The sequence below is a fragment of the Cryobacterium sp. SO1 genome (assembly GCF_004210215.2).
Lineage (GTDB): Bacteria > Actinomycetota > Actinomycetes > Actinomycetales > Microbacteriaceae > Cryobacterium.
The window spans coordinates 115,344-339,342 of record NZ_CP067394.1 but is presented as its reverse complement, the minus strand read 5'-3'; the positions used below and the strand labels follow the sequence as shown (position 1 = coordinate 339,342).

The window sequence follows — 223,999 nt, the reverse complement described above, 5'->3', positions numbered from 1 at the left end:
CGTACACGTCGCTGGCCGGCCCCACCGGCTCCCCCGACGCCTGCTCGGGACTCATGTAGTGGGCGCTGCCGGTGGCGGCGCCATCCGCGGTGAACCGCTCGGACTCGGCCAGCAGGGCGATGCCGAAGTCGGTGAGCTTGGCGCGGGTGCGGGAGTCGTCGCCGTTGTAGTCGACGAGCAGCACGTTGGCGGGTTTGACGTCGCGGTGCACCACGCCGCGCGAGTGGATGTATTCCAGGCCCTCCGCGAGGTCGTAGGCCAGCTGGGCGATCTGCCGCACGGGCAGCGGACCGCGAACGAGCTTGCGTTGCAGGTCCGCGCCTTCGACGAGTTCCATCACCAGGTAGATCCGTGGCATCGCGGGGATGCTGCGGTCGACGGCGGCGTCGAGCAGAGTGACCAGGCTGTGGTGGCTGAGGGAGGCGAGGATGTTGACCTCGTCCTCCTGCCGGCGCACGTCGGCTGCCTCCGTGGCGTTGGCGAGGAAGATCTTGATGGCCACGTTGCGGCCGAGGAACTCGTCGGTGGCCTTGTAGACGGCCCCCATGCCGCCCTGGCCGATCAGTTCCAGCAGCCGGTACCGCCCGCGCAGGAGACCTGTCGATGCACCGTTCGGCACGTTTCCCGCCTTTCCTGACCTATAATCCTATCTGCCCGGATGCCTCTGGCCGCGAGCAGAAATCCCCGGGGCAGGCATCGTTAGAAGCCCGTAATACACCGGCCAGCGGTCGCCAACCGCCGCCTCGCAGCCCCTTCTCACCCGACGTCGGCACGGCTTCGATAGTCTGGCCGAATGAGCTTCTTCGAGCGCCACCGACTGTCCGCGCTCGCGACTGCCGCGGTTCTTGTCGTCGTGCTGGGTGGAGCCGCCCTCGTCGGCGCCGCGGTCCGTGCCGAACCGGCCATCGCGGCTCCCACCGCGCCGATCGCCACGAACGATATCGACCTGGCCGACTTCGAGGCGGGCCGGATCGTCAGCGACTACACCTTCTTCAACGCCGGCGCCATGACCGAGCAGCAGATCCAGTCCTTCCTGCTGTCGCGCAGCTGCATCCGCACCGACAGTTCGCCCTGCCTCTGGGAGTACCGGGAGAGCACCGTCGACCAGCCCGCCGCGGGACCCGGCCACTGCGCCGCATATAGGGGCGCCGACAACGAGCACGCGAGCACCATCCTCAGCAAGGTCGCCGAGGCCTGCGGCATCAGCCCACGCGTGCTGTTGGTGCTTCTGCAGAAGGAGCAGTCCCTGCTCAGCCGGCCCACCGAGTCCGGCTACCTGCGCGCCACCGGCTACGGCTGCCCAGACACCGCCGACTGCGAGACCGAGTACTTCGGTTTCTTCAACCAGGTCTACAACGCCGCTTGGCAGTTCCGGCAGTACAGCCAGGAGCCCGAACGCACCTACAAGATCGGCGCCGTCGACGTGGGCTACAACCCCGACGCCGAGTGCGGCGCCAGCACCGTCGACATCCAGAACCAGGCCACGGCCAACCTCTACAACTACACGCCGTACCAGCCCAACGAGGCAGCCCTGGCCGACCCCGACAGTGACGGCGACGGATGCTCCACACACGGCAACCTCAACTTCTGGCTGTTCTACACGGCCTGGTTCGGCACCGGCGGAACCGACCCGTACCCCGACATCTTCGACGCCTGCCTGAACCTTGCCTACGGCCAGCCCTGCCGGGTGCCCGAACTCATCCCGTCGCTCTAGACATCTGACCTGGGCATTTGACCCGCACTGGAGGAACCATCGTGGACGCAACCGCCGGCCGCCATCTCGTCTACCAGACCAGTCTGATGAGCGCGCTGCTCGACGGCATCTACGACGGTGACACCACCGTGGCCACCCTGCTCGAGCACGGCGACTTCGGCCTGGGCACCTTCAACGCGCTGGACGGCGAGATGCTGATCCTCGACGGCGTCTGTTACCGGATGCGCGCCGACGGCACGGTCACGCCGGCCGCTGCCGACGACCTCACCCCGTTCGCGGTCGTGACCGAGTTCGTGCCCAGCGTGAGCATTCGTGTTGACGAGCCTGTCACCCGCGACGAGGCTGTGCGCCTGATCACCGAGACCCTGCAGAGCTCCAACTACCTCTACGCCGTGCGGCTGACCGGCGAGTTCGAGTGGGTTCGGGTACGGGCCGTCGAACGGCAGGAGAAGCCGTACCAGCCCATGTCGGAGGCCATCCGCGGCGAGAAGACCCTCGAATTCGGCCGCTCGACCGGTGTCGTCGCGGGCTTCCGCACCCCGCTCTACGGGCAGGGCATCGGGGTGCCGGGCGGACACGTGCACTACATCGACGCCGAGCGTCGGCAGGGTGGCCACGTGCTCGACTTCAGGCTGCTCGCGGGCACCATCGAGATCTGCATCGGCACCGACCTGCACCTCGAGCTGCCGCTCACGCCGGAGTTCAAGAACGCCGACCTCAGCCCAGACGATCTGGCTGACCAGATCGAGCAGACCGAGAACCACCGCTGACCCTCGACGGATCTCATTCAGGACAGGGTGCCGTGGCCCGGCCAGAGCGCCGCATCCAGCCCGCGTTCGAGCTTGGCGATCGTCTCCATGTCCGGCCAGGCCCGCCCCTCCAGGATGCCGATCAGAGTCGCGTGGTTCATCCCGCAGGCCTCCGCAGCACTCCGAATGCTCCGCGACCCGATGGCCTGCCGCAGATTGCCCGCGAACACCCGGGCGACCTCCCCGATCGCGTCGCTGGCGCGCCCGTCCGGCCACGCCGCGACCAACTCATTGGGCTTCAGGCGCATGGTGCGGGACATCCCCCCAGCGTAAGCCGCCGCCCGCCCGGGCGACAACGACATGCTGCACCAACGGTCCCGTCGGCTAGGGAGTCCACCACGGTCGCAACGGCAACTCACCGGCACCGCCGTGCGTGCCGGGCCTGGTCATCAGTATCTGGTGCAGTTGGATGCCGTTGTTCTCGAACCCGAGCCGCGATCCGGCCATGTACAGACCCCACACTTTCGCGGTGGGCAGCCCGACCTCGGCGACGGCCTCGTCCCAGTGCTCGACGAGGTTGGCACACCAGTCGCGCAGCGTCATCGCGTAGTGCTGCCGCAAGTTCTCGTCGTGCACCACCTCCAGACCCACGTCCTGAGCGTCACTGATGATCCGGCCCGATCCGGTGAGCTCCCCGTCGGGGAAGACGTAACGATCGATGAATCCGCGCACAACCGGCAGTTTCTGGTTGTCGGGCCGGGTGATGCAGTGGTTGAGCAGCAGCCCGCCGGGGCGCATCCTGGACTGCAGAAAGTCGAAGTACGACGGATAGTTGCGCACGCCGATGTGCTCGAGCAGCCCGATCGACGACACCGCGTCGTAGCCGGTGTGCGTGATATCGCGATAGTCGCCGTACCGGACCTGGGCCAGATCGCCCAGGCCCTCCGCTGCGATGGCCCGCTGCGCCCACCGGGCCTGCTGGGTCGACAGTGTCACCCCGGTGGCTCGCACACCGCGGCGTGCGGCGTATCGCACCATGCCGCCCCAGCCGCAGCCCACGTCGAGCAACCGGTCGCCCGGCGTCAGCCGCAGCTTTTCGAAGACCAGCCGGTACTTGTTCTCCTGCGCCTGCTCGAGGGATGCGCCAGCGCTCGGGTAACACGCGCAGGTGTAGGTCAACGACGGCCCGAGCACCCACTCATAGAAGGTGTTCGAGACGTCATAGTGGTGGTGGACCGCGTCGGCGTCCCTGGGCTTGCTGTGCCGGAGCCCCCCGGCGATCCTGCGCCACCGGGGCTGGGCTTCCTGGGGCGGCGGCGCTGTCGGGAGCAGGTGCTCGGCGCCGATGGAACGGATGATGTCCACCAGCATCCGTGCCGGTGGGCGGGTGAAGATGAGGCTGTCGGCGAGCGCCTTGAGCAGGTCGTAGGGATCGCCAGGGTGCACGCCGCGGATATCGAGGTCGCCGGCGATGTAGGCACGGGCAAAACCGAGGTCGCCGCGGCCGGTGGCGAGGTAGCGTGTGCCGCGCGGGGTGCGCAGATCCAGGCCGAACGGGGCGTCCGGCGGTCCGGTGGAACTCCCGTCGTAGGCGGTGAACCGCAGCGGAAGCCGGCCGCCGGCCAGGATCTCCAGCACCTCGGCAAGGGTGTACTTCCCCGCGGTTGCAGTCTTGCCGGTCGCCTCCGTCAGCGACGTCGGCTGGGTCGGGCGTTCCTTGAATGTGGTCATCGTCGTTGCACCGCCTTGGCGTAGAGGTCGAGGAGACGTGAATCAGGGTCGTATTTTGTCTTCACCGCCCGGTAGTCGTCCCCACCGTAGAGTTCGTCGAACTCCTGGCGGGGGTAATAGGAGTCGGAGTACAGCGACTTGTGCCCGTCAAGCTCACGCACCGTGTCTTCGATGAGCCGGTTCGTCGCCCCCTCGGTGGCGCCCACCGGCACCGTCGACCAGAAGCCCACGTTCACGTAGTTCTGCTGGGGCCGGATCGGGTAGAGCGGCCAGCCGGTCTCGCCCCGCAACCGCAGCGGGCACAGCCAGATCGGCGTGATCGGCACGGTGTCCAGGAACCAGTCCAGAAACTCCGCACAGCGCCCCAGCGGCACCTCGATGTCCTGCACGACGCGTTCACGTGATGGGCGGCCGCGGAGTCTCTCGATGCGATCGCCGATGTGGAATCGTTGTTCGTATTTCATCAGCGTCCCGTAAACGCTGCTGCGTCGGTAGCGTCGCGGCCAGACCCTGCGGATCAGCGGATTCTGCGCACCGAACGCCTCCGAACACCAGAACCAGTCGGTGTCCCACCGCCAGAGGTAGTCGTGGATGGTGAGACGGTCATCCGTCGCCCCGTGCTCGTGCCGGATGGAGCGGTAGTAGATCTGCTGACCGGTGTAGTCGCTGACGGGGCCCGGTGCACCGGCCTTCCTGCCGAGGCAGAGATAGCCCTCCGCCTTGCTGAACAGCACACCGTCGAGATAGTCGACCCGGTCCCCGTCGAAGCTCCCGGTGTTGATGATGTCGTGCATCGCCCGGACCAGGTCGACGAGCGAGTGGAACCGCAGATGCCTGAGCGCGACGAACGGCTGCACGGGTTCGAGGTCGATGCGCAGGCGCACCGCATAGCCCAGGGTCCCATACGAGTTGGGGAAGGCTCGGTACAGATCCGCGTGCTCGGTGGGCGACACGGTGAGCACCTCTCCTGTGCCGGTGAGGATGTCCATCTCGAGCACCGACTCGTGCGGCAGCCCGTTGCGGAACGACGTCGACTCGATGCCGAGACCGGTGACCGCGCCGCCGAGCGTGATGGTCTTCAACTGCGGCACCACCAGCGGTGCCAACCCCTGGGGCAGCGCCTGGGCGACGAGGTCTTGGTAGGTGCACATGCCGGCCACGTCAGCCGTCCGCGCCTGGGTGTCTATCCCGATGACCCCGGTCAGACCGGAGGTGTCCAGGCCCTTCACGTGGGTAGCGGCGCGTGCCCGGAACAGATTCGACGTGGGCTTGGCCAGCCGGATCGGGGCTTCGGCGGGGACGGCCCGATAGCTCTCGAGTAGGCGCTGCACGCCGGCGGCGTGAGCGCGCTTCGCATCGACAAGAGCGGGCACGCCCACACGATAGCCCGCGGTCGCCCCGACCGCGACGGGGATCCAGCCGATCACACAGACCAGGCGGATGCCGAAGCACCCGCCCATTCAGTTGTGGTCCACGATGACTAGAAGTCCCAGTCGTCGTCTTCGGTGTTGACGGCCTTGCCGATGACGTACGAGGAGCCCGACCCGGAGAAGAAGTCGTGGTTCTCGTCGGCGTTCGGTGACAGGGCCGAGAGGATCGCCGGGTTGACGTCGGTGACGGTCTTGGGGAACATCGGCTCGTAGCCGAGGTTCATCAGGGCCTTGTTGGCGTTGTAGTGCAGGAACTTCTTGACGTCTTCGGTCAGGCCGACGGCGTCGTAAAGATCCTGGGTGTACTGGATCTCGTTCTCGTAGAGCTCGAACATGAGATTGAAGGTGTAGTCCTTGATCTCGTCGCGACGCTCCTGGGTCTCCTTCTCGAGGCCCTTCTGGAACTTGTAGCCGATATAGTAGCCGTGCACGGCTTCATCCCGGATGATCAGGCGGATGAGGTCGGCCGTGTTCGTGAGCTTGGCGCGGCTGGACCAGTACATCGGCAGGTAGAAGCCGGAGTAGAACAGAAACGACTCGAGCAGGGTCGAGGCGACCTTGCGCTTGAGCGGGTCGTCGCCCTGGTAGTAGTCCATCACGATGGACGCCTTCTTCTGCAGGTTGACGTTCTCGGTCGACCAGCGGAACGCCTCGTCGATCTCCTTCGTCGAGCACAGGGTCGAGAAGATCGACGAGTAGCTCTTGGCGTGCACGGACTCCATGAACGCGATGTTCGTGTAGACGGCTTCTTCGTGCGGCGTGATCGCATCCGGGATCAGCGACACGGCGCCGACGGTGCCCTGGATGGTGTCCAGCAGGGTCAAGCCGGTGAACACGCGCATGGTGAGCTGCTGCTCGACCGGCGTGAGGGTGTTCCAGGACTGCACGTCGTTGGAGAGCGGGATCTTCTCGGGCAGCCAGAAGTTGTTGACGAGGCGGTTCCAGACCTCGACGTCTTTCTCGTCTTCGATCTTGTTCCAGTTGATCGCGTCGACGTGGGAGACGAGCTTGAGCTTGTCAATCATTTCTATTCCTTTTTAGGCCAGTCACAGAAGGGAGGGTACTTGTGGCGCTTGCAGCAAACTCACTCATAACGCACAGGAAACACAGCCCTCAACCTCGGTCCCCTCGAGGGCCATCTGGCGCAGACGGATGTAGTAAATCGTCTTGATGCCCTTCTTCCACGCGTAGATCTGCGCGCGGTTGATGTCGCGGGTCGTGGCGGTGTCCTTGAAGAACAGGGTCAGCGAGAGGCCCTGGTCCACGTGCTGCGTCGCCGCGGCGTAGGTGTCGATGACCTTCTCGTAGCCGATTTCGTAGGCATCCTGGTAGAACTCGGTGTTGTCGTTCGTCATGAACGGCGCCGGGTAGTAGACGCGGCCGAGCTTGCCTTCCTTGCGGATCTCGATCTTCGAGGCGATCGGGTGGATCGACGCGGTCGAGTTGTTGATGTACGAGATCGACCCTGTCGGCGGAACGGCCTGCAGGTTCTGGTTGTAGATACCGTGTTCCATGACGGATGCCTTGAGCTCGGCCCAGTCGGCCTGCGTGGGGATCTCGACGGTGGAGTTGGCGAACAGCTCGGCGCCGCGGGCGGTGGCCGGCTCCCAGATCTGGTCGGTGTACTTGTCGAAGAAGGCGCCGGAGGCGTAGGTGGAGTCGGCGAAGCCCTCGAAGCTGGTGCCACGCTCGATGGCGATCTTGTTCGAGGCACGCAGGGCGTGGAACAGCACCGTGTAGAAGTAGATGTTGGTGAAGTCGATGCCTTCTTCGCTGCCGTAGTACACCCGCTCACGGGCGAGGTAGCCGTGCAGGTTCATCTGGCCCAGACCGATGGCGTGCGACTTGTCGTTGCCGCTCTCGATCGAACGCACCGACGCGATGTGGCTCTGGTCGGAGACGGCGCTCAGGCCGCGGATGGCGGTGTCGACGACCCGGCCGAAGTCGGGCGCATCCATGGCCAGTGCGATGTTCATCGAGCCCAGGTTGCAGGAGATGTCCTTGCCGATGGTGTCGTAGGAGAGGTCCTCGTTGTACGTGGTCGGGGTGTTGACCTGGAGGATCTCCGAGCACAGGTTCGACATGTTGACGCGGCCCTTGATCGGGTTCGCCTCGTTCACGGTGTCTTCGAACATGATGTACGGGTAGCCGGACTCGAACTGGATCTCGGCGAGCGTCTGGAAGAAGTCGCGGGCCTTCATCTTGGACTTCTTGATGCGCGGGTCGTCGACCATCTCGTGGTACTTCTCGGTCACCGAGATGTCGGCGAACGGCACACCGTAGACGCGCTCCACGTCGTACGGCGAGAACAGGTACATGTCCTCGTTGTTCTTGGCCAGCTCGAAGGTGATGTCGGGGATGACCACGCCGAGGGAGAGGGTCTTGATGCGGATCTTCTCGTCGGCGTTCTCCCGCTTGGTGTCGAGGAAGCGCATGATGTCGGGGTGGTGCGCCTGCAGGTACACCGCGCCGGCACCCTGACGTGCACCGAGCTGGTTGGCGTAGCTGAAGGAGTCTTCCAGAAGCTTCATCACGGGGATGATGCCGCTGGACTGGTTCTCGATCTGCTTGATCGGCGCGCCGGACTCACGGATGTTGGTCAGCAGCAGGGCCACGCCACCGCCGCGCTTGGACAGCTGCAGCGACGAGTTGATGCCGCGGGAGATGGACTCCATGTTGTCTTCGATGCGGAGCAGGAAGCAGGAGACGAGCTCGCCGCGCTGGGCCTTGCCGGAGTTCAGGAACGTGGGGGTCGCGGGCTGGAAACGGCCGGCGATGATCTCCTCGACGAGGGCCACGGCAAGGTTCTCGTCACCCTGGGCCAGGCCGAGGGCGCTCATCACGACGCGGTCCTCGAAGCGTTCGAGGTAACGCTTGCCGTCGAAGGTCTTCAGCGTGTACGAGGTGTAGTACTTGAACGCGCCGAGGAAGGTCTGGAAGCGGAACTTCTTCGAGTAGGCGAGGTCGTTGAGCTTGGTGATGAACTCGAAGCTGTACATGTCGAGCACGGCCTGCTCGTAGTACTCCTTCTCCACCAGGTAGTCGAGGCGTTCACGCAGCGAGTGGAAGAACACCGTGTTCTGGTTCACGTGCTGCAGGAAGAACTCCCGGGCAGCCTCGCGGTCCTTGTCGAACTGGATCTCCCCGCTCGGACCATACAGGTTGAGCATGGCGTTGAGGGAGTGATAGTCCATGTCCAGGCCCGACGGCGGGCTGATCGGGGTGACCTTCACGGCTGTTGCTTCCAAAATTCTTCCAATCCTTCGTGAACGGTGGCGACGTCGTCCGGGGTGCCGAATACTTCAAAGCGATACAGGTGGGGCACACCGCACTTCTGGGCGATGATGTCCCCGGCGAGGCAGAAGGCCTCACCGAAATTCGTGTTGCCGGCGCCGATGACGCCGCGGATGAGTGAACGGTTGCGCTCGTCATTCAGAAAGCGGATGACCTGCTTGGGTACCGCAGACCCCTCGATGCCGCCGCCGTAGGTGGGCACGACGAGCACATAGGGCCACTCGGCGACAAGCGGGGCATCCTTGGGGTAGAGCGGGATGCGGGCGGCGGGACGGCCGAGCTTCTCGACGAAACGCTTGGTGTTGCCGGAGAGGCTCGAGAAATAGATGATGTCGACCGCGGCGGAGCCGGAGCTCCCCGTGGCGGACTCGCGAGTGGAATCAGCCTGAAGCAGCATGGGTCCCCTTTTCGTGCGAGTTGTGCGAACGCCCCCATCGGGCGCTCGGCGGGCGGCGCCCCCCAGGCGCGATGATCGCTACGCCAGGCGGGCGGCGAGCTCGTTGATCTTGTCGGGACGGAAGCCCGACCAGTGGTCCTCGTCGGTGATGACGACGGGCGCCTGCAGGTAACCGAGCGCCTTGACGGCTTCGAGCGCGTTCTCGTCGGCCGACAGGTCGAGGATGTTGTACTCGATGCCCTTGTTGTCCAGGGCGCGGTAGGTGGCGGTGCACTGCACGCAGGACGGCTTGGTGTAAACGGTGATTGCCATCGATAGGCCTCTCGTGTCGTTCTCGTCGTTCAGGACCGTGGGCATTGCTGTGCGAAAACCGTGGTGAAGACGTGATGGAAATGTGGTGGAAATGCACCTTTGAGGTGCGAAGTTCAGATTCAGGCGTTGTGCGATTGCTTGGACTTCAATACTACATCTAGTGATCCCCAATGGGAACGGCCACTACATGCGGGAATTACAATTATGTACTTATCCACCGACATTCCACCGGTTGTCAACAGGGCGGCTCGCGCAAAAGCCGCAGAATCCTGCGGGTCGAGCAGAAGTTATCCACAGGTAGATGGATCCGGCTTTTCCGGCCTGTGGAATTCGCGCCGGGCGCGTCGGGCGGAGCGGGTCAGGCTCGCGGCACGGATACGTCCCCGCGGCACGCGTTGCAACACGGGCCGCCGCGCAGAACACGTGCCGTGAGTGGCTGCATCGCCCCGTCAGGCGCACGGCACGCCCCGCTCAGTGAGGAACGTGCGAAACCGGCTGGGCGAGAGCGCCAGGTCCCAACCCCACCGGTCGAAGCTGGAGACCCGGGCCCGCAACGCATCCTCCCGCTGCTTCTCGTGCCACACCACCGAACCCGGATCGCGGCCACCTCGGACCGGTCCGGCTCCATACTTGAGGAAGCCGTCGAATTCACCGATCTTGCGTACCCGACGCCACCAGAAATCCGCGTACGCGTTGCCACCGAGGATGTTCGGAAACCACACCTGCAACTCCGGCACCTCGAAACCGAGTTGGAAGATCCGAACCCGGCTGAGCGTCTCCCCCGGGTTCGCCGACAAGGGGTTCGCAAAGGCGATCGCCTTCTCTGCCTGCCGCCGTCCCGTGCGTGGGTTCACCGTGGCGAGTTCTTGGTAGAGGTCGTTCTTCGTCAGTGCCGGGGCGCCTGTCCTGAGAGCCCCTCCCCAGTGCCGGCCTTGCCCTTGTTCACGCTCGCTTTCACGCTCGGCTCGCTCCTGCTCCACTCGCAGAGCATGGTCCAGCATCGTCACGCCCACCAGCAGCGAGGATGACGCCGCCACGTCCACCAGCGTGCGCGCCAGCGAGGTGACCTGGCACCCGTCGATGGTCTCCACAGCGTCGGGCCGCGAGCCCCGGTGCCCGGTGGTCGCCCGGGTGGAGCTGCCTCCGCCGGCGTCGGGGGTGCTGGTGTGCACGGTGGCGGGCCAGGACCCGATGATCGGCAGGCCGTGCAGCACCGCAGCGGACTGGTGCGACAGCACGGGCGAGCGTTCGGCCGCCAGCACTGTCGCTCGCACCAGCAAGCGGTATCGCTCGCTCGCATTTGCGCTCCGCCAGCGCTCAGCCGCGACGTACACGCCGCGTCGGATGTTGGTCAGCGCGCCTTCCCTACACAGCTGCTGAATACCCCGCCGCGAGATACCGGCCTCCAGCAGCGCGCCGGCCGGAAGCAGTCCGCTATACCGAGCACTCACGATCTCAGCCAGGGCCACACGGGCGGGTCTGTTGTTTGCTCTCCCCCCGCCGTCGAAGGGCGGCTGGGCGTGTGACGACTGCTGAAGGTTGGCCATACGCCAGCGTCCCTCGCTGCCGCCGCAATGGGACGGCACAGCCGCAGCCCGGTGCCGCACTCGCCCACGCCCTGCCCTGTGGAGGACCCGCTACCTCCCGCCTCCCCCTTTCCCGGGCGACACACCCCCGCCCCGCCGAGTCGAGCTCTCCCCCCGCGGCGCTCAGCCGCACGGTGGCACTCGTTCGTCCCGGCGGCACCAGTTCGTCCGCCCGCGGCACTAGTTCGTGCCCGCGGCACGCGTACGTACCCCTGCCCCCGGGCCTAACTAGTGCCGCGACGGCGGGAGCGGGAGCGGGCGGGGTGGGAGCGGGCGGGAGCGGGGGGGGAGCGGGGGCAGACAGGCCGCCGGCCCCGCATCCGTAGAGAGGATGCGGGGCCGGCGGCCAGCGGCCGCACCGGGTTAGCGGCCGCCGGCGCGGCGCTTGTTGTAGACGTCGAAGGCCACGGCGAGGAGCAGCACGAGGCCCTTCACGGCCTGCTGCCACTCGATGCCGATGCCCATGATCGACATGCCGTTGTTCAGCACACCGATGATCAGACCACCGATGATGGCGCCACCGATGGTGCCGACACCACCCTGCACGGCCGCGCCACCGATGAAGGCGGCGGAGATGGCCTCGAGCTCGAAGCCGTCACCGGCCTTCGGGCCAGCCAGGTTGAGCCGGGCGGTGAAGATCAGGCCGGCGAGGGCAGCGAGCACGCCCATGTTCACGAACAGCCAGAACGTCACGTTTCGGGTCTTCACGCCGGAGAGCTCAGCGGCGTGCAGGTTGCCGCCGATGGCGTAGATGTGGCGGCCGAAGACGCTGCGGTTCATGATGACGCCGTACACCAGCACCAGCACGGCCAGCACGATCAGGGTGACCGGGATGCCCTTGTAGGAGGCGAGGGCGTAGGCGAACAGGCCGATACCGACCGTGATCAGCACCAGCTTGCCGATGAACCACACCAGCGGCTCCACCTCCTGGCCGTACGAGGCACGGCCGCGACGGGTGCGCACCTGCTGCACGATCAGGGCGATGATGGCCAGCGCGGCAACACCCAGGGTCAGCGGGTCCAGCTCGAACTCGCCGAAGACATCCGTGAGGAAGCCGTTGCCCAGGGCGCGGTACTCGCCCGGGAAGGAGCCGATGTTGGCGTTGCCGAGCACCGCGAGCGCAAGCCCACGGAAGATCAGCATCCCGGCCAGCGTCACGATGAACGCCGGGATGCCCACATAGGCGATCCAGAAGCCCTGCCAGACACCCACGAGGGCGCCGACCAGGAGCGACAGGATGATCGACAGCCACCAGGGCAGGCCCCAGGTCACCGCGAAGACACCGGACATGGCTCCGACGAAGGCGGCGACCGAGCCGACCGACAGGTCGATGTGGCCGGCGATGATGACCATCACCATGCCGACCGCGAGCACGAGGATGTACCCGTTCTGCACGATCAGGTTCGAGATGTTCTGCGGCCGCAGCAGGATGCCGTCGGTCAGGATGCTGAACAGCACGACCACCACGATCAGAGCGACGAAGATGCCGTTCTTGCCGAGGTCGGCGATGACGTGGCTGACCCACTGGCCCGCCTTAGAGTTGCTGGGGTTGACTTGCGCACCTGCGGCCGTGTTGCTCGCCGGCTTGGTTTCGAGATCACTCATTTTGACGTTTCTCCTATTCCGATAGCGCCGACGCTAACGGGCCTTTTCCATGGTCATGTGCTTGATAAGGGTCTCCGGGGTGGCGTCAGCGATCGGGAACTCTCCCGTGATGCGCCCCTCGGAGAGGGTGTAGATGCGGTCGCAGATGCCGATCAGTTCCGGCAGCTCCGACGAGATCACGATGATGCCCTTGCCCTGTGCGGCGAGGGCGTTGATGATCGCGTAGATCTCGTACTTGGCGCCGACGTCGATGCCGCGGGTGGGCTCATCCAGGATCAGCACATCGGGGTTCGAGTAGATCCACTTCGACAGCACGACCTTCTGCTGGTTGCCGCCGGAGAGCTTCCCGGTTTTGGCCAGCACGGTCGGCGCCTTGATGTTCATGCTCGTGCGGTACTCGTTGGCGACCTTGAACTCTTCGTTGTCGTCGACGAGGCCGCCCTTGACGAGCTTGCCGAGGGACGCCATCGAGATGTTGCGCTTGATGTCCTCGATGAGGTTGAGCCCGTAGGTCTTGCGGTCCTCGGTGGCATACGCGATGCCGTTGTCGATCGCCTCGGTCACCGTGCGGGTCTTGATCTCCTTGCCGGCCTTGAACACCTTGCCGCTGATACGGCTACCGTAGGTGCGCCCGAACAGGCTCATCGCGAACTCGGTGCGCCCGGCGCCCATGAGCCCGGCGATGCCGACGATCTCACCGCGGCGCACGTTCAGGTTCACGTTGTCGACCATGACCCGGGTGGCATCCTGAGGATGGTGAGCGGTCCAGTCCTCGACCCGCAGGATCTCCTCGCCGATGTTGGGCGTGTGATCCGGGTAGCGGTGTTCGAGGTCGCGGCCGACCATGTCCTTGATGATGCGGTCTTCGGTGACCTCCTGCTTGGCGATGGTCTCGATGGCCTTTCCATCGCGGATGACCGTGACGGCGTCGGAGACCTTTTTGATCTCGTTCAGCTTGTGGCTGATGATGATCGAGGTGATGCCCTGGCCCTTGAGGTGCAGCATCAGGTTGAGCAGGTGGTCGGAGTCCTCGTCGTTGAGGGCGGCCGTCGGCTCGTCCAGAATAAGAAGCTTCACGCGCTTGGAGAGGGCCTTGGCGATCTCCACGAGCTGCTGCTTGCCGACGCCGATGTCCATGATCTTCGTGGTCGGGTTCTCACGCAGGCCAACGCGGGCGAGCAGCTTGACGGCCTCGCTGTTGGTCTTGTTCCAGTCGATCAGACCGAGAGCGCCGCGCTGTTCGTTGTTGAGGAAGATGTTCTCCGCGATGGAGAGGTAGGGACTCAGGGCGAGTTCCTGGTGGATGATGACGATGCCCTTGGCTTCGCTGTCCCGGATGTCCTTGAATTCAACGACCTCGTCTTCGAAGACGATGTCGCCCGTGTAGGTGCCGTGGGGATAGACCCCGCTGAGCACCTTCATGAGCGTGGATTTGCCCGCGCCGTTCTCACCACAGATGGCGTGAACTTCGCCGCGAGCGACATTGAGCGTCACGTCCTGCAGCGCCTTGACGCCGGGGAAGGTCTTGGTAATACCGCGCATCTCGAGGATGTTGGTGGTCACGTGCGTTCCTTTCTGAGGTCTATTCCGTTGTGGTGACCGGCCGGCGGGGCGTGGTGCCCCGCCGGCCGGTCAGAACACGTGACTCTTAGCCGTCGATCTCGGCCTGGGTCCAGTAGCCGCTGTCAACCAGCTGCTCCGTGATGTTGTCGTTGACCACGATCGCGGAGTCGAGGAGGTAGGACTCCACGACCTTCACACCGTTGTCGTAGTCGGTGGTGTTGTTGATCTCCGGGGTGTCACCGTTCAGCAGCGCGAGGGTCATCGACACGGCGACCTCGGCGAGCTTACGGGTGTCCTTGAAGATCGTGGCGAACTGCTCGCCTGCAACGATGGCCTTGACCGAGTCGAGCTCGGCGTCCTGGCCGGAGATCGCGGGCCAAGTGTCGCCCAGCGAGTAGCCGGAACCCTCGAGGGCAGAAATGATGCCTCGGGAGATGCCGTCGTACGGGGAGAGAACGCCGTTGACAACGCTGCCGTCAGAGTACGTCGACGTCAGGATGTTCTCCATGCGGCTCTGTGCCTCTTCGCCATCCCAACGCAGGGTTGCAACCTGCTCGATGTCGGTCTGGCCGCTCTTGACCACAATGGTCTTCGCGTCGATCAGCGGCTGGAGGACATCCATCGCGCCGTCGTAGAAGAAGAACGCGTTGTTGTCGTCCAGCGAACCGGCGAACAGCTCAACGTTGAACGGGCCGGCCGGGGCACCCTCGGTGGGCGTTCCGTCCAGCTCGACCAGGCCGAGGCCGTTCAGGAGCGACCAAGCCTGCTGCTGGCCGACCTTGAAGTTGTCGAACGAGGCGTAGTAGCTCACGTTCTCGGTGTCGCGGATCAGGCGGTCGTAGGCGATGACGGGGATGTCGGCGTCTGCGGCGTCCTGGAGCACGCTGGTGAGGGTGGTGCCGTCGATCGAGGCGACGATCAGGGCCTTGGCGCCCTTGGTGATCATGTTCTCGATCTGCGAAACCTGCATGGGGATGTCGTCTTCTGCGTACTGCAGGTCGACGGTGAAGCCCTCGGCTTCGAGCTGCTCCTTGACGGCGTTACCGTCGTTGATCCAGCGCTCGGAGGACTTCGTGGGCATTGCAACGCCAACGAGTCCGCCGTCGCCGGCACCCTCGCCGCCGCCGTCGCCGCCACTCGAGCAGGCTGCCAGGGAAATAACCATGGCTCCGGCAGCCAGGGTCGCGAGGAAAGCTTTCTTCTTCACTGTGGTTCCTTTCATATTTTCAATCGACTTTGATGTCAAATGGGTTGAGTAGGTGGTGCGCGTGTGATTTACAGGCCTTGCGCCAGGCGATAGTACGCCTGGTTCCAACGCACCTCGCGGGTGAAGTCCCGCAGGGTGGTGGTCTTATCGATCACGAGAAGCTCGGTGCGAGCGATCTCGGCGAAATCGTGGAACACCTCGATGCCGACTGCTGTCGACATGACGGTGTGGTGGGCGGCGCCGGCGGTGAGCCAGGCGGCGGCGGAGGTGGCGAAGTCCGGTGCGGGCTTCCAGACGGCCCGGCCGACCGGCAGCTTGGGCAGCGCCTCGGTGGGTTCGACGACCTCGACGACGTTGGCGACCAGGCGGAACCTGTCGCGCATGTCACTCAGGGCGACGACCACGGCGGGGCCGGGGGCGGCGTTGAAGACCAGGCGCACCGGGTCCTCCTTGCCGCCGATGCCCAGCGGGTGGATCTCCAGGGTGGGCTTCTGGGTGGACAGTGACGGGCTGACCTCGAGCATGTGGGCGCCGAGGATGAGTTCGGAGCCGGGGGTGAGGTCGTAGGTGTAGTCCTCCATCAGGCTCGCCCCGCCGGGCAGGCCCGATCCCATCACGTTCGCGACGCGCACCAGGATCGAGGTCTTCCAGTCGCCCTCGGCGCCGAAGCCGTAGCCCTGGGCCATCAGGCGTTGTACCGCCAGGCCTGGCAGCTGCTTGAGCGCGCCGAGGTCTTCGAAGTTGGTGGTGAAGGCGGAAAAACCGCCGGCTTCGAGGAACGACTTCAACCCGAGTTCGATCGCGGCGCCGTAGCGCAGCGACTCGTGCCGGTCGCCGCCGACCTTGAGTTCGGGGACCACGTCGTACAGGTCGTCGTACTCGGCGACAAGCGCGTCGATGTCGGCATCCGCCTGGGCGTGTACGGCGTCGGCGAGTTCGTTGACCGACCAGGTGTTCACCTGCACGCCGAAACGCAGTTCGGCTTCGGTCTTGTCGCCCTCGGTCACGGCGACGTAGCGCATGTTGTCGCCGAACCGGGCCAGTTTCATGCTGTTGGATGCGGCCCAGCCGGCCGCGGCGCGGGTCCAGGTGCCGATCGAGGCGGACACGACCGGGTTGGACACGTGGCCCACGACGGTCTTCCGGGACACACCGAGGCGGGTCTGGATGTAGCCGAACTCCCGGTCGCCGTGGGCGGCCTGGTTCAGGTTCATGAAGTCGAAGTCGATCTCGGCCCAGGGCAGCTCGACGTTGGCCTGGGTGTGCAGGTGCAGCAACGGCTTAGTCAGCGCGTTCAGGCCACCGATCCACATCTTCGCCGGCGAGAACGTGTGCATCCACGCGATCAGACCGATCACGGAGTCGTCACTGTTCGCATCCAGCGCGGCCCGGCGGATGGACTCGGCATCCTTGAGCACCGGCTTCCAGACCACCCGCACCGGCATGTCACTGGACGCGTTCAAGGCCTCGGCAATCGTCTGGGACTGCTCGGCGACCTGACGGAGGGTCTCCTCGCCGTAGAGGTTCTGGCTGCCGGTGAGGAACCAGACCTCGTAGCTGTCGAGGCTCGTGTTCAGTGCGGTGGGTGGCATTACTTCAGTGCTCCTTGCGGTGCTTGTCCGTAGACGTTCTGGTACCGGGTGAAAAGGGAATCGATCGCGTCCTGCGGAATCGGAATGAGCGGACCACCCTGACGGGCCAGGTGCACCGTGCGGGCGACGTCTTCGACCATCACGGCGGCCTTGACCGCGTCGCGGGCATCCTTACCGATGGTGAACGGGCCATGATTCTGCATCAACACGGCGCGGGAGCGGTGCCCGGTCAACGCCTCCACGATGCCCTGGCCGATGGTGTCATCGCCGATGATCGCGAAGCGGCCCACCGGGATGGGACCGCCGAACTCATCCGCCATCGCCGTGATCACACACGGGATCTCCTCACCACGAGCCGCCCACGCCGTGGCGTAGGTGGAATGCGTGTGCACCACGCCACCGACCTCGCTCATGTGCCGATACACGTACGCGTGAGCGGCCGTATCGCTGGACGGCGACCGGTCCGAACCCGGCGTCTCCGGAACGACGTTGCCGTCCAGGTCGCACAGGATCATGTTCTCCGGCGCCAGATCGGCGTAATCCACCCCGGACGGCTTGATCACGAACAGGTCAGCACCCGGCACCCGACCTGAGACATTCCCGCCGGTCCACACCACCAGGCCGTTCGCGGTCAGTTCACCGTGTAACCGGGCGATGTCCGCGCGCACTCGCGCGATCGCCACCTCGATCTGCGGGCCGAAGGTGCTCACGCGAACACCGACTCGCTGATGGTGGCGAAGTCGGCGAGGGTTCCGTGGTCGGTTCCGGTGACGTGTGCCTCGTCTGCAGCTGCTGCCGGAGCAGCGGACTGAGCGGTGGACGTGCTCACAGAATCGACTCCCTTGTCTGAAATGGTGCAAGTGGTGCAGGTGGTGCAGATGCGCTGAATGCCCTGAATGTGAACGGTCACATTGCTGACCTCATGTTAGCCGCATCTGGGAAACATCTGTCAAGTCCGGTTTGTCACTTTTGGGTAACGCCCGGACCGGCTGCCCGAGGGGCTCTGTACAGACGTCGGTCAGAACGCCGGGGGGCCCGTGGACCCGCGCACGATGAGCTCGGGGATGATGGCGCTGCGCTGTTGGTCGGGGCCGGCGGTGATGTCATCCAGCAGCAGGGCCATGCAGCGCCGACCGAGTTCGGGGAAATCTTGCCGCACAGTGGTCAGCGGCGGCCAGAAGTGTGCCGCTTCGGGAATATCATCAAATCCGACCACGCTGACGTCGCCGGGGATGTCGAGTCCAGCGTCGCGGATGGCGTGCATGAGACCCAGGGCCATCTGGTCGTTCGAGGAGAAGACCGCGGTGAAATCCCGCACTCGCAGCAGCTCGCGACCGGCGTAATAGCCGAAGTCGGCCGTCCAGTCCCCGAGGATCGGGGCAGTCGTCGGCACGTCCATCGCACCCATCTCGTCCAGGAACCCGCGCATGCGCGCCTCGGCCTCGATCCAGTCCTGCGGGCCGGCGAGGTGATAGATGTTGCGGTGCCCGAGATCGATGAGGTGCCGGGTCGCGGCGCGGGCGCCGGCGATCTGGTCGAAGGAGAGGCCGTGTTCGTTCAGGTGCCCGGTGGACTGCAGGGTCACATAGGGCACAGCGATCGAGAACTGCTCGAGCACGTCGAAGACCCGCATCTGCGGGGCGATCACGACGATGCCCTCCACCGATTGCAGCATGAGGTGGTCCAGCGCGGCCTCGATGGTCGCGGGGTCCGCCGAGGTCAGGTTGGCCGTGTTGACGTAGTAACCGGCCTCGCGGGCCGCGTCCTGGATGGCCGCGATACTGCTGGCCGGCCCGTACTGCGAGCTCGACGCGGAGAGCACGCCGATCGTACGGGAGGTCCCGCGGGACAACGCACGGGCCGCACGGTTGGGCCGATACTGCAGATCGTCCATCACCTGCTGCACGCGCGCCTTGGTGGAATCGCGGATGCTCGGATGGTTGTTGAGCACGCGGGAGACCGTCTGATGTGAAACACCGGCAAGGCGCGCGACATCCCGGATGCTGGGTGCGCGACTCTTGGGCAGATCAGCTGGCACGGGAGGAGGCCTCGTTCGAATGTGCACGGTCACAATTGTGGACGCCTCCAATTATGCACGGGACTGACCGGGTGGGATTGCAGAATGTGACGGTCACATGCCCCGGTCGGGGATTATGTGACGGTCACATGGGCGGATCGCGGCGGACAGTGCCGGGTTCAGGCGCTGGCGCGCACCACGGGTCGGTGGGCCGCACGATGGCGGCGGGTCGTTCGCCGTTGATGCCTGGCCATATAGCTCGGATCGAATGCCGCACCGAGTTCGTGAGCATAGGCCTCGAACCGACGCATGCCTCCCGAGGTATCTTCGGGGCCGGCGATCGTCGCGACACGGTCACGGCCGGGTTCCCGCAGGTACCGCACCATTTCCCTGGCACCGAGTTGCGGAACTCGCCGCGCCCGACTGGTCCCCGTCTGGACAAATGGTCCCGGCACACTGGGCGCACTTGTCCGCACGGGGACCAGTCAGCTGCGGGTCGGTCGGGTGCTCGACGAGACGTCGATCACCACCAGCGGAGTGCGGTCGGGCACCTACCCGGTGGGCGGCATCGCGGCCGTGCTCAACGCGGACACCCAGGGCACCCAGGGCACCCAGGGCACAGAGGGCACCCAGGACGTACCGCGCGGCTACTACCTGCTTTACCAGACCTGCATCAACGGTTCGAATTCCACCCTGTCGGTCACCGTGCTGACCTGGCTGGGCTAGTCCCTAGCTGGCGGGCAACGCCTGGGTGAGGTCGGCGAGCAGGTCGTCGATGTCCTCGATGCCCACCGAGAGGCGCACGATGTTGGTGGCAACCTCCAGCTCCGTGCCGCGCACGGAGGCGTGGGTCATTTCGGACGGGTAGTTCACCAACGACTCGACGCCGCCGAGTGATTCGGCCAGCTGGAACAACTCCGTCGATTCGGCGAAGAGCCGGGCCGCGCTTTCGCCGCCCGTGAACGCCAGGGATAGCATGCCGCCGAAGGCGCTCATCTGCGCCTTGGCGAGTTCGTGGCCGGGGTGGCTTTCCAGTCCCGGGTAGTAGACCTTCTCGATGGCCGGGTGCGTTTCGAGGTACCGGGCGATGGTGAGGGCGTTGCTGCTGTGCCGCTCCATCCGCACCGCGAGGGTCTTGATGCCGCGCACGGTCAGCCAGGCGTCCAGCGGGGCCGAGACGGGGCCGGCCGCGAACTGGATGAAGGCGGTCTTCTCGGCGAGTTCGTCGTCGTTGATGACGAGGCCGCCGCCGAGCACATCGGAGTGACCGCCCAGGTACTTGGTGGTGGAGTGCACAACCACGTCGGCGCCGAACGCGAGGGGCTGCTGCAGGGCGGGTGAGGCGAAGGTGTTGTCCACGACCACGAGAACGCCGTGTCGGTGGCCGACCTCGACGAGGCCGGCGATGTCGCTGATCTTCATCAGCGGGTTGCTCGGCGTCTCCACCCAGAGAATCTTGGTCTCGCCGGGGATGATGGCGGCTTCGACGGCGGCCAGGTCGCTCATCTCCACGGTGGTGTTACGCACGCCCCAGGCGCCGTGCACCCGGTTGATCAGGCGGTGCGTTCCGCCGTAGACGTCGTTGCCGAGCACGACGTGGTCACCCGGCACGAGCACGGCGCGCAGCAGGCTGTCTTCGGCGGCGAGGCCGCTGGCGAAGGAGAGTCCGTGCTTGCCGCCCTCGAGCGCGGCGAGCATGGTCTCCAACGACGTGCGGGTGGGGTTGCCGCCGCGGCTGTACTCGTAGCCGCCACGGAGAACACCGATGCTCTCCTGCACGTAGGTGGAGGTCTGGTAGATCGGCGGGATGACCGCGCCCGTGCTGGGGTCGAATTCCTGCCCGGCGTGGATGGCGATGGTGCTGAACTTCTGCGTGTCTGACTGGCTCATGGTGGGGTCTCTTTCACAAAATTCGAGATGTGGCGGGCCGGGCGCAGCGGCGCGGGCGGGAATCAGACGCTCAGGTAGGTGAGCAGGTCGTGCCGGGTGATCACGCCGAGAGGTTTGCCGCCGTCGGTGACCAGCAGGGCGTCGTGCTCGGTGAACGCGGCGCGCGCTGCGCCGACGGGTTCGTTCACGCCGATCAGCGGCAGGGCGTCGCCCACGATCGAGCCGACCTTGTCGGTGAGCTTGGTCTCGCCGGAGAACACCCGGCCCATCAGGCTGCGTTCGTCGAGGGCGCCGACGACCTCGCCCATCACCACCGGCGGTTTGGCCGCGAGCACGAGCAGCTGCGACACGTTCGCCGAGGTCATCGTCTGGATGGCGTCATGCACGGTGTCGTTCGGGTGCACGTAGACGAACGCCGGCAGCGTGCCGGTCTTCGACTGCAGCAGGTCGGCGACCGTGTGGCCGGCGGGGGCGTTGGAGAAGCCATAGCTGCGCATCCAGCCGTCGTTGAAGATCTTGCCCAGGTAGCCGCGGCCGCCGTCGGGCAGCAGCACGACCACGACGGCGTCGGCGGGCAGGTCCGTCGCCGCGCGGAGCGCCGCGACGACCGCCATGCCGCTGGAGCCACCGACCAGGATGCCCTCTTCGAGGGCGAGACGGCGGGTCATGGCGAAGGAGTCGGCGTCGGAGACCGCGATGATCTCGTGCGGCACCGCCGGGTCGTAGGCGGCCGGCCAGAAGTCCTCGCCGACTCCCTCGACCAGGTACGGCCTACCGGTGCCGCCGGAGTAGACCGAGCCCTCCGGGTCGGCGCCGATGATGCGCACGGCGTCGTTCGAGACCTCGCGCAGGTAGCGGCCGGTCCCGGTGATGGTGCCGCCGGTGCCGACGCCGGCCACGAAGTGGGTGATCGTTCCGTCGGTGTCCCGCCAGATCTCCGGTCCGGTGGACTCGTAGTGGCTGAGCGGCCCGTTCGGGTTGGCGTACTGGTTGGGCTTGAAGGCACCGGGGATCTCCCGGGCCAGCCGGTCGGACACGCTGTAGTACGACTCGGGGTCGTCGGGGGCCACGGCTGTCGGCGTCACGACGATTTCGGCGCCGTACGCGGTGAGCACATTGCGTTTGTCCTCGCCGACCTTGTCCGGCAGTACGAACACGCACTTGTAGCCGCGCTGCTGCGCCACCAGGGCCAGGCCCACCCCGGTGTTGCCGGAGGTGGGCTCCACGATGGTGCCGCCAGGCCCCAGGAGTCCGTCGCGTTCGGCGGCGTCGATGATGCGGGTGGCGATGCGGTCCTTCGCTGACCCGCCGGGGTTCAGGTACTCGAGTTTGACGAGCACGGTGGCGGAGATGCCCGTCGTGACCTTGTGCAGCTTGACCAGGGGCGTGTTGCCGATGAGGTCGAGGATGGTGTCAGCGATTTTCATGAATGATCCTTCGTCTGGGAGACGTGGTGCAGCGCGTGCGTGCGTGGCCGCTGCCGCGGGTGGGCGGTCCTGGACACCGAAAGTGAGGTGTGTGGGTCGGCTAGAGACAGCAGCGACAGGGACACGACGTCAGGATGATCACTCCCTCACTCTAGTCCGCGCACGAAGGCCGCGACGAGCCTGTGAAGCAACTGTGAGATCGGCAACCGAGGAAGCCCGGGCACCGCTCCCTGCGTTCGAATAAGTGCACAGCAAACGAAAGAGGCCCCTCGTGACCCCTGCCCCGCCCACCGGCTCATCCGGATCGTCGTCGCCCAAGCCCGGCGTCAAGCAGCAACGGACAGCGCAACGCGCCCAGAAGCTCGAGCAGTACCGCCGGGAGCAGAAACGGAGCACGCGCAATCGGCGCATTGCCCTGATCAGCGGAATCACCGTGGCCGTCGCGGTCATCGGCCTGCTGATCACCTCGATCGTGCTCACCCCGCAGAGCCCCAGCTACACCGCCGGAGGCGGCAGCGGCGCCGAGATCGAGGGCGTTCAGACCTTCGAGAACGCTGCAGCGCACGTGCAGACGCCGGTCAGTTACCCGCAGACCCCGCCTGCCGGCGGCGAGCACAACCCCACCTGGCTGAACTGCGGCGTCTACACCGAGCCCGTCCTCAACGAGTACGCGGTGCACGCCCAGGAACACGGCGCGCTGTGGATCACCTACGACCCGGCCATCAGCGATGAGGACCTCACCGCGCTGCGCGGGTTGCTGCCGTCGACCTACGTCATCCTGTCGCCGTTCGACGACCTGCCCACTCCGGTTGTGCTGAGCGGCTGGAACACCCAGCTGGCGGTCGACTCCGTCGACGATGAGCGTATCCCCGAGTTCATCCAGGAGTACTGGCAGAGCAACTCGGTGCCGGAGCCCGGTGCCCCGTGCACCGGCGGTATCGATGCCCCCGGAAAAGCGTAGTCCGGGCGCCCGCCGGGCCATTGTGATCGTGGCGGCCGGCGTCGCCGCTGTCGCCGTCGGCCTGGTGGGCTTCTCGGTGGGGAGACTGAGCACCATCGACAATCCCCCTCCGCTGTCCACCAGCGCGGAGGCCGGTTTCGCCAGGGACATGCAGGTGCATCACCTGCAGGGTGCCGAGCTGGCCATGATCATCCGCGACCGCACCGGCGCCGAGGATGTGCGCCGGCTCGGCTACGACATCGCCCTCACCCAACAGCAGCAGGCGGGTCAGCTCTATGGCTGGCTCACCGAGTGGAACCTCACCCAGGCCGGCCCGGAGCCGTCGATGACCTGGATGACCCGGCCCGGCCGCTCTGATGCGGGGCACACCCACTCCGACGGCGCCGCCACCGGCAGCGGTGCCACCGGCAGCGGTGCGGCCGGCGCCCACACCCCGGGCGACCCGATGCCCGGACTCGCCACCGCCGAACAGATCGCCGCCCTCACCACGGCGAGCGGTGTCGACGCCGAGCGCCAGTTCCTCACCCTGATGATCAGTCACCACCAGGGCGCCGTCGAGATGGCTGAGGCCGTTCAGGATCGCGCCAACAACAGCGCGGTCCTGGGGTTCGCGAACTCGGTGATCGTCTCCCAGGAGGCCGAGATCACCCTGATGGAGTCGATGCTGGCCGACCGCGAACCGTGAGAGAAGCAACGAAAACCCGTGGTTTTTGGGGCTTAGCTCACAGTTCGCGAGCCTGCTCGGGGGCTTGCTCGGCGTAGAGGGAGGCGTAGGTGCCGCCGGCGGCGAGCAACTCCTGGTGGGTGCCGGCCTCGACCACCCGGCCCGCGTCGACGACGAAGATCACGTCGGCGGTCACGATCGTTGACAAGCGGTGCGCGATGGCGATGGTGGTGCGGCCGCGGGACGCGGTGTCCAGGGCGGACTGCACCACCCGCTCGGAGATCGCGTCGAGCGCGCTGGTGGCCTCGTCGAGGATGAGCACCTCCGGGTCTTTCAGCAGCACCCGGGCGATCGCCACCCGTTGTTTCTCACCACCGGAGAGCCGGTAACCCCGCTCGCCGACCACGGTGTTGTAACCGTCCGGGAACGACGCGATGGTGGTGTGGATGTTCGCGGCCCGCGCCGCGCTCTCGAGCTCGGCATCCGTGGCGTCGGGCTTGGCGTACCGGAGGTTCTCGGCGATGGTCGCGTGGAAGAGGTAGGTCTCCTGGCTGACGATGCCGATGTGGGAGACCAACGACTCCTGCTCGAGGTCGCGCACGTCGACCCCGGAGAACAGCACCCGACCCCCGGTCGCCTCGTAGAAGCGCGGAATGAGATACGACACCGTGGTCTTGCCCGCTCCGCTGGGCCCGACGAAGGCGGCGAACGCGCCCGGCTCGATCGTGAACGAGACCGCGTCGAGGGTGGGCCGGGCGTCGGCCGGGGCATCCGGATAGGCGAACGTGACGGCGTCGAACTGCACCCGGCCGCTCACGTGGGGCACCGGGCGGGCATCGGGAGCGTCGCTGATCGCCGGGGTCAGGTCGAGATACTGGAAGATCCGGGCGAACAGGGCGCTGGAGGTCTGCAGATCCAGAGCCACCCGCATCAGGCCGAGCAGCGGGAAGAGCAGCCGGGCCTGCACGGTGGTGAAGGCCACCACGGTGCCCGCGGTGATGTCGGTGGCGCCGTTGGTGAGCAGCAGCCCGGCCACCAGGTAGACGATGGCCGGGATGCTGGAAAGGAAAATGCTGACCATGGCGAAGAACCACTGTCCGCTCATCTGCTGGCTGACCTGCAGGCGCACCTGGTTGTCGTTCTCGAGTGAGTACCGGGCGATCTCGGCCTTCTGCCGGGTGAAGCTCTTGGAGAGCAGGATGCCCGACACGCTCAGGGTCTCCTGCGTGATCGCGGTCATGTCGGAGAGGGATTCCTGGGTCTTGCCCGCGATCCGGGCCCGCACCTGGCCTACTCGGCGTTGGGCGAAGACCAGGATCGGCATCAGGATCACGGCGACGATGGCCAGCTGCCAGTTGAGCAGGAGCATCGCCACGAATGCCGCGATCACGGTGACGGCGTTGCCGAGCACGCTGGAGACCGTGTTGGTGAGCACACCGGCGACACCGCCCACGTCGTTCTGCAGCCGGGACTGGATCACCCCGGTCTTGGTGCGGGTGAAGAAGCTCAGCTCCATGGCCTGCAGGTGGCTGAACAGGCGCACCCGCAGGTCGCCCATCACCGAGTTGCCCACCGTGGCGGTGAGCCAGGTCTGCCAGACGCCCAGCAGCGCGGTGGTGAGGTAGGCGGCGATCATCAGCGCCACGAGTACGGTCAGCAATTGCAGGTTGGGCCCGCCGGACGGAGGGAACAACCCGTCGTCGAACGCCCGCTGGATCAGCAACGGCGGCAGCACCGACAGGCCGGCGGAGATCAGCACCAGGATGACCGTGACGACGAGCTTGCGTGTGTGCGGGGCGAACAGGGCCCGGATGCGGCCGAGCAGGTTGGGGATCTCGGGCGCCTCGGCGTTTTCGGCCTTCTGGGCGGCCGGATCGTCACCGCTGACCCGGTTGCGGCGGCCGCGGAACCCCTCTGGAGGACGTCCTCCCGCGCCGTGCGTTCCGCTCATCCCTTCACTCTAAGTCAGTGACTGAAGACAGCGGACCGACCCCGGAGATCCCGGGGCCGGTCCGTCGCAGCCGGTGCCAGTGCCGGCCCGGCCACGCTGGAGGACTATCCCTTGGTGGAACCGGCCAGCAGACCGCGCACGAAGTAGCGCTGCAGGCTGAAGAACACGATCAACGGAACGATCAGCGACACGAACGCGGCAGCCGTCAGACGTTGCCAATCCTGCCCTCTGGTACCGGTGAGCTCCGCCAACCGCTGGGTGAGCGGCGCCACATCCTGGGTGCCGCCCGAGAAGATCAACGCCACCAGCAGGTCGTTCCAGACCCAGAGGAACTGGAAGATCGCGAACGACGCTAGGGCGGGAACCGCCAGCGGCAGCACGATCCGGAAGAAGACCTGCCCGTGGCTGGCGCCATCCACCCGGGCTGCCTCGATGACCTCACCCGGGATCTCCGAGATGAAGTTGTGCAACAGGAAGATCGCCAGCGGCAGCGCGAAGATCGTGTGTGCGATCCAGACCGGCAGGTAACCCTGCTCGGGGATCATCGGGATCAGGTCATGGATCCAAGCCTGGCCGGGGCGCAGGAACTGGGTGAACATCTGCAGCAGCGGGATCAAGGCCAGCTGCAACGGAACGATCTGCAGCGCGAAGATCAACACGAACAGGGCGCCGCTCCACTTGAACTTGATCCAGGCGAAGGCGTACGCGGCCATCGCGGCGATCACCAGCGGGAACAGCGTGGCCGGGATGGCGATGGCCAACGAGTTCACGAAGTAGGCGCCAAGTTGCGGCGACGACTGCGAGGTGCTGAACAGCACTTCCTGGTAGTTGGCCAGGGTGAAGCCCGGGTTCTGGAAGATCGTCCACCAACCGGTGGTGCTGATCAGGCCGGCGGGCCGGAACGAGGAGATGAACAGCCCGAAGGTCGGCAGGGTCCACAGCACCGCGATGACGAGTGCCACAACCGTGGCCGTGCGCGACGTGAGGCGCCGCTTCACCCGGGTGGATTTGCCGACCACCTCTGCTCGGGTGTCGGCCGTGGCCTTGGTCGCGCCCGGGATGGGCAGGTCGACAACATTGTCGCTCATCGGATCTCCCTCTGCTGACGCAGGACTCGTACGTTGTAAATGACGATCGGCAGCACCAGCAGGAACAGCACGATCGCGAGCGCGGCACCTCGGCCCTGCTCGCCGGCCCGGAAGGCCTGGGTGTACATCTCGTTGGCGATGACGCTGGTGTTGAAGTTACCGGCGGTCATGGTGCGCACGATGTCGAACACCTTGAGGGTGGCGATCGAGATGGTGGTGATGACCACGACCAGCGAACCGCGGATGCCCGGCAGGGTCACATTGGTGAACCGCTGCCACGGGTTGGTGCCATCGAGCTGCGCGGCCTCGATCTGCTCGGTCGGGACGCCCTTGATGGCGGCGGAGCAGATGACCATGGCGAATCCGGTCTGGATCCAGATCATCACGACGATCAGTAGGAAGGTGTTGATCGGCGAGGTCTGCAGCCACTGCACGGGTTCCGCGCCGAACCAGACCAGGATCTGGTTGAGCAGACCGATCTGCGCGTTGTCGCCGGACTTGTAGTCGTAGACGAAGCGCCAGATGATGCCGGCGCCCACGAAGGAGATCGCCATGGGCATGAACACCAGCGCCTTGAAGTACTTCTCCCCACGAGATTTGTCGATGAACATCGCGTAGGCCAGGCCGATGGTGGTGGAGAGGATCGGCACCACCACGACCCAGATCACGGTGTTGCCCAGGGTGATCAGCGCGGCCGGCTGGGTGAACATCCAGATGAAGTTCTCGGCACCCACCCATTCGCCGGAGCTGTTGCTGAAGGCCAGCAGGGAGGTGCGGAAGGCCGGATAGATGAGCCCGACGGCGAGCAGGATCAGGGCGGGAAGCAGGAAGAAGGCGAGTTGCCAGTAGTCGCGCCCGCGTTTAGGCGCTTTGTCGATAAGGAATAGCACGAGCCCGATAACGAGCGAGAAGGCGGCGAGGGCCGCTACCACCTGAATTATCTTGCCGAGCAGATCTGCGGTCGTCATTGGCCGGACCCTTCTATGGTGTCGAGAGGGGGTGGTTCGAAAGCTTGGGGGGGTACATACGGGGGTGGGCCCGCCGTCCGGCGGGCCCACCCCGTGGAGCGAAAGCTAGCTCGTCGGCCAGCTCGACTCGATGGTGTCGACGACCTTCTGGGTGTCATCGCCACTGAGCCAGTTCACGATGCCCTTCCAGAAGGAGTCGGTGCCCACGGCGCCCGGCATCAGGTCAGAACCGTCGAAACGGAAGACGGTGTTCTCGTCCTGCAGGATCTCGACGCTCTGCTTCAGGATGTCACTGGATGCGAGCGAGGCATCCAGACCGGTGTTGGCGCTGATGACGCCGCCCAGCTCAACGCGGTTGTTCGCCCAGGTGTCGCTGGAGAGGTAGCTGAGCACGGCGGTGATCTCGTCGCCCTCGTTGAACGCGCTGACCAGCTCGCCACCACCGGTGACGGCCTGCTCTCCGCCGGCCTCAGCCGGCGGCAGGAGGAACGCGTAGACGTCGCCGTCGGGGGCGACGGTGACCTCAGAGCCATCGGCGTTCTTCCAGAAGCCCTCGTAGAACGAGGCCTGGTGGTGCATCGCGCAGGTGTCATCGAGGACCGGGAGGCCGGCGTCGCCGAACTCCGTTGAGATGATCGACGAGACGTCGCCGAGTCCTGCGTTGACGTACTCCGGGTTCTTCAGGATGTCGCCGACCGAGTTGAACGCGGTGACGATGGCGGGGTCGTTGAACGGGATCTCGTGCTTGACCCACTTGTCGTAGGTCTCGGCGCCGGCCTGGCGGAGGACGTAGTCCTCGACCCAGTCGGTTCCCGGCCAACCGGTGGCGTCACCGGATCCGACGCCCGCGCACCACGGCACGGTGCCGTCGGCGGCGATCTGGGCGGTGAGGTCCATCATCTCGTCGAGCGAGGCGGGGATCTCGTAGCCCTTGTCCTCGAACATCGACGGCGAGTACCAGACGTAACCCTTGACGCTGGCCATCAGCGGTGCGGCGTAGAAGGTACCGTCGGTCGCGGTGCCGTAGCCCTTCCAGTCCGCGGACCACCACTTGTCCACGTTGGCCTCAACGGCTTCGGGGGCGGGCTTGAGGAACCCGGCGTCGGCAAGCTTGTTGAACAGACCCGGCTGCGGGATGATGCCGATGTCCGGGGCGGAGCCGCCCTCGGCGAGAACGGCGATCTGAGCCTCGAACTCCTTGGTGCCCGTATAGTTCACCGTGATGCCGGTGCAGGCCTGGAAGTCGGCCCAGGACTCCACGAGCCGGTCGGCTTCGACGTCCTGGATGGTTCCGCCGATGCTCACTTCGGGGTTGCCCTCGAAGGTGCCGTAGTCGGCGTAGGCGGCGCAGTCGGTGTCTTCTGCGGTCTGGGCGGCGATGTCGCCGGTACAGCCGGTCAGGGCGAGTCCCATCACTGCGGCTGCAGCGACCGGGACAATGAGCCGGCGATGCTGTTTCACGCTCATGCAAATCCTCCTCGTTGAGTGATGCTTGTGGCCGTTCCACCGTGCGGTCGGGCCGAAAATGTGGTGCGGGTGCTCTGGGTACAGACGGATCTGGAAACGATTGCATAAGGAACCGGTTCCACACCTCAAAGTACGGCACGGAACGGTTCGCCACAAGCCCGCGTAGGTCACAGATTGACAAATATCGGGCTCTCACTGCGGCGAGGGTGTCGAACCGGTCACACTTCGGCGTCGAATTTCTGGAACCGATTCCAGCCCGGTGGCCGAAGGGCTAGGGTGTGCACAGCGGATCCAACGACGGGAGGCTGGTATGAGCGCGATCGCGGATGTCGCACGCCTCGCCGGTGTCGCTAAAGCGACGGCCTCGCGTGCCCTCAGTGGCCGCGGCTACGTGTCGGACGAAACGCGCAGCAAGGTGGTCGCTGCGGCGGCCCTGATCGGCTACGTCGCCTCCCCCAACGCGGCGAGCCTGGTGACCGGGCGAACCCAGAGCGTCGGGGTGATCATTCCGTTCATCAGCCGGTGGTTCTTCTCCGAGGTCCTCGAGAGCCTCGAGCGGTCCCTGCTCGCCAAGGGCTATGACATGACGCTGTACAACCTCCCCGCGCATTCGGTCGAGCGGGAGCGGGTCTTCGACTTCTTCCTCGCCCGCAAACGGTTCGACGGCGTCATCTCGGTCGGCGTCGAGCTCAGCGACATCGAGGTCCAACTGCTGCACCGGCTGGGCCGCCCGCTGGTGGGCATCGGCGGAGAGATCCCCGGCGTGCACACCATCGCCATCGACGACACCGCCGCCGCGCGGCTGGCCACCGAACACCTGATCAGTCTCGGCCACACCGACATCCGTCACATCGGCGGCGACCAGGTGGACCAGATGGATTTCGCGGTGCACACCAAGCGGCTCACCGGCTTCAACACGGCCATGCGGGCCGCCGGCCTGGCCACGGATGGCTGCTTCGCCCCCTGCGCCTTCACGGTGCCCGGCGGCTACGAAGCCGGTCTCGCCCTGTTCGGCGATCCGCACCGGCGGCCGACAGCGGTGTTCGCGGCAAGCGACGAGATCGCGATCGGCCTCATCGTCGCGGCGAGGGAACTCGGCATACTGGTCCCCTCCGAGCTCTCGGTGATCGGGATCGACGGGCATCCCTACGCCGAGATGTTCCGGCTCACCACCATCGAACAGCACCCGCGCAACCAGGCCCGGATGGCTGTGGAGGCGCTGCTGGGCGCGCTCGAGCAGCAGTCGACCACGGTGAGCCCGGGGCTGACCAGGGCGCCGACCAACCTGGTGATGCGCTCCAGCACCAGCGCACCGCGGTGACGGGCGTGGGCCGACTGTTGCCCGTTCGGACAACAGCGCCCGGCGCACCGGGTGCACTTGTCCGCAGCGGTAACAGTTGGGGTCAGGTCGCCCGAGACCGTAGGCGGCCCGGGTTAGCCTCGAAGGGATGAACTCCGATCCAGCCGCCGCGACTCCGGCGGTCGCCACGCTGTATGCGCCCCGGCGCCCGGTCGATCTGGCGGCCACCATGGCCCCGCACCGTCGCGGCACGGGCGACCCCACCGCGCGCGCCGACGCCGACGGCCTCTGGCGCACCCAGCGCACCCCGCTCGGTCCGGCGACCCTGCGGCTGCGGCAGGGATCGGACGGCGTGATCGACGCCCGCGCCTGGGGGCACGGCGCCGAGTGGTGCATCGCCCAGGTGCCCGCTTTGCTGGGCGCCGGCGACGATTGGTCCGGCCTCGACCTGGGCGCTCACGCCGCCCTCGCCGAGGTGCGCCGGCGCAATCCCGGTGTCTGGCTGGGCAGCTCCGGGCTGGTCTTCGAGTCGCTGATCCCGGCGATCATCGAACAGAAGGTCACCACCTTCGAGGCGCACCGGGCCTGGTACCGGCTCATCCGCCAGCACGGTGAGGCGGCACCCGGCCCTGCTCCGGCGGGCATGATGGTTTCGCCGGGTCCCGACCGCTGGCGCTTGGTGCCGTCCTGGGATTGGCACCGGGCGGGTGTGGATCCGCGGCGTTCGCGCACCGCGGTGACGGTCGCGGCCGTGGCGGCCTCGCTGGACCGGCCCGTCGACGCCGTGACCGCTGCGCGCCGGCTGCAGTCGCTGCCTGGCGTCGGCCGCTGGACCGCCGCCGAGGTGACCCAGCGCTCGCACGGTGACCCCGACTCGGTGAGCGTGGGCGACTACCACCTCGCCGCCCAGGTGGGCTGGGCGCTGACCGGCGCCCCGGTCGACGACGACGGCATGCTCGAACTGCTCGATCCCTTCGCGGGGCACCGCCAACGCGTGGTGCGGCTCATCCTGGGCAGCGGTTACCGGGCGCCTCGGCGCGGCCCGCGGATGACCATCCAGGATCACCGCGCACACTAGCTTTACTCAGACGGCGGGACGGACCGCGACAGGCGGCTCAGCTGTCGCCGGCCCCGATCGCCTGGGCCTCGTCGATCGCGTCTTCGATGGCACCGTCGGCGCGGCCGAGGTGCCGATGGCCGACCACGATCACCAGCAAAGCCACCAAAACGGATGCGCCGGCGGCGTAGAACGGTGTCGCCGAACTGAACTGGGCGGCGAGCAGGGTCGCCGCCGGCGGAGCGACGGCCCCACCGAGGAACCGCACCCCGGAATAGGCCGACGAGGCGACGCTACGGGGCAGGTCGGTGGCCTCCATCACGCTCTCGGTGAGCACGGTGTTCAGCACGCCGAGCAGCAGCCCGCCCACGATGACGCAGCCGACCAGCCCGGCCGCCGAACCGATCAGCAGGCCGGCCGCGGCCAGGTCCAGGGCGAGCAGGGGCAGCACAAGCCAGAGCACCCGGCTGCGGCGCATCCGCCGGGTGAGCACGGGGGCGACCCAGACCGAGGTGATCGCGAGCGAGAGCCCCCACCCGAAGAAGACCAGACCGAGGCTGACGGCGCTGCCCAGGCCCAGCGGCACCAGCGCGAACGGCGTGTAGGCCAGCAGCACGAAGAAACCGATGTTGTAGAACAGGGCGGCGCCGGCGAGGATGCCCAGGCCCGGCCGGGCGAGCGCCCGGAACGGGGCGGACAGGCGGGTGGGCACGGGGCGCGGGCCCTCGGTCTTGAGGAGCACGACGATGGCGATGAAGCCCACGGCCATGAGGGTGGCGCTGCCGAAGAACGGTCCGCGCCAGCTGATGCTGCCCAGAAGCCCGCCCAGCAGCGGTCCGATCGCGATGCCGAGGCCCAGTGCGGCCTCGTAGAGGATGATCGCCGAGGAGGTCCCACCGGCCGCGGCGCCCACGATAGTGGCCAGCGCGGTGGAGATGAACAGGGCATTACCCAGGCCCCAGCCCGCGCGGAAACCGATGATCGACTCGACGTCCTGCGACAGCCCGGCCGCGAGGGCGAACAGCACGATCAGGGCCAGCCCGATCAGCAGGGTGCGTTTCGCGCCGATGCGGCTGGACAGCCAGCTGGTGAAGAACATGGCGATGCCGGTGATGAGCAGATAGCTCGTGAAGAGCATCTCGGTCTCGGTGGGCGTCGCGGCGAGGTCGGCCGCGATGGCCGGCAGGATCGGGTCGACGAGCCCGATGCCCATGAACGCGATGACACAGGCGAAGGCCACCGCCCAGACGGCCTTGGGCTGGTGCAGGATGCTGGCCGCCGCCGCGGTGGTGGCGGGGGGCCCAGCGGGCGCGGAGGACGAGGCGGAGGAAGACAAGGCCGACCAGGAGCGGCCGCTCATCGGGCGGTCTCCGTGGTCGTCGCGGTCGGACGGTGCGGCGCAGCCATCCGTTCGGTGGCCTCGACTCGCTCGCGCAGGATGGCGACCGCGCGTTCGAGGGTCTCGACGTCGGCGGCAGGCAGGTCGGTGAAGTAGGGCAGCAGCGCGGCGGCCAGCTCGGTGCGCCAGGCCACGAGGGCGGCCTCCCCCGCCGGGGTGCTGGCGATGAGGCTGACGCGGGCGTCGGCGGCGTCGCTGGTGCGCTCGATCCAGCCGCGGGCGACGAGGCTGCCGACGAGCTTGGTGGCGGTGGGCTGCGAGACGCGGCTGAGGTCGGCCAGTTCGCCCAGGCGGATCGGCCCGGCGGAGAGCAGCACGCTGAGGGTGCGCCACAGGGCGGGCGACTCGGTGCCGCGCGCGGCGCGGGCGGCCACGCGGGTCAGCCGGTGGTTGACGGAGACCAAGTCCCCGAGGATGTTGTGCAAATCAGAAGCCATCCCCTGATCATATACATAGCCAAGCTATATACATATATGACTCGCCCAAATACGCGAGTCGCGGCGCTGCTCTACTAGCGAAAATGGGCGACCTCGCAGCGATCGCCGAGGCCCACCCCGAGGGTCGCCCGATTCCGCCAGTGGGCACCCGGGTCGCACTAGCAAGAGTGGGCGAGCCTGGGAAGGTGAGCGGAGGGCTGTGCACAACTTCGGCGGCGCGAGCGCGAATGATGCACAGTCACTTCATGAACGCTCGAGCGCCTCTCCCGCCCGACCTGCCGACTCCGGCCTTCAGCGTGCGGCAGGCCGAGCGCGCGGGAGTGCCGGCCCACCGACTGCGGGCGGCCGATCTCAATACGGAGGTGGCCGGGGTGCGGTCCCTGCAGCACGACCTCTCGCTTGCACAGCGGTGCGCCCTCTTCCAGTTACGCCTGACAACATCGAGCTTCTTCAGCCACAGCACGGCCGCCCTGCTGCACGCGATCCCGGTGCCGTACCGGGTGGCGCACAGCCCCCTCGTGCACATCTCGGTCCCGGCTCCGCACCGCGCTCCGCACGCCGCCGGCCTTGCCGGTCACGCCCTGCAGGTACAACCCCACGAGCTGATGACGCTGCCCGACGGGTTGCGCGTGACCACGCCATTGCGCACCTGGTTCGACCTGGCCCACTCCCTAGGACTGCTCGATCTCGTGGCCGCAGGCGATGCGTTGATCCACTGGCGGCAGCCGATGGTTTCGGCCCTCGATCTCGCGGAGGCCCTGGGCCAACCGTTCAACCGGCGCATCCGTCGCAGACTGCGCCATGCCGGCGAACTCCTGAACGACAGGTCAGAGTCCCCGCCGGAGTCCATACTCCGAGCCCTGCTGATCCTCGCCGGCATCCCGGTGTCGGCGGCGAACCACGTGGTGACCGATCAATTCGGAGAATTCGTGGCCAGGACCGACCTCATTATCGACCGCTACCGGATCATCCTGGAGTACCAGGGCGACTATCACCGCACGACGCCGGGCCAGTGGCGCGCGGACATGTCGCGGCGGAGCAAACTTGAAGCGCAGGGGTGGCGGGTGATGGAATTGAATGCCGATGACCTCAAGGATCCGGCAGAGCTCGTCAGCCGCATCCATAGGCTCGCTCAGCTGCCGAGCCTCGAGCGCCCACTCCCGGGCCTGGGCCTCGGCGCAGAATCCTGACTCGCCGCAATCTGCTGGTGCGCCGTCTCCGCGACTAGCAAGAACGGGCGACCCCGGGGAAGCGCGTCGTTGAGTCGCCCGGTTCTGCCAGTGCGGAAGTGTCGCGACTAGCAAAAATGGGCGAGCCGGGAGGGGAAGCGAGGGGAGGGAGGGGTACGGAAACGGGCGCCGCATCCGTGTGGATGCGACGCCCGTTTCGCGAGTGTGCGGCTAAGCCGTTACACCTCAAGCAACAACCCCTTGCGGGGCGAGATTACTTGAGGGTGACGGTGGCGCCAGCGGCCTCGAGGGAAGCCTTTGCCTTCTCGGCAGCTTCCTTCGCAACGCCCTCGAGGACGGCCTTCGGCGCGCCATCGACAACGGCCTTGGCCTCGCCGAGGCCCAGGCTGGTGAGCTCGCGCACAACCTTGATGACCTGGATCTTCTTGTCGCCAACGGCGTCGAGGATGACGTCGAACGCGCTCTGCTCTTCGACCTCTTCGGCAGCGGCGGCGGGGCCAGCGGCTCCGGCGACGGCGACGGGGGCAGCGGCGGTGACCTCGAAGGTCTCCTCGAATGCCTTGACGAACTCGGAGAGCTCGATGAGGGTGAGGCCCTTGAACTGCTCGAGCAGCTCTTCAGTGGAAAGCTTTGCCATGATTTTTCTCCTATTAGTTTCTAAAGTTACTCACCGCGGTACAGGCAGATGCCTAGTTCGCGGACTCCTGCTTTTCACGCAGCGCGTCGATGGTGCGAACAGCCTTCGACAGCGGTGCGTTGAACAGATATGCGGCTCCGAACAGCGAGGCCTTGAAGGCGCCGGCAAGCTTGCCGAGCAGAACTTCACGGGACTCGAGGTCGGCGAGCTTGCCTACCTCTGCGGCGGTCAGGGGGTTACCGTCGAAGTAACCACCCTTGACAACCAGGAGAGGGTTTGCCTTGGTAAAGGCACGCAGGGTCTTCGCGACGGCGACAGGGTCACCGTGTACGAAAGCGATAGCGGACGGACCAACGAGCTCCTCGTCGAAAGACGTGATGCCGGCGTTGTTGGCCGCGATCTTGGTGAGCGTGTTCTTTACCACGGCGTACGTGGCGTCCTCACTGATGGACGTGCGCAGCTCCTTGAGCTTCGCAACAGTGAGTCCGCGGTACTCGGTGAGCAGAACGGCGGTCGAGCTCTGGAATTTCTCCTGCAGCTCGGCGACCGTTGCTTCCTTGTTCGCCATGGCGCTCCTCTAAATATTCATGTGCCGGTAGCCCGGGGCGCAGACATGAAAAAAGCCCCAGCGCAAGCGCCGGAGCTGAGGCCAGTTGGACTGGCTAACTTCGAACACCTGCGCGGGCCGTTCACGTGAATGAACCTTCGATCGCTTTTCCATTTCTGGGCAGCGACAACCGGCGGTCTTTGGCTGTTGCCCACACTACGGGACTCCCCCGGCTGAGCGCAAATCGAGCATCCGCCAGACGGATCCGTGAAAGTAGTTGACAGAAGTCCACTATCTATTTATAGTTGACATCTGTCAATTATTCAGCTGGAGATTCATGTCACGCCGTTCCCGCACCACCACATCCCCGAACCGGACCATATCGGCCGACGGTTCCATGTCCAAGCGCCAGGTGCTCGAAGCCCTGTCCGGTCTGCTGCTGGGCATGTTCGTCTCGATCCTGGCCGGCACCGTGGTGAGCACCTCGCTGCCGATCATCATCTCCGACCTCAAGGGTGATCAGTCCGCCTACACCTGGGTGATCACCGCGACCCTGCTGGCGACCACGGTGTCCACGCCCATCTGGGGCAAGTTCGCGGACCTGTTCAACCGCAAGCTGCTCATCCAGCTGGCCCTGGCCACCTTCGTGATCGGCTCGGCCCTGGCCGGCTTCTCTCAGGACACCGGCACCCTCATCGGCTTCCGCGTACTGCAGGGCCTCGGCGCCGGCGGCCTCGCCGCGCTCAGCCAGATCATCATGGCCGACATCATCAGCCCCCGCGACCGGGGCCGCTACGCCGGCCTGTTCGGCGGCGTCATGGCCCTCGGCACGGTCGGCGGCCCACTCCTCGGCGGCGTCGTGACGGATGCGTTCGGCTGGCGCTGGAACTTCTTCATCGCCCTGCCCATCGCCATCGTCGCCATCGTGCTTTTGCAGCGCACCCTGCACCTGCCGCCGCGGGTGAAGCGTGCTGTGAAGATCGACTACCTCGGCGCCGCACTCATCGCCGGCGGCGTCTCGCTGCTGATGATCTGGGTCACCCTGGCCGGCAACGACTTCGAGTGGGCATCCGTCACCTCGTTCATCATGGTCGCCGCCGCAGCGCTGCTGCTCATCGCCGCCGTGATCGTCGAGTTCAAGGTCGCCGAGCCGATCATCCCGCTCACCCTGTTCAAGAACCGCACCTTCACCCTCGCCACCGTCGCCAGCATCTCGGTCGGCGTGTCCATGTTCGGCACCTCGGTCTTCCTCAGCCAGTACATGCAGCTGGCCCGCGGCGCCACACCCACCCAGTCCGGGCTGCTGACCATCCCGATGATGGGCGGCCTGCTCATCTCGTCCACCCTGTTCGGCACCCTGATCAGCCGCACAGGCAAGTGGAAGTCGATCATGGTCTCCGGCTCGGTCCTCGTGGTCGCCGGCCTGCTGCTGCTTGGCACCCTGCAGTACGACACCAACCTGATCCTGGTGGGCATCTTCATGTTCGTCCTGGGCGCGGGCCTGGGCATGGTCATGCAGAACCTGGTCCTGGTGGTGCAGAACTCCATCGAGGTGAAGAACCTCGGTGTGGCCACCAGCGCCGTCACGTTCTTCCGCAGCCTCGGCGGAACCGTGGGCGTCTCGGTACTCGGCTCCGTGCTCGGCACCGTCGTCGCCCAGCACATCAAGGACGGCATCACCACGCTCGCCCCGGCCGACCAGGCCGTCGCCGCGCAAACCCTCGGTTCCGGTGTCATCCCCCACGTCAGCGACCTGCCGGCCGCCATCCGCGTGGTCGTCGAGTCGGCCTACGGCTCCGGCGTCGGCACGGTGTTCCTGCTCGGTGTGCCCCTGGCCGTGATCACCCTGGTGATGGTGGCGCTGATGCCCAACGCGTCGCTGGGCACCCAGACCGCGATCGCCCTGACCAAGGCCGAGGCGGCGACGAACACGAAGAACTCCCCCGAGAACCTCGAGGATGAGGACCTGCGCGAACTCGAGGGCGCCGAAGACATCCTGATCGAAGTCGGTGCGGCCACCGCCGGCCTCGCCCCGGTGGGCCTGGCCCACCCGACCGGCTCGATCCGCGTGCAGCCGGATGCCGACGGCCGGTCGGGAAACCCGGGAACGGGTCGCTAGGGTGATGCTCATGACCGAGAACGGTGAGCTCCCCCCGGCCGCCGAGCCCGGCGAGCCGGCCCTTCCCCACGGCAGCGAGCCCGACATCGCCGACGCGCTGGCCCAGGTCGAGGAGCAGATGATGCAACTCGCGGCCTATGTGCGAGGCGCGATGCGCCATACGGCCCTGCGCGTCGATCCGGCACTCCAGCCGTTCGGCCTCAAGATCCTGTGGATGCTGCGCCGCTGTGGCCCGACCCACGCCAGCGCGGTGGCCGAGGCGCTCGATGTGGACCGCAGCGTGATCAGCCGCCAGGCCCGGTTGCTCGAGGACCTCGGTCTGCTCGAACTCGCCGCGGACCCGGCCGACGGGCGCGCCAAGTACCTCGCGGCGACCCCGCTGGCGGTCGAGAAGATGGCGGCCGTGCCCGGCGGCAACAAAAGTCTCCTGCACGGCCGGCTGGCCGGCTGGCCCGAAGCCGACCTGCACAACTTCGCCCTGATGCTGAAACGGCTGAACTCGCCGGACGGCGCCGCGTAACCCGTTCAGGCGACCAGACGGCCGCGCCTCTCAGGCCAGGGGCAGGACCACCCTGAAGCTGGTGCGACCCGGCCTGCTGTCCACGGTGACCTCGCCGCGGTGCGCCAGCACAACGGCCTGCACGATCGCCAGGCCCAGGCCGGTGCTGCCCCCGGTGCCGCGGAACCTGGAGCTGTCGCCGCGGGCGAACCTCTCGAACAGGGTCGCCCGCAGGTTCTCCGGGATGCCGGGGCCGTTGTCGGTCACCGTCACCACGGCGTGCTCCCCCTCGACGCCCAGCACCACTTCCACCCGGGTGCCGGGGTCGGTGTGCACCCTGGCGTTGGCGAGCAGGTTCGCGAAGACCTGGTGCAGGCGCGGGCCGTCGCCGGCGGCCAGCACGGGTTCTTCGGGCAGGTCGAGGTCCCAGGTGTGGTCACGGCCGGCCGCATGGGCGTCGCTGACCACGTCGACGAGCAGCGTGGTCAGGTCCACAGGCTCCCGCTCGAGTTCGCGGCCCTCGTCCAGTCTGGCGAGCAGCAGCAGGTCCTCGACAAGCCCGGTCATTCGCACAGACTCCGACTCGATGCGGCCGAGGGCGTGGATGGCGTCTGGCGGCAGTTCCTGGCCGCTTCGGCGGGTGAGCTCGGAGTAGCCGCGGATCGACGCGAGCGGGGTGCGTAGCTCGTGGCTGGCATCCGCCACGAACTGGCGCACCTTGTTCTCGCTGGCCTGCCGGGTCTCCAGGGCGACGTCGACGTGGTCGAGCATGCGGTTGAGCGCGGAGCCCACCCGGCCGACCTCGGTGCGGGGGTCGGTGTCCGCCGCCGGCACCCGGTCGACCAGCAACACTTCGCCTCGGTCCAGCGGCAATTCGGAGACCCGGGTGGCGGTGGCGGTGACCCGCTGCAGCGGCCGCAGGGCCAGGCGCACTATGGCGGTGGCGAGGAAGGCCACCAGCACGATGCCGACCAGCGACACGATCGCGATGATGAGAGCGAGCTGGGTGGCCGTTCCGGTCACGCCGGCGACCGGCAGTCCCACCAAATACAGGGCGCCGGAGCGCGCCGTTTCGGCCAGGACCCGGTATTCGCCGACGTCGCCGCCGAGGTTCACGCTGAACGGAACGGCCGTGCCGCCTTCCTGCACGGCGGTGTCGAGTTCGGTGACGAGCTGAGTGACCTGGTCGTTACTCAACGCCACGACCGCACCGGTGTCATCGGTGTAGCCGGCCGTGACCGTGGCGCCGTCGTAGACCAGCGCCAGGGTGCCGGGCGGTTGGGAGGGCCCGTTCAGCACATCGTTGGCCGTTGCCGCGGGGAGGGTGAAATCACCGCTCGGCCGGCGGTCGAAGAACACCCTGGAGCGTTCGGCGGCGCTCGTGACCTGCTGGTCGAGGCCGTCCATCAGGCTGGCGCTGAGGATGGCCACGCTCACCACACCAATGACCAGGCTGACCAGGGCGAGGAGCCCCACCACCGCAACGACCAGCCGGCGGCGAAGCGTCCACGGCGCGCGACCGGTGCGGGTCGCGATGATCGGGACGTTCACCGCGGCTGGCCTTCGGGCCATCAGGCGATCTTCAGCATGTAACCGGCACCGCGCACGGTGTGGATCATCGGCTCGCGCCCGGCATCCACCTTCTTGCGCAGGTAGGAGATGTAGATCTCCACGACCGAGGACTTGCCGCCGAAGTCGTAGCTCCACACCCGGTCCAGGATCTGGGCCTTGCTGAGGACCCGGCGCGGGTTGCGCATCAGGAAGCGCAGCAGTTCGAACTCGGTGGCGGTCAGTTCGATCTGTTCGCCGGCGCGGAACACCTCGTAGCTGTCCTCGTCGAGGGTGAGGTCGCCCACGGTGATGCGGGGGTCGTTGGAGTCCGAGACGGCCATGGTTGAGCGGCGGATGAGTCCACGCAGTCTCGCGACGACCTCCTCCAGGCTGAACGGTTTGGTGACGTAGTCGTCGCCGCCGGCGGTGAGGCCCGCGATGCGGTCGTCGAGGGAGTCCTTGGCGGTGAGGAAGAGCACCGGCGTCTCATAGCCATCCGCCCGCACCCGCTGGAGAACCTGCAGGCCGTCGATGTCGGGCAGCATGATGTCGAGCACGATGGCGTCCGGCCGGAACTCGCGCGCCAGGGTGATGGCCGCCCGGCCTTCGCCGGCGGTGCGCACCTCCCAGCCCTCGTAGCGGAGGGCCATCGAGAGCAGATCGGTGAGGGTGGGCTCGTCGTCGACGACGAGGACCCGGATCGGGGAGCCGTCGGCCTTGCGAAGGCGGGGTCCGTGGGCCGGCTGCTCGGTGGTTCGTGTGCTCATGGATCGAAGTATCCATGCCTTTTCTATGAACGGGCTATGTGTCAGCCAGTGCCGCCCTGAGAAAACCCTCCCCGGTCGCATGCTGGGCAGATTCATAGGCAGGCCATGGTGCGGCCATAACCGGGGTCCTTAGCTTCAGAAACGAAAGGCGGGAACCTCCCTGCCACCGGAGTGGAGAATCGATGTTTGTCACCTATCTGCGACGAGAGCTGGCGGGTCGCCGTAAGCAGACCGCCATCGTCGCCATCGGCATGGCGCTCGCCATCGCCCTGGTCATTATCGTCAACGCCGTCTCGAGCGGGGTGCAGTTGGCCCAGTCCACCGTGCTGGCCTCGGTGTACGTCGTCGGCACCGACATCACCGTCAGCGAGACGCCGACGGCGCCCACCGAGGGCGAAGCGGGTGCCGGCCGCCCGCAGAATTTCGACTTCGGCGCGGATGACGGTGCCACTACCGACGGGACCACCACCGTCAGCCAGTCCAGGCTTTCCGTGGACCGCGGCACCACCGCCTTCGACGCCACGGCGCTGGACACCGTCAGCGGCATCGACACGGTCTCCGTCGCAGCCGCGACCCTGTCGCTGAGCAACACCACCTTCGACGGCGCCCTGCCGCAACGCTCCGACACCGGCACCGCGCCGAGCGGGGACGACGCCGAAGCCGGGGGCACAGCGCCCAGCGGCGGCCCCGACGGCGCCGGCGGCAGCTCGTTCAGCGTCGATTCCTTCACCGTGCTGGGCCTCGACCCGGCCGATGATGCGGTCGGACCGCTCTCGGCCGTGAGCCTGACCGACGGTCGCAGCCTGGAAAGCGCCGACGCCGGCAGCAACGTCGCCGTGCTCGACGCCGGCTACGCCACCACCGCTGAGCTCGTCGTGGGCGACACCGTCGCCATCGCGGGCACCGACTTCACAGTCGTCGGTCTGGTCACCGCCTCGTCGGCGGATGCCGCCACCGCGTCCAACGTCTACATCCCGCTCGACGTGGCCCAGACCCTGTCCGGCCTGACCGACCAGGTCACCGACATCTACGTGCAGGCGGCCTCGTCCACCGACATCGAACAGATCCAGGCCGACATCGAAACCGCCCTGCCGGATGCGACGGTGCAGACCCAGTCCGACCTCGCGTCGAGCGTGTCAGGGTCGCTCTCCAGCGCCTCCGACCTGGTCAAGAACCTCGGTCTCTGGTTGTCGCTCATCGTGCTGGCCGCCGCGTTCCTGATCGCCATCCTGTTCACGATCTCCGGTGTCACCCGGCGCACCCGCGAATTCGGCACCCTCAAGGCGATTGGCTGGTCGAACGGCCGGATCGTGCGCCAGGTGGCGGGCGAATCCCTGGTGCAGGGCCTGATCGGCGGGGTCGTCGGCATCGCGGTCGGCCTGGTCGGCATCCTGGTGATCAACCTCGTCGCCCCCACCCTCACCGCGGGCGCCGCCACCACCGACGCGGCAGCCGCCATGGGCGGTCCCGGCGGCGGCCGCGGATTCGGTCAGGCTGCGGTGGAAGCCACCACCTCCGACATCGTGCTGCAGGTGCCGGTGACCCTGTCGGTCATCCTCATCGCCGTCGGTCTCGCCGTGCTCGGCGGTCTGCTCGCCGGTGCCATCGGCGGCTGGCGTGCCTCGCGCCTGAGCCCCTCAGAAGCGCTGCGCAGCATCGCGTGATCCCCTCCGTCGACGACCTCCCAGAAGTGAGCTCCCATGTATGAACTGACCGATGTCACCAAGAAATACGACCAGGGCAAGCGCTCGGTCACGGCACTGAACAAGGTCACCCTGTCCATTCCGGATGGCCAGATGGTCGCCATCCAGGGTCCGACGGGTGGCGGCAAGTCCACGCTGCTGCAGATGCTCGGCGCCCTCGACCGGCCCACCGACGGCACCGTGGAGCTGGGCACATCCAATCTGTCCCAGCTCGGCCAGGGGCCGTTGGGCGAGATCCGGGCGCGTGAGATCGGCTTCGTGTTCCAGGGCTTCAACCTGATCCCCACCCTCACCGCGCAGGAGAACGTGGAGACCGCGCTCGCTCCGTTGGGGGTGCCCTCGGCCGAACGCACCGCCAGGGCCGCGGCAGCGCTCGAGTCCGTCGGGCTCGGCGAACGCGGCAGCCACCTGCCGGCCGAGCTCTCCGGCGGCCAGCAGCAACGCGTGGCGATCGCCCGTGCCCTGGTCAAGGAGCCGGCCGTGCTCTTGGCCGATGAACCGACCGGCAACCTGGACGAGCAGACCCGCGACGAGATCATGGATCTGCTCGAGGGGCTCTGGCGCGACCGCGGCCTCACCTTGATCGTGGTCACCCACGACAGTGCCGTGGCCAAGCGCGCCCAGCGACGTCTGGTCATCAGGAACGGCGTCCTGCGCGAGGTCGCCTGATCGCCCTGCTTTGTCTGTACGGGCACTGCATTGACGGGCACTGCATGTAGAGGGCACCCCGGACGAGTTCTCGTCCGGGGTGTTCCGTGTGGGGCCGCCGCCCGGTCCCTGGGTCTCCGGCCTGCCCCGACGGCGGCGGCGCCGCGGTGCGGCAGAATAGGCGGGTGCCCCACAACTTGCTCGCCCTGTTCGACATGGGCGAGGAGTCTGCCGAATTACTCGTGCAGCAGCCCCCGCTCCCGGTGCCGTCCGCGCATTCCCACTTGTCGCGCATCGTGGCCGATTCCACCGACCGGGTCGCCTGGCTGCGGGCTCGCAGCCAGGGCATCACCGCCACGGATGTTGCCAAGCTCGCCACCGAGAAATCGGTGCACACCGCGGCCAGGGAGAAGATCAACGGCAGCGGTTTCGGCGGCAACCCGTACACCGATCACGGCCGCGCCAGGGAGCCGGAGATCGCGGCTTGGGTGCTGGCGAACTACGGCATCGAACCGAGCACCAACCTGTTCCACGCGGCCGAGCAGCGTCGCCACCTGGCCACTCCCGACGGCTTGGGCAGTGCGGGCAACGGGGTATTCGAACTCGCCGAGATCAAGACCACCAGCAAGCCCTGGCGCAGCATCCCCCGCTCATACCTGCGTCAGATCTGGTGGCAGCAGTACGTGCTCGGCGCCGACCGCACCCTGCTGGTGTGGGAGGAACACGACAACTTCGTGCCGCGCTCCGCCGTCCCCGAGTGCCGGTGGATCGATCGGGATGATGACCAGATCAGCATCCTGGTGGGGTTCGCCGACCAGCTGATCGACCTGCTCAACCACCAGCGCGAACGTGAGCGCGCCGCCGGGCCGCCATCCTACGACTACGGTCGCTGAACCGCACGACCAGCGCTCTACCTCTTCTACTCGCGGTTCGGTGGCACAGAATAGACACATGCCCACTTCTTCGGATCTGCCCACGTCCATGCGCGCCCTCGTCATCGACCGCACCGGCGGTCCCGACGAATTGCACCTGGCCGAGCTGCCGCTGCCCGTCCCGGTGAGCGACGAACTCCTCGTGCGCGTGGTGGCCGCCGGCATCAACCCCATCGACTCCAAGACCAGGGCCGGCTCCGGCGCCGCCGCCGCGATCGGCGGCTACCCCACCGTGCTCGGCAACGACTTCAGCGGCGTGGTGGTGCGCGCCCCCTACGAGACCTTCCCGTTGCAGCCCGGCGACGCCGTGTACGGCATGGCCCGGCCGCCGCGCATCGCGGGCAGCTACGCCGAGTACCTGGTGGTGTCGAGCCTGTCTGTGGCCCGCAAGCCCGTCGCCGTGAGCCACATCGAGGCCGCCGGCATCCCTCTGGCGGCCATGACCGCCTGGGGCATGGTGACCCTCGCCGGCGCGGCACCCGGCCAGCGGATGCTCATCCACGCCGGCAGCGGCGGCGTCGGTCACTTCGCCGTGCAGTTCGCCCGGCACCTGGGCGCCCACGTCACCGCGACCGGCTCCACCGCCTCGGTGGAGTTTCTGCACCGCCTCGGCGTGCACGAGGTGATCGACTACAGCACCACCCGGTTCGAGGAGACCCTCTCGGATCTCGACAGCGTGATCGACCTGATCGGCAACGTGCACGACGCCACCGGAACCCGGTCGCTCGCGACGCTCCGGCCCGATGGCCTGCTCGTGAACGCCCCCACCGGCAGCTGGCCCACCATGCAGGCCGACGCTGCCGCCGTCGGGGTGCGCGCGACCGGCTACAAGGTCGCCGCTGACGCTCGGGTGCTCGACACCATCACGGCGCTGATCAACAACGGCAGCGTGCGGGTGAACATCGACTCGGTCTTCGACCTCGACGAGGGCGCCGCCGCTCACCGGGCCCTCGAGGGTGGACACACCCGCGGCAAGATCGTGCTGCGGGTCTCCGACGCCGACGAAAGCGCGGCCTGAACATGACCGGCGGTTCCGCTGCCTCCGGCCCGGCCTCTCCCAGCACGGCCTCGACCGGCACTCCCTCGACCGCCCCGGCCCCGGCCCATCCTGACGGGCCCTCGCTGGTCTGGTTGCGTGACGACCTACGACTGGGCGACAACCCCGCCCTCACCGCGGCGCTCGAACGCGGCCGGCCGATCGCCCTGGTCTACCTGCTCGACGAGGTCTCCCCCGGCATCCGCCCGCTCGGTGGTGCCGCCCGCTGGTGGCTTCACCAGAGCCTGGTCTCGCTCGCCGCCGACACCGCGGCGCTAGGCGGCCGTCTGGTGTTGCGCCGGGGCGCGGCCGAGTCCGTGATCGGCGAACTCGTCGAGGAGCTCGGCGCCGGTGCCGCGTTCTGGAACCGCCGGTATGGGGCTGCAGAGCGTGAGGTGGACACCCGCATCAAGACCAGCCTGACCGAGGCCGGCGTCGTGGCGCACAGTTTCGCCGGTTCGCTCTTATTCGAACCGTGGACCATCCGCACCGGAGGCGGCACGCCGTACACGGTGTTCACCCCGTTCTGGCGGGCGTGCACCGCCGGACCGCCGCCGCGGGCACCCTACCCGGCGCCGTCGGAGCTCACCGACGCCGCACCCGCTCTGCCCGGTGACGACCTCGCGTCGTGGGAGCTGCAGCCCAGCCACCCGGACTGGGCCGGCGGCCTGCGCGAGGCGTGGACGCCCGGTGAGGCCGCCGCCCATCAACTGCTGGCGGCCTTCCTCGACGAGTCCCTGCCGAAGTACGGCACCGAGCGCGACCTGCCCGCGCAGCAGGCCACCTCGAGGCTCTCGCCCTACCTCCGCTGGGGCGAGATCAGTCCGCACCAGATCTGGCACGCCACCGATATCGCTCGCCGCGGCCTCAGCGGCGCGGCCGCCACTAGCGCCACCCGGTTCCTCACTGAGGTGGGCTGGCGCGAGTTCGCCTACCACGTGCTCTTCCACGCGCCCGATCTGGCCACCGCCAACCTGCGCCCCGGCTTCGACGCGTTCCCCTGGCCGCCGCTCGATGAGGCCGCGCTCTCGGCCTGGCAGCGGGGACGCACCGGCTTCCGCCTGGTGGACGCGGGCATGCGCGAGTTGTGGCGCACCGGCAGCATGCACAACCGGGTGCGCATGGTCACGGCGTCGTTCCTGATCAAGAACCTGCTCATCGACTGGCGGGAGGGCGAGCAATGGTTCTGGGACACCCTCGTCGACGCCGACCCGGCCAGCAACCCGTTCGGCTGGCAGTGGGTGGCCGGTTCCGGGGCGGATGCGGCACCGTACTTCCGGGTGTTCAACCCCGAGCTGCAGGCGGCCAAGTTCGATCCCACCAACGAGTACGTGCGCCAGAACGTGCCAGAGTGGGGCACCCCGTCGTACCCGCAGCCCCTCGTCGACCTCGGCGAGACCCGCCGGGCCGCCCTCGCCGCCTACGAGCACGTAAAGGCCACCCGCCCGTCCTCCTAGCCCGCCTAGCCCGCGAACTGTGAGTTAAGCACCGTGTTTTCGTGATTTTGGGTGCTTTTCTCACGGTTCGCGGATGGGGTGAGACGGGGGGGTGCGCGGGCAGGGGCGGTGTCGGTGGTAGGTGAGACGATCTCAGGTATGAGCATCACTGTTGAGGCACCAACGCCGGCTCCGGACGATGACGACCACTCTCCGACGCCCAGCCTGGACGAACAGGTCCAGGCCGATCTGATCCGCTACACCGAACTCATCGCGGCCCAGGACCGCCTGATCGCCAGGGCCCAGGCCCGCCGCATCGAACATCTCGTGGACATGCAGGACTGGAGCGAACAGCCCCAGGTCGCGTCCCGGCTGCACGGCAACCCGGAGAACATCCGCCTCGCCGACCACAACGCGGCCACGATGACGGCGGACCAGGCCCGCGCGGCCGCGCACAACCGGTGGGACGACCACGACGTCGCCCGGCGGACCATCGTGAGCGAAACCGCGTGCCTGACCCGGGTGGCCGAACGCACCATCGACCGGCAACTCGACGAGGCCCGGAACCTCTGCGGCTTCGCCCCGGCCACGTTCGAGGCCTTCGCGGCCGGACAGATCAGCTACCGGCACGCCACCACCCTGCTCGACCAACTGCGCTCACTCCCCACGGACCACCAAGCCGGGTTTGAAGAACGGATACTCCCGGAGGCCAAGCGACTCCCGGTGGGCCGGTTCCGCGACAAAGCCCGCCGGCTCCGGGAGCGGCTGCACCCGGAGTCCATCGTGACCCGCACCACCAACGCCCTGGCCGAGAGGCACACCCGGTGGGAGGCAGCCCCGGATGGGATGGGCTGGTTGCACTGGTACGGCACCGCCCACGACACCAAAGCCGCCTACACCCGGATCAACACCATGGCCGTGAAACTGAAAAAACTCGGCGACCCCACCCGGGCCGGCGACGCGGCCGGGGAAGCCGGCGGGCGGGCAGGCGCGGACGCGAGCGCGGGGACAGGCACCGAGGACGACGCGGCAGCCGGTGCGGGCTCCAACTCGCGCCTGGCTGAGGACGAGGAGCAGCACAAGCGCACCCTGGACCAACTCCGCGCCGACATCACCCGGGCCCTCCTGCTGGACGGCATCACCCCCGACGGGATGGGCGCCGGGATCCGCGGCACGGTCATGATCACCGTGCCCGTGCTCACCCTGCTCGGCCTGGACGAGGAACCCGCCACCCTCGAAGGCTACGGCCCGATCTCCCCCGAGATGGCCCGACAGATCGCCGGACACGCCCCCAGCTTCACCCGACTACTCACCCACCCCGAAACCGGAGTCGTACTCTCCCTGGGCAAAACCCAACACAAGAACACCACAGCCATGAAGAAATGGCTGAGGGTGCGCGACGAAACCTGCCGATTCCCCGGCTGCTCCCGGCCCGCGGTCACCAGCGACATCGACCACACCCACGACTGGGCCGACGGCGGCAACACCGACTGCGACAACCTCGCCCATCTCTGCGAACCCCACCACCGACTCAAACACCTCACCCACTGGCGAGTCACTCAACAACCCGGCGGGATCCTGCTCTGGACCTCCCCAGGCAAACGCAGCTACCGCACCGACCCCGCCAACCCCATGGGACCACCCCAGCCACACGCCCCGGTGGTGGGGCCGAAAACCCGGAAACGACCCCCGGAGGATAGCTACCTGATGCCTCCCCGGCACCGGCCAACCCGGACACCCACACCACCGGTCCCCGACAACCCGCCGTTCTAGCCACACGCAGGCAGGTCACGAGATCTACTTCGTACAGGCTCAGCACAAGCACTTCGACAGGCTCAGCACAAGCACTTCGACAAGCTCAGCACAAGCACTTCGACAAGCTCAGCACAAGCACTTCGACAGGCTCAGCACAAGCACGTCGACAGGCTCGACCAACGAGAGGGGCACACAGGTAGACAACTGACGCGGTCCACGTCGACACCCTCAGCACAGTCGAGAGGGTTGAGCGACGAAAAGGTGCGACACGCAGCTTTCGAATCGCTAGAGGGCGCGCTCCAGCACGTAGTCGTCTTCGTAACGCTCGCCCACCAGGAAGCGTTTGATGCCCACCTGTTCGAAGCCGTGCTTGCCATAGAAGCGGAGCGCTCGCACGTTCTCCTGGTTCACCCCAAGCCAGGAGCCCGCCACCCCACGCTCCCGCGCGGCATCGAGCGTGGCCGCCATCAGGGCGGCGGCCGTGCCACTTCCGTGCGACTCGGCGCGTACGTAGCACTTGCTGAGTTCGGCGGTCGGGCGAATACGAATCGTGGCCGCGGCATCCGCGTCGTGGGGTTCGCCGAAGACCAGCATCGTGTAGCCCAGCAGGAGTCCGCGTGGTTCCTCTCCGCCGACGGCCTCGGCAACGAGTAGCAGTCGGTCGGGGTCGGCGAGGAAGGTCTCGAAGTTGGCCGGCGCGAGCACACGGGTAAGGAACGCGGCGATGGCGTCGGCGCTGGTATGCGGAGGGCAGGCGAGCGCGAAGGTGGCGGCCGCAAGCTCGGCGAGCGCCGCGGCCTCATCGGGTCGGGCCAGGCGTATGCGCAGCCCGGCGGCGGGCCGGGTCGGCGCGGAGCCGGTCGGTGCGGAGCCGGTCGGTGCGGAGCCGGTCGGTGCGGGGTCTATCGGCCTAGAGTCTGTCGGCGTCGTCTCGGTCACTATCCCAGCTTCACATTCCCGCGTCGGGCGCGCAAACGGCCCCGTCGGGGTGCCGACGGGGCCGATTGTCTGTGCCGAACGCCTACAGGTAGCGGGCGTATGCGGCGACGGTGAGAAAGGTCGGGAAATCGGCCTCGAGCGCCGAGGACCGGAACACCTCGAGGGCGTCGTCGAACCGGTTTCCGGCTGTGCGCGGCAGTGCCGCCATCTCCTCGGCGACCAACCCGGCCACCCACTCCGCGTCGATCCGGCGGCCATCGTCGAGCGCCGAATTGTCGTGGATCCACTGCCAGATCTGGGAGCGAGAGATCTCCGCCGTCGCGGCGTCCTCCATCAGGTTGTCGATGGCCGCCGCGCCCACGCCACGCAGCCAGGACTCGATGTAGCAAAGCGCGATACGCACGTTGTCGCGCACCCCGGCCTCGGTGATCTGGCCGCCGGCCGACGCCACATCCAGCAGGTCCGCAGCGGTGACGTGCACCTCGTCCCGCGTGCGGTCCAGCTGGTTGGGCCGGTCGCCGAGCACGGCATCGAACTCGGCCCTGGCGGTGGGGATGAGGTCCGGATGCGCCACCCAGGTGCCGTCGAAGCCGTCGCCGGCCTCCCGGCGTTTGTCGGCGGCAACCTGTTCCAGCGCTCGCTCGGTCACGGCGGGGTCGCGCCGGTTGGGGATGAAGGCGCTCATGCCACCGATCGCGTACGCGCCCCGTCGGTGACAGGTGGCCACGAGCAGCTCGGTGTACGACCGCATGAACGGCACCGTCATGGTGATCTCCCGACGGTCGGGCAGCACGAACCGGCGGCCCCTGGCGCGGAAGGTCTTGATGATGCTGAAGATGTAGTCCCAGCGGCCGGCGTTCAGGCCCGCGCAGTGGTCGCGCAGTTCGTAGAGGATCTCGTCCATTTCGAACGCGGCCTGGATGGTCTCGATCAGCACCGTGGCGCGGATGGTGCCGTGCCCGAGGTTCAGGTGGTCTTCGCTGTGGCTGAAGATGTCGTTCCACAGTCGCGCTTCGAGGTGGCTCTCCAGCTTGGGCAGGTAGAAGTACGGGCCGCTGCCGTTCTCAATCAGCTTCTGCGCGTTGTGGAACGCGTAGAGGCCGAAGTCCACCAGGCTGCCGGAGGCCGGCATCCGTCGGTTGGCCCGGTCGACGAAGGTGAGGTTCTTCTCCACCAGGTGCCAACCGCGCGGCCGCATGACAATTGTCGGCGTGGACCCGGGGGTCGCACCATCCTGCCGGTCGGACGGGGCGCCGGTGACCCGGTACGCCTTGCCGTCAGGGCCGTCATACGACAGGGTGCCGCGCACGGCATCGATCAGGGTGAGCTGGCCCTCGATCACGTTGGCCCAGGTGGGGCTGGTGGCGTCCTCCTGGTCGGCCAGCCACACCGCCGCACCGGAGTTCAGGGCGTTGATGGCCATCTTGCGGTCGGTCGGGCCGGTGATCTCCACCCGGCGGTTCTGAAGGCCCGGCCCCGGCCCGGCCACCCGCCAGGAGGGATCGTCCCGGATATGCGCGGTCTCGGGCAGGAACCGGGGGTCCCGGCCGTTGGCGGCATCCACCCGGGTCTGCAGCCGGGCGGCCAGCAGGTCGTGCCGGGTGCCGGCGAACCTGTCGTGCAATTCGGCGAGGAACTCGAGGGCCGCCGGCGTGAGGACCTCGTCGTAACGGTCGCCGAGAGTTCCGGTGACCTCGAGGTGGGGGTGGATGGTGGCGAAGCTGCCGGTGCTGGTCTCGCCGAAGGCTCGGGCCGGGCGTGGAGCGCTGGCGACCCGCGTCCCGGTGGCAGGGGTTGTTCCGGTGGTCGAGCTTGTCCCGGTGGTCGAGCTTGTCCCGGTGGTCGAGCTTGTCCCGGTGGTCGAGCTTGTCGAGACCCGTCGAGCGGCACTCGGCGGAGCTGCGGACAGCGGTGATGTTGTCATGATCGTGTTCTCCTTGGAAGCGATACGAATGTCTGTGCTGGTGACAGGGCGAGGCCGGTTAGAACTGCTCGGCCTCGGTGGATCCGGCCAGCGCGAGGGTGGCGCTGGTGGGGTTGAGCGCGGTGGCGATCCGATCGAAGTAGCCGGTGCCCACCTCCCGCTGGTGGCGGGTGGCGGTGTAGCCGTCGACCTCCGAGGCGAATTCGGCCTCCTGCAGGTCGACGTATGCGCTCATCTGACGCTCGGAGTAGTCCTTGGCCAGGGTGAACATGGAGTGGTTGAGGGCGTGGAAGCCGGCCAGCGTGATGAACTGGAAGGCGTAACCGCAGGCGGCGAGCTCTTTCTGGAACACCGCGATCTGCTCGTCGTTGAGGTGGGATTTCCAGTTGAACGACGGAGAGCAGTTGTAGGCGAGTTTTTTGCCGGGGAACTGGGCATGGATCTCCGTGGCGAAGCGCTGGGCGAGTGCGAGGTCGGGCTCGCTGCTCTCCACCCAGAGCAGGTCGGCGTAGGGCGCGTAGGCCAAGCCGCGGGCGATGACCACATCGGGTCCGTTCGCGGTGTCGTAGAACCCCTCGGCGGTTCGGGAACCGGTGAGGAATTCCTGGTCACGCTCGTCGATGTCGCTCGTGATGAGGGTGGCGGCGAGCGAATCGGTGCGCGCGATGATGATGGTGGGCACACCCGCGACATCCGCCGCCAGCCGGGCCGCGTTGAGGGTGCGGATGTGCTGACCGGTGGGCACGAGCACCTTGCCGCCCATGTGGCCGCACTTCTTCTCGCTGGCCAGCTGGTCCTCCCAGTGCACGCCGGCCGCCCCGGCCTCGATCATCGACGCCATCAGCTCGTAGGCGTTCAGCGGTCCGCCGAAGCCGGCCTCGGCGTCGGCGACGATGGGCGCCATCCAGTCGATGCCGGTGCCGTTGTCAGTGGCGTCGGATGCTGCCGCTTCCGATCCTTCGATCTGGCCGGCCCGCAGCAGCGCGTTGTTGATGCGCCGAACGACGGCGGGCACTGAGTTCGCCGGGTACAGCGACTGGTCGGGGTAGGTCTGGCCGGACAGGTTGGCGTCGGCCGCGACCTGCCAACCCGAAAGGTAAATGGCCTTGAGCCCGGCGCGAACCTGCTGCACGGCCTGGTTGCCGGTGAGGGCGCCGAGCGCGGCGACCCACTCCGGGTTCTCCGGGGTGCCGTTCTGGTGGATGAGCTCCCAGAGCTTCTCGGCGCCGCGTCGAGCCAGGGTGCGCTCTTCCCGAACCGCACCGCGCAGCGCGATGACGTCCTCGGCGGTGTAGTCGCGACGCACGCCCTCCCAGCGCGGGTCGGCGGCCCACTCCAGGGCGAGTTCTGCGGCCGTCTGAGTCTGGTCGCCGGGCCGGGCTCCGGATGCGGGGGTGCCTGATGCGTTGGGGCCGGATGCGGTGGGGTGCGTCATGGTGTTCTCCTCGGTCTGCGTCATTGCGGATCGTGCGGGGCGGATCTGGTGCGTGCACCCACTCTGCGGCGCGCCATCGCCCGCATCCCCGGCTCGTTCCGAAGAAGAATTCCTGTTCTTCCGGTTGTGTGAACAATCGCCGCATGTGACCATGAGCACATGGTCACCGTCGATCCCAGCTTTTCGTCCCCCGCCGCACCCACCCGACCGGCGCCTGCCCCGATCAGGCCCTCCGGCGCCGCCGACCCGGGCGAAACCGGCCTCGACGCCCTCACCCTGGGTCGTCGCATCCGGGACCGGCGGCATCGGCTCGGACTCACCCTCGACACCCTCGCCGCGGCCGTCGACCGGGCACCCTCGCAGATTTCGATGATCGAAAACGGCAAACGCGAACCGCGCCTGTCGATGCTGCGACTGATCGCCGCGGCGCTGGACACCTCAGTCGACGAGCTACTGCGCACCGATGCGCCCAGCCCCCGGGCGGCGCTGGAGATCGCCGTCGAACGGGCTCAACGCGGGCCGGTCTTCACGGCCCTCGGGCTGCCCCGGTTCCGGGTCGGCCCCGGCCAACCCGACGAGACCCTGCAGACCATCCTCACCCTGCACAACGAGATCGAACGGCTGCACCGGGAACGCGCGGCCACCCCGGAGGAGGCCCGGCGCGCCAACGCCCAGCTGCGCGCCGAGATGCGCGAGCGGGACAACTACTTCCCCGACCTCGAGGCGCAGGCGCTTGAGCTGCTCACGGCCGTCGGTCATTCCGGCGGCCCGGTCTCGCACCAGGTGGTCGCCGACATGGCCGCCCACCTCGGCTTCTCCCTGCACTACGTGGGTGACCTGCCGCACTCCACTCGGTCGGTGACCGACAAGCGCAACGGACGAATTTACTTGCCCACCGAGCAGTCAGCGTCCCGCGACAGTCGCTCCCCGATCCTCCAGGCCTTCGCCAGCCACCTCTGCGGGCACTCGGAGCCGGAAAGTTACGCCGACTTTCTGCGACAGCGGGTGGAGACCAACTACCTGACCGCCGCCATCCTGTTGCCCGAAACCGACACCCTGCGCCTCTTGAACGACGCCAAAGCCGCCCGCCGGATCTCGCTCGAAGACCTGAGGGATGCCTTCTCGGTGTCTTACGAGACCGCCGCGCACCGCTTCACCAACCTGGCCACGGCCAGGCTGGGCATCCCGGTGCACTTCATGAAAGTGCACGAGTCCGGCACCATCATCAAGGCCTACGAGAACGACGACGTGCAGTTCCCCAGCGACGCCCTCGGCGCCGTGGAGGGCTCCACGGTCTGTCGCAGCTGGACCGCCCGCACGGTCTTCGATGTGCCCGACCGGTTCAGCCCCTGGTACCAGTACACCGACACGCCGTCCGGCACCTTCTGGTGCACCTCACGCATCGAGAAGGCCAAGGAAGGCGACTACTCGGTGAGCGTCGGCGTGCCGTTCACCCACGTCAACTGGTTCCGCGGCCGGGAGACCACCAACCGTGCGGTGTCCAGCTGCCCGGATGAATCCTGCTGCCGGCGGGCACCCGATACCCTCTCCGGCCGGTGGGAAGGCCAATCCTGGCCGGTTGCCCGCACCCCCACGAGCCTGCTCGCCGCCCTGCCAACGGGCACCTTTCCCGGCGTCGACCCCACCGAGGTCTACGAGTTCCTCGAGGCGCACTCCCCCGCCTGACTGCCACGCCTCCCGCCGTGGCTCGCCCATTTCGGCTAGTCGTTGCCACTGTCGCACTAGCGATTCCGGGCAAGTCGCCCAAGCGTGCCGCGAGACTCGCCCGGTTTTGCTAGTTGGGCGGCGCGCGTATTAGCAGAATCGGGCGAATCAGGACTCGCAGGGCGGGCGGCTCGGGACGGCGGGCGCGCCGCGCGGGCGGGCGGCTCGGGCGGGCGCGCCGCGCGGGCGGGCGGGCGGGCGGCGGAGGCTCGGGCGGGGTCAGACCGAGGCTCAGGCGGGGTCAGGCCGGAGCTCGGGTCAGGCGGAGGCTCGGGCCAGGTCGGGCAGGCGGTGCAGGGCGTCGACGAGCGGGCCGAGCTCCGGCTCCTCCTCGGCGGCGGACAGAGCGCCGGCGAGCGCGTCGTCGTAGACCGGGCGGGCCCGGGCCAGCAGGGCCTTGCCGGTCTCGGTGAGCTCGGTATAGATGCCCCGACGGTCGTCGGCGCAGAGGATGCGGGTGAGCAGCGCCCGGTCCTCCAACCGGTTCACCAGGCGGGTCGTCGCACTGCTCGACAGCGCCGCGGCACGCGCGAGCTGCTGCATCCGCATGTGCCAGCCGTGCTGGCGGCTGAGGGCATCCAGAACAGTGAACTCCACCACCGAGAGGTCGAAGCCGGCCTGCAGGGCGCGCTCCAGCACGGTCTCGATGCGGCCGTGCAGGGCGGCGAGCGTGCGCCAGCCCTGCGCCCGGACCTCGACGGCGTCGTCTTCGATGCTCATCCGTGCTGCTCCCTCGACCTGACTCCAGCTACAAACGCAAGTACAACGCGCTTGCAACTACCAGTCTAGGCAGCCCGGCCGCCGCAGCCCAGCCGACTCTCACGACTCCCGGGTGATCTCCACCTTCACGAACAGCTGTGACCCGCCCGACCCGGCGTAGACACCGCGCAGCGGGGCGATGTCGTTGTAGTCCCGGCCGCGACCCACTCCCACGTGCCGGTCGCCGATGTCGATCAGGTTTGTGGGATCGTAGCCGCGCCAATCTCCGCAGAACCACTCCACCCAGGCATGCGACTCCCCGGTGACGGTCTCCCCGATCGCAGCCTGGGGCTTGGGGTGCAGGTAGCCGGACACGTAGCGGGCCGGGATACCGACCGAGCGAAGCGCCCCGAGGGCCACGTGGGTGATGTCCTGACAGACTCCGCGCTTGTCGGACCAGGCCTCGCGGGCATTGGTCTTCACACCGGTGACCCCCTGCACGTAGGCAATGTTCTCGCCCACGAACCGGCAGATCGCCAGCGCCGCGTCACACGGGTCCAGCCGGCCGGCGATTTCGGCGGCGCTGGCCACCACATCCTCCGGCGGCTCGGTGAGAGGCGTCTGCCAGGACTGTTCGACCGACGAGGTCGACCTGGCCACCAGCGCCGCCAGGTCGCCCCAAGGCATCGGATGCAGCGGGTGCTCCCGTGGCGACACCTCCACCAGGCTGTTGGCGGTGAGGGTGAGCTCGGCATGCGGGGTGAGCACCTCGAACGACGACACCCGGGTGCCCCAGTAGTCCACGTAGTTGTGGTTGCTCGACACCGGGCTGATGTCCAGGTTGGAGTACAACACGAATTGGTCCGGCGACGTGCCAGGCAGCATCCGCGCCTCGTTGTACGACGTCGCGACCTCACCGTTGTACCGGTAACCGGTGGTGTGCCGGATGCGCAGGCGCTTCACGATGCCTCTCCCGTCCAGGTGGGCACAGCGCTGGTCGGGAAGTACCGTTGCCCGATCGACTCCGACGCGGTGCTGGTGGCGTCCTGCACCATGTCCATGTGCCCAGGCAGGTCGTTCAGGATCTCCATGATCGGCCGGTATTCCAACTGGCTGCGGATCTGGCCGAGCACCCGCTGGGACGACTCGGAGACGCCTAACCGGTCGGTGCGCGGTTCCAACTCCTGCAGGCACTGCTCCGCCCGCGAGATCGAGAAGACGATCGACCGCGGGAACAGCCGGTCAAGCAGCAGGAATTCGGCAGCGTTCCGGGCCGAGGGCACCCCACGGTAGGTGCGCAGATACGACTCGTACGCCCCGCAAGAGCGCAGGATGGTCGTCCAGGACGGCCCGCTGTTCTCGGTCAGCGACCGGGTGGCCAGCAGCCGCGCGGTCATGTCGGCCTGTTCGAGGCTGCGGCCCAGAGTGAAGAAGTGCCAGGCGTCGTCCCGGCTGGCGCTGGACTCGACGATGCCCACGGCCAGGGCCGCGCGTTCGCGCACCCAGCCGAAGAAGTCGTGCGTCTTGGCGCTGGCGATGTTCTTAGGCATCTTCGTGTACGTGGTGTTCAGGCACTCCCACAGTTCGGTCGACACGATCTCCCTGGCCCGCCGGGCGTTCTCCCTGGCGGCGCCGAGCGAGTACGCGATCGAGGCCGGATGCGTGCGGTCCGCCGCCAGGGTCGCGAGCACGTCCTTGCGGGTCAGCTCACGGTCGGGCGGTACCGAGCTGCCCATCAGGTGCAGCAGGGACCGGCAGGCCAGGTTTTCTTCGATCCACGGGTCCTCCAACAGCAGCTGCAGGTGCACGTCCAGGATGCGGGCCGTGCCGTCGCTGCGTTCGATGTAACGGCCGATCCAGAACAGGCTCTCGGCGATGCGGCTCAGCATTCGAGGATCCTTCCGGCTGGAGTGATGGCGTGTTGCTGTTGCTGTTGCTGTTGCTGTTCTTGATCCTGGTCGCCTCCCGGCGGGGTGTCCTGCGGGGAATGGTCGACGACCCGGGTCGGGATGACCGAGATGGACTGGGTGTTTGCGGCCTGGTCGTTGACGAGACCTTGGATGTTGCGGGCCGAGCCGCCACCGGTGTTGAAGTCGGGCTCGAGCCCGATCACCCAGGTGTCCTTCGAGCCGCCGCCCTGGCTGGAGTTCACCACGAGCTCACCCTCAGGCAGGGCCACCCGAGTGAGCCCGCCGGGCAGCACCCAGACATCCGACCCGTCGTTCACGGCGAACGGACGGAGGTCCGCGTGCCGGGGACGCATCCCGTCGTCGACGAGGGTGGGGATGGTCGACAGCTGCACCACCGGCTGGGCGATCCAGCCGCGCGGATCCGCGAGCAGCCGTTGCCGCAGGGTCTCCAGCTCCGTCTTGGACGCCGCCGGCCCCACCACGAGGCCCTTGCCGCCGGAGCCGTCGACGGGCTTGACCACGAGTTCGTCGAGCCTGTCGAGCACCTCCTCCAGCGCGAGCGGGTCTTCGAGCCGCCAGGTGTCCACGTTGGGGATGATCGCATCCTCGCCGAGGTAGTACTTGATCAGCTCGGGCAGGTAGGTGTAGACCAACTTGTCGTCGGCGACGCCGTTGCCCACAGCGTTGGCGATGGTCACGTTGCCCAGGCGTGCGGCCATCAGGATGCCCGGCGAGCCCAACTGCGAATCGGCGCGGAACTGCAGGGGGTCCAGGAACTCGTCGTCGACCCTGCGGTAGATCACGTCGACCCTTGTGGGACCGGCGGTGGTGCGCATCCAGACCCGGCCGCCGGAGCAGAACAGGTCGCGGCCCTCGACGAGCTCCACCCCCATCAGCCGGGCCAGCAGGGTGTGCTCGAAGTAGGCGGAGTTGAAGACGCCGGGGGTGAGCACCACGATGTTGGGGTCGTCGACGCCGGCCGGGGCCGAGGCGCGCAGGGCCTGCAACAGCTTGTTGGGGTAGTCGCCCACCGGGCGCACCCGCATCGAGACGAACAGTTCGGGCAGGGTCTGCGCCATCACGCGCCGATTGGAGATGACGTAGCTGACCCCGCTGGGCACGCGCACGTTGTCTTCGAGCACCCGCCAGGCGCCCACCTCGTCTCGGATCAGGTCGATGCCGGACACCTGGATCCGCACGTTGTTCGCCGACGTGATCCCAGCCGCCTGACGGTGGAAGTGCTTGGACGACGTGATCAGGCCGGCCGGAATGACTCCGTCCCGCACCGCTGCCTGCGGGCCATAGATGTCGGCGAGGAAGGCCTCCAGCGCGAGGACCCGCTGCTTGATGCCGGCCTCTACGTTCACCCATTCCGGCTGCTCGATCACCCGGGGCACGGCGTCGAGCGGAAACGGCCGCTCCTCGCCGGCGAAGTCGAACGTCACCCCCTGGGCCAGGTAGGAGCTGGCCAGGGCGTCGGTGCGCCCCCGCAGTTCCTCCTGGGTCATACGGGCGAGCGCGTTGTACACATCCTTGTAGGCCGCCCGGGTTTCCGTGGGCGAGAGCGACGACGGATCCGGGAACATCTCGTCCCAGGCCGACGTTGCGCCTCGCTCGCGGGGCGGTGCGGAGGTAGCGCCATAGCCGCTGAAGAGGTCAACCATGACTGGATGTTAGTCGCCCGGTGTTGCCGGTTTGTTTCCTGCTTGCGGCGCGTCCGGTCGGTCGTCCGGGGTGCCCCACCGAGCACCGGACCGACCGATTTGTCGTCGCCACCATGCAATATGCATGCACGATCAGGTAATTGACTGCGTCGCGCCCGGCAGATCTGCCAAAATCGGTGACACACTGCGGCTTTATTGCATACAGTTAGCACAAGTCCGATTCTGCCGCACACGTCAGTTCACGTTCGGCCGCACCAACAAGATCCGAGCACTCATGCGCGCTGTTGTATGGCCCCGATGGTTGGGGCTGCTGGTCCTGCTGTCCCTGGTGGTCTCCCCAGTGGTTATCACGTGGTCGCTGGCCGGACCTGACACCGCGTTGCTGCGCTCACTTTCGGAGCGGCTGCCGTTTGCCGCCGGCACCGTCGTTGCACCGATCCTGTCCGGTCTCCTGGGCGTCGGTTTAGGCCTCCTGGTCCCGCGGCGCCACGGCTGGGCCGACCAGCGGTTTCGTGCCCTGATTCTTGCCGGGGGCGCCGTGTGCCTGCTCTGGTTGACGCTCGTGAGTGTCTTCTGGTTTGCGGTGCAGGGTGAGATCCTGCCGTTCCTGGCCGATGAGGCGTCTGCCGGCGCCGGCCTGGACACCCTGAACACCCTGCTCATTCCGGCCACCATCGCGATGTTCGGCGGCGCTGTCGCCGTCGCCGTTCACGTCCGGGCGGCGACGCTGATCATGGCCGCCGAGGGACACGTGCAAACCTCCCGCAGCCGGGGGCTGCCCACCACCTGGCCGGTCGTTCGCCGGGTGCTCCACCGCACACTACCCGCAGTCGTGGCCATCCAACTCGTCGAATTCCTTGTGTTCTACGGTGGCTCACTGACTGTTCAGGGCGCATTCGCCGCACCGCTCCCGGCCACCGACCTGCCCCGGCTGCTCCCCACCGAAAGCCTGCCCATAGTACTCGGGAGCATCCTGCTCGGCACCGTCGGCTTCGTGATGGCTGCCCTCGCCCTCGCAACAAGCACCCCTCCGCCCATGGTCGACACGCGGCTGCGGACTTCGGCCCAGGACGGCGGGCTCGCCGCCCTGCTCGCCCCACCTGGACTCTCCTCAGCGCTGCCCAGCGCTCCCCAGCCCAGCGCTCCCCAGCCCAGCCCCACCCAGCCCAGCCCCACCACGCCGGCCCTAGCCTCCATAGGTTTCCGGGCCGCCGATTTCCTCGACATCCGCGATCTGCGCACGCACTCGACCGGGGAAGGGGCGCAGCGGGAGCCGCTGGGCGGCGTCAGCCTCACGCTGCCGCGTGGGCAGACCCTTGCGGTCATCGGCGACGACCCTGACGGCACCTCGTTGCTTTGTCAGTCCATCTCGGGGATGCAGCAGCTGAGGCACGCAGCCATGTCCGGGTCGATCCTGTTCGACGGTATCGAGCTCGTTGGGCTGCCTGAGCGGGACTTCCGGCACCTGCGGGGGCGGCGCATCGGGTTCCTGACCGCGCCGGCCGCCGACCGCCTCGACCCGAACGTTCGCATCGGTCGGCACCTCGTGACGCTGGTCACCCGCCAGACCGAAACGCCCCGTTCCCTAGCAGCCTCGGTTGTTCTGGCGCTGCTCGTCCGGGTCGGCGTTGACGACGCGGAGAGGGTGTTCGCGGCCTACCCCGGTGAGACGCCGGCGGTGACCTGCCAGCGAGTGCTGCTCGCCGGCGCGCTGGTCGGCGGGCCGCAACTGGTCGTCGCTGACGATCCCACCAGGGGCTTCTCTGCCGGTGACGAGGCGGAATTCCTGGACCTGCTGCGCTCGCTGCAACAGGAGCGCGGCTTCACCCTCATCGCTGTGTCTTCGAGGGTGGAGATCGCCGTACGATGCGACCGGGTCGCGATCATGAGCGACGGCGCGATCGTCGAGTATGCCTCGGTTCCGGAGCTGCTGACCGCCCCTCAGCATCCGCACACCCAGCGGCTGGTCGCGCGGGGCGCGCCGGGATCCAACGGCCCCTGACGCTCACTGTCGAACCCCGGTTCGAGCCAGACCGCGCGATTCGCGCGTCGGTCAGGCTTCGCTGACGGCGTTGCGGGCGCCGAGGATGTGCGATCGCATGGCCGCTTCGGCCCAAATGCTGTCGCGCGTGCGCAAGGCCGTGAGGATATCGCGGTGCTGGTGGTTGCTCCGCGAGCGGTACAGCGCACCGTGCGCGCGGAAGGCGGCCTCCATCAACGGCACCCGGGCAACTGAGGTGGTGAGGGCCGTCAGTTGCGGGCTGCGGGAGGCGGTGACCACGATGCGATGGAACTCGGCGTTAAGCCTGCCCAGCTCGGCGACTCCGAGGTCGTCGTCGGCCGTCACCAGGGGTTCCATGGCGTCGATGAGCACGCTGAGCATGGCGATTTCGTCTGGCGTGATCCGGCTGGCGGCCAGGCCTGCGGCCCGGCTCTCGAGCCCGGCCCGAACGAAGTAGGTTTCTCGAACCTGTTCGACGGTCCACGGCACGACCTGGGCGCCGCGATTGGGCACGACTGTCACCAGCCCGGCCTCGTCGAGGCGACGAAGCGCTTCCCGAACCGGGGTGCGACTCACCCCGAGTTCCTCGGCCAGGGCCTGTTCCCTCAGCATCAGGCCAGAGCCCAGCTCGCCGGAGAGGATGCGCGCGCGCAGGGTAAGATAGACCGTTTCCCCGCCTGTTGACGCCACGATTCCCCTCCTTCGCGACGGGCACTACTGCCCGTGCTACCGAGCTTGACACAGTACCGCCGTCAACGGGGGCTACCCTCGCCAAACCTCGCAGACTGCCCAGTACTGGGGTGACGGCGCCACCACCCCGGGCACACAAAAGGGCCCGTCTGGCGACGGGCCCCTGTTGCAATGTGCGTTTCTTGCGAAGCGCTCCAGCGAAATGCTTAGATGCTGTTCACATCAAGCGGGATGCCGGGACCGAAGGTGGTCGAGACAGCGCCCTTGGTGATGTAGCGGCCCTTGGAAGAGCTCGGCTTGAGGCGAACGATCTCCTCGAGCGCTGCGCTGATGTTTTCGCCCAGCTGGTCGGCCGAGAACGAAGCCTTGCCAACGACGAAGTGCACGTTGGAGTGCTTGTCGACGCGGAATTCGATCTTTCCGCCCTTGATGTCGGACACGGCCTTGGCGACGTCAGGCGTCACGGTTCCGGTCTTCGGGTTGGGCATGAGACCGCGCGGGCCGAGGACCTTACCGAGACGACCGACCTTACCCATGAGCTCGGGGGTCGAGACGGCGGAGTCGAACGAGGTATAGCCGGCGGCCACCTTCTCGATGAGCTCGTCGCCACCGACCTCGTCGGCGCCCGCAGCGATGGCTGCCTCAGCCGCGGGGCCCGTTGCGAAGACGATGACGCGGGCGGTCTTGCCGGTGCCGTGCGGAAGAATCACCGTGCCGCGGACCATCTGGTCGGCCTTGCGGGGGTCGACGCCGAGCTTAAGCGCGACCTCGACGGTGGAGTTGAACTTGACGGAGCCGGTCTCGCGAGCGAGGGTGACGGCTTCGGTGGGGGTGTAGAACTTATCGGCTTCGATCTTCTCGACCGCAGCGCGGTAGGCCTTTGACTTGGGTGCCATTTTGAATCTCCTGTAGATGCATGTGCTGAGAGCGTGGTTTTCGTGAGCCTGGCTGGCTCTTCCACTTGGTGCCAGTCGGCAGGTCGCGAAGACCATGCCTGTCGGCGGGTGTTCGACGAGTCGAACGAGAAGGTGTTAGCCCTCGACCGTGATGCCCATCGAACGAGCGGTTCCGGCGATGATCTTCGACGCGGCGTCGAGGTCATTGGCGTTGAGGTCAACCATCTTGGCTTCGGCGATTTCGCGAACCTGCGCCTTGGTGAGCTTGGCAACCTTGACGGTGTGCGGGGTTCCGCTGCCCTTGGCAACTCCTGCGGCCTTCTTGATGAGCTCCGCCGCGGGCGGGGTCTTCAGGATGAAGGTGAAGGAACGGTCGTCGTACACGGTGATCTCAACCGGGATGACGTTGCCGCGCTGCGATTCGGTCTGGGCGTTGTAGGCCTTGCAGAATTCCATGATGTTCACGCCGTGCTGACCCAGCGCCGGCCCGATGGGCGGTGCGGGGTTGGCGGCGCCGGCCTTGATCTGAAGCTTGATCAGACCAGTAACCTTCTTCTTCGGTGCCATGTTCTTTTCCTTTTCGGTGATCGAACCCGGGATCGAGCTAGTCGAGATCCAGGTTCTCCCGCGTCCCCGGCATTTCCGGGGGGCGGTGGTTGGGGGAGGTTAAAGCTTGGTGACCTGGTCGAAGCTGAGCTCGACCGGGGTCTCGCGCTCGAAGAGCGACACAAGCACGATGAGCTTGCCGCTCTCGGGCTTGATCTCGCTGATCGAACCGGGCAGGCCCGCGAACGAGCCTTCCTTGATCGTGATCGTCTCGCCGATTTCGTAGTCGATCTCGGCGGGCAGAACGCGCTGGGCGGCCTTGCCGGGAGCGCCGGACTTGGTGACCGGAACATCCTTGATCTCAACGAGGCCCTTGAGCATGCCGAAGGCTTCTTCGAAACGCAGCGGGGTGGGGTTGTGCGCGTTGCCCACGAAGCCGGTGACCCCGGGGGTGTGGCGCACGACAGACCAGCTGTCTTCGTTGAGGTCCATGCGCACCAGGACGTAGCCGGGGATGCGCACACGGGTGACCATCTTGCGCTGGCCGTTCTTGATCTCGACGACGTCTTCCATCGGAACCTCGACCTGGTAGATGAAATCTTCCATGGCCATCGACTGCTTGCGGTTCTCGATGTTCGACTTCACGCGGCGTTCGAAGCCGGCGTAGGAGTGGATGACGAACCACTTGCCGGGCTGGAAGCGCAGTTCCTTGCGGAAGGCTTCGTACGGGTCTTCCTCTTCGGCTTCAGCGTCAGCGTCAGCGTCAGTCTCGGCGGAAGCGTCGGCGTCGCCGTCGACCTCTTCCTCGTCTTCAACGGCTTCGACGGCGGCCTCGGCCTCGTCGGCGGAGTCGATGTCGAGGGCGTCTTCGACGATGGCATCGGCCTCGGGGTCCGTGGACTCGGCGAGGGCGTCCAGCGCGGCGTCGAGGTCGTCTTCGACGTCGGCGTTTTCGTCTTCAACGTGCAGGGCGACCTGCTCGGCGGCTTCGACCGACGTTTCGTCGGCGGCGAGGGTGTTGCCCTCTTGCGCCTCATCGTCGTTGGAGGACTGCTCGGCGGCGGTGGCCCAGTCGACGTCGTCGCGATTGGTCTCAGTCACTAAATATCAATCCTTCTTCTATTGCGCGGGCGTGAGGCTGCAGCGTTCTGATCACTGCTGTGGTGCTCGCTCACCGATCCACGTTGTTCATGATCAGTCATCGGTGCCGCTAGTGCGGCACGGGTCAACTGGGAGTGCCGAACACGTACGTGACGACGAGCGCGAACACCCAGTCGAGTGCCGATACCAGCGCCATCATGATCACGACGAAAACCAGAACCACACCGGTGTAGCTGAGCAGTTCCTTGCGGGTCGGGGTGACGACCTTGCGGAGTTCGGCCAGGACCTGCTTGATAAACAGGGACACCCGAGCGAACGGACCGCGTTTGGTTTCGCGGGCCACTCTGGCGTTGGCGACGATTTCCTCGCTGGGTTCGTCGATAACTTTTCGGGCCACCTGTTACACCTTTCGTGGGCCGGCGGAAAGACCACCGACTTGCAGGGCGGACAGGACTCGAACCTGCAACCTGCGGTTTTGGAGACCGCTGCTCTACCAATTGAGCCACCACCCTATGGAGCGAAACCTGTCGCCTTCCTCAGCGCCTCTTCCGGTCAAACGACCAAAATAGGCGCAAGAAAGCTTGGCAGATTTCAACTACCGGAACAAGTCTAGGTCACGGCGAAGGCCCTGTAAAGCCAGCGCCCCTGTTCCCCGCACACGACGGCCCCGTATGCTCGTAACGTGGCACACGACATCAAACGGATCTCGACCAGAATCGGCTCCATTGCGGAGTCCGCAACCCTCAAAGTCGACGGCAAGGCCAAGGCGCTGCAGGCCGCCGGCCGGCCGGTGATCAGCTTCGCCGCGGGCGAGCCGGACTTCCCGACCCCGCCGCATATCGTCGAGGCCGCACTGGCCGCCGTGAAGGATCCCCGCAACCACCGGTACACGCCGGCAGCCGGCCTGCCGGAGTTGCGCGAAGCCATCGCCGCGAAGACGCTGCGCGACAGCGGCCTGGCCGTTCCGGCATCCCGGGTGCTCGTCACCAACGGTGGCAAGCAGGCCGTCTACCAGGCCTTCGCCACCCTGCTCGACCCGGGTGACGAGGTGCTGCTGCCCACGCCGTACTGGACCACCTACCCGGAGGCGATCCGCCTCGCCGGCGGCGTGCCGGTCGACGTGTTCGCCGGAAGCGACCAGGGCTACCTGGTCACGGTCGAGCAGCTCGAAGCCGCCCGCACCGACAAGACCAAGGTGCTCCTTTTCGTCTCCCCCTCCAACCCCACTGGCGCCGTCTACTCCGAGGACGAGACCCGGGCCATCGGCGAGTGGGCCGAGGAGCACGGGCTCTGGGTGATCAGCGACGAGATCTACCAGAACCTCACGTATGACGGCGTGCGCGCGGTCTCGATCGTCGAGGCCGTCCCGGCCCTGGCCGACCGCGCCATCCTGGTCAACGGGGTCGCCAAGACCTACGCCATGACCGGCTGGCGCCTGGGCTGGATGGTGGGGCCGCAGGACGCAATCACGGCCGCGGCCAACCTGCAGTCGCACCTCAGCTCCAATGTGTCGAACATCTCCCAGCGCGCGGGCATCGCGGCGTTGAACGGCCCGCAGGACGCCGCAGAGTCCATGCGGGTCGCGTTCGACCGCCGTCGCAAGCTAATTGTCGCCGAGCTCAACAAGATCCCCGGCATCCGCACACCCACCCCGCAGGGCGCGTTCTACGTCTACCCCGACGTGACCGGTTTGCTGGGCCGAACCTGGGGCGGGATCACCCCCACCACGTCGCTCGAGCTGGCCGACCTGATCCTGGATCAGGCCGAGGTCGCCGCGGTTCCTGGGGAGGCCTTCGGCCCGAGCGGGTTCCTCCGCTTGTCCTACGCTTTGGGCGACGATGCGCTCCTGGAGGGCATCCGCCGCCTCCAGAAGCTGTTCTCCTAGCCCATCAGCTCTCCGCGAACTGTGAGCTAAGCACCTAAACGCGCGAGTTTTCGGGGCTTAACTCACGGTTCGCGTGTCCACCGGGCGGTGGATGGGGACATCGACCAGAAAGGTGTTGCCCCGGGGCGGCTCTGGGGCGATTGTGGGTACATGACAACTCCACCTCCGGCCGTGCGTGTGGCGCGGCTGCGCAAGTCGTACGGCCCGTTCGATGCCGTCAACGACATCAGCTTCGACATCCGCCCCGGTGAGACCTTCGCACTGCTCGGCCCGAACGGCGCGGGCAAGAGCAGCACCATCGAGATCCTCGAGGGCTACCGCGACCGTTCGGAGGGTGACGTCACGGTACTGGGCGAAGACCCTCAGCATGCCGGTCTGGACTGGAAGGCCCGCATCGGCATCGTCCTGCAGTCCAGCGGCGAGAGCGGCAACGCCACGGTCATCGAGCAACTGCGGCACTTCGCCGGCCTGTACCCCAACCCGCGATCGGTGGACGAGGTCCTCGCCGCGGTCGGGCTTGAGGAGAAGGCGAAAACCCGCATCCACAAGCTTTCGGGCGGGCAGCAACGGCGGGTGGATGTGGCGCTGGGCATCATCGGCCGGCCGGAACTGCTGTTCCTGGACGAGCCGACCACCGGCTTCGACCCCGAGGCCCGGCACCAGTTCTGGGACCTCATTCGCACCCTCAAGTCCGAGGGCACCACGATTCTGCTGACCACCCACAACCTCGACGAGGCTGCGGAGCTGAGCGACCGTGCGGGCATCATCGTCGGGGGCAAGCTCATCGACATCGGCACCATCGGCGAGCTCGGCGGCCCGGCCGCGCGCATCCCGGTGGTGCGCTGGCAGGACGCCGACGGGGCGGCGCAGGAGTTCCGCACCGAGACGCCGGCCCGGCTGGTCGCCCAACTGGCCAGGGATCTCGGCGGCGAACCCGCCGAGCTGCAAATCATCAGGCCCAGCCTCGAAGACATCTACCTGGGCTTGGTGCGCGGTCACGCGGCCGGCAGCACCAGCGACACCGAAAACACGGAGGTGCTCGCATGAGCGCGACGCTGACCCCGCCACCGACCGCGCCGCAGCCCGCACCGCACCGCACCGCCCGGCACGGTATGTTCGCTCTCGGCCTGGCCCGGGTGGGCTTCGAGATCAAGCTGTACTTCCGCTCCACCGACACGGTCTTCTTCACATTCCTGTTCCCGTTCATCATGCTGGGCATCTTCACGGCCGCATTCAGCGCGCAGGGCAACATCGGCACCAACCCGGACGGCTCCGGCGGCATCAGTGTGGGCGCGTACTACCTGCCCGGCATGTTGGCCGCCGGCATGCTGCTCTCCGGGCTGCAGAACCTCGCCATCGACATCGCCGGCGAGAAGGGTGACGGCACCCTCAAGCGGCTCGGCGGCACACCGTTGTCGCCACTGAGCTACTTCATCGGCAAGATCGGCCAGGTGCTCGTCACGGGTACGGTACAAGCGATCCTGCTCCTCGTCGTGGCCCGGTTCGTCTTCGACATCGCCCTGCCAACCGAGCCGGAGAAGTGGCTCACCTTCGTCTGGGTGTTCCTGCTCGGCGTGATCACCTGTGCGTTCCTGGGCATCGCCCTCTCGGCCCTGCCCCGGTCGGGCCGGAGCGCCTCGGCCGTCGTGATCCCGATCGTGTTGGTGCTGCAGTTCATCTCCGGCGTCTACCTGCAGTTCAACCTGCTCCCCGACTGGATGCAGAACGTCGCCGGCCTGTTCCCGCTCAAGTGGATGGCGCAGGGCATGCGTGCGGTCTTCCTGCCCGACTCCTTCGCGTCGCAGGAGCAGAACGGCGCCTGGGAGCTCGGCCTGGTGGCGCTGGCGCTGCTGATCTGGCTGGTGGTGGGGCTGGTCGGCAGCCGGCTCACCTTCCGCTGGATCCGCAAGGACGCCTGATGCGCGTGTTCGACAAGCTCGGCGTGAGCGACCGCACCCGCGCGGTCACCCTGGCCGTAGAACTGCGCCTGCTCTAGCCCACTCATCCCCACCCGTTGCCCGCCGGGAGCGCCGGACACGGTCTCGCGAGAAGGCACTTCGGGGGCTCTGCAACTGGCCCCAACTGTCCTCTCGCCGGCGGCGTCCCTTGCGAGAAGGCACTTTGGGGTAGTCCGGGGCTCCACAACTGGCCTTAAATGCCCTCTCGGCGGCAGCCTCGTGAGAGGGCAGCAGCGGCAGCCTGGCTGCTAGAGCAGGGAGAAGCCCACGAAGACGGGTTCGGGGTGCAGGATGACGCCGAAGTCGGCCTGCACCCGCTGCTGCACGAAACGGGCCAGCTGGCCGATCTCGTCGGCGGTGGCCCCACCCGTGTTGGTGATGGCCAGGGTGTGCTTGCTCGAGATCGCCGCGGCGGAGCCGGGCAACCTGAAGCCCCGCTGGATGCCGGAGTGCTCGATCAGCCAGGCGGCGCTGAGCTTCACGGTGCGCAGGACCTCCGTGCCCGGCATCGGCCCCACCCCGGCGTACTCGTCGAGCGGGATCACCCGGTCGGGCAGCTCGATCTCGGCCTGCTTCCAGCGCGGCGCCTCGGCGGGCAGGGAGCGGGCGAAGCTCTCGGTCACGATCGGGTTGGTGAAGAACGACCCGGCGCTGAAGGTGTCAGGGTCGGCGTCGTTGAGCACCATGCCCTTGCTCGCCCGCAGCTCGAGCACGCTCCGGCGGAGGTCGGCCAGCGGCACCCGGTCGCCCACCTGCACCCCGAGGGCGTGGGCCAGCTGCGGGTAGGTCACCGGTTGGCTCAGGGCGCTGCCGAGCACGGCGGCCTGCGGCGACATGTCGCGCAGGTCCAGTTCGATGGCGAGCACCACACCCCGGCGGCCCTGCTTGAGCACCGAGGTGCGGTAGCCCAGCCCGAGCTCGGCGGCGCTGAGGTGCTCCACCTCGCCGGATTCGTAATCGAGGAAGTCGATGGCGGCCAGGCTGCTGGCCAGTTCCTGGCCGTAGGCGCCGATGTTCTGTACCGGGGCGGCGCCGCTGGTGCCCGGGATGCCGGAGAGCGCTTCGATGCCGGCCCAGCCGTTGGCCACGGTGAGCGCGACGAGGTCATCCCACGGTTCACCGGCCTGCACACGGATGCGCACGGCTCGCCCGTCGACATCCCCGTCGCTACCCGGCACGGTCACGGGCTCGCTCACGGGCGCGGTCGTCTGCCCTGGAGCCGTATCGAGCACCTGCACCCCGCGGGTGCACACCCGGATGACGGTACCGTCGAAGCCGGCGTCGGCCGCGACAGTGTTCGAGCCGCCGCCCAGCAGCATCCACGGCTCGTCGGAGGCCCAGGCATCGAGGGCGGCCTGGATCAGACCGGCCTCGTTGCCGGGCGCCACGAGGTGCGCCGGGGCGCCGCCCACTCGCAGGGTCGTCAGCTCGGACAGGGGCACGGGCGCCGGAACAGGCACGGGCTCAGTCATGACAGTCCTAGGCCAGGGAGACGCGCGCCTGCGCCTTGCCGAGAACGGTGACCGAGTTGAAGGTCACGGTGAGGTCGATCCGGGCCACCCCGGCATCGGTGTCCAGCGCTCCCACCTTGGCGACCACCGTCACGACGGCGCCGAGGTCGGGGTCGACCGGCACCGGCCGGGTGAACCGCACCTGGTAGTCGAGCACCCGGGCCGGGTCGCCGGCCCAGTCCACGACCGGCTGGATGGCCAGGCCCATGGTGAGCATGCCGTGGGCGAGCACACCGGGCAGTCCCACCGCGTGGGCCACGTCGTCGCGGTAATGGATCGGGTTGAAGTCGCCGGAGGCGCCTGCGTAGCGAACGAGGGAGTCCCGGGTCAGCGGAAAGCTGCTCTCCGCGACGATGTCACCCACCGTGAGGGTGTCAAGGGCGGGCGTGACGGGTGCGCTGACGGTCATTCGTCTCCCCTGACGACGAGGGTGGAGGTGGCAGTGACCACGTGGGCGCCGGTGGCGTCGACGACGGTCGACTCCGCGGTGACCATCGAGTGGCCGCCGAGGCTCTTCACGCTGGCGACGCGAAGCGTTGCGGTGAGTTCGTCACCGGCCACGATCGGGCGGCTGTAGCTGAAGCGCTGGTCGCCGTGCACCACCCGGGTGAAGTCGATGCCCGCGTCTGGTTCGGCGAGGAGCTGGGCGAGCGTCGCCTCCTGCACCACGACGGCGAATGTGGGCGGCGCAACGATGTCGCTGTGCCCGGCGACGCGGGCGGCGTCAGGGTCGAAGTTGATCGGGTTGGTCGCGAAGACTGCACGCGAGAATTCGCGCACCTTCTCCCGGCCGACGAGATACGGCGGCACGGCGGGAAAGACCCGGCCCTGGATTGCTGGATTCACGGACACGTACCGAGTGTACTTGCGCCACGCAAGCGGGCGCTGGGCGGTGCCCGCTCGGGACGCACCGGCCGGCAGAGAATTGTCCAGAAGGTGAGGTTAAGGCAGACTTAGCCCAGTGGATTACGTACAGGTCGCACTGACCGCCCCTGAGGTTGCCCCCTTGCTCACCGGCCTGCGCCAGGAGTACGACGCCCGGTACGGGCCGGGCGCCGGCGAGTCGGTTCTGGATGTCGACGCGGGCGAGTTCGACGGGCCGACCGGCGCTTTTGTGGTGCTGCTCGATGAGGGCACCACGGTCGCCGGTGGCGGCATCCGTCGCATCGACGACACCGTCGTGGAGATCAAGCGGATGTGGACCAACCCCGACTACCGCCGTCAGGGTTACGCCAGCCGGATGCTGCGCGAGCTCGCCGGCTTGGCCCGCCAGCTCGGCTATCAGCGGGTGCGGCTCGAAACCGGCTACGCCCAGCCCGAGGCGTTGGCGTTGTACCGGCGGCTGGGTTTTGTGCAGATCGACAGCTACGGCCCGTACGAGAACGCCACGGCCTTCGAGCTGAGCCTGGACTTCGTCACGACGAAGCCCCGCCACTGACGGCAGCGAGGGCCGGCAGGGATCTCCAGAGCACGACGGCGGCGGTGTCGAGCGGCCTTGGACCGCGGTGCTTCCGAGTGGGTCAATCGCGACACCGTCCGCCAAATCACTGAGACGGAATGCGTCACCTGACCCCCGGAAGCCACACCGATCCGCTACGAGGGATAACGTTGACTCGTTATGCATAACAAATTGACCCCACACCCCGATCTTCCGATCGACCTGCCCACGGCCGAACGTCTTGCCAAGGCCGTCGAGCACTACGGCGAATCGACCGTCGTCGACCACTCCGTTGCCCTGATGCGCGGCAAGAACGCCGGTAAGGACTTCCTCCTCTATGTGGGCGGTCGGCACGCGCTCGGCATCCTCGAGGGTGCGCCCGCGCTGTATTGGCCCGAGCTGTGGGGCGCCCGCGCCCTGCTGCATGTCTGGAACGACTCTGCCGCCCCATACGTGGTCGTCGGCTTGAACAACGAGGCCTGGCGCATCCGCGAGATGTGCGCGAAGGTCGTCATGCTTCGGAAGCTCGATGTTGCGCCCAAGCTCGTGAAGGCCACCACCGACGAGGTGCCCCGCGTGCGGGTCGCCGCCCTCAACGCCCTCGCCCTTCAGGGTCGCGAACAGGACATCCCGACCATCGTGGTTCGCCTGCGCGACCCCGACAAGGATGTGCGCCGCGCCGCCCAGCAGGCCCGCGACGCCATCACGACCCGGCTCAACCTTCCCAAGGAGTAACCCACGAACGCCATCGCCGCTCCGCACCAGGACACACCGCGCCGGAACACTCAGCCGTACCGCCGCTTTGTGGCGATCGGCGACAGCTTCACCGAGGGCGTCGGTGACGACCTGCCGGACGGCCAGGTGCGTGGCTGGGCCGACCTCGTCGCGATCGGGCTCGCCGCGGCGACCCCCGAGCCGGTCTCGTACGCGAACCTCGCCATCCGCGGCAAGCTGCTCGGCCCGATCGTGAACGACCAGCTGGAACCGGCGCTGGCGCTGGGGCCCGACCTGCTCACCGTCTGCGGCGGCGGTAACGACATGATGCGCCCCCGGGTGGAGATCTCCTACGTCGTCGATCTGCTCGACAGGGTCGTCGACAAGGCGGTGGCCGACGGTATCCACGTCGTGGTGCTCAGCGGCGGCAATCCGTCCAGGCACCTGCCGTTGGGTTCGTTGATGCAGAAGCGCGGCGACAGGCTCGCCGAGGCCGCCAGGGACACCTTCGGCAAGCCCGGCGTGACCCTGGTGGACAACTGGATCGACACCGAGCTGATGAACAGCCGGTTCTGGTCGGCGGACAAGCTGCACCTGAACGCCTGCGGGCACACCCGAGTGGCGATCAACGTGCTCAAAGCCCTCGATGTGCCGATTCCGGACGGCTGGGGACAGGGCCAGGCGGGCGAAGCACCGCCGAGGGAACGCATCCAGGACACCGCCGCCTACTACGCCGCCTACGTGTTGCCGTGGATCGGCCGCCGGCTCACCGGCCGGTCGTCCGGCGACGGACGGCCGCCCAAGCGCCCCGAACTCACCGTCGTCGAGACGCCCTAGTCCGCACGTCGGCACGGCGGATCTCTCAGCGTGTTGCCGCGACCTGTCCGGCGAGGTAGCCGCCGAATCCCCCCGGCACCCGGCTGCGCAGCCGACCGGAGGTGAGCACCGGGATGAGCGCGGTACGGCACTCACGAGCGCCGAGGCCGCGAAGCGCCGCCACCAACAGCACGTCCTCGTCTGAGTCCACGTCGCTGAACCCGTTCGCCTGCAGGTAGCGGTCGGCGCGCACGCCCAGGTTGGCGCCGTGCACGTACGGATGCCCGTCGACCAGGGTGTGCGAGTCGTGCCAGCGGGCCCGCTCCGGCACCGCAAGCTCCTCGTCGGGCAGCACGGTGCCGAGCACTAGCTCGGTGCCCGCCTGGGCCAGGGCCAGTTGCACCGCCAGCCATCGCCGGGGAACCGCGGAGTCGGCATCCGTCGTCGCCACCCAGGTGCTGGTGTCGGCTCCGGCGGTCAGCAGGTGGGCCACCCCCTCCCGGCGGGCGGATCCCACCGACCCGGCCTCGCTTTCCAGCGCACGGAACTGCGGCCATCGCGCCACGACATCGGCCGAGCCGTCGGTGCAGCGGTCGAGCACCACGACGACCGAGATGGTCGGGGTGTCGGCGCCGAACTCGTCCCGCACGGCCTGCACGGCATCGGCCAGAGCCGCCAGGCACCGCGGCAGCCGGCTCTCCTCGTTGCGGGCAGGCACCACCACGATGAGCCGGTCGATGCGGTGCGTCACGAGACCAGCCCTTCCCGCTGGGCCACGGAGGGGGCCGGGCTGGGCTCGTAGACCTCCAGCACGAAGTCACGTTCGAGGTGCTGCACGGTGCGGTCCAGTCCGGGCAGGGCGGCGAGCGCCGCGTGCACGTCGTCGCCGCCGAGCGGGTATTCGCCCACCGGATGCCGCCAGTGGCAGGCCACCAGCGTGCCGTTGGGGCCGAGGCTCTGCCGGCAGCGCTGGAGGAGAACGGCCAGGTCTGCCGGCGAGCAGTAGTAGCCGATCTCGGACAGCACCACCAGGTCGAAGGTGCCCGCCGGCCATTCCCCGGGCAAGGCCCACCGCTCCACCCGCACGCCGGGCAAGTCGGTGAGTCGCTCTCGGGCCACGGCGAGCGCCTGCTCATTGATGTCGGTGGCGAGCAGGGTGTCGGAGCGGTCGGCGAGGTCCCGGCTGAGCACACCGATGGAACAGCCCAGCTCGAGGGCGGCGCTGTACCGCGGCAGGGGCAACGCCGCCAGGGTGAGCGCGCGCTTGCGGGCCTCGTACCACCGGGTCTCAAAGCCCCAGGGATCCCTCGAGCCGGCGTAGAAGTCGTCGAAGAACCCGGCGGAGAGGCTCTGCGGCGCCGCGGCATCCGTCGTGCTGCCGGGCCTGCTCGGCCTGCTGCTCGGCGTGGCGCCGGCGTCGTCGTCGTGTGGACCGTGCGCCGGCTCGTCGGCGGCGCCGATGAAGAGCTCCCGGGATCGTTCGAAATGGGCGGCGAAACCCGGTTGCACGATCGCCTCGTCTCCGGGCCGATCGGACAGCGGTTGCACCTGGCTCGTGTGGGCCGCCATCGCGGTGTTCTTGCGTTGCCGCGCCGCCGCATCCAGCTCGAGGCTCCACAGCCCGGTGCCGTGCCCGGTGGCCCACACCGGATCCCCGGGCGACGACCAATGCCACGCCCAGATCGGGTACTCGAGCAGTCTGGCGCCGGTGCGGGCCGCGACGAGCGCCGCCACCTCGCCCGCGGCCGCGTGGTCGGGATGCCCGTCCAGGCGCCAGGGGGCGACAACCCAGGTGGCGTCGGCGGTCCCGGCACCCGGCAGCTCCGCCGCTAGCTCGGCCGCGAGCGCTTCCTCCAGGCTGTTCCGGTGCTGGGTCAGGTCGCCGTCGGGCAGGTCGAGCAGGCGCACCATCGCCGCCGGCGCCAGTGCGCTCACCGCGTTCACCATCTCCACCCGGCGCACGGCGACCAGGTCCGCCGGGGTGAGGGTGGGTGAGCGCGGGTGCGACGCCTCACCGTTCGTGGCCAGGATCACCGTGATGCCCAGCCCGAGCTGCCCGGCGATGGCGATCAGACCGCCGGCGCCGAGCGACTCGTCGTCGGGGTGCGCGGCCACCACGATGAGACGGCCGCAGCTCGCCAGCGCCAACGGCCGGATGCGGGCAGACCAGTCGGCGTCGTTCCACACCCGCTCGCTCGTGCCGCCGCTGCGATGCGTGAAGGTCACCATGACGGCGCCTCCTCCGCAACCAGGCGACTGCCGAGCGCGGCGTCGTCCCGCTCAGCGTGGTGCTGACGGATATACAGGCTGAGGTCGGCCACCCGGCGGGAGTGCCGGGCGTCCAGAGCGAGCGGGGCCGGTCCGAGCGCGTGCCCGACCCTGGAGAGCACCTCGTCCACGGTGCGCGCGACGAGCCCGCGCACCCGGGCAGCCAACAGTGCGCCGGCATCACCGACGGCCTCGCCCCGGTCGATTGCCCCGGCGGCGTCGAACAGGGCGGCGCCAGCGCCCCTGAGCGCCAGGTCCACCGCGCCCAGGTGGGCCAGCAGGATCTGGTCGGGTTCCCGCCCGCCGGTGGCCGACCGCTGTGCGGCGGCGGTGCGCAGGTGCCTCGCCACGCCCACGGCGCCGCCGAACCAGCACGCCGCCACCTGGATACCGCCCCAACTGAACCCGGGCCGGGTGAGGTACCACCCGTCGTCTCCGACGGGCAGCGCGGCAACCCCGGCGAAGTCCACCGGGCCGCTGGTCACCTCGACGAGTCCCGTCGCGAACCAGGCGTCCTGCCGCACCGTGATGCCCGGGTCGACCAGGTCAACGGCGAACAGCCGCCGCCGGGCCGGCTCCGCGCCCGCCGTCGTGGTGTGTGCGGTGACCAGCGCGTGGCTGAGCGACCCGGCCAGCGAGCACCAGGGCTTCCGGCCGCTCAGCCGCCAGCCGGCCGGGGTGCTGATGGCGTCGACCCGTTGGCCGCGACCCTCCGCCGCGAAGACACCCCAGCTGGCCGAGGCTGGGTTTGTCCGGACGGCGCTGGCCGGGACCGTGCTGTCCGGGACGGCGATGGCGGGGACGGCCCTGGCGGGGACAGTGCTGGCGGGGACAGTGCTGGCGGGGACAGTGCGCGTCAGAACCGTGCTGGCTGGCCCCGGGGCCTGCTGCAGAATCGCGAGGGCATCCTTGTGCGCCTCGAGAACCCTGGCGGCAGTGAGGTCGGCCGCGGCCACTGTGGCGAGGGCGTCGAACAGGGCAACGGTGTGGCCGGAGCCGGGCTGCGGCAGTCCGACACCCTTTGCCACGGCGAACCGGATGGCCCGCTCGGCGTTGCCGTCCACGGCCCAGGCCGCCTCGGCGAGGTGCGCCAGCCGCCCGAGGTCCTCCGGCCGCCGGGATCCGCGACTCCCGCTCACTCCCCCGACGATGACCGCCGCGGAGCCTGGCTGCGTCGTCATAGCTCTCCCCAAGTTCCGGCGCGGCGGCTGTCCGGGGTCCCCGATGCCACACCGCGCCTGCGTTTCTGAATATCCTGCCAAATAACGCACCCCGCGGCGCAGATATCCGCACCCGACTCCTTACGAAGCCGGGAAAACCAGGTTACTATCCCCCCATACGGGGGTGCTCCCCGAAGTGTGGCCCTGAGGCACCGTTGATAGGGCCCGACCGAGGTCACACCAGAAGCATCTCCGCATGGGGCGGGCCGTCATCGGGGCGGCCTGCCCCTTCCTCTGCGCACAGGGTCTTCTGCGCGCTGGGTCTTCTGCGCACTGCGCGGCCACCCCCGCGCGGGTGCCGTCCGAGGGCTCCTCGCCGAGCGCGGCATCGTTGAGCGCGGCGGCATCCGTCCGTGAGGCCATTTCGCGCCGGGCGGGCTAGGCGCCGCTAGGCGGGTGGCGCGCCACCCGCCTACCGGCGCTTGCCCCGCCTACCTCGCGCGGCGCACCCAACCACGCGCGGCGCAGCAACCACGCGCGGCGCAGCAGCCACCCGGCCATCGCCACTAGACCGTAACCACGCGGCCGTCGCCGCTAAACCGGCACCGGCTCGGTCCCCCGCGACGGCTCCGCCATCCGCTCGGCCGTGCTCAACACCAGGCGGCCATCCGCCAGGGTCACCCGGTGCACGGCCCCGGTGATGGTGATGCCGGTCTCGGTCTGCTTGTCCGCGCACGAACCACCGACCCACAGGTCCACCCGGCCGGGTTCGACGATGCGCTCGTGCCGCAGGCCGGTGAACGCCAGCCGGGCCGTCGGAACCTCGAAGCGCACCACGGCCTCGTCGCCGGGCTCGAGCGTCAGGCGGTGGTACCCGAGCAACTGAGCGACAGGCCGGGTGACGCTGGCGTGCACATCCCGCGCGTAAAGCTGCACGAGGTCGGTGCCGGCCCGCCCGCCGGTGTTGCGGATGCGCACACTCGCCGAGAACGTGCCGCCGGCCGCGACCTCGGTGTCGGCCGTCAATCCGGTGCGGTCGAAGGTGGTGTAGCTCAGCCCGTGCCCGAACGGAAGCACCGGAGTGCTGTCGACGCTGGTCACCTCCGACGGACCGCCCAGGATCGGGTGCACGAAAGAATAGCCACTGCCCCGGAGCTGCGGGTGGGCGGCGACGAGGAGAACTACCTGGAGTACCTGGTCAGCGTAACGAAAGCGGGCCGTAAGCATCCGGTCACCGCGGGCCTGGCGGACTTCAGCCTCACGACCGAGCCATACTGGGTGCTGCACGATGATCTCTGCGACGTGCTCGCGACCACAACGCATCCGGCGCAGGCATGGCAGCCGTGGCACCGGCCGGTGACGTCGCCGGCCGTCTGGACCCGGCAGTGGGGCCGCGCCCGCATTGTCGTGACGACGCCGGGGCACAGCCTGGATGTGCTCGAGGATCCGTCCGTTCGCACCATCATCGAGAGGGGCATGCTGTGCGCGAATCGCATACCAGCCGAGAAGTGACACCGCATTGACTGGGCATCGTGGGCCTCGGCGTCATCTCCGCCGCCTACCTCGAGACGCTGGCGGCCAGTGACGCCGTGGTCATCACGGCCGTGGCCGATCTGGATCCAGGCCGCGCACGAACGGTGGCGGCCGCACTGCCGGCCGCCCGCGCGATGACGGTGGCCGATCTGCTTGCCAGTGACGACGTCGACACCGTGCTCAACCTCACCACCCCGGCCGCGCACGCCGAGATCGCGGCCGGGGCCATCAACCAGGGCAAGCAGGTCTACGGCGAGAAGCCGCTGGCGGTGACCCTGGCCAAGGGCCGCAGCATCCTCGAGGCCGCAGCGCACGCGGGCGTGCGGGTCGGGTCCGCGCCCGACACCGTGCTCGGCACCGGTATCCAGACCGCCAGGGCCGCGATCGACAACGGCCTGATCGGCCACCCCGTCGCGGCGTCAGCGGTCATGGTCACCGCCGGGCACGAACTCTGGCACCCCAACCCGGACTTCTACTACCGCGAGGGCGGCGACCCGCTCTTCGACATGGGCCCGTACTACATCGCTGCGCTGATCCACCTGCTCGGTCCGATCCGATCGGTGACCGGCGCGTCCAGCAGGCCGCAGGATCACCGGGTCATCCGCGCAGGGCCGCGGGCCGGCGAAAGCATCCCGGTCTTCGTCGACACCCACGTCACCGGGGTGCTCGAACACGTCAGCGGCGCTCTGTCGACGATCACGATGAGCTGTGACTGCACAGCCACCGTGGCATCGCCGATCGAGGTGCACGGCACAGAGGGCACCCTCTGCGTCGGCGACCCGAACACCTTCGACGGCCCCACCAGCCACCGGCGCCTGAACGATGGCGGCTTCCACCTGCTCGACCTGCTGGCCGGCTACGTCGACGGCGCCCGCGGCATCGGCCTCCTCGACCTGATCCGCACACTGCCCCGGCACAACGCCCGCGCCACCGGCGAGCTCGCCTTGCACGTGCTCGATGCCATGGAGTCCCTGCAGCGCGCCGCGACCGAGGGGCACCGGGTCGACCTGACGACGGATGCCGACCGCCCCGATCCCGTGCTGTTGACGCCCCGCGCGGAGTGGCTCGGCGCCGGGCGCCGGTAGCCCCTGGTGGCGGTGCGGTTCGGGACCCGAGCGCCCAATTAGGAAAACGGTCGCATATAAGGACCCTGTGGCCGATTCCGTCCTTTGAATCGCACTATTTCCTTATATCAGGGCCTTCTGCTCCCCACGGGGGAAAGAGTCAGAAACCCTGTGCATATCGCGGTGTGCACCCAATACGATGCGCTGAAACCACCCGCTGACGGGCCAGGACGGGCAAAGAAAAGGCCCGAATCTTCGTGAGAAGTTCGGGCCGTGTGTAGCGGGAGCGGGAATTGAACCCGCGACACCACGATTATGAGCCGTGTGCTCTAACCAACTGAGCTACCCCGCCTTAGACTTTCAGAGCCTAGCTCTCAAGCCTGAGCCCCCTGTGGGAATCGGACCCACTACCTCTTCCTTACCAAGGAAGTGCTCTACCAATGAGCTAAGGGGGCAAAACTTCAAACTTCTGAAGTTGAACCGTGCTTTTGGCAACCGGTAAACATTATCACCTCGCGAGACCCGTCGGCGACACAGGGCGGGCATCCGGGCCGATTGTGACGCCGGGCAGCGCCCAGGCGGTGAAGGATGCGCCGGGGGCGACCAGCCGGACGCCCGCGGCGGACACCGTGCAGGCAGCCGTTCCGGTCTCGGGCCGCAGCTCGCCGGTGAGCCCGCCGACGGGCAGCACCCAGCCCGGCAGGGTCACTTCGGCGGCGGCCCGGGTCGCCAGCAGCAGCACCGACTCCTGCTCGGTCTCGCGCACGTAGACGAGCGCGTCCTCTCCCACGTGCAGCCAGCGCAGCCCGCCCGTGCTGAGGGCCTCATGGCCGCGGCGGAGGCCGATCAGCGTCGAATACAGGTCGATGGTCGCGGCGACGTCCGGCTCGGCCGCGCTCCCCCACGGCATCGGCGTGCGGGAGTGTTCGCCGTCGACGCCGACGAGGCCGAACTCGTCGCCGGCGAAGACCACAGGGATGCCCGGCAGGGTCACCGAGAGGCCCACGGCCACCGGCACAGTCGCGGCGTCGGCGTGCGTGCGGAACCGGGCCGTGTCGTGGGTGTCCAGGGCGTTCATGGTGGCCAGCCGGGTGCGCCAGGGGAAGCCGGCGGCGAACCGGGTGTGCGCCCGGTGGAACTGCTCGCCGGTGTGCGCCGGGATACTGCCGAGCGGCAGCCCGAAGAAGGACGGAACCGGGTCGGGCCGGCAGAGCCAGGCCCAGAGCGGCCGGGTGAAGTTGGCGTAGGTCATCGCGCCGTGCCAAGCGTCGCCCTGGAAGTCGGCCGAGGCGTCGTTGGTGAATTCGCCGAGCAGGATGGTGTCGGGGTTCACCTCGATCATGGTGCGGCGGATGGTCTGACGCACGTCGGCATTGAGATCTTCGTCGCCGAGCCTGCCGGTCATGTTCGCCACGTCGATGCGCCAACCGTCCAGGTTGTACGGCGCCTCGAGCCACCGTGCGACCACCGAGTCGGGTCCGTCGATGAACCGGCGGCGGAGCTCGGCCGAGCTCCAGTTGAACTTGGGCAGCTCGGGCACGCCCAGCCAGGACATGTAGTCGCGCTGCTCGGGGTCGAGCCAGTAGTAGAAGGCGCTCTCCGGAGCCGCCGGGGTGAGGTGAGCGGCCTGGAACCACTCGTGGCCGTCACCGGAGTGGTTGGCGGTCAGGTCGCCGATCACCTTGAGCCCGCGGGCGTGGGCGGCCGTGACGAGCCGGATCAGCGCCGTGTCGCCGCCGAGCAACGGGTCGACCTCGGTGAAGCCGGCCGCGTCGTAGCGGTGGTTGGAGCCGCCGGGGAACACCGGGGTGAGGTAGAGCAGGGTCACGCCAAGACGCTCGAGGTGGTCGAGGTGCTCGGTGATGCCGTCGAGGTCGCCGCCGTAGAACTGGTGCGACCGGCCCGGCTGGAGCTGGTCGACGGCGTCGTCCCACTCGGCGGGCATCGCCCAGTCCGGCGCCTTGCGGTGCTCGGCGGCGGCAGACCGGGCGAACCGGTCGGGGAAGACCTGGTACATCACGCTGGTCGCCGCCCAGTCCGGCGGGGCCGGATGGGCCACGAGCTTGAAGTCCTCCGAGTCGAGGGTTTCGATGTCGTGCAGCCCGCTCGCGTTCAACCACCAGTGCGCGCCGTCGGCCATGCTGAGCAAAAACCTGTAGCCGTGTACCGGGTTCCCCACCACCAGGTCGGCGGCCCACCAGGCGTAGCCGGCCTCGAATTCCCCGGCGCTGCCGAGCGGCCGGGCGTCGCCGAAGCGCGGTTCCTGGTCGGGATTGGAGCGGGTGCGCACCATCGCCACGTCACCGAACGCGAGCGGGATGCGCAACCGCACGGTGACGATGCCGCCGAGCACCGGCGCCTGGGTGGAGACATACAGCGGCGAGCCGTCATGGTGCGGAAGCAGGTGGAACGGGAGCGGGTGGTGCGGGAGCATCGGGTAAGTTACTTGACCGATCCGGCCGTCAGGCCGCCCACGATGTACTTCTGCAGCCAGAGGAACAGCGCCATCACGGGCAGGGCCGCGAGCACGGCACCGGCCGCGAAGACCGAGTAGTTGCTCGAGAACTCCTGCGACACGAACTGGTACAGGCCCACCGCGAGGGTCTGCTTCTCCGGGGTGATCAGCACGATGCTTGCGATCACGAACTCGTTGGTGGTGCCCACGAATGACAGCAGCCCGACCACCGCGAGGATGGGCGCGACCAGCCGAAGGATGATGGTGAAGAAGATCCGGGCGTGGCCGGCGCCGTCGAGCTTGGCGGCCTCGTCGATGGAGGCCGGGATCGTGTTGAAGAAGCCGTACATCAGATAGGTGTTCACGCCGAGCGCGCCGCCGAGGTACACCATGATCAGGCCGATCTGGGTGTCTAGGCCGATCGCCGGGAAGATGTCCGAGATGCCGTTGAGCAGCAGGAAGATCGCCACGACGGCCAGCAGCTGCGGGAACATCTGCACCAGCACGAGCATCAGCAGGCCGGCGCGACGGCCGGTGAAACGCATCCGGGAGAAGGAGTACGCGGCCAGGGCGCCGAGGAACACGGTGCCGGCGGAGGTGATGCCGCCGATCAGCAGGGTGTTGCCGTACCAGGCCGCGTACGGCTGCTGCGGCAGGTTGAACAGGGTGACGTAGCTGCCGATGTCGATCTGGCTGAACAGGCCGTTCGCGGTGATCAGGGTTCCGCCGGGGTGCAGCGACGCCGAGAGCACGTAGAGCAGCGGAAAGGCGGAGAAGATCACCATGACGGCACCGACCAGGTGACGCCAGCCGGTGGCGCGGAACCAGCTGCCGAAGTTGAACGGGTGCCTCACCGGAATGAAGTCCGTGCCGCTCGGGGCTGCGATAGTCGTTGTCGCCATCTCAGTTCAACTCCTCTAGTGCCTTGGTCTGTCTGAAGCTGATGATCGACACGAGCGCGACCAGAACGAAGATCAGGATCGAGAACGCGCTCGCCAGCCCGTAGTCGCGGTTGGCGCCGACGAAGGCCACCTTGTAGACCATCGAGATCAGGATGTCGGTGGCGCCGACGTTCACCCCCGCCGTCACGTCACGCGGCCCGCCGTTGGTGAGCATGTAGATGAGGTTGAAGTTGTTGAAGTTGAACGCGAACGAGGCGATCAGCAGCGGCGAGACCGAGACGAGCAGCAGCGGCAGCTTGATCAGCCTGAACACCTGCCAGGGCCGGGCGCCGTCCACAGTGGCCGCTTCCTGCAGCTCGCCGGGGATGGACTGCAGCGCCCCGGTGCAGACCAGGAACATGTACGGGAAGCCCAACCAGAGGTTGACGAAGATGATGCTGAACTTGGCCAGCCACTCGTTGGTCAGCCAGGGGATCTCTGCCCCACCGAACAGGACCTGGTTGATGAAACCGAACTGCGGGTTGAGCATGCCGGCCCAGACCAGGGCGGAGAGGAAGGCGGGGAAGGCGTAGGGCAGGATCATCACGACCCTGTAGACGTTCCGGCCGCGCATCCGCAGGTCGTTGAAGACGATCGCCAGGAACAGGCCGAGGGCGAACGTCGTGGCCACCGAGAGGAACGCGAAGGCGAAGGTCCACAGGGTCACGCTGATCAGCGGGCCGCGGATGGAGTCGGTGCCGAAGGCCTTGGCGAAGTTGGCCAGGCCCACCTCGACCTTCCAGCCGGGCTGCAGGTCGGCGCCGTCCTCGGCGACGAACGAGCCCTGGGAGGGGTCTTCGGTGTAGACGACACCGGTGCTGGCGTCGCTCATGGTGCCGGCGGCCTCGTCGTAGACCAGGTCGGAGAGATAGAGGTAGGCGGCGGAACCGTCGGGGGTGCGGAGGCTGCCGTCATTGGGGTCGTCGGAGACGGGCACGGCCAGGGCGGCGATGGCCTCCTGGTTGTCCACGATCTCGGCGAAGTTCAGCGCGGTGTAGCCGGGCAGGCCGATGGCCTGGCCGGAGGCAGCCGTTTCGGCGTCGCTGACCTCGGTCAGTGGCGAGTCCGGGTTGCCGACACTGATTTCGCCGTCGGGGTCGGTGACCAGGAAGCTGTAAGCGCCGGCCTGTTCGAGCACGGTGAGGGCGTAGCTGGGCGAATCCGGCACCCGCTCTTGCGAGGAGAGGATCAGCGAGTTGACAGCGTCTTCTTTGTTGCTGTTGTGGCCGGTGCCGTAGTTGGTGAAGGCGATGTAGCCGGAGTATCCGACGACGAAGATCTGGAAGATGAGCAGGAAGATAAGTCCGGGGGCGAGGTACTTGGCCGGCAGCCCCTTGACGCGGAAGTAGACCCAGTTCACGACGATCGTGACCAGCAGCACCAGGCTGAAGACCAGCCAGTCCTGCTTGATGAAGAGCACAAAAAGCGCGTAAACGCTGATCGCGTCGACGATGCCGAGCAGCAACACCTTGACCAGCAGCACCTTGATGCCGGCGGATGCGGCCTCCGCGATGCGGCTCGCCTGCCGCTCTTTCTTGGCGGCGACGATTTGGGCCCGATCGCGCTCGGTTCCGGGGGTAGTCATCATTGTCTGCTCTCTAGCGCGCCTGCCGGCGGAGTTGCGTGCGGTGCTGCGGATGGTGCGCCCGGCCCTGAGGGGCCGGGCGCACCCGGTAGTGCCAGGTGGTGCGTGTTACTGGATGGCGGCCGCGATGTCCGCGGTCATCTTCTGCCACAGCTGCACGGGGTCACCCTGGTTGCTGATGATCGCAGCCTCGGTGACGCCCCAGAACTGCCAGACCTTGCCCATCTGCGGAATGTTGGGCATCGGCACGGCGGAGGCGCCGACGGCACCGAATCCGGCGGTGATCGGGTCGGAGCTGGCGGACTCGAACGCGGCGGTCAGTGCCGGCGGGCGTCCACCGACGTCGTAGAGCGCGGTCTGCACGTCTTCACTGCCGATGTAGTTCACCAGGAACTCGTTGGCGGCGATGGCGTTCTTGGTCTTCGCGCTGACCATGAAGCCCTGCACACCCACGAAGGGCTGGGCGGCCTGGCCGCCGGCCGACGGTACGGCGTCGATGGAGAGGTCGATGCCCGCGGCCTGCGCGTCCGGCACGTTCCACGGCCCGGTGAGCAGGAACGGCGACGCGCCGGCGAAGAACTTCTCCTTGGCGATGTCACCGGTGAGGTTGACGCTCATCCGGCCTGCTGCGCCTTCGGAGGCCAGCCAGGTTGCGAAGGCTTCGCCACCGGCGTTGCCCACGGTGAGGTCGTCGGGGTTGTAGCTGCCGTCCGCGTTGGTGCCGAAGACCGGAGCGCCGAACGAGGTCTGGAACGGGTACAGGTGGTACGGGTCGGCCTCGGGGCCGATCTGCACGAGGTAGGGGAACTCGGTTCCGGCGGCGACGCCGGCGGCGGTCATGTCGTCGAAGGTGGCCGGCGCGGTGGGTGCCAGCGCGGTGTTACGGAGCAGCGCGATGTTCTCGATGGAGTACGGCACGCCGTAGGTCTTGCCCTCGTAGCTCATGGCGGTAACGGCGACCTGCTGGTAGTCGGCCGCGGTGTCGCCGAGCTCGACGGGCTGAACCACGCCGTTGCTCACGAAGTTGCCGAGCCAGTCGTGCGCGGCGATCGTGATGTCCGGGCCCTTGCCGGTGGGCACCTGAGCGATGAACTCTTCCTGGATCTTTGCGAAGTCCTTCTGGACCAGCTTGACCTTGACACCGGACTCCTTGGTGAAGGCCGCGGCAGCGTCCTTCAACACGGCGGCGCGGTCGGCATCCACCCACACGGTCAGTGTGCTGGAGTCGGCATCCGATGTGGTGCCGCTCGAGTTCGAACCAGCCGCGCAGCCGGCCAGGGCCAGGGACGCGGCGACGGCTATTGCGCCGGCGGCGAGCAAGCCATTCTTCTTCACCATCATTGGTGTGCCTTTCATGATCAACATTGACAATTGTGCAAGCGGTTACAGGTATACCTGCCATTTGAACGATTGGCAACCCGGTCTGTGGTTATCAATAGTTAACGAGCGTTCCGCACGGGCTCGGTTTGTGGAAACGCTTGCATGCAATGTGGAATGCCGTAGTCTTTTCGACATGACAGGCACAGAGTGGTGGCGTACCGCCGTTATTTATCAGATCTACCCGCGGTCGTTCGCTGACGCCAACGGCGACGGCATGGGCGACCTCGCCGGCATCCGGTCGCGCCTGCCGCAGCTGGCCCAGTTGGGGGTGGACGCCATCTGGCTGTCGCCCTTCTACACCTCGCCGCAGCGCGACGCCGGCTACGACGTGTCCGACTACTGCGACGTCGACCCGCTGTTCGGCACCCTGTCCGACTACGACGAGATGCAGGCCGTCGCGCACGCCCTGGGCATCCGCGTGATCGTCGACATCGTGCCCAACCACTCCTCCAGCGACCACCCGTGGTTCAAGGCCGCCCTGGCCGCCGGCCCCGGCAGCGACGAACGCGCTCACTACATCTTCCGTGACGGCCTCGGCGAGAACGGCGAGCGTCCCCCGAACAACTGGGAATCCGTGTTCGGCGGCAACGCCTGGACCCGCACGACCGATCCCGACGGTGCGCCCGGCCAGTGGTACCTACACCTCTTCGACACCACCCAGCCCGACTTCGACTGGGACAACGAATGGGTGCGCACCGAGTTCCGTGACGTGCTCCGGTTCTGGCTGGACCGCGGCGTCGACGGCTTCCGGGTGGATGTGGCCCACGGCATGATCAAGGCCAAGGGCCTGCCGGACTACACCCCGCCCGCCGACGGCGGCAGCATGGGCGGCGCGACAACCGCGCTCGAGCCCGGCGTCGTGGCCGAGCCCGTCGCGGGCGCCCCGTACTGGGCCCAGGACGGCGTGCACGACATCTACCGCGACTGGCGTCTCGTGCTGGACGAATACAAGGGTGACCGCATCCTGGCCGCCGAAGCCTGGGTCGACCCGCTCTACCGGGTGGCGCAGTGGGTGCGGCCGGACGAGATGCACCAGGCCTTCAACTTCGCCTACCTGGAAACCTCGTGGCAGGCCGAGGCTCTGCACCGCGTGATCGACGACTCGCTGGCCGCGTTCAGCGCCGTGGGGGCGCCGAGCACCTGGGTGCTCTCCAACCACGACGTCGTGCGGCACGCGTCCAGGCTCGCGCTCACCGCCGACAACCTGCAGGGCCACGGCATCGGACCGAACACCGTCGGCCTGCCGGACACCGTGGTCGGGCTGCGTCGAGCTCGCGCCGCATCCGCCCTGATGCTCTCCCTGCCCGGCTCCAGCTACATCTACCAGGGCGAGGAACTCGGACTGCCTGAGGTCATCCACCTGCCTGACTCGTCGCGGGAGGACCCCACCTGGTTCCGCACCAACGGGGAGCGCTACGGCCGCGACGGCTGCCGCGTGCCGATCCCGTGGGAAGGCGCGTCCCCGTCGTACGGCTTCGGGCCGAGCGCGAAGAGTTGGCTGCCCCAGCCCGCCGAGTGGGCGGAGCTGGCCCGTGACGCGCAGGCCGGTGTTGCGGGATCGACCCTCGAGCTCTACACGGACGCCCTGGCGCTTCGCCGCCAGAACAACCTCGGCCTCGGCTCGGTTCAGTGGCTGTCCTCGCCGAGTGATGACGTTCTCGTCTTCCGCAACCAGGGTGTGATTGTGGTCGCCAACACCGGCGACCAGCCCGTGGAGCTGCCGGCCGGCGATGTGCTGCTGTCCAGCGCTGCCCTGATCGGGCGCACGCTGCCCGGTGACACCACCGCCTGGTTGCGGGGCTGAGCCCGGCAGGCACCCATCCAGTCGCCACCCCCGCTCGCAGCGCGCTCCCAGCGAGTGCCGATGCGGGGGGTGGCAGACTCGAGGTGGCCACGCGCACTCGTGGGGCCATCGTTGACAGGGGAGCGCTCGTGACCGACCAGGATCTCGAATGGCCCAGCGACCTCCAACAGATCCGGACCGAACTCACCCGGTTCATGATGTCGTACAAGTTCGCGACCGACGAGATGATGACCAAGGTCAACATTCTCAAGGAGGAGTTCAGCGCGATCCACGACTACAGCCCGATCGAGCATGTCAGCCACCGGCTCAAGTCGCCGGAGGGGATCCTCCAGAAGGCCAACCGCAAGGGTTACCCGCTTGACCTCGAGGGCATCCGGGACAACATCCAGGACATCGCGGGCATCCGCATCACCTGCAGCTTCATCTCGGACACCTACCGGGTGCTCGAGATGCTCACCGGCCAGCGCGACATCACCGTTCTGCAGGTCAAGGACTACATCACAGAACCCAAGTCGAACGGGTACAGGAGCCTGCACCTGATCGTCGCGATCCCCGTGTTCATGTCCGACCGGGTGCAGCCGGTCACGGTCGAGGTGCAGATCCGCACAGTGGCGATGGACTTCTGGGCCAGCCTCGAGCACAAGATCTTCTACAAGTACGACGGCGCCGTGCCGACCGCACTCGTGGGCGAGCTCAAGCAGGCCGCCGACGTGGCCAACCAGCTCGACGTCGACATGGAGCGCCTGCATGACCAGGTCGTGTCGTTGGGGACGACGCCCGCGGACGCACCGACCCGGTGGGCGCAACCCACCCAGCACGGCTCGGACGGCCTGGCGCCGTTCCCGCTCCCCCGCTCGCTGCTCGAGGCGTTCCTGGACAAGGCCGTCTGACCCAGCCCCGCTGGTCGAGCTCGTCGAGACCCCGCGATCCGACCTGACGCCACCGCTGGTCGAGCTTGTCGAGACCTAGTGAGAGGACCTCACGCCATCGCTGGTCGAGCTTGTCGAGACCTGGTGAGAGGACCTCACGCCAACGCTGGTCGAGCTTGTCGAGACCTGGTGAGAAGACCTGACCGGCGCTAGTTGGTGTTGGCGTACAGCCAGACCAACGGGTCGGTCTTTGTGCCGCTGATGCCGCCGAGGCGGATCTCGAAGTGCAGGTGCGGGCCGGTCGACATACCCGTTGAACCCACCTTGCCGATGACCTGGCCCACCTTGACGACGTCACCGGTCTTCAGCAGCATCGACCCGTGCACCATGTGCGCGTACACGCTGGAGACCTTCTTACCGTCGATCATGTGCTCGATGATCATGTGCACGCCGAGACTGCCTTCGCCGTCTTCGGTGAAGCTGACCACACCGTCGGCGATCGCCTGGATGGGCGCTCCGATCCCGGGGTTGAAGTCCTGGCCGCCGTGATTGACCGAGCAGCCCGCGCAGTTGCGGTAGCCGAACTGGTCGCCAACGTGCACGCCGACCGCGAACGGCCACTGGATGCTTCCGTTCGGATTGTTGCTGAAGGTGTCTTCCATCCGGATGCCGCTCGCGGCGGCGACCTCGGCGATGGACTGCGACTGGTAGCTGTCCTGCTCGACCGTGATGGTGTCGGTGCCGTTGGCCAAGTTAATGACCTGGGTCGGCTCGGCGCCGCTGGTGGGCTTCTTGGCTTCAAGGGCCGCGGCCTGCACATCGCTCGAGGACAGTAGCGCGTCCGCGGGGATCGAGGTGGCTACGGCCATCAAGGCTACGAAGGACATGGCGATGATCGACCCACCCTTGGTGGCCAGCATGCGCATGCGGTGGTGGCCGGAGCGGGTCGAGTCGGCGCGCTTGGGCGCGGACGGCAGCGCCCGGGCGCGCGGCACGAAGTCCGGAAGGGTACGCTCGGGCTCGCTCGGCTCCGTGCGGGCCTCTGACGCCGCGGCGGGCGCTGTCGCTGGCGCGGTGTCGTCGCTCGCCGACGCGGCGCGCAGCTGGGCACGCAGGGCCGCGCGCGACGGCAGCACGATGGTCGTGGTGGTCGTGTTCGGGGAAACGTCGCTCGGGATCTGCTCGTAGGCCGGCTTGGCGGGCAGGGCCAGGTCGCGTTCCTTGAGGACGACTGCCTCGAGGTGAGTTTCGGCCAGCTCGGCGCCGACCAGGCGGTGGACCTCGGGTGACAGTCCGGCGGCGGGCTCGGCGTCCATCACATCGGCGTCCACGTGGGCGACGGCAACAAAGTCGGTGTTTTCCGCGCTTGCGGCGTCGGCGGCCGAGGCCGGTTCGGTCCGGGCCGCGGCGCGGCGCTCGAGTTCGCGCTGTTCGCGACGCGTCAGCGTGCGCTCGGGCGCGGCGGCCGCGCGGTCAGCTCCGGGCGTTCCGTGCCGGCCGGCGTTGCTTTGTGAGGGGTCACTGGGGTCGGCTACAGAGGCATCCGACAACGGCGTGTGACGTGACAAAGGGCGGGTACTTTCGGCGCGATTGAGTGAACGAGAGGCTCGTAATCTGGCCGGGGCCAAAGTAACGAATGAATAAAGGCTAGCTTGCGAGGCGCGAAATCACCATTTGATGTCGCCGAATCACACCCGAAAACGGGGTAGACCCCACCCTGTGGAGGATGCGCGGGAGGGGTCAGGCGTGATAGCAATTCCGGCTTTTTCCCTGCCATCCTGCGGCGAGGGCGGCCGCGTCGGCGCCCAGAGCCTCAAATGTCGTCATCCGCCATAAATTCTTCGAAAAGATTCACCAGCAGCGGCTCGGCCGCGTCGTAGAGATCGGGCGCGGCCGCGATGAGAAGGCTGAGGCCTTCACGGTCGTCACCGAATGCGCCCACCCGGGCGCCGGCCTCGGCGGCGACCAGGGCACCGGCGGCGTGGTCCCACGGGTTCAGCCCGCGTTCGTAATAGAGGTCGAGCCGGCCGGCGGCGACCGAGCACAGGTCGAGCGAGGCCGCGCCCATCCGCCGCACGTCGCGCACGCGGTGGATCAAGCCGTGCAGCACGTTCGCCTGGCGGGTGCGCCGCACCGAGTCGTAGGAGAATCCGGTGCCGAACAGGGCCAGGGACAGCGGCACCCCGCCGGCAACTTGCAGGGCCCGGCCGTTCAGGTGCGCCCCGCCGCCGGCACTGGCCGAGAAGAGCTCGTCGATGGCCGGGTTGCGCACGGCGCCGGCCAGGGCAGTCCAGCTGGCCGGGTCGGGGTCGCCCTCCACCACGGCGATGCTCACGCCGTAGAAGGGGATGCCGTACAGGTAGTTGACGGTGCCGTCGATGGGGTCGACCACCCAGGTGAGGCCCGAGGTGCCGGCGGTGGCGGTGGACTCCTCGCCGTGGAAGCCATCATTCGGTCGCGCATCCGCCAAGAGGCCCCGGATCAGCGCCTCGGTCTCCCGGTCCGCGAGGGTCACCACGTCCTCGGGGGACGACTTCGAGGCCGCGATCTGAACGCCTTCGGCTCGCCGGCGCCGGGCCAGCTCCCCGGCCACCATGGCGGTCTCCTGGGCGAGGGCGAGCAATTCGGTCGTGGTGGTGGGGGTCATCCGCCCACGGTACGCCAGAGCGCGCCCCGACGACAGGAGCGGAGGGTGACCGGCCGGTTAACGCACAAACGCGCCGGATCTCCGACGCGTTGTGGTGGTGGTGGTGGTGCTGTGCTGGTCTTGCCCCATCCTTGCTGTGGCGAGTGCGAGATTCGAACTCACGAAGGCTACGCCGTCTGATTTACAGTCAGATCCCTTTGGCCGCTTGGGTAACTCGCCAGTGCATACCCGGCCATATGTAGCCACGTGACCGGAGACGCTCAGACAGAATACAAGCCGAAGGGCCCAAGTGCGAAATCAGCCGCGGCAGCCGGCCCGCAAACCGGTGGATATGATCACTTCATACCCCTTCTTGCACGCCGGTAAGGAACCCCATGGTCGGCATCGACGAGGTCGCCCGCCGTGCGGGCGTCTCCACCGCGACGGTTTCGCGCGCCCTGAGCGGAAATGGCCATGTGTCACCCACCACCCGGCTCAAGGTCAAGGCCGCCGCGCTCGAGCTGGGCTACGTGGTCTCCTCGAACGCATCCAGCCTGGCGTCGGGCCGGATGAAGAACATCGGTGTCGTGGTGCCGTTCCTCAACCGCTGGTTCTTCTCCAGCGTCGTCGAGGGCGCCCAGAAGGCGCTGTTGCACAACGGGTACGACCTCACGCTCTACAACCTCACCGGCGGCGGCGGCGAGCGTCGCAGCGTCTTCGAGCACTTCCTGCTGCGCCAGCGGGTGGATGCCGTGATCGCGATTTCCCTGGAGCTGACCGAGAGCGAGGTGGCCAGGCTGCACGCGCTGGGCAAACCGCTGGTCGGCGTGGGCGGCCCGATCACGGGCGTGCGCACCCTCACCATCGACGACGGCGCCGTGGCCAGGCTCGCGACCGAGCACCTGCTGGCCCTCGGCCACACCCGGATCGCCCACATCGGCGGCAACAAGGACTTCGACCTCGACTTCCACCTGCCCACCAACCGGCGCTTCGGCTACGAAGCCGCGCTGGAGGCAGCCGGCATCGGCGTGGCCCCTGAACTGTTCCAGCCGGCCGACTTCACCATCCGCGGCGGCTACCAGGCCGCCAAACAACTGCTGGGCAGCCCGCACGACCGGCCAACGGCGATCTTCGCCGCGTCCGACGAGATGGCCATCGGCAGCATCCTGGCGGCGCGCGACCTGGGCCTTGTCGTGCCGCGGGACGTCTCCGTGATCGGCATCGACGACCACGAGCTGGCCGACTTCTTCGGCCTGAGCACCATCGCGCAGTTCCCCCAGGGCCAGGGCGCCAAGGCCGTGGAGATCCTGATGGACCAGCTGCATCCGGGCCAGCACGACCAGGCGACACTGGATACCCCGATGCCGTTTGAGCTCATCGTGCGCTCCAGCACAGCGCGCCCCGGCGACTGATCGAGCGGCCGATGGGCGGCATCCGGCCCTTCTCGGTAACATGGCTCCCATGGCAGATTCTACGTTCGACATCGTCAGCAAGGTCGACCCCATGGAGGTCGACAACGCGCTCAACCAGGCTCATAAAGAGGTGGCGCAGCGCTACGACTTCAAGAACGTCGGCGCATCCATCGAGATGAGCGGCGAGAAGGTGCTCATGAAGGCGAACACCGAGGAACGCGTCAAGGCGATCCTCGAGGTGTTCGAGTCGAAGCTGATCAAGCGCGGCATCTCGCTGCGCAGCCTCGACACCGGTGAGCCGTACGCCTCCGGCAAGGAGTACCGCATCGAAGCCAGCATGAAGGCCGGCATCGACCAGGAGAACGCGAAGAAGATCAACAAGATCATCCGGGACGAGGGCCCCAAGGGCGTCAAGAGCCAGATCCAGGGCGACGAACTCCGGGTCTCCTCCAAGAGCCGCGACGACCTGCAGTCCACCATGGCCCTGCTGAAGGGCAAGGACCTCGACGTAGCCCTCCAGTTCGTAAACTTCCGCTGATCCACCCCGCGAACTGTGAGCTAAGCCCCTAAAACTCGCGTTTTTCGGGGCTTTTCTCACAGTTCGCGGATGGTTCAGGGCGCGTAGGCCCGGAGCCAGCGGGTGAGGGCGGCGTACGCGGCGCGGCGCGGGGCCTCGGCGGAGAGGATGACGTCGTGCAGGGCGCCCTCGATGCGGGCCACCGTGACGGTGGAGCCCAGCCGCACGGAGGCGCGGGCGATGTCGTCCACCACCAGCACGCTGTCGGTGTGCCGCATCTGATCGTTCCACCGAGGCAGGATCGTCGAGCGTGCCGAGAGCATCGTGAGGATCGGCACCTCGATGCCCAGCCCGGCCGCCACGGCGGCGTGGCCCTCGAGCACGGCGTTCAGCCAGGCCCGGTGCGCCGGGAAACCGCGGGTCGGCCGCCAGCGCGACTCGTAGGACCACTCGCCGTCGAGTTCGGCCGAGACCGACCGGGTGTAGAAACCGAGGTCCACCTGGGGCAGGGTGCCCAGCGGCTGCACGCGGGCCCCCAACTGCACCAGCGGCGTGATGAAGGCTCGGCCCACCCCGCCGGTCTGGAACTCCAGCCACGGACTGTTCAGCACCAGGGCGCTGGCCCGGCCGGGGTGCCGGGCCGCCCACAGGCTCAGGGTGAGGCCGCCGGTGGAGTGCCCCATCAGCACCAGGCGGCGTCGGGAGGGCCGTTCGTCGTTCTCGCCGTGGCCCATCGCGGCCAGGGCCGCGTCGATGTCCGCGTCGTAGGTGGCCAGGTCGGCCACGTAGCCCGGGGTTTGGTGGTCGCGCAGGCTGCGCCCGTACTTCCTCAGGTCGAGGGCGTGGAAGCGGGCGCCCACACCGTGCCAGTATTCGGCGAGGGTGGTCTGGAAGAAGTAGTCCGACCATCCGTGCACGTAGAGAACATCAACGCCGTGCGCGGGGGCGAACGGCGACACCAGAGTGCCGAGCGGCGGCCGGTAGCGCACCAGTGTGGCGACGACATCGCCTTCGCCGTCGCTGCCCAGCGGCAGCGTCAGTTGCTGGAACCGGTCCCCGAGGACATCCTCCAGCCACGCCAACTCCCCCATGCCCCCACCCTAGGCCGGGTTTCAGAGTTGAGCGGGAACCTGCGCCCGCGAAACCTCCACCATGTCGTGGCGGGGCACCACCTTGACGCGCACCCGGCCCTGCTCGGCGCCGAGCGCGAGCTCGTGCTGGTCGAGCCGGTGCCAGCCGTCGAGGTTGGTGTAGGCCACGCCGCGGTCGTCGAGCAGCTCGATGACACTCTCTTCCGCGGGCGACTGGGGGCGCCACCAGTTGCCCACGTCGTTGATCAGGTGCCGCACGGTCTCCATGGCGTCGGATTTGGTGTGCCCGATCAGGCCCACCGGTCCGCGCTTGATCCAGCCCGTGGCGTAGACGCCGTACATCTGCTGGCCGGCGGTGCTGGATTCGAAGCCGGGCTCGCCCTTCCAGAGCACCTGGCCCTCACGGTTGGGGATCACACCGCGCTTCTTGTCGAACGGGATGCCCGGCAGCGAGGAACCGTAGTAGCCGACGGCCCGGTAGATGGCCTGGATGGGCAGCTCACGGATCTCGCCGGTGCCGACAACGCCGCCGTGGCCATCCGGTGCGGTGCGTTCGTACTTGAAGCCGCCGACGTGGCCGTTGCCGTCGTCGGTGACCTCCACCGGGCGGGCGAAGAAGTGCAGGTGCAGCCGGCGGGACGCGTTGCCGGTCTCACGCTTTCGCCACTGGTTCAGGACCTTGTCGATCACGAAGACCTGCTTATTGCCGGCCACTGCGGCTCGCGCCGCGTCGTCGTAATCGAAGTCCTCGTCGTAAACGATGATGTCCACGTCGTTCAGCTCGCCGAGTTCGCGCAGCTCCAGCGGGGTGAACTTCACCGAGGTGGGGCCGCGGCGGCCGAACACGTGCACATCCGTCACCGGCGAGGCTTTGAGGCCCTCGTAGACGTTGGCAGGGATCTCGGTGGGCAGCAGGTCGTCGGCGTGCTTGGCGAGCATGCGGGAGACGTCGAGGGCGACGTTGCCGTTGCCGATCACGGCCACGGACTTGGCCTCGAGCGGCCAGGTGCGGGGCACATCAGGGTGGCCGTCGAACCAGCTCACGAAGCGGGCGGCGCCGTAGGAGCCGTCCAGTTCGATGCCGGGGATGGCCAGGTCGGCGTCGCGCACGGCTCCGGTGGCGAAGATGACCGCGTTGTAGTGCTTCTTCAGGTCGTCCAGGGCGATGTCGGTGCCGTAGCGCACGTTGCCGAACAGGCGGATGTCGCCGCGGTCGAGCACGTCGCGGAGCGCGTTGATGATGCCCTTGATGCGCGGGTGGTCCGGGGCCACTCCATACCGCACCAGTCCGTACGGGGCCGGCAGGTGGTCGAACAGGTCGATCGAGACGTCGAAGTTCCGCTCCGCCTTGAGGAGGATGTCTGCGGCGTAGATGCCGGCGGGGCCGGCACCGACGATGGCCAATCGCAACTTGGTCATGAAAGCCTTTCTAGCTGGATCGCTCGACGATGGTCTCGGCGAAACGGGTGAGCGCCTTCTTCACCGAGCCGTTGGGCAACGGGTCGAGGGCGGCAACGGCATCGCGGGCCCATCCGTGGGCCTCCGCGAGAGTCTGGGCGGTGACGTCGTGCTCGCGGAGTGCGGTAATCGCGGCGTCGGCGGCGTCGGTGGCGACGCCTTGACTCTTCATCACATCGGCCTCGAGACGGTCGACCAGCGACGCGGCGCGCGCATCCGTTGCGGCCCGCTCACGCAGGCGCAGCATCGGCAGGGTGGCGACACCGGCGCGGAGGTCGGTGCCGGGCACCTTGCCGGTCTCCTCGGGCTGAGGCGAGAGGTCGAGCACGTCGTCGATGAGCTGGAAGGCGACGCCGATCCGCTCGCCGAAGAGCACAACGGGTTCCTCGAACTCCTCTGGCGCGTTGGAGAAGATGATGCCGGCCTGCGCGGCGGCGGCGATCAGGGAGCCGGTCTTGTCGGCGAGCACCTGGATGTAGTGCTCGACCGGGTCTTCGCCGTCTTTGGGGCCGACGGTCTCGTGCAGCTGCCCGAGCACCAGGCGTTCGAAGGTGTCGCCCTGCAGACGAACGGCGCGTTCGCCGAGCCGACCCATCAGCTGGTTGGCGCGGGAGAAGAGCAGGTCACCGGCGAGGATGGCGATGGAGTTGCCCCAGACCACCTGGGCGCTGGGCACGCCGCGGCGCTTCTCGGCGTCGTCCATGACGTCGTCGTGATACAGCGAGGCGAGGTGGGTGATCTCGATGGCGGCGGCGGCCCGGATGACGTCGGGGACGGTGCCGTCGCCCAGGTGCGAGGTAAGCAGCGCGAGCATCGGACGCACCCGCTTGCCCCCGGCATCGAGCAGGTACCGGCTGGTGACAGCGGCGATCTCGTCGGCGAAGACGAGTTCGCCCAGCAGGGTCGCCTTCACCTCTTCCAGGCCGTTGTCGATGCTGGTGGCCAGGCCCCGGTCGGCGGGGGTGGAGAAGATTCGATCGCTCAGGCCCAGCTGCGACGTTACCGACGGGCTACGGCGGGCCACGGGGGCGGTCAATTTCACTCTGTTAGCCTAACGATCGGATCTGGGAGTTTCAGGAAGTTGGAGCGGGGGCGTCTGCGGTCTTGATTCCGCGGTGCAGAGCCACGATACCGAGACTGAGGTTGCGGTACGCCACGGCATCGTATCCGGCGTCGCGCAGCCAGGCACTGAGCGTGGGCTGATTCGGCCAGGCGGCGATGGACTCGCCGAGGTAGTCGTAGGCCTCGGCGTTGGAGGAGGCCAGCTTCACGATGCGCGGCATCACGTGGTTGAGGTAGGCGAAGTAGCCCACCCGGATGGGCGTGATCGGCGGGGTGGAGAACTCGCAGATGACCAGGCGGCCGCCAGGCTTGGTCACCCGGTAGAACTCGGCGATGGCCTTCTTGGGCTCCACGACGTTGCGCAGCCCGAAGGAGATGGTGACGGCGTCGAACTCGCCGTCCTTGAACGGCAGACTGGTGGCATCCGCCTGCACGAACTCGACGTTCGGGTTACCGGCGTGGCGCTGCCGGCCCACCTTGATCATGCCCTCGGAGAAATCAGCGGCCACAACGTGCGCGCCGGTGTGCGACAGGGCGACGCTGGACGTGCCGGTGCCGGCCGCGATGTCGAGGATCCGCTCGCCGCTCTGCGGGTCGACCGCCCTGGTGGTGGCCACGCGCCACAGCGAGGCGTTGCCCACCGAGAGCAACGCGTTGGTGCGGTCGTAGTGCGTCGAGACCAGATCGAACATGGCTGCGACCTGTGCTGGCTGCTTATTAAGATCTGCTCTACTCACCAGTCCAGTCTAGATTGCGGGGCGCGGCCCGGGTATCCGCGGGCGCGGGCGTAGGGTAGACGAGTGAATGCGCCCGCTCTAACGGTTGAAACCTCCCCGATTGCCGACATTCGCCAGCTGGTCCTGCTGCTCGACGAGCGTGCACCGCTGCTTTGGATGCGCCGCAACCAGGGCCTCGCCGGCATCGGCACGGCGCTCCGGCTGGAGTTCTCCGGGCCCACCCGCATGACGGATGCCGCCGCCGCGTGGCGCGACGTCGTCGCGGCCGCCACGGTGACCGACCCGCTCACCCGCACGGGCACCGGTCTTCTGGCGTTCGGCACCTTCGCCTTCGACGATTCGTCGAGCCAGACCAGCGTGCTGATCGTGCCCGAGGTGATCGTGGGCCGTGAGGACGGCCAATGCTGGGTCACCCGCATCTGGCCCACGGGCCAGGCGGCCCCGGAGATTCCGCTGGCGCTGCATCCGCTCGGCGACGAGTACCGCATCTCGCTGTTGCCCGGCGCCCTGCAGCCGGCCGGCTACCGGGCAGCCGTCGCCGCGGCGGTGGAGCACATCGGCGCCCAGGACCTGAGCAAGGTGGTGCTCGCCCGCGAGCTGGTCGGCCGGCTGCCCACCGAATCCGACCTGCGCCGTCTGCTGACCGAACTGGCGCTGGGCTACCCGGACTGCTGGACCTACGCCGTCGACGGCCTCATCGGCTCCAGCCCGGAGACCCTGATCAGGGCCGACCACAACGAGGTCAACGCGCGGGTGCTCGCCGGAACGATTTCCCGTGGGGCGGATGCCGCGGCCGACCTCGAGGCTGCCCTCGCGCTGGCCACCTCGAGCAAGGACGGCGACGAACACGAATTCGCCGTGCAGAGTGTGCTCGCCGCGCTCCGCCCGCACACCTCGGTGCTCACCACGAGCGAGATCCCGTTCACGGTGAAGCTGCCCAACCTCTGGCACCTGGCCACCGACGTCGAGGGCACCCTGAGCGACGGGTCCACCTCGCTGGACCTGATTGCGGCGATGCACCCGACCGCCGCCGTCGCCGGCACCCCCACGCAGGACGCGCTCGCGCTCATCCGCGAACTGGAGCCCTTCGACCGCGGCCGCTACGCCGGCCCGGTGGGCTGGGTAGGCGCCGACGGCGACGGCGAGTGGGCCATCGCGCTGCGCTGCGCGCAGGTCACCCCGGCCGGGGACGTCACCGCGTACGCTGGCTGCGGCATCGTGCTGGACTCCGACCCCGACCGCGAGCTGGCCGAGACGAAGATGAAGTTCCGCCCCATCGTCGAGGCGTTCGGCTAGGTCGTTCGCGCGGCCCGGCATCCGTGGCGCGTAGCGCGTTGCCCGTGGCCCGTGGCCCGTGGCCCGTGGCGCGTAGCGCGTTGCCCGTGGCCCGTGGCCCGTGGCCCGTGGCCCGTAACTGTGCCCGTTCCGGACAATTGGTCCCGGCACGCCGGGTGAAGTTGTCCGCAGCGGGCCCAGTTAGCGGATGCTCCGCGCGGCCGAGCGACGCGGCGGCTACCCGGGCAGGTTGTTGGCCTGGGTCACGATCGAGATGATCACGATCACGTCGACCACGACGTTGGTCAGCACGGCCATGATCGAGAGAATCAGGGCGGTCAGGCCGAGCTCGGGACGGTTGGAGTTCCGCTTGGCCAGCAGGCCGAGGACAACGCCGACGGTGCCGAGGATCAGGCCGAGCACGGGCAGCCAGCCACCGAGGAAGGCCACGACGCCAACGATCATCGCCGACAGGGCGAGCTTGTCGGCGGGCACGCGCGCCGGGCCGGGTCCGGTCGGGGTGGATCGGGCGGGAGAGGACTTGCCGCTCATGCTGCACTCCTGGGGGCCTGTCCGGCACGTCTTGACGGAACGAAGCAACGGTACCAAACGAGCCGAGGTGCCGCGCCCTGCCCGGGGCCCCCAGGCACCGCGGGCACCGCGGGCACCGGGGAGCATGGATCGCTGGACCACGCTGATATCCGCCATGGCGGGCATGGGCTTGTTCGTGCTCGTGGCGTTCCTGCGCCCGCGCCCCGCGCGTGCAGGACCTCGTGCTGCAGGTGGCCCAGGAGCTCAAGTCCGAGCAGGCCGCCGTCCGGGAGCCCACCCACTCACCCCACCTCCCGCGAACTGTGAGTTAAGCCCCAAAAACCGGCGTTTTCAGGGGCTTTTCTCACGGCTCGCGGAGGGCGCGGAGGGTGCGACGGGTGCGACGGGCGCGGAGCTAGCGCGCGAGCGGCACTTCCACGATCGTCGGCTCGCTCACTGGAGCCGTGAGGGCGCTTTCCAGAGCGCTTCGGGTGGCGGCGCGGGTGTACGACCAGCCGTACGCGGCGGCCAGGGCCTCCAGGTCCACCCGGTGCGGGGTGAAGAGCACCCGGTCCACAGCGCTGGGCGCGGCCGTCGCCGCCACCTCGAGGCCGTCGAAGATGGTTCCGCCGCCGTCGTTGCCGACCACCACCTGTAGCCGGGGCCGGGTTTCGCCGGGTGCGATCAGGAGCGACCCTGAGTCGTGCAGCAGGGTGACGTCACCAACGAGCAGACGGGTGGTGCCGGTCGACCTGGGCTCCGGGCCGGACTGGCTGGCCAGCGCGATGCCCACCGCCGTGGCGATCGTGCCGTCGATGCCGGCCAGGCCGCGGTTGGCGTGCACGGTGATCTTCTTGCCGCTCACCCGGGTGTCCAGCTCACGGATCAGCCTGGACGCGCCGAGCACCAGGCGGTCGTGCGGCCAGGAGGCGCGCCAGAGCGCGTCGGCGAGGATCGCGCGGGTGACCGGGGCCTTCATCGCGGCGAACTCGGCGCGGGTCATGCCGTAGGCGCCGAAGGGCGGGGTGTCGAGCTGGGTGTCCTGGGCCAGGATGTGCCGGCTCGCCATCACCCAGCGGCCAACCCAGGCGCGGGCCTCGCGGGTGCCCGCGACCGCGATGGCCTCGTCGGTGGCGGCGACGGCGCGGGCGAACCTAGCCACCCGGTGGCCGGGGTTGTACCACTCCAGCCCCGCCGGGGCCACGACGATGGTCTCCACATCCGCCCGCTGTACCAGCGCCGGGATCTCCCGGCTGAGGGTGGGGTGGCCGAACACGATCACACGCTGTATCTGGCCGCCGAAATCGGCGTCCCCGAGCAGGTCGCGGTACGCCACGATGAGGTTCGGGCCGAACCTGGCGCCGCTGCACACCTCGGCGATCAGCGGCCATCCGGCGCTGCGGGCCAGTTCTTCCGCGGCCGGGCCGGCTCCGGCGCCGGCCACGACGACGGTGCGGGGACCGGACGACAACAACAGCGGCGGGGCGACGCCTGCGGGCGGCGACGCATCCGGCTGGCCCTGCCCTGCTGTATCGCCCGCGACGGCGAGGCCGGCGACCGAACTGTCAGCGGCGAGGTCGACGGCAGCGGAGAGTGGCTCGCGAAACGCCAGGTTCAGCTGCACCGGGCCGGGGTTGGCGGTGTGCGTGCCCGTCGCCGTCTGGTAGGCCAGTCCGGCCAGGGTCACAGCCGCCTCGGCCTGGCCGGCGGATCCGTCTGGAGCGCTCACGTCCTGGCAGAGACGCACGGCGCCGGCGAAGATGCCCGGCTGCACGGTGGTCTGGTTCGAGCGGATGCCCCGCAGCTCGGCGGGCCGGTCGGCGGTGAGCAGGATCATGGGCACGACCGAGTGGTGGGCCTCGAGCACCGCGGGGTGCAGGTTGGCCACGGCAGTGCCGGAGGTGCAGGCCACGAGCGCGGGGCGGCCGCTCTCGATGGCGAGGCCGAGCGCGAGGAAACCGGCGCCGCGTTCGTCGATGCGCACGTGCAGGCGGAGCAGGCCGAGGCGCTCGAACTCGGCGGCAGCCAGAGCCAGCGCCTGTGACCGCGACCCCGGGCTGAGCACGATGTCCCGCACGCCGAGTCGCACGAACTCGGCCAGTAGCGCCACGCTGAAGTCGGTGGCGGGGCTGCCGCTTTGCGCGACCTGGCGCGGAGGACCCGCGTCAGGGCGCGGGGTCGATCCGGTGTCCTGTGTTCTCTCAGGCATCCCGTCGGCCCGGCTGGTCGCCGTCACCGGGTTCGGTCTTCTTGGGGTCGAGTCCAGTGGTGCCGGGCCGGGAAGGGCCGTCGGTTGGGGGATCCATCTTGTCGAAGTCAGCCAGCTCCTGCTCCAGGTCGCGGATGCGCCGTTCCTGGTCCTTGGCGCGGTCCAGGCCGCGCAGGAAGTCCGGGTCGTCGTCCGGAGCCATCGACCGGGTGATCCTCCCGCCGGTGCTCGCGGCGCTGGTTCGGCGGCCGCGACCGATCAGCAACCAGAGCACGGGACCGATCACGGGGAGAAGAATGATCACCAGGATCCACGCCCACCGGGGAATTCCTCGGATGCGATTGCGGTCGAAAACCGCGCAATCCACCGCCGCATAGACAGTGAGAATGACAACGACGACTCCGAGGCCGAACAACAGGCGGAACATGTTGCTAATTGTAGGCCGGTCAGCCGAGAGATCGGTGAGTACTCTCAGCAGCACGGCTTAAGCTGGAGGTATGAAAGCTGTTCCAGCGTGGTTGGTATTCACCGTGCTCCGGGTCCTGATGTTCGCCGCGCCCTTCGTGCTGCTGCTGGTGCTGGGCATCGAGGGCTGGTTGGCCGCTCTGCTGGCCGCCGTGATCGGCGTGTGCCTGTCCTATATTTTCCTGCGCAGCCCGCGTGACACCGTCGCCCGTGGCCTCTACGAGGTGCGGCACCGCGAGAAGGAACCCGTGCACCCGGACGCCGAGTCAGAGGATGCCGCGGTCGACCGCGCAGAGTCTGGAGCGCCCCGGTCCGGCCAGTCCCCCACAGGACCGTAGCCCTCCGCGCCGCAGCCCAGCGCGCCGTAGCCATCCGCTGAGCCGCCTGAGGCTCCGCCATCTGTGTCCAGAACGGACAAATGCGCCCGGCACACCGGGACCTTTTGTCCGAACGGGCAATAGTTGCCCGGTTACAGCGCGAACGCCAGCCCGAGCAAAATGCCGTAGAGCAGCGCCGCCATGCTGGTGAGCTTGAGCGCCAGGATCAGTTCCTTCGCCGTCTTCGCGGTCGCCACGATCAGGCAGGCCGGCAGCACCAGCAGCAGCACGAAGAACGTGAACCAGGCCAGCGGGTAGAACAGCGCGAAGAAGCCCGCGATGACGAACGGCACCAGCAGGAACACGCAGAACACGACGCGGGAGGCGCGGGCGCCGATCCAGACGGCGAGGGTGCGCTTGCCGGCGACCTTGTCCGGCTTGATGTCGCGCAGGTTGTTCACCATCAGCACGGCGCACGCGATCAGCCCGATGGCCACGGCGCTCAGCCAGCTCTCCAGGTTGACGGTGCCCACCTGCACATAGGTGGTTCCGACGGTGGCCACCAGGCCGAAGAAGACGAACACGAACAGCTCGCCCAGGCCCAGGTAGCCGTACGGCTTCGTGCCGCCCGTGTAGAACCAGGCCGCCGCGATCGCCAGGGCGCCCACCGCGAGCAGCCACCAGAACTGGCTCAGGATCACGAGCACCAGGCCGGCGACGGCGGCGACGGCGAAGAAGGCCAGCGCCACGGTCAGCACGGCGCGGGGCTGAGCCGCTCCGCCGCCGGTGAGCCGGGCCGGGCCGACCCTGTGGTTGTCGGTGCCGCGGATGCCGTCGGAATAGTCGTTGGCGTAGTTCACGCCGATCTGCAGGCTGACCGCCACCACCAGCGCGAGCAGTGCCCGCACCCAGTGGAACTCGCCGGCGCCGCCCGCAACGACCGCCGCTCCGGTTCCCAGCGCCACCGGCGCGATGGCCAGCGGCAGGGTGCGCAGGCGCGCACCGGAGATCCAGTCGCCCAGGCTCGCCGGCTCGCTGCGGGCGGGGCCGGTCACCGCACCGCTCTTACGGGCCGGGTTGCCCGACTTCGCCGGGTTCTTCGGCCCGCCAGAGGCCGGATTCCGGGTACCGGTCGGGCTGGTCTGACGGGATTTCTGTTGTTTCGGCTCGTTCGGCCGCGCTCCATGTGCCACGACCTCATGCTACTGGCCGCATCCGGGCGGCGGCCGAGGAGCCCCGCCGGCCGGCACGGTGGGGCGGTTCAGCGCCCCACGAGCCGCTCCACGGCGTGCCGGTCCGGCTTCCCGGACGCCAGCAGTGGGATGGTCCCGACCGTCACGATCCGGACCGGTCGGGCGGCGCGGCCGAGCTCGGCGGCCACGGCGGAGCGCACGGGCTCCAGTGCCGGCGCCTGGTCCGCGGCCAGCACGACCACCGCGGCCTGTCCCCAGACCGGGTCGTTCGCGCGCACCACGACGGCGTTGCCCAGGCCCGGGAGCGTGCGCACCAGGGCCTCCACGGCGTCGAGGGAGACCTTCTCCCCTCCGGAGATGATCACGTTGTCGGCCCGTCCGGTGACGCTCACGGTGCCGTCCGCGGCAACCACACCCAGGTCGCCCGTGCGGTACCAGCGCACACCCCGGTCGTCCACGAACATCTCGCGGGTGCGCTCCTCATCGTCGAGGTACCCGTCGGCGAGCACCGACCCGCTGATCTCGAGGTGGCCGTCGACGGCGCGCACCACGGTGTTGCCGATCGGCACGCCGTCGTACACGCACCCGCCGGCGGTCTCCGACGAACCGTAGCTGCGAAGCACCCGGATCCGGAGCCGCTCGGCCCGGTCGATCAGGGCGGGGGCGACCGCCTGGCCGCCCACGAGGATACCGGTGAACCGCCTGAGCGCGGCCAGGATCGCCGGGTCGACCTCCGCCGCATCCAGCAGCCGCGCCAGTTGCACGGGAACCAGTGAGGTGAACCTCAGCGGCTCGACGAGCCGGCCGGCGTAGTCGGCGAATTCGGCCGGGTCGAAGTGCCCAGGCGGCAGCAGCACGGGCTCCGTGCCGGCCGCGATCGACCGCACGAGCACCTGCACCCCGGCGATGTAGTGGGCCGGCAGGGCAAGCAGCCATTGGCCGTCGCCGCCGAGGGCGAGGCTGGACGCCGACGCTGAGGCGAGCAGCGCGTCTGTGCTGAGCATCACCCGTTTGGGCGCGGCCGTCGAGCCGGACGTTTCGATCACCACGGCCACGCGGCGCGGAACCGGTCCGAGACTCTCGCGGTCGGTGCCGGTTTCTCCCGCCGGCACCGGCAACAACGCTTCATCGGTGGCGGAGAGCGCCAGGCGCAACTCAGCCAGCACGCGCAGGGGATCGCCGACGGGAACGACGCGAACGGGCCTCACGAATGCGCCTAGAACTGCCAGGGGTAGGGCGACCAGTCCGGTTCGCGCTTCTGAAGGAACGAGTCGCGCCCCTCGACGGCCTCGTCGGTGCCGTAGGCCAGTCGGGTGGCCTCGCCCGCGAAGACCTGCTGGCCGACCATGCCGTCGTCGACGGCGTTGAAGGCGAACTTGAGCATCCGGATGGCGGTGGGCGACTTGGTCAGGATCGTGCGCGCCCAGTCCAGCGCCTCGTTCTCCAGCTGGGCGTGCGGCACGACCGCGTTGATGGCACCCATCTCCAGGGCGCGCTGGGCCGAGTACTCTCTGGCGAGGAAGAAGACCTCCCTGGCTGCCTTCTGACCGACCTGGCGGGCGAAGTATGCGCTGCCGTAACCGCCGTCAAAGGAGCCGACATCGGCATCCGTCTGCTTGAATCTGCCGTGCTCTGCGCTGGCGATGCTGAGATCGCAGACCACGTGCAACGAGTGCCCGCCGCCGGCCGCCCAGCCCGGGATCACGGCGATGACAACCTTGGGCATGAAGCGGATCAGACGCTGCACCTCCAGGATGTGCAAGCGGCCGCCCCTGGCCTTGTCGATGCCGCTGGCTGTCTCGCCCTCGCCGTACTTGTAGCCGTCCCGGCCGCGGATGCGCTGGTCGCCGCCTGAGCAGAATGCCCAACCGCCGTCTCTAGGACTCGGGCCGTTGCCGGTGAGCAGCACCACGCCGATGTGCGGATTGGTGCGGGCGTCCTCGAGGGCGGCGTAAAGCTCGTCAACGGTTTGCGGCCGGAAGGCATTGCGCACCTCTGGACGGTTGAAGGCCACACGGGCGATGCGTCCGGTGAGGTCGTGGTGGTAGGTGATGTCGGCGAGAGAGCCGAAGCCCGCCACCGAACGCCACTGGGTTGGGTCGAAGATCTCTGAAACCAGTTCGGGCATGGGATCAGCCTACGCGTCAGCATGGGAGGCACGCGGGGGGATGAAACCTGGGACCGCTCACACGAGACATGAGGGCTCTTCAGTTGTACCTTCTCGGCGGCGCCCCCGTCAACCCCTTGAACGCGCGTAATGCCGAGCAGTGTACTTATCTCACCCGAAAGACCTGGAGGTGGTCATGTTTCACAACAGCCCCTCGGCACCCGACACCGCGTTACCCGAACACGCACCCGTCATCAGCGCCGAAACCCACACCGCTCTTGCTCAGAACCCGATAGTCAGCCCCAGCAGCACCGCCGGAAACACAGTCGTTGACCTTGCGGACGTTGAAATCACCGAGCTCTCCCCCACTGAATGGCGCGTCGCGGATCATGCCATCGAGCATGACGACCCGACCGCGCTGCTCGGTTTCATCCAGATCGTCGGAAGCGCCTTCGAGGTGACCAATCTCGGTCGCCCGCGCGAACGTGCCTACTTCACTTCCTTTGACCGCGCCACAGCCAGTCTTCTCACCCGGGGGGTCCTCGCATGACAACCATCGTCCAGACGCCAACGACTCGAACCACCCAGAAGACTCGGGCCACCCAGAAGGCCGTGCAGACCCCCCCCGCGCCGCCCACCGAGTCCATTTCATCGTCGTACTCGCCGTCGGCCGCTGCCAGCGCCGCCGCCACCTCCCGGTACAGCCGGGCGTCCACGGATGCCTTCGGCGACTACCTGCGCCGCATCGGCAAGGGTCCGCTGCTCTCGGCAGAGGACGAGGTGAATCTGGCCCGCAAGATTGAGGTGGGCCTGTTCGCCGACGAGAAGGTCAACCGGGCCGACGCCGAGGGAGACCCGGTGAACCCCGAGTTCAGGCGCGAGCTGATGACCCTGGTCTTCGAGGGCCGGCGCGCGAAGAACCACTTCATCGAGGCCAACCTGCGTCTCGTCGTGAGCATCGCCAAGCACTACTCGGGCCGTGGCGTACCGATCATGGATCTGGTGCAGGACGGCAATATCGGTCTGGTGCGGGCAGTGGAGAAATACGACTTCATGACCGGCTTCAAGTTCTCCACCTACGCGACCTGGTGGATCCGCCAGGCGATCCACCGCGGCATGGCCGACAAGTCGCGCATGATCCGCATCCCGGTGCACACCGCCGAGAAGCTCAACAAGATCAAGCGCATCCGCCGTGACCTCACCAGCACCCTCGACCGGGAACCGACGCTCAAGGAGATCGCCGAGCTGTCGCAGATCGCGGTGCGCGATGTGTCCCGCCTGCTGCAGTATGACAACGAGCCCATTTCGCTGCACGCTCCTGTCGGCGACGGCATCGGCGATATCGCCGAGCTGATCATCGATGATGACCTGCCCCAGCCCGATGAGTGCGCCACGATCACGCTGCGGGCGGCCGACATCACGTTCTATCTCGACGCCCTGCCCGACCGGGAACGCTCCATCCTCACGGCCAGGTTCGGCTTGACCGGTGAAGAGCCGCGAACCCTCGACCAGATCGCGGTGATCCAAGGTGTCACCCGGGAGCGGGTGCGGCAGATCGAGAAGCGCGCTCTGGCCCTCCTAAAGGTGCCACGACTCGAACGATATCTCAGGGACTAGAGGCCGAAACCGGCGTAGCGTAACACCAACCCCTATCAACGGAGTGGTGCAATGGGCAAGCTGACGTACGATTCAAGCCTCACGGCGGATTTCGATGATCGGGTGCTCGCGCACATCCAAGTGGTGATCGGTGCCAAGCTACGCCGGGGTGAGTGCTTCTATTTCACCTGGCGTGACGATCCTCAGGGCGGTGACGGCCGGAGCACCATCTGGATGCATCCGAGCATCCCGTTGGCGTACAAGTACTTCGGCGGCCGGTCGCCCAGCCTCAACCGGGACTGGATCGAGGCGCTGATGCTGACCGCGAACTCGTCCGGCGGCCTGCAGATTGTTCCGGAGCCGCACCGCCTCGGCACCACGTCGAACGGGAGGGATGACTCGTGAGCCGCATCGACATCGTCTACGGCAGCAAGCCCTACACCATCGGCGACCGCACCATCGAGTCGTTGCGTGCCGAGATCACCGCTTCGGTGACGTCGGGCGTTCCCGCCTGGCTGCGGGTGAACAGCGGTGCCGGCCGGTACCAGGATGCCTACCTGCTGATCTCCCCCGGTACCGCGATCGCCATCGTGGACGTGCAGCCTGACGGCCCCGAGGTCGTGCTGAGCCACGAGCAGACCTTCATCGCCGACTCGACCGAATGACCCGGTCGGGGCCGGACCCGCGGATGCTGGCACACTAGAGCCATGCTCCCTTCGCTGCACGACGTGCTCGCCACCGCCCGCGTGGTCGACCTACCCCTCGTCACCGGTTTCCGCGGCCTTACCAGCCGCGAGGCCGTGCTGATCGAGGGGCCGGCGGGCTGGACCGAGTTCTCCCCCTTCGCGGAGTACGACGACGAGGAGGCCGCGGCCTGGCTGCGCGCCGCCCTGGAGTTCGGTTGGGAAGAGACCCCGGCGATCAAGCGCGACCGGATCCCGGTGAATGCGACGGTTCCCGCGATCGACGCGGCGGACGTTCCTGGGCTGCTGGCCAGGTTCCCCGGCTGCCGCACCGCCAAGGTCAAGGTGGCCGATCCCGGCCAGACCCTCGCCGAAGACGTGGAGCGGGTGCGCGCGGTGCGCAAGGCCCTCGGCGCCGAGGGGCGAATCCGGGTGGACGCGAACGGGCTCTGGAACCTCGACGAGGCTGAGCACGCGATCCACGCCCTAGCCGAGTTCGACCTCGAGTACGTCGAGCAGCCGTGCGCGTCGATCGACGAACTCGCCGAGATCCGTCGTCGCACCGACTACCTCGACCTGCCGATCGCGGCCGACGAGAGTGTGCGCAAGGAATCCGACCCCCTGCTGGTGTCCCGCGCCGGCGCCGCGGACCTCCTGGTGGTCAAGGTGCAACCGCTCGGCGGCATCCGCGCGGTCCTCGCGATTCAGGCCGAGACCGGCCTGCCGCTCATCGTCTCCAGCGCCCTCGACACCTCGGTCGGCATCTCCATGGGCGCGTTCCTCGCCGCCGCCCTCCCCGAGCTCGACTACGACTGCGGGCTGGCCACGGCGTCGCTGCTGGCCGCGGATGTCACCCGCGAGCCGCTGCTGCCGGTCGATGGCAGCATCCCCGTTCGCCGGGTGGTGCCGGATGCCGACCTGCTCGACACGTACGCCGCCGGCCCCGAGCGCCGCGACTGGTGGCTCGCCCGGATCACCCGCGTGCACGCGCTGCTCGCCGGCTGACCCGCGGCCGGAGCCCCGCGCGCTGCTCTGCGCGTGAGGGATCTGGAGCTGTGCGGGCACGGCGCCGTTATGCGGATGGCGCGCCAGCCGCATAACGGCGCTGCACCCGCGCATCGCCCGAGAGGGTCACCCGACAGCGCCGGGCGAGCGGCTACAGGCCGGAGTAGGCGTGCAGGCCCTTGAAGAAGACGTTCACGATGCCGAAGTTGAACATCACCGCGGCGAAGCCGATGATGGCCAGCCAGGCGGAGCGCGATCCGCGCCAGCCGCGGGTGGCCCGCGCGTGGATGTACCCCGCGTAGATCACCCAGATGATGAAGGTCCAAACCTCTTTGGTGTCCCAGCCCCAGTATCGGCCCCAGGCGCGTTCCGCCCAGATCGACCCGGCCATCAGGGTGAAGGTCCAGAGGATGAAGCCGATGATGTTGACTCTGTAAGCCAGGTTCTCCAGGGTGAACGCCGACGGCAGCGTCTGCAGGAATTTGAGCCGGCCGGGCTTGGCGGTACCGACGCGCTCCTCGCGGCGTGCCTGCAGCAGCTGCACGAACGAGAGCGCGAAGCCCAGCGCGAAGAACCCGGTGCCCAGCGACGCCACGAACACGTGGATGACGAGCCACACCGACTGCAACGCCGGCGGCAGCGGGGCCACCTCCACGTAGTACTGTAGGGCGCCGATGCCGAGCAGGATCAGGATCAGCCCGCTGACGAAGGTGCCGAGGAACCGCAGGTCGGTGCGGGTGAGGACGATGAGGAACACCGTGACGATCAGCAGGGTGCCGGTCATCGCGAACTCGTACATGTTGGCCCACGGCACCCGCTCGGCGGCGATGCCGCGGAGCACCGCGGCCACCAGGTGCAGTGCCCAAGCCAGGACGAGGAGCGAGACGCCGACGCGCAGGCTGGCGGAGCGGCCGTACGGGGTCGCCGCGTCGTTGGCGATCCGGGCACTGATGCGGGTGAGCGTCGTGGTGCTGCCACCCGCGGCAACCGCGCCGGCCACCGAGGCTTTGTCAGCGGCAGCGGCGGGCCGCTCGGCCGAATCCACGGCGGCGCTGCGCTTGGACAGGTCGATCGCGAAGGCGATGAACGCCAGCGCATAGACGGCCATGGCCGAGTACAGGCTGAGGATCGAGAGCTCGTTCACATTCACCTTTACAGCCTAAGCGGGTTCGACGGGTTTAACGACCGAGGCTGAACGTTCCAGCACAGCCGCATGCCGGTCGGCGAGAGCGGTCACCGCTGACTCCAGGCCGGGGTCCTCACCGCGGGCGAGGCCGGCGTATTCGAGGCGCACCGACCCATCCGCCTGCTCGACGGCCTTCACCCAGAGCCGGCGGCGGGGCACGAACAGCGACGTGAGGAGCCCACCGAGCACCAGCACAGCGAACAGGAGCACCCAGCCCTGGGTGGGGTCGTGGTGGATGTCGAAGGAGGCGAACCGGGGCACCGAACCCGAGTAGTCCCCCGCGGCGGCGTCCGGAGAGGCGTTCTCGAAGGTCACCGAGCCCAACCCGTTCGGCAGCTCCTGCGTCTGGCCGGGTTTCAGCTCCAACGGCTTGATGTCGCTGGTGCGGGTGGCCAGCGGCTCCATGGTGTCGGTGTCGAGGGCGTAGACCGAGGTGGGCACACCGTCGTCGAGCCCCAGGTCGCCCGCGTACACGTTGAGGGTGAGCACCGGGTACTCCAGGTCGGGGAAGCTGGAGAAGTAGGAGCCGGTGGTGGTCTCATCCTGGGTCGGATAGAAGAAACCGACCAAGCCCACCTGATCGGCCAGGCCGTCCGGCACCTTCACGATGCCCAGCGACGTGAGGTCGGCGTCCTGCGGCAGGAACGGCACGGAGTCGGTGAACACCACGGTGCCCTCCGGGTCCTTGACGGTGATGGTGGGCGCATAGCCGTTGCCGAGCAGGTAGATGCTGGTGCCGCCAGTGCGCAGCGGGTCGTTGACCCGTACCGCGCCGTCCTTCGCGTCGCCGCCGCGCGGGGTCACCGTGACGCCGGCGGTGAAGTCAACGGGCTGGCCGAACGCCTCGAGGTTCGCGGTCTCGTAGCTCACCTCGAAGTCGTCAAGGGTGAGCGTGTACGGGTCGAGTTCGGTGTCGTTGAAGAACCGTCCGGGGTTGAACGAGTCGTAGGCCAGCAGCGTGTTCACAAAGGTCTGGCCCTCCACGAGCACCCGTTGCCCACTGAAACCGAAGCCGCTGCCGAAGCCGACGACCACGAGCAAGCCCACCAGGGCGGAGTGGAAGACCAGGTTGCCGGTCTCGCGCAGGTAGCCGCGCTCGGCCGAGGCGGAGAACTCCTCCGGGCCGTCGAACAGGGCCACCCGGTAGCGGCCCTGTTTGAGCAGGGTGCGAGCGGACACGACGGCGGCGGCCGCGTCCGTGCCCGCGGGGGCGGTGCGGGTGGTGAAGCCGGCCAGTCGAGCAAGCCGCGCCGGGGTCTTCGGCGGCTGGGCGCGCAGCGCCTGCAGGTGGTGCTTGGTGCGCGGGATCACGCAGCCGATCAGCGAGACGAACAGCAGCAGATAGATAGAGGAAAACCAGGCCGACGCGTATACGTCGAACGCCTGGATGTTGTCGAGGATCGGCGCGAGGTCGGGGTTGTCGGCGAAGTACTGGGTGACGCCGTTCGGGTCGGAGCTGCGCTGGGGCACCAGCGAACCGGGCACCGCCGCGATGGCAAGCAGCAGCAGTAGGAACAGGGCGGTGCGCATGCTGGTGAGCTGGCGCCAGAACCAGCGCAGGGTGCCGGTGAAGCCGAGCTTGGGTTGGCTGATGCCGTCGCCGGAGGGCGCCGGAGCGGAGTCGATGTGGTCAGATGGCCGGGACATAACTGCCAATCACCCCTTGCAGGTTCAGGAGCCAGGCATTCCACACGCCGCTCACCATGAGCACCCCGATAACGATCAGGAGCACGCCGCCGAACAGGTTGATCGCTCGGATATGACGCTTGAGAAAGGCTACGGCCCCGGTGGCCCAGTTCAAGCCCAGGGCGATCAGCAGAAACGGGATGCCAAGGCCGAGCGCGTAGAACAACGCCAACAGGCCGCCCTGCCAGGGCGATCCGGTGCTCAGGCTCAGCGAGTTGATGGCCGTGAGCGTGGGTCCGGTGCACGGGGTCCAGCCGACCGCGAAGACCGCGCCGAGCACCGGGGCCCCGGCCAGGCCCATCCGTGGCCGCCAGGAGGTCTTGATGGTGCGCTGCATGGCACCGAACTGGCCCACGAAGACCAGACCGAGCAGGATTACGATCGCGCCGGCGATGCGGGTGATCAAGTCTCGGTACTGGTTGAGCCAGAACCCAGCGAAGCCGAACACCACGCCGGTGAGCACGAAGACCACGGTGAAGCCAAGGATGAACAGGGCCACGCCGAGCAGCAGACGGTTGCGGCCGCGGCTCGCGGAGAGTTTCGACCCAGCGCTGCCATCGGCGAAACCGCCGATATAGGCGAGGTAGCCGGGCACGAGCGGCAGGATACACGGTGACGCGAACGAGACCAGGCCGGCCAGCACCGCGATCGGGATCGCCAGGAACAGTTGACCGCTGAAGACGATCTCACCGAAGGGATTGCCCACGCCTAGCCGTCCTCGGCAATCGTGTCTTCGATCAGCGTCTTGAGGATGGACGGCGAGTTGACCTGGCCGAGGATGCGCGCGGCGACCCGGCCCGAGGCGTCCAGCACCAGCGTGGTGGGCACAGCGTTGGGCGGGATGCTGCCGCTGAAGGCCAGTTGCAAACCACCGTCGTCGACGTCCATCACCGACGGGTAGCTGATCTCGTAGGCCTCGTTGAAGGCGATGGCACTGGCGGCCTGGTCGCGCACGTTCACGCCGAGGAAGCTGGCGCCCTTGCCCGCGAATTGCTCGCTGATTTCCTTGAGGTCGGGAGCCTCGGCCCGGCAGGGGGCACAGCTGGCGTACCAGAAGTTGACCACGAGCACCTCGCCGGCGTAGTCGGCGGAGCTGACGGTGGAGCCGTCTTCGAGGGTGCCGTCGAATTCCACGGACTCGCCGCGTTCGTCGGCGGGGATCTCTGTGACGCTGCCGTCACCGGCGATGTAGCCCTTGCTGCTGCCTTCCCGGTACTGGTCGGCGAGCGAGTCTCCGCTCGTGCAGCCGCTGAGGGCGAGGGCAACGCTGACCAGGCCGGCCAGCGCCAGAGGCCGAAGACGTGCGCGGCCGCTCACACTGCCCCCACATCGTTCGCCGGCACCAGCAGGGCGGCGGCGGGGCTCGAATAACCGATCTCGGCGGGCACGTTGCCGCCGAGCGACAACGTGGTGATGCTGGACAGGTCGCAGCGGCGTTTGCGCGGGTCGTGCGCCAGGCGTTCGTGGGCCAGGCTGCGGTGCACCATCCAGATCGGCAGCTGGTGGCTGAGCAGAACGACGTCGCCCTCGTCGACGGAGTGGAACGCGTCGTCGATGGCGGCCAGCATCCGGGTGGAGATGGAGCGGAACGGTTCGCCCCAGCTGGGCCGGGCCGGGTTCACCAGGCTGGGCCAGTTGCGTGGGTCGCGCAGGGCGCCGCCGGGTCCGCGCATCCGCGTGCCTTCGAATCGGTTCGTGGGTTCGATGATGCGTTCGTCGAGGTGGACCGGCAGGCCGAAGGCCGCCATGATCGGGGCGGCGGACTCCTGGGCGCGCTGCAACGGCGATGCGATGACCCGCACGATGGGGCGCCCGCGCTCGACGAGCTCCGCGGCAGCCGCCTCAGCCATCCGCTGCCCCAAATCGGACAGTCGAAAGCCGGGAAGTCTGCCGTAAAGCACGCGTTCGGGGTTGTAAACCTCACCGTGCCGCACGAGATGTACCTGGCTAGCTACCACATAGTCCAGTCTACGGAGGGGTCACCCGCGAATTCGCCGAGAGCTGTGCGGCTAAACTTGCGGGGTGAATGCTCGCGTACTGATAAAGAACCTTGCCGCCCTCGACGACGGTCTCGTTTCCGTGTCCGGGTGGGTCGAAACCGTCCGAGACCAGAAGAAGGTGCAATTCGTCGTTCTGCGAGACGAATCCGGCGCGGTGCAGCTGGTCAATCCGCGCACGACGGATGCCGAGGGTGTCGTCGTCGACGACGAGCCGGCCACCACCATCTCCGGCCTGTCCCAGGGCAGCTTCGTCACCGTGACCGGACAGCTCAAGCACGACGAGCGGGTCAAACTCGGCGGCATCGAGATCAAGCTCGCCTCGCTCGAGGTTGTCACGCACGCCATCCCGGAAACCCCCATCGCGGCGGACTCCAGCCTGGACAAGCGCATGGACTGGCGCTTCCTCGACCTGCGCCAGCCCAAGTCGAGCCTGATCTTCCGCATCCAGACCACGTTCGAGCACGCGCTGCGCACGTACTGGATCGAGCACGACTTCATCGAGCTGCACACCCCCAAGCTGATGGCCAGCGCGAGCGAGTCCCGCGCCGAGCTGTTCGAGGTGGAGTACTTCGACACCAAGGCCTACCTGGCGCAGAGCCCGCAGTTCTTCAAGCAGATGGCGCAGTCCTCTGGCTTCGGCAAGATCTTCGAGGTGGGGCCGGCGTTCCGGGCCGACCCGTCCTTCACCAGCCGGCACGCCACCGAGTTCACCAGCGTCGACTCCGAGATCAGCTGGATCGACAGCCACGAAGACGTCATGAAGCTGCACGAGGACCTGCTCGTGGCCGCGTTCACCGCGGTCAAGGCCAAGCACGGCGAGGAGGTGCTCGCGCTGTTCGGCGTGGAGGTCACCGTGCCGAGCACGCCGTTCCCGCGCATCCCGCTGGCCGAGGCCAAGGAGATCGTCAAGAGCCGCGGTTACGAGGTTCCCCGCGACGACGACGACATGGACCCGGAGGGCGAGCGCCAGATCGCGGCGTACGTCGCCGAGACCTACGGGCACGAGTTCGTGTTCCTCACCGACTACGCGTCGAGCATCCGCCCGTTCTATCACATGCGCCACGAGGGCGACGCGAGCCTGACCAACAGCTACGACCTGATCTTCAACGGCACCGAGATCTCCACCGGCGCGCAGCGTGAGCACCGCATCGACGTGCTCACGGAGCAGGCCATCGAGAAGGGCGTGGACCCGGCCGAGATCGCCGGTTACCTCGACTTCTTCCGCTACGGTGTGCCGTCGCACGGCGGTTTCGGCATGGGCCTGGCCCGCGTTCTGATGCTGATGCTGCACCAGGCGTCCATCCGCGAGGTCACCTACCTGTTCCGCGGCCCCACCCGCCTGGAGCCGTAGCCCGCAACTGCCGCACACGAATCGCGCCTGTCCCCCGGACAGGCGCGATTTCGCGTTAATCCGCAAGACGACCTCGCCAACGCACCAGTCTCGCTGGTCAAGCTCGTCGACCCCGCAAGACAACCTCGCCAATCCGCCCTCTACGCTGGTCGAGCTCGTCGAGACCCCCACGCGATGCCCGTCTCTCCCCAACCATCATCCGTTGACGGAGAACACCGACGCCGACGGTGCTGCCTACACCCGCCGCCGTCGCCCGGTGAGACTCGTGTACTTCGAGCAGACCGACAGCATCGCGGCTGCTTAAGCCCGGGAGATGCAAGTCCGGGGTTGGGGCGCGACACACACGCACGTCACCGGGTCTCGACAGGCTCGACCAGCGCTGGGGGCGCGACACGCACGCCCACGCACGTTGCTCCCTTTGTTGTGCGAGGTAAACACCCTGAGCGGGGAGTGGCAGTCGTTCGAAGAAAACATTCTGAATCGACCAAACCATTTTCGGGCTGGGGCCGAACCACATGCATACCAAGCAAGCCCCCACACATTCCACAGCAAAGGATCACATCATGCGCAGCTTCACCAAGACCGCACTCGGACTGACCACCGCCGGCCTGCTCATCACCGGCCTCGCCGCCTGCTCCACGGACGAAAGCACGGCGTCGACGCCGTCCTCCAGCTCCTCCAGCAGCAGCTCCTCTGCCGAAGCCACCCCCACCCCGCTGGCCTCGATCCCCGCCCTCACCGGCGTCGACACCTCCGTCCTCCTCGACGCCGACTTCGCCGCCGCCCTCACCAGCCTGGGCCTGACCCCCGGCACCGTCGGCACCGCCACCCTCGAAGAAGGCAGCCTGCACTTCCCCATCACCGGCGGAAACGTGGACTACTACGACCCGGCCGAGGACTTCCGCCCCTACGTCCAGGGCAACATCGAGCACGAAGGCAGCGGCTTCTCCCTCACCGCCGGCGACACCGTCGTCGAACTGACCAACTTCACCATCGACCCCGGCACCTCGGAGCTCTTCGGCGACGTCACCGCCAACGGCGAGTCCGCCGCCACCCAGGTCAAGCTCTTCGACCTCTACGGCGGAACCCTCGAGCCCCTCCAGATGGACGGCGACAACGCCATCCTCACCGGCACCACCGTGCACATCTCCGCCGACGCCGCCGCCCTGCTGAACACCACCTTCAACACCGACGCCGTCGCCGACCAGCTCCTCGTGGGCATCGCCACCATCACCGTCAACACCAAGTAACCACCCGCACCACACCGCAGCACCCCCGCAGCACACGAACAACGGCCGAGCACCCGCTCGGCCGTTTTTTGTGTGCCCGGGCACCCGGTCTGGCGCTACACGACGAGGTCGACGGCCATCCGCTTTGCGGTGACCGATTTCACGTAAGCGCCAGCCTCGACGTGGGCCGGATGCATCTGGTACCGGGCCAACGCGGCCTCGTCGGCGAATTCGGCGACGAGCGCCACATCCCAGTTGGAGCCGCCGACCACGTCGGGGCCCACGCGCAGGGACTGGATCTCATCGACCACCCCGACGAGCCCACCGAGCCTGGCCGCCATTTGGGCGACGTGTTCGGACTTTTCGGTGGGGTCCGTCGCCGTCAGCTTCCACGAGACGAGATGCAGAATGGTCATCGGACCTCCAGGAGTGCCGTGTGCAGGCGCACCGGATCGATGCGCCAGTAGTTGTGCACCCGGCCGTTGATCAACAGGACCGGGATGTCTTCGACGTAGAGTTCGTGCAGAGCAGGGTCGTCGAGAATCGACTTCTCCTCGAGCGCCACGTCCGGCGAACCGGGCTCTGTCGCGAGCTGCTCCAGCACGGTGTCGACCACCGCCCTGGCGTCGTCGCAGAGGTGGCACCCCGGCTTGCCGATCAGGGTCAGGTGCGCGGTGGACATGCCCCCAGCCTAGGACGCCGCGCCACGGCAAGCGTTAGTAGACTCAGCCCAAATGTCCGAAGAATCCGGCCCCCGCGCAATCGCGTTCTTCGACGTGGACAACACCTTGCTCCGCGGCGCGAGCCTCTACCACGTGGGCCTCGGCGCCTGGCGGATGCGTTTCATCTCCCTTGCCGACATCCTCTCGTTCGGCTGGAATCAGACCCGGTTTCTGGCGTTCGGCGAAGACGGCATCAACATCGCCAGGCTCAGGTTGCGGGCGATGGACATGATCACCGGGCACACCCGCACCGAACTCATCACGCTCAGCCACGACATCTTCGATTCGAGGCTGAGCCACCGGCTGTGGCCGGAGACCGTCGCCGTCGCGCACGCCCACCTCGAGGCCGGCCGCGAGGTCTGGCTGGTGACCGCGACCGCGCAGGAGATCGCCGATGTGATCGCGGAGCGCCTGGAGCTCACGGGTGCGCTCGGCACCAAGCTCGCGACGGTCGACGGCATCTTCACGGGTCAACTGGTCGACGGCATCTGTCACGGCGAGCGCAAGGCCGTCGTCGCTCGCGGCATCGCCGAGGCGCGCGACATCGAACTGGCTCACTGCTGGGCCTATTCGGATTCGCACAACGACATTCCGTTGCTCGAGCTCGTCGGCAATCCCGTTGCCGTGAACCCGGACACCACCCTGCGCCGATACGCCTTGGCGCGTGGCTGGCCGATCATGCACATGAAAGTCGCCCAGCTCAGGGCCGCGCGCGCAAGCAAAAAGCGCTAGGTCACAGACCTAGCGCTCAGCTCATAAAACGGCCGGAACCGTCTATTTCTTATTACGACGCTGGTGGCGAGTCTTACGAAGAAGCTTGCGGTGCTTCTTCTTCGCCATACGCTTGCGTCGCTTCTTGATTACAGAACCCACACGGACCTCACAAAGATTTGGTTTAGTCGCGGGATTCGCGACCGACACGAAAACCCCATTCTAACGGATAAAGAAAGTCCCGTCCGACTCACTTCCTCCGAGAGTGGGTTCGATGGCCCGGCGGACGGCCGATTCGGGCACCCGGAACGAGCGTCCGAAGCGAACGGCAGGCAGCTCGCCGGCGTGCACCAGGCGGTACACGGTCATCCGCGACACCCTCATCACGTCGGCGACTTCGGCGACGGTGAGGAAGTGCAGATCGTCCAGTCTCGGGTCGGGGAGCTCGCGTGACATGGACGGCTCCCTAGCTCGACTGGTGGATGTGCCGTAACTCTAAAGCGATGCCCTGCTGCCCGCTAGTCGTTCTTGCGCCACTTCTTGACGCTCTTCTTCACGCCGGAGTCCTTGACCACGTGCTGCATCTGGAAAGAAGTGTCGGCGAAGGCCTTGCCGATCGCCGCCGCGAAGGCACGCTGCTCGTCCTTGAGCACCTCGGTGTCGTCGACGGCGCCGACCAGAGCGGTACCCACATCGATGCTGAGGAACGGGATCAGCCAGTCCTCGATTTCCTCCAGCGGTGCATAGTCGAGGTGGTAGTAACGGTGCTGACCCTCTTCGCGCACGCCGACCAAGCCGGCCTCGCGCAGCACCTTGAGGTGTTTGGACACTGTGGGCTGACTCAACCCCAGCGAGCTGACGATGTCAGAGACACTCAACTCCCCCTGGGCGACGCTGGACTGGTTGTAGCGCTCGAGGAGAATGCGTAAGATATCGCGTCGGGTCGAGTCCGCCACCACGCCAAAGATGTCTGCCATGCCCCAAGGGTAGTCATTCCCGGTGCCGGTACTATGACAAGTTGTCAGCGACCACCGGCCAGGCGAGGCGATTCACGTGAAAACGCAGTCCCCCACCGCACGGTTCACGAAGAATTCCGGGACTTGGTACGGGCGCATCCGCGACTCTGTCGACGGGATCGTGCGCAAGTCGCCGTCCAGGTTCGCGCTGTTCGTGTTCACCGCCCTGATCCTGCTCTTCACCTTGCTGTTCTCCTTGCCGATCGCCTCCGCCGGCGACACCGCAACCCCGCTGCACGACGCCGTGTTCACTGCGGTGTCGGTGATTTGCGTCACCGGCCTGAGCACGGTGGACATGGCCACGCACTGGTCGGCGTTCGGCAACGTGCTCGTCGTCGTCGGCGTCAACATCGGCGGCATGGGGGTGCTGACACTGGCGTCCCTGATGGGCCTGGTCATCTCCCGCCGCCTGGGCCTGCGCGCCAAGCTCATGGCGGCCAGCGACTCGAACCCGTCGCGCATCCACGTGGGCCCGGTCAACGAGGGTCAGGCCGTGCGGCTCGGCGAGGTCGGCAGCCTGCTGCTCACCGTGGCCATCAGCACCCTGGCCATCGAGGCGGCCGTCGCCCTGCTCTTGTTCCCGCGGATGCTGATCGACGGCGTGCCCCCCGGCGAGGCCCTCTGGCAGAGCATCTATTACGCCGCAATGGCCTTCACCAACACCGGGTTCAGCCCGAATGCGGAGGGCATCGGCCAGTTCGCCAACGACTACTGGTTCCTCGGCGCCCTGATGTCCGGCGTGTTCCTGGGCAGCCTGGGCTTCCCGGTGCTGATGACCTTCGCCCGGCACTGGCGCACCCCCCGCCGCTGGTCGGTGCACGTGAAGCTCACCCTCTGGACCACGGTTCTGCTGCTGGTCATCGGCATGGTCTTCTACATCATTCTGGAGTTCGACAACCCGAGGACCTTCGGGTCGCTGAACGCCGGCGACACCGTCTTCCAGTCCCTGTTCATGTCGGTGATGACCCGGTCCGGCGGTTTCGCCACCATTGACATCAATGATCTGAGCGGCTCGAGCCTGTTGCTCACCGACATGCTGATGTTCATCGGTGGCGGTTCGGCCTCCACCGCCGGCGGCATCAAGGTGACCACCCTCGCCGTGCTGTTCCTGGCCGCCTTCGCCGAGGCTCAGGGCAAGGAGCAGATGGAAGCCTTCGGCCGCCGCATCCCCGGCGACATCCTGCGCCTGGCGGTCAGTGTGGTGCTGTGGGGCGCGACCACGGTCGCCGTGTCGAGCATCCTGATCCTGCACATCTCCAAGCAGGCCCTTGACGTCGTGCTTTTCGATGTGATCTCGGCGTTCGCGACCGTGGGGCTGTCGACGGGGTTGACGGCCGAACTACCACCAGAGGGGGTCTATGTGCTGGCCGCCACGATGTTCATGGGCCGGGTTGGTACAGTGACTCTCGCGGCGGCGCTGGCCGCGAGCCAGAGCAGACAGTTGTTCAAACGCCCCGAGGAAAGGCCCATCGTTGGTTGACCGGATCAAACATGACGCCCCCGTTCTCATCATCGGACTCGGACGTTTCGGCGCCGCAACGGCCGGGAAACTCGACCGGTTGGGCCGCGAGGTCCTCGCCGTGGACAGCAGCGAGGCGCTCGTGCAGAAGTGGTCCGAGCGTGTCACCCACGCCGTGCAGGCCGACGCCAAATCCATCGACGCGCTGCGCCAGATCGGCGCCCAGGATTTCTCCGTGGCGGTGTGCGCCGTCGGGTCCTCGATCGAGGCCAGCGTGCTGATCGTCGCGAATCTGGTCGACCTCAAGATCCCGCAGATCTGGGCCAAAGCCATTTCGCAGTCACATGGCAAGATCCTCGAGCGCATCGGCGCCAACCACGTGATCTACCCCGAGGCCGACTCCGGCGAGCGGGTCGCGCACCTGGTATCGGGGCGGATGCTGGACTTCATCGAGTTCGATGACGACTTCGCGCTCGTGAAGATGTACCCGCCCAAGCCGATCCGAGGCCTGAACCTCACCGAGTCCGGCGTGCGCACCAAGCACAAGGTCACCGTCGTTGGCGTGAAGAGCCCCGGCCGCCCGTTCACGTACGCGACCGCCGAGACCGTCGTGTCCAATCACGACCTCATCATCGTCGCCGGCACCGAGGGCGACATCGAACGCTTCGCGGCCCTCGGCTCCTGATCGGCCGGCAGGCTACGAGGCGGCGAGCTCGCGGGCGCGGGCGAGCGCCGCATCCGTTGCCCGGTCGAACAGGCCCTTGACGTCGCCGGTTTCGAGCTGCTGCACGGCCCGTTCGGTGGTGCCCTTGGGGCTGGTCACCTGGCGGCGCAGTTCGGACGGCGTGAGGTCGGAGACGGCCAGCAGCGCGCTGGCGCCGAGGAAGGTGCCGTTGACCATGGTGGCGGCCTCCGCCGGCGTGAACCCCTTGTCGATGGCCGTGAGGGTGAGCTGTTCAATCAGGTAGAAGACATACGCCGGGCCGGACCCGGAGATGGTGCTCAGGGCGTCGATCTTCTCCTCCGGCACCACCAGCACCTCCCCCACCGTCTCGAACAGGGCGGTCGCCAGGTCCATCTGCGCCGGCGTCGAGCGGGTGCCGGCGCTGAGACCGGTGACGGCCATGCCCACCACGGCCGGCGTGTTCGGCATCGACCGGATGACGGCCACCCCGTCGGGCAGGTGCTTTTCGAAGGTGGCGATGGTCACGCCGGCCGCCACGCTCACGACGAGGGTGCCGGGCTCGAGGCTGTCGGCGATCTCGGCGAGCAGGGCGGGCACCATGGCCGGCTTGACGGCCACGATCACGATGCCGGCGCCGGCAACGGCGAGGCGGTTGGCGTTGGGCTCGGCGTCGGTCGCCCACGCGGTGACGCCTGCGGTGCCGGCCAGTTCAGCCGCCTTCGCCGCCGAGCGGTTGGTGGTGCGGATGCCGCCGGTCACCGTGACGGTGGGCTTGAGCAGTCCGGCCAGGACGGCCCTGGCCATCGAGCCGGCTCCCAGGAAGGCGATGGCGGGCAGGGTGACGGGTGCGGTCGAAGTCATCTCCCCAGTGTAGTTTTCGGCGCGGTTGGACAGTTCTAGGATTGGTCGCATGAGCGCATCAGGCGGCAACAAGGCGATTGTGGCGGCGCTGCTCGCCAATCTCGGCATCGCGATCACCAAGTTCATCGCCTGGTTCGTGTCGGGCTCGTCCTCGATGCTCGCCGAGGGCGTGCACTCCCTGGCCGACTCGGGCAACCAGATCCTGCTGCTGATCGGCGGCCGCAAGTCGAAGAGGGCCGCGGATACCGACCATCCGTTCGGCTACGGACGCGAACGTTACGTCTACGCGTTCGTGGTGTCGATCATTCTGTTCTCTGTGGGTGGTGTGTTCTCGATCTACGAGGGCATCGAGAAGCTGCAGAACCCCCACGAACTCGAAAACGCCTGGCTGCCGATCCTGGTGCTGCTCGTGGCGATCGGCCTGGAGTCCTTCTCACTGCGCACCGCCGTCAAGGAGTCCAACCGCACGCGCAAGGACGAAAGCTGGGTGCAGTTCATCCGTCACGCCAAGGCCCCTGAACTTCCCGTGGTGCTGCTTGAAGATGTCGCGGCTCTGACCGGCCTGATGCTGGCCCTGAGCGGCGTCGGCCTCACCGTGGTCACCGGCGACGCCACCTGGGACGCCATCGGCACCCTCGCGATCGGCGTGCTGCTCGTGCTGGTGGCCATCGTGCTGGGCATCGAGACCAAGAGCCTGCTGGTCGGCGAGGGCGCCAACGCTGCGGATGTCGACGCCATCAAGGCCGCGATCCTGGACGGCCCCGAGACCAAGAACCTCATCCACCTGAAGACTCTCTACCTCGGCCCGGACGAACTGCTCGTGGCCGCCAAGCTCTCCTTCGACTCCGGCCAGAGGTTCTCCGACGTGGCCGCGGGGATCGACACCGTCGAGGCCCGCATCCGGCAGGCTGTGCCCAGCGCCCGGGTGATCTACCTGGAACCCGACCTCTACGTCGACCCGGCCATGGTCAGCCCGCCCACCGACGCGATCGTCATCAAGGGCCTCGAGTGAGCCGCGTCGCGTTGGTCCTCCGGCACGCGGATGAGATCCACCTGGGCAACCTCGAACAGGTTCTCATCGAGCACGGCTACACGGTGCGCTACGTCGACACCCTGAGCGCCGACGGGGTGCGGGGCATCGACCCGGCCGCAGCCGACCTGCTCGTGGTTCTCGGCGGCGAGATGGGGGTCTACCAGGCCGACGAGTTCCCGGTGCTCGCCGAGGAGGTGCAGCTGCTCGCCGACCGGCTGGCGGCCCGGCGCCCGGTCTTCGGGGTCTGCCTGGGCGCCCAGCTTATGGCCAGCGCACTGGGCTCATCGGTGTACCGGGGCCCGAGAAACGAGATCGGCTACCGCCTGGTCGAGACCACCGAGGCCGGCCAGGACTCGCCCCTGCGCCACGTCAACGGGATCCCGATGATGCAGTGGCACAGCGACACCTTCGACCTGCCCGCGGGCACCACCAGGCTGGCCGGTTCCACCGCCTACGGCAACGAGGCGTTCGCCATCGAGGACTGGGCCCTGGCCGTGCAATTCCACCCCGAACTCACCGCCGAGATGCACGAACAATGGCTGGCCTCCTCCGAGGTAGAGGTTCGAGCGGAGGGGCTGAACCCCGACGAGCTGCGGCGGGAACGCACCGAGCATTCCGAGGCCATGCAGCAGGCGTCCCGCGCCCTCTTCAGCGAGTGGCTGTCGGGCCTGCCGGGCGGCGCAGTGGATCCTCGAAGAACTCCCTGAGCAGTCGGCCGCACTCGGCTTCGTCAACACCGGACACGACCTCCACCCGGTGGTTGAGCCTGCGGTCCCGCAGCACGTCGTAGAGCGAACCGGCGGCGCCGGCCTTTTGGTCCCAGGCGCCGAAGACCACTCGGGGGATCCGGGCGGCCACGATCGCGCCGGCGCACATCACGCAGGGCTCCAGCGTCACGACGAGGGTGCAGCCGGTCAGGTGCCAGTCACCGGTGGCGGAGGCGGCCTCGCGGATGGCCACGACCTCGGCGTGCAGGGTCGGATCCTGGTGCAACTCCCGTTCGTTGCGGCCCCGGCCGATCACCCGGCCCGCCGCATCCAGCACGACGGCACCGACCGGAACGTCACCGCTGGCCAGGGCGCCGTGGGCCTCGTGCAGCGCCAGGCGCATCCAGGCCGCGTGTTCGTCGCTGTGCCGCACCACGCCACCTCGTTTCGGCCGCCGCGCGAGAGCCGGATGCCCGCGTGAGCTAGTAGATTGAGCCTATGCGAGTCCACGTAGCCGACCATCCCCTCATCACCCACAAGCTCACCGTGCTGCGTGATCAGAGGACCTCGTCACCGATGTTCCGGGCGCTGGTGGAAGAGTTGATGACCCTGCTGGCCTACGAGGGCACTCGTGGCGTTCGCGTCGAGGAGGTCACCGTCCAGACTCCGGTCGCGCTGGCCACCGGCGTGAAGATCAGCGACCCGAAGCCGCTCGTGGTGCCGATCCTCCGCGCAGGACTGGGCATGCTCGAGGGCATGGTCAAGCTGCTCCCCACGGCCGAGGTCGGCTTCCTGGGCATGGCACGCAACGAAGAGACCCTGCAGCCCACCACGTACGCGGAGCGCCTGCCGGATGACCTGTCCGACCGCCAGTGTTTTGTGCTCGACCCGATGCTGGCCACCGGCGGCTCACTCATCGCGGCCATCGAGTTCCTCTTCGACCGCGGCGCCGTCGACGTCACGGCCATCTGCATCCTGGCCGCCCCAGAGGGCCTCGCCGCCGTGGAGACGGCGCTGGCCGGCCGTGAGGTCACCATCGTTCTGGGCGCGGTCGACGAACGCCTCGACGAGCACGGGTACATCGTTCCCGGTCTCGGCGACGCCGGCGACAGGCTCTACGGCCTGGTCTGATCCAGCTCGGCCCGATCCGCCGTCCGGATCCGGGCTGCGGTGAGTGTCGTCACATTCGGCGCGCCCGCCTCACGCAGATCCTGCGACAGGCGACGCGCCGATGACCGTTCAGTTCACAAAACTTTGAAATATTCCGTTTCGCGGTTGACTTCTTTGATGAAAACCTCTTTTGTGCGAGATCCTCCGATTTCGCACAATCCCCGTGAACGTGGTGCAGCCCCTCCCGCGCCCTGGGTCGTCAGTGAATTGACACACCGCCTCATAGTCGGCTTTACTCACATTCATGACTTCCACCACACGCATCCCGACCTCCATCGAGGCTTTGGGGACTGCCGGCATGATGATGCCCGGCAGCGTGATGGCGTGTTGCCGAATGTGCCGCTAGACCAGACAGGCACCCACGCCGAGTCGATCGCTCCTCACCCGCTCATCCGCAGCCGCTGAGGACGCCGCCACCGCGGCAGACCGACTCCAGGGCCGCCCTCTCCGAGGCAGCCCGCCCCACCGGCCGCTGCGGCCGACCTTTTTCGAACCCATGAGCGCGGATGCGCCGGGTTCTTTGCGCATCATCACCCCCAAGGATTCCCATCATGTCTCTCGCCCACATCGACTCCGCCCGTTCCGTCCAGTCCTACCGCCCCGAGCTCGTCCCGGCGCCGGCGCCGGCTGCCCCGCGCATCCGCGCCGTACCCGACGGCACCCAGGCCCGTGGCTTCGTGCTCTACGTGGGCATCGACGAGGCCAAGGCCGCCGCGGCCGGCACGAGTTTGCACCGCATCGTTGAGGAGCTCAAGAAGCTGACCCAGGCGATCGCCCCCTCGTCGGAGACGCACGCCGCGGTGGCCCTGGCACCGGACGGCGTCGGCGGCCGGGACGTGGACGTCGTGCGCCTGGCCCTGCAGGACCCGGCAGCCCTTGCCAAGCACCGCAACACGCCCGAAGACGCGGACCGGGCACCAGGCGGCGTGGTCGTCGACATCTCCCGCAAGCGCGTGATCCTCGACAACGAGACCGCCGCGCTCACCTACAAGGAGTTCGAGCTGCTGCAGTACCTGGTGCTGCGCGAAGGCCGCACCATCGAGCGCGCCGAGCTGATCTCCAAGCTCTGGGACGCCGACAGCGAAGAGGATGCGCCGAACGAGCGCACCATCGACGTGCACGTACGTCGACTGCGCGCCAAGCTGGGCCGCTACGAAGACATCGTGCGCACAGTCCGAGGCGTGGGCTACCGTTTCGACCGTCACGCCGACGTGTCGATCCGCCAGGCCAGCACCCCGAGCCCCGACCGCTTCTAAGCCGCGCGGTCTCGCCCCATCGCCGGGGACCGGCCGCTCCGCGGTCTCCCGGGGCTGGCTGGTCGAGCTCGTCGAGGCGTCTCGCCTACCGGGCGTTAACGTGATCGAGGGCCGGTCGTAGAGGCAAACGACCGACCCTCTTCCCTTGCACCAAGAGTGTCCTGCAATCACATTCGCGCCTTCCGCCACAGCAAACGGTTGACGCACTACGAATATATAACGAAGAGGTAACGGAGCGCCAGTTATCCAATCGTTATTTTCCTGCGAGTTCACCTAATTTCAGAAGTCAAGGTAGCTGGCCAAGTGCATCGAGGACTCAACGCATCCCGTGCGGGCGTCCCCGTGGAATGGTGATGATGGCTCGCCGACCCTCCCTGGACGTGCTGAGTGGAGCGGCGCCGCCGGGTCGATAGACGGCTGGGATCGCTACTTCGCACCAGCTTCCGCTGTGCGGGCTCGCCGATAAAAGACAACCACCGCGAGGGTTGCACTGACGAATACGATCTGGATCACCGTTCTGGGCACCAGCGCGTCCGCCGCCGAGCCGCCGACCCCTTCCAGCGCCGCGTACACATTCGCCGGGTACATCACAAGAAGCAACACGGTGAGACACGCGGCAGCTAGTGGGGCAGAACGCGTCCACAACAAGCCGGCCGCCCCAGCCAATTCCAGTACGCCTGTCAATGTGACGACCAATTCCGGTTCGGACACAAAAGGCGGGACCATGTCGATCATTTCAGCGCGCATGCCTACGAAATGTGACACTCCGGTCATCAGGAACATCGCCGCGAGGCCACCACGCAGCGGCACCATTTGCGGCCTCAGGCGCCGCACGCCGACCGCGCCTCCGGAGAGTAGCAAGAGTGTCACCACGATCAGTGCAATGAGCGGTTCCATAACTTCCTTCCAGCGAACTTGACACTGACAAGATTAGTAAGTCCACGGCAATCTTGTCAACACAAAGATCGTTGGTACGCTCGGACGATGAACAGCTCCTCCTATCACCATGGTTCACTGCGCAGCGCATTGCTCAATGATGCAGCCGAGGCGATATCCGAGTCTGGAGCTTCAGGTCTGAGCTTGCGTGACCTCGCCCGCCGCGCAGGCGTCTCATATGCGGCACCCACTTATCACTTCGGGGACAAGGCCGGGTTGTTGACCGCACTCGCGACGCAAGGATTCGAATCCTTAGCCGACGAACTCGAGAGCACGGAGAGACGTACCGGCGACTTCATCGAAGTGGGCGTGGCCTACGTGCGGTTCGCCCTCAAACACCCCGCGTATTTCGACGTCATGTATCGCCGTGACCTACTCCACACTGGCGACTCTGCACTGATGACTGCTCAGGCACGCGCCGAACAAGCCCTATACACTGGAACGCGCCAACTTTCGCACCATCAACTCGGCGACGATATTCATCTCGCTTGCGTTGCTGCCTGGTCGATCGTCCATGGCTTTGCGGCTCTACATCTGAACCGTGCGCTGCCAGCCAGATTCAGCAGCGACCCAGAAGCGGCCGCTCGAGCCATCGCCGGCTTGCTCGTCCGCAAGGGATGACAAAGCCAGTCGCGCCAGGTTCGCAGCAATTGAGCGGCTAGCACTTTCCAGGGTTACGGCGATGACCGCTGGAGCGCTCTCTTTGTTGACGGATGGCTGGAATCCCATTTGTCGATCCGACCGGCACCGTCGCGATCCTGACACTCGGTCGCGACCACGAAGACATCGTCGCGCACCATAGCGGCCGCCCCGCCACCCTTGGCGGCGTCGCGTGGCTTGAATGGGACGCGCGCCGATCGCTCAGTGCGGAGCCAAGACGAAGGAGACACCGTGGACATCATCCGCTTGCAACCTGCCGGACTCGTGGCCGCCCGGCGTTCAGTCATGTCGCGGTCGTTCCCTCCGGCGCCACGACCATCTACGTGGGCGGCCAGAACGGCGTGGACGCCTCCGGCGCGGTTGTGTCGATGGACATCGCCGAACAGTCCAGCCGGGCGATCGACAACGTGGCCATCGCGCTCGACGCGGCGGGCGCAGCCCTCACCGACGTTGTGCAGTGGACGGTACTGATCGATGCGGATGCCGACCTCGGTGCCGCCTATGGCGCCATCGCTCCACGGCTCGCGGGGCTCGGAGCCCCGCCGCTGGTCACCGCGGCGCGAGTCGCGGGGCTCGGCGTGCCCGGCGCTCTCATCGAGGTGAGCGCGATAGCCGCGGTGCTCCCGGCGTACGACCGGCTGCAGTGAACCTTCCTGAGAACCCGCCCAGGGCCACCAGCAGCTGAACAACGAGGAGAACCAACGGGGGTGCCGCCCAGGAAACCACGAGCTCGTTGAGCGCCTCCACCGGGATCCGAGCTGTCGGGAAGCCACCCCAGACCGGAACGGTGAGGCGGAACTTCGTTGTCTCCGACGCGACGGACGCGCTCCGACAGGCGCTAGCAAGCTGGCTCCCGTACGGGCTGAACCCCGCATCCGGCACGGCTGCTGCCCGCGATCATCGTGGTCAGCCAGCGAGCCGCCTGACCCGACGGTCCGCGACCCACCGGGCCAGCCGGGGGGCGCCGCGTTGGCCGACGAGCATCCCGGCGACGACCAGCGCCAGCCCGGCGACCTGCCGGCCACCAAGCACCTCGCCGCCGGCGACCACGCCGAGAAGCACCCCTGACACCGGGTTGAGCAGTCCTATCAGGCCCACGCTCGAGGCCCGCAGGTGGCGGAGCCCGGCGAACCACGCCGTGAACGCCACTGCTGTGGCGACGACACTCACGTAGGCGAACCCGGCCAGCTCCGTGCCGGTCAGCAGCGGGGGCGCACCCTCGACCAGAAGAGCGACGGGCAGCACAAAGAGGCCGCCCGCGATCAGCTGCCACGAGGTGAGCGCCACGAGGCCCGTCGTGGGCGCCCATCGCTTGGTGAGCACAAAACCCACCGCCGAGGAGGACATCGCGGCGACCGACGCGAGCACACCCAAAGGATTCACCGCACCGGCCGACGTCAGCAGCATCAAACTCACTCCGGCGATGCCGGCCAGCGCCCCGACGATCGCGCGCATCCGCGGGCGTTCGCCCAGCAGCGGCCAGGCGAGCATCATGAGGGCGACGGGTGAGACCGCCATGACGGTGGAGGCAAGGCTGGATGGGAGCAGTTGTGCCGTCACGTAGAGCAGGACGAAGAACAGCCCGACGTTCAGGGCGCCGAGGACGGCGGCCTTCCACCACCAGGCTCCCCTGGGCCGCGCCCTGGCCACGAGCAGGAGCAGTATCCCGGCCGGCAGCGCGCGGATCACCGCGCCATGGAGCGGGTACTCCGGGGGCAGGAACTCACGGGTGACAAAATACGTGGTGCCCCAGGCGATCGGCGCCACCGCCGTCACGAGCATCCACTTCGATGTAGCTTCCATGGAAGCTACTATAGCTTCCATGGAAGCGATATGCTCGAGACGTGACTGAACCTGCTGACCGTGTCGGCCGCATTCAGGCGGAATGGGCCAGAGAACGCCCCGAGCTCGACGTGGGCCCACAGGGCGTGATCGGCCGCCTCCACCGGGTCGGTGCCGCACTGACCGAGGAACTGACCGTCGTGTACCGCCAGCACGGCCTGAGCGAGGGCGACTTTGATGTGTTGGCCACGCTGCGTCGCGCCGGAGCACCTTTCGAACGCACCCCCACCGAGCTCGCTGAGCACACCATGGTCACTACGGGAGCCATGACAAAACGCATCGACCGATTGGTCGGGCGGGGCCTGGCAACCCGTCGGGCCAGCGACACGGATGGCCGGGGCCGGGTCGTCGCACTCACTCCGGAGGGCAGAGTGCTGATCGACGTGGCGTTCGAGGAACACCTGCGCAACGAGGAGCGCCTGCTGGGCGGCCTGACCATACCGGAGCGCGCGCAACTCGAGTCCCTGCTCACGAAGTGGGCGGCGCAGCTTCCGTCCGGGGACTGAGCGTCAGCCGAGCCGGGCGGGCACCGGCAGGCGCACCAGCAGTCCGCCGGGGTCAACGGCGAACCTGCCGGTGCGGGTCTGGCCCACCGGGTCACCATCGATCTCGGCGAGCACCGGTCGGTCGAGGTCGAACCTGAACTCCCGGCCGGACCACTGGCGCAAGGAAGCCATGCCGTTGCGCATCCGGGTGGCGACGTCGATCGCCACCCCCACCCAGCCGGCCACCGCGTTCGGGCGCAGCATCACCAAATCCAGGTTGCCGTCGTCGACCTTGGCGCCGGTGGCGAGTTCGATGTTGGCCACAACGGAGCTGCAGTTGCAGGCCAGCACCATGAGACATTCATCGCTGGCGTGCTCAACGCCGTCGGCCGACAGCGTCACCCCGAACCCGGCGCGGAACATTGTCGCGCCGCCCGCCACGACGTAGGCACCCCAGCCCACCTTCTTCTTCAAGGTGCCGTCGGTCTGCTCCATGATGTCGGCATCCAAGCCCACCCCGCCCATCACCATGAAGGCGCGTTCTGCACCGTCATCGAAGGTGGCCAGCCCCACATCGATGGCCCGGTTCTGGCCGAGGAACGCGATCTCCAGCGCGTCGGGGAAGGAGTCCACCGGGATGCCCAGGTTACGGGCGAGCAGGTTGCCCGTGCCGCTGGGCAGCAAGCCGCAGGGCACCCTGCTGCCTCGCAACACGCTGGCGACGGCCCGCACCGTGCCGTCCCCACCCATGACACACACCAGATCGGGGGCCTGCGCCAGCGCCGACCGTGCGGCGGCGACGCCCGAATCCGCTTTGTCCGTCTCGAACCAGAGCGGGTCGTGCCAGTTGAACCGGCGAGCCCCGTCGGTGACCTGGTCTTTTGTGGCCGCGAGATCGGGGAACTTGGTCGGGTTGATGATGACGGCGACGGTCGGGGACCGACCCAGCGAAGCATCCATACGCGCACTATAGAACGGTCCGGCCGGGCAGGCGGAAATGCGCCAGCGACCGGGCTATGCTGCCGCGGGATGCCGCGCCCATCCCATATTGTTGAACACAGGATGCCCGGGGGCACGATGAGGAGGCAACATGGTCGATCGCGCGATAGCCGTCGGCGCATGGGAGTCACTGTTTCGCGCTCAGGTGGCCATCATGCGCAGCCTGGCCGAAGACTTCCCGTCCCGCGAGATCTCGTTCAACGAGTACGACGTGATGTTCAACCTGTCCCGCCAGCCCGAACGCAGCATCCGGTTGCGGGAGCTGAACAAGCATGTGCTGCTCACCCAGCCCAGCGTGAGCCGCTTGGTCGACCGCCTGGCGTCACGGGGGTACGTGCTCAAGCACGCCGACCCCGAGGACGGTCGTGGTGCCATCGTCGAACTGACGGATGCCGGCTTCGCGCTGTTCAGGCGGGTGGCGCTGGATCACATGGGCTCGATCACCACCCGGGTGGGCGACAGCCTGACCGACGAGGAACTACTGCGGCTCACCGCCCTGTGCGACCGGCTGCGGCTGGGCCCGGATCAGCCGGCCTGAGCCGTCCCGGGTGGCGGCGAGGTAAGGGCCCTACCCCTCACCCCGCCGTGGCACTCCCTTGCAGGACTGCCTTCTCGGCCAGACGACCCGAACGTTGCCTGGCTGAGAGTCAGGTGTCGTGCGCACGACGAAACTAAGGTTAGCTCAGTTTTGTGCTCACGGCGGCCCGGCGCCCACTGGTCGACCGGCGCTGCCCCTGTGCAGGCGGCGACCGCGGGCGTAGCCTGCCCGACAGGAGGTGAGCGTTATGCGCGCAGCAGAGAACGACCGGATCATCATCCGGGGTAAGACCGATTCGACGCCCGACCGGCACGGCACCATCCGCGAGGTGCGGGGCCCCGAGGGTGAACCGCCCTATCTGGTCTCCTTCGACGACGGTCACGAGACCCTGGTCTTCCCCGGCACCGACTTCGTCGTCGAGCACGCCCGCTGACCGGCACAACTGGTCCCGCTGCGGACATGTGCACCCGGCGCACCGGGTGCACTTGTCCGGACGGATAACAGTAGCCGGCGGCTACCCTCAGGTATGCCCGATCCCGCAATTCGCTCCCCCGCCGCCCGCTCCGCCGACCTGATCGACCGCCTCCGCGCCTGGCTGCCGCTGGACCCGGGGCAGGCCGTGCTGCGGGACGAGTACTTCGAGTTCGTTCTCGCCTCCCCCGCGGCGGCCCTGGAATGCCACGGCGGCCCGGAGCACGTGACCGGAAGTTGCTTCGTCTTCACCCCCGACCTGGCCCAGGTGCTGCTGTGCTTCCACAAGAAGGGCCGGTTCTGGGTGCAGCTGGGCGGGCACGTCGAGCCGGTCGATGCCTCCGTGGCCGACACCGCGCTGAGGGAGGCCCGGGAGGAATGCGGCATCGACGACCTCGTTCCGGTCGGCGGCGGCATCCTGGATCTGGACCGGCACTCCTTGGGCGGCGGGTTCAGCTGCCGCTCCCACTGGGACGTGGGCTTCGCGGCGATCGCCCGACCGGAGGCCGCCGCAGTGGCCAGTGACGAGAGCGACGATGTGGCCTGGTGGCCGGTGGCTGCGCTGCCGGAGAACGTGCCGCCGCAGTTCGCGCGGCGCCTGGCGGGCGTGCTCGGCGAACTCACGCACCGGCGCGGCTAGCCAGCGCGCCGCCGGCCGGCGGTGATCAGTCCGGCGTGGACCCGAAGGCGTGCAGGCCGAGGTCGTCGCTCAATTGGTCGCTCGCCAGGCGTCCGCGCACGCTGGTGCCCTGCGCGTCGAGGGGCGGGCTGACCACGGCGGCGCCGAGCCGGCCGGGTGCGGCCAGCACGATGGCGCCGGAGACGCTCGACTTCGCGGGGATGCCGACGCTCTGCATCCATCGGCCGGATCCGTCGTAGACGCCACAGGTGGCCATCACCGAGACGACGTCGCGGGCGATCCGGGCCGGCACCACCCGTTCCCCGGTCACCGGGTTCACCCCGCTGCAGGCCAGGGTCGCGCCCATCACCGCGAGGGCCTCGGCGTCGACGAGCACGGCGCACGCCCTGGCGTACACCTGAACGGCGTCGTCGGCGCTGACCTGCAGGGTGCCCTCCGAGCGCATGAGGTGGGCGAGAGCGTGGTTGCGGTCACCAAGCAGGTGCTCGGCGCGGGCGATCTCCTCGTCGACCTCGAGCGATCGCCCGGCGAAGGCCGACAGCCCGCGCAGGATGCGTTCGTTCCGGCCGTCGACGTCGCCGCCGTCCACGAGTGCGGCGGTGAGCAGCGCCCCGGCGTTGACCATGGGGTTCGGCGGCCGGCCGGTGCCGCTCTCAAGCTTGATGGCATCGAAAGCCTCACCGGTCGGTTCGATGCCGATTCGATCGAAAGCGGCGCCGGCGGTGTCGAGCAGGGCAAGGGCGAACAGGAACGGTTTGACCGCCGACTGCACGCTGAAGGGCACGTCGGCCTGCGCGCTGCTGTGGACGGTGCCGTCCGGCAGCGCAAGCGCGATGCCGCACAGACCCGGATCGGCGGCGGCCAGCTGGGGGATGCTGTCGTTCACCGTGCCCCCGTCGTGGGGAAGCACCCGGTCGCGCAGCACATCGAGGTTATACGTGCGGGGATCGCAGGAGCGGCTCATCCGCCCATCCTGTCACGGCCGGAATACACGGCCGGAATACACGGCCTGAATACAGAAAAAGAGTGCCGGTTACCCGGCACTCCTTCTCCTGTACTGCTTCAATACGCTGTGCGCCCGAATGGATTCGAACCCCCAACCTTCTGATCCGTAGTCAGATGCGGACGGTCCGCCACAGTCCACCGAGCGCTGATATCAAGGGATGCGGTGTCGGTGGGTGCCGCTCATACTTGAGTGGACGTGAGGGCGTTGCTGTCTCAGTTGCTGTCAATGGAGGTGTCTCATGAGCACGAATCCCCAGGGCGTAACTCCCGCCTATCGACCGTTGTTTGAGCACCTGCTTGCGTGCCCACCTGAATAGGTGGAGCTCCCGCTCGAGGAGATCGAAGAGATCCTTTGCTCGGAGCTCCCGAGAAAAGCCTGGAGCGACGTCACCTGGTGGCGCTCAACTCCTCGAAACTCCTGGGCACATTCCTGGCTGCGCGCCGACCGGAGAGCATCTCTCGACGCGGGCAAGGAGCGAGTCACGTTCACGGCGGAAGTCTATGCACCCGCGTTCGACGAAGAGCGGATGCACGTTATGCATCAGCGAGAGCTCGATTGCGCTCGTTCGGTTCTTGAGACTTCCCCAACGTCCGACCATGTCGACTTGCGGTGGTGGGAGCCCCACGTCGTCTACGTCCTCCACATCGACTCAGAACGCCTGTATAAAGTCGGTCACACGCGTCACGACACCCGGAGGCTCCGCGAACTCACGTCCCGAAACCGTGCCGAGATCGTGCAGACCATCGAGCTTGCCAACGTCTGGGCGGCCAAGGTTGTTGAGGGCACTGTGTTGGGGAGAACGGCGGGGGTGCGCAGGTTCGCTGATCGATTTGATTCGCGGAACGGTCAAACGGAGCATTGGGATGATTCCATGCCTCCGCCGGACCTCGAGGTCGTCGCTGAGGAGTGCGCCGTCGATCCGTTGCTTCGGTTTTGGTCGGTTTCGGAATTCACGACTACGCAGGAGCCCACATGAGTAATGAAGACGCGAGTTCCGGGCTTCAGCGGCAGAGCAAGAAAAGTATCGGATCTGGGCCGAGTTGGAGGAAGGCGCTGACGGCATCTCGAGCGGAGGGACACGCAGCTATCGGGGTACCGAGGCTCGCGCATTCGGCAACCGCCTCGTCAAGGTTGCACTCTGCACCAACGCTTCATCGGGCCCGCAACCTAAAGGTGCTGCGGCGAAGGATGTCGGAGGTGAAGAGCACGATGAGAGTCAAGAACAGGGGAAGCAGGAAGGAGACTCCAATGACCAAGAGAGTGACATTTCTTAGAACCGGAGTGGAGGACGATCCGATCGAGACCATCATCGGCGACATTCTGACGGTGCACTCGATCAACGGCCATATCGCCAGCTTGCAGGAGGTCGAGGAGGAGCTTCGCGCCCATGGGAGGCTCGGGTCGATTGGCTCCGATGTCGAGCAGATCCGATCGAGGGTAGCTGCGCGCATTCATGCATCCCGAAGGGCGTCCGCCCTGCGGCGCCCCTCGGTCGACGATGACCCCGGAAATGTCCATCGCTTCCCTTCTTGTCAGGACCTAGACAAGGCGTCACCCTATGATTTGTGCCTCATGTACTCAACGGGCGACCTGCTGGAGAAGGACATTGTCCGCGTGCTGACCGGATTCGACTACGGCACACCTTTGGCCCCCGAGTTTGGGCGCAGCGAGCCCGCATCACAGAACACATGGCAAGAAGTAGAAGACGCCCTTTCCGACAAGCTCATTGAGCGCAGTGTCTACGCGATTCTTCGCGAAAGCCGCTCCGCCAACCTTGGACCGGATCGGCCAGCACAATGATTGCGCTCGCACGCGGAGATTCCTCAAACCATTACATGTACATTTAGGAAGCATAAATGTACACTTTGAATATGTCCACAATCAGCGTCACCGACGCCCGTAGCCGGCTCCCTGAACTGATCGAACAAGCTCAGGGCGAAGCAGTATTTCTTGAACGAAGAGGCAAGCTTGAAGCCGTCGTTGTCAGTCCCGAGCAATATGCCCGGATGGTGGACGCGCTCGAAGACGCCGCCGACGTAGACGCCTTTGACGCCGCGATGTCCGAAGAGGGCGACAACATTCCATGGGCCCAGGTCAAGATTGATCTCGGCTGGGAGTGAGCAAGTACCGAATCGAGTTCCGACCAGCAGCGGTCAGGGCGCTACGAAAGATCGATGCCCGAGATCGCGGGCGAATTCAAGGGGCCATCGCTCTGCTGGGTGAAGATCCGCGTCCTCCAGGTGCCAAGGCGTTACAGGGCCGAGATGGTCTGCGCGTTCGCGTCGGCAACTACCGCATCATCTACACCGTGCAAGACGAGATCTTGCTGATCCTCGTTTTGACTCTGGGGCATCGAAAAGACGTCTACGACCGGTGATCCGGCGAGGAGCGCCCGGACCGGAGCGGAGCGAGGACCGGACGCACCGCAGCCCGGTCCCGCCGGGCGCAGCCCGGCCTTGAATGAGTAAAGAAAGTTCTCACGACGCACATAGCCCGGCCGTGCCCAGGCAAACAGCACGTTCTTCGGTGCGGCCAAGTGCTGCTCGTCGCCCGGACTGATGCTGTGGATTCCATGCGATTCGAACAGCTTCCGATCAAGCAGTTGTGGCGGCGTTTGGTAACGTCACAATGTGTAACCTCTACTGCTCGGACGATTCTCAAGAAGCGACGCGCTCATCTGTGATGTCGATGGCACGCTGGTCGATGTTAGTGACGTCCGCAGTCATGTCGAGTCACCCTCCAGTGAAGTTGGTTTCAAGCCGAATTTCGAGCGCTTTCACTCCGATTCCATCGACTCTCCGGCGCACGAAGAAGTCATACGGCTCATTAACCACGCACACGCTTGTGGTTGACCATCCTGATCGTCACTGGACGCGAGCAGAAGTGGTCTTTTCTCACCACCACCTGGCTAACCGAGCACGGAGTGCCGTACGACGAACTCATAATGCGCTCCCGGAATGACACCCGTCCGGATGCAACCGTCAAGACCGAGATGGTCCGAGGTATTGCTTTGCAATACAACGTCCGGCTAGCTGTCGATGACAGGCCATCCATTGTTGAGGTGTGGCATGAGGCCGGAATTCCCACAGCCCTGGTGTCGGCATCGGGTTCATTGGGCGCGCTTGAGTGGCCGGCTGGTCACGAACCAGGAGAAGACATTGATGGAAAAGCTCATGCTCACATCCGAAGAGGTCGCGGAGTCTCTCGGCATCGGCCGCTCAACGGTCTACGACCTACTGCGACTCGGCACGATTCCCAGCGTCAAGATCGGCCGGTCCCGCCGAGTGGCGGTGGTGTCTGTACGTGCATATGCGGAGCGGTTGCTCACCGCTACTCGATGAGCAAGCGCGCCAACGGCGAAGGCACCGTCTACCAACGCCGGGATGGTCGCTGGACCGGGGCTACCTACGTTCTGCGCCCCGATGGCAGCCGGATCCGTCGTCAGGTCTATGGAATCTCGCGCAGCGCGGTGAGTTCAAAGCTCCGCGACCTTTGTCACTCAGACCGAGCGAGGCATTCCCATGGCGGGTAGCTCGTGGACAGTCGCAACCTACTCGGCCCACTGGCTCGACACCATCCTGGCCGGGTCGGTGAGATCGTCTACGCACTCGAGCTACTCCTGGGTGATGCGCAAGTACATCGCCCCTGTGCTGGGCACGGTAAAGCTCGAGAGCCTCACTCCCGCGCACATCCGGAAGCTTCATGTCCATGTGGCGGCGGCGGGCGTATCCGCGCGAACTGTGCAATTGGCCCATGCCGTGCTGCGCCCGATGCTCTCGGAGGCGGTTCGTGAAGAACACATCAGTCGGAACGTCGCCAGCCTGGTGCGCCCTCCCCGCCTCGAGAAGAGTGAAAGGAAGCCGTGGAGCGCACAGGAGGTGTCTATTTTCGGCGCAGCCGCCGCAAGCCATCGCCTCCGCACACTCTTTCTCGTGGCATACGCATTTGGCCTTCGTCGTGGAGAGCTTTTCGGGCTGCGTTGGGCCGATCTCGACCTGGATGGCGGATTGCTTCATGTGCGCCAGACTCTGCAACGCCTGGGGTCAGACAAAGGCTTGGTGCTCGGTCCGCGGAAATTCCGCCCGGTCACGTCGCTCGGTTCCGTTGCCAGCCTCAGTTCTTATGGCGCTGCGATCGCATCGCGTTCGCCAAACCGCAGAGCTTGAAGAGGCGCGCTCTCACGGCCACGCACCGCCCGCACAATTCGCCGATTTGGTCTTCACTACGTCCATCGGCACACCTCTCGAGCCGAGCAACTTGCGTCGCGACTTCGACGCGCTTACAGCGACACCCGGCCTCCGTCGCATCCGGTTTCACGATCTGCGGCATGCCTGCGCCTCGCTGCTCTTCGCCCAGAGCGTTCCACCACGGGTGGTCATGGATCTGCTCGGCCACTCGACGCTCAGCATCACGACAGACCTCTACGCCCATGTGATGCCGAGCACACTCACTGATGCAGCCACCGCGATGGACGACATTCTCGGGAGCAATCGGTGAGCGTGTCCGCGGTGGAGATCGCCTGGTCATCTCGACTCGGCGGCGGTTGGGAGACCTGGTGCGACGAATGTGGTTCGGTCTGGGCCGACTGCACTCAGGACGAACTAGAGCTCGACCGCTTGCAGCAATGCGCGGAGGAGGCCGCTCCCCTGCATGAAGACAACGACCACGCTCGGGTCATCCTCGACGAGGGAACACTCACTATTACGACGAAGAAAGGAACATCCAGATGACCTTGAATCACGGCCATTCCATCGCGGTTGCTGTCACGGTTGCTGTCAGCGCTGCACGTTCGGCAGACTCGCGACAGCCCGGAGCGCCCACCGGATTCGGCACCGAGCCCAACGCCGACCGCATAAGCGCTGGTGAGAGGGCAGAAACGACAAAAGCGGCCCACCGAAGTGAACCGCTTTCAATCCGTGCGCCCGAAGGGATTCGAACCCCCAACCTTCTGATCCGTAGTCAGATGCTCTATCCGTTGAGCTACGGGCGCAGTGATGACTTCAGGATCGAAACCCTCGAAGACAACTTAGAAACTATAACAGTTATTTGGAGCCCCCAAGTGCGCCAGGGGCCCTCCAGCGGTTCAATTGCACGAGTTGGCGCTTGAGGGCGACCTGGCGATAGGACGTTTCCACCAGTTCGGCCAGCTCCACCCAGTCGGTGCGGGGCGAGTCGAAGTCGATACCGAGCCAGCCGGCGGGCCCGAAATACGGCGGGATGAAGAATCGCGAATCCTGAACCAGTGCCCGGCGCTCTTCGGGGTCCGGCTTGAAAACCATGCTGTGGGGCCGGTCCATGCTCGCCCCGGCGGTGATGAAGATCTTCTTTCCGGCGCGGAAGGTCGGGCGCCCCCAGGCGAGCACCTCGACCGCCTCGGGGAAAGCCAGGCAGGCGGCGCGCAAGCGGTCCAGCGCCGCATCCGGCTCGTCGAACACTCGGGGATGTTCCATGGCTAGGCGGGTTTCCCGATGGCCGCGGCCGGCGCATCCGCGGTGGGCAGGGCCGTGCGGATGCCCAGCCAGGAGACGATGCCGCCCGCGAACATCAATCCGGCCACCACCACCATCGCGCGTTGGAAGCCGGCGACATCGAGGGTGGATCCGACGATGGTGCCGGTCATCGCGATCGCGACCAAGCCGGCCACGCGGGCCACGGCGTTGTTGATCGCCGAACCGATGCCCGCCTGACCGGGGTGGATCGAGCCGAGCACGGCCGCGGTGAGCGGCGCCACGGTGATCGCCAGACCCAGCCCCACCAGGACGATCCCGGGCAGCACCTGCAGCAGAAAATCAACCGGCGGTACCGCCGTGGTCACCAGCAGGAAGCCGGTGCCGGCCACGAACGGACCGATCGTCATGAACAACCGCGGACCGTACCGGCCGGCCAAGGTGCCGAAGAGGGTGGCGAAGAGCAGCATCATCACGGTAGCCGGGATACCGGCCAGCCCGGCGAGGGTGGCGGAGAAGCCGCCGACCTCCTGCAGGTAGAGCGCGAAGAGGAAGAACCCCAGGTTGAGCGCGGCGTAGATGCCGACGGTGGCGATGTTGCCCACGGCGAAGTTGCGCACTCTGAACAGGCCGAGCGGCATCATCGGCTGCGGCGCCCGCGCCTCCCACCACAGGAACGCGGCGAACGAGGCAAGCCCGACCACCATCGGGAGGTAGACGACCGGGCTGCCCCAGCCGAACCGGCCCTGTTCGATCAGGGCGAAGACCGGGCCGCCCAGCCCCACCGCGGCCAGGCAGGCACCGAGCACGTCCACCCGGGCGCCGGCGGCGGGCCGGGCCGGGTCCTCCACCCGTCGCAGCAGGAACAGGGTCACCGCGATCGGAATGACGTTGATGAAGAAGACCAGCCGCCAACTCACCGCATCCACCAGGATCCCGCCGAGCAGCGGGCCGGCGATCCCCGCCACCCCGGTCCAACCGGTCCAGGCGCCGATGGCCTTGCCCTGCGCGACCCCGCTGAAGGAGGAGGTGATCAGGGCCAACGAACTCGGCACCAGCAGCGCGGCCGCGACTCCCTGGAGCAGCCGGGCGAACACGAGGATCTCACCGGTGGGAGCGAGCCCGCAGGCCAGCGACGTGATGCCGAACCAGACCAGACCGGCGCGCAGCACCCGCACCCTGCCGAAGGTGTCCGACAGTGAGCCGGCCACGAGGATCAGCGCACCCAGGCTGAGCAGGTACCCGTCGACCACCCACTGCTGCAGTGGCAGGCCACCGCCCAATTCTTCGGAGATGGCCGGCAGTGCCACATTGATGATCGAGCCGTCGAGGAACGCCACAAATGACGACAGGATGGCGACGATCAAGATGCGCCGCTGGACGTTTGTCATCTCCATAGTCAACCCCAATCCTGGCCAGATGCGGAAGGTTGTGGGCGACACTGCAGGGGACCAGAAGGCACGGCATCTCCCCCGACCCCCGTCGCCGTAACCGGCAACGCCATCTCCGTCCTCGGTGACCCCACCACCACCGGGACCATTACGAAACCGGCCAACGGAACCACCGGCGGCGCCACCGGCACCGACCCGAGCACCGACGGAAGCGACAGCATCCTCGCCGGCACCCAGTCGATACTCGGGGTGGCGTTCCCAATCACCCTGATGGGCAAAGCGAGCTCCGTCATCGTCGAATCCACCACCACAGGGACCACCACCATTGTTCCGGTGGGTCCGGTGGCGCCGGTAACAGCGGTCAACGCCGGGTCGTCCGTCGGCTCGGCAGCACAGGGCACGTTGAGCAGCACAGCAAGCTCGGCGACCGCCCTGGCCACCACCGGCACCAACTCCGCCTTTCTCCCCCGCCTCGCGGCCCTGCCGTTTACGGCCGGAATGCTGCTGCTCCTGCTGGGCGCCCCTCACCGCCGGCACTCCGGGTCTGCGCTGGAGTCAACTGTGAGCGAGGCCCTGTGAGCTGAACCAACGACCGGCCGACGGGCGGAATCGTCTGCGGCCGGTTGTTGGTGCGCCTTGCAGCCGCTGGATGAGCATGGTGCCGCTCACTGCCGGCATTGTGCTGCCACGGGTCTGCGTATGGCGACAACTGAACACGGGGCACGCTCCTGCCCTCAGGGGCGCCGGCACTGTACTGTCGGCGCAGCGCCAACGACGACTCGCTCGTCTTCACCTCGCGCCACCACCACTTTCTCTACGCTGCACTCCTCTCCGCCGACATCACCCCCATACTGGAGAACGCCCACGAAGCCTTCGGCGTCGTGCGCTCCCACCCCGAACTGGAGCCGACCGCATGAGCTCACCGACGATCATCCGCTCACCGGTCAGCATCCGGCGCTCCCGGGTGGCGGTGAGCGCCAGTTACGTCGCTCAGGGTTTCGGCTATGCGGTGGTGGTCACCTCCCTGCCCAACCTCAAGACCCGGTACGGCATCGACGACACCGTGGTCTCGCTGATTGTGCTATTGGTCTGCCTCTCGGCCGCCGGCGGTTCGATGCTGGCCGACCGGCTGGCCCTGCGCTGGGGTAGCCGAGTGGCCCTGGTGGTGGGTTTGCTACTCGAAGCCGTCGCCCTGCCGCTGATCGCCTCGCCGGTGGGGCTGCCGGCGTTCATCGCCGCGTTCGCGATCTACGGCGCGGGCCTGGGCATCGTCGACGCTGCCGGCGCCATGCAGGGCGTGCTCGTGCAGCAGCGCGTGGGTGTCGCCGTGATGGCCGGGTTCTTCGCCTGGTACACCGGCGCTGCCATCGTCGGTGCCCTGCTGATGTCCGCCGTGGCCGGCACAGCGGCGAACGCGAGTATCGCCCTGGTGGCGGGCGCCGTTGTGGCCCTCGCGATCGCGATCGCGGGGGTGCGCGGCTTCGACCCCCGGCTCACCAAGCTGACCCCGGCCCCGGATGCCGCGCCGCACGGCAAGCTGCCCGGTCGCGGCATCGCCCTGTTCGGCATCGTGGTGTTGGCCGCGTTCGTCGTCGATTCCGCGGTGAGCACCTGGAGCACCGTGTATCTGCACGACGTGCTGCTCACCGGCGCCGCGATCGCGCCGCTGGGGTATGCCGCGTACCAGGCAGCCATCCTGGTCACCCGCATCGGCGCCGACCTGCTGGTACGCCGGTTCGGCCGGGTGGTCCTGGCCGTCTGCACCACGGCACTTGCGATCCTGGGCTGCCTGCTCGTCGCGATGGTTCCCGTCATCTGGGCCGCCGTGGCCGGTTTCGCCCTGGCCGGCTTCGGGGTGGGCGCCCTGGTGCCGCTGGCGTTCAGCGCGGCCGGCGACCTGCACGAGGCCCGCAGCGACGAGGTGATCGCCAGGGTGAATCTGTTCAACTACGCCGGGGCGGTGCTCGGCGCCGTGCTGGTGGGCCTGCTCGCCGATTCCACCGGCCTCGCCCAGGCGTTCCTGCTGCCGATGGCGCTGCTGGTGCCGGTGCTGTTCCTGGCGCGACGCTTCGGGCCGGGCCTGGCCCGCACCGCCTTGCCGACACCCGCGCCCTAGCTGCGAGGCCACTCGCGAGCGCATCCGCGCACCTCGTTCCTGGCGCTGAAACGTTTCGATCGCGGACTTCCCTCCTTCGTTTCAGAGGCCAAGGCCGGAAGTCCGCAATTGAACAAACCGAACGCCCGAGGGGCACCTGCGGCGGGCTAGACGCCGCCGGAGACCGGTGCTTGACTGCCCCCATGGCGCACACGACCACGAACACCCAGGCCTCGTTCGAGTATCAGGGCCTGCGCGCCCTGTTCATCAACTGCACCCTCAAACGCAGCCCGGAAATCAGCAACACGCAAGGCATCATCACCCTCAGCGCGCACGTCATGCGGGAGCAGGGTGTGCACGTCGAGGTCATCCGCGCCATCGACCTCGACATCGCCACCGGCGTCTACCCCGACATGACCGAGCACGGCTGGGCCACGGATGCCTGGCCGGCGCTGTTCGACAAGGTCGCGGCCGCCGACATCCTCGTGATCGGTGGACCGATCTGGCTCGGCGACAACAGCTCGGTCACGAAGCGCATCATCGAGCGGCTCTACGCGATGTCCGGCGAATACAACGACAAGGGCCAATACATCTACTACGGCAAGGTGGGCGGCGCCATCATCACCGGCAACGAAGACGGCGTGAAGCACTGCTCGTCCAACATCCTGTACAGCCTGCAACACATCGGCTACACGATTCCGCCGGCAGCGGATGCCGGCTGGATCGGCGAGATCGGCCCGGGCCCGAGCTATCTGGATGCCGGCTCGGGCGGCACCGACAACGAGTTCACCAACCGCAACACCACCTTCATGACCTGGAACCTGATGCACCTGGCTGCGATCCTCAAGGCCAATCGCGGCATCCCCGCCTACGGCAATCTGCGCCAGGAGTGGGATGCCGGCAAACGCTTCGGGTTCGAACCGAATCCGTAAGCATCGCTAGGAGACGACAGGCCCCGGGCGAGCAACGGGGCAGGAGGGATCCCGATGTTCCGCCCTCTACCGGCAACTGCCCCGGCCCCGCAAACAGCATCCGCACCCGAGCACTGGCCTCTCGAGGTGCGCGTCACCGGTGGCCTCGTGCGCGGCAGCAGACCCGTCGAGGGGGTGCAGACGTGGCGCGGAATCCCCTACGCGGCCCCGCCGGTCGGGCCGCTGCGGTTCCGCGCACCCCAACCGGTGACGCCATGGACGGGCGTCCGCGATGCCACCAGGTTCGGCCCCGTCGCACCGCAGGACCGGGGCAGCCAGTTCAAGGGCGTCAGCCGCAGCACCCGTATGGGCGAGGACTGCCTCAGCCTGAACGTGCAGAGGCCCGCCGACTGGTCCAACGAATTCAACCTCCCGGTGATGGTCTACGTCCACGGCGGCGGCTACACCTCTGGGTCCGGGCGGGACTTCACCGAGCGCAGCGAGACCATCGTGCTAAGCGGCCGTACGGTCTACGTCGCCCTCAACTACCGGCTGGGCGCCCTCGGCTACCTCGACTTCAGCCGATTCAGCACCCGCAGCCGCACCTTCGAGAGCAATCTCGGGTTGCGTGATCAGGTCGCCGCCCTGGAGTGGGTGCGGGACAACATCCGCTCGTTCGGCGGCGACCCGGCCAACGTCACCGTGATCGGCGAGTCCGCCGGCGGTAACGCCGTGGTGACCCTGCTCGCAACGCCCGCCGCCCGCGGCCTGTTCGCCCGGGGAATCGCCCAGAGCCCGCCGTCGAACGCGGCGTATTCCCCCGCCCTGGCCGGCCGCTGGGCGTCGGAGTTCATCGAGGTGCTGCGGCAGGGCCGCGCGCCCGAGTTGGCCGGCGGGCGGCGCCCCGCCGCCGAGCTGCTGGACACGGTCTCGTGGCCCGCCCTGGTGCGGGCCGCCCTGGTGCTGCAGCAGCGCACTCCGGATGTCGACCCCGGCACCTTCTGCATGGCCCCCGTCGTCGACGGCACCTTTCTGCCCGAGCGCCCCCTGGACGCTTTCCGGCGGGGCCACGCTCATCCAGTGCCGCTGATCATCGGAACCAACGACCGGGAGGGCTCGATGTTCCGCGGCCGGATCGACATCCTGCCGCGGTCGATCCCCCGCATTCAGTCGCTCTTCGATGACGCCCCGCCCGGCTCGCACAAGGGCATGCGGGCGGTGTACTCGGCCTTGCCTGCCCTGCGCGCCGAAGTGGACTTCAGCGGTGACTACGCGTTCTGGTTTCCCAGCGTGCAGGTGGCCGAGCTGCATTCCCGGTCGGCCCCGGTGTACCTCTACCGCTTCGACCTGGCTCCCCGACTGCTGCGCCTCCTCGGCTACGACGCCACCCACGGGCTCGAATTGCTGGCCCTCTCCACGTCGGGCGCCGACCGGCAGCTGCGTAGGCTCACGGCCCTGGGCGGTCGGGCGAGTTTTCTGCGTACCGGCGACCGGATGCGCGCGCACTGGCTGCGCTTTGCGGCCACCGGCCTCACCGGGCCGGACTGGCCGGCCTATACCGAGGGTGAACGCCTGACCCTGATCTTCGACGAGGAGGACCGGGTGGAATCCGATCCCCGCGGCGAGCGCCGGGTGGCCTGGCGCCAGTTCCTGCCGGACCTGTAGCCGGCGATCTCCTCCCCGTCAGCGCCCGCCCACGATATCGCCGGCGTTCGCGCCCACCCAGCGCACCAACGGCAAGAGAGGAGCGGCGAGTTCGCGGCCGGTGTGTCCGACCAGGCAGACATCTGGTCGCCGACCAGTCGGAAGGGACGGTTTCGGACGGCGCCGGCCGCTGGGGGCGAAGCCATTGAGCCCGCCGGATGCCTCGACTACGCTGTACGGACCATCGCAAGGGAGACCATGAAACCACTGTCTGCGACCGAGATCCGGGGTTCGATCGTGAACGCAACGACCGACGAGATCGCCCGGATGACGCTGCCCGGGTTGCATGAGGCCATCTGGGCCGAACGCGAATACCTGGGCTGGCGTGACCCGCAGTCCCCGCAGCGTGGCTACATCGTCTTCTGGCGGGGCGATGCTCCCCTTGGCATGGTGCTGCGGGCCGCGACCCGCGGGCCGAACCGTTCGATGTCGGCATTCTGCTCGCTGTGCCGCACCCAGCAGCCCGCTCATCAGGTGACCCTGTTCAGCGTGCCCAAGGCCGGCCAGGCCGGCCGGGACGGCAACACTGTCGGCACCTACATTTGCTCCGACCTGGCCTGCTCCACGCTCATCCGCATCCTGCCGCCGCCGTCGCAGATGCAACCCAACCCCGCCGAAATGGTCGCCACCCGCGGGGCCGGGCTTCTGGCCCGCCTCGAGGGCTTCACCGATGAGGTGCTCAAACCCGCCGAATGAATGATGTCCCGCATTCGGGGGTCTGAACGGTAGATTGGGTCAACCCGGTGAAGACGCCGAACGACTGTGGGACAGGGGGTGGGGGCATGGCACGCTCTGCCCGGCGCCCGGGAGTGGGCTACCGTCCCGGGCTTTTCAATGCCGCGGATTCCGCCGGGATGCTTCTCGGCGCGGCGCAGTTCGGCTTGGGCCTTCCGCTGGTCCTGTACGCCAGCTACGGGGCGTTCCGGAGCGGCGAGCAGCACGTCGTGCTTCTGGCCGTCGGCATCGCCCTCCTCGTCACCGGGGCGCTCACCGCCTACTTCCGCCGCCGGATGCGCGTGCCGCTGCGCCATCTCGCCCTGTGCTGGATGGGGGCAGTGGCCCTGCTCTGCCAGGCGACAACGGGCGACTACCCGATCACGTTCACCTTCGCCTGGACCCCGATCCTGGTGGCATTGGTCGCGTTCGCGGTGATTCCCGCGGCACACTCGCTGATCTACCCGATCCTCTTCATCCCACTGTCGCTCATCACGCTCGCCCTGCACCCCGGAACCCACCCCGCGGATGTCGCCATGTCGTCGCTCCTCATGCTCGCGACGGGCCTTGGCCTGTCCTGGTTCGCCCGTAGCGCCCTCATGGCGGAGACGGACGAGCTCACCGGCATTAACAATTTCGCCGGCTTCGAGCAGGTGCTCAGCGCCGCCATGCGCGACGCCGCGCCGGGCGAGCCGCTTTCCCTGGTGCGGCTGGACATCAACGAGTTCGCCCTGGTCAACCGGCGCGAGGGGCTGGCGGGCGGCGATGCCGCCATGGTGGCCTTCGTCACCGGCGTCACGGCCGCCCTGCCGGCCACGGCAACGATGGCCCGGATGGAGGGCGACGCCTTCGCTATCCTGCTGCCCTCGTTCACCTCGGCGCAGGCCAAAGACCTGCTGCTGCAGGTGCAGGGTCAGGTGGCCGGATTCTCGGCCGGCATCTCGTCGCGGGAGGGCGATGAGTCCCAGAGCGAGTTCTTCGGCCGGGCCGGCAAGGCTCTCTTCGAGGCCCAGCGTGTCGGCCGCGGCAAGATCGTCACCCACGGCGGTTACTACGCCTCTCCGGCGGCCGTGCGGGACGGCCTGCGGAACGGTGAGTTCTTCCTGCACTTCCAGCCCATCGTCAACCTGGCCACCGGCGCCGCGATCGGCGCCGAGGCCCTGGTGCGCTGGCAGCACCCCACCAGGGGGCTGGTGTCGCCCGCCGAGTTCATCCCGCTCTGCGAGGCCAGCGGCTCCATGGAGGTGCTCGGACACTGGGTCATCCGCCAGTCGATCGAGAATGCTGCGGACTGGCGCCGGTTGCGCCGGTGGGACCGCGAGCCGGTGAGCGTGTCGATCAACGCCTCGGCGCGCGAACTGGCCTCGACCGGTTACGGGGCGTACGTCCTCGCCGAATGTGCCGACACGGGTCTGCCGCCGGGTCTGGTGCGCATCGAAGTCACCGAGACCGACTTCGGCACCGATGCCGCGGCCGTGCGTGACAACATCCGGATTCTGCGCGGCGCCGGGGTGCTCATCTCCATGGATGACTTCGGCACCGGCCACTCAAGCCTGTCCCGGCTCACCGAGATCGACCTGGACGTGCTCAAGATCGACCAGTCCTTCGTGGCCGTGATCGAGTCCGGGCGGGACTCGCCGGTCGCCGACCTGACCATCAAGCTTGCCGCTACCCTCGGCCTGCAGGTGATCGCCGAAGGGGTGGAGACCGAAGAACAGGCGGAGTGGCTGCGGCAGCGCGGCTGCCCATTCGCGCAGGGCTACCTGTACTCGCGTCCGGTCGCCTCGGACGAGTTCGTGCAGAGGTTCCTCGCACAGCCCTCCGGCGTCCGGCCCTGACCGGTTCGGGCGGTCGTCAGTCCGGCGAGACCGGAACGAGCGTGACGTCGGTGAGCCGCCCGTTGTCGGCGACTGCGGTGAGGTAGGTGTGCGCCCTCTGGCGCCGCCGGTCGGTCGGTGAGCCAGGGTTGAGCAGCCGCAGGCCGCCAGGCGACACGCTGTCCCAGGGAATGTGGCTGTGCCCGAAGACCAGCACGTCGGTGTGGGGGAAGGCCGCCTCCATGCGCTTCTCCCTGCCGGTGGCGGCGCCGGTCTCGTGGATCACGGCGAATCGGATGCCCTCGATGGTTCGCCGGGCGATCTCCGGCAGCACAGCCCGCAGGTCGGCGCCGTCGTTGTTGCCGTAGACGCCCACGAGCGCCGCCGCGCGGCAGGCCAGCTCGTCATACAGGCTCAGGTCGACCCAGTCTCCGGCGTGCAGCACCAGATCGGCTTCGTCGACGGCCCGCCAGACCTGCTCGGGCAGGCGCCGGGCCCGCTGGGGAACATGCGTGTCGGAGATCAGCAACAGTCTGGTGGCCATGCCCCATTCTGCCCCGCCTACCGATGCCCGCGCCCAAGGGCTAGGTTCACAACGTGGCCGACCGATTCAACACCACCGAGAGCATGAGCGACGCCGTCTTCTTCGACGGGCCGTCCTCCAGCGCGCGATACTCCAGGTTCTGGCTGCTGCTGGTGCTCGCGTCGATCATCGCCTCGGCGGGCATCGTGGGTGACTCCACCGCCACGGTGATCGGCGCCATGATCGTGGCGCCGCTGATGACGCCCATCCTCGGCACGATGCTCGCGACGGTCCTGGGCGACCGGGCCAACCTGATCCGCTCGCTCCTGCTGGTGCTTGGCGGCGCCGCGGCGGCCGTGTTGATCGGCTTCGCGGTCGGGCTTCTGGTGCAGACCGCAGTCCTGTCCGCCACGAACGCCCAGGTCGCCGCCCGGGTGAGCCCCCGCCTGATCGACCTGCTGGCGGCGCTGGGCACCGGCGTTGTCGGCTCGGTGGCGCTGGTCCGGCGGGACATCTCCGACACGTTGCCCGGGGTCGCGATCGCTATCTCCCTGGTGCCGCCGCTGACCGTGGCCGGCCTGGTCCTCGAGTCCGGCTCTGTCGTCCAGTTCCTGGGCGCACTGCTGCTTTTTGTCACCAACGTGGTCGCGATCCTCGGCACCGGCATCGTGGTGATGTCGGTCTACGGGGTGAGCCGGCTCACCCGGCACCGGGCGCCCGGCGACAGCAGCGCGCCGAGCCTGCTGCGCCCGGTGGCGGTGCTGGCCGTGATGCTGCTGCTGATCGGCGTGCCGCTCACCCTCACCAGCGTCGACGTCACCGCGCAGAGCAACCTGGAAGGCACCGTGCAGGCGGTCGGCCAGGACTGGGCCACCAGTGTCGGCTGGACGGTCACCGGCGTCTCGACCAGGGCGTCCGAGGTCACCCTGCACGTGCAGGGCGCCCCGCCGGTGCCCGATACCGCCGGGCTTGAGTCCGCCCTCGCGGCGGCGGGCGTCGACCCGGACCGGGTCACCGTGGACCTATCGCCGGCGACCATCGTGAAACTCAGCAGGGTTCCCTGACCGGGCCGAGCACACTGAAAAGCCCGCCGGATCCTGGCGGATCTGGCGGGCTTTTCGATGAGCGGAGACGGAGGGATTTGAACCCTCGGTGCCCCGTGAAGGGCACTCCACCTTAGCAGGGTGGTGCACTAAGCCGGGCTATGCGACGTCTCCCGGATGTCTGCTTGCGCGAACACACATCCACCATACTAACCGCACCGCGGCAGCGGTTTGAACACCATCCCGATGAGTGCGGGCCGCCGGCGCTACTGATCCTCGACCGGGCGTCCGGCCGAACAGGTGTACTCGGCGGCGTTCTGGCCGTAGACGTTGGATGCCTGGGCGCCGGGGGCTTCCTCAACCGGGACTTCCTCAGCCGGGACTTCCTCGACGGGGGCTTCGGGATCGACGGGCGCCTCGGTGGCGCCGGTGGCCGGGTCCGGCTCCGAGAGGAACGGCGCGTCACCCGAATCCAACACCGGAGGCAGGTCGGCAGCGATTGTGGCCATCAGGTCTTCGGCCGCCACCTCGTCGGGTTCGAGGCCACCGTCTACGTTGTAGACCGGGTACTGCACGAAGACCACATTCTCCAACGGGATGTCCTTGAGCGCCATTGCTATCGACACCATGGTGTCCGGGCTCTGCAACGAGTTCGACAGCTCCATGTTGTTCACGGCAGCCTTGGCGATTGAATACAGCTTGAACGGGTCGCCAAGGGTCTCGGCGCTCTTCAGGGTGCGCACGAGCGAGGACAGGAAGACCTGCTGGTTGCTGATACGGCCGAGGTCGCTGCCATCACCGACGCCATACCGGGTGCGCAGGAACTGCAGTGCTTCGAGGCCCTTGAGCTCGTGCTCGCCCGCGGCGAGGTTCAGGTCGGTTTTTTCATCGACGATGTCTTCGGCGATGCAGACCGGAACACCGCCGACGGCCTCTGACATGGCCGCGACCCCGTTGAACTGGATGAGCGCGGCGTACTGGATGGGCAGGCCGGTGAGCTCTTGCACGGTGGCGGCGGTGCAGGAGAGGCCGCCGTAGTTGAGGGTGGTGTTGATCTTCTGGCCACTCATGGCGGAGTACGTCTCACCGTCGGGGCCGGTGCATTCCGGGATGGGCACGTAGGTGTCCCGGGGGAAGCTGACGACGGTGGCGCTGCTGTGGTCTTCGGCGATGTGCAGCAGCATTGTGACGTCGTTGAGGACCGCGGTCTCTTCCTCGGGATCACCGTAACCGGCGCCCTGACCGACTCGGCTGTCGCTGCCGACGAGCAGCAGGTTGGCGCCGCCGTCTATCGATCCGATCGACGGAACCGCGCCCGCCGTCTCACCGGGAAGCGCGATGCCTGGTTTGACGCTGCTGGCCACGTTGAGAGTGGCCAGGGCTGCGACGGACACGCCGCTGACCATGACCACTGCAAGGGCGGCAGCGAGGACCTTGGCGACGTTGGCGAATGCGTTGGACCGCTTGAGCCTGCCGTGTCGGGCGATCGTGCCGATCTGCTTCGATCGTTTCGAGCGGGGGCGCAATTGGTCGCTCACTTACGATCCTTTCGTCGTCATGCAGGTGCAGCGCCTCACGGCGCGGAGGGCGTGGGATTCGAACCCACGAGACATTTCTGCCCACCAGTTTTCAAGACTGGCTCCATCGGCCGCTCGGACAGCCCTCCCGTGTTCGGTGCAGGACCAACCCGTGACGGGCCGGATCCAATAACGAACTTCGCCCGATCTTAGCCGATCACGGAATATGTAGCTTGACACGCGAATCTGGCAAGCCCCTGCACGGCCGGACTCGGCCCGCCGGCTGGGTGCTACAGGCTGGGTCCTACAGGCTGGGTCCTACAGGCTGCTGAGGACCACGGCCAGGCCGTCGTCCTGCACGCTCACTGTGAGCTCGCTCGCGGCCTCGAGCACCTCGTCCGGCGCCTGTCCCATGGCCACACCCCGGCCCTCGGCCCCGGCCCAGAGCAGCATGTCGATGTCGTTGCGCCCGTCGCCGACCGCCATCACCCGGCTGCGAGGGATGCCGCACTCGGCGCGGACCCTCTCCATTGCGGTGGCTTTGTTCACGCCGTCGGGGGCGATGTCCAGCCATGCGGTCCAACCGATGGCGTAGCTGACCCGGTTCAGGCCCATCTGCTCCACCACGGCGAGGAAGTCCTCCATGTCGTGGTCGGGGGAGACGACGACGACGCGGGTGGCGTCGTGACGGAGCAGCTCGTCAAAGCCGACGTGCTCGCTGTCGATGCCGATGGTGGCGTCGGGGAACGGCTCGGTGTAGCGGTAGAAGCCGTGCTCGTCCTCCACCGCGTACCTGGCGTCCGTGAGGTGCGAACGGATGGAGAGCAGTACGTCGCTGGGGTCGAAGGTCTCGACCCATTCGCGCCGGTACCCGGTCGGGGCATCCGCATCACGGCGCAGCGTGATCGCCCCGTTGGAGCAGACGACAAACCGCGGAGTGATCTCCAAGCGGTCGAGCACCGGCAGGGTGGCTGCGGCGCTTCGTCCGGTCGCGAGCATGATCTCGTGGCCGGCCTCGTGAACCCGGCGCACCTGACGGATCACGGCCTCGCTGATGGTGCCGTCCTCGTGCAGAGTGGTGCCGTCGATGTCGAGGGCGACGAGCCAGGGCGCGTCCGTCTGGCGGATCATCGGATGGGCGTGAGCACGTCGAGCCCGCCAAGGTATGGTCGCAGCGCCTCGGGCACGATGACCGAACCGTCGGCCTGCTGGTGCGTCTCCAGAATGGCGACGATCCAGCGGGTGGTGGCGAGGGTGCCGTTGAGGGTGGCGACCGGAGCGGTCTTGCCGGTCTCGGTGCGGTAGCGGATGTCCAGGCGGCGGGCCTGGTAGGTGGTGCAGTTGCTCGTGCTGGTGAGCTCACGGTAGGCGTCCTGGGTGGGCACCCAGGCTTCGATGTCGTACTTGCGGGCGGCGCTGGAGCCCAGGTCGCCGGCGGCGACGTCGATCACCCGGTAGCTCAGGCCGAGGGCCTGCAGCATGCCCTCCTGCAGGGCCACCAGCCGGGTGTGCTCCGCCTCGGCGTTCTCGGGCAGCACGTAGGTGAACATCTCGAGCTTGTTGAACTGGTGCACCCGGATGATGCCGCGGGTGTCCTTACCGCCCGAACCGGCCTCGCGGCGGTAGCAGGTGGACCAGCCGGCGTAACGGAGCGGTCCGTCGGTCAGGTCGAGGATTTCGTCACTGTGGTAGCCGGCGAGGGCGACCTCGCTGGTGCCGGTGAGGTAGAGGTCATCTGCGGGCAGGTGATAGATCTCGTCGGCGTGCTCGCCGAGGAACCCGGTGCCGTCCATGATCTCCGGCCGCACCAGGGTGGGCGTGATCATCGGGATGAAGTCGGCCGCCAGGGCGTGGTCCAGCGCCATGTTCATCAGGGCGATCTCGAGCCTGGCGCCGATGCCGCGCAGGAAGTAGAACCGGGCGCCCGAAACCTTCGCGCCGCGACCCATGTCGATGGCGCCGAGCATTTCGCCCAGTTCGAGGTGGTCGCGAGCTTCGAAGTCGAAAGTGGGGATCTCGCCGTGGATGCGCAGGGTGGCGAAATTGTCTTCGCCGCCGGCGGGCACGCCGTCGATGATCGGGTTGGCGATGGTGCGCATCACACTGGTGAAGCGGGCCTCGGCCTCGGCGGCGGCGGCGGCGGCGGCCTTGACCTCGGCGGCCAGACTCTGCGCCTGAGTGACCAGTGCCTTCTTCTCGGCCGGCGGCGCCTGCGCCACGGTTTTGCCGAAGGCGTTCTGCGACGCGCGCAGCGCCTCGAACGCGGTGATGGAGGATCGCCGCTCGGTATCCGCGGCGAGCGCAGCGTCGACCGCCTCGACAGAGTCGCCCCGCGCCTCCTGCGATCGCTTGACGAGGTCGGGATTTTCGCGTAGCAGCACCGGATCAATCACTCGGTCAGTCTACAAGCGCCAGCCGTTCCCCCTTGCTGGCCTGTGCTGATGCCAGCCTCGAGTTCCGGACCCAGCGAGATCCTCGCGAGCGCCCGGGGCGCGGCGGTGGTGTACAACCCGGTGAAAACGGATGTCGACAGGTTGCGCCTGGCCGTGAACGCCGCCGCCGCCGCGGCCGGCTGGGACGCTCCGCTCTGGCTCGAGACCAGCGTGGCCGACCCCGACCAGAATGTCACCCGGCTGGCGCTCCGCCAGGGTGTGGCCATGGTGCTCGCCGCGGGCGGCGACGGCACCGTACGAGCTGGACGGCGACGAATTCGGTCCGGTGGCGAGCATGTTCCTCCGGGCGGATGCCGGGGCCCTGCTGGTGCGGGTGCCGGCCGGCCGCGCACAGCGAACGGATGGTTCCTGACCGGTTCGGTGTCAGAGGCCCTCGACAGCACGGCGCCGGCGTGCTCGCCAGGCCGCCGCGTGCCAGAACAGCAGTCCGCCGAGGATCACGACCCCGGCCGAGATCAGGGGCGGCGCGACCAGATAGCTGAACTGCTGGAGCACGAAGGAGACCGGTGGTTCCCCGTTGCCTGAAAAGGAGTTGTTCCGGTACATGCCGCTCACGGCCTGCCACTGCAGTGCCATGCCCCCGGCGGGGAGCACGAGGGCCAGCACCCAGAGCACGGCGATGAACGGGTTCCACCTCGAGCTCTCCAGCTCGTCCTGGAAGACGTCGCCGTCGAAGGCCAGGGTGTCGAAGTCGAGCGAGTCGTCGGTGCCCACGGTCGCGGCGACCGGGGACGTAGGCGGCGGGCTGATCAGTCCGGGCCGCTCGGGCACGTTGGGCGCGTCGCCGGGCCGGTAGCCACGCTGGAACCTGGCGTCGTGCCGCGGGTCGAAGACCGGCCGGTCGCCTCCCCCTGACCCGGTCATTCCGTCGGCTCCCCCGAGATGAGCCCGCGCAGCCAGTCCCTGGCTTCGATGAACACCCCGTCGTCGTACCGGTCGGTGAACACGTTGGCCGCCTTGTCGGCCCGCGGATACGAGCCGAGGAAGATCACCTTGGGGCTGAACCGGCGCAGGCCCAGCAGCGCGTCGGCGACCCGTTCGTCGAGGATGTGGCCGTCGGCGTCGATGACGAACCGGTACCGGCCGAGGGAGTCGCCGATCGGCCGGGACTGGATCAGGCTGAGGTTGACGCCGCGGGTGGCGAACTGCTCGAGCATCTCGAGCAGGGCGCCGGCCCGGTCCTCGGGCAGTTCTACGATGACGCTGGTCTTGTCGGCCCCGGTCGGCGCCGGGATGAGCGTGGTGCGGCCCACAAGCACGAACCGGGTCACGGCGTTGGGGTTGTCGCCGATGTTGCGGGCGAGCACGGTGAGGTCGTGGTGCTTCTCGATGCCGGGCGGGGCCACGGCGGCATCCGCCGGACCCGGTTCGAACAGCGCAGCCGCGGCGGCCACGTTGCTCGACGACGGGATGTGCCCGTGCTTGGGCAGGGTGCGCTCCAGCCAGCTGCGGCACTGGGCGTACGCCACCGGATGCGCGTTGACGATCTTGACGTCGTTAAGGGTGGTGCCGGGCCTGGCGACCAGCACGAAGTTGACCGGTACCAGGTACTCGCCGATGATCCGCAGGTTCGGCACGCTGGCGAGGGCGTCCTGGGTGGCGCTCACCCCGCCGTCGACGGAGTTCTCGATGGCGATCATCGCGGCGACGCTGCGGCCGCTCACCACGTCGGCGAGGGCCTCCCCCACGTTGTTGACCGCCCGCCAGGGCAGGCCCTGGGCTTCGGGCACCTGGGCGAGCGCGGCCTCGGTGAAGGTCCCGGCCGGCCCCAGGAAGCTGTAGTGCACATCGGGAGTCTGTGGCATGGCTCACAGCCTAGTTGGAGTGCAAGACTGGACACTATGACCGAACGCGCAGGCACCCTGGCCCAGAAATCAGATCTGATCGACGTTGAAGCCCTCATCCGGGCCTATTACGACCTCAAGCCGGATGTGTCCGTCACAGCCCAGCGGGTCGTCTTCGGCACCTCTGGCCACCGCGGCAGTTCGCTCAACACGGCTTTCAACGAGAACCACATTCTCGCCACCACCCAGGCCATCGTGGAGTACCGCGCCGGCCAGGGCATCACCGGCCCGCTGTTCATCGGCGCCGACACCCACGCGCTGAGCAAGCCGGCCACCACCACGGCCCTCGAGGTCCTCGTCGGCAACAACGTGCGGGTCCTGGTCGACGAGTTCGACGACTACGTGCCCACCCCGGCGCTCTCCCACGCAATCCTGGCCTACAACCGGGCCGGCCACGACGACCAGGCCGACGGCATCGTCGTCACCCCCAGCCACAACCCGCCCATGGACGGCGGCTTCAAGTACAACCCGCCGCACGGCGGACCGGCCGACAGCGACGCCACCTCCTGGATCGCCAACCGGGCCAACGAGATCATCGCCGACGAGATGCGCGCCGTGCGGATGGCGGAGCCGAGCGCCGTGGAGACCTACGACTTCCGCGGCGCCTACGTCGACGACCTCGAGAACATCATCGACATGAAGGCGATCAAGGCCAGCGGCATCCGCATCGGCGCCGACCCGCTGGGCGGCGCGAGCGTGGGCTACTGGGGCGCGATCCGGGACCGGTACGAGCTCAACCTCACCGTGGTCAACCCGCACGTCGACCCCACCTGGGCGTTCATGACCCTGGACTGGGACGGCAAGATCCGGATGGACCCGTCCAGCCCCTCTGCGATGGCGTCGGTGCTGGCGCACAAGGACGACTTCGACATCCTCACCGGCAACGACGCCGACGCCGACCGGCACGGCATCGTTACCCCGGACGCCGGCCTGATGAACCCGAACCACTTCCTGGCCGTGGCCATCGAGTACCTGTACAGCCACCGCGACGGCTGGCGGACGGACGCCGCGATCGGCAAGACCCTGGTGTCCTCCACCATGATCGACCGCGTCGCCGGGTTCCTCGGCCGCGAACTGTGGGAGGTGCCGGTGGGCTTCAAGTGGTTCGTGCCCGGCCTGATCGACGGGTCGGTCGCCTTCGGCGGCGAAGAGAGCGCCGGCGCCAGCTTCGTGCGCTTTGACGGCACGGTCTGGACCACCGACAAGGACGGCATCCTGCTGGCCCTGCTCGCGTCGGAGATCGTCGCCGTGACCGGCAAGTCGCCCAGCGTGCGCTACGCCGAACTGGCCGAGCACTTCGGCGCCCCGGCCTACGAGCGCATCGACGCCGTGGCCACGCCGGCGCAGAAGAGCGCCCTGGCCAAGCTCGACGGCGCGGCCATCACGGCCACCGAACTCGCCGGGGACAAGATCATCGGCGCGCTCAGCCACGCTCCCGGCAACGGCGCGGCCATCGGCGGCGTCAAGGTCCTCACCGAATACGCCTGGTTCGCCGCCAGGCCCAGCGGCACCGAAGACGTCTACAAGATCTACGCCGAGTCGTTCAAGGGCCCGGAGCACCTGGCGCAAGTGCAGATCGAGGCCAAGGCCATCGTCGACGCCGCGATCAGCTAGCCCCGGCACCAGACTCGCCCACTTCTGCTGGTGCGGAACCCGCCCCACCAGCAGAAGTGGGCGAGTCATTGGCGGTGGGAGGGGGCTAGGGGATGCTCCAGTAGTAGGCGGTCCCACCCGGGTGCTTCTCGGTGATCGCGAAGTCCACCGACAGATAGTCGGTGTCGTCGGTGTGCCCGGCGTAGGAGACGACGATGTTATCGCCGGTCCCCTCGATGCGGGTAACGATGGCGGTGTGGTCGCGGTCGCCGGAGTTGTCCCAGTCGAACTGCACAACGTCGCCGAGCTTCACCTGGTCACGCTGATCGTCGGTCAGTGCGGTCGCCCGGCCGGAGTCGGCCAGGTAGTTCATGAACGCCGTCGAGCTCACCCAGGGCGAGGAGAAGTCGAAGTCGGAGCCGGTTCCGCTGGTCCACCAGTCCTCGTCCATCGCCCAACCCCTGGCCACCAGGGACTGGCTGGTGAAGTTCACGCAGTCGTTGCCGGTGACCACGCCGTACTCGTCGGTGTTGTAGTCGCTCCAGTGCGCCAGCGCGTAGCTCAGCTGCGCCTGCACCGCGGGGTCCAGGTCCACGGGCTCGGCCGTTCTCGCCGGCGTCTCGCGCGGCTCGGCCTCCGAGTCTGTCGAGCTGGCGGCGGAGGCATCGGCCGCGGTGGTGCCGTCCTGGGCCGAGCCTGTTCGATCCGTGCCGGACGTTGCCAAGGCCACGGTTCCGATGACGAGTCCGCCCAGGACCAGGGCGATGACGCCGATCCGTGCTGGTCGAGCTAAAGCCACAACTACCTCTATTCGACGGGAAGGAGGTTTCAAGACAACCATAGGATTTGGTGAAGAGCCTGGGACTGCGCCATGAGCCGCCGATGAATTCGGATGCTGCCCCGGGTCACGATGCCGGTGTGGTCTTTGTCGCCGGAGTCGTCCCAGTCGAACTGCCCGAAACGCCCACCTTGACCTGCGAACGCTGTCGGCCGTGAGCGGTGTCGCCCGCTCGGGGTGGGCTGTGAGATACGCGGCGAAGGCCGTCGAGCTGACCCAGGCGGCGCCGACCTGGCCGGCGCTGAGCTGGCCGGCGCTGAACTGGCCGGCGATGAACTGGCCGGCGATGAGCGATTCGGCCGTCGGCGCATGATTCAGCCGTAGGAGGGGGCTGCCGGAAGGCCGAAGAACTCCTCTAGGGTGGAGAACCCGGTGTTGTGCATTTCGGTGGCCAGGTCGATCCCGATGTACCGGAAGTGCCAGGGCTCGAATTCGTAGCCGGTCACCGGGGTCTTGTCGGCCGGGTAGCGCAGCAGGAACCCGAACCGCCAGGCATTGACAGCCAGCCACTGGCCGTGCCGGGTGTCGGCGAAGCAGGCGCTGAGGGAGCATTCGCCGGGTTGGGCACTGATGTCGATGGTGAGACCGGTCTGATGTTCGCTGGTGCCGGGGCGCGCGGTGCTCAGGTCCGCGCCCACCTGACCGAGGTTGGCGACATCGTTTTTGTAGATCCGGGTCTGGGCGTCGAAGCCGCGGTACGCGCTCTGCGATTGCAAAGCCAGTCCGGTTTCGGCCGTGAACGCGGCGAACAGGGCCACGACGGCGTCCGAGGCTTCCCGCCGCAACTGCGGTGCGTTCGCGAACGGGATCGGCACGTCGACGAGGTCGTCGGGAGTGTAGTCGGTGGGGTTGAGCGGGCGGAGCTTGTCGACGACCACCCAGATGCTGTTCGGGTCGTCGATCGAACGGGCGGCGCGGTCGAACGTGGGCGCCGGCGCCGGATCGGGCGAGACCGAGGGGGACGGGCGCGGAGGTTCGGCCGGCAGGGCGGCCGGTGGCGCGGCCGACGGTGAGGCGGCCGTGGTCGGCGGGGCGTTCCCGGTGGCGGTGAGAGTGCCCAGGATGACCGCTCCCCCGCCGGCGATCACGAGCAGTCCCGCGGCGACCGCGACGAGTCCGCGTCGACGGCGCACGCGCGGCGACGCCCCCCGGCGCGGTTGTTCTAACACGATGCCGAGCATAGCCTGCACCGACGGGCGGCTCGTGCCCGGGGCCGCCGACGGGCGCACCGCGATCCGGGACCGGGGAATTTCGCCGTCCGCTCCACTGTTGTAGTGGCTATGCAAATCGTTATAGCTGGTGCCCATGGAAAAATTGCCCGATCCCTGAGCCGGGAGCTGTCTCGCGACGGACACACCGTGATCGGCCTGATCCGCAATCCGGACCAGAGCGCGGACCTGATCCAGGACGGCGCGCAGCCGGTGGTCCTCGACCTGGAGAACAGCTCGGTCGACGCTGTGAGCGCCGTCCTTGCCGGTGCCGACGTGGCGATCTTCGCCGCCGGTGCCGGGGCCGGCAGCAACGATGCCCGCAAGACCTCCGTCGACCTGGGCGCCTCAGTGTTGCTGGCCGATGCCGCTGAGGCCGCCGGTGTTCGCCGCTTTGTGCAGATCTCCTCCACCGGCGCCGACCTGGTGCGGAACGACGCCACGCCCGCCGGAGTGCCGGCGGACTTCGTGGGCTACCTGCAGGCCAAGCTCGGCGCTGAAGACGACCTCGCGCGCCGCGATCTGTCCTGGACCATCGTGCGACCGGGCACCCTCACCGACGAGCAGCCCACCGGCACGGTGCGCCTGGAGCGCACCGGTCCCGACGCGAACGGAGCCGTGCAGCCGGAGAGCGAGGGCAGCGTCCCCCGCGCCGACGTGGCCGCGGTCCTGGCCGAGCTGGTTCGCACCGGCGCGGGTGACGCTACGATCCTGCACCTCATTTCCGGGCCAGTACCGGTGTCCGAAGCCGTGGCGGTTTTCGCCTAGCGCTCGGTCCCTTCCCCGGCCCCTTCGGCGAATGCCGCGGGGGCCGGCGCTTGAATGAGCGCGCGAAGTCTGACAGGCTGTGAGAGCGCTCTCATTGGTGGGAGCCGTCGCCGGCCGGAACACCCGCCGGGGTGAATCCAATGGAGGATCGCATGCCCCTCGAGACCATCGCCCAGCCCGCCGACCGGGGCGACTCTCCCGTCGTCGTCACAGAGGACACGAATCCCGGGGCGGGTGCCGTCCGGGGCGGACCGGTCGACCTGGACGGGCGCCGGTTCTACCGGATCGAGGCCTACGACCAGATGCCGCCGTTCTTCATGACCCTCGTCGGCGCGAGCGACGTCTGGCTGTTCATCTCGAGCACGGGCGGCCTGACGGCCGGCCGGGTCGACGCCGACCGTGCCCTCTTCCCGTATTACACCGACGACAAGGTCACCGAGAGCGCCGGACGCACCGGCGGCCTCAGCGTGCTGCTCGTCCGGCGCCCCGACGGGACCAGCACCCACTGGCAGCCGTTCGCCGAGCTGCACCCGAACGATCAGGACGTTCAGCGCACGCTCTACAAGGACGCCCTCGGCACCACACTGGTCTTCGAGGAGACCCGCCCCGATCTCGGCCTGCGCCTGCGGGTGACCTGGCAGACGAGCGCCCGCTTCGGCGTCGTGCGCAGCTGCGCCCTGACCTCGCTCGCCGAGCACACGCTCGACGTCGAGCTCCTCGACGGCCTGGTGAACATCCTTCCCGCCGGGGCCGGAAAGAAGACCCAGAACGAGTTGAGCGTGCTGCTCGACGCCTACAAGCGGGCCGAACTCGACCCGCCGACAGGCCTCGGGCTGCTGACCCTGAGCGCGACGCTCTCCGACCTCGCCGAGCCCAGCGAGTCGCTGCAGGCCAACGTGGCCTGGCAGGTCGGGCTGGGCAACGCCGAGCACCTGCTCTCAATCGACCAGGTGGCCGCCTTCGCCCGGGGCCGGGGCATCACCGCCGAGACGGATGTCCGCGGCCGGCGCGGCGCCTACCTCGTGCGCGCGCGAATCACCCTGGACCCCGACAGCACCCGGCGCTGGCAGGTCGTCGCCGACGTCAACCAGGACGCGGCGGACGTCGTCGGCCTGCGCCAGAAGCTCCGGGACCCGCTCGCACTCGCCGATGAGCTCGCGACCGACATCGCCGCCACCCGGTCCGACCTGGAGACCATCCTCGGAGCCACCGACGCCGCCCAGCACACCGGCGACGAACTGGCGACCATCCACCACACCGCCAACGTGCTCTTCAACACGATGCGCGGCGGCGTCCCCGCCGAAGGCTACACCGTGGAGTCGAGCGACGTGCGGACGTTCATCACCCAGCGGAGCCAGGCCACCGCCCGCCGCTGCGCCAGCGTGCTGGCGGCGCTGCCCGAGCGGCTGCGGGCCGACGAACTCATCGCCATCGCCGAGGAGCACGACGACATCGACCTGTGGCGCCTGGCCACGGAATACCTGCCACTCACATTCAGCCGCCGGCACGGCGACCCCAGCCGGCCGTGGAACCAGTTCCGGATCGTGCTGACCGACGACAGCGGCAATCGTCGCCTGGAATACCAGGGCAACTGGCGGGACATCTTCCAGAACTGGGAGGCGCTGGCCTGGTCGTTCCCCGAATACGTGGAGTCGATGATCACGATCTTCCTCGACGCCACGACCTCCGACGGCTACAACCCGTACCGGATCTCCCGTGAGGGCATCGACTGGGAGGTGCCCGAGCCCGAGGACCCGTGGGCCAACATCGGGTACTGGAGCGACCACCAGATCATCTACCTGCTCAAGCTGCTCGAAACCTCCCACCGCTTCCACCCAGGGCGCCTCGACGCCCTCCTCAACCGGGCGGCCTTCACCCACGCCGACGTGCCGTACCGGATCGCCGCCTATCGGGACATCCTCTCGGACCCGTACAACACCATCACCTTCGACGACGAGCGGCAACGCACGATCGCTGGCCGGGTTGCCGCGGAGGGCTCGGACGGACGGCTCGTGCACGGCGCCGACGGCGACCTCGTGCGGGTGACGCTGGCCGAGAAGGTGCTGCTGCTCCTGCTGGCCAAACTCGTCAACCTGGTGCCGGACGGCGGCATCTGGATGACGACCCAGCGCCCGGAATGGAACGACGCCAACAACGCGCTCGTCGGCCGCGGCCTGTCGGTGGTCACGCTCGCCTACCTGCGTCGTTACCTCGTCTTCGTGCAGGACCTCCTGACAGTCGACGTCGAACTCACGAGCGAGCTGGCCGGACTGCTCGGCGCGGTGCGCGACGTGCTTTTAGAGCATGCGGATGCCCTCGCCGACGGGTTCGATTCCACGCGCCGCCGGACCGTCATGGACGGTCTGGGCGAGGCCGGGACCGCGTATCGTGCGCGGGTCTACGCCGGCTTCGGCGGCGGCCGGTCGACGGTCGCGGCGGCAGACGTCGCCGAGCTGCTCGACCTCGCCCAGCGCTTCGTCGAGTCGGGCTTGCGCGCCAACCGGCGCGGCGACGGGCTCACGCACTCCTACAACATTCTGGACCTCAGCACCGAGACCGCCGACGTGCGGCGGCTCGCGGAGATGCTCGAAGGTCAGGTCGCCATCCTCTCCTCCGGCCTGCTCGGCCCGGAGGAGTCGCTGGACCTGCTCGGTGCCCTCCGCACGAGCCGGCTGTACCGCGCCGACCAGCACAGCTACATCCTCTATCCCGACAAGGACCTGCCACCCTTCCTCGCCCGGAACACCTTCAGTGCTGCCCGGGCCGCCGACTGCCCCCTGGCCCTGATGCTTGCCGAGGCCGGCGACCGCAGCGTCGTCGTGCGGGACCTCCAGGGCGACCTGCATTTCGCCGCCCACATCCGGAACGCCCGGGGCGTGTCGGAGGCGCTGGACCGGCTCAGCGCCGACCCGGAGCTCGGCTGCGCCGTGGAACAGGACCGGGCCGAGCTGCTCGCCATCTTCGAGGAGGTCTTCCGGCATGCGGAGTTCACCGGTCGCTCCGGTTCGTTCTTCGCCTACGAGGGCCTCGGCAGCATCTACTGGCACATGGTGTCCAAGCTGCTGCTCGCGGTGCAGGAGACGCTCGAACGGGCCGTCGCCGAGCAGGCCGATGAGGCCTCGATCCGGGGGCTGATGGCGGCGTACGAGGATGTGCGGGCCGGCATCGGCTACTGCAAGGACCCGCTGACCTACGGCGCGTTCCCGACCGACCCCTACTCGCACACCCCCGCGGGCCACGGCGCCCGGCAGCCGGGGATGACCGGGCAGGTGAAGGAGGAGGTGCTCACCCGCCTGGGCGAGCTCGGCCTGCGGGTCGAGGGCGGTCGCATCCGGATGCGGCCCACCCTGTTGCGGGCCGGCGAATGGACCACGGCGCCGGGCACCTTCTCGTACCGGAACACCTCTGGGGAGCCGCAGAGCATCGACCTACCCGAGGGCGCGCTCGCGTTCACGTTCTGCCAGGTCCCGGTCGTGTTCCACCGCGGCGGCCCGCTCGAGGTCGTCGCGCTCCTCGCCGACGGCACCGAGGTGCCCGGGAGGGACGGCGCGCTGGACGCCGACGTGAGTGCCAGCGTCTTCCGCCGCGACGGCCGAGTGCGCCGCCTCACGGTGACGGTTCCGGAGCACGCCGCGTCCTGACCGTTGGGGCGGCGGCACGGCCGCCGCCCCCGCTCGCCGCATCGGCGCAAATGAGAGCGCTCTCTTGACAACCACCGATGGGGCCGCTAGCGTGAGCATCACCACGTGAGAGCGCTCTCACAGCCTGACCGGGAGCGGCCTCACATCCACCCATCAGCACGCACACAAGGGAGTGACCGTGAAGCGTATCCCGCGCACCACACTTGCAGTAACAGTCGCCGGAGCAGCATCCTTCGCACTGGTTTTGTCCGGTTGTTCGGCCGACGCCGGCAGCGAGCAGTCCACCGACAAGAACGTCAAACTGACCGTCGCGACGTTCAACGAATTCGGCTACGACGACCTGTTCGCCGAGTACGAGAAGGCGAACCCGAACGTCACCATCACGCACAAGAAGGCCGCCACCTCCAACGAGGCCCGCGACAACCTCACGACCCGCCTCGCTGCCGGCAGCGGCCTGAGTGACGTGGAGGCCATCGAGGTCGACTGGCTGCCCGAACTGCTGCAGTACTCCGACCAGTTCATCGACCTGACCAGCGACGACGTCAAGGACCGCTGGCTGGACTGGAAGTCCGAAGCCGCCACGGACGCCGACGGCCGCTTGATCGCCTACGGCACCGACATCGGCCCGGAAGCAGTCTGCTACCGCTCCGACCTGTTCGCCGCCGCCGGCCTGCCGACCGACCGGGCCGAGGTCGCCACCATGCTGGGCGACAGCTGGGAGAGCTACTACGCGGCCGGTGAGACGTTCGCCGCCGCCGGCACGAACGTGCCGTGGTTCGACTCCGCCGGAGCCACCTGGCAGGGCGTTGTCAACCAGATCCCCAACGCCTATGAAGAAGAAGACGGCACCATCATCGCCACCGAGAACCCGGAGGTGAAGGAGGCCTACACGAGCGTGCTCGAGGCCAGCAGCACGCTGTCCGCGCACCTGGGACAGTGGAGCGACGACTGGACCGCCAGCTTCCAGAACGACGGCTTCGCCACGATGCTCTGCCCGGGTTGGATGCTCGGCGTGATCTCCGGCAACGCTGAGGGCGTCACCGGCTGGGACATCGCCGACACCTTCCCCGGCGGCGGCGGCAACTGGGGCGGCTCGTACCTGACCGTCCCCGAGCAGTCCAAGAACCAGGCCGAGGCACAGAAGCTCGCCGCCTGGCTGACCGCGCCGGAGCAGCAGCTCAAGGCGTTCGCTTCCAAGGGCACCTTCCCGAGCCAGTTGGAGGCACTCGAGAGTGAGGAGCTCCTCGGCGCCACGAACGAGTTCTTCAACAACGCGGCGACCGGTGAGATCCTCGCCAACCGCGCCGCCGCTGTCGATGTGACCCCGTTCAAGGGTGAGTTCTACTTCCCCATCAACGATGCCATGCAGCAGGCGCTGACCCGCGTCGAGGACGGCACGATGACGCCCGACGAGTCGTGGGCGCAGTTCGAGACCGACGTCGCGTCGCTCGGCTAACCAGCACCATCCGTGGGCCGGCCGGTCGGGACCACCTGGTCTCAACCGGCCCGGCTCCCGGCTCGACCGGCTGGGCCGGCTCGACCGGCTCGACCACCGGGTCTCGACATGCTCGACCACCGGGTTTCGACAAGCTCAACCACCGAAGGACTGTTCATGACTACCGCCGCCGCTGTCGAGGTGGATGCCCGCAGCGTCCGTCGCATCGCCCTCAGCCACAAACTGAGCCGCTGGGATGTGCGCTTCTCGCCCTATCTCTACATCTCCCCTTTCTTTCTCGTCTTCGCCGTCATGGGCCTCTTCCCGCTGCTGTACACGGCGTGGGTGTCGGTGCACGACTGGAACCTCATCGGCGGCCAGGGCGACTTCGTCGGCCTGGAAAACTTCGTCACGGTGCTGACCCAGGGCTACTTCTGGAACTCCCTGCGCAACACCTTCAGCATCTTCCTGCTTTCCAGCATCCCCCAGGTTCTCGTCGCGCTCGGCATCGCCGCCGTGCTCGACTTCAACCTGCGTGGCAAGACTTTCTGGCGCATGGGCGTTCTGCTGCCCTACGTCGTGGCCCCGGTCGCGGTCGCGCTGATCTTCAACGATCTCTTCGGTGACAAGTTCGGCCTCATCAACAGCGCCATCATGAGCCTGGGACTCGAACCCATCCGCTGGCACGTCGACGTGCTCCCCAGCCACATCGCCATCGCCACGATGGTGAACTTCCGCTGGACCGGCTACAACGCCCTCATCTTCCTGGCCGCCATGCAGGCTGTCCCCCGCGACTTCTACGAGGCCGCCATCATCGACGGCGCCAACCGCTGGCGCACCTTCCGGTCGATCACCCTGCCGCTGCTGCGCCCGATCATCATCTTCGTCATCCTCACCTCGACGATCGGCGGGCTGCAGATCTTCGACGAGGCGCGCATGTTCGACAATGTCGGCCAGGGCGGGGCGAGCCGGCAGTGGCAGACGCTCACCCTGTATATCTACGAACTCGGCTGGAACCAGCGCAACTTCGGCCGGGCCTCCGCCGTGGCCTGGCTGCTCTTCCTGATCATCATCCTCATCGCGGTAATCAACTTCTTGATCACCCGGCGAATCTCCGGCACCGCCGACCGCAAGCTGCGCGTCCGCGCGAAAGGAATGAAATGAGCAAGACAATCATCGGCGGCCACGACCGTCGGCCCTCCCTGTGGGTCTACGGGATCCTGATCGCGGTGCTCACCGGTTCGGCCTTCCCGATTTGGTGGTCGTTCCTGATCGGCAGCCAGGATGCCTCCGCGCTGAACCAGAACGGCATGATGTGGATTCCGGGCGGCAACTTCCTCGCCAACGCAGCCACCGTGATCGACAGCATCCCGTTCTGGACGGCGCTGGGCAACAGCATCATCGTGTCGAGCGTGGTGTCGCTCAGCGTCGTCATGTTCTCCACGCTCGCCGGTTACGCCTTCGCGAAGCTGAAGTTCCGCGGCCGCGAGGGCCTGCTCATCTTCGTGATCGCCACCATGGCGGTCCCGACCCAACTCGGCATCGTGCCGCTGTTCATCGTCATGTCGCGGCTGGGCTGGACCGGTAGCCTCTGGGCCGTCATCGCGCCCGGCATGGTGACCGCGTTCGGCGTGTTCTGGATGACCCAGTACCTGCGCGACGCGCTGCCCGACGAGCTGATCGAGGCGGTGCGGATGGACGGAGCGTCGATGATCCGCAGCTTCTGGCACATCGGCCTCCCGGCCGCCCGCCCGGCGGCAGCGATGCTCGCCTTGTTCACATTCATCGGAACCTGGACCAACTTCTTCTGGCCGTTCATCGTGCTCGGCCCGGGCAACCCGACCCTTCCCGTGGCGCTGCAGCAGCTGCAGGCCGCCTTCTACGTGGACTACTCGCTCGTGCTGGCGGGCGTCGTCCTCTCGATCATCCCGCTGATCCTGGTCTTCATATTCCTGGGCAAGCAGCTGGTGGCCGGGATCATGCAGGGCGCGGTCAAGGGATGACCTCGGTCGGAACCTTCGAGACGATCCCCGAGAATATGGGTATGACCTCACACGCACGCTCATTCCCGACCGAATTCCTCTTCGGGGCGGCGACGGCTGCCTACCAGATCGAGGGCGCCGCCCACGAGGACGGGCGCACGGATTCGATCTGGGACGCGTTCAGCCGCGTGCCGGGCGCGGTCGTCAACGCCGACAACGGCGACGTCGCCTGCGACCACTACCACCGTTACCGGGACGACGTCGCCCTGATGAAGGACCTGGGGCTGCAGACCTACCGCTTCTCCACCTCCTGGTCGCGGGTGCGCCCTGACGGCGGGCCGGTCAACCCGAAGGGTGTGGACTTCTACTCCCGTCTGGTCGACGAGCTGCTCGGCGCCGGCATCAAGCCGTGGCTGACCCTCTACCACTGGGACCTGCCGCAGGCCCTGGAGGAAACGGGCGGCTGGACCAACCGCGATACCGCCGCGCGCTTCCGGGACTACGCCCTCACCGTGCACGACGCCCTCGGTGACCGCGTGGGCGTGTGGACCACCCTTAACGAGCCGTGGTGCTCCTCCTTCCTCAGCTACACCGGCGGCGCCCACGCCCCCGGCCGGCAGAGCCCCCGGGACGGTCTGGCGGCGGCGCACCACCTGCTCCTGGGTCACGGCCTCGCCGTCGAGGCGCTCCGCGAACGCGACCCGAAGCTCGAGCTCGGCATCACGCTCAACCTCACCGTCGCCAAGCCGGTCGATCCCACCCGGGCCGGCGATGTGGATGCCGCCCGCCGCATCGACGGGCAGTTCAACCGGATCTTCCTCGACCCGATCTTCCGCGGCTCCTACCCGGAGGATGTGCTCGAGGACGTGGCCGACCACGGCCTGACCGATTTCATCCACGAGGGAGACCTGGCCCAGATCAACCAGCCGATCGACACCCTCGGCGTGAACTACTACCACGGCGACCTGGTCAGCGATCGCCCGGCCGCGCATCCGCTGCTCGCCCAGGCCTCGACCAGCCGCCCCACGCGGTCGCCGTACCCAGCCGCCGACGGCGTCTACGGCCACCCGCAGGGGCTGCCGCTGACCGCGATGGAGTGGGAGATCCAGCCCGACGGGCTGCGTGAGCTGCTCGTTCGGGTGAACACCGACTACGCCGCCCCGACCGGAACGAGCCTCTACGTCACCGAGAACGGCGCGGCATTCGACGACGTCGTCGCGGCAGACGGCAGCGTTCCGGATGCGCGGCGCACCGAATTCCTCACCGATCACCTGGGTGCCATCCTCGACGCGATCGATGAGGGTGTCGACGTCCTGGGCTATTTCTACTGGTCGCTGATGGACAACTACGAGTGGGCCTGGGGCTACGGGAAGCGCTTCGGCATCGTGCGGGTCGACTACGACACGCAGGAGCGCATCGTCAAGGACAGCGGACGAGCGTACGCCGACATCATCCAGCGCCGCGCCCTCCCCCTGATGGATGACGCACCCAAATTAGACTGACTTCATGACAACCGATGTGCGCCAGGCCCGTCCCTCGCAGCCCACCTTGGAAATGGTGGCCGAGGTGGCCGGGGTGTCCCGGGCGACCGTGAGCCGGGTCGTGAACGGGTCCACCAAAGTCAGCCCGGAGATTGTCGCCTCGGTGACCGAGGCGATCGACAAGCTCAACTACGTGCCGAACCGGGCGGCCCGCTCGTTGGCGAGTCGGCAGACCCAGGCGGTCGCCTTGGTCGTGCCGGAAGACATGGCCCGGTTCTTCGGTGACCCGTACTTCGCCGCGGTTGTGCAGGGCATCACCCGCCGCCTCGACCAGAGCGACTACACGCTCAACCTGCTGGTCGCCTCGAGTGACCCGCGGCACAAGACCCTACGCTACCTGCGCTCGGGCAACGTCGACGGTGCACTGGTCGTGTCGCACCACACCGGCGACGACTTCGTGGCCGAACTCGAAACGACCATGCCGGTGGTCTTCGGTGGCCGGCCGTCGAACGCAGACAATGTCGGGGCCTGGTTCGTCGACGTCGATAACGCCGCCGGCGCGGAAACCGGGACCCAGCACCTGATCGACATGGGGCGCCTCCGCATCGGCTCCATCGCGGGGGCCGGGGACATGCCGGCCGGCATCGACCGGCTCACCGGTTTCCGGCGCGCGCTCGAGCGGGCCGGGCTGCCCACGGATGCCGTCGAACTCGCCGACTTCACCGCCGCGGGCGGCGCGGCAGCCACCCGCCGGCTGCTGGAGCGGTGCCCCGACATCGACGGCCTCTTCGTGGCGAGTGACCTGATGGCCACCGGCGCCGCTGCCGTACTGCGCGAGTCCGGCCGTTCCGTACCCGGGGATGTCGCCGTCGTCGGTTTCGATGACAGCCCGGCTGCGCTGAGCGGTCCGGTGCCGCTGACCACCGTGAGCCAGCCCTCCGAAGAGATGGGCCACGCGATGGCGGACATCCTGCTGCGCCGGCTCGCCGGTGACGAGAGTATGCCGCACCGCGCCCTCATGCCCACCCGACTGGTGCTGCGCGAGTCCGCGTAGCCACGGCAGGCCGGCCACGGCAGGTCAGGCCAGCTGCGGCACGACCTCGCGGGCGATGAAGTCCAGGTGATCGAGGTCGGCGAGGTCCATGATCTGCAAGTAGACGCACTCCACGCCGTCGGCGGCGAGGGCACCGAGCCTGTCGACGACCTCACCGGTGGTGCCGGCGATGCCGTGTTCGCGCAGTTCGGCTCTCTCCCGACCCACAGCGGCGGCGCGGCGGGTGAAGGCGGCCTCGTCGGCTCCCGCCACCGCGATCAGCGCGGTCGAGTAGACCAGCTCCCCGGGATCGCGGCCCACGGCCTCACAGGCCGTCCGCACCCCGGCGAACTTTGCCGGTATGTCGGCGAAGTCGGGGAACGGCAGGTTGAACTCGGTGGCGAACCTGGCGGCCATCGCCGGGGTGCGCTTGGCGCCGCCACCGCCGACGATCACCGGCACCCGGGCCTGTGTGGGCTTGGGCAGCGCCGGCGAATCGACGAGTCTGTAGTGCTCGCCGGTGAAGCTGTAGGTGTCGCCGACGGGGGTGCCCCACAGGCCGGTGATCACTTCGAGTTGCTCTTCGAGCATGCCGAACCGCTTGGCCGGGAACGGAATACCATAGGCCAGGTGCTCCTGTTCGAACCAGCCCGTGCCCAGGCCCAGTTCCACGCGTCCGCCGGACATCTGGTCGACCTGGGCGACCTGGATCGCCAGCACGCCCGGCGGCCGGTAGGTGACCGATGACACCAGGGTGCCCAGGCGGATCCGCTTGGTTTCGCGCGCCAGTCCGGCCAGGGTGGTCCAGGCATCCGTCGGCCCGGGCAGCCCGGAGACGTTCTCGCCCATGGCGAGGTAGTGGTCACTGCGGAAGAAGGCGTCAAAGCCCAGCGTCTCGGTGGCCTGCGCGACGGCGAGGAGGTCGTCGTAGTTGGCGCCCTGCTGGGGCTCGGTGAAGATGCGGAGTCTCATGCTCCCAGTCTTGTCTCCTGCTCGGCGTCGACGAAATCCACGTCGGGCAGGGCGCCGAGCCTCTCGTGCATCACGGTGAGTGACTCCGGGTTCTGGTCGATGAGCACGAATTTGCGGTTCAGGGCCGCCGCGACGGCTCCCGTCGTACCGCTGCCGGCGAAGAAGTCCAAAACCCAGTCGCCCTCGCGGCTGGACGCCTGGATCATGCGGCGCAGGATGCCGACGGGCTTCTGGGTGGGGTAGCCGGTTTTCTCCTTGCCGGTGGGCGAGACGATCGTGTGCCACCAGACATCCGTCGGCAGCTTGCCCTTGGCCACCTTCTCAGGTGTGACCAGGCCCGGCGCCATGTACGGCTCCCGGTCGACTGTGCTGGAGTCGAAGTAGTAGCTCCGGGGGTTCTTCACGTAGACCAGGATCGTGTCGTGCTTGGTGGGCCACCGGTTCTTCGATTTCGCTCCGTAGTCGTAGGCCCAGATCAGTTCGTTGAGAAAGCAGTCCCGGCCGAAGAGGGCATCGAGCAGCACCTTGGCGTAGTGCGCTTCGCGGTAATCCAGGTGCAGGTAGAGGGTGCCGTCGTCGGCCAGCAGCCGCCAGGCCTCGATCAGACGGGGCTCCAGGAACGCCCAGTAGTCCTCGAACTGGTCGTCGTAGCCGAGCAAGTCACCCTTGATGCGCTCGTAGCGCTGACCCTTGAAGCCTGTGATCGTTCCGGTGGCGTGCAAGCCGCTGGCCAGGGTGCTCCGTACCGACGTGGTGGCCTGGCGTTTCTGGCTGCGGCCGGTGTTGAACGGCGGGTCGAGGTAGATCAGGGTGAAGACACCGTCGGGCAGCGTGGGCAGCACCGCCAGGTTGTCTGCCTCGATGACTCTGCTGGGAGAGGACTGAGTCCACGCGTTTGGCATTCCCTCATTGTGTCAGTCGGCCTACGCTGATCCGATGACGATCGACAAGTTGACCCGTGAGGACGCCATCGCCGAGGTGCGGCATGAACCCGATCTTTCGCGGTATACCCTCTGGCAGGACGACGGACTCGTGGGCCTGGCGGACTACCGGCAGGTGGGCCAGGATCTCACCTTCATCCACACCGAGGTCGACCCGGCCAAGCGCGCCAACGGGCTGGCCGGCATCCTCATCGAGGAGGCGCTGGATGACGTGCGCACCCGCACCGACCTCACCGTGGTGGCGGCCTGCCCGTTCGTCGCGGACTGGATCGACCGGCACGTCGAATACCAGGACCTGCTCAGTCGCGGCCGGTAGCACTGCTGGTCAGGTAGAGCTGCCGGTCAGGTCATACTTCTGGTCAGGGGACACGGCCGATCCACGCGTCGGTGCTGAATTTACTCTCGACGAGGTCGGCCGCCTTGGCATACTCCTCGTCGGTGATCTCGCCCGGCTTGGCACCGTAGAGGCTCGTGAAGGTCTGCTTCATACGGTCGATGATCTCGGCGCGGCTGAGCCCGGTCTGGCTGCGGAGCGGGTCCACCCGCTTGGCGGCGCTGGTGATGCCCTTGTCGCTGAGCTTCTCCCGGCCGATGCGCAGCACCTGCACCATCTTCTCGCCGTCCATGTCGTAGCTCATGGTGACGTGGTGCAGCACGGCACCGCTGCCGAGCCGCTTCTGGGCCGCGCCGCCGATCTTGCCGGTGGGGCTCGTGATGTCGTTGAGCGGCTGGTAGTGCGCGTCGATCCCGAGGGTCTTGAGGGCCGTGATGACCCACTCGTCGAGGAATGCGTAGGAATCGGCGAAGCTCATGCCCTGCACAAGCTCGGTGGGCGCGTAGATCGAGTAGGTGATCACCGAGCCGGCCTCCATGAACATGGCTCCACCGCCGGAGACCCGGCGCACCACGGTGAAACCGTGCTTCTCGGCGTTGACCGGGTCGACCTCGTTCTTCAGCGACTGGAAGCTGCCGATGACGACGGCCGGTTCGTTCCACTCCCAGATGCGCAGGGTGGGGCTGCGGCGGCCCTCGCCGACCTCGACCGCGAGCACTTCGTCGAGCGCCATCTGCATCACCGGCGGCACGGCCTTGGTGTGGATGAGCTGCCACTCGTAGTCGCGCCAGCCGCTGGCGTGGGCGAGCGAGCGACGGATGGCCACGGCGACCGACTCCGGCGAGAAGCCGAGCAGGGTGGCCGCAGGCGGTAACGCGGCCCGGACGGCCGCCGCGATGGTGGCGGCGTCGCTGTCGGCGGCGAGGCCGTTCACCGCGGCGTTGATGTCCTCGAGCGCGTCATCCGGCTCGAGAAAGAAATCACCGGCCAGGCGAAAATCGGTGATGACGTTGTCGACGACATTCAGATCGACCACGACGAGTTTGCCGCCGGGGACCTTGTATTCACCATGCATGAGCCCAGCCTAATCGTCGGCGGCGGACTCCTGGGCGGGAGCCGGCAAGCGGGCCCCCAGCCAGGCCATCAGGTCACCCAGCACCTCGTCGCGGTTGGTCTCGTTGAAGACCTCGTGCCGCGCGCCGGGGTAGACGATCAGGCTCACATCCCGCAGCCCGGACCGGCGGGTGTAGGCGGCGGCGAGCTTCCTGGCGCTGCGCTCCCCGCCCACGGGGTCGTCGCCGCCCACCTGGATGAGCACGGGCAGGGTTGCCGGGAGGCGCCGGGCCGGGCGGCCGAGGATGCGGGCGGCGTCGCGCAGTCCGAAGAGCGTGGCCAGGGGCACGCTCGTGGTGAGCGGATCGGCCACGAACGCCGCAGCGACCGCCGGGTCCCGGCTGAGCCACTCGGCGCCCGTTGTGCCGAGGTGCTTGTGTTTGCGGTTGAGGTCGCCGCTATCGAGGTAGCCGGGCCAGCGGTAGGCGGTGCCGGTGAGTACGGCAGCCTGGTAGTCCTGGGGATACTCGTTGAGGATCATCTGCGCCATGAACGAGCCCCAGCTGTGGCCGATCAACACCAGCGGCACCGCGGGTTGCGCCGGCGACTCGGACGGCACCGACCTCGCGGGCTGCGCAGCAGGCGCGGCCTGCGCGGGCTGGGCGGGCTGGGCGGGCTGGGCGGGCTGCGCGCCGTGCACCGCCGCCTGCTGCAGCGCCGCCTGGCGGATCACGCCGGTGAAGGCGTGCACAGCGGCGACCGCCGCGCGCAGGCCGCCAACGCCGAGCCGGCCCAGCTGGGCCGCGTCGCCGCGGTGCTGCAGCATCCCGGTCTGGCCGTGCCCGCGGTGGTCGTCGGCGTAGACCGAGTAGCCGGCCGCGTTGAGCGCGCGGGCCACCTCGCGATAGCGCAGGGCGTGCTCGCCCACCCCGTGCACAAGCTGCACGATGGCTCTCGGGTTGTCGACAGGCCAGGCATAGTAGACGATCGGGACGCCATATTCGTCAATGAAGGTGGGCACGGACTCATTCTGCCGCACAACCACCGCACCTGTCCCGCTCCCGTTTCCCCGCCGCTGCTCCCTCGCAACTCGCCCCGTTGCGGACAAGTGCACCCGGCACACCGGGTGCACTTGTCCGCAACGGGAACAGTTGGCGCAAGTGGGCGCAGTGGGGAACGCGGGGAACCCGGGAATCATTAGCATGGCTAATTTGTTAGGCTAAGTAATCATGTCTGAGAGTCCCACTGCGCCCATCTCCCCCGCATCCGCACCCGCGGCCGCCGCCCCGCACACCAAGCGGCGCTCGGTCGCGGAGTTGAGCCATGATTTCAGGCTCGCGAACGGTCGGCTCGCCCGCCGTGTACGCCAGGAGCAAGCGGACAACGAACTCACCAGCGGCCAGTTCTCGGCCCTCGGCGCGGTCTTCAGGCTCGGCCCGATGACCCTGAGCGCGCTCAGCGAGGAGGAGCGCGTGACGCCGCCCTCGATGAATCGCACCGTCAACGCGCTGGTCGAAGCCGGCCTGGTCAACAGAGCCGGCTCGGCCGAGGACGGCCGCAAGGTCGTGCTCACGGTCACAGACAACGGGATGACCCTGGTGCGCGAGACCCGCAGGCGCCGGGACGACTGGATCGCCACACGCATCCTCACACTCACCCCTGAGCAGCGCCAGACACTGGCCGCCGCCACCGAAATCATGAAGGAGCTCGCCAACAGTTGAGTGCAATGTTCCGCTCTATGAGCGTGGTCAACTACCGGATCTGGTTCGCCGGCGCCCTGGTGTCCAATGTGGGCACCTGGATGCAGCGCACGGCCCAGGACTGGATCGTGCTGACCCAGCTCACCGACTACAACGCCACCGCGGTGGGCATCGTAATGGCCCTGCAGTTCGGGCCGCAGCTCGTGCTGATGCCCTGGTCCGGCCTTATCGCCGACAGGTTCGACCGGCGCACGCTGCTCATGCTCACCCAGTCCCTGATGGGAGGCCTCGCCCTGGGCCTCGGCCTGATCACCGTCACCGGTGTCGTCGAGCTCTGGCATGTCTACCTCTTCGCCCTCGGCCTGGGCATCGTCGCCGCCATCGACGCCCCCGCCCGGCAGACCTTCGTCTCCGAGCTCGTTCCAGACGATAGCCTCTCCAACGCCGTGGCGCTCAACTCGGCCTCGTTCAACGGTGCGCGGCTGATCGGTCCCGCCGCGGCCGGCCTGCTCACCGTCGCCGTCGGCGCCGGCTGGGTGTTCATGATCAACGCCGCCACCTTCGCCTTCACCGTGTTCGCCATGACCCTGCTGCGCACCAAGCAGTTGCGCAAGCAGCCGCGGGCGCCGCGCGAACGCGGCCAGCTCATGGCCGGCTTCCGTTATGTTTGGCATCGGCCGGACATCGTCGCGGTGCTGATCACGGTGTTCCTGGTGGGCACCTTCGGCTTCAACTTCGCCATTTTCACCTCGACCATGGCCACAGTGGAGTTCGGCATGGGGGCCACCGAGTTCGGCATCCTCAGCTCGATCATGGCCGTCGGCAGCGTGGCCGGCGCTCTACTCTCGGCCAGGCGCAGCCGGCCCCGGATGCGACTCGTGGTCGGCGGAGCCTTCTTCTTCGGCCTGACCTGCGCGATCGCCGCCGTGATGCCCAGCTACCTCACCTTCGCGATCTCACTCGCGTTCGTCGGGCTCACCTCGCTGACCCTGATGACAACGGCGAACGCCTACGTGCAGACCACCACCGAACCGGCCATGCGCGGCCGGGTGATGGCCCTGTACATGGCCATTTTCGCCGGCGGCACCCCGCTCGGCGCCCCGCTGGTGGGCTGGGTCGCCGACCAGTACGGCCCGCGTTGGGCCATCGGAGTCGCCGCCGCCAGCGGCCTGATCGCCGCTGCCGCCGTGATGTTCTGGATGGTGCGCTATCAGCGCCTGCGTGTGCGAATCCGGCCGCGCACCGAGCCCCGCGGCGTGCCCAGGTTGCGGGTTCGGCACCGCGGCGACGGCCAGCCGGCCACCACGGCCATCCGCATCGTCACCGCGAAAGCCGACCTTGCCAGGCAGGTCAGGGACCGCGACACCGCCACCCGCGAGATCGTCGTCGTCGAGGCGACCAGCCCGCGCTAGAACCTGGGCGCGGAACCGGCCGGGTCATCCCCCGGTTGAGGCCCGCACCACCAGCGCACCCTGCTGCACCAGGCCCACCCTGCGCGCAACTACAGCCCGACACCACGCTCCCGCGCCGCGCACGCTAACATTTCACCCTAGGCAGAGCAACGGGAATGGCGGAACGGGTGGACCTTCACGACATCGTCTCGATGCTCAGCGAGATCTTCACCATCGTCGGTCTTCTGGTGGGTCTCCCGCTGTACATCGTCGGCCTGTCGGTTCGCGGCTTCGGGCGCCGCTGGGTGCAGGCGGATGGTGTCGTGGCGGCCACGAAGAGCGGCTCGGTGATCCGCTGGTTCGACACCACCGGTGAGGTGCACGAGGCCCGCGCCGACAGCCACGAGACCGCGCATCTCGAACCCGGTGACGATGTCACCCTGTGGTTCAACGCCAGGGCGCCCGAGCGCTGCCGCACCCACTCCCCGGACCACGACGGCAAGGCGCTGCGTCTGACCGGACTGATCCTCATCGGCCTGGGTGTCGGCTCGGCGATCCTGGGGATCGTGCTGCTCTTCGTCTGATCGGCCAGGGGTTGCGGCCGGCCGGCGACCGACGGATGCTGGCGGGCATACCCTGCCCCACGGAGGGCACAAATAGGCTCATACAGAGAGGTATGCCATGGAGAAGATCATCATCCTCACCGGAGACGCCGCCGAGACCCTCGAGGTGTTCTACCCCTACCAGCGGCTGCGCGAGGCCGGCTACGATGTGCACATCGCCGCCCCGGAGAAGAAGACCCTGCAGTTCGTCGTGCACGACTTCGTGGACGGCTTCGACACGTACACCGAGAAGCTCGGCCATACTCTGGCCGCCGACATCGCGTTCCGGGATGTGAATCCGGCCGACTACCTGGCCGTAGTGGTTCCCGGCGGCCGCGCGCCGGAATACATCCGCAATGACGAAGACGCCCAGCGCATCGTGCGGTATTTCTTCGAGACCAACGCACCGGTCGCCGCCCTCTGTCACGGACCCCTGTTGCTCGCCGCCGCTGGCGTGCTGCACGGTCGCACCTCGTCGGCGTATCCGGCGCTCAAACTCGACGTGGAACTGGGCGGCGGCACCTTCGAGAACGGCGCGGCCGTCGTGGACGGCAACCTGGTCTCCGGTCGGGCCTGGCCCGACCACCCCGAGTGGATGCGCGAGTTCATGAAGCTCCTCGACGACGCCAGGGTGCAGGCCAGGCCCGTGGAGGCCGCTGCCACCGCGTAACCTGTACTGCAGGTACGCGACTGGCGCGTGCGGCAGAGAGGATGCCCGTGGACACCACATTGCTCCGGCGTTTTGTCGCCGTCGCCGAGGAACTGGACATCGCTCGTGCCGCGAAGAACCTCAACGTGTCGCGCACGACGCTGATGAAGTCGGTCGCCGCGCTGGAAACCGAGCTCGGCGTTGCGCTCTTCGAGCCTGCCGCCGACAACCCCTACCTCACCGAGGCCGGGATCGCCCTACTCGCGGAGTCCAAGGGGCTGCTGGCCCACATGCCCCCGGCCGGCGGCCCCTCCCAGGGCTCGGGCAACAGCAGCGGATCCGGCGGCGGCAAGGCCAAGGCCTCAAAGGGTCGCGGGCGCGCGCCCGCCGTCAAGGGCCAGTCCGCGCCGGGCAAGCGACGCCAGTCCCGCTGAGCGCACGCCCCGCCGGAGTCCTTCTTGGGCCGTGGGGACCTCACCGGCCCGACCGCTCCTCCCGTCAGCTCCCGGCAGAACCGGCCAAGGGCCGGGCTGGATTATTGCGCGTCGGCTGGCTAGGCTATGTGGTCAGACCACATGATCAGCGTGCACAGCGCCGCGCATCTGAACACCGCGCGTCAGACCGACAGCACGCCAGACCCACAGCCCGCCAATGGAGGAGGACACCGTGACCGTCGACGAACGCCGTGCCTGGGAGATCGTGCTCACCCACATCGAACACGCCCTGCTCGGCGGTCGACTGAAGCCCGGCGACCGGCTCCCCGGCGAGCGCGCCCTGGCCACGGAGCTGGGCGTGGGCCGCTCGAGCGTGCGCGAAGCCATCCGGGTGCTCGAGGTGCTCGGGCTCGTGCGCACCAACGTGGGCTCCGGACCCACCGCCGGCGCGATCATCGTGGCACTGCCCGGCGGCGGCATGAGTGCTCTGATGCGCCTCCAGGTCGCGGCCCAGGGCTTCCCGGTGGCCGACATCGTGAAGACCCGGCTGGTGCTCGAAACCGCCGTGGCCGCCGAGCTTGCCGAGGCCGTGTTGTCGGCGGCGCTGCTGCATCCCGACCGCCGCGACCCCGACCTGGGCCGGTGCGCTCAACTGCTCGACGCGATGGATGCCCCGGGCCTGTCCGAAGACGAATTCCTCACCCTCGACGCGGCCTTCCACCTGTCGCTGGCCGAGGCCTGCGGCAATCAGGTGGTGATCGCCACGATGGCCGGGCTGCGCAGCGCCATCGAGGGGTATGTGCGCGCCGGGGTCGAGAGACTCGCCTCCTGGCCGGACACCTCCGCGCGTCTGCGTGCCGAGCATCGGGGCATCCTGGCGGCCATCGAGGCCGCAGACCCGACCGGCGCCCACGGTCTCGTGCACGCGCACATTTCCGGCTATTACGCCGAGACCCGGCTCACACCGGCCTCCCGCTGACTCCCACCGACCCGCCCCCGCCCAGAACAGGACAGTCCATGGTTGACCGCCGCCTTCCCAAGATCACAGACCTCGCTCCGCTCCTGCAGTTCAAAGCGCCCGAGCTCAACGCCAAGAAGCGCCGCCTCGACGCGGCGCTGACCATCCATGACCTGCGCGCCATCGCCAAGAAGCGCACCCCCAAGGCCGCGTTCGACTACACCGAGGGCGCCGCGGAGGGAGAGATCTCGCTGCAGCGCGCCCGCCAGGCCTTCGAGGACATCGAGTTCCAGCCGTCCATCCTGCGCGACGTGTCGACGGTGTCCACCGGCTGGGACGTGCTCGGTTCTCCCGTCGCGCAACCGTTCGGCATCGCCCCCACCGGCTTCACCCGGATGATGCAGACCGAGGGCGAGATCGCCGGCGCCCACGCGGCCGCTAAGGCCGGCATCCCGTTCTCGCTGTCGACCATGGGCACCACGGCCATCGAAGACGTCAAGGCCGCCAACCCGCACGGCCGCAACTGGTTCCAGCTCTACATGTGGAAGGACCGCGACCGGTCCATGGCGCTGGTGGAGCGAGCCGCCGCCGCAGGCTTCGACACCCTGCTCGTGACCGTGGACGTGCCCGTGGCGGGCGCACGCTTGCGCGACAAGCGCAACGGTTTCTCCATCCCGCCCCAGCTCACCCTGGGCACCGTGGTGAACGCGCTGCCGCGTCCGGAATGGTGGATCAACTTCCTCACCACCGAGCCGCTGGCCTTCGCCAGCCTGGACCGTTGGAGCGGCACGGTGGGCGAGCTGCTCGACACCATGTTCGACCCCACCGTGACCTTCGAGGACCTCGCCTGGATCAAGGACCAGTGGCCGGGCAAGCTCGTGGTGAAGGGGGTGCAGAATCTGGCCGACGCGAAGAAACTGGCCGACCTCGGTGTGGACGGCATCACCCTGTCCAACCACGGCGGCCGGCAGCTGGACCGGGCGCCGATCCCGTTCCACCTGCTGCCTAGCGTGGCCCGCGAGGTGGGCAACGACCTCGAGGTGCACCTGGACACCGGCATCATGAGCGGCGCCGACATTGTGGCCTCCGTGGCGCTCGGCGCCCGGTTCACCATGATCGGCCGCGCCTACCTGTACGGCCTGATGGCCGGCGGCGAGGCCGGCGTCGACCGGGCCATCCAGATCCTCTCCGACCAGGTGGCCCGCACCATGCGACTGCTGGGCGTGAACTCGCTCGAGGAGCTCAAGCCTGCCCACGTCACCCAGCTCACCCGACTGGGCCGCATCGACCCGCTGGCGGCGCAAGCCATGGAGGGGCTGCCCGGCCGCCTCTGACCCCGCCGCGACACCCAGCACGGCTCGCTGGCCCGGGCGCCGCCCCCGCCGCCCCCGCCGCCCCCGCCGCCCCCGCCGCCCCCGCCCCAGGATGCATAACTCCTGCTGAATTTGCCGCGGGCACGTGTTCGCCCCGTGATTTCGGGGCGGCACCACGCATCCGCGGGAGATTGCAGGAGTTGTGCGCCCCGGAGCAGCCCGATGGCCGGGTGTACCGCGGGCTACGCGGCGCCGAACTCCTCGAGCACTGCGGCAAGCTGGTCGACGGCCCAGTCGAGATCTTCGGCCGCCACCACCAGCGGCGGGGCCAGGCGGATGGTGGAACCGTGCGTGTCCTTCGCGAGCACACCGCGCTCCATCAGTGCCTCGCACACCGCGCGGCCGCTGGCCAGGGCCGGGTCGATGTCGATGCCGGCCCAGAGCCCGGCGCCGCGCACCTCGAGCACCCCGTGGCCGACCAGGCCGAGCAGGCGCTCGTGCAGGTGGGCGCCGAGATCCTGGGCGCGCTGCTGGTATTCGCCGGTGGCGAGCATGTTCACCACGGCCAGGCCGACGGCCGCGGCCAACGGGTTGCCGCCGAAGGTGGACCCGTGTTCGCCCGGACGCAGCACACCGAGGATGTCGGCGTTGCCGACGACGGCAGAGACCGGCACGATGCCGCCGCCGAGGGCCTTGCCGAGCAGGTACAGGTCGGGCACCACGCCGGCGAGTTCCACCGCGAAGGTGGCCCCGGTGCGGCCGAGGCCGGACTGGATCTCGTCGGCGATGAACAGCACGTTGTGCCTGCTGGTGATCTCCCGCACCGCGGGCAGGTAGTCCGCCGGCGGCACGACGATACCGGCCTCGCCCTGGATGGGCTCGATGAGCACGGCCACGGTGTTCTCGTCGATGGCTGCCTCGAGCGCGGCGGCATCCCCGTAGGGCACCGTGCGGAAGCCCGGTGTGAACGGGCCGAAGTCGGCGCGGGCCGAGTCGTCGTCGGAGAAACTGATGATCGTGGTGGTGCGACCGTGGAAGTTGCCGCCGGCGACGATGATGTTCGCCATCCCCGCCGCGACACCCTTGACCCGGTAGCCCCAGGCGCGGGCCACCTTGATGCCGGATTCCACGGCCTCGGCGCCGGTGTTCATCGGCAGCACCATGTCCTTGCCGGCCAGCCTGGCCAGCGCGGTGACGAACGGGCCGAGCTGGTCGTTGTGGAAGGCTCGGCTGGTGAGCGTGATCCGGCCCAGCTGGGCGCGCGCGGCATCCAACAGCACCGGGTTGGAATGGCCGAAGTTGACCGCGGAGTACGCGGCCAGGCAGTCCAGGTAGCGCTTGCCGTTGATGTCGGTGACCCAGGCGCCGTCGCCGGAGGCGACAACGACGGCCAGCGGGTGGTAGTTGTGGGCGGCGTGCTCGTTCTCGAGCGCGATGGCCGCGGTCTGGTCGGTCAGGCCCACCTGCGCGGTGAGGCCGGTCCGGTCGGCCAGCTCGGCCTGGTCGATACGGGCGCTCATCGGCGCAGCTCCAGGGTGCAGCACTTCACTCCGCCGCCGCCGAGCAGCAGCTCGGACAGGTCGACGCCGATCGGGTTGTAGCCGCGTTCGCGCAGCTGCCGGTCGAAGTCCTTGGCCTTGGCGGCGATCACGACGTTGTAGCCGTCGGAGTAGGAGTTGAGGCCGAGGATCGCCGCGTCCTCCTCGGTCACGATGATGGCGTCGGGGTAGCGTTCGCGCAGGATCGCCAGGCTCGGTGCGTCGAAGGCGCTGGGCAGGTAGGCGATGTTGGTGTCATCGAGCACGGCCACGGCAGTGTCGAGGTGGTAGAAACTCGGGTTGACCAGGGTGAGGGTGATCACCGGGCGACCGTAGATGGACGAGACCTCTTCGTGGCTGTTCGACGCACTGCGGAACCCGGTTCCGGCCAGGATCACATCGCCGACGAGTAGGAAGTCGCCCTCGCCCTCGTTGATCTCGACCGGCTCGCGCACGTCCAGCCCGTTGGCGGCGAACCAGTCCATATACGCGGGGCCCTCGGGCTGGCGCTGCGGGTAGGTGAACTTGGCACCGTAGGCGATGCCGTCGATGACAAAGCCCCCGTTGGCGGCGTACACCATGTCGGGCAGGCCGTCGATGGGATCGATCAGGTGCACGTCGAAGCCGAGGCCGACGTAGGTGTCGTACAGCGACTGCCACTGGGCGACGGCCAGGCTCGTGTCGGTCGGCAGGGCCGGGTCCATCCACGGGTTGATCCGGTAGACCACGGTGAAGTAGTCGGGTTTGCACATCAGGACGGTGCGCTTGACCGGCGTGCGAGTCAGCGCGGCGGGCGCCACCGACTTGTTCGGGGTGGCGGATGCGACATCTAGTGACACTGGAGCTCCTCTGTTGGCGTTCGCCGTCCGAGGCATTGGCGGAACGCGGATGGTGGCGGACCAGGTCGCTCTCGTGAGCCCGGTACGATCAATGAAGCTGATCACACAGGGACGCCACTTCTAGTGTCACACAGCATGAATCAACGTTTCCTGCGAATTCGCGCATGTAATGCGCGTTTCGAACGGCAATCACGCAACTTCTCCGCGTACACTGATCGAATGGACAACCTCGATCGCGGCATCCTCGACCTCCTCCGCCAGAATGCCCGGGCGGGCTACGGCGACATCGGTTCCGTCGTCGGACTGTCAGCCTCGGCAGTAAAACGACGCGTTGACCGGCTTGTCGCCGACAAGGTCATCCGCGGTTTCACCATCCAGGTCGACCCGTCGATCGACGGGATGAGCACCGAGGCCTACGTGGAGCTGTTCTGCCGGGGCACCGTGGCGCCCGACGAACTGTTGCGCATCCTCTCCGGCGTGCCGGAGGTCGTCGACGCCGGCACCGTGACCGGCAGCGCCGACGCCATCGTGCACATCCGGGCCCGCGACATCCCGGGACTCGAGGCGGCGCTGGAGAAGGTGCGGCTGGCCCCGAACGTCGACCACACCCGCAGCGCGATCGTGCTCACCCGGCTGATCCACCGCAGCGCGGAGTAGCCTCATCAGCCCTTGACGGGCCCGCCCCGGCTTGTTAGCTTGGTACAAATACCAAACAAACGAGGATGCCCGTGGACCTGTACGAGATCACCCTGCTGGTCGTGGCTGGACTGCTGACGGTCGTCTTCGCGTGGCAGCTTCGGCCAGGTGCCGCCATTCGCCCGGACGCGCTGCGAGATACCGCCCGACGCGCTGGCCTGGCGATCACACCGGAGGTCGAGCCTGTCCTGATCGCGCGCATCCGCTCGCGCACCCGCGGCGTGTTGGTCGGCACCCTGATCGCTCTGCTCGTTGCGACAGCTTCTCTTATCGCGCTACCGGAATCACCGGACGGCGGCATATGGTCCGGGCTGATGCTCATCGTTCTGACCGGTCTGGGCGGTGCCGTCGGACTGTGTGTGGCGGAATTCAGGTCGGCGCTCGTCTCGCTTGGCGATCGTCCTCGCGTGGCGCGGGCGCCCACGCCGAGCCGTTCGGACTATCTCTCCACCGTCGACCTCTGGTGCGGTCCCGTTGCCATGGGTGTCAGCGGAGTGGCACTGGCCGCCGTGGCCGCGCTGATCCTGGTTGATCCCGACGACGCGCTCAGTGACGCGAGCATCCCTTCTCTGTGGTGGCCCGGCTTTGTGCTGTGGATAATCTCGCTCGCATCGGCCGGAGTCGGCCGCATCCTGTCGACTCGCTTGATCGGGCGGGGCCAGCCCGCCGGCAACGACATGGAGTTGGCGTGGTCCGATGCTCTCCGCAGTTGGACGCTGCGTGCACTGGTGCAGACTCCCGCGCTGGGGGCGCTCTGCAGTGTGGTCGTGGTGCTGACCTCCGTCAGCTCGGCGGTGACACCCTCGTCGGGAACCGGAACCGCCATATCTGTGGCCCTTTCCGTTGTGCCACTGGTCATGGGCTCGGTGGGTGTGGCTCTACTCTCGGTGGGGTCACGCCGTCCGCCGCACTCCCTCACCCGACTCTGGCCGGACGTGGCCGCAGAGCTGCGCCGCGGCGCACACGGAGGAGCCGCTCCGGTCGAGAGCGGCCGCCCATGAGACTGGTCGTCGACCCGCACTCGACCACGGCCCCGTTCGAACAGATCCGGATGCAGGTGATCGAGGCCGTGCGCACGGGTACCCTCGCGCCCGGCGACAAACTGCCCACGGTGCGCCGGCTCGCCGAAGACCTGGGTCTGGCGCCGAACACTGTGGCGCGCAGCTATCGCGCCCTCGAGCAGGACGAGGTGATCGAGACCCGTGGGCGGCTCGGTTCGTTCGTCGCCGCCACCGGGAATGCGACGCACCGGCAGGCGCAGCTGGCCGCGGTGGCGTACGCCGATCGGGCCAAATCGCTCGGCGTGAGCCCGGACGAGGCACTGACGATCGTGCGCGCCGCGCTCGGACTGCCGGGCTGAGCCGCGCCGGGTAGCCCGGGTTGCCTGTGTGGCGTGGGTGGCGCGGGTTGAGCTCAGGCTCTTTGCAGCTCCGCCAACACGACGTCGAGCCGGCGCTGGCGGGTGGCGTCGCTCTTCGCACCCTCGATGGCGAGCACGTGCCGGCGTTGGTTGCTGTACGAGAGCGCGTCGAAAGCGGTGCGCGCTGCCGGATCGGCGGCGAGCGCGACACGGAGAGCCTCCGGCTCGTCGACGGTGCGCGGCTGATCGTCCAGCTCGATCGTCACATCCACCTCGTCGCCTCCGGCCACGCCGGCCTTCGTACGGTTCTCGGCGCTCAGGGCGATCATGTACTTTCCGCGATAGGGAGCGACCGAGCTGCGGTAGCTGTGCCCGTTGAGGGTGACGGTGATGGCGTGCCGCTTGCCGGGGCCCAGGCCGGCGACCACCTCGTCAGGCACCGGGATCCCGGTGGCCGTGGCGCCGGATTGCTCGATCACGGTGCGAAAGTCCATGAGGCGAGTATGCCGTCGTCGGTCGGATGCCGGCAAGCGCGCTCCGCACATCGACCGCGAGTCGCGGCGTAGTCCGGCCTCAGCACACCCGACTGGGCACATTGGCGCGACTCACGACCTGCCCGCTCGCGCGAGTTGCGCGGGTCAAGCGCCAGGGCCACCCGGGGCTCGGCGGCGATGCGCGGGTCAGGCGCCGTTGCGCGGGTCAGGCGCCAGGGCCACCCGGGGCTCGGGGGCGATGCGCGGGTCAGGCGCCGCTGCGCGGGTGGCGCGCCACCCGCCTAGCGGCGCCCACCCCGCCCGCCGGGCTACGCGGGCTACACGCCGTTGCGCGGGTCAGGCGCCAGGGCCACCCGGGGCTCGGGGGCGATGCGCGGGGCAGGTGCCGGTGGCGCGACGACGGGGCCAGCGAAGAAGCCGGTGGCACGATGCCCGCCCAGCTCAGAGGTATGAAGCCTTACGCGCTGCGGTAGTGCTCCGCGAGGCGGGCAAAGCCCTCGTCGAGGGAGACCGCCGGGGTCCAGTGCAGGTCGGCGCGGGTGCGGCGCTGGTCGAACCAGTGCGCGGTGGAGAGTTGCTCGGCCAGGAACCGGGTCATCGGCGGTTCGTCCTCACCCGGGAACATCCGCCAGGCCGCCTCGATGACGGAGCCGGCGGCGCGGGCGACCGCGGCGGGTACGCTCCAGGCGGGAGCGGGAACACCGGCCGCTCGGCAGATCCCGCCGAGCAGATCGGCGACCGGCCGAGGTTCGCCGTTGGTGATGACGTAGACGTTGCCGTGCACGGCATCCACCCGTTCGAGTGCGGCCGCGATGGCACTGGCGGCGTTGTCGATGTAGGTGGAGTCGATGAGGGCGGCGCCGTGGCCGAGCAACGGCAGCCGACCGGACCTGGCCCGCTCGACGATGCGAGCGATGAGCTGGGTGTCGCCGGGGCCCCAGACCAGGTGCGGCCGCACCGCGACGACCCGAAGCTCCGGGGAGTCGGCGGCGAGCGCCAGAAGTTCGGCGGCCGCCTTGGTGCGGGCATAGTCGCCGCGGGCCTGTGTGGGATCGGCGGGCAGCGCATCGTCGCCCGTGATGGATGCGCCGGAGTGCGCCACCGACGGAGACGACACGAAGACCAGCCGCTGCACCCCCGCCGCGCGCGCCGCGGCAATCAGGCTGTGGGTGCCGCCCACGTTCACGGTGTCGAACTCGGCGGACGGCCCGGCCAAGGAGACCTTGGCGGCGAGGTGCACGATGGCGTCGACCCCGGCAACCGCGGCGGCCACGTCGGCCGGGTCGGTGATCGAACCCAGGGCATCCGTGGCGCCGGTCACACCGCTGGGCCGGCGTTGGAAGCAGCGCACCTCATGGCCGGCGGCGACGATCGCGGCCGCCACGGCACGGCCGAGGAAGCCGCTGGCGCCGGTGACGAGCACCCTCATGGCTGGGTGAGCCTCGACCCGGTGAGGATGCCGTTGGCCCAGCGGGCCAGGCGGGTGCGGTCGATCTTGGAGTTGTGCCGGATGTCGGTGGGCAGGTGCGGCACCACGAGCACGGCCGCGACCGGATGGCCGGCGACGGCCCGCACCTGAGCGGCCAGGGCGGGGTCGGCCAGGCCGACGCGGCTGGCCGGCGGAACCGTCTCGACGACGATGACGACCTGCTGGCTGCCGGCGGGCCCGACACCCACCGCCGCGGCACGGTCGACGCCGGCCAGGTCGGACACGGCCAGCTCAGCGCCGACCGGGGTGACCACGCCGTCTGCCGTGGTGATCACGTGCGGCAGGCGCCCCTCCACCCAGAGCCGGCCGGCGGCATCGACGTGACCGACGTCGCCGGTGCGGTGCCAGCGCTCACCCGCGGTGACCGCGCGGGTGGCGGCCTGGTCGGTGAGCCAGAGCCTGTCGTAGTGGTCCTTGACGTGCGGAGCGGAGACCACGATCTCGCCGGTGACCTGCGGCTCCTCGGAGAGCTCACCGACGGCGGCACCGGTCTCGTCGAGGGCGCTGATCCGCACCCGGGTGGTCGCGGTGGGGCGGCCCACGCACACGCCGCCGGGGCCGCGGGCCACGTCGTCTCTGGCGGCTTCGCGGATGCCGTCCAGAGTGATATCGGTCATCAGCAGGCCCTCGGTCATTCCGTAAGGCGTGTGAGCGCTGGCGCCGGGCATCAGGGCGGCGGCCGAGGCGAGCAGCGGTTCAGAGACGGGGGCGCCGGCCGAGAGGAAGCTGGTCACCCTGGCCAGGGCGGCGCGGTCGGCCGGGGATAGTTCGCTCTGAGTGGCGACGACGTTGGCCAGTGCGGCCGGGGAGAGGAACACGACGGTGGCATCGATCGCGGCCACGGCGGCAGCGACCGCTGCGGCGGTCAGCGTCTTGGGCGCGGTGACGTCCATGTCCGGGGTCACCGACCGGGCGCCGAGGGCCGGGCCGAGCAGCGCGAACGGGGCGAAGCCGGCGACCAGGCCGGTGCCGCGGCCGACACCGTACTGCGCGTGCAGCGCCAGGCTGACGGCAGACAGCTGGCCGTGCGTGTAGACGACACCCTTGGCGGGTCCGGTGGAGCCGGAGGTGAAGAGTACTGCGGCGACGTCGCCGGGCTCGGGCGGCAGGGGAAGCTCCTCGTCGCGGCCCAGCGAGATCAGGTCGGCGAGGGCATAGGAGACTCCGAGGGCCCGGCGGCTGGCGGCGGGAAGCCGGTTGACGGAGATCTTCTGACCGGGCCAGCCGAGTGCGCGGGCGGCCATCAGGCCGGGCAGCGCGCCGATGACATGGTCAGGGCGGGCACCGCGGACCGCACGAGTGAGGCCGGCGAGTCCGAGGCCGGCGTCGGCCACCACGACGATCGCGCCGAGGCGGACGCAGGCGTAGAGCACGGCGGTGAGGTCCGCGCTGGGCGGCACGAGCAGGGAGACCCGGTCGCCGTGGCGGACGCCGATCTGGTGCAGGCCGGCCGCGATCTCGCGGACCCGCCGGGAGAGCAGCCGCCAGCTGACGACACGGGGGCCGGCGCCGGCGCGGGGAGCCATATCGATGAGGGCGGTCTCGTCGTTGTCCCGCAGTTCGTCGAGGTAGTGCCAGAGGGGTTGGCTCGTGCTCTCGACCGGCGGGGTCTCGACAGGCTCGACCAACGGGGCCGGCTCGACCGGCGGGGTCTCGACAGGCTCGACCAACGGGACAGGCTCGACCGGCGGGGTCTCGACAGGCTCGACCGGCGGGGTCTCGACAGGCTCGACCGGCGGGGCCGGCTCGACCAACGGGGCCGGCTCGACCAGGCTTGCAGAGAGCCAGCCGAGCGCGGCCCCGGCGTAGTCCACGTCCTCGGCGATGAGATGTCCGGCACCCTCGAAGCGGTGCACGGCGGCGTGCGGCATCCGCTCGCTGAGGTCGTCGAGGTAGCGGTCGCTGAAGATCGGATCTCGCGGGCCCCAGAGCATCAGGGCGGGAACAGTGAGCGCGGGAAGGGATTCGGCGATGTGGTCGAGCTCCGCGTGGCTTCCGTGGCCCGCATCCACGGGGATGTCGGCGACGAAGCCGCCGATACCGCCGCGGCGGGCGGGCGTGCGATACGGCGCCCGGTAGGCGTTCTTGATCTCGGCCGTCAGCGCCGGGTGGCCGAGCGCGAGGGTGGTCTCCAGGAACGCCGTGGTGGTCACGGTGCCTGCGGTGAGCACACCGCGGGCCAGCGCGAGGCGCAACGGTGCCGGGATGGGTTCGTTCTCGCTTTGGTGGATGGCCGTGTTGAGCAGCAGCACACCGGCCAGAAGCTCGGGGTGGTCGACGGCCCAGCCCAGGGAGACGACGCCGCCCCAGTCATGGCCGAAGGTGACCACGGGGCCGGACAGGCCGAGCGCGCGGGTGAGGTCGTCGAGATCCTGCACCCGGCGGGCCAGAGGGCGGGCGACGCCGGTGCGCTCAGAGAAACCCATGTCGAGCTGGTCGACCGCGATGACACGCCAGGCGGGGCGGTCGGCCGCCGCGGCGGCACTGGCCTGGGCCACGAGGTCCCTCCAGAGGTAGGACCAGGTGGGATTGCCGTGCACGCAGAGAATCGTGCCCACCGGTTCGGCGCCGAGCGCGGCCAACTCGTCGCCGTTGTCGAGCAGGTGCCAGGCGTGGCTGACGCCCGCCGCCGCGCCGTCGTCCAGAGCGCTCTCCACCACGTCGACGATCCGGGACCAGTCCGGGTCGAGACCCGGCAGGCCGCTCGGCGGAACGCTCGCCGGAGCCAGGGCCGTCGCGGGACGCGGCAGCCGGTAACTCACCACTGGATCTCCATCATGGCGGTGTTGAGGCCGGAGCCGACGCCCATCAGCAGGACCCGGTCGCCGGGCACAAGCCGGTCGGCTTCCTCGGAGAGCGTGATCGGGATCGATGCGGGCCCGACATTGCCGTAACCGGGGTAGGTCAGCGGCACCCGAGTCCGGTCGAGGCCGGTGGCCTTGACGATGGCGTTGGTGTGCACATCCGACACTTGGTGCAGGATGTAGCGGTCCATGTTCGACCAGCTCCAGTCGCGCTTGGCTTCGGTCCAGGCCGACACGACAAGTTCCATGCCGCCCTTGAGCAGCGCCTTGGCGTCGGTGAACATGCCGTCGACACTGCCGACGCAGAGGTCGTTGAACTGGGTGGCCGCCCGCGTCACGCCGCCGAGGATCCGGTGCCCCTCCGGGTGCGCGTCGGCCCGGCCGAGCACGGCTGCGGCGGCACCGGAGCCCAGGGTGAGGCTGGCGAACTCGCTCATGAAATCCTTGCGTCCGATGTCGGGACGGCTGAGGCGCTCGATGGTGTTGGTCTGGATCTCGTCGGCGTCCTCACCGTCGATGATCACCGCATATTTGATCTGGCCGGAGTCGATCAGCTGGGCCGCCAAGGTCATCCCGTTCACGAAGCCCAGACAGGCGTTGGCGATGTCGAAGTTCGTGGCCGACGACGGCAGGCCGAGACCGTGGTGGATGCGTACGGCGACGGACGGCTCGAGGTGCTTGCGGGTGACCGAGGTGTTGATCATCAGCCCCACCTCGCTGGGGTCGATCCCGGCCTGGGCGAGGGCGCGCTTGCCCGCGGACACGGCTGCGTCGTCGAAAGCCTGGCCTTCGGCCCAGTTGCGCCGTTCGTGCACTCCGGCGACACGCTGCAGCAGCCCCTTGGGCAGGCGCAGGCGCTTCAGCGCCGGCTGCAGGCGAACGTCGATCTCGTCAGAGGTCGTGATTCGGGGTGCGATGGTCGTGGCGACCGACAACAACGCGACATTGCGGTGCATCGTTGTTGCGTTTCCGTCCAACGGGGTCCCCTGTCGAGTTGTGAGTAGCGACAAATCCAGTCCTTCGATTTTCTCCCAGGAGTCTGGGTGTCCACCGTGCGTCAGCTGATGCCGTCGCAGCCTGTGAATTCGGGCGGAGGCCGAAACGGCTACCTTCCATTATCAGCCTTCCCGACGGTCCCGCCGTCACTCGCCCAGGTTCGGGCGCCTCAGGTGAGGCGCGCGGCACCGGGTCTGGTCAGCGTTGCGGCTACCAGGAAACAGACACCACCCGCTATGGTGCCGACAGTAGCCCAGCTCGCCAGTAGTTGCTGCCCGGACCCCGCGACTGGGTATGCTCCGACCGCTGCGACGCCGAATGCCACGGAGCCCAGGAGGTTGAGCCAGGCACCCCACCAGGTTCGGGCCTTCGGGTCCCAGAGCGCATCGCGCCCGGTGGTAGCCACGACGGCGAGCAGGCTGGAGAGCAGGAAGCAGACCGAGCCGTAGGCATCCGGGCGCCACCCGGTGCGCTTGGCGCCGCCGAGGCTGGCGGAGAGCGCTGTGGCGGTGCTCAGGTTGAAGAACAGGGTGCCGGCGAACTGGATGGCCGCGGCCCACCAGTCGAACCTGTCTGGCCGGTTGGTGGTGCTGCGCGGTGGTCGCCGGCCGCTGAGGTTGAGTTGGATGAAGGCGGCGAGGGTGAAGAACAGCGATCCGATGAAGAAGGTGAGGTTGTCGACCACGGCGCCGACGGCAGCCAGATAGGCCGGAACGGCCCCCAGGATGAAGAGGGCCGACCCGACGATGAATCCCCAGGCCTCCCCGCGCAGCCGGAGGAACTTCGGTGTCGCCATGGGACCACCTCGCCTCCGACCAGAGCCAGTATGACGCTAGATCACCTCGTCCGTGAGGGTGCTCGGGTTGCCGAACCTGTGCGCGGTGATCGAGATGGCCTGTTCCCGCAGGAACGGAAGCAGCTCCACCCGTCCGGACTGGGTGACCGGATGGGCGTACACGGCGATGTCCGGGCTGCCGCGAAGGGCGTGGGCGAAAGCGGTGGCCGCGGCGGCTGCACCGGTTTGCGGGTCGCCGCCGATCAGCCGCACACGGCTCGTGCTGATGCCGCCGTCCGCGGCCCTGATCAGCCATTCCTCGTCGCTCTCGATGATCACCGGGATGTCGCGTGGTGCGAGCACCGCACGCACCTTCGGGGGAACCGGCAACGCGCTGGAGACGATGAACCTGGACTTGGACACCAGGCCCGCCGCGATCACACGCAGCAGCAGGGCCAGACTGCCGTCCTCGCCCAACCGCACGGTGACGGGCAGCGCGCGGTACCGGAACAGGTTGCGTTCCAGACCGAGCGCGGAAACGTCGGCGACCACGTCGAACTCTTCGCGCCAGGCGAGGGCATCGCTGAGCGCCGACCGGCGCAGCACATCGAAGTCCTCGTAGGGCAGCGACGGCTGGGAGGCCTCGATGAGATCGGTGATGCGCTGCTCGAGGCCGCGCAGGTGCAGGGTCGAGCTGTTGCGTCCGGGATCGGTGACCCAGCCGCCCAGCCCGAACAGGTAGTTGGGACCGCCGGCCTTGCACCCGGGACCGACCGCCGAGCGCTTCCAGCCGCCGAACGGCTGCCGCTGCACGATGGCTCCGGTGATGCCGCGGTTCACATAGAGGTTGCCGGCCTGAACCGTGTCGACCCACTGGGCGATCTCGTCGGCGTCGAGCGAGTGCAGCCCGGATGTGAGTCCGTAGTCCACCGCGTTCTGGTAGCGGATGGCTTCCCCGAGGTTGCGAGCGTGCATGACGCCGAGGACCGGGCCGAAGAACTCGGTCAGGTGGAAGTACGAGCCGGGCGTGACGCCACTGCGGATGCCGGGCGACCACAGTTGCCCGACCCCGGTTTCGAGGTCGTCGTCGAGCAGTTTCGGCTCGACCAACCAGCTCTCGCCGGCGCCGAGTTCGGTGAGCGCGTGCAGCAGCTTGCCGTCGGCAGGCTCGATGATCGGGCCCATCTGGCTGTCCGGGTCGGCGGGCCGCCCCACGCGGAGCGACGTGGCGGCATCCACCAGTTGCCCCAGGAACCGGGTGGACCTGGCGACGGAGCCGACCACGATCACCAGGCTGGCGGCCGAGCACTTCTGGCCGGCATGGCCGAAGGCGCTCTTGATCACGTCGGCGGCGGCCAGGTCGAGGTCGGCGGACGGGGTGACGATGATGGCGTTCTTGCCGCTGGTCTCGGCCAGCAGCGGGAGGTCCTCCCGCAGGCCGCGGAACAGTTCGGCGGTCTCGTAGGCGCCGGTGAGGATCACCCTGTCCACAGCGGGATGGGCAAGCAGCCGGCTGCCGAGCGCCCGGTCGGGCAGGTCGACGAGGGCGAGGAGATCCCTGGGCACTCCAGCCTCCCAGAGCGCCTCGACCATCACGGCACCGGTGCGCTGGGCGAGGGTGGCCGGCTTGATGATCACGCCGGAGCCCGCGGCGAGGGCGGCGAGCACACCACCGGCCGGGATGGCCACCGGGAAGTTCCAGGGCGGCGTGATGACGGTGAGCTTGGACGGCACGAAGATGGCGCCCTGGACGGCGTCGAGCTCGCGGGCTTGTGCGGCGTAGTAGTGCGCGAAGTCGATGGCTTCGCTGACCTCGGGGTCACCCTCGGCGATGGTCTTGCCGGTTTCGGAGGCCATCACCTCGATCAGGCGGTCGCGGTTGGCGGCCAGGGCGAGGCCGGCGCGGTGCAGCACCTGGGCCCGCTCGATGCCGGGCTTCTGCGCCCAGGCTTCGCCGGCCGCGGTGACAGTGGCGATGACCTCGTCGAGCCTGTCGGCGTCGTCGATGCGGGCGTTCTTGATGCTCTCCTTGCCCAGCATCGACGTCTCGACCCTGGCCAGGATGGCGCGTCCCCAGGCTCGGTTCTCCGGGAGGGACGGGTCGGTGTCTGGTTCGTTGTGGAAGCCGCCGAGGACCGACCGGCTCCGGGACACCGAACCGCGGGTGAGCCCGAGCACCATCGCGGTGAGATTGGGGTCGTCGGCATCGGCCGGCGGCGTTGTCAGCGGCGGGGTGTCGGCGTCGGGCAGGGGCTCGAGCGGCGCGACCAGCGAACGATCCTGGTCGCGGTTCGGCGACGGTACGAGGACGGTCCCGCCCGGGGCTCCCGGCGCGATCTGGAGTGCGGCGAGGGAGTCGAGGAAGCGCTGTTTTTCCCGTTCGAAGAGGGCCGGGGTGTCCGAGAGTTCGAACACCGCTGACATGAAGTTCTCCTCGCTGGCGTTCTCCTCGAGGCGGCGGATGAGGTAGCTGATCGCCACGTCGAACTCTGCCGGATTCACCACCGGGGTGTAGAGCAGCAGCCGGCCGACATCCTTCTTCACGGCCTCGGCCTGGCTGGTGGCCATGCCCAGCAGCATCTCGAACTCGATACGGTCGTCAACGCCGCGCTGCTGGGCCAGCAGGTGGGCGTAGGCCACGTCGAAGAGGTTGTGCCCGGCCACGCCGATGCGGACCGCGTCAGTGTTCTGCGGGGTGAGCGCCCAGTTGAGCACGCGCTTGTAGTTGGTGTCGGTGTCCTGCTTGCTGGCATAGGTCGCCAGCGGCCAATCGTGCACTGTCGCATCGACGTGCTCCATGGCGAGGTTGGCGCCCTTGACCAGCCGCACCTTGATGGCTGCGCCTCCGCCGGCCCGACGGGCGTGCGCCCACTGGGTGAGGCCCTGCAGCGCGCCGAGGGCGTCCGGCAGGTAGGCCTGCAGCACGATGCCGGCCTCGAGGTTCTGCAGGCGGGGCTGGTCGAGGATGCGCTCGAAGACCGCGATGGTCAGGTCGAGGTCGCGGTACTCCTCCATGTCGAGATTGATGAACTTCGGCGTCGGTGAGGCCGCAGCGAGCTCGTAGAGCGGGGTCAGGCGTTCGACGACCCGGTCGACGGCCTCGTCGAAGGCCCACATCGACAGCTGGCTGGCGATCGAGGAGACCTTGATCGAGACGTAGTCCACGTCGTCCCGTGCCAGCAGTTCACGGGTGCCGGCGAGGCGGCTCAGCGCCTCCTTCTCGCCGAGCACGGCTTCGCCGAGCAGGTTGATGTTGAGCCGGTTGCCCGATTCTTTCAGCGCCTCGATGGTGGGGCCGAGCTTCTCGGCCGTCGCATCCACCACAAGGTGGCCGACCATCTGGCGCAGCACCTTGCGGGCTGCCGGGATCACGACCCAGGGCAGCACAGGGCCCATCACGCCGCCGACGCCGATGGCGCCGCGGAGCACCGGCGGCAGGAAGGCCGGGGCGAGCTTGGCCACCCGCTGCAGGTTGTAGCCGGCGACCATCACGTCTTCCGGCCGCATCACGCCGTCGACGAAACCCACGGTGAAGTCGAGCCCGTTGGGGTCTTTGAGCACCCCCGCGAGCCGCTCGGCGGACACGTCGGCGGGGATGGTCGCACTGTCAGCCAGCCATTTGGTGACCAGGGTCACGACCTCCGCACCGAGGTCCTGCTGCACGTTCGGAAGGGGTTTGCTCATGCTCCCGAGGTTAGTCGCAGCAACCCCTCAAGGTGCTCCTCCACGGCCTCGATGTGTCGGCGTTTCTCAGCTTCGGGCAGGAACGCTGCCCGGAACGAGTTGCGCGCCAGCGTTGCCATCTGCGCATGGTCCAGGCCGAACTCGTTCTGGAGGGCATCGAGGTTGTCGTCGACGTAGCCACCGAAGTAGGCCGGGTCGTCGCTGCTGATGGTGACCAGCAGGCCGGCGGCGAGCATGGCGGGCAGCGGATGCGCGCCAAGCGTCGGGGTCGCACGCAGGCACACATTCGAGAGCGGGCACACCGTGAGCGGGATCTGCCGCTCGCGCAGGATCTCCACAAGGCGGGGGTCTTCGACGGCGCGGATGCCGTGGTCGACCCGTTCGACACCCAGCAGGTCCAGGGCCTCGTGCACATAGTCGGGGCCGCCCTCTTCGCCGGCGTGCGCCACCCTGCGGAGTCCGAGTGCCTCGGCCTTGGCGAAGGCCTCGGTGAAGAGCGACGGCGGAAAACCGACCTCGGCGGAGTCCAGGCCCACGCCGATGAACTGGTCGAGGAACGGGATGGCGGCCTCCAGAGTCTCCAGCGCGGCCTGGCCGCCGAGGTGGCGGAGGAAGCACAGGATGAGGTCCGCGGAGATGCCGAAGGTCTCACGGGCGTCAACGAGGGAGCGGGTGAGTCCGCCGAAAACGACGTCGAGCTGGATGCCGTTGGCCAGGTGCGTCTGCGGGTCGAAGAAGATCTCGGCCCGGCGAACTCCCGCTGCGGAGGCACGGGTGAGGTACGCCATCCCGAGATCGTAGAAATCGGCCTCGGTGCGCAGCACCGCCAGATTGGCGTAGTAGATGTCAAGAAACGACTGCAGGTCGGTGAATCTGTACAGCTCACGCAGGACGTCGGGGTCGTAGCTCGGCAGAGCCACGTCGTTGCGACGGGCCAGCGCCACGAGCAGCTCGGTTTCGAGCGTGCCTTCGATGTGCACATGCAGTTCCGCGACGGGCCACTTGGCAACGGTCATGTCTCTCTCCCGTGTGTCTAGGTGAGTCCCCACGGTACCGGAGTCCCGCCTAGCCCCAGTGCCCCCGCCCCGCCCTCCCTCCCTCGAACTGTGACTTAAGCACCATAAACGCGCGTCTTGAGGTGCTTTTCTCACAGTTCGCGGAGGGGTACGGGTCGCGGATGCGTCGGTGGTCGAGCGTGTCGAGACCTGGTGCCGCGGCTCGCGGGGCCACGCCGACACCGGTGCGTCCGTGGGTCGTGTCGCGGGGTCTGGACGAGCTCGACCAGCGCTCGACGAGCTCGACCAGCGGGGGTGGGTGCGGGTGGGGGTTAAACGCAGGAAAGCCACCCCGGTGGGGTGGCTTTCCTGTTTTCTAAGTTAAGTCCGGCGGTGTCCTACTCTCCCACAGGGTCCCCCCTGCAGTACCATCGGCGCAAAGAGTCTTAGCTTCCGGGTTCGGAATGTGACCGGGCGTTTCCCTCTTGCTATAGCCGCCGAAACACCTGGTGATGGTGAATCGATTCTATATTCTTTAGTTATAGAGCCCTCCGTGGAGGGCGTTTGTTCTCGACCGTACATCGAGAACCACATAGTGGACGCAGAACAGCTTATTCAAACTGTGTGTTATCAAATTATCGGCTTATTAGTACCGGTCAGCTCCAAGAGTCTTTAGTCCTCTCTTCCACATCCGGCCTATCAACGCAGTAGTCTAGCTGCGAGCCTCTCCCCCTAAGGGATGGAAATCTCATCTCGAAGCCGGCTTCCCGCTTAGATGCTTTCAGCGGTTATCCGTTCCGAACGTAGCTAATCAGCGGTGCTCCTGGCGGAACAACTGACACACCAGAGGTTCGTCCATCCCGGTCCTCTCGTACTAGGGATAGATCTTCTCAAATTTCCTGCGCGCGCAGCGGATAGGGACCGAACTGTCTCACGACGTTCTAAACCCAGCTCGCGTACCGCTTTAATGGGCGAACAGCCCAACCCTTGGGACCTACTCCAGCCCCAGGATGCGACGAGCCGACATCGAGGTGCCAAACCATGCCGTCGATATGGACTCTTGGGCAAGATCAGCCTGTTATCCCCGAGGTACCTTTTATCCGTTGAGCGACAGCGCTTCCACAAGCCACTGCCGGATCACTAGTCCCGACTTTCGTCCCTGCTCGACTTGTCAGTCTTACAGTCAAGCTCCCTTGTGCACTTACACTCGACACCTGATTGCCAACCAGGTTGAGGGAACCTTTGGGCGCCTCCGTTACTTTTTAGGAGGCAACCGCCCCAGTTAAACTACCCACCAGGCACTGTCCCTGAACCGGATCACGGTTCGAAGTTAGGTATCCAATATGACCAGAGTGGTATTTCAACGTTGACTCCACCTGAACTAGCGTCCAAGCTTCACAGTCTCCCACCTATCCTACACAAGCCACACCGAACACCAATACCAAGCTGTAGTAAAGGTCACGGGGTCTTTCCGTCCTGCTGCGCGTAACGAGCATCTTTACTCGTAATGCAATTTCGCCGAGTTCGCGGTTGAGACAGCTGGGAAGTCGTTACGCCATTCGTGCAGGTCGGAACTTACCCGACAAGGAATTTCGCTACCTTAGGATGGTTATAGTTACCACCGCCGTTTACTGGGGCTTAAATTCTCAGCTTCGCCTTGCGGCTAACCGTTCCTCTTAACCTTCCAGCACCGGGCAGGCGTCAGTCCGTATACATCGTCTTGCGACTTGGCACGGACCTGTGTTTTTAGTAAACAGTCGCTTCCCACTGGTCTCTGCGGCCTTCGAACGCTCCAGGAGTAAATCCCTTCACGCCTCAGGCCCCCCTTCTCCCGAAGTTACGGGGGCATTTTGCCGAGTTCCTTAACCACGATTCTCTCGATCTCCTTAGTATTCTCTACCTGATCACCTGAGTCGGTTTGGGGTACGGGTGACTAGAACCTCGCGTCGATGCTTTTCTTGGCAGCATAGGATCACTGATTTCACCCTCACGGGCTACCCATCGGGTCTCAGCCGTTGTGAGAGACGGATTTGCCTATCTCTCGGCCTACATCCTTAGACCGGGACAACCATCGCCCGGCTCAGCTACCTTCCTGCGTCACACCTGTTAATACGCTAACCGCACCAGCATAGGGTCGCACGCTAGGCCTCACGCTTCACCCCGAAGGGATCCATCTAGAGGATTCAGATGCTTAGCATTACTGGATTAGCTTGGACGGTTCTTCGTCAGTACGGGAATATCAACCCGTTGTCCATCGACTACGCCTGTCGGCCTCGCCTTAGGTCCCGACTTACCCAGGGCGGATTAGCCTGGCCCTGGAAACCTTGATCTTTCGGAGGACGGGTTTCTCACCCGTCTTTCGCTACTCATGCCTGCATTCTCACTCGTGTAGCCTCCACGGCTGGTTTACACCGCCGCTTCGCTGGCCACACGACGCTCTCCTACCCATCAACACGGCTGAACCAACACCCCTTGGGTGCGGCTTACCAAAAATATCAATGCCACAACTTCGGTGGCGTGCTTGAGCCCCGTTACATTGTCGGCGCGGAATCACTTGACCAGTGAGCTATTACGCACTCTTTCAAGGGTGGCTGCTTCTAAGCCAACCTCCTGGTTGTCTATGCAACTCCACATCCTTTCCCACTTAGCACGCGCTTGGGGACCTTAGATGGTGGTCTGGGTTGTTTCCCTCTCGACGATGAAGCTTATCCCCCACCGTCTCACTGCTGCGCTCTCACTTACCGGCATTCGGAGTTTGGCTAACGTCAGTAACCTTTTAGGGCCCATCGGCTATCCAGTAGCTCTACCTCCGGCAAGAAACACGCAACGCTGCACCTAAATGCATTTCGGAGAGAACCAGCTATCACGAAGTTTGATTGGCCTTTCACCCCTATCCACAGCTCATCCCCTCCATTTTCAACTGAAGTGGGTTCGGTCCTCCACGACGTCTTACCGTCGCTTCAACCTGGCCATGGATAGATCACTTCGCTTCGGGTCTAGGACATGCGACTGAATCGCCCTATTCAGACTCGCTTTCGCTACGCATTCCCCTCTCGGGTTAAGCTCGCCACATATCACTAACTCGCAGGCTCATTCTTCAAAAGGCACGCTGTCACCAGAATCAGACTGGCTCCAACGGTTTGTAAGCAAACGGTTTCAGGTACTATTTCACTCCCCTCCCGGGGTACTTTTCACCTTTCCCTCACGGTACTTGTTCACTATCGGTCATGTAGGAGTATTTAGGCTTATCAGGTGGTCCTGACAGATTCACACGGGATTTCTCGGGCCCCGTGCTACTTGGGATACTCTTCGGGCGATTGCTGCATTTCGACTACGGGGTTCGCACCCTCTATGACCAGGCTTTCAATCCTGTTCGTCTATACAACGTTCTAACCCTCACGCTTCGGCAGAAGCAGCAGAAAAGTCCCGCAACCCCGACCATGCAACACCTGCCGGCTATCACACATGATCGGTTTAGCCTCTTCCGGGTTCGCTCGCCACTACTAACGGAATCACTATTGTTTTCTCTTCCTGTGGGTACTGAGATGTTTCACTTCCCCACGTTCCCTCTACCCGCCCTATATATTCAGGCGGGAGTCACCAGGTCACCTCACGGGCCTGGCGGGGTTTCCCCATTCGGACATCCTCGGATCACAGTTCGTTTATCAACTCCCCGAGGCTTATCGCAGATTACTACGTCCTTCTTCGGCTCTACATGCCAAGGCATTCACCGTTTGCTCTTGAAAATTTGAAATCACATGAGTTTGAATCGATTAAGTGCCACGAACAAAGTTCGTGACCGAAATTGACCAATGATCACACACTCAAAGAGTGTGTTGATCTTTGTAATTTGACCCCGAAGGGTTCAAATTTAAGATGCTCGCGTCCACTGTGTAGTTCTCAAAGTACGGGCGGTACCCCTGACGACCAACGACCCCGAAAGGTACAACTGTTGACCGAAAAAGGTCCAGAGGAAAAGTCCACCAACCACTCGAAAGCGGTTCGTGTTCCGGTCCCTCAGGACCCAACAGCGTGCATATGCGTTTCATGCCGGCGCAAACCTTTCCAACCCCCGAGGGAGCGTACTTGCTTCACACCATTACTCTGCGCATCAATGTCAATGTTCCACCCATGAGCGCCATCGAAGAACATTCGTCTTCGTATGACTTGGCACCGTGAATCTCCCTGTATACAGAGGAGAGGTGCTGTGCTCCTTAGAAAGGAGGTGATCCAGCCGCACCTTCCGGTACGGCTACCTTGTTACGACTTAGTCCTAATCACCGATCCCACCTTCGACAGCTCCATCCCTTACGGGTTTGGCCACTGGCTTCGGGTGTTACCGACTTTCATGACTTGACGGGCGGTGTGTACAAGGCCCGGGAACGTATTCACCGCAGCGTTGCTGATCTGCGATTACTAGCGACTCCGACTTCATGAGGTCGAGTTGCAGACCTCAATCCGAACTGAGACCGGCTTTTTGGGATTCGCTCCACCTTGCGGTATTGCAGCCCTTTGTACCGGCCATTGTAGCATGCGTGAAGCCCAAGACATAAGGGGCATGATGATTTGACGTCATCCCCACCTTCCTCCGAGTTGACCCCGGCAGTATCCCATGAGTTCCCACCATTACGTGCTGGCAACATAGGACGAGGGTTGCGCTCGTTGCGGGACTTAACCCAACATCTCACGACACGAGCTGACGACAACCATGCACCACCTGTATAGAGACCTTGCGGGGCAACTGTTTCCAGCCGTTTCCTCTATATGTCAAGCCTTGGTAAGGTTCTTCGCGTTGCATCGAATTAATCCGCATGCTCCGCCGCTTGTGCGGGCCCCCGTCAATTCCTTTGAGTTTTAGCCTTGCGGCCGTACTCCCCAGGCGGGGAACTTAATGCGTTAGCTGCGACACGGAGACCGTGGAATGGTCCCCACATCTAGTTCCCAACGTTTACGGCATGGACTACCAGGGTATCTAATCCTGTTCGCTCCCCATGCTTTCGCTCCTCAGCGTCAGTTACGGCCCAGAGATCTGCCTTCGCCATTGGTGTTCCTCCTGATATCTGCGCATTCCACCGCTACACCAGGAATTCCAATCTCCCCTACCGCACTCTAGTCTGCCCGTACCCACTGCAGACCCGAGGTTGAGCCTCGGGATTTCACAGCAGACGCGACAAACCGCCTACGAGCTCTTTACGCCCAATAATTCCGGACAACGCTTGCACCCTACGTATTACCGCGGCTGCTGGCACGTAGTTAGCCGGTGCTTTTTCTGCAGGTACCGTCACTTTCGCTTCTTCCCTACTAAAAGAGGTTTACAACCCGAAGGCCGTCGTCCCTCACGCGGCGTTGCTGCATCAGGCTTGCGCCCATTGTGCAATATTCCCCACTGCTGCCTCCCGTAGGAGTCTGGGCCGTGTCTCAGTCCCAGTGTGGCCGGTCACCCTCTCAGGCCGGCTACCCGTCGTCGCCTTGGTGAGCCATTACCTCACCAACTAGCTGATAGGCCGCGAGTCCATCCCAAACCGAAATTCTTTCCAACTCCTAGCCATGCGGCTGAAGCTCGTATCCGGTATTAGACACCGTTTCCAGTGCTTATCCCAGAGTTTGGGGCAGGTTACTCACGTGTTACTCACCCGTTCGCCACTGATCAGAAGAAGCAAGCTCCCTCATCACCGTTCGACTTGCATGTGTTAAGCACGCCGCCAGCGTTCGTCCTGAGCCAGGATCAAACTCTCCGTAAATGTTTAATAGCCTCACCGAGCAAGCTCAGTGGGCACATCTAGTGTGTCTAGCCGCCGGAATAGGCGAACAAGACACAAGTTTGAAACTGACAGAACAAATCATTACTGACTTGCTTTGTTGTTTAAATGTTTTCCAAAGGAATCTCTTGGCCCTTCACCGCTAGAAACGGATCCAAACCACGAGGTTTTTGGCATTTGACATTGTGCACGCTGTTGAGTTCTCAAGGATCGGACGCACCCGACTTCAAGCCTGAAAGGCTGTCGCTCCGGGGCACTTCGATGTTGTTCTTGTTGTCTGCCGGGCTTCCAGTAATGGAATTCGAAGCAAACTTCATCAAGCTCTACAAGGCGAAGAATCGCTTTATTTTCTGCTTGGATTTGGTCCCGCTTGAGGCCGGAAGCTCTGCGGCTTTCCGAACCTGTGGGGTGACGAGAGATGACATTACGGGGATTCTGAGGGGGTCGCAAATCCCTTCCGCATCCCGGGCGTGTCGCACGGGCGAGGATAGGGTCGACAGGTCAGCATCGTCGCTTGAGAAGGGCTCTCCCATGGACACCACGCACGACATCGTGATCGTCGGAGGTGGCCATAACGGCCTCACCGCCGCCGCCTATCTGGCCGCTGCCGGGCGGAGCGTACTGGTGCTCGAGCGCGACGACCACGTGGGCGGGGCCGCGGTGTCCGCGGCAGCGTTCGCGGGGGTGGATGCCCGACTGTCCAGGTACTCCTACCTGGTGAGCCTGCTCCCCGCCCGCATCATCGACGAACTCGGCCTGTCGATCGAACTGGCCAGGCGCCGGTACTCGTCGTACACCCCTGATCCCGCCGACCCGGCCACGGGACTGTTGGTGGATGCGGGTGACGCCGAGGCGACCCGGGCGTCCTTCGAGCGGATCGGCGCCGCGGCGGACATCGCGGCATGGCAGCAACTGGGCGTGGACCTCGGGCACCTCGGCCGTGCGCTGTTTCCCACGGTGTGCGAACCGTTGCCCACCCGCACCGAGGCTCGCCGGCTGGTCGGTGACGACGCCCTGTGGGACGAGTTCATCGAGCATCCGCTGGGCGAGATGCTGAACCGGCGTTTCTCGAACGACCTGGTGCGCGGGGTGGTGGCCACGGACGGCCTGATCGGCACGTTCACCTCGGTGCACGACACCACGCTGGACGCGAACCGTTGCTACCTGTACCACTCGATCGGCAACGGTACCGGCGACTGGGACGTGCCCATCGGCGGCATGGGCGCGGTGACCGCAGAGCTGGAGCGGGTGGCCCGACAGGCCGGGGCGCGCATCCTCACCGGTGCCGAGGTCACCGGCATCGATCTCGACGGCACGGTGCGCTACCGGAACGACACCCGCGAGGAGAGCGTTGTGGGCGGCCATGTGCTGGCGAACGTGGCGCCGTGGGTGCTGGACGGCCTGTTGGGGGAACGCCCGCCCGGCACCGTCAAGCCGGAGGGCGCCCAGGTCAAGGTGAACCTGCTGCTTCGCCGGCTCCCCCGGCTGCTGGATGCGACGGTGCCCCCCGAGGCCGCGTTCGGCGGCACCTTTCACATCAACGAGACCCTCAGCCAGCTCGAGGCCGCCTTTCGACAGGCCAGCACGGGCCGGATTCCCGAGCTGGTGTCCTGTGAGATCTACTGCCACTCACTGAGCGATCCGAGCATCCTCTCGCCCGAGTTGGTGGCGGCCGGCGCCCAGACCCTCACGGTGTTCGGCCTGCACACCCCCGACCGGCTCACCCGCTCGGACAACACCGCAGCGCGGGCACAGCTGCAGGCGGCAGTTCTGGCCTCGCTCAACTCCGTGTTGGCCGAACCTGTCGAAGACCTGCTGCTCAGGGATGCCGACGGCCGGCCCTGCATCGAGATCAAGACCACCGCTGACCTCGAGCAGGCGCTGAACCTGCCCGGCGGCGACATCTTCCACGGGCTCCTGTCCTGGCCGTTCCTGGAAGACGACGCCCCCAGGGACACGGCGGCCCAGCGCTGGGGTGTGGCCACCGGTCATCCGAGGATCCTGCTCTGCGGAGCCGGCGCCCAGCGCGGCGGCGGGGTCAGCGGTATCGGCGGGCACAACGCCGCCATGGCCGTCCTCGAGGGCGACTGAGGACTCTGGCGGCTGCCCCGAACTAGGCATAGCCTCAGAGGGAAGGCTCGTGTTTCACTCAACGTGGAGGTCACCATGCCCACTTCGCCCCTACCCGGCCCGCCGGATGTCGCCCATGCCACCGGAAGACTCGCCCACCGCGCCGACGGGCTCTACTTGCTCTTCGACCGCATCTTCCCTGCGCCCGCGGAGTCGGTGTGGGAGGCCGTGACCAAGCCTGAGGCCCTGCACGGCTGGATCGGCACCTACACGGGGTCCCCACGCACCGGTGCCGTGCGGTTCCGGATGGAATCGAAGCACGATTCCCAGTGGGAGTACGTGAGCATCCTGGAATGTGTGGAATTCAAGAAGCTGGCCTTGGACATCGGCGAGGGTGAGGACGCCTGGCGGGTGATGGCGCATCTGACCGAGGGATCGGGCAAGACCGTGCTGACCTTCGGGCTGCGATTGCACTCCCCGGCAGAGGCCGCCACGTTCGGACCGGTCTGGGACTACTACCTCGATCGTTTGGTCGCATCGCGGACCCACCACTCGCTGCCGTCTTTCAGCAAGTACTACCCCGCGCTGAAGAGCCACTATCAGGAGCTCCTCGTGCCCAAGCCGGCTCCGGCTCCGGCGGGCGAGGATCTGGCCTAGCCGCTACTCCCAGACACTGGGGGCCGGAGCCCGGGTGGCCGGCATTGCCACGTCGGCGCTCCATTCGAGCAGCCAATTCGGAACGGTCACTTCGTCGGGCACGGCACCGACGGCATCCGTGAGTTCGTCGATGGTGACCACGCCGCCCGTGCGCTTGAGAAACCGGCCCCGGATGAAGCCGCGGGCGTAGACCTCGACCTCGCCGGGCGTTGCATCCGGGCCTTCGACGGGTCGCACAAAGCGCTGCTCGACGTAGACGGCCTTGTCGTCGAAGCCCAGGATGCGAGACTCCACGGTGAACCGCTGGCCGAGGGTGAGCGACTTGCGGAAGCTGATGGTCTCGGCCACCACGACCGGATACCAGCCCTTGGCCTGGAAGATCGCCCAGATGCCGGTGCGGTGCAGCATGTCGAATCTGGCGATGTCCATGATCGACAGGTAAACGCCGTTGTTCATGTGCCGCAGGGTGTCCTGGTCGGTGGGCAGCGTGATGAACCGCGTGCGGGCGACGTCGTAGTGCCCGAGGCGCGGACCGAAGCGTGACAGCAGAGTGTGAAGCAGGGTTCGGAAGAACATGTGCACCCGATGATGCTAGGAGGGCGCTGAATATTAGGGGTCCAGTTGCCTCGGCGAGTTCTTAGAGTGTTTTTTTGCTCCGCTGTGGGGCGTTGTGCGGTCGACTGAGCGATCGGCCACGATGGTGGGATCTCGCGTCGGGGCTGATCGATGGGGCCGTAGTGGGCGGCTCTGCCGCCTGGGACCGTGCGCCGAGGTGGTCCTCGTGCGTCGGGGTGTTATCCAAGGGCCCAAACCCCGTTCTGGCTGGTCAAACCGAGGTTGAGGAGCCGTTTGAGATTGATCGCGGCAGCACGGATCACCCACCCCGCATTGTTCTTGGCAACGCCGCGGTAGCGGACCCGCCGGGCCCCGCGCGTCATCCACGCCAGCGTCCGTTCAATCATTGGACGGTGCTGGCGATAAAGGGCTTGAAAGTCCGGGTCCTGAGCGGTGACGCGGTGCTCCCGGCGAACCTGATCCAGCGGATGAATCTGCATCTTCTTGCCGGACTTCGCGGTGGTGCACTGCGCCATCAGCGGGCAGGCCTGGCACGAACTACCAAAACTGGCCCGTCGTTTCGGGCTGAGCGACCGGACGTTCCCGGCCGGGCAGGTCACGGTCTGCAGGGTTTCATCCACGGTGAAGTCATCGATGGTGAATCCGCCCGGAACGGCTCGGCCCAGCGGCATCGGCTTGATGATCGGCCGGTGCCCAGCGGCATGAATCTCGGTCAGGAGCCCGCCGCTGCCATAGGCCGAATCACCCAGCACGTCAATGTTTTGCTCACCGATGCTGACGTCGGCCGCGAGCAGCTCGCCGCCGCGAGCCGCGTCGCTGTTTTGCGAACCAGAGGCTTTCGTGAGCATTGCCGCCGTCACCAACCCGGTGTCGGGCTCCGCGTTGACGTGGGCTTTATAGCCGTCGATCTTTTTCTGGCGGCTCTTGTGCGCATGGCGGGCATCAGGATCGACGGTGGAAATCACCCGGTCGGGAGCGACCCGGCGGGCGATCCGCCACCGCCCGTCGGTCCCGTCGGACCCGTCGGCGGGTTCCACGTCTTGGCCGGCGACCAAGGCAAGCAGCGCGACGGTTTCCTGCTGCTTCTTGTTGAGGATATGGACGTTGATGCTGCCCAGCAGAGCGAGAGCATCGGTGACCAGGCGGGAGACGAGCTCGTCGCGGGCGTCGCGGTCGTCCCACGCAATGTCGGGCTTGCCCGGCTGGGAGTAATCATGGCCGGTCAAGCCGGCGACGCTCACGTCCGCGCCGGGGATCTCCCGGCCAACACGGCGGATCTGTCCGACCAGCTGCGTGACGGTGTCCTGCCGGGCAACCGCATCCTCCAAAATTGTTGAGTCCAACGCCCGGCGTTTGCGCCCCGACAATGCTCCGGACTGGGCAATGACCGCGGTCACGGCCTCAAAAATGCGGTGCGGCCGGTCACTGGCAGCCAAGCGTTTGCGCCAATAGACCAGCACGGTCGGGTGGAAAGAGGTTTCAGTCAGCGCGAACCCGCAGGCGGCTTTCCACCGCAGGTCATACGTCAACGCCTCGGCCGCTTCCCTGTCGGAAAGGTTGTGCAGTGTTTGCAACACCATCACCGACGCGATCACGTCCGCCGGTATTGACGGGCGGCCGTTCTGCGAGGAAAACAAGTCCGCAAACGCATCGTCGGGAAACAGCTCCCGACGGTGCGCTGCAAGGAAAGCGAACACCGATCCAGGCGGAAGCAAGTGCCCCGCTACGGCATCGACATCGTAAATCTCACGCTGACCATCATCACAACCCTGCATCACCCCAGTCTTAACGACCAAGAGCCGACCCGCCGCAGGCGCGCCTTAAATAAGCGACACCCGCACCCAAAGTTGTTCAGCGGCCTCCTAGCGGGCGGCGGCCTCCGAAAGCTCGCGCAGGGCCGTGTCCTCGTCGATGGTCTGCAGCACCCGGTCGCGCAGCACGATCCGGCCCCGCGCAACGGTGTGCCGCACGTCGGTGGCCGTGGCGGCGTAAACCAGTGCGGACCAGGGGTCGCGAGTGGGCTGCGCGTTCAGGGTCGCGACCCGCACCACCTGCAGGTCGGCCTGCATGCCGGCCTCGATGGTACCCACATCCGCCAGCCCCACCGCGCGAGCGCCGTCGACGGTGCCGAGTCGCACGGCTCGTTCGGCACTGATCATGGTGGGGTCGTTCGTGGTGCCCTTGTGCAGCAGGGCGGCCATCCGCACGGCCGCGAACATGTCGAGGGCGCCGGCGGATGCGGCCCCGTCGGTGCCCAGGGCCACGGCGGCGTCGGCGGCGAGGAGTTCGGGCACCCGGGCGATGCCGCAGCCCAGCTTGAGGTTGGAGATCGGGCAGTGCGCCACGGCGGCGCCGCTGGCCGCGATGCGGTGGATCTCGCCGTCGGTGAGGTGCACGGCGTGAGCCAGAACCGTCTGGGCGGTGAGCAGCCCGGCTTGATCGAGCACGGCCACCGGCCGGTCACCGTTGACCTGCGTCGCCATCGCCACCTCGCCGTGGCTTTCGGAGGCGTGGGTGTGCACGCGGGCCCCGACGTCGTCGGCCAACGCGCGGATGCTCTCGAGCTGCCCGCGATCGAGCAGGTACGCGGAGTGCGGCATCACCCAGAGGTCCTCGTCGGGGGTCTCGGCCCGGTTGTCGGCGAGGATGGCGCGTGCCTCGGCGAGCATGCCGGCGAAATCGCGGCCTTCCGGGTCTTGATTGCCCATGAAGATCGGGCCGTTCAGCAGCCGGAAGCCCGCCTTGGCGGCGACGGCGCGGCTGGCCCGGGGAAACCAGTACATGTCCAGGGCCGTGGTGGTGCCGCCCGCCAGACATTCGGCGATGCCGGCGCGGGCGCCGATCGACACGGTCTCGGCGCTCAGGGTGCGCATCTCGGCACCGATCATGCGTTCGAGGAAGACTTCGAGGGTGACATCGTCGGCCGCGCCCCTGAACAGGTTCATGGCCAGGTGGGTGTGGGTGTTCACCCAGCCGGGGGCGATCACGCAGCCAGGGCTCTCGAGCACCTCCCCTGCCACGAAGCGGGCAAGCAGGTCGACGGCCGGCCCGACGCCCACGATCACCCCGGCCCGGATGGCGACGGCGCCGGCCTCGACGACGGTGCCCGCGGCGTCGACGGTGAGCACGGCATCCGCGGTGAGGATCAGGTCGACCGGCTCGGCGGCCATCAGACGAGCTCCGGCAGGGCCACGAGGGCGTCGAGCGTGACGGCGATGCCGCGGCCGACGCCATCCGCCACCACCGTGCGGTGCGGGTCGTACCCGGTGGTGTCGACGAGGTCGTCAGCGGTGGCGCCGTCGATCACGAGGCCACCGCCGGCGCGTACCCCGCGGGTGGAGGCGAGCACCAGCAGGGCGGATAGCTCCATCTCGATGGCGAGCACGCCGAGTTTGACGTAGCCGGCCTGGTTGAGGTCGATGATGCCCGGGTAGAAGGCCGCCCGGGTCCAGACGACGCCGCGGTGGTGCGGGGCGTCGTGCCGCCGGGCCGCGTCGGCCAGCGCGATCACGACCTCTGCGCTGGCGGCGGCGGGATAGCTCTCCGGCACAAGCTGGTGGGTGACGCCGTCGTCGCGCACGCAGGACTCAGCGATGATCAGGTCGCCGTCGCCGATACCGCGAAGCAGGGCGCCGGCGGTGCCGAGCCGGATGATGGTGTCCACGCCGGCATCCATCAGCTCCTGGAACAGGCAGATCGCCCCCGGCGCGCCGACGCCATGCGAGGAGACGATGACGGGGGTGCCGTTCCAGTCACCGACGAATGAGCGGTACTCGCGTTGGTGAGCGACCTCACGCACGTTGTCGAGCTGGTGGGAGATCTGCTCGGCCCGGAACGGGTCACCGACCACGAGTGCGCGGGTGGGCAGCCCGGTCTTGGGAAGTCCGGTCACCGGGAACGTGTCGGCCTGGCTCATCTGTGCTCCTTTGGGTGGCGCGGCCCGGATGGCCTGGCAGGTACCGAACTTGTCTACCATGCCCACGCGCGCAGGCCGGCCGCGCCGCCGGGGAGCCGGCCGGAACTAGGCCGGGACGGGTTCGCCCGGAGCAGTCGCGGTCAGCGCGTGCGCGGCCTGGGCGGGCAGCGCCGCAACAGTGCGCACGAATGAACCCAGTCGGCGGTAGACCTCCTGCGATTCGGGGTGCCGGGCATCCTGCTGCCAGGTGTGCCGAGTGTTGGTGCGGTGCCGCCCGTAGATCACGGTGTCGGCCAGGATGGACCGGCGCCGCAGCGCCTTGATGAAGTTGAGATTGGCCCGGTAGAAGTAGTCGCGCTCCGAGGTGGTGATGAAGACCGGCGGGAAGCCCTTGTCGAGCCACTCGATGGGCGAGAGGAATCGGGCGGCGTCGCGCAGGGACATGCCGCGGCTGCGCTCGGGCAGCAGCATCCGCAGGAAATTCAGGCTGAGCACGAATCCGCGCTCGAACATCACCGAGAAATCGGCGATGCTGCAGTGCTGCACGAGTCCGCGCAGGTGCTCTGGCTCGACCTGCAGGTCGAGGTTGTAGTGCGCGGCGAGGTCCTCGTCGTGGGCCGCGGCGGTGAGCAGGGCCGCGATGTGCCCGCCGGCGGAGTCGCCGCCGATGACGATGCGGGTGGCGTCACCGCCGTAGTCGAGGATGTTGCGCTTGACCCAGGTGAGCACGGCGTTGGCGTCGCTCAGCATGTGGCCGATCTTGAAGCGGGTGGCCATGCGGTAGTTGGCGTTGACGACCACCATGCCCTCGACGGCCTGGCTGGCGGCGTACTTGGTGAGCGGTGCCTTGTCGCCGGAGGTCCAGCCGCCGCCGTGGAAGTAGATGTAGACGGGGAGCGGGTCTCTGCTCGAGCCCGCGACGGGCCCGTGCTGAGCGTCGTGGCTGTCGCTGTCGTGGCGCTCGTGCGGCACGAGGACGTCGAGGCGGTGGTCGCGGATGCCGTCGCCCACGTAGTCGAGGTCGAAGTTGTAGTCGACGTCGTCGATCGGGTCGGCGTTGAACTTGTGCAGTTCCCCCGGCGCGATTCGCGTCATGAGGGCTTTCCAGAGCCAGACCGGCACCCTGGACAAACCGGTCTCCCGGTGCGTGAGGTGCGAGTTCGCGGCAGGGCCGGCGGCGGGGTCGAAGCTGTTGCTGGACTGGGGGGAGGTGTGGAACATGGTGCCTTACTGCCGAGGAGGCGCTACCGGATGCGGCGTCGAACTGCCGATCTGGCGTTGGTAGCGCTTGCATCGTTTTGTGCCGCGAGACGACGTTAGGCGTCACACCCTGAGATCACCTGAGAATCCCTCAGTGCCGGTGTGGGCTCGACCGGGGTCGCCTGCAACCGGTGTGGGCTCGCACCGAGCGCTCTGGGCCGGCTCTCCAGCGCTAGGCGGGTAAGGCGCCGCTGCGCGGGTGGCGCGCCACCCGCCTAACGGCGCCTACCCCGCCCAGCGGCATCCGGCCCCTGGAACGACCGGGTGCGCGCGCCTTGCCCCGCCCGGCGGCATCCGGCCCCTGGAACGACCGGGGGTGCGCGGCGCGCGGCACCCGGCGGCATCAGATTGCGGCAGGCAGGCAGGCGCCGGCGAGGGAGCGAGCCCGGCCGGCTAGGCAGCCGCGGCGGCTCCTCCGGCCACACCGGTGGCCTCGAGCACCGCTCGGGCCAGGGTGTGGAAGTGCACGTTGAATCCGAGCACGGCCGGTGTCGCGGCGGGGTCGACGCCGAGGTCCACGACATCCAGGGCGTGGAGCACGAACTGGTAGCGGTGTGTGCCCGTTCCGGGCGGCGGGGCGGCACCGATGAAGGTGGGCTGGCGCTCCTCGTTCGGCATCACGACGGCGCCCGCGGGCAACAGGGGCGAGTTCTGGACTCCGGCGCCGGTGGGCAGGCTGTTGACGTCGGCGGGAATGTTGAACACCGCCCAGTGCCAGAATCCGGACCCGGTCGGGGCGTCCGGATCGAACACCGTGAGCGCGAAGCTCCGGGTCTCGGCGGGAAAGCCACTCCAGTGCAGGTCGGGCGAGACATCCGCACCGCCGGCGCCGCCGCCGTACTGGGCGGCAGCCAGCGGGCCGCCGTCGGTCATCACCAAACTGGTCAGGCTGAACAGGGGCACCTCGCCGAAACGGGCGAAGGGATCGGTCGTGGGCATACACACTCCATTGCACTGGTGGCGATCTGGTGGACTCAGCCTACGTGGAGCAGCATCCCGGCGCACCGCTCCTGTCGCGCGTGCACCGGCCATAAAATGTGGGGATGGCCATCCCGAAGATCCTGCTCTACTACGTCTTCACCCCGCTCGCCGACCCCGAGGCCATTCGCCTGTGGCAGCGTGACCTCTGCGAGTCGCTCGGCCTGCGCGGCCGTATCCTGATCTCGAAGGACGGCCTCAACGGCACCGTGGGCGGCGACCTGCCCGCGCTCAAGCGCTACGTGCGCAAGACCCGCCAATACGCCCCGTTCGCCGAGATCGACTTCAAGTGGAGCGAGGGCACCGGCCTGGATGTGGCCGGGGCGACCCTGGACTTTCCGCGCCTGGTTGTCAAGGTGCGCGACGAGATCGTGAGCTTCGGCTCACCGGAGTCCCTGAGCGTGGACGCCGGCGGCGTCGTCGGCGGGGGCACCCGCCTGGCTCCGGCCGAGCTGCATGCCCTGGTCGCCGAACGCGGTGACGACGTGGTGTTTTTTGACGGCCGCAACGCGTTCGAGGCCGAGATCGGCCGGTTCCGGGGCGCCGTAGTGCCGGATGTGGCTAACACCCGCGAGTTCGCGGCCGAGCTCGACAGCGGCAAGTACGACCATCTCAAGGGCCAGCCGGTGGTGACCTACTGCACCGGAGGCATCCGCTGCGAGGTGCTCTCGTCGCTGATGAAGGACCGCGGCTTCGGCGAGGTCTATCAACTCGAGGGCGGCATCGTGCGTTACGGCGAGGCGTACGGCGACGACGGCCTGTGGGACGGCTCCCTGTATGTGTTCGACCAGCGGATTTCGGTGGACTTCAGCGATCACGCCGCGGTGTTCGGGCACTGCCAGGTCTGCGGCGCAGGCACCAAGAACATGCTCAATTGCCGGGACCTGTCCTGCCGGGAGCAACTCGTGATGTGCCTGGACTGCGTGGCCCTGGCCGCCCCGGCCTGTGCGGCGCACGCCGCCTGAGCCGACCCGCGGGACCGAGCCGACAGCCATCCCGCAATGTAGTTGCTTGCGCCCTTATCTAGCGTATGCAATCATTTATAGCGCGCCTGCAACTATCTGCGCACACCATGCGGACGTGCAAGAACCCGCCCAGAAACCTGAAGGATTTTTGATGCCCATTGGATTGATCGCACTCGCCCTCGGCGGTTTCGGGATCGGCCTGACCGAATTTCTTCATCGCCGGCCTGCTGCCGGAGGTGGCCGCCGACTTCGCCGTCACCGAGGCCGCCGCCGGCTGGCTCATCTCCGGGTACGCCCTGAGCGTGGCCGTCGGCGCCATCCTGCTCACCGCCGCCGTGACCCGGTTGCCCCGCAAAAACGTGCTCGTGGGCCTGATGGTGCTCTTCATCCTCGGCAACCTGGTCTCGGCCCTCGCCCCCAGTTACTCGATCATGCTGCTCGGCCGCATCATCGCGGCCCTCTGCCACGGCGCCTTCTTCGGCATCGGCGCTGTCGTCGCGGCCAGCCTGGTGCCGGCGAGCAAAAAGTCCGGCGCCATCGCCATCATGTTCACCGGCCTCACCCTCGCCAACGTGCTCGGGGTGCCGTTCGGCACCTTCATCGGCCAGAGCTTCGGCTGGCGGGCCACCTTCTGGGCCATCACCGCGATCGGCGTCATCGCCCTGGCCGGCATCGTGGCGCTGGTGCCCCGCGCGACCGATGACACCGCGCACGTGAGCAACCTGCGCGGCGAGCTGCGTGCGTTCAGGTCGGGCCAGGTCTGGCTCTCGCTGGTGGTCACCGTGCTCGGCTTCGGCGGCATGTTCGGTGCCTTCACGTACATCGCCTACACGCTCACCGAGGTGAGCGGATTCTCCAGCGCGGCCGTGCCGTGGCTGCTCGTGGTCTTCGGCGCCGGCCTGTTCGTGGGCAACATCCTCGGCGGCAAGGCCGCGGACCGGCGGCTCGACCTCACCCTGGTGGTGCTGCTGATCGGACTCACCGTGGTGATGGTCCTGTTCGCCCTCACCGCCGCGAACCCCGTCGCGACCGTGATCGCGCTGGTGCTGATGGGCGGGTTCGGCTTCGGCACCGTTCCCGGCCTGCAGACCCGCATCATGCTCTACGCCGACACCGCGCCGACCCTGGCCTCGAGCGCCAACATCGCCGCGTTCAACGTGGGCAACGCCCTCGGCGCCTGGATCGGCGGCATCACCATCAGCGTGGGCCTGGGCTACACGTCACCGCTCTGGGCAGGAGCCGCGATCACCGCGGCCGCGGCGATCGTGATGATCGTCGCCGCCACCCGCCGCAGCGTGCTCACTCCGGCGAGCGCCGCGGCGAGCGCCGCGACGACCGCCGCCCCGCTCGTCAGCACCGGTTCCTGACCTCCCCGAATCGACGGCCCGAACACCGGCTTGCGGATCGGCCCGACCCGGTCGAGTTCGCCGGCTGTCCCGGTTCATCGCTCCGCCCTGGCGGCCCTGGCGTAGTGGCGCGCCTTCGTGCTCGAGAGCGCCAGCAGGATCAGGATGTCGATCGTGACGCTCACCAACGAGGTGCGCAGGGTGATCTGGGCGCCGTTCAGGGAATAGTCCGCGAACGAGATCAGGATGCTCACCGAGGCGAACGACATTGCCACCACCCGGGCCCAGTTGCGGCCGGTGAACACCAGCCCGGCCAGGCCCAGGTAGAGCAACAGGTACACCCCGTACACCGCCAGAATCGAGCCCAGCACCACACCCGCGGTCTGCGACCCGGGCTTCTGGCCATCCAGCACGATCGTGGCGGCGAAGGTGTCCCAGGAAACAACGACCGTGAAGATGACGAACCCGCCGGACACGACCCGGGCGCACATCAGGAGCACCCCGCCGACCACCGAGGCGGGGCGCCTGATCCCGGCGGGGGCTCCGGAGGTCGTCACGACAGCCCGGTGAGCTCGATGACGGCGCCGGGCTCGCCGCGCGCCGGCGTTCCGGGCTCAGGTTCGCCGGTCCGGTCTCCGGCCGGCGGCATTCCGCGTAGGTCGATCACCGGCAGATCTCCATCCGTCTGGATGCTGTCGCCGCCGCCGTTGCGGGAGTGATAGCCGGTGGCGAAGTCCCGCAGCAGCACGATGCGGGTCTCCGGCGCCGCCTGGCGGATGCTGGCCACGATGTGGTCGCGGTCGATGTCGGTGTGCTCGTCGATCTTGTGGGTGACCTGCAGCGTGAACAGACTCAACCCCACCGACCGGTCGAACGTGCCGGCCGCCAGCCAATCCACCCGGTGCCCGCCGGGCAGCATCCACCCGTCTGGACAGCGCCAGAAGCGCACGTGGTGGCGTTTGGCCGGATTGTCCGCCACCTCCTGCTGGTAGGCGAAGTCCTGCACCCTCTCAAAGAGCAGCAGCGGACTCACCGGCGCCTGCAGGTAACTGCGCCGGCGCACCGTTGCCGTCACGATGCGCCAGCTCGAGGCCAGCGTCACGTCGTCCGCTCGGATCCAGCCCGCCGCGGCGAGCGCCGCGTGCAGCTGCTCGGCGCTACCGGTGACCGCGAGGTTGACCGGGTCGCCGAGCAGGCCGTCGCTCGTGCGGGTGCGGCCGATGAAGTAATCGGGCACGTAGAGCCTGGTGAGGATGCGGTGCAGCCTCGGCAAGACCAGGTAGGCCAGCAGCGCCCAGAAAAGTACCGCGAACCAGAGCAGCCCCCAGCCCAGGGCCAGGCTCTCGGTGGCCAGCAGCACCGCCAGCCACACCGACGCGAATCCGGCCAGCACGAAGAAGAACGAGTCGACAACGGCCCCGGGCGAGACGCGCCGACGACCGGATGGCCCCGCCGCGATCTCTGGCATGGCGCCATCGTAGTTCGGTGCCGGCGTGCGGGGTGGGTGTCCGGCGGATCAATGCTTGGATGGCGGGGTGACCTACGACGTCGAATCGATCCGCGCCCACTTTCCCGCACTGTCCGCCGGAACCGTGCACTTCGACAGTCCGGGCGGCACGCAGACCCCGCGGAGCGTGGGGCAGGCGATTCTCGACACCCTCACCGGCCCGCTGTCCATCCGCGGTCGCCGCAGCCTCTCCGAGCGAAACGCCGACGACGCCGTCACCGGGTTTCGTTCGGCGATGGCCGACCTTCTCGGCGCCGACCCGCTCGGCATCGTCTACGGGCGCAGCGCCACCCAACTCACCTACGACTTCTCCCGCCACCTCGCCCGGGACTGGGGCCCCGGCGACGAGATCGTGGTGTCGCGGCTCGACCACGACGCCAACATCCGCCCGTGGCTGCAGGCCGCCGGTCACGCGGGTGCAACAGTGGTCTGGGCGGACTTCGACCCCGCCACCGGGGAACTGCCCGCGGCCGCAGTGGCCGCGGTACTCACCGACCGCACCCGCCTCGTCGCGGTGACCGCCGCCTCCAACCTGATCGGCACCCGGCCGCCGATCGCCGAGATCGCCGCCGTGGTGCACCGGGCCGGGGCACTGCTCTTCGTCGATGGCGTGCATTACGTGCCGCACGCATACGTTGACCTCGCCGCGCTCGGCGCCGACTTCTTCGTCTGCTCGCCGTACAAGTTCTTCGGCCCGCACTGCGGGGTGCTCGCGGCCGACCCGGCGCGTCTGGCCGGCATCCACCCCGACAAACTGCTGCCCTCGACAGATGCGGTGCCTGAGCGTTTCGAACTCGGCACCCTGCCCTACGAGACCCTGGCCGGGGTCATCGCCGCGGTCGACTTCCTCGCCGGCCTCGGCGAGCTGGCCACCGGGGTGGCACCGCGCCCCAGCGTCAGCCGCCGGGAACGCCTCCGCACCTCACTGCGACTGGCCGAGGCGCATGAGGATGCCCTCCGCGGCCGGCTGGAGACCGGACTGGCCGCCCTGCCCGGGGTGACGGTGTATTCCCGCTCCGCCGAGCGCACCCCGACGGTGCTGGTGGGATTCGCACACCGGCCCGCCGCCGACGCCACCGAGTTCCTGTTCGAGCGCGGGATCCTCGCCCCCTCCGGCTCGTTCTACGCGCTTGAGGCCTCCCGGCACCTGGGCCTGGGCGAGACCGGGGCGCTGCGCATCGGCCTGGCCCCGTACAGCACCGACGGCGAGATCGACGCGCTCCTCGCGGCCGTCACCGAGTTCGCGCCCCGCTGACCGCCTTCGGCCCTGATTCTGTCGGCCTGGCCGAAAAAACCCCGGCGGACCGGCCCGTTCTCCCCATAAGCTGGGCACCAAGCAACAAAGGGGACACGGATGCCGATCGGCGCTGTCATCGAATTCACCAACATCACCAAGAGGTTCGGCCAGATCACGGCGGTGGACGACCTGTCCTTCACCGTCGAGCCCGGCCGGGTCACCGGCTTCCTCGGCCCGAACGGCGCCGGCAAGACCACCACACTGCGGATGCTGCTGGGCCTCGTCGCCCCGACGTCGGGCACCGCCACCTTCGGCGGGCTGCGCTACCGCGATCTGCCCAGACCGCTGAACACCGTCGGCGCGGCCCTCGAGGCCGCCAGTTTCCACCCCGGCCGCACCGCCGCCCATCACCTCGGCGTGTACACGACAGCCGCCGGCATTCCTCGCACCAGGGTCGCCGAGGTGCTGCACACCGTGGGACTGGCCGAACACGCCACCCAGCGGGTCGGCGGCTACTCGCTTGGCATGCGCCAGCGCCTGGGCCTGGCCTACTCGCTGCTGGGCGATCCCGGCGTGCTGGTCCTGGACGAACCGATCAACGGCCTCGATCCGGAAGGCATCAAGTGGATCCGCGGCTTCCTCAGCAGCATGGCTGCCGAGGGACGCACCGTGCTGGTCAGCTCCCACCTGCTCAGCGAGGTGCAGCAGAGCGTCGACGACGTCATCATCATCGCCAAGGGCGAGCTGGTGCACTCCGGCCCGCTGTCCAGCCTCGATACCAACATCGCCCCGCAGGTCATCGTGGACTCCCCCGACCGGGACGCCCTCGTGACCGCCCTCACCGAGGCAGGACTGGCCTTCACCTCCGGCCGCACCGGCCTGATCGTCGCCGTGCCCGACCCCGGCCAGGTGGGACATATCGCCTTCGCCGCCGGAGTCGAACTGAACGTGTTGCACCGGCAGAAGGCGGGCCTGGAAGAGTCCTTCCTCGCCCTCGTCGAAGGAGGCGACTCGCTGTGAACCTGATCCTGCGCCCCGTGGCCGCCGAATTCAGCAAGATCCTGACCACGCGGATGTGGTGGATCCTCGCTCTCGTCCTGTTCGGCTACATCGCCCTGATCGCGGGCGGCCTGTCCGCCCTGTTCGGCGGCCTGGACAGCGGTGTCATCAGCCCCGATGCCGTGAACAGCGGCGGCGGCACCGCCGGCCTGACCGGCCTGGGCAGCTTTCCTCCGTTGATCTACAGCTTCGCCGCCTCGGTCGGCTACGTGTTCCCCGTGCTGCTGGGTGCGCTGGCGACCACGGGTGAGTTCCGGCACCAGACCCTCACCCCCACGTTCCTCGCCACCCCGAAGCGCGGCCGGGTGCTCGGTGCCAAGACCGTGGCGTTGTTCGTGATGGGCGCGGCGCTCGGTGTGGTGGCGCTGGCCGCGTCCGTCGGGATCGGCGCGCTGGTGCTGGGCGGTTTCGGGATCGACCCGCTTCTGGCCGACGGTGAGACCTGGGGGCTGATCGGCCGCACCGTGCTCGCAATGGCGATCTGGGCCGTGATCGGAGTAGGCCTGGGGGTGCTCGTGCCCAGCCAGGTGGCCTCGATCGTGATCGTGCTCGCGTTCACCCAATTCATCGAACCCCTGCTGCGCTTCGCGTCCACCTTCACCCAGATCACCGCCGACATCGGCAAGTTCCTGCCCGGCGCCGCATCGGACGCCCTCGTGGGAGAGAGTTTCTTCACCCTGGCCAGCCCAGGCGGAGCGCTTCTGACCAGCTGGCAGGGCGGCCTGGTGCTGCTGGCCTACGGGCTGCTCGCCACGGTCGGTGGCTACTTCATCAGCTGGAAACGCGACGTCACCTAGGCAAGTTCCGGGCAGAAAGGCCCGGTATCCGCCCGGATCCGGCACTGATCCCGGGTCTAGGGTGAAGGCATGGCTGCTACCGAGTTCCGCGCGATCATCGTCACCCGTACCGAGGATGAGTCGGGCAAACGCACTCAATCCTCGGCCCTGACCACGGTCGGGAACGACACCCTGATGGACGGTGATGTCACCGTCGGGGTGGAATTCTCCAGTATCAACTACAAGGACGGCCTGGCCCTGCTGGGCCGGCCCGGCGTGGCCAGGGTTTGGCCGTTGATCGCGGGCATCGACCTGGTCGGCACCGTCGAGTCGAGCTCCGACCCCCGCTGGGCCGTCGGCGACAGAGTCATTCTGAACGGCGCGGGCATCGGCGAGAGCCACCACGGCGGCCTCGCGGAGCGCGCTCGCGTCTCCGGTGGCTCCCTGGTTCGGCTGCCGGAAAGGGTGAGCGCCTCGCGTGCCGCCGCCATCGGCACCGCCGGTTTCACGGCCATGCTGGCCGTACTCGCCCTCGAACGTGGCGGGGTGACCCCTGACTCCGGCGATGTGCTCGTCACCGGCGCGGCCGGGGGCGTGGGCTCCATCGCCATCGCCTTGCTCGCGGCGCGCGGCTACCGGGTGGTCGCCTCCACCGGCCGCGGCGGTGAGCTCGGCGACTACCTGCGCGGGCTGGGAGCGGCCGAGATCCTCGACCGGCACACCCTCGACGAGGCCGGCAAGCCCCTGCAGACCCAGCGCTGGGCCGGGGCCATCGATTCCGTCGGCAGCTTCACCCTCGCCAACATCCTCGCCCAGACGCACCAGGGCGGCGTGGTGGCATCCTGCGGCCTGGCCCAGGGCGCCGACTTACCCACCACCGTGATGCCCTTCATCCTGCGAGCCGTCACCCTGGCCGGCATCAACTCGGTCGAGGCCCCGCTGCCGCTTCGCGAGGAGGCCTGGGCGCACCTCGCCACCGACCTCGACCTCGATCTGCTCGACAGCCTGACCTCGGTCATAGGGCTGGAGGACGCGTTCGCCGCCGCCGCTGACATCCTGGCCGGCCGGCTGCACGGCCGCACCGTCGTCAGCGTGCGACGCTGACCCCGCGTATCGCACGGGACGCGCCCTCGCGGGCCGGCGACCCCCGGCTAGGCTGACGGAATGGGCCTCCTCGCATCCGTTTTCGTCGCACTCGCGGCCGTCCTGCACGTCTACATCTTCCTGATGGAGAGCGCCTGGTGGACCCAGCCGAAGATCTGGCAGCGCTTCGGCCTGGCCAGCCAGACCGAGGCGGAGACAACCCGGGTTCTGGCTTACAACCAAGGTTTTTACAACCTCTTTCTGGCGGTCGGCGCCGTCATCGGACTGTTCCTCTACTTCGGCGGGCCTGAGCAGGCCGGGGCGGCACTGATCCTGTTCAGCACGGCGTCGATGTTCATAGCCGCGATAGTTCTGACCACTTCGGGTTCCGGCAAGGTCAGGTCTGCCCTCACCCAGGGTACGCTGCCGCTGATCGGATTCATCCTCTTCCTGTTCGCCTAGAGATCCCGGCCGGCAGGACCCCGCCGAAAGGACCGTTGTGACCCACGTCATCCTCTTCCACCACGCGCAAGGCCTCACCGAAGGGGTGACGGACTTCGCCCAACGCCTGCGCGACGCCGGCCACAACGTCGTCGTGCCCGACCTCTACGACGGCCTCACCTTCGACACCATCGACGCCGGCGTCGCGCACGCCGAGAAGACCGGCTTCGACACCATCATCGAGCGTGGCGAACGGGCCGCGGATGCGATGGGGCCGGATACCGTCTACGCCGGCTTCTCGCTGGGCACCCTGCCCGCCCAGAAGCTCGCCCAGACCCGCAGCGGCGCCCTCGGCGCGGTCCTGTTCCACGGCGGGGTTCCGGCCGCGATGTTCGGGTCGGACTGGCCCGCGACGGTGGCGCTGCAACTGCACGTGACCGCGGAGGACGAGTGGATCGAGTTGCTCGAGGTGGAGCAACTGGCCGAGGACGCCGGGGCTGCCGAGCTGTTCATCTACCCGGGCTCGGCTCACCTGGTCGCAGACCCCAGCCTCAGCGAGTACGACGAGGAGATCGCCGAACTCATCCTGGCGCGCACGATCGCGTTCCTCGACCGCCTCGCCTGAGTCCGCGAGAGCGGCCGTGTGGCTGCCTCGGTGCGCTGAGCAACCACAAACTCGTTTTCGCGGGACGAGGCTCGCACGAGGAGCGCAACTTGGCTTGCCGATCTGGCACGATATGAGGATGACCTCAAACACGCCATCCGTCTTGCAGACCGTGGGCGCCCGGCTCCGCGCGCTGCGCCTGCAGAGCGGGCGCACTCAGGCGCAACTCTCCGCGGCCACCGGGATCTCCGAGAGCACCCTCTCGCGGCTTGAGTCCGGACAGCGCAAACCAGCCCTGGAGCTGCTGCTGGCCCTCTCCGCCGCCCACGACGTGACGCTCGACGAGCTGGTGCGCTCACCGGCCGAGGACGACCCGCGCCTGGACCAGCGACCGTTCACCCGCCACGGCCGCACCTTCGTGCCGCTCAGCCGCACCGCCGCCGGGCTGCAGGCCTTCAAAGTGATCATCCCCGGCCGCACCAGCGACGAGCCGTTGGAGCAGCGCACCCACGAGGGCTTCGACTGGTTCTACGTGCTCAGCGGGCGGCTCCGGCTGGCGCTCGGTGAGCACGTGATGCTCCTCGGGGTGGGTGAGGTCGCCGAATTCGACACCCGCGTGCCGCACGCCTTCGACAGCGCGGGGCCGGAGCCCACGGAGATCATCAGCCTGTTCGGCCAGACCGGCGAACGCATCCACGTGCGGGCCAGCACCGTTCGCTGACCCGGCAGGGGTGATCTAGGCGGATGCCTCGGGCCGGTCGGCAGACTCCGCGAGAAGCTCCGCGGTCGGGTCGGCGACCGGCTCGGTGGTGGGGTCGACGGCCGGGGCCACCTTGGCGCGGGATGCCCGCTTGGCCGGCTTGACCGGCGCAGAGAGGTCGACCGGCGCTGCGGGGTCGGCCGAACCGGCGACGTCAGCGGACTCGGCCGAACCGGCGGTTTCAGCGAATTCGGCGGCCGCGACGGCCTGGGCCGGACTGACCCGCTTGGCGGGCTTGGCAGGCTCGGAGGGCTTGGCGGGCTTGGCACGAGAAGTCGGCTCCGCAGTGTCGGTCTCCTCGACCGGCTTGACGAGCTTGGGGGTACGCGTGCGTCTGGCCGGCTTTACGGGTGCGGTCGGTGCGGTCGGTGCGGTCGGCTCGGCCGACCCGGCCGACTCGGCCGGCGTCGTGGTCTCGGTCGACTCGGCCGACGGCGCGACGGACTCGTCCAGTTCCGGCACGTCCTGGGCGTCGGTGGCTTCGAGCTTGAGCGATGCGATGAGGTCTGGCGCGTGGTTGGTCGACAGGATCACCCTGGCGAAATCGTCGCCGGTCAGGTCGATCACGACGGCCTGGCGGCGGCGCTTGATGGCCAGGAAGTCCTTGCCGCCGTGGAACTTCCACACGCCGACGGCCACGACCAGTGGCACGAGTGCGCCGGGGGCACGGATGCCGCGCACCCAGATCCACGGATCATCCGTGATCGTCACCGACCGGATGTTGTCCCGCTGGATCACCACGTTCTCTCGGCGGAAGGCCAGCGTTTTCTCCGCGGGCGTCAGGTGAATCTCCAGCCGGTCGGGATGTACGCGCAAAGAAGCCATTGCCCCAGTCTGCCCGGTCCGACTGGAAAACCCCCTGTCGCTAACTCACAAAGCCGTAACGCCGCCGCGGTGGAACCTGCCCAGAAACCCGGCTAACTGGTGCCCGTGCGGACAAATGCACCCGGTGCGCCGGGTGCAGTTGTCCGCTTCGGGAACAGTTAGCGGAAGGCCTGGCCGTCGACCGGGCTAGACCGCGGGGCGGGCCTCGGCGGCGGCCTTGGCCGCTGCGGGCAGCGCCTCGAGGATCTTGCCGATCGAGTCGCCGTCGTGCGCCGCGGAGACGAACCAGGCCTCGAACACCGACGGCGGCAGCGAGATGCCGCTCTCCAGCATCGAGTGGAAGAACGGCCCGTACCGGTAGGTCTCCTGGAGCTTGACCTCCGCGTAGCTTCGCGGCGGGGCGACGGCCGCTTCCTGGCCGAAGACGAAGCTGAACAGGTTGCCGGCGTGCTGCACGCTGTGCGCCACACCCTCCGCGAAGAGCGCGCTCGAGACGGCGTCGGCGAGCAGCTCGGCGGTCTCGTCGAGCCGCGCGTACACGGTGTGGTCGGCCGCCGTCAGGGTGGCGATACCAGCGGCCACGGCCACCGGGTTGCCGGAGAGCGTTCCGGCCTGGTAGACCGGGCCGGCCGGGGCCAGGAAGTCCATCACGTCGGCACGGCCGCCGAGGGCGGCGACCGGGAGCCCGCCGCCGATGACCTTGCCGTAGGTGAACAGGTCGGGTGTGTAGCTCTCGCCGTCCGCCGCCTGCAGCGCCCAGAAGCCGCCGGAGTGCACCCGGAAGCCGGTGAGCACCTCGTCGACGATGAGCAGCGCGCCGTACTCGTGCGCGAGGTCGCACAGGGCCGCGTTGAAGCCGGCATCCGGGGCGACGACGCCCATGTTCGCGGCGGCGGCCTCGGTGATCACGGCGGCGATCTGGCCGGGGTAGGCCTCGAACGCGGCACGCACGGCGCCCAGGTCGTTGTACGGCAGCACCAGGGTCTGCGCGGCGGTGGCCGCGGTGACGCCGGCCGAACCGGGCAGGGCCAGGGTGGCCAGGCCGGAGCCGGCCTCGGCCAGCAGACCGTCGGAGTGGCCGTGGTAGTGGCCGGCGAACTTGATCAGCAGGTCGCGCTGGGTGAAGCCGCGGGCCAGGCGGATGGCCGTCATGGTGGCCTCGGTGCCGGTGGAGACCAGGCGGAGCTTCTCGATCGCGCCCACCCGGCTCTTGATCAGCTCGGCCAGCACGGTCTCGCCGGGGGTGGAGGCACCGAACGACAGGCCCAGGGCGGCGGCCTCCTGCACGGCGGCGACCACGGCGGGGTGCGCGTGGCCGAGGATCGCCGGGCCCCAGGAGCTGACCAGGTCGACGTACTCGCGGTCGTCCGAGTCGGTGACGTACGCCCCGGCCGCCTTCACCAGGAACAACGGGGTGCCGCCGACGGATCGGAAGGCGCGCACCGGCGAGTTGACGCCGCCGGGGATGGAGAGCTGGGCGCGGGCGAAGAGCTCGTCGTTGTGCGTGGTGCGGGTCATCGGGCATCCGTTTCGGTCAGCCAGGCGGCAAGTTCGACCGCCCAGTAGGTGAGAATGGCGTCGGCGCCGGCCCGGCGGATGCTGAGCACCGACTCCTCGATGGCGCGGCGGCGGTCGATCCAGCCCTGCGCGGCGGCGGCCTCGATCATGGCGTACTCGCCGGAGACCTGGTACGCCCAGACGGGCACCGGGCTCTCGGCGGCGACCTCGGCGAGCACGTCGAGGTAGCTGCCCGCGGGCTTGACCATCACGACGTCGGCGCCCTCGTCGATGTCGATGCGGGCCTCGCGCACGCCCTCACGGCGGTTGGCAGGGTCGAGCTGGTAGGTGCGGCGGTCGCCGACCAGGGTGGACTGCACGGCCTCGCGGAACGGGCCGTAGTAGGCGGAGGCGTACTTGGCCGAGTAGGCCAGCACGGCGGTCTCGGCGTGGCCGGCGTCGTCGAGGGCGGCACGCACCGAGGCGACCTGGCCGTCCATCATGCCGGAGAGGCCGAGCAACGCCGAGCCGGCCTCGGCCTGGGCCAGCGCCATCTCGTTGTAACGCAGCAGGGTGGCGTCGTTGTCGACGTGGCCGTCGGCGGCGAGCACGCCGCAGTGGCCGTGGTCGGTGAATTCGTCCAGGCACAGGTCGGTCTGCACCACGAGGGCGTCGCCCACCTCGGCGACGAGCGCGCGGGTGGCGGCGTTCAGGATGCCGTCGGGATCGGTGGCTCCCGTTCCGGTGGCGTCGCGCACCGCGGGCACGCCGAAGAGCATCACGCCGCCGATGCCGGCCGCAGCCGCTTCGGCCGCGGCGCGGCGGGCCCCGTCGATGCTGTGCTGCACAACGCCGGGCATCGAGGAAATCGGGGTGGAGTCGTTGCCCTCACGCACGAACATCGGCAGGACGAGCTCGGCGGGGTGGACACGGGTTTCGCTGGCCAGGCGGCGGAGTGCGGGGGTGCTGCGCAGTCGTCGCGGGCGGATGACGGGGGTTATCACCCGACCAGCCTAGGCCTCCCGCCTGAGTGCGGGCACGGCAGGCCGAACCCGCCCGGCCGCCCCGCCCCGCCCCGCTGAGGGGAGCACTACTCCTGCAGAATTCAGGCGGCGGGTTAGACTTCCGCGGAATTCCGGTATCCGCTGCCCAGCGACCCGGAAATTGCAGGAGTTATGCGCAACGACCGGGCCGTGGGGTGAGGGGGTGGGTTAGAGGTCGCGGGGGGCCAGACGCACGAGGGACTCGATGAGGGACTCGGCGCTGCGCTCGTCGGCGACGACGTCGACGCGCAGGCCGATGGCCGCCGCATCCTTCGCCGTGCGCGGGCCGATGCAGGCCACCAGGGTGGTCTCGGGAATGGGACCGAGCTGGTCCTGCACCTGCTGGGCGACGCTGCCGCTGGTGACCAGCACCGCGTGCACCCGGCCGGCCTTGACGTCGGCCAAGACCCGGTCCGAGACCGGGACGCCCACGGTGCGGTAGGCCACGACCGACTCGACGTTGTGGCCGATCCGGCGCAGGCCCTCGGTGAGCAGCGGCTTGGCGATCTCGGAGCGCAAGGTGAGCACGCGCAGAGGGATGACGCCGTGGGTGGCGGCCTCCCAGTCGGCGAGCAGGCCCTTGGCGGAGTTGTCCTCTGACGGGACGATGTCGACATGGTAGCCGGCGGCCACGAGGGCGGCCGCGGTGGTCTCACCGACGGCGGCGATGCGGGTGCCCGGTGCCACGACGGCGCGGTGCGAGGAGAGCACGTCGACGGTGGTGGCGCTGGTGACGGTCATCCAGTCGAATTCGCCGGCGGCGAGCTTGGTCAGCGCCGTGTCGAGGGCGGCGGCGTCGTCGGTGGGGGCGAAGTTGATCATCGGTGCGACGACCGGCAGGGCGCCGCGGCTGCGCAGGTTGGCGGCGACCTGGTCGCCCCAGGGCCCGCCGCGGGGAACGAGGACGCGCCAGCCGGCCAGCGGTTTGTCGGGGTTGTGCCGCACGGCGCTCACGAGGTCACCGACAGGGGGGCGAACTCGGCGGCGCCGCCGGCCAGGAGATCGCGGGCGGCGCGTTCGGCGACGTCGAGGGCGGCATCCTGCAGGTCGGCGGTGGAGTGCGATTCGGGAGTCGCGGCGTGGGAGGCCGTGATCCGGCGGGTGCCGTCCGGGCTGTACACGGTGGCGGTGAGAAAGAGCAGGCCGTCGTCGATCACGGCGGTCGCACCGATCGGCGCGGCGCAGCCGGCCTCGAGCCGGGCGAGAACGTGGCGCTCGGCCGTGACGGTGGCCTGGGTGGTGGCGTGGTTGAGCACGGCGAGGGCCTTGGTCAGCAGGCGGTCGGGCTTGCCCTGGCGCACCTCGATGGCCAGGGCGCCCTGGCCGGGCGCGGTGGGCCAGTCGGAGAGCTCGAGGTAGTCGGTGGCCATGTTCTCGAGCAGGCCCAGCCGGCCCAGGCCCGCGGCGGCGAGCACGACGGCGTGCAGTGTCTCGTCGGTGACCAGGGCGAGGCGGGTACCCACGTTGCCGCGTATGTCGACGACCTCAAGGTCCGGTCGCATTTCCCGCAGCTGCGCGGCGCGGCGCGGCGACCCGGTGCCGACCTTGGCGCCCTCCGGAAGCGTGGCGAGGGTGAAGCCGTCACGGGCGCAGAGCACGTCCCTGGCGTCGGCGCGTTTGGGCGTCGCCCCGATGACCAGGCCCGCGTACGGGTCGGTGGGGAGGTCCTTGAACGAGTGCACGACAACGTCGCATTCGTCGTTCAGCAGCGCCT

Annotated in this window: 212 protein-coding genes, 7 tRNA genes, 3 rRNA genes and 2 pseudogenes (2 of these 224 only partly in view); 99 read left to right on the top strand and 125 right to left on the bottom strand. The window is 67.8% G+C overall.

Annotation, left to right across the window (positions count from 1 at the left end; genetic code table 11):
* On the bottom strand, window positions 1-619 hold the 5' portion of the coding sequence (locus tag BJQ95_RS01645; RefSeq protein ID WP_240694766.1) for a protein kinase. The gene continues 821 nt to the left of window position 1, outside the view; the window shows 619 of its 1,440 coding nt (coding positions 1-619); it begins with the start codon at window positions 617-619; its stop codon lies beyond the left edge, outside the window.
* A 174-nt stretch (window positions 620-793) separates the two neighbouring features.
* Here BJQ95_RS01645 and BJQ95_RS01640 point away from each other — a divergent pair, with 174 nt between their 5' ends.
* Window positions 794-1,714, top strand: a complete 921-nt coding sequence (locus tag BJQ95_RS01640; protein ID WP_130177953.1) for a hypothetical protein — start codon at window positions 794-796, stop codon at window positions 1,712-1,714.
* A gap of 41 nt (window positions 1,715-1,755) precedes the next feature.
* A complete protein-coding gene (gene budA / locus BJQ95_RS01635; RefSeq protein WP_240694767.1) occupies window positions 1,756-2,484 on the top strand; it encodes an acetolactate decarboxylase in 729 nt (242 codons plus the stop codon).
* Between the two features lie 17 nt (window positions 2,485-2,501).
* On the opposite strand, the gene BJQ95_RS01630 is transcribed toward budA, so the two are convergent.
* From BJQ95_RS01630 to BJQ95_RS01560, 15 genes are all read right to left on the bottom strand, one after another.
* Entirely contained in the window at window positions 2,502-2,783 is a 282-nt protein-coding gene (locus tag BJQ95_RS01630; protein ID WP_130177954.1) for a helix-turn-helix transcriptional regulator, read from the bottom strand.
* 64 nt (window positions 2,784-2,847) lie between these two features.
* Window positions 2,848-4,194 (bottom strand): class I SAM-dependent methyltransferase, encoded by a 1,347-nt coding sequence (locus tag BJQ95_RS01625; protein ID WP_130177955.1) that lies wholly within the window; start codon window positions 4,192-4,194, stop codon window positions 2,848-2,850.
* On the bottom strand, window positions 4,191-5,654 hold the full coding sequence (locus BJQ95_RS01620) for an FAD-binding oxidoreductase (RefSeq protein WP_130177956.1): 1,464 nt from the start codon (window positions 5,652-5,654) through the stop codon (window positions 4,191-4,193). The genes BJQ95_RS01625 and BJQ95_RS01620 overlap by 4 nt, the downstream gene beginning before the upstream one ends.
* Before the next feature lie 20 nt (window positions 5,655-5,674).
* Window positions 5,675-6,649 carry a class 1b ribonucleoside-diphosphate reductase subunit beta gene (gene nrdF, locus BJQ95_RS01615; protein WP_130177957.1) on the bottom strand — a complete coding sequence of 325 codons (975 nt, stop codon included), beginning with the start codon at window positions 6,647-6,649 and terminating at the stop codon, window positions 5,675-5,677.
* A gap of 63 nt (window positions 6,650-6,712) precedes the next feature.
* Window positions 6,713-8,818, bottom strand: coding sequence for a class 1b ribonucleoside-diphosphate reductase subunit alpha (nrdE, locus tag BJQ95_RS01610; protein ID WP_130177962.1), 2,106 nt, complete (start codon window positions 8,816-8,818; stop codon window positions 6,713-6,715).
* 35 nt (window positions 8,819-8,853) lie between these two features.
* Complete coding sequence (gene nrdI / locus BJQ95_RS01605) at window positions 8,854-9,315, bottom strand: class Ib ribonucleoside-diphosphate reductase assembly flavoprotein NrdI (protein WP_130177958.1); 462 nt, start codon at window positions 9,313-9,315, stop codon at window positions 8,854-8,856.
* Window positions 9,316-9,393: 78 nt separating this feature from the next.
* Window positions 9,394-9,627 (bottom strand): glutaredoxin-like protein NrdH, encoded by a 234-nt coding sequence (nrdH, locus tag BJQ95_RS01600; RefSeq protein ID WP_066592430.1) that lies wholly within the window; start codon window positions 9,625-9,627, stop codon window positions 9,394-9,396.
* Between the two features lie 449 nt (window positions 9,628-10,076).
* Window positions 10,077-11,078 (bottom strand): type IV toxin-antitoxin system AbiEi family antitoxin domain-containing protein, encoded by a 1,002-nt coding sequence (locus BJQ95_RS01595; RefSeq protein ID WP_130177959.1) that lies wholly within the window; start codon window positions 11,076-11,078, stop codon window positions 10,077-10,079.
* 498 nt (window positions 11,079-11,576) lie between these two features.
* Complete coding sequence (gene mmsB, locus BJQ95_RS01590) at window positions 11,577-12,818, bottom strand: multiple monosaccharide ABC transporter permease (protein ID WP_130177629.1); 1,242 nt, start codon at window positions 12,816-12,818, stop codon at window positions 11,577-11,579.
* Between the two features lie 33 nt (window positions 12,819-12,851).
* Complete coding sequence (gene mmsA, locus BJQ95_RS01585; protein WP_130177628.1) at window positions 12,852-14,381, bottom strand: multiple monosaccharide ABC transporter ATP-binding protein; 1,530 nt, start codon at window positions 14,379-14,381, stop codon at window positions 12,852-12,854.
* A gap of 85 nt (window positions 14,382-14,466) precedes the next feature.
* Window positions 14,467-15,588, bottom strand: coding sequence for a multiple monosaccharide ABC transporter substrate-binding protein (gene chvE, locus BJQ95_RS01580; RefSeq protein ID WP_240694730.1), 1,122 nt, complete (start codon window positions 15,586-15,588; stop codon window positions 14,467-14,469).
* A 68-nt stretch (window positions 15,589-15,656) separates the two neighbouring features.
* Window positions 15,657-17,180, bottom strand: coding sequence for an L-arabinose isomerase (gene araA, locus BJQ95_RS01575; protein ID WP_130177626.1), 1,524 nt, complete (start codon window positions 17,178-17,180; stop codon window positions 15,657-15,659).
* A complete protein-coding gene (locus tag BJQ95_RS01570; protein WP_130177625.1) occupies window positions 17,180-17,890 on the bottom strand; it encodes an L-ribulose-5-phosphate 4-epimerase in 711 nt (236 codons plus the stop codon). Before BJQ95_RS01570 ends, araA begins: the two co-directional genes overlap by 1 nt.
* Entirely contained in the window at window positions 17,887-18,009 is a 123-nt protein-coding gene (locus BJQ95_RS01565; protein WP_256041488.1) for a hypothetical protein, read from the bottom strand. Before BJQ95_RS01565 ends, BJQ95_RS01570 begins: the two co-directional genes overlap by 4 nt.
* Window positions 18,010-18,198: 189 nt before the next feature.
* On the bottom strand, window positions 18,199-19,251 hold the full coding sequence (locus BJQ95_RS01560) for a LacI family DNA-binding transcriptional regulator (protein ID WP_370688358.1): 1,053 nt from the start codon (window positions 19,249-19,251) through the stop codon (window positions 18,199-18,201).
* Window positions 19,252-19,701: 450 nt separating this feature from the next.
* Here BJQ95_RS01560 and BJQ95_RS01555 point away from each other — a divergent pair, with 450 nt between their 5' ends.
* Window positions 19,702-19,923, top strand: coding sequence for a hypothetical protein (locus BJQ95_RS01555; RefSeq protein WP_130177623.1), 222 nt, complete (start codon window positions 19,702-19,704; stop codon window positions 19,921-19,923).
* 3 nt (window positions 19,924-19,926) lie between these two features.
* On the opposite strand, the gene BJQ95_RS01550 is transcribed toward BJQ95_RS01555, so the two are convergent.
* Both BJQ95_RS01550 and BJQ95_RS01545 read right to left on the bottom strand, forming a co-directional pair.
* Window positions 19,927-21,087, bottom strand: coding sequence for a cystathionine gamma-synthase (locus BJQ95_RS01550; RefSeq protein ID WP_130177622.1), 1,161 nt, complete (start codon window positions 21,085-21,087; stop codon window positions 19,927-19,929).
* A 62-nt stretch (window positions 21,088-21,149) separates the two neighbouring features.
* Window positions 21,150-22,514, bottom strand: a complete 1,365-nt coding sequence (locus tag BJQ95_RS01545; protein WP_130177621.1) for a cystathionine beta-synthase — start codon at window positions 22,512-22,514, stop codon at window positions 21,150-21,152.
* Window positions 22,515-22,785: 271 nt separating this feature from the next.
* On the opposite strand from BJQ95_RS01545, the gene BJQ95_RS01540 reads away from it, so the two are divergent.
* Together BJQ95_RS01540 and BJQ95_RS01535 are read left to right on the top strand one after the other, a co-directional pair.
* The gene (locus tag BJQ95_RS01540; protein WP_130177620.1) at window positions 22,786-23,475 is read left to right on the top strand and encodes a DUF3105 domain-containing protein; all 690 of its coding nucleotides are present in this window, start codon (window positions 22,786-22,788) and stop codon (window positions 23,473-23,475) included.
* Complete coding sequence (locus BJQ95_RS01535; protein WP_130177619.1) at window positions 23,456-24,160, top strand: DUF305 domain-containing protein; 705 nt, start codon at window positions 23,456-23,458, stop codon at window positions 24,158-24,160. The genes BJQ95_RS01540 and BJQ95_RS01535 overlap by 20 nt, the downstream gene beginning before the upstream one ends.
* A 37-nt stretch (window positions 24,161-24,197) precedes the next feature.
* Here BJQ95_RS01535 and BJQ95_RS01530 read toward each other — a convergent pair whose 3' ends face one another.
* The 4 genes from BJQ95_RS01530 to BJQ95_RS01515 all read right to left on the bottom strand — a co-directional run bounded on the left by BJQ95_RS01530 (window position 24,198) and on the right by BJQ95_RS01515 (window position 29,613).
* Window positions 24,198-26,090 (bottom strand): ABC transporter ATP-binding protein, encoded by a 1,893-nt coding sequence (locus BJQ95_RS01530; protein WP_130177618.1) that lies wholly within the window; start codon window positions 26,088-26,090, stop codon window positions 24,198-24,200.
* A 104-nt stretch (window positions 26,091-26,194) separates the two neighbouring features.
* The gene (locus tag BJQ95_RS01525; protein ID WP_240694729.1) at window positions 26,195-27,178 is read right to left on the bottom strand and encodes a carbohydrate ABC transporter permease; all 984 of its coding nucleotides are present in this window, start codon (window positions 27,176-27,178) and stop codon (window positions 26,195-26,197) included.
* Window positions 27,175-28,146 (bottom strand): carbohydrate ABC transporter permease, encoded by a 972-nt coding sequence (locus BJQ95_RS01520; protein ID WP_256041487.1) that lies wholly within the window; start codon window positions 28,144-28,146, stop codon window positions 27,175-27,177. Before BJQ95_RS01520 ends, BJQ95_RS01525 begins: the two co-directional genes overlap by 4 nt.
* Window positions 28,147-28,251: 105 nt before the next feature.
* Complete coding sequence (locus BJQ95_RS01515; RefSeq protein ID WP_256041486.1) at window positions 28,252-29,613, bottom strand: ABC transporter substrate-binding protein; 1,362 nt, start codon at window positions 29,611-29,613, stop codon at window positions 28,252-28,254.
* 310 nt (window positions 29,614-29,923) lie between these two features.
* On the opposite strand from BJQ95_RS01515, the gene BJQ95_RS01510 reads away from it, so the two are divergent.
* Both BJQ95_RS01510 and BJQ95_RS01505 read left to right on the top strand, forming a co-directional pair.
* Window positions 29,924-30,934 (top strand): LacI family DNA-binding transcriptional regulator, encoded by a 1,011-nt coding sequence (locus BJQ95_RS01510; protein WP_130177223.1) that lies wholly within the window; start codon window positions 29,924-29,926, stop codon window positions 30,932-30,934.
* 127 nt (window positions 30,935-31,061) lie between these two features.
* Entirely contained in the window at window positions 31,062-31,991 is a 930-nt protein-coding gene (locus BJQ95_RS01505; RefSeq protein WP_130177224.1) for a DNA-3-methyladenine glycosylase, read from the top strand.
* Between the two features lie 37 nt (window positions 31,992-32,028).
* On the opposite strand, the gene BJQ95_RS01500 is transcribed toward BJQ95_RS01505, so the two are convergent.
* Window positions 32,029-33,330: an MFS transporter gene (locus BJQ95_RS01500; RefSeq protein ID WP_130177225.1), complete on the bottom strand. Its 1,302-nt coding sequence runs from the start codon at window positions 33,328-33,330 to the stop codon at window positions 32,029-32,031.
* Window positions 33,327-33,806 carry a MarR family winged helix-turn-helix transcriptional regulator gene (locus BJQ95_RS01495; protein ID WP_130177226.1) on the bottom strand — a complete coding sequence of 160 codons (480 nt, stop codon included), beginning with the start codon at window positions 33,804-33,806 and terminating at the stop codon, window positions 33,327-33,329. Before BJQ95_RS01495 ends, BJQ95_RS01500 begins: the two co-directional genes overlap by 4 nt.
* A 245-nt stretch (window positions 33,807-34,051) precedes the next feature.
* Here BJQ95_RS01495 and BJQ95_RS01490 point away from each other — a divergent pair, with 245 nt between their 5' ends.
* Window positions 34,052-34,996: a DUF559 domain-containing protein gene (locus BJQ95_RS01490; RefSeq protein ID WP_165384895.1), complete on the top strand. Its 945-nt coding sequence runs from the start codon at window positions 34,052-34,054 to the stop codon at window positions 34,994-34,996.
* Window positions 34,997-35,249: 253 nt separating this feature from the next.
* Here BJQ95_RS01490 and rplL read toward each other — a convergent pair whose 3' ends face one another.
* Entirely contained in the window at window positions 35,250-35,633 is a 384-nt protein-coding gene (rplL, locus tag BJQ95_RS01485) for a 50S ribosomal protein L7/L12 (RefSeq protein ID WP_066592329.1), read from the bottom strand.
* A 52-nt stretch (window positions 35,634-35,685) separates the two neighbouring features.
* On the bottom strand, window positions 35,686-36,201 hold the full coding sequence (gene rplJ, locus BJQ95_RS01480) for a 50S ribosomal protein L10 (RefSeq protein ID WP_130177228.1): 516 nt from the start codon (window positions 36,199-36,201) through the stop codon (window positions 35,686-35,688).
* A gap of 376 nt (window positions 36,202-36,577) precedes the next feature.
* Between rplJ and BJQ95_RS01475 the strand changes: the two genes are divergently transcribed.
* A complete protein-coding gene (locus BJQ95_RS01475; protein WP_130177229.1) occupies window positions 36,578-38,299 on the top strand; it encodes an MDR family MFS transporter in 1,722 nt (573 codons plus the stop codon).
* A gap of 10 nt (window positions 38,300-38,309) precedes the next feature.
* Complete coding sequence (locus BJQ95_RS01470) at window positions 38,310-38,819, top strand: MarR family winged helix-turn-helix transcriptional regulator (protein ID WP_165384896.1); 510 nt, start codon at window positions 38,310-38,312, stop codon at window positions 38,817-38,819.
* Window positions 38,820-38,849: 30 nt separating this feature from the next.
* Here the strand turns inward: BJQ95_RS01470 and BJQ95_RS01465 are convergent, their stop codons facing one another.
* Both BJQ95_RS01465 and BJQ95_RS01460 read right to left on the bottom strand, forming a co-directional pair.
* Entirely contained in the window at window positions 38,850-40,370 is a 1,521-nt protein-coding gene (locus tag BJQ95_RS01465; protein ID WP_130177231.1) for a cell wall metabolism sensor histidine kinase WalK, read from the bottom strand.
* Window positions 40,370-41,116, bottom strand: a complete 747-nt coding sequence (locus BJQ95_RS01460) for a response regulator transcription factor (protein ID WP_130177232.1) — start codon at window positions 41,114-41,116, stop codon at window positions 40,370-40,372. The genes BJQ95_RS01465 and BJQ95_RS01460 overlap by 1 nt, the downstream gene beginning before the upstream one ends.
* A gap of 182 nt (window positions 41,117-41,298) precedes the next feature.
* Here BJQ95_RS01460 and BJQ95_RS01455 point away from each other — a divergent pair, with 182 nt between their 5' ends.
* The 6 genes from BJQ95_RS01455 to BJQ95_RS01430 all read left to right on the top strand — a co-directional run bounded on the left by BJQ95_RS01455 (window position 41,299) and on the right by BJQ95_RS01430 (window position 48,644).
* Window positions 41,299-42,780, top strand: coding sequence for an ABC transporter permease (locus tag BJQ95_RS01455; RefSeq protein WP_130177233.1), 1,482 nt, complete (start codon window positions 41,299-41,301; stop codon window positions 42,778-42,780).
* Window positions 42,781-42,816: 36 nt separating this feature from the next.
* Window positions 42,817-43,488 carry an ABC transporter ATP-binding protein gene (locus BJQ95_RS01450; protein WP_130177234.1) on the top strand — a complete coding sequence of 224 codons (672 nt, stop codon included), beginning with the start codon at window positions 42,817-42,819 and terminating at the stop codon, window positions 43,486-43,488.
* A 194-nt stretch (window positions 43,489-43,682) separates the two neighbouring features.
* Window positions 43,683-44,360: a YqaJ viral recombinase family protein gene (locus BJQ95_RS01445; RefSeq protein WP_130177236.1), complete on the top strand. Its 678-nt coding sequence runs from the start codon at window positions 43,683-43,685 to the stop codon at window positions 44,358-44,360.
* Between the two features lie 58 nt (window positions 44,361-44,418).
* Window positions 44,419-45,417, top strand: coding sequence for an NADP-dependent oxidoreductase (locus tag BJQ95_RS01440; protein WP_240694688.1), 999 nt, complete (start codon window positions 44,419-44,421; stop codon window positions 45,415-45,417).
* Between the two features lie 2 nt (window positions 45,418-45,419).
* On the top strand, window positions 45,420-46,892 hold the full coding sequence (locus BJQ95_RS01435; RefSeq protein ID WP_130177235.1) for a deoxyribodipyrimidine photo-lyase: 1,473 nt from the start codon (window positions 45,420-45,422) through the stop codon (window positions 46,890-46,892).
* 138 nt (window positions 46,893-47,030) lie between these two features.
* Window positions 47,031-48,644: an HNH endonuclease signature motif containing protein gene (locus tag BJQ95_RS01430; protein ID WP_256041485.1), complete on the top strand. Its 1,614-nt coding sequence runs from the start codon at window positions 47,031-47,033 to the stop codon at window positions 48,642-48,644.
* Between the two features lie 267 nt (window positions 48,645-48,911).
* Here BJQ95_RS01430 and BJQ95_RS01425 read toward each other — a convergent pair whose 3' ends face one another.
* From BJQ95_RS01425 to aceA, 3 genes are all read right to left on the bottom strand, one after another.
* Complete coding sequence (locus BJQ95_RS01425) at window positions 48,912-49,565, bottom strand: N-acetyltransferase family protein (RefSeq protein WP_370688357.1); 654 nt, start codon at window positions 49,563-49,565, stop codon at window positions 48,912-48,914.
* Between the two features lie 82 nt (window positions 49,566-49,647).
* Window positions 49,648-51,489, bottom strand: a complete 1,842-nt coding sequence (aceB, locus tag BJQ95_RS01420; protein WP_130177345.1) for a malate synthase A — start codon at window positions 51,487-51,489, stop codon at window positions 49,648-49,650.
* Window positions 51,490-51,547: 58 nt separating this feature from the next.
* Entirely contained in the window at window positions 51,548-52,924 is a 1,377-nt protein-coding gene (aceA, locus tag BJQ95_RS01415) for an isocitrate lyase (RefSeq protein ID WP_130177344.1), read from the bottom strand.
* 159 nt (window positions 52,925-53,083) lie between these two features.
* On the opposite strand from aceA, the gene BJQ95_RS01410 reads away from it, so the two are divergent.
* Window positions 53,084-54,610 carry a helix-turn-helix transcriptional regulator gene (locus BJQ95_RS01410; RefSeq protein ID WP_130177343.1) on the top strand — a complete coding sequence of 509 codons (1,527 nt, stop codon included), beginning with the start codon at window positions 53,084-53,086 and terminating at the stop codon, window positions 54,608-54,610.
* Between the two features lie 297 nt (window positions 54,611-54,907).
* On the opposite strand, the gene BJQ95_RS01405 is transcribed toward BJQ95_RS01410, so the two are convergent.
* From BJQ95_RS01405 to BJQ95_RS01390, 4 genes are all read right to left on the bottom strand, one after another.
* Window positions 54,908-55,369: a MarR family winged helix-turn-helix transcriptional regulator gene (locus tag BJQ95_RS01405; RefSeq protein ID WP_130176113.1), complete on the bottom strand. Its 462-nt coding sequence runs from the start codon at window positions 55,367-55,369 to the stop codon at window positions 54,908-54,910.
* Window positions 55,370-55,468: 99 nt separating this feature from the next.
* Window positions 55,469-56,311, bottom strand: coding sequence for a transglutaminase family protein (locus tag BJQ95_RS01400; protein ID WP_130176112.1), 843 nt, complete (start codon window positions 56,309-56,311; stop codon window positions 55,469-55,471).
* Window positions 56,308-57,237, bottom strand: a complete 930-nt coding sequence (locus BJQ95_RS01395; protein WP_130176111.1) for an alpha-E domain-containing protein — start codon at window positions 57,235-57,237, stop codon at window positions 56,308-56,310. Before BJQ95_RS01395 ends, BJQ95_RS01400 begins: the two co-directional genes overlap by 4 nt.
* Complete coding sequence (locus BJQ95_RS01390) at window positions 57,231-58,922, bottom strand: circularly permuted type 2 ATP-grasp protein (protein ID WP_130176110.1); 1,692 nt, start codon at window positions 58,920-58,922, stop codon at window positions 57,231-57,233. Before BJQ95_RS01390 ends, BJQ95_RS01395 begins: the two co-directional genes overlap by 7 nt.
* A 274-nt stretch (window positions 58,923-59,196) precedes the next feature.
* On the opposite strand from BJQ95_RS01390, the gene BJQ95_RS01385 reads away from it, so the two are divergent.
* Window positions 59,197-60,924, top strand: coding sequence for an ATP-binding cassette domain-containing protein (locus BJQ95_RS01385; RefSeq protein ID WP_256041484.1), 1,728 nt, complete (start codon window positions 59,197-59,199; stop codon window positions 60,922-60,924).
* A 51-nt stretch (window positions 60,925-60,975) separates the two neighbouring features.
* On the opposite strand, the gene BJQ95_RS01380 is transcribed toward BJQ95_RS01385, so the two are convergent.
* The 6 genes from BJQ95_RS01380 to BJQ95_RS01355 all read right to left on the bottom strand — a co-directional run bounded on the left by BJQ95_RS01380 (window position 60,976) and on the right by BJQ95_RS01355 (window position 64,669).
* Complete coding sequence (locus BJQ95_RS01380; protein ID WP_130177042.1) at window positions 60,976-61,614, bottom strand: GntR family transcriptional regulator; 639 nt, start codon at window positions 61,612-61,614, stop codon at window positions 60,976-60,978.
* A gap of 206 nt (window positions 61,615-61,820) precedes the next feature.
* Entirely contained in the window at window positions 61,821-62,510 is a 690-nt protein-coding gene (rplA, locus tag BJQ95_RS01375) for a 50S ribosomal protein L1 (RefSeq protein ID WP_130177041.1), read from the bottom strand.
* 135 nt (window positions 62,511-62,645) lie between these two features.
* Window positions 62,646-63,077 carry a 50S ribosomal protein L11 gene (gene rplK / locus BJQ95_RS01370; protein WP_066592266.1) on the bottom strand — a complete coding sequence of 144 codons (432 nt, stop codon included), beginning with the start codon at window positions 63,075-63,077 and terminating at the stop codon, window positions 62,646-62,648.
* Window positions 63,078-63,176: 99 nt separating this feature from the next.
* On the bottom strand, window positions 63,177-64,157 hold the full coding sequence (gene nusG, locus BJQ95_RS01365) for a transcription termination/antitermination protein NusG (protein ID WP_130177040.1): 981 nt from the start codon (window positions 64,155-64,157) through the stop codon (window positions 63,177-63,179).
* A gap of 124 nt (window positions 64,158-64,281) precedes the next feature.
* Complete coding sequence (gene secE, locus BJQ95_RS01360; protein ID WP_130177039.1) at window positions 64,282-64,554, bottom strand: preprotein translocase subunit SecE; 273 nt, start codon at window positions 64,552-64,554, stop codon at window positions 64,282-64,284.
* A 42-nt stretch (window positions 64,555-64,596) separates the two neighbouring features.
* Window positions 64,597-64,669, bottom strand: a tRNA-Trp gene (locus tag BJQ95_RS01355).
* Window positions 64,670-64,839: 170 nt separating this feature from the next.
* Between BJQ95_RS01355 and BJQ95_RS01350 the strand changes: the two genes are divergently transcribed.
* From BJQ95_RS01350 to BJQ95_RS01340, 3 genes are all read left to right on the top strand, one after another.
* Window positions 64,840-66,042: a pyridoxal phosphate-dependent aminotransferase gene (locus tag BJQ95_RS01350; protein WP_130177038.1), complete on the top strand. Its 1,203-nt coding sequence runs from the start codon at window positions 64,840-64,842 to the stop codon at window positions 66,040-66,042.
* 150 nt (window positions 66,043-66,192) lie between these two features.
* Entirely contained in the window at window positions 66,193-67,089 is an 897-nt protein-coding gene (locus BJQ95_RS01345; protein ID WP_130177037.1) for an ABC transporter ATP-binding protein, read from the top strand.
* Window positions 67,086-67,961 (top strand): ABC transporter permease, encoded by an 876-nt coding sequence (locus BJQ95_RS01340; RefSeq protein WP_370688356.1) that lies wholly within the window; start codon window positions 67,086-67,088, stop codon window positions 67,959-67,961. The genes BJQ95_RS01345 and BJQ95_RS01340 overlap by 4 nt, the downstream gene beginning before the upstream one ends.
* Before the next feature lie 287 nt (window positions 67,962-68,248).
* Here BJQ95_RS01340 and BJQ95_RS01335 read toward each other — a convergent pair whose 3' ends face one another.
* The 3 genes from BJQ95_RS01335 to BJQ95_RS01325 are packed head-to-tail and all read right to left on the bottom strand — an operon-like array spanning window position 68,249 to window position 70,363.
* A complete protein-coding gene (locus BJQ95_RS01335) occupies window positions 68,249-69,472 on the bottom strand; it encodes a UDP-N-acetylmuramate dehydrogenase (protein WP_130177036.1) in 1,224 nt (407 codons plus the stop codon).
* A gap of 7 nt (window positions 69,473-69,479) precedes the next feature.
* On the bottom strand, window positions 69,480-69,920 hold the full coding sequence (locus BJQ95_RS01330; protein ID WP_130177035.1) for a MaoC family dehydratase: 441 nt from the start codon (window positions 69,918-69,920) through the stop codon (window positions 69,480-69,482).
* Window positions 69,917-70,363 carry a MaoC family dehydratase N-terminal domain-containing protein gene (locus BJQ95_RS01325; protein ID WP_130177034.1) on the bottom strand — a complete coding sequence of 149 codons (447 nt, stop codon included), beginning with the start codon at window positions 70,361-70,363 and terminating at the stop codon, window positions 69,917-69,919. Before BJQ95_RS01325 ends, BJQ95_RS01330 begins: the two co-directional genes overlap by 4 nt.
* 109 nt (window positions 70,364-70,472) lie before the next feature.
* Here BJQ95_RS01325 and BJQ95_RS01320 point away from each other — a divergent pair, with 109 nt between their 5' ends.
* The 3 genes from BJQ95_RS01320 (at window position 70,473) to BJQ95_RS01310 (ending at window position 72,500) form a co-directional block, all read left to right on the top strand.
* Window positions 70,473-70,949 carry a GNAT family N-acetyltransferase gene (locus tag BJQ95_RS01320; RefSeq protein WP_130177033.1) on the top strand — a complete coding sequence of 159 codons (477 nt, stop codon included), beginning with the start codon at window positions 70,473-70,475 and terminating at the stop codon, window positions 70,947-70,949.
* Window positions 70,950-71,129: 180 nt separating this feature from the next.
* Entirely contained in the window at window positions 71,130-71,684 is a 555-nt protein-coding gene (locus BJQ95_RS01315; RefSeq protein ID WP_130177032.1) for a HEAT repeat domain-containing protein, read from the top strand.
* A gap of 69 nt (window positions 71,685-71,753) precedes the next feature.
* A complete protein-coding gene (locus BJQ95_RS01310) occupies window positions 71,754-72,500 on the top strand; it encodes an SGNH/GDSL hydrolase family protein (RefSeq protein ID WP_240694664.1) in 747 nt (248 codons plus the stop codon).
* Between the two features lie 25 nt (window positions 72,501-72,525).
* Here the strand turns inward: BJQ95_RS01310 and BJQ95_RS01305 are convergent, their stop codons facing one another.
* The 4 genes and pseudogenes from BJQ95_RS01305 to BJQ95_RS01290 all read right to left on the bottom strand — a co-directional run.
* A complete protein-coding gene (locus tag BJQ95_RS01305) occupies window positions 72,526-73,230 on the bottom strand; it encodes a glycosyltransferase (protein WP_130177030.1) in 705 nt (234 codons plus the stop codon).
* The gene (locus tag BJQ95_RS01300; RefSeq protein WP_130177029.1) at window positions 73,227-74,708 is read right to left on the bottom strand and encodes a bifunctional PIG-L family deacetylase/class I SAM-dependent methyltransferase; all 1,482 of its coding nucleotides are present in this window, start codon (window positions 74,706-74,708) and stop codon (window positions 73,227-73,229) included. The genes BJQ95_RS01305 and BJQ95_RS01300 overlap by 4 nt, the downstream gene beginning before the upstream one ends.
* On the bottom strand, window positions 74,702-75,928 hold the full coding sequence (locus tag BJQ95_RS01295) for an acyl-CoA dehydrogenase (protein WP_130177028.1): 1,227 nt from the start codon (window positions 75,926-75,928) through the stop codon (window positions 74,702-74,704). Before BJQ95_RS01295 ends, BJQ95_RS01300 begins: the two co-directional genes overlap by 7 nt.
* Before the next feature lie 573 nt (window positions 75,929-76,501).
* Window positions 76,502-77,047 (bottom strand): annotated as a pseudogene (locus tag BJQ95_RS01290) (fibronectin type III-like domain-contianing protein); the annotation flags it as partial.
* Between BJQ95_RS01290 and BJQ95_RS01285 the strand changes: the two are divergent.
* Together BJQ95_RS01285 and BJQ95_RS01280 are read left to right on the top strand one after the other, a co-directional pair.
* Complete coding sequence (locus tag BJQ95_RS01285) at window positions 76,967-77,419, top strand: ThuA domain-containing protein (protein WP_370688355.1); 453 nt, start codon at window positions 76,967-76,969, stop codon at window positions 77,417-77,419. The pseudogene BJQ95_RS01290 and the gene BJQ95_RS01285 sit on opposite strands and share 81 nt — an antisense overlap.
* 11 nt (window positions 77,420-77,430) lie before the next feature.
* Complete coding sequence (locus BJQ95_RS01280; protein WP_205750077.1) at window positions 77,431-78,525, top strand: Gfo/Idh/MocA family protein; 1,095 nt, start codon at window positions 77,431-77,433, stop codon at window positions 78,523-78,525.
* Between the two features lie 257 nt (window positions 78,526-78,782).
* On the opposite strand, the gene BJQ95_RS01275 is transcribed toward BJQ95_RS01280, so the two are convergent.
* From BJQ95_RS01275 to BJQ95_RS01250, 6 genes are all read right to left on the bottom strand, one after another.
* A tRNA-Met gene (locus BJQ95_RS01275) sits at window positions 78,783-78,856 on the bottom strand.
* A gap of 31 nt (window positions 78,857-78,887) precedes the next feature.
* Window positions 78,888-78,959, bottom strand: a tRNA-Thr gene (locus tag BJQ95_RS01270).
* Between the two features lie 53 nt (window positions 78,960-79,012).
* Complete coding sequence (locus tag BJQ95_RS01265) at window positions 79,013-80,938, bottom strand: glycoside hydrolase family 13 protein (protein ID WP_130177026.1); 1,926 nt, start codon at window positions 80,936-80,938, stop codon at window positions 79,013-79,015.
* Between the two features lie 8 nt (window positions 80,939-80,946).
* The gene (locus BJQ95_RS01260) at window positions 80,947-81,861 is read right to left on the bottom strand and encodes a sugar ABC transporter permease (protein ID WP_130177025.1); all 915 of its coding nucleotides are present in this window, start codon (window positions 81,859-81,861) and stop codon (window positions 80,947-80,949) included.
* Between the two features lies 1 nt (window position 81,862).
* A complete protein-coding gene (locus BJQ95_RS01255) occupies window positions 81,863-83,488 on the bottom strand; it encodes an ABC transporter permease subunit (protein ID WP_130177024.1) in 1,626 nt (541 codons plus the stop codon).
* 105 nt (window positions 83,489-83,593) lie between these two features.
* Complete coding sequence (locus tag BJQ95_RS01250) at window positions 83,594-84,826, bottom strand: maltose ABC transporter substrate-binding protein (protein ID WP_130177051.1); 1,233 nt, start codon at window positions 84,824-84,826, stop codon at window positions 83,594-83,596.
* A 172-nt stretch (window positions 84,827-84,998) separates the two neighbouring features.
* Between BJQ95_RS01250 and BJQ95_RS01245 the strand changes: the two genes are divergently transcribed.
* Both BJQ95_RS01245 and BJQ95_RS01240 read left to right on the top strand, forming a co-directional pair.
* A complete protein-coding gene (locus BJQ95_RS01245; protein WP_130177023.1) occupies window positions 84,999-86,669 on the top strand; it encodes a glycoside hydrolase family 13 protein in 1,671 nt (556 codons plus the stop codon).
* A gap of 128 nt (window positions 86,670-86,797) precedes the next feature.
* The gene (locus BJQ95_RS01240; RefSeq protein WP_240694663.1) at window positions 86,798-87,559 is read left to right on the top strand and encodes a GTP pyrophosphokinase family protein; all 762 of its coding nucleotides are present in this window, start codon (window positions 86,798-86,800) and stop codon (window positions 87,557-87,559) included.
* A 188-nt stretch (window positions 87,560-87,747) separates the two neighbouring features.
* On the opposite strand, the gene BJQ95_RS19415 is transcribed toward BJQ95_RS01240, so the two are convergent.
* From BJQ95_RS19415 to BJQ95_RS01225, 3 genes are all read right to left on the bottom strand, one after another.
* Window positions 87,748-89,106: a M23 family metallopeptidase gene (locus BJQ95_RS19415; protein WP_130177022.1), complete on the bottom strand. Its 1,359-nt coding sequence runs from the start codon at window positions 89,104-89,106 to the stop codon at window positions 87,748-87,750.
* Window positions 89,107-89,351: 245 nt separating this feature from the next.
* Complete coding sequence (locus tag BJQ95_RS01230; protein WP_130177021.1) at window positions 89,352-90,185, bottom strand: inositol monophosphatase family protein; 834 nt, start codon at window positions 90,183-90,185, stop codon at window positions 89,352-89,354.
* Window positions 90,186-90,322: 137 nt separating this feature from the next.
* A tRNA-Tyr gene (locus tag BJQ95_RS01225) sits at window positions 90,323-90,404 on the bottom strand.
* A gap of 155 nt (window positions 90,405-90,559) precedes the next feature.
* On the opposite strand from BJQ95_RS01225, the gene BJQ95_RS01220 reads away from it, so the two are divergent.
* Together BJQ95_RS01220 and BJQ95_RS01215 are read left to right on the top strand one after the other, a co-directional pair.
* Complete coding sequence (locus BJQ95_RS01220; protein WP_130177020.1) at window positions 90,560-91,576, top strand: LacI family DNA-binding transcriptional regulator; 1,017 nt, start codon at window positions 90,560-90,562, stop codon at window positions 91,574-91,576.
* 49 nt (window positions 91,577-91,625) lie between these two features.
* Window positions 91,626-92,114, top strand: coding sequence for a YajQ family cyclic di-GMP-binding protein (locus tag BJQ95_RS01215; RefSeq protein WP_130177019.1), 489 nt, complete (start codon window positions 91,626-91,628; stop codon window positions 92,112-92,114).
* Window positions 92,115-92,188: 74 nt separating this feature from the next.
* Here the strand turns inward: BJQ95_RS01215 and BJQ95_RS01210 are convergent, their stop codons facing one another.
* Genes BJQ95_RS01210 through BJQ95_RS01195 form a run of 4 tightly spaced genes read right to left on the bottom strand, consistent with a single transcriptional unit; the run spans window position 92,189 to window position 96,396 of the window.
* A complete protein-coding gene (locus BJQ95_RS01210) occupies window positions 92,189-93,184 on the bottom strand; it encodes an alpha/beta hydrolase (protein WP_130177018.1) in 996 nt (331 codons plus the stop codon).
* A gap of 21 nt (window positions 93,185-93,205) precedes the next feature.
* Window positions 93,206-94,603, bottom strand: a complete 1,398-nt coding sequence (locus BJQ95_RS01205) for an FAD-dependent oxidoreductase (protein WP_130177017.1) — start codon at window positions 94,601-94,603, stop codon at window positions 93,206-93,208.
* A gap of 10 nt (window positions 94,604-94,613) precedes the next feature.
* Window positions 94,614-95,684, bottom strand: coding sequence for a polyprenyl synthetase family protein (locus BJQ95_RS01200; RefSeq protein ID WP_130177016.1), 1,071 nt, complete (start codon window positions 95,682-95,684; stop codon window positions 94,614-94,616).
* 31 nt (window positions 95,685-95,715) lie between these two features.
* Window positions 95,716-96,396, bottom strand: coding sequence for a class I SAM-dependent methyltransferase (locus BJQ95_RS01195; RefSeq protein WP_370688354.1), 681 nt, complete (start codon window positions 96,394-96,396; stop codon window positions 95,716-95,718).
* A gap of 108 nt (window positions 96,397-96,504) precedes the next feature.
* Here BJQ95_RS01195 and BJQ95_RS01190 point away from each other — a divergent pair, with 108 nt between their 5' ends.
* On the top strand, window positions 96,505-97,737 hold the full coding sequence (locus BJQ95_RS01190; protein WP_240694662.1) for an isochorismate synthase MenF: 1,233 nt from the start codon (window positions 96,505-96,507) through the stop codon (window positions 97,735-97,737).
* 216 nt (window positions 97,738-97,953) lie between these two features.
* Here BJQ95_RS01190 and BJQ95_RS01185 read toward each other — a convergent pair whose 3' ends face one another.
* The 3 genes from BJQ95_RS01185 to BJQ95_RS01175 all read right to left on the bottom strand — a co-directional run bounded on the left by BJQ95_RS01185 (window position 97,954) and on the right by BJQ95_RS01175 (window position 100,883).
* The gene (locus tag BJQ95_RS01185; RefSeq protein WP_130177014.1) at window positions 97,954-98,268 is read right to left on the bottom strand and encodes a hypothetical protein; all 315 of its coding nucleotides are present in this window, start codon (window positions 98,266-98,268) and stop codon (window positions 97,954-97,956) included.
* A gap of 394 nt (window positions 98,269-98,662) precedes the next feature.
* Entirely contained in the window at window positions 98,663-100,456 is a 1,794-nt protein-coding gene (gene menD / locus BJQ95_RS01180; RefSeq protein WP_130177013.1) for a 2-succinyl-5-enolpyruvyl-6-hydroxy-3-cyclohexene-1-carboxylic-acid synthase, read from the bottom strand.
* A complete protein-coding gene (locus BJQ95_RS01175; protein ID WP_130177012.1) occupies window positions 100,449-100,883 on the bottom strand; it encodes a PLD nuclease N-terminal domain-containing protein in 435 nt (144 codons plus the stop codon). Before BJQ95_RS01175 ends, menD begins: the two co-directional genes overlap by 8 nt.
* 70 nt (window positions 100,884-100,953) lie before the next feature.
* On the opposite strand from BJQ95_RS01175, the gene BJQ95_RS01170 reads away from it, so the two are divergent.
* Window positions 100,954-101,259 (top strand): DUF4229 domain-containing protein, encoded by a 306-nt coding sequence (locus BJQ95_RS01170; RefSeq protein ID WP_130177011.1) that lies wholly within the window; start codon window positions 100,954-100,956, stop codon window positions 101,257-101,259.
* A 131-nt stretch (window positions 101,260-101,390) separates the two neighbouring features.
* Here the strand turns inward: BJQ95_RS01170 and BJQ95_RS01165 are convergent, their stop codons facing one another.
* From BJQ95_RS01165 to BJQ95_RS01155, 3 genes are all read right to left on the bottom strand, one after another.
* Window positions 101,391-102,293, bottom strand: coding sequence for a 1,4-dihydroxy-2-naphthoate polyprenyltransferase (locus BJQ95_RS01165; protein ID WP_240694661.1), 903 nt, complete (start codon window positions 102,291-102,293; stop codon window positions 101,391-101,393).
* A gap of 206 nt (window positions 102,294-102,499) precedes the next feature.
* Window positions 102,500-103,639 carry an AMP-binding protein gene (locus tag BJQ95_RS01160; protein WP_130177009.1) on the bottom strand — a complete coding sequence of 380 codons (1,140 nt, stop codon included), beginning with the start codon at window positions 103,637-103,639 and terminating at the stop codon, window positions 102,500-102,502.
* An 8-nt stretch (window positions 103,640-103,647) separates the two neighbouring features.
* On the bottom strand, window positions 103,648-104,559 hold the full coding sequence (locus tag BJQ95_RS01155) for a 1,4-dihydroxy-2-naphthoyl-CoA synthase (RefSeq protein WP_256041483.1): 912 nt from the start codon (window positions 104,557-104,559) through the stop codon (window positions 103,648-103,650).
* 175 nt (window positions 104,560-104,734) lie between these two features.
* Between BJQ95_RS01155 and BJQ95_RS01150 the strand changes: the two genes are divergently transcribed.
* Genes BJQ95_RS01150 through BJQ95_RS01130 form a run of 5 tightly spaced genes read left to right on the top strand, consistent with a single transcriptional unit; the run spans window position 104,735 to window position 107,822 of the window.
* The gene (locus tag BJQ95_RS01150) at window positions 104,735-105,088 is read left to right on the top strand and encodes a hypothetical protein (protein WP_130177008.1); all 354 of its coding nucleotides are present in this window, start codon (window positions 104,735-104,737) and stop codon (window positions 105,086-105,088) included.
* Window positions 105,085-106,155 carry an RNA polymerase sigma factor RpoD/SigA gene (locus BJQ95_RS01145; RefSeq protein WP_130177007.1) on the top strand — a complete coding sequence of 357 codons (1,071 nt, stop codon included), beginning with the start codon at window positions 105,085-105,087 and terminating at the stop codon, window positions 106,153-106,155. Before BJQ95_RS01150 ends, BJQ95_RS01145 begins: the two co-directional genes overlap by 4 nt.
* Window positions 106,156-106,206: 51 nt before the next feature.
* On the top strand, window positions 106,207-106,539 hold the full coding sequence (locus BJQ95_RS01140; RefSeq protein WP_130177006.1) for an ATP-dependent DNA ligase: 333 nt from the start codon (window positions 106,207-106,209) through the stop codon (window positions 106,537-106,539).
* On the top strand, window positions 106,536-106,799 hold the full coding sequence (locus tag BJQ95_RS01135) for a hypothetical protein (RefSeq protein ID WP_130177005.1): 264 nt from the start codon (window positions 106,536-106,538) through the stop codon (window positions 106,797-106,799). The genes BJQ95_RS01140 and BJQ95_RS01135 overlap by 4 nt, the downstream gene beginning before the upstream one ends.
* 42 nt (window positions 106,800-106,841) lie before the next feature.
* Entirely contained in the window at window positions 106,842-107,822 is a 981-nt protein-coding gene (locus BJQ95_RS01130) for an o-succinylbenzoate synthase (protein ID WP_130177004.1), read from the top strand.
* Window positions 107,823-107,973: 151 nt separating this feature from the next.
* Here the strand turns inward: BJQ95_RS01130 and ccsB are convergent, their stop codons facing one another.
* The 5 genes from ccsB to BJQ95_RS01105 are packed head-to-tail and all read right to left on the bottom strand — an operon-like array spanning window position 107,974 to window position 112,652.
* On the bottom strand, window positions 107,974-108,930 hold the full coding sequence (gene ccsB / locus BJQ95_RS01125) for a c-type cytochrome biogenesis protein CcsB (protein ID WP_130177048.1): 957 nt from the start codon (window positions 108,928-108,930) through the stop codon (window positions 107,974-107,976).
* Window positions 108,931-108,981: 51 nt separating this feature from the next.
* Window positions 108,982-110,655: a cytochrome c biogenesis protein ResB gene (locus BJQ95_RS01120; protein ID WP_130177003.1), complete on the bottom strand. Its 1,674-nt coding sequence runs from the start codon at window positions 110,653-110,655 to the stop codon at window positions 108,982-108,984.
* Window positions 110,639-111,400 carry a cytochrome c biogenesis CcdA family protein gene (locus BJQ95_RS01115; RefSeq protein ID WP_130177002.1) on the bottom strand — a complete coding sequence of 254 codons (762 nt, stop codon included), beginning with the start codon at window positions 111,398-111,400 and terminating at the stop codon, window positions 110,639-110,641. The genes BJQ95_RS01120 and BJQ95_RS01115 overlap by 17 nt, the downstream gene beginning before the upstream one ends.
* Before the next feature lie 2 nt (window positions 111,401-111,402).
* Window positions 111,403-112,011 carry a TlpA disulfide reductase family protein gene (locus tag BJQ95_RS01110; protein WP_130177001.1) on the bottom strand — a complete coding sequence of 203 codons (609 nt, stop codon included), beginning with the start codon at window positions 112,009-112,011 and terminating at the stop codon, window positions 111,403-111,405.
* Window positions 112,008-112,652 (bottom strand): histidine phosphatase family protein, encoded by a 645-nt coding sequence (locus BJQ95_RS01105; protein ID WP_130177000.1) that lies wholly within the window; start codon window positions 112,650-112,652, stop codon window positions 112,008-112,010. Before BJQ95_RS01105 ends, BJQ95_RS01110 begins: the two co-directional genes overlap by 4 nt.
* Before the next feature lie 79 nt (window positions 112,653-112,731).
* Here BJQ95_RS01105 and aspS point away from each other — a divergent pair, with 79 nt between their 5' ends.
* Both aspS and BJQ95_RS01095 read left to right on the top strand, forming a co-directional pair.
* The gene (aspS, locus tag BJQ95_RS01100) at window positions 112,732-114,045 is read left to right on the top strand and encodes an aspartate--tRNA(Asn) ligase (protein ID WP_130177047.1); all 1,314 of its coding nucleotides are present in this window, start codon (window positions 112,732-112,734) and stop codon (window positions 114,043-114,045) included.
* Window positions 114,046-114,608: 563 nt separating this feature from the next.
* The gene (locus BJQ95_RS01095; RefSeq protein WP_130176999.1) at window positions 114,609-115,295 is read left to right on the top strand and encodes a hypothetical protein; all 687 of its coding nucleotides are present in this window, start codon (window positions 114,609-114,611) and stop codon (window positions 115,293-115,295) included.
* Window positions 115,296-115,390: 95 nt separating this feature from the next.
* Here the strand turns inward: BJQ95_RS01095 and BJQ95_RS01090 are convergent, their stop codons facing one another.
* Window positions 115,391-115,690 (bottom strand): Dabb family protein, encoded by a 300-nt coding sequence (locus BJQ95_RS01090; protein ID WP_130176998.1) that lies wholly within the window; start codon window positions 115,688-115,690, stop codon window positions 115,391-115,393.
* Window positions 115,687-115,956 carry a glutaredoxin family protein gene (locus BJQ95_RS01085; protein WP_130176997.1) on the bottom strand — a complete coding sequence of 90 codons (270 nt, stop codon included), beginning with the start codon at window positions 115,954-115,956 and terminating at the stop codon, window positions 115,687-115,689. The genes BJQ95_RS01090 and BJQ95_RS01085 overlap by 4 nt, the downstream gene beginning before the upstream one ends.
* Window positions 115,957-116,008: 52 nt before the next feature.
* Here BJQ95_RS01085 and BJQ95_RS01080 point away from each other — a divergent pair, with 52 nt between their 5' ends.
* Entirely contained in the window at window positions 116,009-116,728 is a 720-nt protein-coding gene (locus tag BJQ95_RS01080; RefSeq protein WP_130176996.1) for an HAD family phosphatase, read from the top strand.
* A gap of 42 nt (window positions 116,729-116,770) precedes the next feature.
* Here BJQ95_RS01080 and BJQ95_RS01075 read toward each other — a convergent pair whose 3' ends face one another.
* From BJQ95_RS01075 to BJQ95_RS01065, 3 genes are all read right to left on the bottom strand, one after another.
* Window positions 116,771-116,869, bottom strand: coding sequence for a 30S ribosomal protein bS22 (locus BJQ95_RS01075; protein ID WP_003792170.1), 99 nt, complete (start codon window positions 116,867-116,869; stop codon window positions 116,771-116,773).
* Window positions 116,870-116,929: 60 nt separating this feature from the next.
* Window positions 116,930-117,163 (bottom strand): helix-turn-helix domain-containing protein, encoded by a 234-nt coding sequence (locus BJQ95_RS01070; protein ID WP_130176995.1) that lies wholly within the window; start codon window positions 117,161-117,163, stop codon window positions 116,930-116,932.
* Between the two features lie 62 nt (window positions 117,164-117,225).
* Window positions 117,226-117,684, bottom strand: a complete 459-nt coding sequence (locus BJQ95_RS01065; protein ID WP_130176994.1) for a helix-turn-helix transcriptional regulator — start codon at window positions 117,682-117,684, stop codon at window positions 117,226-117,228.
* Window positions 117,685-117,760: 76 nt separating this feature from the next.
* Between BJQ95_RS01065 and BJQ95_RS01060 the strand changes: the two genes are divergently transcribed.
* On the top strand, window positions 117,761-119,203 hold the full coding sequence (locus BJQ95_RS01060; RefSeq protein WP_130176993.1) for a TrkH family potassium uptake protein: 1,443 nt from the start codon (window positions 117,761-117,763) through the stop codon (window positions 119,201-119,203).
* Complete coding sequence (locus BJQ95_RS01055) at window positions 119,196-119,867, top strand: TrkA family potassium uptake protein (RefSeq protein WP_130176992.1); 672 nt, start codon at window positions 119,196-119,198, stop codon at window positions 119,865-119,867. The genes BJQ95_RS01060 and BJQ95_RS01055 overlap by 8 nt, the downstream gene beginning before the upstream one ends.
* Before the next feature lie 12 nt (window positions 119,868-119,879).
* Here BJQ95_RS01055 and proC read toward each other — a convergent pair whose 3' ends face one another.
* Entirely contained in the window at window positions 119,880-120,728 is an 849-nt protein-coding gene (gene proC, locus BJQ95_RS01050; RefSeq protein WP_130176991.1) for a pyrroline-5-carboxylate reductase, read from the bottom strand.
* 49 nt (window positions 120,729-120,777) lie between these two features.
* Between proC and BJQ95_RS01045 the strand changes: the two genes are divergently transcribed.
* Window positions 120,778-121,740, top strand: coding sequence for a cation diffusion facilitator family transporter (locus BJQ95_RS01045; RefSeq protein ID WP_130176990.1), 963 nt, complete (start codon window positions 120,778-120,780; stop codon window positions 121,738-121,740).
* Window positions 121,737-122,468: a gamma-glutamyl-gamma-aminobutyrate hydrolase family protein gene (locus tag BJQ95_RS01040; protein ID WP_130176989.1), complete on the top strand. Its 732-nt coding sequence runs from the start codon at window positions 121,737-121,739 to the stop codon at window positions 122,466-122,468. The genes BJQ95_RS01045 and BJQ95_RS01040 overlap by 4 nt, the downstream gene beginning before the upstream one ends.
* Here the strand turns inward: BJQ95_RS01040 and tadA are convergent.
* Window positions 122,410-122,871 carry a tRNA adenosine(34) deaminase TadA gene (tadA, locus tag BJQ95_RS01035; protein ID WP_130177046.1) on the bottom strand — a complete coding sequence of 154 codons (462 nt, stop codon included), beginning with the start codon at window positions 122,869-122,871 and terminating at the stop codon, window positions 122,410-122,412. The genes BJQ95_RS01040 and tadA overlap by 59 nt on opposite strands.
* Window positions 122,872-122,966: 95 nt before the next feature.
* Here tadA and upp point away from each other — a divergent pair, with 95 nt between their 5' ends.
* Window positions 122,967-123,599 carry a uracil phosphoribosyltransferase gene (gene upp, locus BJQ95_RS01030; RefSeq protein ID WP_130176988.1) on the top strand — a complete coding sequence of 211 codons (633 nt, stop codon included), beginning with the start codon at window positions 122,967-122,969 and terminating at the stop codon, window positions 123,597-123,599.
* 590 nt (window positions 123,600-124,189) lie between these two features.
* A complete protein-coding gene (locus tag BJQ95_RS01025) occupies window positions 124,190-124,894 on the top strand; it encodes a winged helix-turn-helix domain-containing protein (RefSeq protein ID WP_130176987.1) in 705 nt (234 codons plus the stop codon).
* A 426-nt stretch (window positions 124,895-125,320) separates the two neighbouring features.
* On the opposite strand, the gene BJQ95_RS01020 is transcribed toward BJQ95_RS01025, so the two are convergent.
* On the bottom strand, window positions 125,321-125,791 hold the full coding sequence (locus tag BJQ95_RS01020) for a DoxX family protein (RefSeq protein WP_130176986.1): 471 nt from the start codon (window positions 125,789-125,791) through the stop codon (window positions 125,321-125,323).
* An 87-nt stretch (window positions 125,792-125,878) separates the two neighbouring features.
* Between BJQ95_RS01020 and BJQ95_RS01015 the strand changes: the two genes are divergently transcribed.
* Window positions 125,879-126,451, top strand: a complete 573-nt coding sequence (locus BJQ95_RS01015) for a TetR/AcrR family transcriptional regulator (protein WP_130176985.1) — start codon at window positions 125,879-125,881, stop codon at window positions 126,449-126,451.
* A gap of 362 nt (window positions 126,452-126,813) precedes the next feature.
* On the top strand, window positions 126,814-127,137 hold the full coding sequence (locus BJQ95_RS01010) for a RidA family protein (RefSeq protein ID WP_240694658.1): 324 nt from the start codon (window positions 126,814-126,816) through the stop codon (window positions 127,135-127,137).
* Between the two features lie 259 nt (window positions 127,138-127,396).
* Here BJQ95_RS01010 and BJQ95_RS01005 read toward each other — a convergent pair whose 3' ends face one another.
* Window positions 127,397-128,293 carry a DMT family transporter gene (locus tag BJQ95_RS01005; protein WP_130176983.1) on the bottom strand — a complete coding sequence of 299 codons (897 nt, stop codon included), beginning with the start codon at window positions 128,291-128,293 and terminating at the stop codon, window positions 127,397-127,399.
* 41 nt (window positions 128,294-128,334) lie between these two features.
* Between BJQ95_RS01005 and BJQ95_RS01000 the strand changes: the two genes are divergently transcribed.
* Window positions 128,335-128,838 carry a MarR family winged helix-turn-helix transcriptional regulator gene (locus tag BJQ95_RS01000; protein WP_130176982.1) on the top strand — a complete coding sequence of 168 codons (504 nt, stop codon included), beginning with the start codon at window positions 128,335-128,337 and terminating at the stop codon, window positions 128,836-128,838.
* Between the two features lie 3 nt (window positions 128,839-128,841).
* Here BJQ95_RS01000 and BJQ95_RS00995 read toward each other — a convergent pair whose 3' ends face one another.
* Window positions 128,842-129,777, bottom strand: coding sequence for a diacylglycerol kinase family protein (locus BJQ95_RS00995; protein ID WP_130176981.1), 936 nt, complete (start codon window positions 129,775-129,777; stop codon window positions 128,842-128,844).
* A 130-nt stretch (window positions 129,778-129,907) separates the two neighbouring features.
* Between BJQ95_RS00995 and BJQ95_RS00990 the strand changes: the two genes are divergently transcribed.
* The 3 genes from BJQ95_RS00990 (at window position 129,908) to BJQ95_RS00980 (ending at window position 131,465) form a co-directional block, all read left to right on the top strand.
* Window positions 129,908-130,354, top strand: a complete 447-nt coding sequence (locus tag BJQ95_RS00990) for a MarR family winged helix-turn-helix transcriptional regulator (protein WP_130176980.1) — start codon at window positions 129,908-129,910, stop codon at window positions 130,352-130,354.
* A 247-nt stretch (window positions 130,355-130,601) separates the two neighbouring features.
* On the top strand, window positions 130,602-130,787 hold the full coding sequence (locus BJQ95_RS00985; RefSeq protein ID WP_088454930.1) for a DUF1918 domain-containing protein: 186 nt from the start codon (window positions 130,602-130,604) through the stop codon (window positions 130,785-130,787).
* A 93-nt stretch (window positions 130,788-130,880) separates the two neighbouring features.
* Complete coding sequence (locus BJQ95_RS00980; protein WP_130176979.1) at window positions 130,881-131,465, top strand: NUDIX hydrolase; 585 nt, start codon at window positions 130,881-130,883, stop codon at window positions 131,463-131,465.
* A 25-nt stretch (window positions 131,466-131,490) separates the two neighbouring features.
* Here the strand turns inward: BJQ95_RS00980 and glsA are convergent, their stop codons facing one another.
* Window positions 131,491-132,429, bottom strand: coding sequence for a glutaminase A (glsA, locus tag BJQ95_RS00975; protein WP_130176978.1), 939 nt, complete (start codon window positions 132,427-132,429; stop codon window positions 131,491-131,493).
* A gap of 358 nt (window positions 132,430-132,787) precedes the next feature.
* Here glsA and BJQ95_RS00970 point away from each other — a divergent pair, with 358 nt between their 5' ends.
* The 8 genes from BJQ95_RS00970 (at window position 132,788) to BJQ95_RS00935 (ending at window position 137,201) form a co-directional block, all read left to right on the top strand.
* Entirely contained in the window at window positions 132,788-133,447 is a 660-nt protein-coding gene (locus BJQ95_RS00970) for a hypothetical protein (protein WP_130176977.1), read from the top strand.
* Between the two features lie 272 nt (window positions 133,448-133,719).
* Window positions 133,720-134,271, top strand: coding sequence for a hypothetical protein (locus BJQ95_RS00965; RefSeq protein ID WP_130176976.1), 552 nt, complete (start codon window positions 133,720-133,722; stop codon window positions 134,269-134,271).
* A gap of 71 nt (window positions 134,272-134,342) precedes the next feature.
* Window positions 134,343-134,591 (top strand): type II toxin-antitoxin system Phd/YefM family antitoxin, encoded by a 249-nt coding sequence (locus tag BJQ95_RS00960; RefSeq protein WP_130176975.1) that lies wholly within the window; start codon window positions 134,343-134,345, stop codon window positions 134,589-134,591.
* The gene (locus tag BJQ95_RS00955) at window positions 134,588-134,848 is read left to right on the top strand and encodes a type II toxin-antitoxin system RelE/ParE family toxin (RefSeq protein WP_130176974.1); all 261 of its coding nucleotides are present in this window, start codon (window positions 134,588-134,590) and stop codon (window positions 134,846-134,848) included. The genes BJQ95_RS00960 and BJQ95_RS00955 overlap by 4 nt, the downstream gene beginning before the upstream one ends.
* A 796-nt stretch (window positions 134,849-135,644) precedes the next feature.
* A complete protein-coding gene (locus BJQ95_RS00950; RefSeq protein ID WP_205750073.1) occupies window positions 135,645-135,812 on the top strand; it encodes a helix-turn-helix domain-containing protein in 168 nt (55 codons plus the stop codon).
* Window positions 135,813-135,992: 180 nt separating this feature from the next.
* Window positions 135,993-136,637 (top strand): tyrosine recombinase XerC, encoded by a 645-nt coding sequence (gene xerC, locus BJQ95_RS00945; protein WP_130176972.1) that lies wholly within the window; start codon window positions 135,993-135,995, stop codon window positions 136,635-136,637.
* A complete protein-coding gene (locus BJQ95_RS00940) occupies window positions 136,594-136,968 on the top strand; it encodes a tyrosine-type recombinase/integrase (protein WP_165384881.1) in 375 nt (124 codons plus the stop codon). Before xerC ends, BJQ95_RS00940 begins: the two co-directional genes overlap by 44 nt.
* Window positions 136,965-137,201 (top strand): hypothetical protein, encoded by a 237-nt coding sequence (locus tag BJQ95_RS00935; protein WP_130176970.1) that lies wholly within the window; start codon window positions 136,965-136,967, stop codon window positions 137,199-137,201. The genes BJQ95_RS00940 and BJQ95_RS00935 overlap by 4 nt, the downstream gene beginning before the upstream one ends.
* A 187-nt stretch (window positions 137,202-137,388) precedes the next feature.
* Here the strand turns inward: BJQ95_RS00935 and BJQ95_RS00930 are convergent.
* From BJQ95_RS00930 to BJQ95_RS00920, 3 genes are all read right to left on the bottom strand, one after another.
* Window positions 137,389-137,461 (bottom strand) — tRNA-Arg (locus BJQ95_RS00930).
* 52 nt (window positions 137,462-137,513) lie between these two features.
* Window positions 137,514-137,906: an MmcQ/YjbR family DNA-binding protein gene (locus BJQ95_RS00925; protein ID WP_240694657.1), complete on the bottom strand. Its 393-nt coding sequence runs from the start codon at window positions 137,904-137,906 to the stop codon at window positions 137,514-137,516.
* 17 nt (window positions 137,907-137,923) lie between these two features.
* Entirely contained in the window at window positions 137,924-139,309 is a 1,386-nt protein-coding gene (locus tag BJQ95_RS00920; protein ID WP_130176968.1) for an MFS transporter, read from the bottom strand.
* Between the two features lie 249 nt (window positions 139,310-139,558).
* Here BJQ95_RS00920 and BJQ95_RS00915 point away from each other — a divergent pair, with 249 nt between their 5' ends.
* The 6 genes from BJQ95_RS00915 to BJQ95_RS00890 all read left to right on the top strand — a co-directional run bounded on the left by BJQ95_RS00915 (window position 139,559) and on the right by BJQ95_RS00890 (window position 146,571).
* Window positions 139,559-139,888, top strand: a complete 330-nt coding sequence (locus tag BJQ95_RS00915; RefSeq protein WP_130176967.1) for a hypothetical protein — start codon at window positions 139,559-139,561, stop codon at window positions 139,886-139,888.
* Between the two features lie 334 nt (window positions 139,889-140,222).
* The gene (locus BJQ95_RS00910) at window positions 140,223-141,425 is read left to right on the top strand and encodes an MFS transporter (protein ID WP_130176966.1); all 1,203 of its coding nucleotides are present in this window, start codon (window positions 140,223-140,225) and stop codon (window positions 141,423-141,425) included.
* 182 nt (window positions 141,426-141,607) lie between these two features.
* A complete protein-coding gene (locus tag BJQ95_RS00905) occupies window positions 141,608-142,336 on the top strand; it encodes a flavodoxin family protein (RefSeq protein WP_130176965.1) in 729 nt (242 codons plus the stop codon).
* A gap of 54 nt (window positions 142,337-142,390) precedes the next feature.
* Window positions 142,391-143,980, top strand: coding sequence for a carboxylesterase/lipase family protein (locus tag BJQ95_RS00900; RefSeq protein ID WP_130176964.1), 1,590 nt, complete (start codon window positions 142,391-142,393; stop codon window positions 143,978-143,980).
* A 237-nt stretch (window positions 143,981-144,217) separates the two neighbouring features.
* Window positions 144,218-144,715 (top strand): FBP domain-containing protein, encoded by a 498-nt coding sequence (locus tag BJQ95_RS00895; protein ID WP_130176963.1) that lies wholly within the window; start codon window positions 144,218-144,220, stop codon window positions 144,713-144,715.
* A gap of 86 nt (window positions 144,716-144,801) precedes the next feature.
* Entirely contained in the window at window positions 144,802-146,571 is a 1,770-nt protein-coding gene (locus tag BJQ95_RS00890) for a bifunctional diguanylate cyclase/phosphodiesterase (protein WP_130176962.1), read from the top strand.
* A gap of 16 nt (window positions 146,572-146,587) precedes the next feature.
* Here BJQ95_RS00890 and BJQ95_RS00885 read toward each other — a convergent pair whose 3' ends face one another.
* On the bottom strand, window positions 146,588-147,094 hold the full coding sequence (locus BJQ95_RS00885) for a metallophosphoesterase (protein WP_130176961.1): 507 nt from the start codon (window positions 147,092-147,094) through the stop codon (window positions 146,588-146,590).
* Window positions 147,095-147,147: 53 nt separating this feature from the next.
* On the opposite strand from BJQ95_RS00885, the gene BJQ95_RS00880 reads away from it, so the two are divergent.
* Window positions 147,148-148,137, top strand: a complete 990-nt coding sequence (locus tag BJQ95_RS00880; protein WP_205750072.1) for a DUF389 domain-containing protein — start codon at window positions 147,148-147,150, stop codon at window positions 148,135-148,137.
* Between the two features lie 62 nt (window positions 148,138-148,199).
* On the opposite strand, the gene BJQ95_RS00875 is transcribed toward BJQ95_RS00880, so the two are convergent.
* The 5 genes from BJQ95_RS00875 to serS form a co-directional block, all read right to left on the bottom strand.
* Window positions 148,200-148,290 (bottom strand) — tRNA-Ser (locus BJQ95_RS00875).
* A gap of 92 nt (window positions 148,291-148,382) precedes the next feature.
* Window positions 148,383-149,654, bottom strand: a complete 1,272-nt coding sequence (locus tag BJQ95_RS00870) for an LCP family protein (RefSeq protein ID WP_240694656.1) — start codon at window positions 149,652-149,654, stop codon at window positions 148,383-148,385.
* A gap of 43 nt (window positions 149,655-149,697) precedes the next feature.
* Window positions 149,698-149,782 (bottom strand) — tRNA-Ser (locus BJQ95_RS00865).
* A 169-nt stretch (window positions 149,783-149,951) separates the two neighbouring features.
* The gene (locus tag BJQ95_RS00860) at window positions 149,952-150,764 is read right to left on the bottom strand and encodes an HAD family hydrolase (protein WP_130176960.1); all 813 of its coding nucleotides are present in this window, start codon (window positions 150,762-150,764) and stop codon (window positions 149,952-149,954) included.
* Window positions 150,761-152,026 carry a serine--tRNA ligase gene (gene serS, locus BJQ95_RS00855; RefSeq protein ID WP_130176959.1) on the bottom strand — a complete coding sequence of 422 codons (1,266 nt, stop codon included), beginning with the start codon at window positions 152,024-152,026 and terminating at the stop codon, window positions 150,761-150,763. Before serS ends, BJQ95_RS00860 begins: the two co-directional genes overlap by 4 nt.
* 229 nt (window positions 152,027-152,255) lie before the next feature.
* On the opposite strand from serS, the gene BJQ95_RS00850 reads away from it, so the two are divergent.
* The gene (locus BJQ95_RS00850; protein WP_130176957.1) at window positions 152,256-152,438 is read left to right on the top strand and encodes a hypothetical protein; all 183 of its coding nucleotides are present in this window, start codon (window positions 152,256-152,258) and stop codon (window positions 152,436-152,438) included.
* A gap of 11 nt (window positions 152,439-152,449) precedes the next feature.
* Here the strand turns inward: BJQ95_RS00850 and BJQ95_RS00845 are convergent, their stop codons facing one another.
* Window positions 152,450-152,950, bottom strand: a complete 501-nt coding sequence (locus BJQ95_RS00845; RefSeq protein ID WP_130176956.1) for a hypothetical protein — start codon at window positions 152,948-152,950, stop codon at window positions 152,450-152,452.
* Window positions 152,947-153,891, bottom strand: coding sequence for a prephenate dehydratase (gene pheA / locus BJQ95_RS00840; protein ID WP_130176955.1), 945 nt, complete (start codon window positions 153,889-153,891; stop codon window positions 152,947-152,949). Before pheA ends, BJQ95_RS00845 begins: the two co-directional genes overlap by 4 nt.
* A gap of 36 nt (window positions 153,892-153,927) precedes the next feature.
* Here pheA and pgm point away from each other — a divergent pair, with 36 nt between their 5' ends.
* The gene (pgm, locus tag BJQ95_RS00835) at window positions 153,928-155,544 is read left to right on the top strand and encodes a phosphoglucomutase (alpha-D-glucose-1,6-bisphosphate-dependent) (protein ID WP_130176954.1); all 1,617 of its coding nucleotides are present in this window, start codon (window positions 153,928-153,930) and stop codon (window positions 155,542-155,544) included.
* An 85-nt stretch (window positions 155,545-155,629) separates the two neighbouring features.
* Here pgm and BJQ95_RS00830 read toward each other — a convergent pair whose 3' ends face one another.
* Window positions 155,630-156,322: an amidase domain-containing protein gene (locus tag BJQ95_RS00830; RefSeq protein ID WP_165384880.1), complete on the bottom strand. Its 693-nt coding sequence runs from the start codon at window positions 156,320-156,322 to the stop codon at window positions 155,630-155,632.
* 193 nt (window positions 156,323-156,515) lie between these two features.
* Between BJQ95_RS00830 and BJQ95_RS00825 the strand changes: the two genes are divergently transcribed.
* Complete coding sequence (locus BJQ95_RS00825; RefSeq protein WP_165384879.1) at window positions 156,516-156,674, top strand: hypothetical protein; 159 nt, start codon at window positions 156,516-156,518, stop codon at window positions 156,672-156,674.
* Between the two features lies 1 nt (window position 156,675).
* Here the strand turns inward: BJQ95_RS00825 and BJQ95_RS00820 are convergent, their stop codons facing one another.
* Window positions 156,676-157,494: a M15 family metallopeptidase gene (locus BJQ95_RS00820; protein WP_256041480.1), complete on the bottom strand. Its 819-nt coding sequence runs from the start codon at window positions 157,492-157,494 to the stop codon at window positions 156,676-156,678.
* Window positions 157,495-157,641: 147 nt separating this feature from the next.
* Between BJQ95_RS00820 and BJQ95_RS00815 the strand changes: the two genes are divergently transcribed.
* From BJQ95_RS00815 to BJQ95_RS00785, 7 genes are all read left to right on the top strand, one after another.
* Entirely contained in the window at window positions 157,642-158,337 is a 696-nt protein-coding gene (locus BJQ95_RS00815) for an SDR family oxidoreductase (RefSeq protein WP_130176951.1), read from the top strand.
* Window positions 158,338-158,489: 152 nt separating this feature from the next.
* Window positions 158,490-161,978 carry a hypothetical protein gene (locus BJQ95_RS00810; protein ID WP_130176950.1) on the top strand — a complete coding sequence of 1,163 codons (3,489 nt, stop codon included), beginning with the start codon at window positions 158,490-158,492 and terminating at the stop codon, window positions 161,976-161,978.
* A gap of 244 nt (window positions 161,979-162,222) precedes the next feature.
* Window positions 162,223-163,434: an ABC transporter substrate-binding protein gene (locus BJQ95_RS00805; protein ID WP_256041479.1), complete on the top strand. Its 1,212-nt coding sequence runs from the start codon at window positions 162,223-162,225 to the stop codon at window positions 163,432-163,434.
* Window positions 163,435-163,590: 156 nt separating this feature from the next.
* Window positions 163,591-164,577, top strand: a complete 987-nt coding sequence (locus BJQ95_RS00800) for a carbohydrate ABC transporter permease (RefSeq protein WP_130176948.1) — start codon at window positions 163,591-163,593, stop codon at window positions 164,575-164,577.
* The gene (locus BJQ95_RS00795) at window positions 164,574-165,416 is read left to right on the top strand and encodes a carbohydrate ABC transporter permease (protein WP_130176947.1); all 843 of its coding nucleotides are present in this window, start codon (window positions 164,574-164,576) and stop codon (window positions 165,414-165,416) included. The genes BJQ95_RS00800 and BJQ95_RS00795 overlap by 4 nt, the downstream gene beginning before the upstream one ends.
* Before the next feature lie 41 nt (window positions 165,417-165,457).
* Window positions 165,458-166,897: a GH1 family beta-glucosidase gene (locus BJQ95_RS00790; protein WP_130176946.1), complete on the top strand. Its 1,440-nt coding sequence runs from the start codon at window positions 165,458-165,460 to the stop codon at window positions 166,895-166,897.
* 4 nt (window positions 166,898-166,901) lie between these two features.
* Complete coding sequence (locus tag BJQ95_RS00785) at window positions 166,902-167,930, top strand: LacI family DNA-binding transcriptional regulator (protein WP_130176945.1); 1,029 nt, start codon at window positions 166,902-166,904, stop codon at window positions 167,928-167,930.
* A gap of 24 nt (window positions 167,931-167,954) precedes the next feature.
* Here BJQ95_RS00785 and BJQ95_RS00780 read toward each other — a convergent pair whose 3' ends face one another.
* Window positions 167,955-168,881: an LLM class F420-dependent oxidoreductase gene (locus BJQ95_RS00780; protein ID WP_130176944.1), complete on the bottom strand. Its 927-nt coding sequence runs from the start codon at window positions 168,879-168,881 to the stop codon at window positions 167,955-167,957.
* Entirely contained in the window at window positions 168,878-169,783 is a 906-nt protein-coding gene (locus BJQ95_RS00775) for a site-specific DNA-methyltransferase (protein WP_130176943.1), read from the bottom strand. The genes BJQ95_RS00780 and BJQ95_RS00775 overlap by 4 nt, the downstream gene beginning before the upstream one ends.
* A 34-nt stretch (window positions 169,784-169,817) precedes the next feature.
* Here BJQ95_RS00775 and BJQ95_RS00770 point away from each other — a divergent pair, with 34 nt between their 5' ends.
* The gene (locus BJQ95_RS00770; RefSeq protein WP_130176942.1) at window positions 169,818-170,138 is read left to right on the top strand and encodes a GNAT family N-acetyltransferase; all 321 of its coding nucleotides are present in this window, start codon (window positions 169,818-169,820) and stop codon (window positions 170,136-170,138) included.
* Window positions 170,139-170,181: 43 nt separating this feature from the next.
* Here the strand turns inward: BJQ95_RS00770 and BJQ95_RS00765 are convergent, their stop codons facing one another.
* Together BJQ95_RS00765 and BJQ95_RS19410 are read right to left on the bottom strand one after the other, a co-directional pair.
* Window positions 170,182-171,231 carry a biotin/lipoate A/B protein ligase family protein gene (locus BJQ95_RS00765; RefSeq protein ID WP_130176941.1) on the bottom strand — a complete coding sequence of 350 codons (1,050 nt, stop codon included), beginning with the start codon at window positions 171,229-171,231 and terminating at the stop codon, window positions 170,182-170,184.
* A gap of 9 nt (window positions 171,232-171,240) precedes the next feature.
* On the bottom strand, window positions 171,241-172,230 hold the full coding sequence (locus tag BJQ95_RS19410) for a serine aminopeptidase domain-containing protein (protein ID WP_305088561.1): 990 nt from the start codon (window positions 172,228-172,230) through the stop codon (window positions 171,241-171,243).
* Window positions 172,231-172,438: 208 nt separating this feature from the next.
* On the opposite strand from BJQ95_RS19410, the gene BJQ95_RS00750 reads away from it, so the two are divergent.
* The 7 genes from BJQ95_RS00750 (at window position 172,439) to BJQ95_RS00720 (ending at window position 178,277) form a co-directional block, all read left to right on the top strand.
* A complete protein-coding gene (locus tag BJQ95_RS00750; RefSeq protein WP_130177949.1) occupies window positions 172,439-172,930 on the top strand; it encodes a MarR family winged helix-turn-helix transcriptional regulator in 492 nt (163 codons plus the stop codon).
* Between the two features lie 5 nt (window positions 172,931-172,935).
* Complete coding sequence (locus BJQ95_RS00745; RefSeq protein WP_130177948.1) at window positions 172,936-174,321, top strand: MFS transporter; 1,386 nt, start codon at window positions 172,936-172,938, stop codon at window positions 174,319-174,321.
* Between the two features lie 167 nt (window positions 174,322-174,488).
* The gene (locus BJQ95_RS00740) at window positions 174,489-174,884 is read left to right on the top strand and encodes a DUF3592 domain-containing protein (RefSeq protein WP_240694764.1); all 396 of its coding nucleotides are present in this window, start codon (window positions 174,489-174,491) and stop codon (window positions 174,882-174,884) included.
* 97 nt (window positions 174,885-174,981) lie between these two features.
* A complete protein-coding gene (locus BJQ95_RS00735; RefSeq protein WP_130177946.1) occupies window positions 174,982-175,572 on the top strand; it encodes a DJ-1/PfpI family protein in 591 nt (196 codons plus the stop codon).
* Between the two features lie 47 nt (window positions 175,573-175,619).
* Window positions 175,620-175,985, top strand: a complete 366-nt coding sequence (locus BJQ95_RS00730; RefSeq protein ID WP_165384944.1) for a LysR family transcriptional regulator — start codon at window positions 175,620-175,622, stop codon at window positions 175,983-175,985.
* Window positions 175,986-176,217: 232 nt separating this feature from the next.
* The gene (locus BJQ95_RS00725) at window positions 176,218-176,964 is read left to right on the top strand and encodes a FadR/GntR family transcriptional regulator (protein ID WP_240694763.1); all 747 of its coding nucleotides are present in this window, start codon (window positions 176,218-176,220) and stop codon (window positions 176,962-176,964) included.
* Window positions 176,965-177,002: 38 nt separating this feature from the next.
* Window positions 177,003-178,277, top strand: coding sequence for an alpha-hydroxy acid oxidase (locus BJQ95_RS00720; protein WP_130177943.1), 1,275 nt, complete (start codon window positions 177,003-177,005; stop codon window positions 178,275-178,277).
* 221 nt (window positions 178,278-178,498) lie between these two features.
* Here BJQ95_RS00720 and rocD read toward each other — a convergent pair whose 3' ends face one another.
* Window positions 178,499-179,776: an ornithine--oxo-acid transaminase gene (gene rocD, locus BJQ95_RS00715; protein WP_130177354.1), complete on the bottom strand. Its 1,278-nt coding sequence runs from the start codon at window positions 179,774-179,776 to the stop codon at window positions 178,499-178,501.
* A complete protein-coding gene (gene ddaH, locus BJQ95_RS00710; protein ID WP_240694698.1) occupies window positions 179,773-180,546 on the bottom strand; it encodes a dimethylargininase in 774 nt (257 codons plus the stop codon). The genes rocD and ddaH overlap by 4 nt, the downstream gene beginning before the upstream one ends.
* Before the next feature lie 306 nt (window positions 180,547-180,852).
* Here ddaH and BJQ95_RS00705 point away from each other — a divergent pair, with 306 nt between their 5' ends.
* The 3 genes from BJQ95_RS00705 (at window position 180,853) to BJQ95_RS00695 (ending at window position 182,689) form a co-directional block, all read left to right on the top strand.
* Window positions 180,853-181,290 (top strand): Lrp/AsnC family transcriptional regulator, encoded by a 438-nt coding sequence (locus BJQ95_RS00705; protein WP_130177356.1) that lies wholly within the window; start codon window positions 180,853-180,855, stop codon window positions 181,288-181,290.
* 65 nt (window positions 181,291-181,355) lie between these two features.
* On the top strand, window positions 181,356-182,330 hold the full coding sequence (locus tag BJQ95_RS00700) for a hypothetical protein (protein WP_256041478.1): 975 nt from the start codon (window positions 181,356-181,358) through the stop codon (window positions 182,328-182,330).
* The gene (locus BJQ95_RS00695; protein WP_130177358.1) at window positions 182,327-182,689 is read left to right on the top strand and encodes a GntR family transcriptional regulator; all 363 of its coding nucleotides are present in this window, start codon (window positions 182,327-182,329) and stop codon (window positions 182,687-182,689) included. Before BJQ95_RS00700 ends, BJQ95_RS00695 begins: the two co-directional genes overlap by 4 nt.
* Before the next feature lie 53 nt (window positions 182,690-182,742).
* On the opposite strand, the gene BJQ95_RS00690 is transcribed toward BJQ95_RS00695, so the two are convergent.
* The 10 genes from BJQ95_RS00690 to BJQ95_RS00645 all read right to left on the bottom strand — a co-directional run bounded on the left by BJQ95_RS00690 (window position 182,743) and on the right by BJQ95_RS00645 (window position 199,667).
* A complete protein-coding gene (locus BJQ95_RS00690) occupies window positions 182,743-183,183 on the bottom strand; it encodes a YdeI/OmpD-associated family protein (protein ID WP_130177359.1) in 441 nt (146 codons plus the stop codon).
* Window positions 183,184-183,640: 457 nt separating this feature from the next.
* A complete protein-coding gene (locus tag BJQ95_RS00685; protein ID WP_130177360.1) occupies window positions 183,641-184,612 on the bottom strand; it encodes an NAD(P)-dependent oxidoreductase in 972 nt (323 codons plus the stop codon).
* Window positions 184,609-187,434: an alpha/beta fold hydrolase gene (locus tag BJQ95_RS00680; RefSeq protein WP_240694699.1), complete on the bottom strand. Its 2,826-nt coding sequence runs from the start codon at window positions 187,432-187,434 to the stop codon at window positions 184,609-184,611. Before BJQ95_RS00680 ends, BJQ95_RS00685 begins: the two co-directional genes overlap by 4 nt.
* Window positions 187,431-188,432 carry a 3-oxoacyl-ACP synthase III gene (locus tag BJQ95_RS00675; RefSeq protein WP_130177361.1) on the bottom strand — a complete coding sequence of 334 codons (1,002 nt, stop codon included), beginning with the start codon at window positions 188,430-188,432 and terminating at the stop codon, window positions 187,431-187,433. Before BJQ95_RS00675 ends, BJQ95_RS00680 begins: the two co-directional genes overlap by 4 nt.
* 209 nt (window positions 188,433-188,641) lie before the next feature.
* On the bottom strand, window positions 188,642-189,268 hold the full coding sequence (locus tag BJQ95_RS00670; protein ID WP_130177362.1) for a hypothetical protein: 627 nt from the start codon (window positions 189,266-189,268) through the stop codon (window positions 188,642-188,644).
* Window positions 189,269-189,304: 36 nt separating this feature from the next.
* On the bottom strand, window positions 189,305-192,931 hold the full coding sequence (locus BJQ95_RS00665; RefSeq protein WP_130177363.1) for a bifunctional proline dehydrogenase/L-glutamate gamma-semialdehyde dehydrogenase: 3,627 nt from the start codon (window positions 192,929-192,931) through the stop codon (window positions 189,305-189,307).
* Window positions 192,928-193,947: an adenosine deaminase gene (locus BJQ95_RS00660; protein ID WP_256041477.1), complete on the bottom strand. Its 1,020-nt coding sequence runs from the start codon at window positions 193,945-193,947 to the stop codon at window positions 192,928-192,930. Before BJQ95_RS00660 ends, BJQ95_RS00665 begins: the two co-directional genes overlap by 4 nt.
* A gap of 364 nt (window positions 193,948-194,311) precedes the next feature.
* Window positions 194,312-194,428, bottom strand: a 5S ribosomal RNA gene (gene rrf / locus BJQ95_RS00655).
* Between the two features lie 124 nt (window positions 194,429-194,552).
* Window positions 194,553-197,680 (bottom strand): 23S ribosomal RNA (locus BJQ95_RS00650).
* Window positions 197,681-198,144: 464 nt separating this feature from the next.
* Window positions 198,145-199,667, bottom strand: a 16S ribosomal RNA gene (locus BJQ95_RS00645).
* Together the 16S, 23S and 5S rRNA genes form the textbook arrangement of a ribosomal RNA operon.
* Before the next feature lie 549 nt (window positions 199,668-200,216).
* On the opposite strand from BJQ95_RS00645, the gene BJQ95_RS00640 reads away from it, so the two are divergent.
* Both BJQ95_RS00640 and BJQ95_RS00635 read left to right on the top strand, forming a co-directional pair.
* Window positions 200,217-201,776, top strand: coding sequence for an NAD(P)/FAD-dependent oxidoreductase (locus BJQ95_RS00640; RefSeq protein WP_130177983.1), 1,560 nt, complete (start codon window positions 200,217-200,219; stop codon window positions 201,774-201,776).
* 75 nt (window positions 201,777-201,851) lie between these two features.
* The gene (locus tag BJQ95_RS00635; protein WP_130177984.1) at window positions 201,852-202,412 is read left to right on the top strand and encodes an SRPBCC domain-containing protein; all 561 of its coding nucleotides are present in this window, start codon (window positions 201,852-201,854) and stop codon (window positions 202,410-202,412) included.
* A gap of 3 nt (window positions 202,413-202,415) precedes the next feature.
* On the opposite strand, the gene BJQ95_RS00630 is transcribed toward BJQ95_RS00635, so the two are convergent.
* The 6 genes from BJQ95_RS00630 to BJQ95_RS00605 all read right to left on the bottom strand — a co-directional run bounded on the left by BJQ95_RS00630 (window position 202,416) and on the right by BJQ95_RS00605 (window position 209,103).
* Complete coding sequence (locus BJQ95_RS00630; RefSeq protein WP_205750131.1) at window positions 202,416-202,994, bottom strand: thioesterase family protein; 579 nt, start codon at window positions 202,992-202,994, stop codon at window positions 202,416-202,418.
* A gap of 212 nt (window positions 202,995-203,206) precedes the next feature.
* Entirely contained in the window at window positions 203,207-204,763 is a 1,557-nt protein-coding gene (locus BJQ95_RS00625; protein ID WP_130178737.1) for an IS1182 family transposase, read from the bottom strand.
* Window positions 204,764-204,850: 87 nt separating this feature from the next.
* The gene (locus tag BJQ95_RS00620; protein ID WP_130177128.1) at window positions 204,851-206,158 is read right to left on the bottom strand and encodes an amidohydrolase family protein; all 1,308 of its coding nucleotides are present in this window, start codon (window positions 206,156-206,158) and stop codon (window positions 204,851-204,853) included.
* Window positions 206,158-206,904, bottom strand: coding sequence for a nucleoside phosphorylase (locus tag BJQ95_RS00615; protein ID WP_130177129.1), 747 nt, complete (start codon window positions 206,902-206,904; stop codon window positions 206,158-206,160). The genes BJQ95_RS00620 and BJQ95_RS00615 overlap by 1 nt, the downstream gene beginning before the upstream one ends.
* Before the next feature lie 105 nt (window positions 206,905-207,009).
* Window positions 207,010-208,125 (bottom strand): alpha/beta hydrolase, encoded by a 1,116-nt coding sequence (locus BJQ95_RS00610; RefSeq protein WP_240694675.1) that lies wholly within the window; start codon window positions 208,123-208,125, stop codon window positions 207,010-207,012.
* A gap of 432 nt (window positions 208,126-208,557) precedes the next feature.
* Entirely contained in the window at window positions 208,558-209,103 is a 546-nt protein-coding gene (locus BJQ95_RS00605; RefSeq protein ID WP_130177130.1) for a YbhB/YbcL family Raf kinase inhibitor-like protein, read from the bottom strand.
* A gap of 104 nt (window positions 209,104-209,207) precedes the next feature.
* On the opposite strand from BJQ95_RS00605, the gene BJQ95_RS00600 reads away from it, so the two are divergent.
* Together BJQ95_RS00600 and BJQ95_RS00595 are read left to right on the top strand one after the other, a co-directional pair.
* Complete coding sequence (locus BJQ95_RS00600; protein ID WP_130177131.1) at window positions 209,208-210,107, top strand: rhodanese-related sulfurtransferase; 900 nt, start codon at window positions 209,208-209,210, stop codon at window positions 210,105-210,107.
* Between the two features lie 151 nt (window positions 210,108-210,258).
* Window positions 210,259-211,474: pseudogene (locus BJQ95_RS00595) on the top strand (MFS transporter).
* Window positions 211,475-211,548: 74 nt separating this feature from the next.
* Here BJQ95_RS00595 and BJQ95_RS00590 read toward each other — a convergent pair.
* Window positions 211,549-212,010 (bottom strand): hypothetical protein, encoded by a 462-nt coding sequence (locus BJQ95_RS00590; RefSeq protein WP_130177132.1) that lies wholly within the window; start codon window positions 212,008-212,010, stop codon window positions 211,549-211,551.
* A complete protein-coding gene (locus BJQ95_RS00585) occupies window positions 212,007-212,921 on the bottom strand; it encodes an LssY C-terminal domain-containing protein (RefSeq protein WP_130177133.1) in 915 nt (304 codons plus the stop codon). Before BJQ95_RS00585 ends, BJQ95_RS00590 begins: the two co-directional genes overlap by 4 nt.
* 67 nt (window positions 212,922-212,988) lie before the next feature.
* On the opposite strand from BJQ95_RS00585, the gene BJQ95_RS00580 reads away from it, so the two are divergent.
* From BJQ95_RS00580 to BJQ95_RS00550, 7 genes are all read left to right on the top strand, one after another.
* Window positions 212,989-214,215, top strand: coding sequence for a cysteine desulfurase-like protein (locus BJQ95_RS00580; protein ID WP_130177134.1), 1,227 nt, complete (start codon window positions 212,989-212,991; stop codon window positions 214,213-214,215).
* Window positions 214,216-214,314: 99 nt separating this feature from the next.
* Window positions 214,315-215,217: an ATP-binding cassette domain-containing protein gene (locus BJQ95_RS00575; RefSeq protein WP_130177135.1), complete on the top strand. Its 903-nt coding sequence runs from the start codon at window positions 214,315-214,317 to the stop codon at window positions 215,215-215,217.
* Window positions 215,214-216,053 (top strand): ABC transporter permease, encoded by an 840-nt coding sequence (locus BJQ95_RS00570; RefSeq protein ID WP_240694676.1) that lies wholly within the window; start codon window positions 215,214-215,216, stop codon window positions 216,051-216,053. Before BJQ95_RS00575 ends, BJQ95_RS00570 begins: the two co-directional genes overlap by 4 nt.
* A 69-nt stretch (window positions 216,054-216,122) precedes the next feature.
* Window positions 216,123-217,136, top strand: a complete 1,014-nt coding sequence (locus BJQ95_RS00565; protein WP_130177136.1) for an MDR family oxidoreductase — start codon at window positions 216,123-216,125, stop codon at window positions 217,134-217,136.
* A gap of 60 nt (window positions 217,137-217,196) precedes the next feature.
* On the top strand, window positions 217,197-217,577 hold the full coding sequence (locus tag BJQ95_RS00560; RefSeq protein ID WP_130177137.1) for a DUF1304 domain-containing protein: 381 nt from the start codon (window positions 217,197-217,199) through the stop codon (window positions 217,575-217,577).
* A gap of 37 nt (window positions 217,578-217,614) precedes the next feature.
* Window positions 217,615-218,181, top strand: coding sequence for a dienelactone hydrolase family protein (locus BJQ95_RS00555; protein ID WP_130177138.1), 567 nt, complete (start codon window positions 217,615-217,617; stop codon window positions 218,179-218,181).
* Between the two features lie 118 nt (window positions 218,182-218,299).
* Window positions 218,300-218,881: a helix-turn-helix domain-containing protein gene (locus BJQ95_RS00550; RefSeq protein ID WP_130177139.1), complete on the top strand. Its 582-nt coding sequence runs from the start codon at window positions 218,300-218,302 to the stop codon at window positions 218,879-218,881.
* Window positions 218,882-218,896: 15 nt separating this feature from the next.
* On the opposite strand, the gene BJQ95_RS00545 is transcribed toward BJQ95_RS00550, so the two are convergent.
* From BJQ95_RS00545 to hemC, 5 genes are all read right to left on the bottom strand, one after another.
* A complete protein-coding gene (locus BJQ95_RS00545; RefSeq protein ID WP_205750080.1) occupies window positions 218,897-219,745 on the bottom strand; it encodes a hypothetical protein in 849 nt (282 codons plus the stop codon).
* Between the two features lie 186 nt (window positions 219,746-219,931).
* Window positions 219,932-221,263, bottom strand: a complete 1,332-nt coding sequence (gene hemL, locus BJQ95_RS00540; RefSeq protein WP_130177140.1) for a glutamate-1-semialdehyde 2,1-aminomutase — start codon at window positions 221,261-221,263, stop codon at window positions 219,932-219,934.
* A complete protein-coding gene (hemB, locus tag BJQ95_RS00535; protein WP_370688403.1) occupies window positions 221,260-222,243 on the bottom strand; it encodes a porphobilinogen synthase in 984 nt (327 codons plus the stop codon). Before hemB ends, hemL begins: the two co-directional genes overlap by 4 nt.
* Window positions 222,244-222,453: 210 nt before the next feature.
* A complete protein-coding gene (locus BJQ95_RS00530) occupies window positions 222,454-223,239 on the bottom strand; it encodes a uroporphyrinogen-III synthase (protein WP_240694597.1) in 786 nt (261 codons plus the stop codon).
* Window positions 223,236-223,999, bottom strand: the 3' portion of a protein-coding gene (hemC, locus tag BJQ95_RS00525) for a hydroxymethylbilane synthase (RefSeq protein ID WP_130176413.1). Its footprint extends 190 nt past the window's final position; the window shows 764 of its 954 coding nt (coding positions 191-954); its start codon lies off the right edge, out of view; its stop codon occupies window positions 223,236-223,238. Before hemC ends, BJQ95_RS00530 begins: the two co-directional genes overlap by 4 nt.

Excerpts from the sequence above, each read along its gene's own strand:
- BJQ95_RS01080 (WP_130176996.1), top strand. The coding sequence starts at position 116,009 with ATGTCCGAAGAATCCGGCCCCCGCGCAATCGCGTTCTTCGACGTGGAC.
- BJQ95_RS01490 (WP_165384895.1), top strand. The coding sequence starts at position 34,052 with ATGAACGCTCGAGCGCCTCTCCCGCCCGACCTGCCGACTCCGGCCTTC.
- BJQ95_RS00995 (WP_130176981.1), bottom strand. The coding sequence starts at position 129,777 with ATGGATGCTTCGCTGGGTCGGTCCCCGACCGTCGCCGTCATCATCAAC.
- BJQ95_RS00985 (WP_088454930.1), top strand. The coding sequence starts at position 130,602 with ATGCGCGCAGCAGAGAACGACCGGATCATCATCCGGGGTAAGACCGAT.
- BJQ95_RS00735 (WP_130177946.1), top strand. The coding sequence starts at position 174,982 with ATGGAGAAGATCATCATCCTCACCGGAGACGCCGCCGAGACCCTCGAG.
- aceB (WP_130177345.1), bottom strand. The coding sequence starts at position 51,489 with ATGACAACATCACCGCTGTCCGCAGCTCCGCCGAGTGCCGCTCGACGG.
- BJQ95_RS01405 (WP_130176113.1), bottom strand. The coding sequence starts at position 55,369 with ATGAGCATCGAAGACGACGCCGTCGAGGTCCGGGCGCAGGGCTGGCGC.
- BJQ95_RS01475 (WP_130177229.1), top strand. The coding sequence starts at position 36,578 with ATGTCCAAGCGCCAGGTGCTCGAAGCCCTGTCCGGTCTGCTGCTGGGC.
- BJQ95_RS00635 (WP_130177984.1), top strand. The coding sequence starts at position 201,852 with ATGCCCACTTCGCCCCTACCCGGCCCGCCGGATGTCGCCCATGCCACC.
- BJQ95_RS01265 (WP_130177026.1), bottom strand. The coding sequence starts at position 80,938 with ATGCTCCCGCACCACCCGCTCCCGTTCCACCTGCTTCCGCACCATGAC.
- rplK (WP_066592266.1), bottom strand. The coding sequence starts at position 63,077 with ATGGCACCGAAGAAGAAGGTTACTGGTCTGATCAAGCTTCAGATCAAG.
- BJQ95_RS00605 (WP_130177130.1), bottom strand. The coding sequence starts at position 209,103 with ATGCCCACGACCGATCCCTTCGCCCGTTTCGGCGAGGTGCCCCTGTTC.
- BJQ95_RS01390 (WP_130176110.1), bottom strand. The coding sequence starts at position 58,922 with ATGGTTGACCTCTTCAGCGGCTATGGCGCTACCTCCGCACCGCCCCGC.
- BJQ95_RS00920 (WP_130176968.1), bottom strand. The coding sequence starts at position 139,309 with ATGACAAACGTCCAGCGGCGCATCTTGATCGTCGCCATCCTGTCGTCA.
- proC (WP_130176991.1), bottom strand. The coding sequence starts at position 120,728 with ATGACTTCGACCGCACCCGTCACCCTGCCCGCCATCGCCTTCCTGGGA.
- BJQ95_RS00795 (WP_130176947.1), top strand. The coding sequence starts at position 164,574 with ATGAGCAAGACAATCATCGGCGGCCACGACCGTCGGCCCTCCCTGTGG.
- BJQ95_RS01005 (WP_130176983.1), bottom strand. The coding sequence starts at position 128,293 with ATGGAAGCTACATCGAAGTGGATGCTCGTGACGGCGGTGGCGCCGATC.
- menD (WP_130177013.1), bottom strand. The coding sequence starts at position 100,456 with ATGCCTGAGAGAACACAGGACACCGGATCGACCCCGCGCCCTGACGCG.
- BJQ95_RS00695 (WP_130177358.1), top strand. The coding sequence starts at position 182,327 with ATGAGACTGGTCGTCGACCCGCACTCGACCACGGCCCCGTTCGAACAG.
- pgm (WP_130176954.1), top strand. The coding sequence starts at position 153,928 with ATGACCGAACGCGCAGGCACCCTGGCCCAGAAATCAGATCTGATCGAC.
- BJQ95_RS00850 (WP_130176957.1), top strand. The coding sequence starts at position 152,256 with ATGTCACCCGGCTGGCGCTCCGCCAGGGTGTGGCCATGGTGCTCGCCG.
- BJQ95_RS01470 (WP_165384896.1), top strand. The coding sequence starts at position 38,310 with ATGACCGAGAACGGTGAGCTCCCCCCGGCCGCCGAGCCCGGCGAGCCG.
- BJQ95_RS00575 (WP_130177135.1), top strand. The coding sequence starts at position 214,315 with ATGCCGATCGGCGCTGTCATCGAATTCACCAACATCACCAAGAGGTTC.
- BJQ95_RS01345 (WP_130177037.1), top strand. The coding sequence starts at position 66,193 with ATGACAACTCCACCTCCGGCCGTGCGTGTGGCGCGGCTGCGCAAGTCG.
- BJQ95_RS00950 (WP_205750073.1), top strand. The coding sequence starts at position 135,645 with ATGCTCACATCCGAAGAGGTCGCGGAGTCTCTCGGCATCGGCCGCTCA.
- BJQ95_RS01130 (WP_130177004.1), top strand. The coding sequence starts at position 106,842 with ATGCTCCCTTCGCTGCACGACGTGCTCGCCACCGCCCGCGTGGTCGAC.
- BJQ95_RS01385 (WP_256041484.1), top strand. The coding sequence starts at position 59,197 with ATGCGCGCTGTTGTATGGCCCCGATGGTTGGGGCTGCTGGTCCTGCTG.
- BJQ95_RS00660 (WP_256041477.1), bottom strand. The coding sequence starts at position 193,947 with ATGACCGTTGCCAAGTGGCCCGTCGCGGAACTGCATGTGCACATCGAA.
- BJQ95_RS00895 (WP_130176963.1), top strand. The coding sequence starts at position 144,218 with ATGAAACCACTGTCTGCGACCGAGATCCGGGGTTCGATCGTGAACGCA.
- BJQ95_RS01015 (WP_130176985.1), top strand. The coding sequence starts at position 125,879 with ATGAACAGCTCCTCCTATCACCATGGTTCACTGCGCAGCGCATTGCTC.
- BJQ95_RS01250 (WP_130177051.1), bottom strand. The coding sequence starts at position 84,826 with ATGATGGTGAAGAAGAATGGCTTGCTCGCCGCCGGCGCAATAGCCGTC.
- BJQ95_RS01465 (WP_130177231.1), bottom strand. The coding sequence starts at position 40,370 with ATGGCCCGAAGGCCAGCCGCGGTGAACGTCCCGATCATCGCGACCCGC.
- BJQ95_RS01535 (WP_130177619.1), top strand. The coding sequence starts at position 23,456 with ATGCCCCCGGAAAAGCGTAGTCCGGGCGCCCGCCGGGCCATTGTGATC.
- BJQ95_RS01330 (WP_130177035.1), bottom strand. The coding sequence starts at position 69,920 with ATGACCGTCAGCGCACCCGTCACGCCCGCCCTTGACACCCTCACGGTG.
- BJQ95_RS01550 (WP_130177622.1), bottom strand. The coding sequence starts at position 21,087 with ATGAGCCAGTCAGACACGCAGAAGTTCAGCACCATCGCCATCCACGCC.
- BJQ95_RS00890 (WP_130176962.1), top strand. The coding sequence starts at position 144,802 with ATGGCACGCTCTGCCCGGCGCCCGGGAGTGGGCTACCGTCCCGGGCTT.
- BJQ95_RS01640 (WP_130177953.1), top strand. The coding sequence starts at position 794 with ATGAGCTTCTTCGAGCGCCACCGACTGTCCGCGCTCGCGACTGCCGCG.
- nrdH (WP_066592430.1), bottom strand. The coding sequence starts at position 9,627 with ATGGCAATCACCGTTTACACCAAGCCGTCCTGCGTGCAGTGCACCGCC.
- BJQ95_RS01445 (WP_130177236.1), top strand. The coding sequence starts at position 43,683 with ATGGGCGAGGAGTCTGCCGAATTACTCGTGCAGCAGCCCCCGCTCCCG.
- BJQ95_RS01220 (WP_130177020.1), top strand. The coding sequence starts at position 90,560 with ATGGTCGGCATCGACGAGGTCGCCCGCCGTGCGGGCGTCTCCACCGCG.
- BJQ95_RS01340 (WP_370688356.1), top strand. The coding sequence starts at position 67,086 with ATGAGCGCGACGCTGACCCCGCCACCGACCGCGCCGCAGCCCGCACCG.
- BJQ95_RS01205 (WP_130177017.1), bottom strand. The coding sequence starts at position 94,603 with ATGACCAAGTTGCGATTGGCCATCGTCGGTGCCGGCCCCGCCGGCATC.
- nrdI (WP_130177958.1), bottom strand. The coding sequence starts at position 9,315 with ATGCTGCTTCAGGCTGATTCCACTCGCGAGTCCGCCACGGGGAGCTCC.
- BJQ95_RS00640 (WP_130177983.1), top strand. The coding sequence starts at position 200,217 with ATGGACACCACGCACGACATCGTGATCGTCGGAGGTGGCCATAACGGC.
- BJQ95_RS01255 (WP_130177024.1), bottom strand. The coding sequence starts at position 83,488 with ATGATGACTACCCCCGGAACCGAGCGCGATCGGGCCCAAATCGTCGCC.
- BJQ95_RS00960 (WP_130176975.1), top strand. The coding sequence starts at position 134,343 with ATGTCCACAATCAGCGTCACCGACGCCCGTAGCCGGCTCCCTGAACTG.
- pheA (WP_130176955.1), bottom strand. The coding sequence starts at position 153,891 with ATGCCACAGACTCCCGATGTGCACTACAGCTTCCTGGGGCCGGCCGGG.
- BJQ95_RS01500 (WP_130177225.1), bottom strand. The coding sequence starts at position 33,330 with ATGAGCGGCCGCTCCTGGTCGGCCTTGTCTTCCTCCGCCTCGTCCTCC.
- BJQ95_RS01455 (WP_130177233.1), top strand. The coding sequence starts at position 41,299 with ATGTTTGTCACCTATCTGCGACGAGAGCTGGCGGGTCGCCGTAAGCAG.
- aceA (WP_130177344.1), bottom strand. The coding sequence starts at position 52,924 with ATGACGCACCCCACCGCATCCGGCCCCAACGCATCAGGCACCCCCGCA.
- BJQ95_RS00800 (WP_130176948.1), top strand. The coding sequence starts at position 163,591 with ATGACTACCGCCGCCGCTGTCGAGGTGGATGCCCGCAGCGTCCGTCGC.
- rplA (WP_130177041.1), bottom strand. The coding sequence starts at position 62,510 with ATGGCACCCAAGTCAAAGGCCTACCGCGCTGCGGTCGAGAAGATCGAA.
- BJQ95_RS01150 (WP_130177008.1), top strand. The coding sequence starts at position 104,735 with ATGTTTCACAACAGCCCCTCGGCACCCGACACCGCGTTACCCGAACAC.
- BJQ95_RS00980 (WP_130176979.1), top strand. The coding sequence starts at position 130,881 with ATGCCCGATCCCGCAATTCGCTCCCCCGCCGCCCGCTCCGCCGACCTG.
- nrdE (WP_130177962.1), bottom strand. The coding sequence starts at position 8,818 with ATGGACTATCACTCCCTCAACGCCATGCTCAACCTGTATGGTCCGAGC.
- BJQ95_RS00690 (WP_130177359.1), bottom strand. The coding sequence starts at position 183,183 with ATGGACTTTCGCACCGTGATCGAGCAATCCGGCGCCACGGCCACCGGG.
- BJQ95_RS00750 (WP_130177949.1), top strand. The coding sequence starts at position 172,439 with ATGTCTGAGAGTCCCACTGCGCCCATCTCCCCCGCATCCGCACCCGCG.
- BJQ95_RS01450 (WP_130177234.1), top strand. The coding sequence starts at position 42,817 with ATGTATGAACTGACCGATGTCACCAAGAAATACGACCAGGGCAAGCGC.
- BJQ95_RS00550 (WP_130177139.1), top strand. The coding sequence starts at position 218,300 with ATGACCTCAAACACGCCATCCGTCTTGCAGACCGTGGGCGCCCGGCTC.
- hemL (WP_130177140.1), bottom strand. The coding sequence starts at position 221,263 with ATGACCCGCACCACGCACAACGACGAGCTCTTCGCCCGCGCCCAGCTC.
- BJQ95_RS00620 (WP_130177128.1), bottom strand. The coding sequence starts at position 206,158 with ATGGCCGCCGAGCCGGTCGACCTGATCCTCACCGCGGATGCCGTGCTC.
- BJQ95_RS01295 (WP_130177028.1), bottom strand. The coding sequence starts at position 75,928 with ATGACGACGCAGCCAGGCTCCGCGGCGGTCATCGTCGGGGGAGTGAGC.
- BJQ95_RS00670 (WP_130177362.1), bottom strand. The coding sequence starts at position 189,268 with ATGGCGACACCGAAGTTCCTCCGGCTGCGCGGGGAGGCCTGGGGATTC.
- BJQ95_RS00585 (WP_130177133.1), bottom strand. The coding sequence starts at position 212,921 with ATGCCAGAGATCGCGGCGGGGCCATCCGGTCGTCGGCGCGTCTCGCCC.
- BJQ95_RS00780 (WP_130176944.1), bottom strand. The coding sequence starts at position 168,881 with ATGAGACTCCGCATCTTCACCGAGCCCCAGCAGGGCGCCAACTACGAC.
- BJQ95_RS00720 (WP_130177943.1), top strand. The coding sequence starts at position 177,003 with ATGGTTGACCGCCGCCTTCCCAAGATCACAGACCTCGCTCCGCTCCTG.
- nrdF (WP_130177957.1), bottom strand. The coding sequence starts at position 6,649 with ATGATTGACAAGCTCAAGCTCGTCTCCCACGTCGACGCGATCAACTGG.
- BJQ95_RS01120 (WP_130177003.1), bottom strand. The coding sequence starts at position 110,655 with ATGTCCCGGCCATCTGACCACATCGACTCCGCTCCGGCGCCCTCCGGC.
- BJQ95_RS01440 (WP_240694688.1), top strand. The coding sequence starts at position 44,419 with ATGCCCACTTCTTCGGATCTGCCCACGTCCATGCGCGCCCTCGTCATC.
- BJQ95_RS00745 (WP_130177948.1), top strand. The coding sequence starts at position 172,936 with ATGTTCCGCTCTATGAGCGTGGTCAACTACCGGATCTGGTTCGCCGGC.
- BJQ95_RS00810 (WP_130176950.1), top strand. The coding sequence starts at position 158,490 with ATGCCCCTCGAGACCATCGCCCAGCCCGCCGACCGGGGCGACTCTCCC.
- BJQ95_RS01195 (WP_370688354.1), bottom strand. The coding sequence starts at position 96,396 with ATGTTCGATCTGGTCTCGACGCACTACGACCGCACCAACGCGTTGCTC.
- BJQ95_RS01230 (WP_130177021.1), bottom strand. The coding sequence starts at position 90,185 with ATGACCCCCACCACCACGACCGAATTGCTCGCCCTCGCCCAGGAGACC.
- BJQ95_RS01335 (WP_130177036.1), bottom strand. The coding sequence starts at position 69,472 with ATGACTGAGCCCGTGCCTGTTCCGGCGCCCGTGCCCCTGTCCGAGCTG.
- BJQ95_RS00770 (WP_130176942.1), top strand. The coding sequence starts at position 169,818 with ATGACGATCGACAAGTTGACCCGTGAGGACGCCATCGCCGAGGTGCGG.
- mmsB (WP_130177629.1), bottom strand. The coding sequence starts at position 12,818 with ATGAGTGATCTCGAAACCAAGCCGGCGAGCAACACGGCCGCAGGTGCG.
- BJQ95_RS00860 (WP_130176960.1), bottom strand. The coding sequence starts at position 150,764 with ATGATCCGCCAGACGGACGCGCCCTGGCTCGTCGCCCTCGACATCGAC.
- BJQ95_RS00685 (WP_130177360.1), bottom strand. The coding sequence starts at position 184,612 with ATGAGGGTGCTCGTCACCGGCGCCAGCGGCTTCCTCGGCCGTGCCGTG.
- BJQ95_RS00785 (WP_130176945.1), top strand. The coding sequence starts at position 166,902 with ATGACAACCGATGTGCGCCAGGCCCGTCCCTCGCAGCCCACCTTGGAA.
- BJQ95_RS01025 (WP_130176987.1), top strand. The coding sequence starts at position 124,190 with ATGTCTCTCGCCCACATCGACTCCGCCCGTTCCGTCCAGTCCTACCGC.
- BJQ95_RS01140 (WP_130177006.1), top strand. The coding sequence starts at position 106,207 with ATGGGCAAGCTGACGTACGATTCAAGCCTCACGGCGGATTTCGATGAT.
- BJQ95_RS01215 (WP_130177019.1), top strand. The coding sequence starts at position 91,626 with ATGGCAGATTCTACGTTCGACATCGTCAGCAAGGTCGACCCCATGGAG.
- BJQ95_RS01520 (WP_256041487.1), bottom strand. The coding sequence starts at position 28,146 with ATGACGACCGCAGATCTGCTCGGCAAGATAATTCAGGTGGTAGCGGCC.
- BJQ95_RS01515 (WP_256041486.1), bottom strand. The coding sequence starts at position 29,613 with ATGAGCGTGAAACAGCATCGCCGGCTCATTGTCCCGGTCGCTGCAGCC.
- BJQ95_RS00910 (WP_130176966.1), top strand. The coding sequence starts at position 140,223 with ATGAGCTCACCGACGATCATCCGCTCACCGGTCAGCATCCGGCGCTCC.
- BJQ95_RS01175 (WP_130177012.1), bottom strand. The coding sequence starts at position 100,883 with ATGTTCCGCCTGTTGTTCGGCCTCGGAGTCGTCGTTGTCATTCTCACT.
- ccsB (WP_130177048.1), bottom strand. The coding sequence starts at position 108,930 with ATGGCCGTCTATGCGCTGGCGTTCATCGCCTTCGCGATCGACCTGTCC.
- BJQ95_RS01090 (WP_130176998.1), bottom strand. The coding sequence starts at position 115,690 with ATGACCATTCTGCATCTCGTCTCGTGGAAGCTGACGGCGACGGACCCC.
- BJQ95_RS00905 (WP_130176965.1), top strand. The coding sequence starts at position 141,608 with ATGGCGCACACGACCACGAACACCCAGGCCTCGTTCGAGTATCAGGGC.
- BJQ95_RS01210 (WP_130177018.1), bottom strand. The coding sequence starts at position 93,184 with ATGGGGGAGTTGGCGTGGCTGGAGGATGTCCTCGGGGACCGGTTCCAG.
- BJQ95_RS00560 (WP_130177137.1), top strand. The coding sequence starts at position 217,197 with ATGGGCCTCCTCGCATCCGTTTTCGTCGCACTCGCGGCCGTCCTGCAC.
- BJQ95_RS00765 (WP_130176941.1), bottom strand. The coding sequence starts at position 171,231 with ATGCATGGTGAATACAAGGTCCCCGGCGGCAAACTCGTCGTGGTCGAT.
- xerC (WP_130176972.1), top strand. The coding sequence starts at position 135,993 with ATGGCGGGTAGCTCGTGGACAGTCGCAACCTACTCGGCCCACTGGCTC.
- BJQ95_RS01315 (WP_130177032.1), top strand. The coding sequence starts at position 71,130 with ATGCATAACAAATTGACCCCACACCCCGATCTTCCGATCGACCTGCCC.
- araA (WP_130177626.1), bottom strand. The coding sequence starts at position 17,180 with ATGCCACCCACCGCACTGAACACGAGCCTCGACAGCTACGAGGTCTGG.
- BJQ95_RS01620 (WP_130177956.1), bottom strand. The coding sequence starts at position 5,654 with ATGGGCGGGTGCTTCGGCATCCGCCTGGTCTGTGTGATCGGCTGGATC.
- BJQ95_RS00900 (WP_130176964.1), top strand. The coding sequence starts at position 142,391 with ATGTTCCGCCCTCTACCGGCAACTGCCCCGGCCCCGCAAACAGCATCC.
- BJQ95_RS01185 (WP_130177014.1), bottom strand. The coding sequence starts at position 98,268 with ATGAGCGGCAAGTCCTCTCCCGCCCGATCCACCCCGACCGGACCCGGC.
- BJQ95_RS00565 (WP_130177136.1), top strand. The coding sequence starts at position 216,123 with ATGGCTGCTACCGAGTTCCGCGCGATCATCGTCACCCGTACCGAGGAT.
- rplJ (WP_130177228.1), bottom strand. The coding sequence starts at position 36,201 with ATGGCGAACAAGGAAGCAACGGTCGCCGAGCTGCAGGAGAAATTCCAG.
- BJQ95_RS00610 (WP_240694675.1), bottom strand. The coding sequence starts at position 208,125 with ATGTTCCACACCTCCCCCCAGTCCAGCAACAGCTTCGACCCCGCCGCC.
- BJQ95_RS01395 (WP_130176111.1), bottom strand. The coding sequence starts at position 57,237 with ATGCTGAGCCGCATCGCCGAGAGCCTGTTCTGGATCGGCCGTTACATC.
- BJQ95_RS00625 (WP_130178737.1), bottom strand. The coding sequence starts at position 204,763 with ATGCAGGGTTGTGATGATGGTCAGCGTGAGATTTACGATGTCGATGCC.
- BJQ95_RS01495 (WP_130177226.1), bottom strand. The coding sequence starts at position 33,806 with ATGGCTTCTGATTTGCACAACATCCTCGGGGACTTGGTCTCCGTCAAC.
- BJQ95_RS00965 (WP_130176976.1), top strand. The coding sequence starts at position 133,720 with ATGACCAAGAGAGTGACATTTCTTAGAACCGGAGTGGAGGACGATCCG.
- BJQ95_RS00885 (WP_130176961.1), bottom strand. The coding sequence starts at position 147,094 with ATGGCCACCAGACTGTTGCTGATCTCCGACACGCATGTTCCCCAGCGG.
- BJQ95_RS01505 (WP_130177224.1), top strand. The coding sequence starts at position 31,062 with ATGAACTCCGATCCAGCCGCCGCGACTCCGGCGGTCGCCACGCTGTAT.
- BJQ95_RS01155 (WP_256041483.1), bottom strand. The coding sequence starts at position 104,559 with ATGCCCGAACTGGTTTCAGAGATCTTCGACCCAACCCAGTGGCGTTCG.
- ddaH (WP_240694698.1), bottom strand. The coding sequence starts at position 180,546 with ATGTGCAAACCCGACTACTTCACCGTGGTCTACCGGATCAACCCGTGG.
- glsA (WP_130176978.1), bottom strand. The coding sequence starts at position 132,429 with ATGAGCCGCTCCTGCGATCCCCGCACGTATAACCTCGATGTGCTGCGC.
- BJQ95_RS00615 (WP_130177129.1), bottom strand. The coding sequence starts at position 206,904 with ATGAGCCAGGCCGACACGTTCCCGGTGACCGGACTTCCCAAGACCGGG.
- BJQ95_RS01020 (WP_130176986.1), bottom strand. The coding sequence starts at position 125,791 with ATGGAACCGCTCATTGCACTGATCGTGGTGACACTCTTGCTACTCTCC.
- BJQ95_RS00940 (WP_165384881.1), top strand. The coding sequence starts at position 136,594 with ATGGCGCTGCGATCGCATCGCGTTCGCCAAACCGCAGAGCTTGAAGAG.
- BJQ95_RS01045 (WP_130176990.1), top strand. The coding sequence starts at position 120,778 with ATGAGCGCATCAGGCGGCAACAAGGCGATTGTGGCGGCGCTGCTCGCC.
- BJQ95_RS01530 (WP_130177618.1), bottom strand. The coding sequence starts at position 26,090 with ATGAGCGGAACGCACGGCGCGGGAGGACGTCCTCCAGAGGGGTTCCGC.
- BJQ95_RS00990 (WP_130176980.1), top strand. The coding sequence starts at position 129,908 with ATGGTCGATCGCGCGATAGCCGTCGGCGCATGGGAGTCACTGTTTCGC.
- BJQ95_RS00545 (WP_205750080.1), bottom strand. The coding sequence starts at position 219,745 with ATGGCTTCTTTGCGCGTACATCCCGACCGGCTGGAGATTCACCTGACG.
- BJQ95_RS01085 (WP_130176997.1), bottom strand. The coding sequence starts at position 115,956 with ATGTCCACCGCGCACCTGACCCTGATCGGCAAGCCGGGGTGCCACCTC.
- BJQ95_RS00675 (WP_130177361.1), bottom strand. The coding sequence starts at position 188,432 with ATGCACCGCAATGTCGCGTTGTTGTCGGTCGCCACGACCATCGCACCC.
- BJQ95_RS01410 (WP_130177343.1), top strand. The coding sequence starts at position 53,084 with ATGGTCACCGTCGATCCCAGCTTTTCGTCCCCCGCCGCACCCACCCGA.
- BJQ95_RS00700 (WP_256041478.1), top strand. The coding sequence starts at position 181,356 with ATGCCCGTGGACCTGTACGAGATCACCCTGCTGGTCGTGGCTGGACTG.
- BJQ95_RS01145 (WP_130177007.1), top strand. The coding sequence starts at position 105,085 with ATGACAACCATCGTCCAGACGCCAACGACTCGAACCACCCAGAAGACT.
- BJQ95_RS01260 (WP_130177025.1), bottom strand. The coding sequence starts at position 81,861 with ATGGCGACAACGACTATCGCAGCCCCGAGCGGCACGGACTTCATTCCG.
- BJQ95_RS00600 (WP_130177131.1), top strand. The coding sequence starts at position 209,208 with ATGGCCATCCCGAAGATCCTGCTCTACTACGTCTTCACCCCGCTCGCC.
- BJQ95_RS00705 (WP_130177356.1), top strand. The coding sequence starts at position 180,853 with ATGGACAACCTCGATCGCGGCATCCTCGACCTCCTCCGCCAGAATGCC.
- BJQ95_RS01070 (WP_130176995.1), bottom strand. The coding sequence starts at position 117,163 with ATGTCACGCGAGCTCCCCGACCCGAGACTGGACGATCTGCACTTCCTC.
- rocD (WP_130177354.1), bottom strand. The coding sequence starts at position 179,776 with ATGAGCGCCCGTATCGACCAGGCCGAGCTGGCCGACCGGACCGGCCTC.
- BJQ95_RS00790 (WP_130176946.1), top strand. The coding sequence starts at position 165,458 with ATGACCTCACACGCACGCTCATTCCCGACCGAATTCCTCTTCGGGGCG.
- BJQ95_RS01460 (WP_130177232.1), bottom strand. The coding sequence starts at position 41,116 with ATGAGCACACGAACCACCGAGCAGCCGGCCCACGGACCCCGCCTTCGC.
- BJQ95_RS01435 (WP_130177235.1), top strand. The coding sequence starts at position 45,420 with ATGACCGGCGGTTCCGCTGCCTCCGGCCCGGCCTCTCCCAGCACGGCC.
- BJQ95_RS01525 (WP_240694729.1), bottom strand. The coding sequence starts at position 27,178 with ATGAGCGACAATGTTGTCGACCTGCCCATCCCGGGCGCGACCAAGGCC.
- BJQ95_RS01430 (WP_256041485.1), top strand. The coding sequence starts at position 47,031 with ATGAGCATCACTGTTGAGGCACCAACGCCGGCTCCGGACGATGACGAC.
- BJQ95_RS00845 (WP_130176956.1), bottom strand. The coding sequence starts at position 152,950 with ATGACCGGGTCAGGGGGAGGCGACCGGCCGGTCTTCGACCCGCGGCAC.
- rplL (WP_066592329.1), bottom strand. The coding sequence starts at position 35,633 with ATGGCAAAGCTTTCCACTGAAGAGCTGCTCGAGCAGTTCAAGGGCCTC.
- BJQ95_RS01625 (WP_130177955.1), bottom strand. The coding sequence starts at position 4,194 with ATGACCACATTCAAGGAACGCCCGACCCAGCCGACGTCGCTGACGGAG.
- BJQ95_RS00665 (WP_130177363.1), bottom strand. The coding sequence starts at position 192,931 with ATGAGCAAACCCCTTCCGAACGTGCAGCAGGACCTCGGTGCGGAGGTC.
- BJQ95_RS01245 (WP_130177023.1), top strand. The coding sequence starts at position 84,999 with ATGACAGGCACAGAGTGGTGGCGTACCGCCGTTATTTATCAGATCTAC.
- tadA (WP_130177046.1), bottom strand. The coding sequence starts at position 122,871 with ATGCGCCTGGCGCTGCACGAGGCCCACGGCGCCCTGGCCAGCGGTGAC.
- BJQ95_RS01065 (WP_130176994.1), bottom strand. The coding sequence starts at position 117,684 with ATGGCAGACATCTTTGGCGTGGTGGCGGACTCGACCCGACGCGATATC.
- BJQ95_RS01170 (WP_130177011.1), top strand. The coding sequence starts at position 100,954 with ATGAAAGCTGTTCCAGCGTGGTTGGTATTCACCGTGCTCCGGGTCCTG.
- BJQ95_RS01300 (WP_130177029.1), bottom strand. The coding sequence starts at position 74,708 with ATGGTGACCTTCACGCATCGCAGCGGCGGCACGAGCGAGCGGGTGTGG.
- BJQ95_RS01545 (WP_130177621.1), bottom strand. The coding sequence starts at position 22,514 with ATGAAAATCGCTGACACCATCCTCGACCTCATCGGCAACACGCCCCTG.
- BJQ95_RS00775 (WP_130176943.1), bottom strand. The coding sequence starts at position 169,783 with ATGCCAAACGCGTGGACTCAGTCCTCTCCCAGCAGAGTCATCGAGGCA.
- BJQ95_RS00815 (WP_130176951.1), top strand. The coding sequence starts at position 157,642 with ATGCAAATCGTTATAGCTGGTGCCCATGGAAAAATTGCCCGATCCCTG.
- upp (WP_130176988.1), top strand. The coding sequence starts at position 122,967 with ATGCGAGTCCACGTAGCCGACCATCCCCTCATCACCCACAAGCTCACC.
- BJQ95_RS01630 (WP_130177954.1), bottom strand. The coding sequence starts at position 2,783 with ATGTCCCGCACCATGCGCCTGAAGCCCAATGAGTTGGTCGCGGCGTGG.
- BJQ95_RS01510 (WP_130177223.1), top strand. The coding sequence starts at position 29,924 with ATGAGCGCGATCGCGGATGTCGCACGCCTCGCCGGTGTCGCTAAAGCG.
- BJQ95_RS01095 (WP_130176999.1), top strand. The coding sequence starts at position 114,609 with ATGCGCAGCTTCACCAAGACCGCACTCGGACTGACCACCGCCGGCCTG.